General features: G+C 38.6%; 232 protein-coding genes, 2 tRNA genes, 4 pseudogenes and 1 other annotated feature (1 of these 239 cut by a window edge). Of the genes and pseudogenes, 208 read left to right on the top strand and 30 right to left on the bottom strand.

Annotation, left to right across the window (positions count from 1 at the left end; translation table 11 throughout):
• The 18 genes and pseudogenes from IEU65_RS04580 to fakA form a co-directional block, all read left to right on the top strand.
• Positions 1-161 (top strand): annotated as a pseudogene (locus tag IEU65_RS04580) (UDP-glucose 4-epimerase GalE); the annotation flags it as partial.
• A 187-nt stretch (positions 162-348) separates the two neighbouring features.
• Positions 349-1,323, top strand: a complete 975-nt coding sequence (locus tag IEU65_RS04575) for a VOC family protein (protein WP_147651897.1) — start codon at positions 349-351, stop codon at positions 1,321-1,323.
• 59 nt (positions 1,324-1,382) lie between these two features.
• A complete protein-coding gene (locus IEU65_RS04570; protein ID WP_147651895.1) occupies positions 1,383-2,045 on the top strand; it encodes an alpha/beta hydrolase in 663 nt (220 codons plus the stop codon).
• A gap of 87 nt (positions 2,046-2,132) precedes the next feature.
• Positions 2,133-2,573: a peptide-methionine (R)-S-oxide reductase MsrB gene (gene msrB / locus IEU65_RS04565; RefSeq protein ID WP_010291977.1), complete on the top strand. Its 441-nt coding sequence runs from the start codon at positions 2,133-2,135 to the stop codon at positions 2,571-2,573.
• 84 nt (positions 2,574-2,657) lie between these two features.
• Complete coding sequence (pnuC, locus tag IEU65_RS04560) at positions 2,658-3,425, top strand: nicotinamide riboside transporter PnuC (protein ID WP_010291976.1); 768 nt, start codon at positions 2,658-2,660, stop codon at positions 3,423-3,425.
• Positions 3,426-3,464: 39 nt separating this feature from the next.
• Positions 3,465-4,607: a nicotinamide-nucleotide adenylyltransferase gene (locus IEU65_RS04555; protein ID WP_010291974.1), complete on the top strand. Its 1,143-nt coding sequence runs from the start codon at positions 3,465-3,467 to the stop codon at positions 4,605-4,607.
• Positions 4,608-4,684: 77 nt separating this feature from the next.
• A complete protein-coding gene (gene priA, locus IEU65_RS04550; protein WP_010291973.1) occupies positions 4,685-7,096 on the top strand; it encodes a primosomal protein N' in 2,412 nt (803 codons plus the stop codon).
• 87 nt (positions 7,097-7,183) lie between these two features.
• Positions 7,184-8,146, top strand: a complete 963-nt coding sequence (gene fmt, locus IEU65_RS04545) for a methionyl-tRNA formyltransferase (protein ID WP_010291970.1) — start codon at positions 7,184-7,186, stop codon at positions 8,144-8,146.
• Positions 8,139-9,482 (top strand): 16S rRNA (cytosine(967)-C(5))-methyltransferase RsmB, encoded by a 1,344-nt coding sequence (gene rsmB, locus IEU65_RS04540; protein ID WP_147651893.1) that lies wholly within the window; start codon positions 8,139-8,141, stop codon positions 9,480-9,482. The genes fmt and rsmB overlap by 8 nt, the downstream gene beginning before the upstream one ends.
• Before the next feature lie 3 nt (positions 9,483-9,485).
• Entirely contained in the window at positions 9,486-10,220 is a 735-nt protein-coding gene (locus IEU65_RS04535; protein ID WP_010291966.1) for a protein phosphatase 2C domain-containing protein, read from the top strand.
• Between the two features lie 2 nt (positions 10,221-10,222).
• Positions 10,223-12,121, top strand: coding sequence for a Stk1 family PASTA domain-containing Ser/Thr kinase (gene pknB, locus IEU65_RS04530; RefSeq protein ID WP_010291965.1), 1,899 nt, complete (start codon positions 10,223-10,225; stop codon positions 12,119-12,121).
• Between the two features lie 54 nt (positions 12,122-12,175).
• On the top strand, positions 12,176-13,066 hold the full coding sequence (gene rsgA, locus IEU65_RS04525) for a ribosome small subunit-dependent GTPase A (RefSeq protein WP_010291962.1): 891 nt from the start codon (positions 12,176-12,178) through the stop codon (positions 13,064-13,066).
• Positions 13,067-13,080: 14 nt separating this feature from the next.
• Positions 13,081-13,737, top strand: coding sequence for a ribulose-phosphate 3-epimerase (rpe, locus tag IEU65_RS04520; RefSeq protein WP_010291959.1), 657 nt, complete (start codon positions 13,081-13,083; stop codon positions 13,735-13,737).
• Positions 13,737-14,381 carry a thiamine diphosphokinase gene (locus tag IEU65_RS04515; protein ID WP_010291956.1) on the top strand — a complete coding sequence of 215 codons (645 nt, stop codon included), beginning with the start codon at positions 13,737-13,739 and terminating at the stop codon, positions 14,379-14,381. The genes rpe and IEU65_RS04515 overlap by 1 nt, the downstream gene beginning before the upstream one ends.
• Before the next feature lies 1 nt (position 14,382).
• Positions 14,383-14,697: a thioredoxin gene (gene trxA / locus IEU65_RS04510; RefSeq protein WP_010291954.1), complete on the top strand. Its 315-nt coding sequence runs from the start codon at positions 14,383-14,385 to the stop codon at positions 14,695-14,697.
• An 87-nt stretch (positions 14,698-14,784) separates the two neighbouring features.
• On the top strand, positions 14,785-14,985 hold the full coding sequence (gene rpmB, locus IEU65_RS04505) for a 50S ribosomal protein L28 (protein WP_002815208.1): 201 nt from the start codon (positions 14,785-14,787) through the stop codon (positions 14,983-14,985).
• Positions 14,986-15,211: 226 nt separating this feature from the next.
• Entirely contained in the window at positions 15,212-15,571 is a 360-nt protein-coding gene (locus tag IEU65_RS04500; protein WP_010291951.1) for an Asp23/Gls24 family envelope stress response protein, read from the top strand.
• Between the two features lie 8 nt (positions 15,572-15,579).
• Positions 15,580-17,286, top strand: coding sequence for a DAK2 domain-containing protein (gene fakA / locus IEU65_RS04495; RefSeq protein ID WP_010291949.1), 1,707 nt, complete (start codon positions 15,580-15,582; stop codon positions 17,284-17,286).
• A 31-nt stretch (positions 17,287-17,317) separates the two neighbouring features.
• On the opposite strand, the gene IEU65_RS04490 is transcribed toward fakA, so the two are convergent.
• Entirely contained in the window at positions 17,318-17,524 is a 207-nt protein-coding gene (locus tag IEU65_RS04490; RefSeq protein WP_010291948.1) for a DUF4044 domain-containing protein, read from the bottom strand.
• 102 nt (positions 17,525-17,626) lie between these two features.
• Between IEU65_RS04490 and IEU65_RS04485 the strand changes: the two genes are divergently transcribed.
• The 37 genes and pseudogenes from IEU65_RS04485 to IEU65_RS04305 all read left to right on the top strand — a co-directional run bounded on the left by IEU65_RS04485 (position 17,627) and on the right by IEU65_RS04305 (position 57,591).
• The gene (locus tag IEU65_RS04485) at positions 17,627-17,968 is read left to right on the top strand and encodes a hypothetical protein (protein ID WP_010291946.1); all 342 of its coding nucleotides are present in this window, start codon (positions 17,627-17,629) and stop codon (positions 17,966-17,968) included.
• Between the two features lie 150 nt (positions 17,969-18,118).
• A complete protein-coding gene (mraZ, locus tag IEU65_RS04480; protein ID WP_004914780.1) occupies positions 18,119-18,550 on the top strand; it encodes a division/cell wall cluster transcriptional repressor MraZ in 432 nt (143 codons plus the stop codon).
• 39 nt (positions 18,551-18,589) lie between these two features.
• Entirely contained in the window at positions 18,590-19,528 is a 939-nt protein-coding gene (gene rsmH, locus IEU65_RS04475; protein ID WP_010291944.1) for a 16S rRNA (cytosine(1402)-N(4))-methyltransferase RsmH, read from the top strand.
• A gap of 55 nt (positions 19,529-19,583) precedes the next feature.
• The gene (gene ftsL, locus IEU65_RS04470) at positions 19,584-19,955 is read left to right on the top strand and encodes a cell division protein FtsL (RefSeq protein WP_010291941.1); all 372 of its coding nucleotides are present in this window, start codon (positions 19,584-19,586) and stop codon (positions 19,953-19,955) included.
• A 2-nt stretch (positions 19,956-19,957) separates the two neighbouring features.
• Positions 19,958-22,102, top strand: coding sequence for a PASTA domain-containing penicillin-binding protein (locus IEU65_RS04465; RefSeq protein WP_031941280.1), 2,145 nt, complete (start codon positions 19,958-19,960; stop codon positions 22,100-22,102).
• 9 nt (positions 22,103-22,111) lie between these two features.
• On the top strand, positions 22,112-23,074 hold the full coding sequence (gene mraY, locus IEU65_RS04460) for a phospho-N-acetylmuramoyl-pentapeptide-transferase (protein WP_010291935.1): 963 nt from the start codon (positions 22,112-22,114) through the stop codon (positions 23,072-23,074).
• A 44-nt stretch (positions 23,075-23,118) separates the two neighbouring features.
• Complete coding sequence (gene murD / locus IEU65_RS04455; protein WP_031941279.1) at positions 23,119-24,465, top strand: UDP-N-acetylmuramoyl-L-alanine--D-glutamate ligase; 1,347 nt, start codon at positions 23,119-23,121, stop codon at positions 24,463-24,465.
• An 11-nt stretch (positions 24,466-24,476) separates the two neighbouring features.
• The gene (gene murG / locus IEU65_RS04450) at positions 24,477-25,568 is read left to right on the top strand and encodes an undecaprenyldiphospho-muramoylpentapeptide beta-N-acetylglucosaminyltransferase (RefSeq protein ID WP_010291928.1); all 1,092 of its coding nucleotides are present in this window, start codon (positions 24,477-24,479) and stop codon (positions 25,566-25,568) included.
• Positions 25,568-26,281: a cell division protein FtsQ/DivIB gene (locus tag IEU65_RS04445; RefSeq protein WP_010291924.1), complete on the top strand. Its 714-nt coding sequence runs from the start codon at positions 25,568-25,570 to the stop codon at positions 26,279-26,281. The genes murG and IEU65_RS04445 overlap by 1 nt, the downstream gene beginning before the upstream one ends.
• Positions 26,282-26,391: 110 nt before the next feature.
• Positions 26,392-27,720 carry a cell division protein FtsA gene (gene ftsA / locus IEU65_RS04440; RefSeq protein ID WP_010291922.1) on the top strand — a complete coding sequence of 443 codons (1,329 nt, stop codon included), beginning with the start codon at positions 26,392-26,394 and terminating at the stop codon, positions 27,718-27,720.
• A 23-nt stretch (positions 27,721-27,743) separates the two neighbouring features.
• Positions 27,744-29,045: a cell division protein FtsZ gene (ftsZ, locus tag IEU65_RS04435; RefSeq protein WP_010291921.1), complete on the top strand. Its 1,302-nt coding sequence runs from the start codon at positions 27,744-27,746 to the stop codon at positions 29,043-29,045.
• A 9-nt stretch (positions 29,046-29,054) separates the two neighbouring features.
• The gene (locus tag IEU65_RS04430; protein WP_010291918.1) at positions 29,055-29,519 is read left to right on the top strand and encodes a cell division protein SepF; all 465 of its coding nucleotides are present in this window, start codon (positions 29,055-29,057) and stop codon (positions 29,517-29,519) included.
• A gap of 3 nt (positions 29,520-29,522) precedes the next feature.
• A complete protein-coding gene (locus IEU65_RS04425) occupies positions 29,523-29,786 on the top strand; it encodes a YggT family protein (RefSeq protein ID WP_004914758.1) in 264 nt (87 codons plus the stop codon).
• On the top strand, positions 29,783-30,580 hold the full coding sequence (locus IEU65_RS04420; RefSeq protein ID WP_010291913.1) for a YlmH family RNA-binding protein: 798 nt from the start codon (positions 29,783-29,785) through the stop codon (positions 30,578-30,580). Before IEU65_RS04425 ends, IEU65_RS04420 begins: the two co-directional genes overlap by 4 nt.
• A gap of 75 nt (positions 30,581-30,655) precedes the next feature.
• Positions 30,656-31,318, top strand: coding sequence for a DivIVA domain-containing protein (locus IEU65_RS04415; RefSeq protein WP_010291912.1), 663 nt, complete (start codon positions 30,656-30,658; stop codon positions 31,316-31,318).
• Between the two features lie 298 nt (positions 31,319-31,616).
• Complete coding sequence (ileS, locus tag IEU65_RS04410; RefSeq protein WP_010291909.1) at positions 31,617-34,409, top strand: isoleucine--tRNA ligase; 2,793 nt, start codon at positions 31,617-31,619, stop codon at positions 34,407-34,409.
• Between the two features lie 146 nt (positions 34,410-34,555).
• Positions 34,556-34,876 (top strand): PTS sugar transporter subunit IIB, encoded by a 321-nt coding sequence (locus IEU65_RS04405; protein ID WP_010291907.1) that lies wholly within the window; start codon positions 34,556-34,558, stop codon positions 34,874-34,876.
• Between the two features lie 13 nt (positions 34,877-34,889).
• The gene (locus IEU65_RS04400; RefSeq protein ID WP_031941278.1) at positions 34,890-35,210 is read left to right on the top strand and encodes a PTS lactose/cellobiose transporter subunit IIA; all 321 of its coding nucleotides are present in this window, start codon (positions 34,890-34,892) and stop codon (positions 35,208-35,210) included.
• Between the two features lie 76 nt (positions 35,211-35,286).
• A pseudogene (locus tag IEU65_RS04395) lies at positions 35,287-36,724 on the top strand (6-phospho-beta-glucosidase).
• 97 nt (positions 36,725-36,821) lie between these two features.
• The gene (locus IEU65_RS04390) at positions 36,822-37,313 is read left to right on the top strand and encodes a PH domain-containing protein (protein WP_010291900.1); all 492 of its coding nucleotides are present in this window, start codon (positions 36,822-36,824) and stop codon (positions 37,311-37,313) included.
• A complete protein-coding gene (locus tag IEU65_RS04385) occupies positions 37,306-38,760 on the top strand; it encodes a PH domain-containing protein (RefSeq protein WP_010291899.1) in 1,455 nt (484 codons plus the stop codon). Before IEU65_RS04390 ends, IEU65_RS04385 begins: the two co-directional genes overlap by 8 nt.
• 114 nt (positions 38,761-38,874) lie before the next feature.
• On the top strand, positions 38,875-39,081 hold the full coding sequence (locus IEU65_RS04380) for a hypothetical protein (RefSeq protein ID WP_010291897.1): 207 nt from the start codon (positions 38,875-38,877) through the stop codon (positions 39,079-39,081).
• Between the two features lie 87 nt (positions 39,082-39,168).
• Positions 39,169-39,597 carry a 30S ribosomal protein S16 gene (gene rpsP, locus IEU65_RS04375; protein ID WP_010291896.1) on the top strand — a complete coding sequence of 143 codons (429 nt, stop codon included), beginning with the start codon at positions 39,169-39,171 and terminating at the stop codon, positions 39,595-39,597.
• Positions 39,598-39,757: 160 nt separating this feature from the next.
• Entirely contained in the window at positions 39,758-40,549 is a 792-nt protein-coding gene (locus IEU65_RS04370; RefSeq protein ID WP_010291895.1) for an alpha/beta hydrolase, read from the top strand.
• Positions 40,549-44,031 (top strand): PD-(D/E)XK nuclease family protein, encoded by a 3,483-nt coding sequence (locus IEU65_RS04365; protein WP_147651885.1) that lies wholly within the window; start codon positions 40,549-40,551, stop codon positions 44,029-44,031. The genes IEU65_RS04370 and IEU65_RS04365 overlap by 1 nt, the downstream gene beginning before the upstream one ends.
• The gene (gene addA / locus IEU65_RS04360; protein WP_010291893.1) at positions 44,031-47,735 is read left to right on the top strand and encodes a helicase-exonuclease AddAB subunit AddA; all 3,705 of its coding nucleotides are present in this window, start codon (positions 44,031-44,033) and stop codon (positions 47,733-47,735) included. Before IEU65_RS04365 ends, addA begins: the two co-directional genes overlap by 1 nt.
• A 133-nt stretch (positions 47,736-47,868) precedes the next feature.
• The gene (locus tag IEU65_RS04355; protein WP_010291892.1) at positions 47,869-48,609 is read left to right on the top strand and encodes a hypothetical protein; all 741 of its coding nucleotides are present in this window, start codon (positions 47,869-47,871) and stop codon (positions 48,607-48,609) included.
• Positions 48,610-49,351: 742 nt separating this feature from the next.
• Positions 49,352-49,582: a hypothetical protein gene (locus IEU65_RS04350; protein WP_010291891.1), complete on the top strand. Its 231-nt coding sequence runs from the start codon at positions 49,352-49,354 to the stop codon at positions 49,580-49,582.
• 76 nt (positions 49,583-49,658) lie between these two features.
• Positions 49,659-50,141, top strand: a complete 483-nt coding sequence (locus tag IEU65_RS04345) for a methylated-DNA--[protein]-cysteine S-methyltransferase (protein WP_010291888.1) — start codon at positions 49,659-49,661, stop codon at positions 50,139-50,141.
• Between the two features lie 44 nt (positions 50,142-50,185).
• Positions 50,186-50,707 carry a ribosome maturation factor RimM gene (gene rimM, locus IEU65_RS04340; RefSeq protein WP_010291878.1) on the top strand — a complete coding sequence of 174 codons (522 nt, stop codon included), beginning with the start codon at positions 50,186-50,188 and terminating at the stop codon, positions 50,705-50,707.
• Positions 50,707-51,447: a tRNA (guanosine(37)-N1)-methyltransferase TrmD gene (trmD, locus tag IEU65_RS04335; RefSeq protein WP_010291875.1), complete on the top strand. Its 741-nt coding sequence runs from the start codon at positions 50,707-50,709 to the stop codon at positions 51,445-51,447. The genes rimM and trmD overlap by 1 nt, the downstream gene beginning before the upstream one ends.
• A gap of 118 nt (positions 51,448-51,565) precedes the next feature.
• The gene (locus IEU65_RS04330; protein ID WP_010291869.1) at positions 51,566-52,519 is read left to right on the top strand and encodes a ketopantoate reductase family protein; all 954 of its coding nucleotides are present in this window, start codon (positions 51,566-51,568) and stop codon (positions 52,517-52,519) included.
• Between the two features lie 60 nt (positions 52,520-52,579).
• Complete coding sequence (gene msrA / locus IEU65_RS04325) at positions 52,580-53,101, top strand: peptide-methionine (S)-S-oxide reductase MsrA (protein ID WP_010291863.1); 522 nt, start codon at positions 52,580-52,582, stop codon at positions 53,099-53,101.
• Between the two features lie 111 nt (positions 53,102-53,212).
• Entirely contained in the window at positions 53,213-54,169 is a 957-nt protein-coding gene (gene rnz / locus IEU65_RS04320) for a ribonuclease Z (RefSeq protein WP_010291857.1), read from the top strand.
• The gene (recJ, locus tag IEU65_RS04315; protein ID WP_010291856.1) at positions 54,156-56,123 is read left to right on the top strand and encodes a single-stranded-DNA-specific exonuclease RecJ; all 1,968 of its coding nucleotides are present in this window, start codon (positions 54,156-54,158) and stop codon (positions 56,121-56,123) included. The genes rnz and recJ overlap by 14 nt, the downstream gene beginning before the upstream one ends.
• Before the next feature lie 35 nt (positions 56,124-56,158).
• Positions 56,159-56,689, top strand: coding sequence for an adenine phosphoribosyltransferase (locus IEU65_RS04310; protein WP_010291854.1), 531 nt, complete (start codon positions 56,159-56,161; stop codon positions 56,687-56,689).
• 65 nt (positions 56,690-56,754) lie between these two features.
• A complete protein-coding gene (locus IEU65_RS04305; RefSeq protein WP_147651879.1) occupies positions 56,755-57,591 on the top strand; it encodes a DUF368 domain-containing protein in 837 nt (278 codons plus the stop codon).
• A 35-nt stretch (positions 57,592-57,626) separates the two neighbouring features.
• Here the strand turns inward: IEU65_RS04305 and IEU65_RS04300 are convergent, their stop codons facing one another.
• Entirely contained in the window at positions 57,627-58,334 is a 708-nt protein-coding gene (locus tag IEU65_RS04300; RefSeq protein WP_010291844.1) for an SAM-dependent methyltransferase, read from the bottom strand.
• Positions 58,318-58,644, bottom strand: coding sequence for a hypothetical protein (locus IEU65_RS04295; protein ID WP_010291843.1), 327 nt, complete (start codon positions 58,642-58,644; stop codon positions 58,318-58,320). The genes IEU65_RS04300 and IEU65_RS04295 overlap by 17 nt, the downstream gene beginning before the upstream one ends.
• A gap of 370 nt (positions 58,645-59,014) precedes the next feature.
• Between IEU65_RS04295 and IEU65_RS04290 the strand changes: the two genes are divergently transcribed.
• Entirely contained in the window at positions 59,015-60,154 is a 1,140-nt protein-coding gene (locus IEU65_RS04290) for a PTS sugar transporter subunit IIC (protein ID WP_010291841.1), read from the top strand.
• A 67-nt stretch (positions 60,155-60,221) separates the two neighbouring features.
• Here IEU65_RS04290 and IEU65_RS04285 read toward each other — a convergent pair whose 3' ends face one another.
• Positions 60,222-60,761: an LURP-one-related/scramblase family protein gene (locus tag IEU65_RS04285; protein WP_010291839.1), complete on the bottom strand. Its 540-nt coding sequence runs from the start codon at positions 60,759-60,761 to the stop codon at positions 60,222-60,224.
• A gap of 51 nt (positions 60,762-60,812) precedes the next feature.
• Here IEU65_RS04285 and IEU65_RS04280 point away from each other — a divergent pair, with 51 nt between their 5' ends.
• Both IEU65_RS04280 and pta read left to right on the top strand, forming a co-directional pair.
• The gene (locus tag IEU65_RS04280; protein ID WP_010291837.1) at positions 60,813-61,475 is read left to right on the top strand and encodes a uracil-DNA glycosylase; all 663 of its coding nucleotides are present in this window, start codon (positions 60,813-60,815) and stop codon (positions 61,473-61,475) included.
• A 111-nt stretch (positions 61,476-61,586) separates the two neighbouring features.
• Positions 61,587-62,570, top strand: a complete 984-nt coding sequence (gene pta, locus IEU65_RS04275; protein ID WP_010291835.1) for a phosphate acetyltransferase — start codon at positions 61,587-61,589, stop codon at positions 62,568-62,570.
• A gap of 32 nt (positions 62,571-62,602) precedes the next feature.
• Here the strand turns inward: pta and IEU65_RS04270 are convergent, their stop codons facing one another.
• Together IEU65_RS04270 and IEU65_RS04265 are read right to left on the bottom strand one after the other, a co-directional pair.
• Positions 62,603-62,839, bottom strand: a complete 237-nt coding sequence (locus tag IEU65_RS04270) for a hypothetical protein (protein ID WP_031941276.1) — start codon at positions 62,837-62,839, stop codon at positions 62,603-62,605.
• A gap of 4 nt (positions 62,840-62,843) precedes the next feature.
• Complete coding sequence (locus tag IEU65_RS04265; protein ID WP_147651875.1) at positions 62,844-64,640, bottom strand: ABC transporter ATP-binding protein; 1,797 nt, start codon at positions 64,638-64,640, stop codon at positions 62,844-62,846.
• A 406-nt stretch (positions 64,641-65,046) separates the two neighbouring features.
• Here IEU65_RS04265 and IEU65_RS04260 point away from each other — a divergent pair, with 406 nt between their 5' ends.
• Positions 65,047-65,331 (top strand): hypothetical protein, encoded by a 285-nt coding sequence (locus tag IEU65_RS04260; RefSeq protein ID WP_010291829.1) that lies wholly within the window; start codon positions 65,047-65,049, stop codon positions 65,329-65,331.
• A 181-nt stretch (positions 65,332-65,512) separates the two neighbouring features.
• On the opposite strand, the gene IEU65_RS04255 is transcribed toward IEU65_RS04260, so the two are convergent.
• A tRNA-Leu gene (locus IEU65_RS04255) sits at positions 65,513-65,596 on the bottom strand.
• Between the two features lie 235 nt (positions 65,597-65,831).
• On the opposite strand from IEU65_RS04255, the gene serC reads away from it, so the two are divergent.
• The 9 genes from serC to argF all read left to right on the top strand — a co-directional run bounded on the left by serC (position 65,832) and on the right by argF (position 76,792).
• Positions 65,832-66,914 (top strand): 3-phosphoserine/phosphohydroxythreonine transaminase, encoded by a 1,083-nt coding sequence (serC, locus tag IEU65_RS04250; RefSeq protein ID WP_031941274.1) that lies wholly within the window; start codon positions 65,832-65,834, stop codon positions 66,912-66,914.
• Between the two features lie 3 nt (positions 66,915-66,917).
• A complete protein-coding gene (locus IEU65_RS04245) occupies positions 66,918-68,108 on the top strand; it encodes a 3-phosphoglycerate dehydrogenase family protein (protein WP_010291821.1) in 1,191 nt (396 codons plus the stop codon).
• A 10-nt stretch (positions 68,109-68,118) separates the two neighbouring features.
• Positions 68,119-68,607 (top strand): phosphatidylglycerophosphatase A family protein, encoded by a 489-nt coding sequence (locus tag IEU65_RS04240; protein ID WP_010291819.1) that lies wholly within the window; start codon positions 68,119-68,121, stop codon positions 68,605-68,607.
• Between the two features lie 157 nt (positions 68,608-68,764).
• Positions 68,765-70,534, top strand: a complete 1,770-nt coding sequence (locus IEU65_RS04235; RefSeq protein ID WP_228934829.1) for a hypothetical protein — start codon at positions 68,765-68,767, stop codon at positions 70,532-70,534.
• A gap of 81 nt (positions 70,535-70,615) precedes the next feature.
• A complete protein-coding gene (locus IEU65_RS04230; protein WP_010291816.1) occupies positions 70,616-71,338 on the top strand; it encodes a YebC/PmpR family DNA-binding transcriptional regulator in 723 nt (240 codons plus the stop codon).
• Positions 71,339-71,638: 300 nt separating this feature from the next.
• Positions 71,639-72,925, top strand: coding sequence for an adenylosuccinate synthase (locus IEU65_RS04225; RefSeq protein ID WP_010291813.1), 1,287 nt, complete (start codon positions 71,639-71,641; stop codon positions 72,923-72,925).
• A 168-nt stretch (positions 72,926-73,093) separates the two neighbouring features.
• Complete coding sequence (locus tag IEU65_RS04220; protein ID WP_010291811.1) at positions 73,094-74,320, top strand: argininosuccinate synthase; 1,227 nt, start codon at positions 73,094-73,096, stop codon at positions 74,318-74,320.
• Positions 74,321-74,393: 73 nt separating this feature from the next.
• Positions 74,394-75,779 (top strand): argininosuccinate lyase, encoded by a 1,386-nt coding sequence (gene argH / locus IEU65_RS04215; protein ID WP_031941273.1) that lies wholly within the window; start codon positions 74,394-74,396, stop codon positions 75,777-75,779.
• A complete protein-coding gene (gene argF / locus IEU65_RS04210; RefSeq protein ID WP_010291807.1) occupies positions 75,776-76,792 on the top strand; it encodes an ornithine carbamoyltransferase in 1,017 nt (338 codons plus the stop codon). Before argH ends, argF begins: the two co-directional genes overlap by 4 nt.
• 21 nt (positions 76,793-76,813) lie before the next feature.
• On the opposite strand, the gene IEU65_RS04205 is transcribed toward argF, so the two are convergent.
• The 6 genes from IEU65_RS04205 to rpmF form a co-directional block, all read right to left on the bottom strand.
• Positions 76,814-78,511, bottom strand: a complete 1,698-nt coding sequence (locus IEU65_RS04205) for an NFACT RNA binding domain-containing protein (protein ID WP_147651869.1) — start codon at positions 78,509-78,511, stop codon at positions 76,814-76,816.
• Positions 78,512-79,214: 703 nt separating this feature from the next.
• Complete coding sequence (locus IEU65_RS10465) at positions 79,215-79,343, bottom strand: hypothetical protein (protein WP_277950316.1); 129 nt, start codon at positions 79,341-79,343, stop codon at positions 79,215-79,217.
• A 205-nt stretch (positions 79,344-79,548) separates the two neighbouring features.
• The gene (locus tag IEU65_RS04200) at positions 79,549-81,105 is read right to left on the bottom strand and encodes a hypothetical protein (protein ID WP_010291797.1); all 1,557 of its coding nucleotides are present in this window, start codon (positions 81,103-81,105) and stop codon (positions 79,549-79,551) included.
• A gap of 306 nt (positions 81,106-81,411) precedes the next feature.
• Complete coding sequence (locus IEU65_RS04195) at positions 81,412-82,317, bottom strand: hypothetical protein (RefSeq protein WP_010291795.1); 906 nt, start codon at positions 82,315-82,317, stop codon at positions 81,412-81,414.
• 132 nt (positions 82,318-82,449) lie between these two features.
• Positions 82,450-83,085 carry a copper homeostasis protein CutC gene (locus IEU65_RS04190; RefSeq protein ID WP_188352231.1) on the bottom strand — a complete coding sequence of 212 codons (636 nt, stop codon included), beginning with the start codon at positions 83,083-83,085 and terminating at the stop codon, positions 82,450-82,452.
• A gap of 66 nt (positions 83,086-83,151) precedes the next feature.
• A complete protein-coding gene (gene rpmF, locus IEU65_RS04185; RefSeq protein ID WP_004914654.1) occupies positions 83,152-83,325 on the bottom strand; it encodes a 50S ribosomal protein L32 in 174 nt (57 codons plus the stop codon).
• Between the two features lie 303 nt (positions 83,326-83,628).
• Here rpmF and IEU65_RS04180 point away from each other — a divergent pair, with 303 nt between their 5' ends.
• The 50 genes and pseudogenes from IEU65_RS04180 to IEU65_RS03935 all read left to right on the top strand — a co-directional run bounded on the left by IEU65_RS04180 (position 83,629) and on the right by IEU65_RS03935 (position 137,303).
• Positions 83,629-84,264, top strand: coding sequence for a DUF1361 domain-containing protein (locus IEU65_RS04180; protein WP_010296416.1), 636 nt, complete (start codon positions 83,629-83,631; stop codon positions 84,262-84,264).
• Between the two features lie 163 nt (positions 84,265-84,427).
• The gene (infC, locus tag IEU65_RS04175) at positions 84,428-84,967 is read left to right on the top strand and encodes a translation initiation factor IF-3 (RefSeq protein WP_050799439.1); all 540 of its coding nucleotides are present in this window, start codon (positions 84,428-84,430) and stop codon (positions 84,965-84,967) included.
• Positions 84,968-85,032: 65 nt separating this feature from the next.
• On the top strand, positions 85,033-85,230 hold the full coding sequence (gene rpmI, locus IEU65_RS04170) for a 50S ribosomal protein L35 (RefSeq protein ID WP_002815120.1): 198 nt from the start codon (positions 85,033-85,035) through the stop codon (positions 85,228-85,230).
• A 44-nt stretch (positions 85,231-85,274) separates the two neighbouring features.
• Positions 85,275-85,694 (top strand): 50S ribosomal protein L20, encoded by a 420-nt coding sequence (rplT, locus tag IEU65_RS04165; protein ID WP_004914648.1) that lies wholly within the window; start codon positions 85,275-85,277, stop codon positions 85,692-85,694.
• Between the two features lie 361 nt (positions 85,695-86,055).
• Positions 86,056-87,408, top strand: coding sequence for a branched-chain amino acid transport system II carrier protein (brnQ, locus tag IEU65_RS04160; RefSeq protein WP_010296406.1), 1,353 nt, complete (start codon positions 86,056-86,058; stop codon positions 87,406-87,408).
• Positions 87,409-87,548: 140 nt separating this feature from the next.
• Complete coding sequence (gene upp, locus IEU65_RS04155; protein WP_010296403.1) at positions 87,549-88,178, top strand: uracil phosphoribosyltransferase; 630 nt, start codon at positions 87,549-87,551, stop codon at positions 88,176-88,178.
• A 122-nt stretch (positions 88,179-88,300) separates the two neighbouring features.
• A complete protein-coding gene (locus IEU65_RS04150) occupies positions 88,301-89,263 on the top strand; it encodes an LCP family protein (RefSeq protein ID WP_010296400.1) in 963 nt (320 codons plus the stop codon).
• Between the two features lie 84 nt (positions 89,264-89,347).
• Positions 89,348-90,136: a type I methionyl aminopeptidase gene (gene map, locus IEU65_RS04145; RefSeq protein WP_010296397.1), complete on the top strand. Its 789-nt coding sequence runs from the start codon at positions 89,348-89,350 to the stop codon at positions 90,134-90,136.
• Between the two features lie 142 nt (positions 90,137-90,278).
• On the top strand, positions 90,279-91,046 hold the full coding sequence (locus IEU65_RS04140; protein WP_010296392.1) for a tyrosine-protein phosphatase: 768 nt from the start codon (positions 90,279-90,281) through the stop codon (positions 91,044-91,046).
• Between the two features lie 22 nt (positions 91,047-91,068).
• Positions 91,069-91,968 carry a YveK family protein gene (locus IEU65_RS04135; protein ID WP_010296388.1) on the top strand — a complete coding sequence of 300 codons (900 nt, stop codon included), beginning with the start codon at positions 91,069-91,071 and terminating at the stop codon, positions 91,966-91,968.
• 16 nt (positions 91,969-91,984) lie between these two features.
• A complete protein-coding gene (locus IEU65_RS04130; protein ID WP_010296385.1) occupies positions 91,985-92,758 on the top strand; it encodes a CpsD/CapB family tyrosine-protein kinase in 774 nt (257 codons plus the stop codon).
• A gap of 38 nt (positions 92,759-92,796) precedes the next feature.
• Positions 92,797-93,459, top strand: a complete 663-nt coding sequence (locus tag IEU65_RS04125; protein ID WP_010296382.1) for a sugar transferase — start codon at positions 92,797-92,799, stop codon at positions 93,457-93,459.
• Positions 93,440-94,576, top strand: a complete 1,137-nt coding sequence (locus tag IEU65_RS04120; protein ID WP_010296379.1) for a glycosyltransferase — start codon at positions 93,440-93,442, stop codon at positions 94,574-94,576. Before IEU65_RS04125 ends, IEU65_RS04120 begins: the two co-directional genes overlap by 20 nt.
• The gene (locus tag IEU65_RS04115) at positions 94,573-95,580 is read left to right on the top strand and encodes a stealth family protein (RefSeq protein ID WP_147651862.1); all 1,008 of its coding nucleotides are present in this window, start codon (positions 94,573-94,575) and stop codon (positions 95,578-95,580) included. Before IEU65_RS04120 ends, IEU65_RS04115 begins: the two co-directional genes overlap by 4 nt.
• 3 nt (positions 95,581-95,583) lie before the next feature.
• A complete protein-coding gene (locus IEU65_RS04110; protein ID WP_010296370.1) occupies positions 95,584-96,537 on the top strand; it encodes a glycosyltransferase family 2 protein in 954 nt (317 codons plus the stop codon).
• A gap of 12 nt (positions 96,538-96,549) precedes the next feature.
• Positions 96,550-97,674 carry an EpsG family protein gene (locus IEU65_RS04105; RefSeq protein WP_147651860.1) on the top strand — a complete coding sequence of 375 codons (1,125 nt, stop codon included), beginning with the start codon at positions 96,550-96,552 and terminating at the stop codon, positions 97,672-97,674.
• Positions 97,675-97,714: 40 nt separating this feature from the next.
• Entirely contained in the window at positions 97,715-98,626 is a 912-nt protein-coding gene (locus IEU65_RS04100; protein ID WP_147651858.1) for a glycosyltransferase family 2 protein, read from the top strand.
• A gap of 112 nt (positions 98,627-98,738) precedes the next feature.
• Complete coding sequence (locus IEU65_RS10460) at positions 98,739-99,173, top strand: LbetaH domain-containing protein (RefSeq protein ID WP_010296359.1); 435 nt, start codon at positions 98,739-98,741, stop codon at positions 99,171-99,173.
• A gap of 138 nt (positions 99,174-99,311) precedes the next feature.
• The gene (locus IEU65_RS04090; protein WP_168441514.1) at positions 99,312-100,715 is read left to right on the top strand and encodes a lipopolysaccharide biosynthesis protein; all 1,404 of its coding nucleotides are present in this window, start codon (positions 99,312-99,314) and stop codon (positions 100,713-100,715) included.
• A gap of 322 nt (positions 100,716-101,037) precedes the next feature.
• Positions 101,038-101,148 (top strand): annotated as a pseudogene (locus IEU65_RS04085) (dTDP-glucose 4,6-dehydratase); the annotation flags it as partial.
• Between the two features lie 165 nt (positions 101,149-101,313).
• Positions 101,314-101,730 (top strand): annotated as a pseudogene (locus IEU65_RS04080) (acyltransferase); the annotation flags it as partial.
• A 665-nt stretch (positions 101,731-102,395) separates the two neighbouring features.
• Positions 102,396-102,632 carry a hypothetical protein gene (locus IEU65_RS04075; protein WP_010296342.1) on the top strand — a complete coding sequence of 79 codons (237 nt, stop codon included), beginning with the start codon at positions 102,396-102,398 and terminating at the stop codon, positions 102,630-102,632.
• Positions 102,633-102,781: 149 nt separating this feature from the next.
• Complete coding sequence (gene rfbA / locus IEU65_RS04070) at positions 102,782-103,654, top strand: glucose-1-phosphate thymidylyltransferase RfbA (protein ID WP_010296339.1); 873 nt, start codon at positions 102,782-102,784, stop codon at positions 103,652-103,654.
• A gap of 5 nt (positions 103,655-103,659) precedes the next feature.
• Entirely contained in the window at positions 103,660-104,253 is a 594-nt protein-coding gene (locus IEU65_RS04065; RefSeq protein WP_010296337.1) for a dTDP-4-dehydrorhamnose 3,5-epimerase family protein, read from the top strand.
• Between the two features lie 14 nt (positions 104,254-104,267).
• Positions 104,268-105,305: a dTDP-glucose 4,6-dehydratase gene (gene rfbB / locus IEU65_RS04060; protein WP_010296334.1), complete on the top strand. Its 1,038-nt coding sequence runs from the start codon at positions 104,268-104,270 to the stop codon at positions 105,303-105,305.
• Between the two features lie 39 nt (positions 105,306-105,344).
• Positions 105,345-106,178: a dTDP-4-dehydrorhamnose reductase gene (gene rfbD, locus IEU65_RS04055; protein ID WP_010296331.1), complete on the top strand. Its 834-nt coding sequence runs from the start codon at positions 105,345-105,347 to the stop codon at positions 106,176-106,178.
• Between the two features lie 160 nt (positions 106,179-106,338).
• Positions 106,339-106,524: a hypothetical protein gene (locus IEU65_RS04050; protein ID WP_010296328.1), complete on the top strand. Its 186-nt coding sequence runs from the start codon at positions 106,339-106,341 to the stop codon at positions 106,522-106,524.
• A 546-nt stretch (positions 106,525-107,070) separates the two neighbouring features.
• Positions 107,071-108,657 (top strand): Hint domain-containing protein, encoded by a 1,587-nt coding sequence (locus IEU65_RS04045; RefSeq protein WP_010296324.1) that lies wholly within the window; start codon positions 107,071-107,073, stop codon positions 108,655-108,657.
• 1 nt (position 108,658) lies between these two features.
• Positions 108,659-112,012: a hypothetical protein gene (locus tag IEU65_RS04040; RefSeq protein WP_010296321.1), complete on the top strand. Its 3,354-nt coding sequence runs from the start codon at positions 108,659-108,661 to the stop codon at positions 112,010-112,012.
• A gap of 591 nt (positions 112,013-112,603) precedes the next feature.
• Positions 112,604-113,518 (top strand): hypothetical protein, encoded by a 915-nt coding sequence (locus IEU65_RS04035; RefSeq protein ID WP_010296318.1) that lies wholly within the window; start codon positions 112,604-112,606, stop codon positions 113,516-113,518.
• A gap of 33 nt (positions 113,519-113,551) precedes the next feature.
• Entirely contained in the window at positions 113,552-115,903 is a 2,352-nt protein-coding gene (locus tag IEU65_RS04030; RefSeq protein WP_010296316.1) for a hypothetical protein, read from the top strand.
• A gap of 24 nt (positions 115,904-115,927) precedes the next feature.
• Positions 115,928-116,389 (top strand): peptidoglycan amidohydrolase family protein, encoded by a 462-nt coding sequence (locus IEU65_RS04025; protein WP_010296314.1) that lies wholly within the window; start codon positions 115,928-115,930, stop codon positions 116,387-116,389.
• A 99-nt stretch (positions 116,390-116,488) separates the two neighbouring features.
• Positions 116,489-117,361 (top strand): peptidoglycan amidohydrolase family protein, encoded by an 873-nt coding sequence (locus IEU65_RS04020; RefSeq protein ID WP_010296312.1) that lies wholly within the window; start codon positions 116,489-116,491, stop codon positions 117,359-117,361.
• 990 nt (positions 117,362-118,351) lie between these two features.
• Positions 118,352-121,066, top strand: a complete 2,715-nt coding sequence (locus IEU65_RS04015; RefSeq protein WP_147651846.1) for a bacterial Ig-like domain-containing protein — start codon at positions 118,352-118,354, stop codon at positions 121,064-121,066.
• 285 nt (positions 121,067-121,351) lie between these two features.
• Positions 121,352-122,116, top strand: coding sequence for an Ig-like domain-containing protein (locus IEU65_RS10375; RefSeq protein WP_228934845.1), 765 nt, complete (start codon positions 121,352-121,354; stop codon positions 122,114-122,116).
• Positions 122,109-123,020 carry a helix-turn-helix transcriptional regulator gene (locus IEU65_RS04005; protein WP_010296304.1) on the top strand — a complete coding sequence of 304 codons (912 nt, stop codon included), beginning with the start codon at positions 122,109-122,111 and terminating at the stop codon, positions 123,018-123,020. Before IEU65_RS10375 ends, IEU65_RS04005 begins: the two co-directional genes overlap by 8 nt.
• A gap of 331 nt (positions 123,021-123,351) precedes the next feature.
• The gene (locus tag IEU65_RS04000; protein ID WP_147651844.1) at positions 123,352-124,314 is read left to right on the top strand and encodes a glycosyltransferase family 2 protein; all 963 of its coding nucleotides are present in this window, start codon (positions 123,352-123,354) and stop codon (positions 124,312-124,314) included.
• 220 nt (positions 124,315-124,534) lie between these two features.
• Complete coding sequence (locus tag IEU65_RS03995) at positions 124,535-124,993, top strand: hypothetical protein (RefSeq protein WP_010296293.1); 459 nt, start codon at positions 124,535-124,537, stop codon at positions 124,991-124,993.
• 39 nt (positions 124,994-125,032) lie between these two features.
• Positions 125,033-126,193, top strand: a complete 1,161-nt coding sequence (locus IEU65_RS03990) for a GH25 family lysozyme (protein ID WP_188352229.1) — start codon at positions 125,033-125,035, stop codon at positions 126,191-126,193.
• Positions 126,194-126,383: 190 nt separating this feature from the next.
• Complete coding sequence (locus IEU65_RS03985; protein ID WP_147651838.1) at positions 126,384-127,364, top strand: ABC transporter ATP-binding protein; 981 nt, start codon at positions 126,384-126,386, stop codon at positions 127,362-127,364.
• A 7-nt stretch (positions 127,365-127,371) separates the two neighbouring features.
• The gene (locus tag IEU65_RS03980) at positions 127,372-128,199 is read left to right on the top strand and encodes an ABC transporter permease (protein WP_010296283.1); all 828 of its coding nucleotides are present in this window, start codon (positions 127,372-127,374) and stop codon (positions 128,197-128,199) included.
• 12 nt (positions 128,200-128,211) lie between these two features.
• A complete protein-coding gene (locus IEU65_RS03975) occupies positions 128,212-129,324 on the top strand; it encodes a glycosyltransferase family 2 protein (RefSeq protein ID WP_010296281.1) in 1,113 nt (370 codons plus the stop codon).
• 106 nt (positions 129,325-129,430) lie between these two features.
• The gene (locus IEU65_RS03970; RefSeq protein WP_010296278.1) at positions 129,431-130,060 is read left to right on the top strand and encodes a sugar transferase; all 630 of its coding nucleotides are present in this window, start codon (positions 129,431-129,433) and stop codon (positions 130,058-130,060) included.
• Positions 130,060-130,827: a DUF4422 domain-containing protein gene (locus tag IEU65_RS03965; protein WP_147651836.1), complete on the top strand. Its 768-nt coding sequence runs from the start codon at positions 130,060-130,062 to the stop codon at positions 130,825-130,827. Before IEU65_RS03970 ends, IEU65_RS03965 begins: the two co-directional genes overlap by 1 nt.
• Positions 130,827-132,017, top strand: a complete 1,191-nt coding sequence (glf, locus tag IEU65_RS03960; RefSeq protein WP_010296272.1) for a UDP-galactopyranose mutase — start codon at positions 130,827-130,829, stop codon at positions 132,015-132,017. The genes IEU65_RS03965 and glf overlap by 1 nt, the downstream gene beginning before the upstream one ends.
• A 45-nt stretch (positions 132,018-132,062) precedes the next feature.
• Positions 132,063-133,025 (top strand): glycosyltransferase family 2 protein, encoded by a 963-nt coding sequence (locus tag IEU65_RS03955; RefSeq protein WP_139968170.1) that lies wholly within the window; start codon positions 132,063-132,065, stop codon positions 133,023-133,025.
• Positions 133,026-133,135: 110 nt separating this feature from the next.
• Positions 133,136-135,076 carry an LTA synthase family protein gene (locus IEU65_RS03950; RefSeq protein ID WP_010296266.1) on the top strand — a complete coding sequence of 647 codons (1,941 nt, stop codon included), beginning with the start codon at positions 133,136-133,138 and terminating at the stop codon, positions 135,074-135,076.
• 1 nt (position 135,077) lies between these two features.
• Positions 135,078-135,953 (top strand): hypothetical protein, encoded by an 876-nt coding sequence (locus IEU65_RS03945; protein WP_010296262.1) that lies wholly within the window; start codon positions 135,078-135,080, stop codon positions 135,951-135,953.
• A gap of 9 nt (positions 135,954-135,962) precedes the next feature.
• Positions 135,963-136,871, top strand: a complete 909-nt coding sequence (locus IEU65_RS03940; protein WP_010296260.1) for a glycosyltransferase family 2 protein — start codon at positions 135,963-135,965, stop codon at positions 136,869-136,871.
• Between the two features lie 15 nt (positions 136,872-136,886).
• Positions 136,887-137,303, top strand: a complete 417-nt coding sequence (locus IEU65_RS03935; RefSeq protein ID WP_036068727.1) for a GtrA family protein — start codon at positions 136,887-136,889, stop codon at positions 137,301-137,303.
• 9 nt (positions 137,304-137,312) lie between these two features.
• On the opposite strand, the gene IEU65_RS03930 is transcribed toward IEU65_RS03935, so the two are convergent.
• Complete coding sequence (locus IEU65_RS03930) at positions 137,313-137,765, bottom strand: flavodoxin (RefSeq protein ID WP_010296253.1); 453 nt, start codon at positions 137,763-137,765, stop codon at positions 137,313-137,315.
• Positions 137,766-138,032: 267 nt separating this feature from the next.
• Here IEU65_RS03930 and larD point away from each other — a divergent pair, with 267 nt between their 5' ends.
• The 4 genes from larD (at position 138,033) to brnQ (IEU65_RS03910) (ending at position 142,658) form a co-directional block, all read left to right on the top strand.
• On the top strand, positions 138,033-138,752 hold the full coding sequence (gene larD / locus IEU65_RS03925; protein ID WP_010296250.1) for a D/L-lactic acid transporter LarD: 720 nt from the start codon (positions 138,033-138,035) through the stop codon (positions 138,750-138,752).
• Between the two features lie 211 nt (positions 138,753-138,963).
• A complete protein-coding gene (gene purB / locus IEU65_RS03920) occupies positions 138,964-140,259 on the top strand; it encodes an adenylosuccinate lyase (RefSeq protein ID WP_010296247.1) in 1,296 nt (431 codons plus the stop codon).
• Positions 140,256-140,819, top strand: a complete 564-nt coding sequence (gene hpt / locus IEU65_RS03915) for a hypoxanthine phosphoribosyltransferase (RefSeq protein WP_010296244.1) — start codon at positions 140,256-140,258, stop codon at positions 140,817-140,819. The genes purB and hpt overlap by 4 nt, the downstream gene beginning before the upstream one ends.
• 56 nt (positions 140,820-140,875) lie before the next feature.
• Positions 140,876-141,123: a binding site (T-box leader), on the top strand.
• Positions 141,124-141,266: 143 nt separating this feature from the next.
• A complete protein-coding gene (gene brnQ / locus IEU65_RS03910; protein WP_010296241.1) occupies positions 141,267-142,658 on the top strand; it encodes a branched-chain amino acid transport system II carrier protein in 1,392 nt (463 codons plus the stop codon).
• A gap of 11 nt (positions 142,659-142,669) precedes the next feature.
• Here brnQ (IEU65_RS03910) and fni read toward each other — a convergent pair whose 3' ends face one another.
• From fni to mvk, 4 genes are read right to left on the bottom strand one after another with little or no spacing between them, the layout of a single operon-like run.
• A complete protein-coding gene (gene fni, locus IEU65_RS03905; RefSeq protein WP_147651832.1) occupies positions 142,670-143,725 on the bottom strand; it encodes a type 2 isopentenyl-diphosphate Delta-isomerase in 1,056 nt (351 codons plus the stop codon).
• Position 143,726: 1 nt separating this feature from the next.
• Positions 143,727-144,746: a phosphomevalonate kinase gene (locus tag IEU65_RS03900; protein ID WP_010296231.1), complete on the bottom strand. Its 1,020-nt coding sequence runs from the start codon at positions 144,744-144,746 to the stop codon at positions 143,727-143,729.
• Positions 144,739-145,701 (bottom strand): diphosphomevalonate decarboxylase, encoded by a 963-nt coding sequence (gene mvaD, locus IEU65_RS03895; protein WP_010296227.1) that lies wholly within the window; start codon positions 145,699-145,701, stop codon positions 144,739-144,741. The genes IEU65_RS03900 and mvaD overlap by 8 nt, the downstream gene beginning before the upstream one ends.
• Complete coding sequence (gene mvk, locus IEU65_RS03890) at positions 145,683-146,615, bottom strand: mevalonate kinase (RefSeq protein WP_010296222.1); 933 nt, start codon at positions 146,613-146,615, stop codon at positions 145,683-145,685. Before mvk ends, mvaD begins: the two co-directional genes overlap by 19 nt.
• Before the next feature lie 155 nt (positions 146,616-146,770).
• Here mvk and IEU65_RS03885 point away from each other — a divergent pair, with 155 nt between their 5' ends.
• The 5 genes from IEU65_RS03885 to IEU65_RS03865 all read left to right on the top strand — a co-directional run bounded on the left by IEU65_RS03885 (position 146,771) and on the right by IEU65_RS03865 (position 153,005).
• On the top strand, positions 146,771-149,164 hold the full coding sequence (locus IEU65_RS03885) for an exonuclease domain-containing protein (RefSeq protein ID WP_010296219.1): 2,394 nt from the start codon (positions 146,771-146,773) through the stop codon (positions 149,162-149,164).
• A gap of 66 nt (positions 149,165-149,230) precedes the next feature.
• On the top strand, positions 149,231-149,758 hold the full coding sequence (locus tag IEU65_RS03880) for a hypothetical protein (protein WP_010296216.1): 528 nt from the start codon (positions 149,231-149,233) through the stop codon (positions 149,756-149,758).
• Between the two features lie 14 nt (positions 149,759-149,772).
• Positions 149,773-150,963: a pyridoxal phosphate-dependent aminotransferase gene (locus IEU65_RS03875; RefSeq protein WP_010296213.1), complete on the top strand. Its 1,191-nt coding sequence runs from the start codon at positions 149,773-149,775 to the stop codon at positions 150,961-150,963.
• A gap of 7 nt (positions 150,964-150,970) precedes the next feature.
• Positions 150,971-152,278, top strand: coding sequence for an asparagine--tRNA ligase (asnS, locus tag IEU65_RS03870; protein WP_010296211.1), 1,308 nt, complete (start codon positions 150,971-150,973; stop codon positions 152,276-152,278).
• Between the two features lie 91 nt (positions 152,279-152,369).
• Positions 152,370-153,005, top strand: coding sequence for a DnaD domain protein (locus IEU65_RS03865; protein ID WP_010296207.1), 636 nt, complete (start codon positions 152,370-152,372; stop codon positions 153,003-153,005).
• On the opposite strand, the gene IEU65_RS03860 is transcribed toward IEU65_RS03865, so the two are convergent.
• Entirely contained in the window at positions 153,006-153,284 is a 279-nt protein-coding gene (locus IEU65_RS03860) for a hypothetical protein (RefSeq protein ID WP_228934170.1), read from the bottom strand.
• A gap of 22 nt (positions 153,285-153,306) precedes the next feature.
• On the opposite strand from IEU65_RS03860, the gene IEU65_RS03855 reads away from it, so the two are divergent.
• The 4 genes from IEU65_RS03855 (at position 153,307) to IEU65_RS03840 (ending at position 157,086) form a co-directional block, all read left to right on the top strand.
• A complete protein-coding gene (locus IEU65_RS03855) occupies positions 153,307-154,440 on the top strand; it encodes a THUMP domain-containing class I SAM-dependent RNA methyltransferase (protein ID WP_010296201.1) in 1,134 nt (377 codons plus the stop codon).
• A 115-nt stretch (positions 154,441-154,555) separates the two neighbouring features.
• Positions 154,556-155,758, top strand: a complete 1,203-nt coding sequence (locus IEU65_RS03850; RefSeq protein WP_031941383.1) for an aminotransferase class I/II-fold pyridoxal phosphate-dependent enzyme — start codon at positions 154,556-154,558, stop codon at positions 155,756-155,758.
• A gap of 56 nt (positions 155,759-155,814) precedes the next feature.
• Entirely contained in the window at positions 155,815-156,345 is a 531-nt protein-coding gene (locus IEU65_RS03845; protein ID WP_010296195.1) for a GNAT family N-acetyltransferase, read from the top strand.
• A 135-nt stretch (positions 156,346-156,480) separates the two neighbouring features.
• A complete protein-coding gene (locus IEU65_RS03840; RefSeq protein WP_010296190.1) occupies positions 156,481-157,086 on the top strand; it encodes a nitroreductase family protein in 606 nt (201 codons plus the stop codon).
• A gap of 12 nt (positions 157,087-157,098) precedes the next feature.
• On the opposite strand, the gene IEU65_RS03835 is transcribed toward IEU65_RS03840, so the two are convergent.
• Complete coding sequence (locus tag IEU65_RS03835; protein ID WP_010296187.1) at positions 157,099-157,482, bottom strand: ribonuclease HI family protein; 384 nt, start codon at positions 157,480-157,482, stop codon at positions 157,099-157,101.
• 167 nt (positions 157,483-157,649) lie between these two features.
• On the opposite strand from IEU65_RS03835, the gene IEU65_RS03830 reads away from it, so the two are divergent.
• Genes IEU65_RS03830 through IEU65_RS03805 form a run of 6 tightly spaced genes read left to right on the top strand, consistent with a single transcriptional unit; the run spans position 157,650 to position 163,393 of the window.
• Complete coding sequence (locus tag IEU65_RS03830) at positions 157,650-158,039, top strand: EbsA family protein (protein ID WP_010296184.1); 390 nt, start codon at positions 157,650-157,652, stop codon at positions 158,037-158,039.
• Positions 158,029-158,967, top strand: coding sequence for an RluA family pseudouridine synthase (locus tag IEU65_RS03825; RefSeq protein ID WP_010296181.1), 939 nt, complete (start codon positions 158,029-158,031; stop codon positions 158,965-158,967). The genes IEU65_RS03830 and IEU65_RS03825 overlap by 11 nt, the downstream gene beginning before the upstream one ends.
• Positions 158,957-159,484 carry a bifunctional pyr operon transcriptional regulator/uracil phosphoribosyltransferase PyrR gene (gene pyrR / locus IEU65_RS03820; RefSeq protein ID WP_004910867.1) on the top strand — a complete coding sequence of 176 codons (528 nt, stop codon included), beginning with the start codon at positions 158,957-158,959 and terminating at the stop codon, positions 159,482-159,484. The genes IEU65_RS03825 and pyrR overlap by 11 nt, the downstream gene beginning before the upstream one ends.
• 58 nt (positions 159,485-159,542) lie before the next feature.
• Positions 159,543-160,622, top strand: a complete 1,080-nt coding sequence (locus IEU65_RS03815; protein ID WP_010296175.1) for a carbamoyl phosphate synthase small subunit — start codon at positions 159,543-159,545, stop codon at positions 160,620-160,622.
• Entirely contained in the window at positions 160,603-163,104 is a 2,502-nt protein-coding gene (locus tag IEU65_RS03810; RefSeq protein WP_010296172.1) for a carbamoyl phosphate synthase preATP-grasp domain-containing protein, read from the top strand. The genes IEU65_RS03815 and IEU65_RS03810 overlap by 20 nt, the downstream gene beginning before the upstream one ends.
• Positions 163,097-163,393: a DUF7671 family protein gene (locus tag IEU65_RS03805; protein ID WP_010296169.1), complete on the top strand. Its 297-nt coding sequence runs from the start codon at positions 163,097-163,099 to the stop codon at positions 163,391-163,393. The genes IEU65_RS03810 and IEU65_RS03805 overlap by 8 nt, the downstream gene beginning before the upstream one ends.
• A 16-nt stretch (positions 163,394-163,409) precedes the next feature.
• Here the strand turns inward: IEU65_RS03805 and IEU65_RS03800 are convergent, their stop codons facing one another.
• Positions 163,410-164,639 (bottom strand): MFS transporter, encoded by a 1,230-nt coding sequence (locus IEU65_RS03800; protein ID WP_010296165.1) that lies wholly within the window; start codon positions 164,637-164,639, stop codon positions 163,410-163,412.
• Between the two features lie 343 nt (positions 164,640-164,982).
• Between IEU65_RS03800 and IEU65_RS03795 the strand changes: the two genes are divergently transcribed.
• The 3 genes from IEU65_RS03795 (at position 164,983) to dtd (ending at position 168,344) form a co-directional block, all read left to right on the top strand.
• Positions 164,983-167,220, top strand: a complete 2,238-nt coding sequence (locus IEU65_RS03795; protein WP_010296163.1) for a RelA/SpoT family protein — start codon at positions 164,983-164,985, stop codon at positions 167,218-167,220.
• 103 nt (positions 167,221-167,323) lie between these two features.
• On the top strand, positions 167,324-167,944 hold the full coding sequence (locus IEU65_RS03790) for a hypothetical protein (RefSeq protein ID WP_010296159.1): 621 nt from the start codon (positions 167,324-167,326) through the stop codon (positions 167,942-167,944).
• Positions 167,898-168,344, top strand: a complete 447-nt coding sequence (gene dtd, locus IEU65_RS03785; protein ID WP_031941382.1) for a D-aminoacyl-tRNA deacylase — start codon at positions 167,898-167,900, stop codon at positions 168,342-168,344. Before IEU65_RS03790 ends, dtd begins: the two co-directional genes overlap by 47 nt.
• 6 nt (positions 168,345-168,350) lie before the next feature.
• Here the strand turns inward: dtd and plsY are convergent, their stop codons facing one another.
• Entirely contained in the window at positions 168,351-168,968 is a 618-nt protein-coding gene (gene plsY, locus IEU65_RS03780) for a glycerol-3-phosphate 1-O-acyltransferase PlsY (protein WP_010296147.1), read from the bottom strand.
• 177 nt (positions 168,969-169,145) lie between these two features.
• Between plsY and parE the strand changes: the two genes are divergently transcribed.
• The 23 genes from parE to IEU65_RS03665 all read left to right on the top strand — a co-directional run bounded on the left by parE (position 169,146) and on the right by IEU65_RS03665 (position 193,241).
• On the top strand, positions 169,146-171,209 hold the full coding sequence (parE, locus tag IEU65_RS03775) for a DNA topoisomerase IV subunit B (protein WP_010296146.1): 2,064 nt from the start codon (positions 169,146-169,148) through the stop codon (positions 171,207-171,209).
• Between the two features lie 174 nt (positions 171,210-171,383).
• On the top strand, positions 171,384-172,964 hold the full coding sequence (locus IEU65_RS03770; RefSeq protein WP_010296144.1) for a DNA/RNA helicase domain-containing protein: 1,581 nt from the start codon (positions 171,384-171,386) through the stop codon (positions 172,962-172,964).
• A gap of 15 nt (positions 172,965-172,979) precedes the next feature.
• Positions 172,980-175,418, top strand: coding sequence for a DNA topoisomerase IV subunit A (parC, locus tag IEU65_RS03765; protein WP_010296143.1), 2,439 nt, complete (start codon positions 172,980-172,982; stop codon positions 175,416-175,418).
• 49 nt (positions 175,419-175,467) lie between these two features.
• Positions 175,468-176,376, top strand: a complete 909-nt coding sequence (locus IEU65_RS03760; RefSeq protein WP_010296141.1) for a manganese-dependent inorganic pyrophosphatase — start codon at positions 175,468-175,470, stop codon at positions 176,374-176,376.
• 161 nt (positions 176,377-176,537) lie between these two features.
• Positions 176,538-176,687, top strand: a complete 150-nt coding sequence (gene rpmG / locus IEU65_RS03755; RefSeq protein WP_002815032.1) for a 50S ribosomal protein L33 — start codon at positions 176,538-176,540, stop codon at positions 176,685-176,687.
• Complete coding sequence (rpsN, locus tag IEU65_RS03750) at positions 176,687-176,956, top strand: 30S ribosomal protein S14 (RefSeq protein ID WP_004910882.1); 270 nt, start codon at positions 176,687-176,689, stop codon at positions 176,954-176,956. The genes rpmG and rpsN overlap by 1 nt, the downstream gene beginning before the upstream one ends.
• Positions 176,957-177,213: 257 nt before the next feature.
• Positions 177,214-177,690 carry a ribosome maturation factor RimP gene (gene rimP / locus IEU65_RS03745; RefSeq protein WP_010295229.1) on the top strand — a complete coding sequence of 159 codons (477 nt, stop codon included), beginning with the start codon at positions 177,214-177,216 and terminating at the stop codon, positions 177,688-177,690.
• A gap of 23 nt (positions 177,691-177,713) precedes the next feature.
• Entirely contained in the window at positions 177,714-178,814 is a 1,101-nt protein-coding gene (gene nusA / locus IEU65_RS03740) for a transcription termination factor NusA (RefSeq protein ID WP_010295227.1), read from the top strand.
• Between the two features lie 57 nt (positions 178,815-178,871).
• Complete coding sequence (rnpM, locus tag IEU65_RS03735) at positions 178,872-179,168, top strand: RNase P modulator RnpM (protein ID WP_010295225.1); 297 nt, start codon at positions 178,872-178,874, stop codon at positions 179,166-179,168.
• Positions 179,158-179,478, top strand: coding sequence for a L7Ae/L30e/S12e/Gadd45 family ribosomal protein (locus IEU65_RS03730; RefSeq protein WP_010295223.1), 321 nt, complete (start codon positions 179,158-179,160; stop codon positions 179,476-179,478). The genes rnpM and IEU65_RS03730 overlap by 11 nt, the downstream gene beginning before the upstream one ends.
• On the top strand, positions 179,479-181,986 hold the full coding sequence (infB, locus tag IEU65_RS03725; RefSeq protein WP_010295221.1) for a translation initiation factor IF-2: 2,508 nt from the start codon (positions 179,479-179,481) through the stop codon (positions 181,984-181,986).
• Between the two features lie 44 nt (positions 181,987-182,030).
• A complete protein-coding gene (gene rbfA / locus IEU65_RS03720; RefSeq protein ID WP_010295219.1) occupies positions 182,031-182,384 on the top strand; it encodes a 30S ribosome-binding factor RbfA in 354 nt (117 codons plus the stop codon).
• A 94-nt stretch (positions 182,385-182,478) separates the two neighbouring features.
• The gene (locus IEU65_RS03715) at positions 182,479-183,666 is read left to right on the top strand and encodes an aminotransferase class I/II-fold pyridoxal phosphate-dependent enzyme (protein WP_010295216.1); all 1,188 of its coding nucleotides are present in this window, start codon (positions 182,479-182,481) and stop codon (positions 183,664-183,666) included.
• A complete protein-coding gene (locus IEU65_RS03710; RefSeq protein WP_010295214.1) occupies positions 183,663-184,202 on the top strand; it encodes a PTS sugar transporter subunit IIA in 540 nt (179 codons plus the stop codon). The genes IEU65_RS03715 and IEU65_RS03710 overlap by 4 nt, the downstream gene beginning before the upstream one ends.
• Positions 184,180-185,088: a tRNA pseudouridine(55) synthase TruB gene (gene truB, locus IEU65_RS03705; protein WP_010295210.1), complete on the top strand. Its 909-nt coding sequence runs from the start codon at positions 184,180-184,182 to the stop codon at positions 185,086-185,088. Before IEU65_RS03710 ends, truB begins: the two co-directional genes overlap by 23 nt.
• Before the next feature lie 2 nt (positions 185,089-185,090).
• Positions 185,091-186,038, top strand: coding sequence for a riboflavin biosynthesis protein RibF (gene ribF, locus IEU65_RS03700; protein WP_010295207.1), 948 nt, complete (start codon positions 185,091-185,093; stop codon positions 186,036-186,038).
• A 121-nt stretch (positions 186,039-186,159) separates the two neighbouring features.
• Positions 186,160-187,185 (top strand): heat-inducible transcriptional repressor HrcA, encoded by a 1,026-nt coding sequence (gene hrcA / locus IEU65_RS03695; protein WP_031941353.1) that lies wholly within the window; start codon positions 186,160-186,162, stop codon positions 187,183-187,185.
• 17 nt (positions 187,186-187,202) lie between these two features.
• Positions 187,203-187,763 (top strand): nucleotide exchange factor GrpE, encoded by a 561-nt coding sequence (gene grpE / locus IEU65_RS03690; protein ID WP_010295203.1) that lies wholly within the window; start codon positions 187,203-187,205, stop codon positions 187,761-187,763.
• Positions 187,764-187,842: 79 nt separating this feature from the next.
• Positions 187,843-189,690 carry a molecular chaperone DnaK gene (dnaK, locus tag IEU65_RS03685; RefSeq protein ID WP_010276308.1) on the top strand — a complete coding sequence of 616 codons (1,848 nt, stop codon included), beginning with the start codon at positions 187,843-187,845 and terminating at the stop codon, positions 189,688-189,690.
• 66 nt (positions 189,691-189,756) lie between these two features.
• Positions 189,757-190,662 carry a DnaJ C-terminal domain-containing protein gene (locus tag IEU65_RS03680; RefSeq protein WP_010276303.1) on the top strand — a complete coding sequence of 302 codons (906 nt, stop codon included), beginning with the start codon at positions 189,757-189,759 and terminating at the stop codon, positions 190,660-190,662.
• A gap of 112 nt (positions 190,663-190,774) precedes the next feature.
• On the top strand, positions 190,775-191,512 hold the full coding sequence (locus IEU65_RS03675; RefSeq protein ID WP_010276301.1) for an ABC transporter ATP-binding protein: 738 nt from the start codon (positions 190,775-190,777) through the stop codon (positions 191,510-191,512).
• On the top strand, positions 191,490-192,590 hold the full coding sequence (locus IEU65_RS03670; RefSeq protein WP_010276298.1) for an ABC transporter permease: 1,101 nt from the start codon (positions 191,490-191,492) through the stop codon (positions 192,588-192,590). The genes IEU65_RS03675 and IEU65_RS03670 overlap by 23 nt, the downstream gene beginning before the upstream one ends.
• A gap of 9 nt (positions 192,591-192,599) precedes the next feature.
• On the top strand, positions 192,600-193,241 hold the full coding sequence (locus IEU65_RS03665; protein ID WP_010276295.1) for a TetR/AcrR family transcriptional regulator: 642 nt from the start codon (positions 192,600-192,602) through the stop codon (positions 193,239-193,241).
• A gap of 62 nt (positions 193,242-193,303) precedes the next feature.
• Here the strand turns inward: IEU65_RS03665 and def are convergent, their stop codons facing one another.
• A complete protein-coding gene (gene def, locus IEU65_RS03660; RefSeq protein WP_010276294.1) occupies positions 193,304-193,882 on the bottom strand; it encodes a peptide deformylase in 579 nt (192 codons plus the stop codon).
• A 55-nt stretch (positions 193,883-193,937) separates the two neighbouring features.
• Here def and IEU65_RS03655 point away from each other — a divergent pair, with 55 nt between their 5' ends.
• The 5 genes from IEU65_RS03655 (at position 193,938) to IEU65_RS03635 (ending at position 197,570) form a co-directional block, all read left to right on the top strand.
• The gene (locus tag IEU65_RS03655) at positions 193,938-194,210 is read left to right on the top strand and encodes a UPF0223 family protein (RefSeq protein ID WP_010276291.1); all 273 of its coding nucleotides are present in this window, start codon (positions 193,938-193,940) and stop codon (positions 194,208-194,210) included.
• Positions 194,207-194,992, top strand: coding sequence for an inositol monophosphatase family protein (locus IEU65_RS03650; RefSeq protein ID WP_010276288.1), 786 nt, complete (start codon positions 194,207-194,209; stop codon positions 194,990-194,992). The genes IEU65_RS03655 and IEU65_RS03650 overlap by 4 nt, the downstream gene beginning before the upstream one ends.
• 62 nt (positions 194,993-195,054) lie before the next feature.
• Positions 195,055-196,893, top strand: coding sequence for a translational GTPase TypA (gene typA, locus IEU65_RS03645; RefSeq protein ID WP_010276285.1), 1,839 nt, complete (start codon positions 195,055-195,057; stop codon positions 196,891-196,893).
• A 50-nt stretch (positions 196,894-196,943) separates the two neighbouring features.
• Positions 196,944-197,032: transfer RNA gene (locus tag IEU65_RS03640), tRNA-Ser, on the top strand.
• Positions 197,033-197,294: 262 nt separating this feature from the next.
• Positions 197,295-197,570, top strand: coding sequence for a hypothetical protein (locus tag IEU65_RS03635; protein ID WP_010276282.1), 276 nt, complete (start codon positions 197,295-197,297; stop codon positions 197,568-197,570).
• A gap of 76 nt (positions 197,571-197,646) precedes the next feature.
• On the opposite strand, the gene IEU65_RS03630 is transcribed toward IEU65_RS03635, so the two are convergent.
• From IEU65_RS03630 to IEU65_RS03605, 6 genes are all read right to left on the bottom strand, one after another.
• The gene (locus IEU65_RS03630) at positions 197,647-197,901 is read right to left on the bottom strand and encodes a hypothetical protein (protein ID WP_010276278.1); all 255 of its coding nucleotides are present in this window, start codon (positions 197,899-197,901) and stop codon (positions 197,647-197,649) included.
• A 46-nt stretch (positions 197,902-197,947) separates the two neighbouring features.
• Positions 197,948-198,601, bottom strand: coding sequence for a DUF4767 domain-containing protein (locus IEU65_RS03625; protein ID WP_147651819.1), 654 nt, complete (start codon positions 198,599-198,601; stop codon positions 197,948-197,950).
• Between the two features lie 406 nt (positions 198,602-199,007).
• Positions 199,008-200,078, bottom strand: coding sequence for a tyrosine-type recombinase/integrase (locus IEU65_RS03620; RefSeq protein ID WP_010276532.1), 1,071 nt, complete (start codon positions 200,076-200,078; stop codon positions 199,008-199,010).
• Positions 200,079-200,244: 166 nt separating this feature from the next.
• Positions 200,245-200,766, bottom strand: coding sequence for a KH domain-containing protein (locus IEU65_RS03615; RefSeq protein ID WP_242455649.1), 522 nt, complete (start codon positions 200,764-200,766; stop codon positions 200,245-200,247).
• Positions 200,767-200,993: 227 nt separating this feature from the next.
• Positions 200,994-201,428 (bottom strand): hypothetical protein, encoded by a 435-nt coding sequence (locus IEU65_RS03610; RefSeq protein ID WP_010276522.1) that lies wholly within the window; start codon positions 201,426-201,428, stop codon positions 200,994-200,996.
• Positions 201,425-201,778, bottom strand: coding sequence for a helix-turn-helix domain-containing protein (locus tag IEU65_RS03605; protein WP_010276519.1), 354 nt, complete (start codon positions 201,776-201,778; stop codon positions 201,425-201,427). Before IEU65_RS03605 ends, IEU65_RS03610 begins: the two co-directional genes overlap by 4 nt.
• 267 nt (positions 201,779-202,045) lie before the next feature.
• Between IEU65_RS03605 and IEU65_RS03600 the strand changes: the two genes are divergently transcribed.
• The 3 genes from IEU65_RS03600 to IEU65_RS03590 are packed head-to-tail and all read left to right on the top strand — an operon-like array spanning position 202,046 to position 203,214.
• A complete protein-coding gene (locus tag IEU65_RS03600) occupies positions 202,046-202,270 on the top strand; it encodes a hypothetical protein (protein WP_010276515.1) in 225 nt (74 codons plus the stop codon).
• 15 nt (positions 202,271-202,285) lie between these two features.
• Positions 202,286-202,480: a hypothetical protein gene (locus tag IEU65_RS03595; protein WP_010276512.1), complete on the top strand. Its 195-nt coding sequence runs from the start codon at positions 202,286-202,288 to the stop codon at positions 202,478-202,480.
• A 5-nt stretch (positions 202,481-202,485) separates the two neighbouring features.
• Entirely contained in the window at positions 202,486-203,214 is a 729-nt protein-coding gene (locus IEU65_RS03590) for a phage antirepressor KilAC domain-containing protein (protein WP_010276507.1), read from the top strand.
• 81 nt (positions 203,215-203,295) lie between these two features.
• Here IEU65_RS03590 and IEU65_RS03585 read toward each other — a convergent pair whose 3' ends face one another.
• On the bottom strand, positions 203,296-203,880 hold the full coding sequence (locus tag IEU65_RS03585; RefSeq protein WP_010276504.1) for a hypothetical protein: 585 nt from the start codon (positions 203,878-203,880) through the stop codon (positions 203,296-203,298).
• 64 nt (positions 203,881-203,944) lie between these two features.
• On the opposite strand from IEU65_RS03585, the gene IEU65_RS03580 reads away from it, so the two are divergent.
• The 37 genes from IEU65_RS03580 to IEU65_RS03410 form a co-directional block, all read left to right on the top strand.
• A complete protein-coding gene (locus IEU65_RS03580) occupies positions 203,945-204,109 on the top strand; it encodes a hypothetical protein (protein WP_010276501.1) in 165 nt (54 codons plus the stop codon).
• A gap of 4 nt (positions 204,110-204,113) precedes the next feature.
• Positions 204,114-204,338 carry a hypothetical protein gene (locus IEU65_RS03575; protein WP_010276497.1) on the top strand — a complete coding sequence of 75 codons (225 nt, stop codon included), beginning with the start codon at positions 204,114-204,116 and terminating at the stop codon, positions 204,336-204,338.
• Positions 204,339-204,428: 90 nt separating this feature from the next.
• Positions 204,429-204,713 (top strand): hypothetical protein, encoded by a 285-nt coding sequence (locus tag IEU65_RS03570; RefSeq protein WP_010276493.1) that lies wholly within the window; start codon positions 204,429-204,431, stop codon positions 204,711-204,713.
• Positions 204,714-204,715: 2 nt separating this feature from the next.
• Positions 204,716-205,528: a recombinase RecT gene (locus tag IEU65_RS03565; RefSeq protein ID WP_010276489.1), complete on the top strand. Its 813-nt coding sequence runs from the start codon at positions 204,716-204,718 to the stop codon at positions 205,526-205,528.
• Entirely contained in the window at positions 205,528-206,184 is a 657-nt protein-coding gene (locus IEU65_RS03560) for a hypothetical protein (protein WP_010276487.1), read from the top strand. Before IEU65_RS03565 ends, IEU65_RS03560 begins: the two co-directional genes overlap by 1 nt.
• A gap of 143 nt (positions 206,185-206,327) precedes the next feature.
• Positions 206,328-207,215, top strand: coding sequence for a phage replisome organizer N-terminal domain-containing protein (locus tag IEU65_RS03555; RefSeq protein WP_010276483.1), 888 nt, complete (start codon positions 206,328-206,330; stop codon positions 207,213-207,215).
• Entirely contained in the window at positions 207,185-207,451 is a 267-nt protein-coding gene (locus IEU65_RS03550; protein ID WP_010276479.1) for a hypothetical protein, read from the top strand. The genes IEU65_RS03555 and IEU65_RS03550 overlap by 31 nt, the downstream gene beginning before the upstream one ends.
• Positions 207,448-207,744, top strand: a complete 297-nt coding sequence (locus tag IEU65_RS03545; RefSeq protein ID WP_010276474.1) for a hypothetical protein — start codon at positions 207,448-207,450, stop codon at positions 207,742-207,744. Before IEU65_RS03550 ends, IEU65_RS03545 begins: the two co-directional genes overlap by 4 nt.
• Positions 207,741-208,442: a putative HNHc nuclease gene (locus tag IEU65_RS03540; protein ID WP_010276470.1), complete on the top strand. Its 702-nt coding sequence runs from the start codon at positions 207,741-207,743 to the stop codon at positions 208,440-208,442. The genes IEU65_RS03545 and IEU65_RS03540 overlap by 4 nt, the downstream gene beginning before the upstream one ends.
• 125 nt (positions 208,443-208,567) lie before the next feature.
• Complete coding sequence (locus IEU65_RS03535) at positions 208,568-208,864, top strand: hypothetical protein (RefSeq protein WP_010276466.1); 297 nt, start codon at positions 208,568-208,570, stop codon at positions 208,862-208,864.
• Between the two features lie 8 nt (positions 208,865-208,872).
• Entirely contained in the window at positions 208,873-209,316 is a 444-nt protein-coding gene (locus tag IEU65_RS03530; RefSeq protein ID WP_010276463.1) for a RusA family crossover junction endodeoxyribonuclease, read from the top strand.
• Positions 209,309-209,575: a hypothetical protein gene (locus tag IEU65_RS03525; RefSeq protein WP_010276459.1), complete on the top strand. Its 267-nt coding sequence runs from the start codon at positions 209,309-209,311 to the stop codon at positions 209,573-209,575. Before IEU65_RS03530 ends, IEU65_RS03525 begins: the two co-directional genes overlap by 8 nt.
• A gap of 13 nt (positions 209,576-209,588) precedes the next feature.
• Positions 209,589-209,936 (top strand): hypothetical protein, encoded by a 348-nt coding sequence (locus IEU65_RS03520; protein ID WP_010276455.1) that lies wholly within the window; start codon positions 209,589-209,591, stop codon positions 209,934-209,936.
• The gene (locus tag IEU65_RS03515) at positions 209,936-210,481 is read left to right on the top strand and encodes a hypothetical protein (RefSeq protein ID WP_010276450.1); all 546 of its coding nucleotides are present in this window, start codon (positions 209,936-209,938) and stop codon (positions 210,479-210,481) included. The genes IEU65_RS03520 and IEU65_RS03515 overlap by 1 nt, the downstream gene beginning before the upstream one ends.
• Positions 210,481-210,663 (top strand): hypothetical protein, encoded by a 183-nt coding sequence (locus IEU65_RS03510; RefSeq protein WP_010276446.1) that lies wholly within the window; start codon positions 210,481-210,483, stop codon positions 210,661-210,663. The genes IEU65_RS03515 and IEU65_RS03510 overlap by 1 nt, the downstream gene beginning before the upstream one ends.
• Positions 210,664-210,766: 103 nt before the next feature.
• Positions 210,767-210,901, top strand: a complete 135-nt coding sequence (locus IEU65_RS10455) for a hypothetical protein (RefSeq protein ID WP_010276439.1) — start codon at positions 210,767-210,769, stop codon at positions 210,899-210,901.
• On the top strand, positions 210,898-211,083 hold the full coding sequence (locus IEU65_RS03505) for a hypothetical protein (protein ID WP_010276435.1): 186 nt from the start codon (positions 210,898-210,900) through the stop codon (positions 211,081-211,083). Before IEU65_RS10455 ends, IEU65_RS03505 begins: the two co-directional genes overlap by 4 nt.
• 10 nt (positions 211,084-211,093) lie before the next feature.
• Entirely contained in the window at positions 211,094-211,486 is a 393-nt protein-coding gene (locus IEU65_RS03500) for a DUF722 domain-containing protein (RefSeq protein WP_010276432.1), read from the top strand.
• A 420-nt stretch (positions 211,487-211,906) separates the two neighbouring features.
• Complete coding sequence (locus IEU65_RS03495; protein WP_010276429.1) at positions 211,907-212,929, top strand: DNA adenine methylase; 1,023 nt, start codon at positions 211,907-211,909, stop codon at positions 212,927-212,929.
• Entirely contained in the window at positions 212,926-213,096 is a 171-nt protein-coding gene (locus IEU65_RS03490; RefSeq protein WP_010276426.1) for a hypothetical protein, read from the top strand. Before IEU65_RS03495 ends, IEU65_RS03490 begins: the two co-directional genes overlap by 4 nt.
• A complete protein-coding gene (locus IEU65_RS03485) occupies positions 213,096-214,307 on the top strand; it encodes a hypothetical protein (protein WP_010276423.1) in 1,212 nt (403 codons plus the stop codon). Before IEU65_RS03490 ends, IEU65_RS03485 begins: the two co-directional genes overlap by 1 nt.
• A 9-nt stretch (positions 214,308-214,316) precedes the next feature.
• Positions 214,317-214,487 carry a hypothetical protein gene (locus IEU65_RS03480; RefSeq protein ID WP_010276420.1) on the top strand — a complete coding sequence of 57 codons (171 nt, stop codon included), beginning with the start codon at positions 214,317-214,319 and terminating at the stop codon, positions 214,485-214,487.
• A gap of 35 nt (positions 214,488-214,522) precedes the next feature.
• A complete protein-coding gene (locus IEU65_RS03475) occupies positions 214,523-214,870 on the top strand; it encodes a hypothetical protein (RefSeq protein WP_010276418.1) in 348 nt (115 codons plus the stop codon).
• On the top strand, positions 214,860-215,351 hold the full coding sequence (locus IEU65_RS03470; protein ID WP_010276415.1) for an HNH endonuclease: 492 nt from the start codon (positions 214,860-214,862) through the stop codon (positions 215,349-215,351). The genes IEU65_RS03475 and IEU65_RS03470 overlap by 11 nt, the downstream gene beginning before the upstream one ends.
• Before the next feature lie 160 nt (positions 215,352-215,511).
• On the top strand, positions 215,512-215,994 hold the full coding sequence (locus IEU65_RS03465; protein ID WP_010276412.1) for a phage terminase small subunit P27 family: 483 nt from the start codon (positions 215,512-215,514) through the stop codon (positions 215,992-215,994).
• 261 nt (positions 215,995-216,255) lie between these two features.
• Entirely contained in the window at positions 216,256-218,001 is a 1,746-nt protein-coding gene (locus IEU65_RS03460) for a terminase large subunit (RefSeq protein WP_242455650.1), read from the top strand.
• Positions 218,002-218,182: 181 nt separating this feature from the next.
• Complete coding sequence (locus IEU65_RS03455; RefSeq protein WP_010276403.1) at positions 218,183-219,337, top strand: phage portal protein; 1,155 nt, start codon at positions 218,183-218,185, stop codon at positions 219,335-219,337.
• Positions 219,315-219,881: an HK97 family phage prohead protease gene (locus tag IEU65_RS03450; protein ID WP_010276400.1), complete on the top strand. Its 567-nt coding sequence runs from the start codon at positions 219,315-219,317 to the stop codon at positions 219,879-219,881. The genes IEU65_RS03455 and IEU65_RS03450 overlap by 23 nt, the downstream gene beginning before the upstream one ends.
• Positions 219,878-221,086: a phage major capsid protein gene (locus tag IEU65_RS10370; protein ID WP_010276397.1), complete on the top strand. Its 1,209-nt coding sequence runs from the start codon at positions 219,878-219,880 to the stop codon at positions 221,084-221,086. Before IEU65_RS03450 ends, IEU65_RS10370 begins: the two co-directional genes overlap by 4 nt.
• Positions 221,052-221,234: a HeH/LEM domain-containing protein gene (locus IEU65_RS10365; RefSeq protein WP_010276393.1), complete on the top strand. Its 183-nt coding sequence runs from the start codon at positions 221,052-221,054 to the stop codon at positions 221,232-221,234. Before IEU65_RS10370 ends, IEU65_RS10365 begins: the two co-directional genes overlap by 35 nt.
• A 39-nt stretch (positions 221,235-221,273) precedes the next feature.
• Positions 221,274-221,588, top strand: coding sequence for a phage head-tail connector protein (locus IEU65_RS03440; protein WP_010276388.1), 315 nt, complete (start codon positions 221,274-221,276; stop codon positions 221,586-221,588).
• Complete coding sequence (locus IEU65_RS03435; protein WP_010276385.1) at positions 221,578-221,886, top strand: hypothetical protein; 309 nt, start codon at positions 221,578-221,580, stop codon at positions 221,884-221,886. The genes IEU65_RS03440 and IEU65_RS03435 overlap by 11 nt, the downstream gene beginning before the upstream one ends.
• Positions 221,873-222,229 (top strand): HK97 gp10 family phage protein, encoded by a 357-nt coding sequence (locus tag IEU65_RS03430; RefSeq protein ID WP_010276382.1) that lies wholly within the window; start codon positions 221,873-221,875, stop codon positions 222,227-222,229. The genes IEU65_RS03435 and IEU65_RS03430 overlap by 14 nt, the downstream gene beginning before the upstream one ends.
• Positions 222,226-222,558: a hypothetical protein gene (locus IEU65_RS03425; protein ID WP_010276380.1), complete on the top strand. Its 333-nt coding sequence runs from the start codon at positions 222,226-222,228 to the stop codon at positions 222,556-222,558. Before IEU65_RS03430 ends, IEU65_RS03425 begins: the two co-directional genes overlap by 4 nt.
• A gap of 1 nt (position 222,559) precedes the next feature.
• Positions 222,560-223,141, top strand: coding sequence for a major tail protein (locus IEU65_RS03420; protein WP_010276377.1), 582 nt, complete (start codon positions 222,560-222,562; stop codon positions 223,139-223,141).
• Positions 223,142-223,188: 47 nt separating this feature from the next.
• Entirely contained in the window at positions 223,189-223,551 is a 363-nt protein-coding gene (locus IEU65_RS03415; RefSeq protein ID WP_010276374.1) for a hypothetical protein, read from the top strand.
• Positions 223,552-223,807: 256 nt separating this feature from the next.
• Positions 223,808-226,293 carry the 5' portion of a phage tail tape measure protein gene (locus tag IEU65_RS03410; protein WP_010276369.1) on the top strand. Its footprint extends 397 nt past the window's final position, so 2,486 of the gene's 2,883 nt are visible here — the first part of the coding sequence; its start codon is at positions 223,808-223,810; its stop codon lies beyond the right edge, outside the window.

Here is a 226,293-nt window from a genome sequence, read left to right as displayed (position 1 = left end):
GTCGAGCGGGTGATCCTGATATTTTGATTGCCAATTCAGATAAGGCACGAGAGGTGCTGGGCTGGGCACCAAAGTACGATAATGTGCAAGACATCATCAAGACAGCTTGGCAGTGGCATCAGAGCCACCCTAAGGGCTATGATGATCATCATAATGACTAGCTGCTTAGTGATAAACCTACAATGAAAGAGAACATCAACGAATGCGTGAACGCATTCGTTGATGTTTTTTATTTTGATACACGGTCAATATTACGCTTATAATTAGTAAGTTGTATTACTTGCGTTTATAATGTAATAGTGTATAGTATTGACTATACACTAACAAAAAGTAAGAGGAATAAAAGCTATGGGGACAAATATTCGTGGTATTCACCACTTAACAACGATTACTTCCGATTCGCCTAAGATTTGGGACTTTTTTACGAATAAATTGGGATTACATTTAATTAAAAAAACGGTTAATCAAGACGATGTTCGTACGTATCATCTTTATTTTTCTGATGACCAAGGCGAGGGTGGCTCTGTTTTGACATTTTTTGATTTTCCAGGGATCCAAAAAGCGGTTTTTGGTACTGATGAGATTTCAAGAACGTCTTTTAGAGTACCTTCTCAAGACTCATTTGCTTATTGGCAAGCGCGTTTTGATGAATTTGGTATTCGTTATGATTCTAAAACATACGAATTATTTGGTGCCACATACTTAAATTTTTATGATTTTGATGATCAACGATATGCTTTGATCGCCGACGACACCAATCCGCGTCACAATGAATTAACGGGGACACACACGCCATGGCGACATTCTTCGGTGGATCCACAACATGCGATTGTGGGGTTGGGACTAGAATTGCTGACAATCAACAATCATGATGCAATGGATATGGTCTTAACCAAAGTAATGGGTGCTGAAAAAATTGATACCAAAGGCGATTATGCGTTGTATGAATTTGATCACGGCGGTTATGGTGCGCAGGTCATCACTTTGCTTTCTCGTATCATTCCGCGAGGTTTACAGGGATTTGGTGGTCCTCACCATTTAGCATTTATTGTTGATGATGAAGAAGCATTAAACTTTTGGATTAAGCGCCTACAAGAATTAGGTTTCCAAGATTCGGGATTTGTTGATCGTTTTTATTTTAAATCAGAATATTTCCGACCAACTCCGGGTATTTTGTTTGAATTAGCGACAAACGGGCCAGGTTTCTTAGTAGATGAAACTTATGAAGAAGCTGGTGTTCATCTTGAATTGCCACCTTTTCTAGAGGATATGCGAACACAAATTGAGGCTAATTTGGTTGATTTTAATAGCCCTAAAAATTGATATGAAACAAAAACGACTCATGGATTGATGGGTCGTTTTCTAGCATAAAGGAGTTCATAATGGTTGATACGAATGATAGTATGATTAAGCAGAATTTCAATGATGTGCACCATTTATTTATTGCTGGCAATCCAGATTTACCGACGGTTGTATTGCTACATGGCACAGGAGGTGATGAAAATGACTTAGTACCTATTGCTAAATATTTGTTACCAAATCATCCAATTTTGGCTATTCGAGGTCGTGTTTTAGAAAATGGCTATCATCGTTTTTTTGAACGATACGCCGAAGGAGAATTTAATTTAGTATCTCTTGGTGAACAGACAGCTTGGTTGGTGAAATCAGTGAGTGAATTATTAACAAAATATGATTTGAACACATCGCCATCGTTAGCGGTTGGATTTTCTAATGGTGCCAATATTGCTTTGCATGCGTTGCTAACACATCCAGAAACATCATTCAAGAATGTCATTGCACTACATGCGATGCAACTAACGCCCATTACAGAGCCGGCCCATTTGCAAGGCAGTCATGTTTTTTTATCGCACGGTAATTTTGATTCTATTGTGCCGCGTGATAGTTTTGATGCGCTAGTCGATAACTTGACCCAAGCAAAAGCATTAGTGACTGTCTTCCGTCTTAATCAATCTCATGTTATTTCCAGTGAAGAATTGCAGGCTGCTAAAATTTGGCTTCAAGCTAATGATATTGATGAGGCGTGACATTTGACGGGATGACTTTGCTGTGTACAATTAAGGAGTATGAACCTCAGGATTTTTGTAGATTTATTGAATTAAAGGAGGATACAAATGGTGAAAGAATCTGATGAAGCGTTGCGTGCGCGTTTAACACCGGAGCAGTACGAAGTGACACAACATGCTGCGACTGAGCGTGCCTTTACTGGTAAATATGATCAGTGGTGGGACGACGGCATTTTTGTTGATGTTGTGAGTGGTGAACCATTGTTTAGCTCTACTGATAAATATGATGCCGGCTGTGGTTGGCCAGCTTTTACTAAAGGCATTGACGAGCACCACATTAAGCGGCACGTTGATTACTCGTTTGGTATGACACGAACGGAGGTAACGTCCAAAGAAGCCGGATCGCATTTAGGGCATGTCTTCACTGATGGTCCTGTTGAAAAAGGTGGTCTGCGATATTGCATTAATTCGGCCAGTTTGCGATTTGTCCCCAAGGCGGATTTACAAAAAGAGGGTTACGGCCAATATATGTCATTGTTTGAAAATTAAATGACGTTCTGATTACTTGACGATACTTTCTCTGCGCTAACTGTTATAATGGTAGAAAATAATATATAATGTGGGAGAATTCACATGGCTGAGGAGACAGTCTCACGTCGATTTTGGCGTTATTTCAATCCAAAAAATATCGTTAGCGAACTATTATTTGGTTGGACATTAGCTGAAGGCACGCTGTTTATCGTTTTGGTAGCATTGCAAGGACTTGTCTGGGGACTGGGTGTTGCACATAGTCATACGTTTGATTGGTTTGGCTTGACGACAGGGTTGATGAATATTATTACGGTAATACTGGTGGCCAAAGGTCGCATCACGAACTACTTTTGGGGTTTAATTTATTCTGTGATGTATATGCCACTAGCTTTTCAGTCGCAGTTATTTGGTGAAGTGGCATTGAGTGCTTTCTGGGTCGTTATGCAATTTGTTGGTATTGCGGCGTGGTTAGGATTTATGAAACGAGACCAAATCACCCAAAAAGATCAGCAAGATGTTGTTGCAACCAAGTATATGACCCCGAAACAATGGCTATTTGTCATACCAGTTTTTCTCGTTATCCTTGGTATTGTTGGACTGATTTTACAACAAGCAGGTTCCCGTCAACCCTATATGGATGGCTTGACAACCACGATTTCCATGGGTGCCCAAATTTTACAAACCGCTAAGTTTGCGGAATCTTGGTATGCGTGGCTGTTATTTGATATCGTGGAAATCGTACTTTGGGCGCGTGCATGGACTGGACATGCTGATCCTAGTGCGTTTGCCATGTTGGGTATGAATTTAGCATTGACTGTTAATGCTATTTACGGTATTATTCAGTGGCGCAAATTAACTAAAAAGGAATAGCAACATTTTCAATTAAATGCTGCAAAATTTATTAACATCATGATTACAATTGCAGGTAATTTATATAAAGATGATTTAGAAGGTCATAAAATCGGCGTGTTTTTTGGCACATTAGCCCCAATGCATGTTGGCCATCAAGCTGAAATTTATAAAGCAGCGGCTTTAAATGACGGCGTGGTTGTTATTGCATCAGGTTATACAGGTGATCGTGGCTATCAAATGGGACTACCCGTTGAAAAACGTTTCCGTTATTTACGAGAGGCGTTCAGTGATGAAACAGACATTAAAGTAGATTACATTAATGAAGATGATATCCCACAAATGCCAAATGGTTGGGATGAGTGGACTAACCGTTTGGTTGAGACTGTCAAGCGCAATATTGTGGACGAGCAGGCCCAAATCACTTTTTACACAGGTGAAGCTGATTATAAAGTTGAGTTGGAAAAACGCTTGCCACAAACTGGTCAATTCAAAGTCAGTTTGATGGATCGCACTGTTTTAAAAATTTCAGGAACAGAAATTCGTCAAGATCCAATTGGTAACTGGGATTATATTAACCGAGTCTTTCGACGTCATTTTACAAAGAAAGTCACGGTCATGGGATCGGCCTCTACTGGCAAATCAACGCTTGTGAGGCGTTTGGCAAGAACAAGTAACTCACCATTTTCTGAGGAATATGCTCGTGAATATCAAGAGCGCTCTAATGTGAGTGATGATGAATTAGTTGTGAAAGACTACATTCGTCTGATTCAAGGTCAGTACGATGCTAATTCAAAAGAAATTAATTCACCTGCTAACAACGGTTTAACAATTTTTGATACAGACGCTATGGTTACCAAAGTATATGCGGATATGTGGTTGAGCAAGGAAGATAATGCGCAATTGCAACCATTATTTGATAATACAATTAGTGAGGAATTAATTGATTTAATTTTAGTAATTCCCCCAGTAACACCTTATGTAGATGATGGATTCCGTAATATGGATAGTGCTGATGATGACACACGTTGGCAATTCCATAATCAACTCATGCAAGTAATTGAAGATTATGGCTTTATGGATAAAGTTGTGATGTTAGATGCGCAGGGTGGTAGCGAGGATCCCTATGGCTATTATGCGCGTTATTTGCAGGCGTTAAATGCCATTCAAGAACGTACAGGATTTAACATCAAGCATATTTAAAAGATAGCAGACAAATGTTTTGTCTGCTTTTTATTTTGTTGGATGAAGTGATTTGCCAGCTCTGTTAAAATAGAGATATGAAGAAACAATATGCACAAATCATTGTTGATGTGCCAACAATGCAAACAGATCAACCTTATACATATGTCATTCCTGAAGAAATGATTGATCAAATTTTACCTGGCATGCGTGTTACGGTACCTTTTGGACGTCGAAAAGTGATGGGATTTGTGATTGGTATTCGTGCGACGACTGATTTGTCAGAAGATCAATTACGACCTTTGACAACAATTTTAGATTTGTCACCGGTTTTAAACACAGAATTGTTGTCGTTGTCTGATTATTTAGCGGATGAAACCTTCGCCTTTAGAATTTCGATTTTACAAACCATGTTGCCAAATGCCTTAAAAGCAGACTATCAACATTTTATAAAAATAGTCGGTAAGGTCAGTGATGACGTCGCTAATCGACTATTCATGGGATTGACCGAAATTGCGTTTCATGCTAATCAATATAGCGACAAGGATTTGGCTACGTTAGCCAAACTCCGACGTCAACACAGCATCGAAGTCAGAATTGAAGTTAATGATCGGGCAAAAGTTAAAACACAATTAGCTTATCAATTTAGTCAAAATGTCACGATGTTAAAGACGGCGCAACAATCATTGCGACCAACAGCCAAAAAGCAGGCACAACTAATGGCATTCATTTTGCAACATGTTGGTGAGACATGGCTAAAAAAAGAATTGCAAGAAATGTTACCGGTTAGTGATGCAACATTGGCACATGCTGTGACACATGAATGGCTTGTCAAAAAGCATGTTGAGGCATTACGCGATCCGTTTAAAGCAACGGTACAAAAAAGTAATCCGTTAGATTTAAACGATGAGCAACAGCAAGCTTTTGATCGTATTTCAGCCTCAGCTGATTTACATCGTTTTGCGCCTTTTTTGCTGGAAGGCATCACTGGGTCAGGCAAAACTGAAGTATACCTGCAAGTGGCACAGCACGTGTTAAAACAGGGCAAAACCGTTCTATTTTTGGTGCCTGAAATTGCCTTAACACCACAAATGGTGCGACGTGTTAAAAGTCGTTTTGGAGAACAAACAGCCGTACTTCATTCAGGTTTAAGTGATGGCGAGCGCTATGATGAGTGGCGACGAATTGAACGGGGTGATGTTCAAATTGTCGTAGGGGCAAGGTCTGCAGTGTTTGCACCATTAGATAATCTTGGGGTTATTATTGTTGACGAAGAACATGAAACGACATATAAGCAGTCTGATAATCCTCGGTACAACGCCCGCGATGTGGCCTTGTGGCGTGGTGAATATTATCAAATCCCAGTCATTCTCGGTTCAGCAACACCGTCATTAGAGACACGCGCGCGCGCACAGCGTGGCGTTTATGAACGTTTGACTTTAACACAAAGAGCCGGCGGAGCCAAACTGCCTAAGGTTGATGTCATTGACATGAAAGATACTTTGGCTGACGGTCCTGAAACGAATTTTTCTGCTGAACTGAAAGACAAAATTGCTGACCGGTTAAATAAAAAAGAGCAAATTGTTCTGATGCTTAATCGTCGTGGTTTTTCAAGTTTTGTCATGTGTCGTGATTGCGGTTTCGTGCCACGGGATCCCAATTGTAATTTAGCAATGACGTTGCACATGGATTCGCACACGTTAAAATGTCACTATTGTGGTCATGAGGAACCTATTCCGACAGTTTGCCCGAATTGTGGGTCAAAACGCATTCGCTATTATGGTACTGGCACGGAAAAGGTGGCTGTTGAACTAGCTGAGCTTTTCCCCACAGCACGTGTGATTCGAATGGATCAAGATACGACTCGAAAAAAGGGTAGTATGGACAAATTACTAGAAAAATTTGGACGTCATGAAGCTGATATTTTACTAGGCACGCAAATGATTGCCAAGGGATTAGATTTTCCAGATGTCACCTTGGTCGGTGTTTTAAATGCAGACACAGCATTGGGATTACCTGATTTTCACGCTAGTGAACGCACATTTCAACTTTTAACGCAAGTCAGCGGGCGAGCAGGTCGCGCGCAAAAAAGTGGTGAAGTTGTCGTCCAAACTTTTAACCCGCAACACTATGCAATTGTTTTTGCTCAGCAGCATGATTATGAAGGGTTTTATCATCAAGAAATGCGTGCACGACATGCCGGTAATTACTCACCGTATTACTACACTGTTCAAATTCAAGCCAGTCATTCTGACGAAAATCAAGCGGCTTTGCAAATGCTACAAGTTGCACGTTGGTTACGTGCACATGTTGATCAAGACGTTATTGTCTTAGGACCATCGCCAAAACCGATTGCCAAAATGCGCAATCGCTATTATTTCCAAATCATTCTCAAGTTTAAACAGCGAGATATGGTCGACAATTTATTGAAGACTTTACAAAATCGTTCACAAAATTCAAAAGGCGATTTGCGTCTCAGTATTGACCGTGAACCAGTCTCATTTATGTGATGTGATATAATAAAGAAAAACAAATACCCGCAGTTAAACGGGTATTTTTGTTGGGTGACAATTTAATTTTTAAGTCGAGGTAAATTAATGAGCTATACGGTTGTTTTTATGGGCACTCCCAAGTTTGCGGTGCCAATATTGGAAGCATTATTGGCCGATAATCAATATGAAGTGAAGGGTGTTGTCACTCAGCCAGATCGACCAAAAGGTCGGCGGCATGAATTGACGCCCAGCCCTGTTAAAGAAGCAGCGATGGCACAGGGTGTCCGTGTTTTGCAGCCCGAAAAAATTAGCGGTTCTCCAGAAATGCAGCAAGTCATTGATTGGCAACCTGATTTCATTGTGACGGCAGCTTTTGGACAATTTTTACCGGAAAAAATGTTGTCAGCCGCTCGAATTGCTGCAGTGAACACCCATGCCTCATTATTACCAAAATATCGTGGCGGCGCGCCTGTCCATTATGCAATCATGAATGGCGATCAAGAAACTGGCGTTTCCATAATGTACATGGTCAAAAAAATGGACGCTGGGGATGTGATTGATGTTGTTAAAGTGCCAATTACTGCCAATGACAATGTGGGCACAATGTTTGAAAAGTTGAGCTTAGCCGGTCGTGATTTATTGATGGCAACACTACCGAAAATCGCTAATGGCGACATTCAACCAGTGGTGCAAGATGAAGCTGAGGTGACTTTTGCACCCAATATTCCGCATGATTTGCAAAACTTGCATTTTGAAAACGAGACGGCACAACAGCTCGACTGGCATATTCGTGGTCTATATCCCACGCACCCTGCCTACATTCAAGTTGGCGCACAACGTGTGAAATTAATTGATGTCACACCACAACTTGATACAACAACGCAAGCACCGGGTACTATTGTAACCAAAACTAAAAAATCATTATCTATCGCAGCAGCAAATGGTACTGTGATCACAATTAATCAATTGCAACCAGCAGGTAAATCAAAAATGGCAATTAGTGATTATTTAAATGGTGTCGGGAAAAATCTTGAAGTAGGGGAACAATGGGTAACAAAACATGAGTGATAAACGAGTATACAGTGATAATCCTCGGGTTTTAGCGGTGCAAACGTTAGCTAAAATTAAAAATGGTGCTTATTCTAATTTGCAACTGAACCAAGTTATCAAGCAACATCATTTAGGCGAAGCAGATACACGACTACTAACGACATTGGTTTATGGTGTCATTCAACATCGTTTAACTTTCGATTATTGGTTAGCTCCTTTTGTCAAAAATAAAAAAATTGATTCATGGGTTACGGAGTTGCTTTATACCGCGTTATTTCAAATGGTCTATTTGGATAAAATTCCGCAACACGCTATTTTTAATGAGTCAATTGAAGTGGCTAAAGTCATGGGACATGTTGGAACAGCTAAATTTGTCACAGCAATATTGCATAATATTGATCGTCAAGGCTTACGATCAACAACTGATATTTCAGATACAGTGACACGCCTGTCGGTTGAAGCAAGCCTACCCGTCTGGTTAATTGAGACGTTGATAAATCAAAATGGTGAAACTAAAACACGCCAAATTGTTGCCACAATTAATGATGCGCCATCACAATCTGTACGTGTTAACACTACTTTGGCTAGTGATGATGAGGTTAAGGCTGCGTTGGAAGCAGAGAATTTTTCAGCAATAGCATCAAAAGTTGCTGCTCACGCTTTTGTCGTTAATGGTGGTCATGTTGCAAGTTCAAAGGCTTATCATGATGGTCTATTGACGATTCAAGACGAAAGTGCAATGTTGTCGGTGGAAAGTTTGCAACTGACAGAAAACGTCAAAAATATTTTAGATGCTGCTGCAGCACCGGGCGGTAAAACCACACAAATTGCACAATATATCGCTGATGATGCTAAAGTATTAGCGCTTGATATTCATGAACACAAAATCAAACTGATCCAACATAATGCTGAGCGCATGCATTTGTCCGATAAAATTAAAACACGTGTGCTTGACGCTCGCAAAGTGCCTGAACAAATTGATCAACAATTCGATCGGATTTTAGTTGATGCACCATGTTCTGGCTTTGGTTTATTACGCCGAAAACCTGAAATTAGATATGATAAAACACTAGCTGATGTTGAAAGTTTATCACGCTTGCAACTCGCAATTTTGAATTCAGTTAGCAAAAACCTTGCAAAAGATGGTATTATGGTTTACAGTACTTGTACAATTTTGCGTCAAGAAAATGACGATGTTGTGACAAGCTTTTTGAATGACAATCCAAATTTTGAATTGATACCAACAGAAACGTCGCAAAATCTTAAAGAAGATAGACATGAGAAAGTATTACATGTTTACCCCGATGATTATTACACTGACGGTTTCTTTGTTGCAGTACTAAGGAAAAAATAATCTATGGCAATTGCCTATCATACTGATCCTGGGGCAAAACGTCCGGATAATCAAGATTATGTTGGTGCCTTCACCAATAGTTTTGGTCGAACGATGGTTATTGTAGCAGACGGCGTTACATCCAATGAGGGTGGTGAAGTCGCCAGTGCGATGACCGTAGAACATTTTGGACATGCATGGGAAAGTAGCCAACTTGAAACAATTGTACCAACAATTGAATGGCTTAAAAATCAAACAATAATTGAAAATCAAACGATTCTAGAAGCGGGACAACGATTTGAGGAGTTGTCAGAGATGGCAACAACTCTTGTATTAACTGTACTATTTGATGATCAGATTGTCGTTGCTAATTTAGGTGATTCGAAAGCCTTTTTGCTACACGGAGATGAGCTCACACAATTATCTTTTGATCATACACTTAAAAATGAGATGATCCGTAGCGGCGCCTTATCAGCAGAAAGTGCCAGCAATTTACCAAATGCACGGAGCGTGACCCGTTTTCTAGGCGTTGATCAACATGCAAGTTTAGAAGTTGTTCAGCATGAGTTTGTTGAAGATGATATGCTCTTTTTGACCACAGATGGTATTACAAAAGTATTAACACAAGATGAAATAAAAGCAACAATGCGTCTAGAGGCATCATTAGATATCAGAGTGTTTGATATGATTCAACAAGCAAATAACCATGGTGCGCCAGATAACGTGACGGCGGTGCTCGTTACACATGAAAAGGATTAAAAATGTTACCTGATACATTAGTTGACAATCGATATCTTATTATTAAATCACTTGGTGGTGGAGGCATGGCCAATGTTTATTTGGCGCATGATGAGTTTTTAGATCGTGACGTGACATTTAAAACGATGCGCCTTGATATGCAAGCTGACGCTGATTTGGCAAAACGTTTTCAACATGAGGCTTTGGCAGCTACCGAATTGGTTAATGACAATATTGTTCAAGTTTATGATGTTGGTGAGTATGAAGGCTCTCAATACATCGTTATGGAATATGTTGAAGGAACTGACTTAAAATCATACATTCAAGCACATTTTCCAATTCCCTATCAACAAGTTGTTGATATTATGTTGCAGGTTCTGAACGCAGTCCAAGCGGCCCATGATGCAGATATTATTCATCGGGATCTCAAACCACAAAATATTCTGATTGATGCACAAAATAAAGTTAAAATCACTGATTTTGGAATTGCTATTGCTAAATCAGAACAAGATCTAACGCAGACAAATACGGTCATTGGCTCTGTTCATTACTTATCACCAGAGCAGACACGTGGTGGCATGGCTTCAACAAAGTCCGACATCTATGCGCTAGGAGTTATGCTTTACGAAATGCTGACACAGCATGTGCCGTACGAAGGGGACACACCGGTAGCAGTAGCGCTCAAACATGCTGCGGCTGATATGCCATCTGTTCGTGATTTTGACCCACGGATTCCGCAGGCTTTAGAAAACGTTATTTTGAAAGCAACAGCGAAAAAGCCGCAAGATCGCTATCTTAATGCAGCAGCTATGGCAGAAGATATTAAAACATCGTTATCGCCAAGGAGGACGCATGAGTCACGTTTTGCGCCAATGACAGATGCTGACGATGAAACTAGAATTATTCCAATGGCTCAAATCCAGGATCAACTGAAAACCGGTGTCTCATCAGTAAATGTACTACCAGATGAGGCCCCAGAAGAACCCTCTATTAAAGATCGTATTATTGAATATGCTAAAAAAGGTTATAATGTCAAAGAAATTGCTAAAGTTGTAGACCGTACACCTGCCTACGTAAGATCAGTATTACGAGGCGAGGGTATTAAGTACCGCGAAAGCAAAACGGGTAAAATTGTGGCGTTACTTGCAATTGTGTTGGTTGCTGTAATTAGTTTTTTGGTTGTTTTACAAATTCAAGCCAATAAAACGACCGTGCCTGATGTGGTGGATTTAACTCAAAGTCAGGCAGAAAGTAAGATTAAAAAGGCTGGCTTAAATGTTGGCACGGTGACATCCACGACTTCCAAGTCAATCAAAAAAGGTAATGTCGTCCGTTCAACACCAACTGATGGTGCTGATGCCAAAAAAGGGGATACTGTTAATTTGATAGTTTCCTCTGGTCGTGCAAAAGTCCGTTTTGGTGATTATGTCGGTTCTGATTATGATATGACAGCCACCCAGCTGCGGACACAAGGCTACGAAGTACAAAAGACATCTCAAGCCTCAGATACTATTGCTTCTGGATCAATTATTGCACAGTCAGTTTCTGCCAATGACAAAGTTGATCCAACTGAAACGACAGTTAAATTTACCGTCTCAACTGGGCCTGAAAAGATTACGGTACCTGATTTCACCAAGTCAAGTACACAAGATGACGTGCAAAATTGGGCAGCACAAAACGGGATTACGGTAAATGTTAATACTACCTATTCAAATTCCGTTAAAAAAGACCATGTTATTAGCCAGTCAATACGTGGTGGTTCAAAAATTACAAGGGATAATACACTATTAGTGACCATCTCACAAGGGCCAGAACAATCTAGTTCAAGCAGTAGCTCATCCAGTTCGAGCTCCTCTTCTAGTGATAACTCGAGTGATGAGAGTAGTAAATCCTCATCTTCTAGTGGTTCGGGTAATTCTTAAATAATTTATTGAGTAAAAGTCGATTATATCGACTTTTTTTGTTATGATTATGTTATGAAAACAGGACGCATTATACGCTCTTTGAGCGGCTACTATGATATACAATTAGATGGTACCGAAGAAATTCAACGAACGCGTGCCCGTGGTGAATTTCGCAACTCAAAGCAAAAGCCATTGGTTGGTGATTTTGTTGATTTTGAAAGTGATCGCGACGAAGGTTTGATTTGGGCTATTCATGATCGGCGAAACGTTCTCGTCCGTCCGCCGGTTGCTAATATTGATATTGCTGTGATTGTCACAGCAGTAAAAGAACCAAATTTTACAGCTAACTTGCTTGATAGACAATTAGTCGCCTTGGAAGCTGCCGGTGTGGATCCACTAATTTATTTTTCGAAATTCGATTTACTTTCATCTAAAGAGCGTCAAATGATGAAACAAGTTGTTCAAGACTATCGTCAAATTGGCTATCCAGTGATTGAATCGACAGCACCCAATGCGTTTGACCAATTGAAAGCTGAGTTGCAAGACAACGTTTCAGTTTTCATGGGTCAAACTGGTGCAGGTAAATCAACGTTGTTGAATCATTTATCTCCAAACCTTGGTCTTGAAACAGGAGAGGTCTCAAAAGCACTAAGCCGTGGTAAACATACAACACGTCAAGTCACTCTCATTCGGGTTGGTGACGCCTTGATCGCTGATACACCAGGATTTTCGTCGTACGAAGTCTTCGATTTTTCCGCTGAGACTTTAGACGATTTTTTTCCGGAATTTGTGGCGGTTCGTTCGAATTGTCGCTTTCGTGGTTGTTTACATCTAAATGAACCAGCTTGTGCAGTAAAAGAAGCTGTGACAGTTGGCACAATTTCTCAGTCAAGGTATAATAGTTATAAAGCGTTTTACCAACTGATAAAAGCGCAAAAACCAAAATATAAAACAGATAACTAAAAGGGGATATGAACATGTCAGGAATTATTTCACCATCTATTTTGAGTGCCGATTATACTAATTTAGAGCGCGACGTTAAACTCGTTGAAGCAGCAGGCGCAGAATACTTACACATTGATGTTATGGATGGTAGTTTTGTGCCAGCTATTTCTTACGGTCCAAACTGGGTTAAACAATTACGTCCGGAAACAGACTTGGTGTTAGACGTCCATTTGATGATTGTTAATCCAGAACGCTTTGTTGATGATTTTGCTGATGCGGGTGCCGACATCATCGGTGTTCATGTTGAAGCTACACCACATATTCATCGTGCTTTACAAATGATCAAAAACAAAGGTGTCAAAGCTGAAGTTGTTATTAACCCTGGGACACCTGTGTCAGCGATTGAATCAGTTCTTGATATGGTCGACCAAGTATTAGTCATGACTGTTAATCCAGGATTTGGTGGTCAAAAGTTTTTGCCATCTACAATTGAAAAAATTGCGCAATTAAAAGTTTTTCGTGATGCTCGTGGTCTTGACTTTGATATTGAAATTGATGGTGGCGTGAATAATGAAACGATTGCTGCGGCCTATGAAGCGGGGGCTAATGTTTTTGTTGCTGGATCGTATGTGTATGATAAAGTTGATCCCGCTGCAAAAATTGCCATTTTGAAAGAACTGACTAAATAATGCAAATTAATATTTTAGCAGGCGGACCAGTCGATTTGTGGCCAAAAAATTTATTCAATGAGCCTGGTGTATGGATTGGCGCTGATCGTGGGGCTTGGTACCTTTATCAACATCGTGTAGCAATGATGTTAGCAGTTGGTGATTTTGATTCTTTGACATCAGCTGAATTTGAGGCGCTGCAAGAACATATTACCGCTGAAAATATTGTCCATGTTCGTGCTGAAAAAGATGAAACAGATACAGAGCTGGCGATTATGTTTGCACAAAAACAATCGGTGTCTTGTATTAAAGTTTTTGGCGCCACAGGTGGTAGATTGGATCATTTATTAAGCAATTTATGGCTAATGGCTGACCCAAAGTTTGATGATGTTGTTGAAAAACTTGAAATCATTGATCAAACCAACAGTGTGACTTTTTTCAAAGCAGGTCAACATAGTGTTTTAAAGCATAAAAACAGTCATTATCTAGGTTTCATGCCAATTAATGACGTCAAAAATTTTAAAATTATTGACGCAAAATATCCGTTGACACTAACAGAAAATAAGTATAAAATGTGGTCATCAAATGAATTCTTAAATGATAGGGTTCACGTCAGTTTTGATACGGGTATTATCATGGTGACGCAATCCATAGATAGGAGTTAACATGGCAGTAAAGACAGTAGAAGATGCAACTTTTGAAGCAGCAACGAATGAAGGTGTTAGTATTACAGATTTTTGGGCGACTTGGTGTGGCCCATGTCGCATGCAATCACCAGTGCTAGAAGCATTGTCAGATGAAGTTGACGATGTGGAATTCGTCAAGATGGATGTGGATCAGAATCCTCAAACACCCGCTGAATTCGGCATTAGGGCAATTCCAACACTTCTTGTTAAAAAAGATGGTGAAGTCGTGGAACGCCTAACAGGTTTTCATAATAAACAACAGTTGGCAGATATTTTGTCAAAATACACGAATTAACTTGTCAAAAGGTTAAAATTCTGGTAAAATTTAATATTGTTGTAGAAAGAGCTTAAAAAATAAATGGCTCGAAAAGGAGGGTCGAACATGGCAAAAGATGCTATTACTGGTGCACGCACACGCTTCGGTAACCAACGTTCACACGCGTTGAACTCAAGCCGTCGCAGCTGGAAGCCAAACTTGCAAAAAGTTACGGTAAAAATCAACGGTGCCGCACCAAAGAAGGTTTACTTGACGGCGCGTACTTTGAAGGCCGGATTAAAGAACGGTTCAATCGAACGCGTTTAAAACACGTTTTGTTGGTTCGCCAATATCGTGAGACCACCGCATGGTGGTTTTTTTGTTCGCAGTTAAGTGCTAATTAAGTCGGCTATGGTTATTTAGAAGCCGTATAGGCGTAATATCAATTTTCTATGGTAAAATAGTATTTAACGAACCTTTGGTAAGGAGGAAAAGTGTGTTATTGTAAACGACAAAAGTAAAAGTCGTATTACAAAGACGCATGGAATCAACTATGGCAATTAAAATGAAAACTAAAAACGGCGATATTACGCTAGAAAATGATGTCATTGCGACGATTGTGGGTGGTTCTGCAATTGAAAATCCTGGGGTTGTCGGCATGGCTTCCAAGGCTACTTTTCGAGATGGTGTTAATCAAATATTGAACCGTGAAAATTATGGTAAGGGTGTCGTTGTGCATCAAGAAAATAGTGGTGTCGGTGTTGATGTTTATTTAGTTGCTCAATATGGCACTAAACTATCAGAAATATCAAAGTCGGTTCAAGGTAAAGTCAAATATAATCTCGACGCATTATTGGGCATCCATGTCACTGAAGTTAATGTGATAGTTCAAGGTGTCCGCGTCAGTGACTAGGAGAGGTCATGTCAGTCAATTCACTCACAGTTATTACCAATGTAGAATTTGGTAAAATGATAAATGCTGCGTCAGCAGCACTTGCCGCAAATGCGGATAAAATCAATAAATTAAATGTATTTCCAGTACCCGATGGCGACACTGGTACAAATATGAGCTTGTCGATGGCAAGTGGTGCCCAATATGAGAGAGACGCGTTGGATACCAATATTGGTGCACTCGCTAAGGCAACGTCAAAAGGGCTGCTAATGGGCGCTAGAGGTAACTCAGGTGTTATCTTGTCTCAAATTTTTCGTGGTTTTGCCAATAGTATGGCGGACAAAGAGACACTTTCAGCACGTGATTTAGCCGATGCTTTGATGGCTGGTGCACAGATTGCCTATAAGTCTGTCATGAAGCCAACAGAAGGCACAATTCTGACAGTTATTCGGGAAGCGGCTTCAAAAGCAAATAAGGTAGCAAACCAAACTGATGATGTTGTTGAGTTGATGGCTGCCGTTGAAGACGCAGCTCAGAAAGCTTTAAATAGCACACCTGATTTATTACCGGTGTTAAAAGAAGTTGGTGTTGTTGATTCTGGTGGGCAAGGACTCGTGTTTGTTTTGCAGGCATTCTATCAAGTGCTAAGTGGCGATTTTAATGAAGACGATATGAAAGCGCCGGATAATGCGGAACTTGATCAAATGGTCAAAGAACTACACGCCGGTGCTCAAGCCAATACCAATCTTGACCCTGCAGATATCAAGTATGGTTACTGTACAGAAGTCATGGTCCAAATTGGCAAGGGAACGACTTATGATCATGAATTTGATTATGATGAATTTTATAAGCATTTAGCGCAACTGGGTGACTCATTGTTAGTTATTAATGATGATGAAATTGTGAAAGTGCATGTTCATACAGAAAATCCAGGTGAGGTTATTAGCTGGGGTACGCACTTTGGGTCATTAGTCAAAGTGAAAGTTGATAACATGCGCGATCAGCAACAAGCTGTTATTGACGCCCAACGTGAGGACGAGGCACAGGCTGCTAAAATTTCTGAAATGACGATGCCTGTCCCTGAAACTGCCGTTATTGCCATCGCTGCTGGTGATGGTGTGGCCAAGTTGTTTAAGAGTCTAGGCGTTCATACGGTGATTTCTGGTGGGCAGACTATGAATCCTTCAACAGCAGACATTGTTGATGCAATTAAAGCAAGTGGTGCTAATCAAGCAGTGGTTTTGCCGAATAATAGTAATATTTTTATGGCAGCCGAACAAGCAATTGACCTGGCTGATGTGCCGGTACAGGTTGTTAAAACGCGTACTGTTCAGCAAGGTTTGACAGCAATGATGGGGTACAATCCGGATGCTGAAGCATCCGAAAATGCCAATGCTATGTCGGACATGATTGATGATGTTAAATCAGCTCAAGTCACACAGGCAGTGCGTGATACGACACTGAACGGTGTTGAAATTCACAATGGCGATTGGATGGGAATCATTGATGGTGACATTCAAGTTGTGGCAGACTCCGTTGAAGATGCAGCGGAACAATCAGTCGAAAAAATGTTGGATGATGACTCGGAAATTGTTACGATTATTTTTGGTGCAGACACAAAAGAAAAAGCGGCTAATAAATTAGCAAAAAGCGTTTCTGCTATTGATGAAGATCTAGAAGTTGAAATTCACGATGGTGGACAGCCGTTGTATCCATTTTTAATTTCGGTAGAGTAAAAAAACATGAGTGAGAAATCACTCATGTTTTTTACATCCAACCTAATGCGCTAACAGCTGCGTAAACAACCGATCCTACCATTAAAATGACCATTAACCACGACATAACCAAAATCATTTTTTCAATGCGCGTACGTGATTTTTTTTCGATTTTAGGGACGCGATGCTGATTGAGTTGTGCGTCGATTTCTGCCTGTAATTTTGCGTTTACTGGTCGTTTATGTTGGTCATCTGCCATTGATTTCACCTCTAATTTATTCTTATTTAGTGTATCATAAGTCACAAAAGAATTGAAATTTTTTATAAAATTCGTTAGAGTTAGAACACGAGGTAATTAAAAATGCAATGGTGGTATTGGCCATTAGGTGGCTTACTTTTTTGTTTAATATTAATAGGTGCTAATCAGTGGACAGCAATGAAAAAACTGCGATTGCATGTTTTAGACGTTGTTACGCTACCTGTCTGGATAGTTGCGCACTATACGATGGGATATTTATTTGGGGTTAGCTATATCGAGTGGCTCTTGCTTTTGTGGTTTGCTTTTGGCGCCATTTTGGCTTGGTTCTTATTACAAAAAGAATGGGGTTGGCGCCATTTTTGGCATCTTTATTGGCAATGGAGTGGCCTTTTTGGCATTGTAGTCATAATAGTTGTCATGATTTGGGGTTTTATTAACCACTGACCCCCACTTTTATAAAAGCAGTACTATCATTGATAGTACTGCTTTTTTTGCGTTAAACTTTACCGATTGATGACAAAATTAAAAATAAGGTGGAGAGAAGTGGTGGAATGTGGTAAATTAGTAGTATAGAATTTTAATGGAGGTGGTCCTATGTTTATGGGCGAATATTCACATACGCTCGATACGAAAGGACGCCTAATTATTCCGGCAAAATTCCGTAATCAACTTGGTGAAAAATTTATCGTCACTAAATGGATGGAAAAATCGTTACGGGCGATGCCGCTATCTGTTTGGGAAAAGTTAGAAAACCAGTTGAATCAATTACCAACTGGTAAAAAAGACGCGCGCTCGTTTAGACGTTTTGTCATGGCCGGTGCATTAGAAGCTGAGTTTGATAAGCAAGGTCGAATTATTGTACCAAGTAACTTACGAGAGTACGCATCATTAGAAAAAGATGTTATTGTGACTGGCGTTGGTGATTCTTTTGAAATTTGGAGTGCTGACACTTGGGCTGCGTACACAGCTGAAACAGCTGAAAACTTTGATGATATTGCTGAGGGATTAGTTGATTTTGATTTTTAATGTAACCAAGTATGGTTGCCAGAAGGAAAGTGAGCTGAAATGACATTTGAACACGTTACGGTGCTATTGCATGAGGCCATTGAATTATTAGATATCAAGCCTGACGGTATTTATGTGGACGCAACGCTTGGTGGTGGTGGACACACGGGTGAAATTCTAAAGCAATTAACAACTGGCAAGCTGTATAGCTTTGATCAGGATGATACAGCGATTCAATACAATATGAACCGCTACGTAGATGACATCGCGACTGGCAAACTCGTTTTGATTCATCAAAACTTTAGGACGTTAACTGCGGCGCTAGCAGCACAGAATGTTCAGAATGTCGATGGCATTGTTTATGATCTGGGTGTTAGTTCAGTTCAGTTTGATGATGGACAACGTGGGTTTAGTTACAATTACGATGCTGAGTTGGACATGAGAATGGATCAAAGACAAACTTTGACTGCTAAAACAATTGTCAATGAATGGTCGTTTAATGAACTTCTTCGAGTTTTAAGTCGTTATGGCGAAGATCGATTTCCAAAACAAATTGCCCGCAAAATAGAACAGCATAGAGAAAATGGTCCTATTAATACAACCTTTGAGTTGGTTGACATCATTAAAGAAGCAATTCCAGCACCAGCTCGCCGCAAAGGTGGACATCCAGCTAAAAGAACGTTTCAAGCATTAAGAATTGCGGTTAATGATGAATTAGGTGCTCTGGAAGATTCTTTAACGCAGGCACTCGATTTAATTGATCATAATGGTCGCATTAGTGTGATTACATTTCAGTCATTAGAAGATCGTCTTGTAAAGCAAATGTTTCGTGAGAAAACTAGCACACCTGAGTTACCTGTTGGTTTGCCTGTACTACCGGGACAATTTGAAGCTGAGTATGATGCGCTTACCAAGAAACCGATCTTACCAAGCGTTACCGAAATGAGTACCAATCATCGCTCGGAATCAGCTAAACTACGCGGTATTCGACGCAAATAACTTAATTTAAGTTTTAAAACTAATTGTTACATCATCAGATTTTTGGAGAAAAGCTATGGCACAAAATGCATACGAATATTCATCAGCTGCTGCACAACAAGCACCGCTTACGCAACCACGCCATCGCCAACGCAAAGTAATTAAATACAAAGCAGCAGCTTGGACTAAAAAAGAGCGTGGTTTAGTTATTTTTGTGGCTGCAGTTGTCTTATCGTTGATGGTTGGTGCTGTCTTTACGAGTATGCAAATTACCAAAGCGACTAACAGTACTACGGCTATTGAAACGAAAATAAGCAATACGAAACAAAATAATGATGCTTTACAAACTAAGATTCAGGATGTTACTAGTAAGTCAAATCTAGATAAGGTTGCAAAAAAATACGGCATGACACTTTCAGATGATAGTGTGCGCAATGTTAATCAATAATTATGAAAAATAAAGTGAGACGGATACCTAACAAAAGAATCACAAAGAATGCCAAAATATTTGGCGGGTTGTTGCTGTGTGGCACAACAGTTGTGATTTTAATGCTTGGTATTCGTCTTTTTGTTATTGCTGGGAACAAAGCCGTTGATGGGCATAACCTAACAAAAGCGACACGAGAAGCGTTTATGGGAAAACAAAACATTATTGCCAATCGTGGTAAAATTTTTGATGTCAATGGACAAGTTTTAGCCGAGAACACAACTGTTTACAATATGTACGCAATCTTGGACAAAAATCAAAAAGACGCTAATGGCAAACCAGATTATGTGACGGATGCGAGTGAAACAGCTCAAAAATTAAGCACGGTTATTAGCTTAAAAGAAAAAGTAATCTACAAACGATTAACTGCTAAGCAATTTCAAGTAGAGTTTGGATCAGCTGGCAAAAGTCTGACAATTGCGCAGCATAAGAAAATAGTGGCCATGAAGCTTCCTGGCATAAAATTCACATCACAAGCGGCACGCGTTTACCCCAATGATCAAATGGCATCTCATCTGATTGGAAACATTAAGTATAGTGAAAATGTTAGCGGTCAATCTACAATGATTGGGACAATGGGAATTGAAGCGGCCGAAAATTCTATACTAACTGGTAAAAATGGCATTAAAAGCTACGAAGGTCAAAAAGAGAATAACAAAAGTAGCCGAACAGTGAAAAATGGGGATGACGTGTACCTCACTTTAGATGATAGTTTGCAAAACACTCTAGAAACGCGTATGGATACATTGTTTAAAGATACGGGGGCAAAAACAGCAGTTGCAGTATTGATGGAAGCAAAAACAGGACGAATTGTTGCGGCGACACAAAGACCAAACTTTAATGCTAACGACAAATCCTCAAATCCGGCGACTTGGCAAAATCTACTTGATCAAGGTGCCTTTGAGCCTGGATCAACTATGAAAGGCATAACGTTGGCAGCGGCTATTGATACAGGAGAGTGGCGACCTAATGACACCTATCAATCGGGCACATTTTTAATTGATGGCAAAAAAGTCGTTGATGCTTTTGGTCAAGATGCCGGTGTGTTGACATATCGTGAAGGATTTTGGCGTTCATCGAACGTAGCCTTTGCACGCACCGAACAAAAGCTAGGGGCAACAACATGGCGTAAGTATTTGACGCGATTCCGTTTTTTACAGTCTACTAAATCAGGTCTCAATGCGGAAGAAGCTGGGTCTATTTCGTTTAATTATCCAATTGAACAGGCCAATACGGCTTATGGTCAAGCCATTAATGTGACGCCGTTGCAACTGATTCAAGCCTATTCAGCAATCGCTAATAATGGTAAAGAAGTTAAACCCTATTTTGTCGATAAAGTAGTTAATTCTTCGACCGGTGCAATTGTCAAAGAAGGGAAAACGACAACGGTTGCTCACCCAATTAAAGCCAGTACGGCCGAAAAAGTTCGTGAATATATGATTGATGTTGTGAATCAATCTACTGGAACTGCTAAGGAATTTGATTTGCGAGATGCTGGATATCAAATTGCTGCTAAAACTGGAACTGCCCAAGTAGCAGAAAAGGGTCAATACCTAGATGGTCTGAAAAATGCGATTCACTCAGTCGTTGTATTAGCACCAGAAAAAAATCCAAAGTATATTTTTTACATGGCTGTTAAACAACCAAAAGTTTTTCCAGATGAAACAATTCAAACCACAATGAACAAAGTATTTAGACCATTAATGCTACAAGCTTTGAATAATAGCAGCAGTGCTGTAAAATCTAAGACAACGAAACAGACGGTGCCTAATGTTGTCGGGCAATCAATTACTGCTGCCAAAACAACATTAACTAAAGCAGGTTTCCGAGTGGCTGTCGTGGGCACAACTGGAAAAATTAAATCACAATCGCTGTTGCCGGAACAAAAAGCATTAACCAATCAATTAGTGATATTGAAAGCACAAGGTACTACGAATATGCCTGATATGACAGGCTGGAGTTTAACTGATGCACAATCATTTGCGAAGCAAATTGGCTTCACGTTGACTTGGAAAGGGTCTGGATACATTACGAGTCAAACTGTTGGTGCTAATCAGTTGGTTGTCAAAAGCAGTCAAGTAGCGATTGTATTGAAAGAGAAGGAGTAACAGGGAGAGATGACAGAAAATCTATGGACTTTCGCACGATCGTTTATCGTGACAGTTATTTTTATGCCAGCATTGATTAACTTTTTGAGACATTCTAAGGAGCAGGCAGTAATACGTAAACTTGGTCCTGATCATCAGGCCAAAGCAGGAACACCAAGTATGGGCGGTGCCTTATTTGTACTAGCTGCTGTAATCAGTGCGATTGTTGGTGGTGTAGCAAGTGAAGGATGGCATGGTTTCATGCTCCAGTTGATGCCACTTTTGGCATTTGTGGCATTTGCTGTTATTGGTGGTGTTGATGATGCACTTAAAATTCTGAAACATGCGGATGATGGTTTCAGATTCAAACCAAAATTGTTGGCACAAACACTTAGTGCTTTGGTGGTAATGATTGTTATGTGGTTTATGAATGTACCATTTGTGCTGAATGTACCGTTTGTTGGTCATATTTATTTGGGTGGTTTTTATTTCATTTTCATGTGGTTCTGGCTCGTAGGATGGTCAAATGCCACTAACTTAACAGACGGTCTTGATGGCCTACTAACGGGTATTAGCATTATTGTTTATGGCACCTATACATGGATTGCAATGGCAATGCATAACCAGTCTATTGTGATTTTTAATATTGCGATTATTGGTGCGTTAGTTGGATTTTTGATTTATAACAAACCAAAAGCCAAAATTTTTATGGGAGATACAGGCTCACTAGCTTTGGGCGCAGGATTAGCAATTGAGTCAATTTTGCTTGGCATTCCATTTTCTCTAGTGTGGTTTGGCATTATTTTTGTAATCGAAACGCTGTCAGTTATTATTCAAACAATTGGTTATCACTTTTGGAAGAAACGCATTTTTCCAATGGCACCAATCCACCATTCATTTGAAAAATTCGGTTGGCGTGAATGGCAAATTGATATACTATTCTGGGTCGTTAGTCTTCTAGTAAGCATTGTAGGAATTTTATATATGAGTTAAAACGGTGATGACCGTGTACATAAATAAAGAAATCAGGTTAAATCATGCAGGCAATGGACTTTAAAAATAAAAAAATTATGGTTTATGGTTGGGCACGCTCTGGAAAAGCAGTGACTAAGCTTTTATTGGCACTTGGCGCTGATGTTACCGTTGCAAATGATGGTGATTTTCAACAAGATGATGATTTTCTAAATTTACAATCGCAACAGGTTACTTTTTTGTCACAGGCTCAAGATGCGCATCTGGATAATAGTTTCAAATATCTGGTGAAAAATCCAGGCATTAATTATGATCAACCATTGGTGCAAAAAGCGCTTGATTTGAAAATGCCAATTTTAACAGAGGTTGCCGTGGCGTTGAGTACATTCAAAGGTCGATTAATTGCGGTGACAGGATCCAATGGTAAAACGACAACGACTTCATTGATTCGTGATATGCTCAAATCTGATGAACAGCCGGTCACGACAGCTGGCAATATTGGCACACCTGTCAGTGAAGTCGTTGCTGATTTAACGGAAAAAGATACGTTATTGTTAGAACTATCAAGTTTCCAATTAATGGGCATACCTGATATTCAACCAGATATCGCTGTTGTGACTAATATTTTTTCAAATCATCTGGATTATCACAAAACTAGAGATAATTATGTAGCTGCTAAATTTCAGATTACACGCCATCAAACGTCGAATCAGTATTTAATTTTAAATGCTGATGGACCAGACACGCCTCATTTTGCTGCCAAAACACATGCCAAAGTGTTGACGTTTTCACGTCAACAAACTGGTTTGCCGGCAGAAATTAAAGATGATCAATTATTGATTGATGGCGATGCAATAATGCCTGTAACGGACATTAAACTAGTTGGGCCTCACAATTTAGAAAATGTTTTGGCGGCAGCAACGGCTGCAAAATTAGCTGGCGTGAGTGATCGTGCGATTAAAGATGTATTGAAAACTTTTGGTGGTGTTGCGCATCGTTTACAGTATTTATTTACTGTGAATGGTGTGAAGTACTATAATGATTCAAAAGCCACAGATATCGAAGCTACGCAGACAGCATTAAATAGTTTTGATCAACCAACAATATGGATTGGTGGTGGCTTAGACCGCGGTGATGATTTGTCACGCATGGTGCCTAATTTAAAACATGTTAAAACAGTAATTGCTGTTGGGCAAACGCAGCAAAAAATTGTTGATTTGGCACATCAGGCCGGTAAAACAGTGATTACTGTTAAAGATGTTATGGCAGCGGCGCCAGAAGCGGTGCAGTTAGCGCATCCAGGTGATGTGGTATTGCTTTCGCCCGCTCATGCGAGTTGGGATCAATTTAAGACATTTGAAGAACGCGGTGAAAAATTTGTCGGTGCACTAAAAAAAGCACTTAAAATTTGAAAGGAGTCGTTATGAAAATTATTTTATCTGGTGGTGGAACAGGTGGTCATATTTATCCAGCTCTTGCTTTAGCCGAAGTGATTAAAAAGCATGAACCAGATACACAATTTTTGTATGTGGGATCGGAACGAGGCGTTGAGTCTAACATTGTGCCTGCGACTGGAATGGCATTTGATCGTTTAACAGTTCAGGGCTTCAAACGATCACTGTCTTTAGATAATGTTAAAACGGTTTCTTTGTTTTTAAAAGCGGTTCGTGAGGCAAAAAAAATTCTCAAGGAATTTCAACCAGATGTTGTTGTTGGAACGGGTGGATATGTCAGTGGTGCTGTTGTCTATGCTGCCCAACGATTGCATATTCCAACAGTCATTCATGAACAAAATTCAATTGCCGGTGTTACAAATAAGTTTTTGTCTCGCGGGGCGACGCGCATTGGCGTTGCTTTCGATGTTGCATTATCACAATTTCCCAAAGGGAAAGCAACGGTGGTTGGAAACCCAAGAGCACAACAAGTTGCTTCATTAAAGTCAAATTTCTCATGGCGACAGATTGGTTTACGGGATGACAAACAGACGCTGTTAATATTTGGCGGTTCGCAAGGCGCCCCAGCTATTAATTTAGCAGTTATTGATGCCTTAGAAACGTTTAATCAACGCAGTTATCAAGTGGTATTTGTCACAGGACCAAAACGATATCAAAATGTACTTGATAGAATGACTACGCAACCAGCTGAAAATGTGCGAATTTTACCTTATATTGATAATATGCCAGAAGTTATGGCACAAACTGATGCGATAGTGGCGAGGGCTGGCGCGACCTCAATAGCAGAAATTACTGCCTTGGGTATTCCGTCTATTCTAATTCCGAGTCCATTTGTGACAGGAGATCATCAGACAAAAAATGCGCAAAGTTTAGTTGACGCTGGTGCTGCATTGATGATTTCAGAGCCATCTTTGTCAGCAATTACGCTAACTCAAGCGGCCGATACATTGTTACTAAATGACAAGGTGAGCGAGGCAATGGCGGCCCAATCAACTAAAATTGGTGTGCGTGACGCTGGCGAAAGGCTTTATGCACTAATTCTAGACGCAATTGGAGAATAATGAAAGAAGTTATACCACAATCAAAGCATATTTTTACTAGAAAACGACCGTTACAACTCTGGTTGAGTTTAGCGGTTTTTGCTGTTTTGATTGTTGGTTTAATATTGATTTTACAACCGTGGCGTACGATTAAAAATGTGTCAGTGGCGTCGACTGTTGTTTCGAAAGAACAAATTAAAAAATATGTAAATGTTAGTCAGAAAACGCCATATTGGCGTTTAGTTGGACAACAAACCTTTATTGAAAATCGATTGCAATCACAAAGTGACAAAGTTGATTCAGTAAAAGTCACGTTAAAAGATGATGATGTACTATTTACTGTTGTGGAAAGAATAAATGCTGGATTTGTCCAACAAAAGGGACAGTGGTATGCCATCAATCAACAAGGAAATCGGCATCAAATAAGCCAACCAGATGGCGATGCACCTGTATATAGCGGTTTCAAGAGTGATGCTGTGTTATCAAAAACTGCTGTTATATTTTCTAACCTTGAGGCTGCTCTTCGACAAAATATTAGTCAAATAATATTTTCACCCACTAAAGAGAATCCGAAACGCCTAAAAATTATCATGGCAGATGGTAATACTGTACTGGCAACAACTACAACATTCGGTCAAAAGATTGTTTATTATCCAGGTATTGCAGCGCAAATGAAAGCAAAAGGTGTGGTTGATTTACAGTTTGGGGCTTTCTCATATAACTATAAATCTTAATCATAATTATGTATTCAAAGAGAAGAATTGGGTCGCAAAATATTGCGATTTTATGTTATTATTAATATTAGGTATATTTTGTAAAAATAATTAACAAAGGGGCACGACGCATGAATAATTCAGGCGTGACGGTTGGATTGGACATTGGAACCACTTCAATTAAAGTTGTCATTGCACAAACTGCTGGAAATCAATTTAATGTCATTGGTGCGGGAAGCGCCCCTTCACGTGGTTTACGCCGTGGTGTGATTGTCGATATCGATACCACTGCTGCTGCGATTCGTGAAGCGATTGATCAAGCACAAGAAAAAGCAAATATTAAAATTACCGATGTTGTCGTTGGTATTCCAGCTAATCAGGTTGAAATTATCAACGTTAATGGTTTAGTATCTATTGCTAACCAGAATAAGCGCATTACCTATCAGGATGTTCAAAATGTAGCACAACAGGCCTTATCTAATGGTTTGCCAGCGGATCGTGATGTGATTGAATTAGTAGCTGAAGAATTCGTTGTTGACGGCTTTGATGGCATTAAAGATCCGCATGAAATGATAGGCGTACGGCTCGAAATGCATGGAGTTGCCTATGTTGGACCTAGTAAAATTCTTGACAATACGCGAATGGCAATTCAAAAAGCCGGTCTTAATTTGCAAGAATTTATTCTATCACCATTGGCATTGGGTACAACCATTTTAAATGATGGCGAACAGGACTTTGGAACGGTTTTGATTGATTTAGGAGGCGGACAGACTAGCGCTGCTGTTATCCATGATCGCAAATTGAAATATACGTTCGTTGATATTGAAGGTGGTGATAGTGTCACCAAGGACATCTCGACTGTTCTGGGTACTTCTTACATCAATGCCGAAAGAGTAAAACGGGACTATGGCTTTGCGGATCCTTTGCAAACAGATCAAGACAATGAATTTCCTGTGGAAGTTATTGGTGAAGCTGTTCCAAAACAATTTGATGAGAAATATTTATCGGAAATCATTGCGGCGCGTTTAGAACAGATGTTTACGAGAATATTTGATCACTTGCAACAGGTTAATGCGTTAAACATGCCCGGAGGCTTTGTATTAACTGGTGGCAATGCGGCTTTACCAAAAATGGTTGATTTTGCTCAACAATTGTTGGGTGATAATGTGCGTTTGTTTGTACCAGATCAAATTGGGCTGCGACATCCTTCATACACTCGTGCATTAGCATATTCAGTGTTTGCATCTAGAGAAAATATGGTGCAACAGGTGATTAAACAGACGATTATGAATCGTCGTGAGGTCGCCCCTAATCCTGAGCCAACGTCAACAGTAATTGAGGCGCCGCAACAAGAATCATATGATAGTTATCAATATGTTAATGATTCGACTGAAGCACCTCGTGAAGGTTGGTTTGGAAAAATTCGCCAAAAGATCAGCAATTTATTTAACGAAGACTAAAAAGACACTTAAGGAGACAACTCATGGATTTTTCAATTGATGATACCCAGGAAGCGGGCGCAATCATAAAAGTTATCGGTGTTGGTGGTGGTGGCTCAAATGCTGTTAACCACATGATCGAAGAAGGCGTCGGTGGCGTTGAATTCATCGTAGCTAATACTGATGTACAAGCACTAGATAAGTCAAAAGCCGATACGAAGATTCAAATCGGCCCTAAATTAACCGGTGGTTTGGGTGCAGGCTCAAATCCAGAGCGTGGTACCAAAGCTGCTGAAGAATCAACTGAAGATATTGCTAATGCTTTAGCCGGTGCCGATATGGTTGTCATTACTGCAGGAATGGGCGGTGGAACTGGTAACGGCGCAGCTCCTGTTGTTGCGCGTATTGCTAAAGAACAAGGCGCATTAACGGTTGCAGTTGTAACACGACCATTTAAATGGGAAGGACCAAAGCGTGGACGATTTGCTGCCGAAGGATTACAGGCTTTATCAGAGTCTGTTGATTCATTAATTGTGATCACTAACGAACGCTTGAAAGACCGTATTGACCTTCGTACACCACTGTCTGAAGCATTTAAGGTAGTTGATGAGGTTGTGGCACAAGGTGTTCGTGGTATTTCTGAGTTGATCACTAACCCTGGTTTCATTAACTTGGATTTTGCTGATGTGAAAACTGTCATGCAAGATGCCGGACCTGCTTTGATGGGCGTTGGTCAAGCAAGTGGTGAAACTCGTGCAGCTGACGCAACAAAACAGGCTATTTCGTCACCGTTGCTTGAAGTTGATATGTCTGGCGCAGAAGACGTTTTGCTTAATATTACTGGTGGCCTAGATATGTCATTGTTTGAAGCACAAACTGCTTCAGAAGTCATTAGCCAAGAGGCAGGACGTGACGTTAACGTTATATTTGGAACATCAATCGATGAAGATCTTGGTGATTCAATTCGTGTGACTGTTATCGCGACCGGTCTTCAGAACACAAATGATAAATCTAAACAATCTGTAACAAAGAATGTTGCACCAGCAGCGTCAGTTTTTGGTACGGCAACAACAACTGAGTCATCGGCACCTTTGTCTTCTGCTTCATCAGTTTTTGAAAAACCAGCGACATCATCATCAGCGCCTAAAGTAACACCAACACAAAGCGATCCATTCGCCGATTGGAATATTGGTGGCACAACCAAGGACGCATTTTCTGAAGATGATCGCTTTGATGGCGTTCAGAAGCAATCATTTGATGTCTTTAATACACCCAGCTCAAGTGCAGCGGTTGATTTAGGCAATGATGATGACACTGACCAACCACCATTTTTCAAGAAACGTTAAGGAGAACTCATGGCATTAGGGGACACAATTAAACGTCTATTTAGTAATGAGGAAGATTATTACGAAGATGAAGGGTATGATCAACAATCATACCAAGAGCAGCCACAACCACAGCCTGTTCAACAGCAATCAAATACTTCCCAACAACAACGATTTACACGACCATCAGCGACACAACAAGCCACTTCAGACTTTAATAGTGCAAATAGTAAAATTGCATTGTTTGAACCCAAAGTGTATTCTGATTCGCGCGCAATTGCTTCACAAATTTTGGGTGGCGAAGCGGTGATTGTTAACTTTACGCAGATTGATGAAGCACAAGCTAAGCGGATTCTTGATTTTCTGGGTGGTGCAGTTTATGCTGTCAACGGCGAAATTGAGCGTATTGGTCAGTCTATTTTCTTGGTAACACCAAATACATTTGAAATTTCAGGGACTTTGACAGATAACCTTGAACCCAATAGCAGGTACTAATTCATGATTGCAGAAATTGTCATATGGTTGTTTCGTTTAGTGCAATATTATGAATATGCAATTGTTATTTATATTTTAATGTCGTGGCTACCAGGTGCTCGTGAGTCAGGTTTGGGCCGGTTTTTGGGGCGTATAGTTGAGCCTTATCTGAGAATCTTTCGATTTATTCCACCAATTGGGATGCTTGACTTTTCACCAATTGTGGCAATTTTGGCTTTGAATTTTGCACGTAGTGGATTGTTACATCTAGTTTCAATATTCCTATGACGGACAACATATCAAGCATTTCACAGCATTTTCGTGACTATGAGCAACCTTTCATACAACAAGTCTTGGATTGGATGAAACAGGCTGATGACGACTATCGCTTAGTTTTAACGCGATTTTTAAATCCTAGAGAACAATACATTTTACAAACACTAATTAATCGTCAATCTGAGTTGCAAAGTTATTTGTATGGTGGTGTGGCTGGCGCTGAAAGCCAAAGGGCAATCATTGCACCAGAAGTTTTTGACATAAAACTAGAAGATTTTGGAATTGCTTTGTTAACTGTACAATATCCGCAAAAGTTTGCGACATTACATCATGCCACAATATTGGGTACACTAATGCACTTGGGTATTAGTCGTGATGTGGTTGGCGATATACTGTTTGATGCTGAAGAAACAAGTTGGCAGATTATTGTTGATAAAAAAATGGTAGCGTATATTCAACAAACAGTTACAAAAATTGGCAGAGTTGCTGCCAATTTGAAAGAGCTACCACTAAACGAGGCCCTGCCTGTTTTAACTAATTGGCAAGAGCAATTTACTTTGATGTCATCTCTTCGGCTTGATGTTGTCATATCATCTATTTTTCAACTGTCACGTAGCGATACTAAGACGCTTATTGAAAGTGGTCAGGTTCACGTAAATTGGATGGTTGCGCAAAAAACTAATATGGATGTCGCAGTAGGTGATTTGATATCAGTTAGAAAACATGGTCGTGCACAGATCAAATCATTAGATGGTCGGAGTAAAAAAGATAAATTGAAAGCAATTGTCAATGTTGTGCAAAGATAGTAATGTCAAGCTTCTATCTAATTTAGACTAAGCATGATAAAATTATGAAGTACAATTATGTTAAAGGAGAATGTTATGGCATTATCACCAGATGAAATTTTAAATCACGAATTTACAAAAAAAGGCAGTAAAGCATACGTTGCGACGGAAGTAGATGCATTTTTGGATCAAGTCAATAGTGATTACGAAGCATTAATTGCTGAACGTGATGCGCTTAAAGTGCAACTTGAACAGTCACAATCTCAAGTTGATGAACTAGAAGCCAAACGTGAGCAAGTTAATCAATCTATATTTGTCGCGCAAGAAGCAGCTGACCGATTGAAAAAGGATGCTGACGTTGAAGTTAAAAAGCAGTTGACACATGCACAAGAAGCAGCTACTAAAATCATCAGTGATTCTCGTGTTAAGGCAGAAGCTGAAGCAGAGCGCTTGGCGCAAGAAAACGCAGAATTAACTAATGAGCAAAATCAATTACGTACAGAAGTTGAAAGTTTTAAAAATTCCTTCTTGCAATTATTAACAGCACAGCGTACACTATTAGAAAATGATGAGTTAGCAGAAGCTGTTCATCGTTTACCAATTGGTCAAGTGACAGCCAATCGTATTGGTCAAGTTGCGGAAGCAGCACCAGTTGAAGTTTCAACAGAGCAAGGGTCAGATGACCAACAGGAAACAGCAGAAGCTCAAGGACCAGTTGTGGTGTTTCCAGAATCAGAAGACCAAGCAGACAATCATTAATAACTATAAAAAGCGTAACACAGCAAAGTTGGCATATATACGTGCAGCGAGTCATGGTGGTGGAAGATGACCGTCCCTGATGCCAATCAGATCAGTTACCAGTTTTGTTTAGCTGAAATTGTAGTAAGCTAGAACGGCGCAGGTCGTTAATGCTGATTTGAGAGTAATAATTACGATTGATTATTACTAAATATTGGGTGGTACCACGTGAAAACGTCCCTATGCTGGTGAGGCATAGGGACGTTTTTATAATTATTTGCATGATTGTTTTCGATTAATTTTTGTAGGAGAATGGAATATGAAATATAAAGATACGTTAAATCTTGGCAAAACGGCTTTTCCAATGCGAGGATCGTTGCCTAAGACGGAACCAGAACGTCAGGCAAAATGGTATGAGGAGGACTTGTATCATCAACGTTTGGCTCAAAATGAGAAAAAACCTCATTTTAATTTACATGATGGACCACCATACGCAAATGGTAATATTCACATCGGTCACGCCATGAATAAAATTACCAAGGACATTATTGTACGTTATAAGAACATGTCTGGCTTTTATGCACCGTACGTCCCTGGTTGGGATACGCATGGTTTACCAATTGAACAGCAATTAACCAAAGCTGGTCATGACAGAAAAAGTATGCCCAAATCAGAATGGCGTAATTTAGCTAAAGACTTTGCTTTACAACAAGTTGATAAGCAACGGTCGGATTTTAAACGTTTGGGTGTGTTAGGCGATTGGGAAAATCCATATATTACATTGAAGCCAGAATTTGAGGCAGCGCAAATTAGAGTATTTGGCGCAATGGCTGGAAAAGGCTACATTTTTAGAGGGGCTAAGCCCGTATATTGGTCTTGGTCGTCTGAATCTGCGTTGGCTGAAGCTGAGATTGAATATCATGACATTGATTCAACATCATTATTTTATGCCAACAAAGTAAAAGATGGCAAAGGTATCTTGGATGACAATACTTACTTTGTCGTCTGGACGACAACGCCATTTACGGTCACAGCCTCTCGGGGTATTACGTTAGGACCTGACTTCGAATATTCAGTTGTGAAACCAGCTGGTGATACGAGACAATTTGTTGTTGCTACTGAACTACTTGATTCAGTGGCGCCTAAATTTGGTTGGGAATCATACGAAACAATCGCGACATATAAAGGTCAAGAACTTGACCGCATTACAGCTTATCATCCTTGGGACAGTGAGCATGAAGAATTAGTCATGAATGCTGACCACGTGACACTCGATTCAGGGACAGGTTTGGTTCATACAGCACCTGGATTTGGTGAGGATGATTATAATGTCGGAACAAAGTACGGTCTTCCCGCCGAAGTAACGGTTGACTCAAAAGGTTATATGACAGCCGAGGCAGGTTCTGATTTTGAAGGGAAATTCTATGATGATGTTGTTGGTATTGTCATCAACAAGTTAACAGATGCTGGTCTGTTCTTGGCAAAAGAAAAGATTACCCACTCTTATCCATTTGATTGGCGTACAAAAAAGCCAATTATTTGGCGGGCAGTGCCCCAATGGTTTGCTTCTGTGGCCAAGTTCCGTTCAGAAATTTTATCCGAGCTTGATAAAGTCACATATTTCCCAGATTGGGGTAAAGTGAGACTGCACAATATGATTCGCGATCGAGGTGATTGGGTCATTTCACGACAACGTGTTTGGGGTGTACCATTACCAATTTTCTATGCAGAAGATGGTACAGCTATTCTGGACGAAAAGTTGATCAACCACGTCGCTGATTTGTTTGCTGAACATGGTTCCAATTATTGGTTTGAACATGATGCTAAAGCATTGTTACCGGAAGGTTATACTAATGAGCATTCACCAAATGGTGAATTTACTAAAGAAGAAGACATCATGGATGTCTGGTTCGATTCTGGTTCATCTTGGAATGGTGTTTTGAATACCCGTCCTGATTTAGATTATCCTGCCGATATGTATTTGGAAGGCTCTGACCAATTCCGTGGTTGGTTTAATTCATCGCTTATTACGTCGGTGGCAGTAAATGGTATTGCACCTTATAAGGCAATCTTACATCAAGGCTTTACATTAGATGGTAAAGGCAACAAGATGTCAAAGTCTCTAGGGAACACTATTTCGCCACTTGAAGTCGCTGATAAAATGGGAATTGAAATTCTACGTCTTTGGGTGACATCAGTTGATACATCACAAGATATGCGTGTTTCAAATGATATTTTGAAACAGGTGTCAGAGAGTTATCGAAAGTTGCGTAATACGTTACGCTTCTTGTTGGCAAACACTGCTGATTTTGATCCAAAAGAAGATGGCGTTTCATATCAATCATTGGCAGCACATGATCAATATTTCTATGCCTTAGAAAATAATTTTGTTAAAGATGTTCGCAGTGCTTATGATAATTACCAATTCAACGATGTCTTTAAGCGTGTGATTAACTTTGTTAACGTTGATTTATCAGCCTTTTATCTCGATGTGGCTAAGGATGTTGTTTATGTTGAGGCACCTACTGGGCACGCGCGTCGTTCCATGCAAACAGTTTTCTATAAGATTTTGACTGACTTGACACGATTGTTGCTACCAATCTTGCCCCACACAGCTGAAGAAGTATGGGAATATCTACCCTATGAAACAGAACAATTTGCATACTTGACAGAAATGCCAAATGTTGAAGATTTAGGTGATACAACAGTTTTGTTTGAGCAATGGTCTGTCTTTATGAGCCTTCGTGATGCTGTCAATAAGGCACTTGAAGAAGCACGTGAAACCGACTTAATTGGTAAGAATGCAGAGGCTTCTCTTACACTTTATTTGACGACTGAACAACAGTTATGGTTAAAAGATCTGAATGCGGATGTTCGTTTGTTGTTAATGGTGTCACAACTTCATTTGGAATCATTGGAAAGTGCACAAAATGTAGAAGACTTTGCAGGTTGGCACATTACTGTTGACCATGCTACAGGGCAAGTTTCACCACGAGACCGACTGTATCATGACGATATTGGTTCTGACACTGATTTTCCAGAATTGTCAAAGCATGAAGCAGATATTGTCCGTGAGTTTTATCCAGAAGCCCTAACTGAGGGGCTAGAATAGTATCAAAAAACATCACAATTCATAATTGTGATGTTTTTTTGATCGTTTTGGAAAAGTATGAACAAACTGTGAAAGCGTTTACATTCGTTTGAAAACGTGCTATGATAAGGTTATAAAAGAAATGATTTTTAAAGGAGAAACATATTATGGCAACTAAAACAATTATGCTAGCTTGTGCAGCTGGTATGTCAACATCATTATTGGTAGCAAACATGCAAAAGGCCGCCGCAGCTCAAGGAAAGGATTACGATATTTTTGCAACTTCAACGTCTGATGTTGACGCTAAGCTAAAAGAAAAGCATCCTGATGTTGTGATGCTTGGGCCTCAAGTTGCTTATATGAAAAATGAGGTTAAGGGACACACAGATGCCGCTGGTGTGCCAATGGATGTCATCAATATGATGGATTATGGCATGATGAAGGGCGACAATGTTTTGAAGTCTGCCGAAACATTGATGGGAGTTTAAGATGGCCGATTTGATGCAAGACGAAGCACGAATGCAAGTTGTGATGGGTCTGATTATGCATGGTGGCAATGCCAAGTCGCAAGCTTTTCAGGCAATTCAGTTGGCTAAATCAGGTGATTTTGAGGGTGCACAAGCAGCAATTGATGAAGCTGATAAATCACTTAAAGAAGCACATGATGTTCAAACGGACATGCTAACACAAGAAGCACAAGGTAATCATACTGAAGTTGACTTGTATATGGTTCATGCCCAAGATCATTTGATGAATGGTATTACTTTTCGTGATTTAGCAGTTGAAATCATTGCACTTTATCGCAAATTGGCAGAGAACTAATTGATAGCTCGCTTTTGCGGGCTTTTCTTTTACAAAATAATCGCTAAATGAACATAAGAACTGGAGAAGATAACAAATGACAACAGGTTATAAAATGCCACAAGACTTTTTATGGGGCGGTGCGGTAGCAGCACATCAACTAGAAGGTGCTTGGAATGTTGACGGCAAGGGTGTCTCAATTGCTGATGTGATGTTGGCAGGTAAAAATGGTGTGAAAAGAGTGGTGACAGACACTGTTTTACCAGATGGAAACTATCCTAACCATAGAGGAATTGATTTTTATCATTCATTCCCGCAAGATTTTGCGTTGATGCGAGAATTAGGGATGAAAGCCTTTAGAACATCGATTGCTTGGACGCGTATTTTTTCCAAACGGTGATGAGGAAACACCTAACGAGGCTGGTTTGGCATTTTATGATAATATGATTGATGCCATGCTTGATAACGGTTTAGAACCAGTCATTACGTTATCCCATTTTGAAATGCCATATCATTTAGTGACCGAATATGGTGGATGGCGCAATCGTAAAATGATTGATTTTTTCACTAAATTTGCGCGTGTGGTATTCGAACGTTATGGTGATCGTGTCAAGTACTGGATGACTTTTAATGAAATTAATAATCAGACTTCTTGGATGGATTCACATCCAATGCTACAAAACTCTGGGTTAAAAGATTATCCGGAAGAACAGGCACAAGAACTGATGTACCAAGCATCACACCATGAGTTAGTTGCCTCAGCCTTAGCAACCAAAATTGCTCATGAGATCAATCCTAACATTATGGTAGGTGATATGATTGCGATGAACCCCGTTTATCCTGCGACATCAAACCCAGAAGACATTTTGATGGCACAGCGAGCGATGCAAACACGTTATTATTGGGGTGATGTCCATGCGTTGGGAGAATATCCTAACTGGCTTTTGAATTTTTGGGCACACAAAGGCTTCGATATAAAAATGTCACCTGAAGATGCTAAAATCTTAAAAGAAAACACCGTCGACTATGTGGCGTTTTCTTACTATATGAGTTGGACCGTTTCTGCAACGGGTGATGATTATTTAGAATATGATGAAGAAGCTAACCATGGTGATAATCCTTACCTCAAACAATCCGATTGGGGCTGGCAAATTGATCCAACAGGCGTTCGTTATGCAATGAACTGGATGTGGGATCGTTGGCATAAAAAGATGATGATTGTGGAAAATGGTTTTGGTGCTTATGATAAATTGACGAGTTCGGGTGAGATACACGATCCGTACCGAATTGATTATTTTAGGGGACACATCAAGTCCATGGAACAAGCAGTTGCGTTAGATGGTATTCCTCTAATCGGTTATATGCCTTGGTCTGGTATTGATATTGTTTCCGCTTCAACGGGGGAAATGGCCAAACGCTATGGTTTCATTTACGTTGATTTAGATGATATGGGTCAAGGTACGGGAAAACGCTACAAAAAGGATTCATTTGATTGGTACCAACATGTTATTGCAACCAACGGTGAATCATTATAAATCTTCAAAAGCTAGTGAAATGCTAGCTTTTTTGCATTCAATAGATGGCTTTGATACACTGAATACTATGAATGTCTAGTATTTGGGGGAGAAAAATATGATTCCAGAGAAAGCCACGCAGCTGCCTAAAGCAGCTAAAATTGTTTGGTTAATTCATGATGTTATCACTTTGTTGTTTTTAGTAGCTGTTGAAATAGCGATTTACGTGTTTTTTTTGCGCGGTAATTTTCGTCAATTGGAAATGTTATTTTTAATTGTTATGGTTTTGGTAGCTGTTTTGCCTATCATACACATGATATTAATTCCGTATTTTTATCGTTTTAGACGTTATGTGATTGATGAGCAAGCCGTGTACATTTACCGTGGTTTTATTTTTAGAAAATCTGAATCAATTCCATTGAATCGTATTCAAAATGTTGATACCAAACAGGGACCGATTTTACGTTATTTTAAATTAATGGATTTATCTATTGAAACAGCGGCACATGGTTTCAAAATTGAGGCTATTGATGAAGCAACAGCTAAAAAGTTGAGAGGTCAATTAGTCGAAGCAGCATTACACGCCCGTGAGGTAGCTTCAGATGACTAAACAGCATCAAAGTTGGTTTGCCATTGTTGTTAATTTTTTTAGTCACATCAAAATAATGATTTGGCCAATTATATTGGGCTTGTTCAATATTAAAAACGATGGTGTGATTTTTTTACCTTTGATAGTATTAGGTATGTTTGTCGTATTTATCGGTAGCGCTTGGATTCAGTGGTTATTTTTTACCTTTGAATTTGATGATAATGAACTATCAGTAAAACAGGGTATTTTTAATAAAAAGCAAGTTCATGTCCCTTTTGAGCGTATTCAGACTATTTCTAGAACGGTGCCGTTTTATTATCAACCATTTCAATCCGTGCGTTTACAAATTGATACCTCAGGTCAAGGCAAACCAGAAGTGGTCTTTGATGCTCTGAGTTTGACACAAGCTGATATTCTCGAGCAAAAAAGGCGCAGTGCCCAAAATAAAAAAGCCAGTGTTGAAGAAATTAGACCAAAACAATCTATAGCAGAGCTAAGATATCATGTGACAAATAGTGACTTGATGTTATACGCTGTTACCTCACTGAGTGGTCTCGGTGGCTTTTTGGCTTTGTTCACATTATGGACGCAAATTGACGATCTTTTACCAAAACATCTCAAAGCGACATTTACAAATTTTGTGAATCATCAATCCGTGATAGTATTGAGTTCTTTGATTGTAATTGGTCTATTGATAGGTATTGTCGTTGGATTTTTCAGGATTTATAATCAATATTTTGATTTTAAAGTTTTACATGAAGACAATCATCTTGTGATTTCGCGTGGTTTACTAGCACGTAAAAGTGTCCAACTTAAGTTTAGTAGAATTCAAGCTGTTCAATTGCGACAAACTTTGCTGAGAAGAATGGTTAAGTTGATGAATGCCAACGTTTTGCTTTCCGCAAGTCGAGATCAAGATGACAAGAAAACTATACTGATTCCAGTAGTTAGCAATCAAAAGGTAACAACTACGTTGCGAAAAGTTTTGGGAGTTGGGGACTTCGATATCAAGCAGTGGCAAACTAGCGCTATTAAGGCGGCTGCATGGTATCAGGTTAGATTTAGTTTATTGCGGATGGCAACTACGATTGTCGTTTTGAGTGGTATTTTGAGGATCTGGTTACCAAAATTTTGGGATTGGCATAATATATTGCTTGGTATTTTGATTACTTTGGTTGTGGCAGTGTTTTTAATTTTAAAAAACACGATGACAATAAAAGACCAAAAAATCGGATATCATGAGTCTGTTATTTACTTGCAGCGTAGTAATGGTCTAACGAAAGAGGGTTACTTTATCACGCGTGATAAAATACAAGGTGTTAATACTCATGGTATGTTTACCTTAACCACAAAAAAGGCAACACATCTCGACATCATTGTTCGTGATGATAATGGGGGACACATGATACATTTACGATATGTTCCTGAAGAAACAATACAAAATATTAATAAATGGCTGCTTTTATAACTAATAACGCATCTTTTTAAAATTTTGATTGTAATAATTTAATCTTAAGAAGATTTTTTGTTATTTTATTGTTAATTTGGTAGAATAAATGATATATCAACTGGAGGATTTTTTATGACGGAGAATGAGCAACTCACTAGTTGGCAGAATCAGCTTGTAAAAATTATTAATGATTTAAATACACCACACACACTTGGTGGCATCACCAATGAGGCCAATCGCAAACATGATTCTTTTTTGGCGCGACGTGCATTAGATAATTTGATCATTTTGAGTGAAGAAATCAATATTGCACGTGAACAACAAAAGGATGTCAAGTAAAAACACTTGACACAGCTTAGAAGTAGTGGCATAATTATCTAGTAAAATAAATGTGTACAAACACAAAGATAATTGGAGGACTACCACATGGCAGTTAAAATTCGTTTGAAGCGTATGGGTGCAAAAAAGCGTCCGTTCTATCGTGTCGTTATTGCTGATTCACGTTCACCTCGTGACGGCCGTTTTATTGAAACAGTTGGTACTTATAACCCAATCGCACAACCTGCTGAAATCAAGTTGGATGAAGACAAGATTTTGTCATGGTTGGGCAATGGTGCACAACCATCTGACACAGTTCGCAACTTGTTGAGCAACGCAGGTATTTTGGCTAAGTATAATGACTCAAAGTCAGGTAAGAAGCCAGCTGCAAAGTCAGCAAAAAAAGCTGCTGCTAAGCCTGCTACTGACAAGCCTACAGAAAAGAATACAGTTGCTGAAATCAAAGTATATTTGGATGCACAAGGTACTGAATACGCATCTTCTGCAAAGAAGGCTGATTTGTTAGCACTTGTTTAATTCAAAAAGTTTAAAAATGTTGCCATTAATTTGGCACATTTTTTTTTGCCAAAAATAGGTTTTGATTTGCGACAATAGCGAAAAAAACTGGTGTTTCCAATCACAATTGCAGGTTATTTCTGTTAAAATAGCAGTAAATACTAAAAGGGGATAACAACGCATGGCATTTTTACAAGTTAATTATTATTCGCAGGTTTTGGGAATGGATCGACACATGAACGTGATTTTACCTGAATTATCTGATCACAATCCGAGTTGGACAGCTGATATGCTGCAAGACATACCAGTATTGTATTTGCTACATGGCATGTCTGGCGATCAAGATATTTGGCAGCGTCGTACATCGATTGAGCGATTAGTTCGTCAAACAATTGTGGCGGTTGTGATGCCGTCAACTGATTTGGCCTGGTATACTAACACAACATACGGTCTGAATTACTTTGATGCCTTGGCAGAAGAATTACCGAACAAAGTAGCCTCATTGTTCCCACAACTGTCAACCAAGCGCGAAAAAAACTTTGTCGCTGGTTTATCGATGGGTGGCTACGGTGCTTTCAAACTTGGATTAGGCACAACTCGGTTTAGCTATGCCGCTTCATTGTCAGGTGCGTTAGTAGGTAATCCGCAATTTGGTACAATACCAGATGAGACGCCGCATGATTATTGGACCGGTATTTTTGGCGATTTGGACAAATTTGTTGGTTCGGATAATGACTTGCTTGCGCTAGCCAAAAAAAATACGCATAAACCACAATTATACGCTTGGATTGGAGAACAGGATTATTTAAAGCCGACTAACGATGACTTCATTCCAAAGTTACGTGATTTAAACTATGATATCACTTTTGAAACTGCACCTGGTAAGCATGAATGGTATTATTGGGATAAAAAAATTGAGCGTGTCTTAGAATGGTTACCAATTAATTATGTCCCTGAAGAAAGGCTAAGTTAATGGCGCTCAATATTTTAATGGGGCGTGCTGAGCATGACATGCGTGGTGAAATGTTGGCCGATATTCAAAAACAGCTCCAGCAAAATGCTAGTTTAACCATATATTATATTGTGCCTAATCACGTTAAATTTGACAGCGAAGTTGATGTGCTTCAACGTTTTTCTGTCATCAATGGTTATAGTCAGGTGCAACGTTATTCGCAGAGTCGGCTGCAGGTATATTCGTTAACACGGCTGGCTTGGGCCCTCATGAAAAATAGACCAACGAAACAACCAGAAACGGTTTCAACGGCCGGATTATTTATGATGGTCACTGATATTTTGCGAGAGAAGGCAAGCCAATTGCCAGTTTTTGCGCGTCTACAAGCTAAAAGCGGTTTTGTGACAGCGTTGGTCTCACAATTAATTGAGCTACGTGTGAGTCGCGTATCACCTCAAGATTTGCTCGACATAGTGGCTAAATCAGCTGACAATATTTTTTTGCGACAAACTTTAAATGCTAAACTTCGTGATTTGGCAATTGTCGCTGAAGCATTTGAACAACAACTAGGACAACAAAGAATTACTGCACAAGAAACGTTGTTGCATTTTGTCGAGGAATTGAATGATTTTGAGCTGACAAATACGATGTTTTATTTAGACGGCTTCAATGGCTTTACTAGTGCGGAACAAGCTGTCGTAAATGCTTTAATTGCCCGCTATCCAGTGACAATAGCGCTATTAGGTGATACTTCAAAACTGGGTAAACAGCAAGCAGGGGATGTCTTTTTCAAGCCTATGACAACTGCCCAACAGTTGATTTCATGGGCATCAAACAATCAACAATCAGTAAAGACGCGTAGTGCTAGTATTTTACGAAATCTCTCTTCTGCTAATGAGCAAGTCTTATCCGCATGGGAGAAATTAGGGGAATATCGTTCATTTCAAGCAACTGATAATAATATAACCGCACTCCAAGCATTTGCAGCTGAAACGCCGATTGTGGAAATTCAGGAGGTAGCCAGACGCATCAGGCGTGCTTTACAACAGGATCCGTCACTGCATTTAAGAGATATTTTGATTTTGGCTCGCGATTTGGGACCTTATCAACCACATATTTCGGCTGTGATGGCCGCATTTGAGCTGCCTTTTTTTCTGGACACTGATATCACAATGATGAATCATCCGTTGGTCGAACTGATTCTGACACTTTTATCGCCACAAAAATTTAATTATCAAAATGTGTTAGCAATATTAAAAACGGGTTTGTTGCGACCAACTGTCGACGGAAAATTGGTTGATAGTGATGAATTTTTCGACATTGTGGGCTATTTGGATAATTATTTATATGCTTATCGACCTTATGAGTCCACTTGGCATCAGTTTGATCGACCTTTTCAACTATTCCAAGTGACTCGTGATAATGATGAAACAGAAATTTCACAAGATCAAAAAATTAATCAACGGCTTGAGTTTTTGCGTCGCTTTGTGGTTAAATCATTTGATCAGTTAGATGATGGTTTTAAAAAAGCAACAACTTTCCGTCAAGCAGCCACTGTGTTGATTGAATGGCTACAAAAAAAACATGTTGTTGAAGCCTTGATTAAGCAACGCGATAATTTAATGGCGCAAGGGGATTTAGTGCACGCCCAACAACACGATGAAGTTTGGCAGATGTTCAGCCAGACATTAGATGATATGGTTAGTTTCAAAGGCGATGATGATTTTGTTTTGACAGACATGGTTGATATTTTGATTGCTGGCTTTTCCGGTGCTAAATTTTCAGGCATTCCAAACAGTCTAGATCAATTAACCATATCTGAAGCTGGGATTGTGCAAAGTACGAGCTATCGGGCATTATTTTTTATTGGCGGTACGCGCCAAAACTTACCGGCACAAACTAAAACAACAGCTTTAATTAATGATGCCGAGCGAACAATGGTTATGCCAGACTTACAGTCAGGTGACCAGCCACGATACCTGCAAAATACAGCGCAGCAGCAGATGGCAGAAGAAAATTTGTTATTTTATGGTAGTCTGATGTCAGCGACTGACCATATCACGTTATCTTACCCAATCTTGGATAGCAGTGGACAAATAGCAGAAATGTCGCCATTTTTCAAACGTTTGGTTGATGCCTTCAGTGTTGACGTGACAACCGTCAGCGGGCAGCCAGCTTCTAGTTCAGCCTTAATTAAACACTATATTGGAACACCTCAAACAACATTATCTGAATTAGTGAAAATTTTACCGGTTGCTAGGCAAACCTCTGCGTTTAAAGCAGTGAAATCATTGCTTGAAACAACGGTAAAATCACGACTTAATCGTGTTTTTTCTGCACCAAATTATCAAAATAAGCCGGTCCAATTGCGCCCAGAATTTGTGGCAGCACTGTTTGGTGACCAGTTAAATGTCTCGATTTCTCAATTAGAAAGTTACTACCATAATCCGTATGCCTACTTTTTGCAGTATGGGCTGCGTTTAAAAGAGCGCACAACAAACACCCTAGATGTCGCGCAAACAGGCACACTGTATCATGCTATTGTTGAAAAGGTGTTAGCGCACCTCATTCAAAATAATTTAAGTTTGCGTGACTTGACTAGCGATGATATCAAACATTTGGTTTCCGAACAAATGGCTGAATTAGTAACATTGCCAGTTTTTGAGATGCTTACCGAAGATGGTAAAATGCGTGCTACCAGTGAGTATTTGACACGTGTTAGTGACATTTTATTATTGAATTTGCAAGCAGCGGCACGTGAAAACACGAGTCGGCCATTAGCGGTCGAACAATTATTTGGTTTTCCAAAAGCTTCATTGCCAGCCTTACAGTTACCAAAAATACATGTCCGTGGTAAGTTGGATCGTTTAGATTTGCAAGACAATGCGGGTGAATTTGGGACCATTATTGACTATAAATCAAATGGCAAACTATTTAGCTGGGCACAAGCTTATGATGGTTTACAAATGCAGTTACTGACTTATTGGGATGCTGCGCAACAGAGTGCTAGTCAACTCGGTTTTGATAAAGTGGGTGGGGCGTTTTTTGCAAAAATTGTACCTGATAAGACCTCATTAACGCGTAGTATGGACATTGATGCACTATTAGCAGGTAAAATCTTACCAGAAAACTTCAAATACCGCGGACTATTCATTTCTGATTCAGCTTATGTTGATGCACTTGCTGACATTGAACCATCAGAAAAGTCGCCCCATTATCCATTGGCGCGTCTCAAAAATGGTGATTTAGGAAAATCAGGTGTTGACGCTGTATCAGCTGAAGAATTTGAAACGCTCTTAAAACGGAATCGACAAAACATTGTGACAGCGGGACAACAAATATTAGCTGGTCACTTCCCGCTTTCACCAGTTGAAGGTGGGTTGACCTATTCCCCATACCTTGATATCATGCGTTTTGATCGCGCGCTTGGCGATCGCTATCGTGAGCAAACCACGGGTGATAAGAATCGTATTTTAGAATTATTGAAAGATGAGGGTGAATAATGGCGACCACATTTACAGCTAATCAACAACGCGCTATTGATGAAACAGACCATAATATTCTGGTTGCTGCCTCAGCCGGTTCTGGTAAAACAACAGTTTTAATTGAACGTATTATTCAAAAAATTTTGGCGGGGACGAGCGTTGACAATTTTTTAATTGTGACATTTACTAACGCCGCTGCTCATGAAATGCGACAAAGACTAGAGATAGCCATTGAGAAGCGTTTGCAGACGGCAACTGGGAAACAAAAACGATTTTTACAAGAGCAATTGTTGTTGTTGCCCGCAGCTAACATTTCCACTATTGATGCGTATGCTTTACGACTCATTGAAATGTACTATCACGTGATAGGCTTAGATCCACAATTCCGTCTTTTATCTGACACAGCTGAGCGTGAGCTGATGCGTCAAGATGTTTTAATTGAAGTGTTTGCTGAATTTTATGCGGAAGAAAATGACAACCATCAAGACTTTTTAGCCTTGGTCAATAATTTTGGTAATCCCAATCATGATGATGCGTTGCAAAATATTGTCCTAAAATTAGCTGATTTTGCGGAAGCACGAGCTGATGGCACGCAATGGTTAGAAAACTTACGGAATCCATACCGCGTTAGTGGCGAGCCATTGGTTAAAACTGATTTATTCACCAAACACATCAAACCGTTTTTGAAGGCGAACATTGCTGACTTAACGGAAAAAGTGCAACAGATTCAGCTCGGTGTTGATGGTGTTGACGAATTACAAAAAACACAAGATGCCTTTGAAGAAATAGCGACGTACCTATCGTCAATTGTTCAGCAGATTGAAACGGGTTCATGGGACGCATTGCAATCTGCTATTTTAGCTGTACCAGCTGCTAAAATGAACACACAAACAAAAGCGATTAAAGAAGATCCAGATCTGTCAGCTTTGGTGGCTGCTGCGCGACAAGTACGCGCGCAAGTCATTGGATCAAAATCACAATTAAAGCCTTGGCTGGAAGACTACTTCATATTAAACGAGTCGGCATGGTTACGAGTTCAAGGGTTGGCATTTCAATTAATTGACACGTTAGTTATTGTGACGGAGTCTTTCCGGAAGTCCTTTGAGCAAGCAAAACGAGACGCAAAGTTACTCGATTTTCCAGATTTGGGGACGTTAGCCTTACAAATTTTATCTGATGACGTTACCAAACAAACCATACAAGGCCAATTCCAAGAAATTTTAGTTGATGAGTATCAAGATATTAACCAGCTCCAAGAAACTTTACTAACCAGTGTTTCCAACGGACACAATATGTACATGGTTGGCGATGTGAAGCAAAGTATTTATGGCTTTCGTCAAGCAGAACCATCATTATTTACTGCCAAGTACAAAAAATTTGCACAATCAGGAAATAATGATAGCCGAATAGATTTGGCTGACAATTTTCGTTCACAAAACAATGTTACGCGTGTGACGAATTTAATTTTCACTCAACTGATGGATGAAACATTGGGCGATATTGCTTACGTTGGGGATGCTAAATTAGTGCCCAAAGCTTCATACCCAGAGGAAGTCGCACCTGTCTTTCATCTTGATATCATAACCCAAGATAATGCTGACGAAACGAGTGAAGAAGATACATTTGAAAAACGTCAGGCACAATATGCCTTACTGGCTAACAAAATATTAGAGTTGCGCGGCACAACTATATATGACCGCAAAGCTGAGCCAGCGGGAATGCGACCGGTTGCCTATGGCGATATTGCAATTTTAACACGTTCTAAAACTGGCTATATTGATTTGGTTGCGACATTGCGACAAGCAGGTATTCCCGTCCAAGTGGATGGTGTTGGCAATTATTTTCAGGCTATGGAAATATACTTGATGTTGGATATATTACGTGTCATTGATAATCCACATCAAGATATTCCGTTAGTGGCAATCTTGCGTTCGCCCATGTTTGGATTTAATGAGAATGATTTGGCGGCCATTCGGACGGCGGATCAGAAACATGATTTTTGGACAGCATTTAATCGCTATGCCAAATCAAATGAACAAGCTGAAAACGTGATTGCAATGATTAACAAATGGCATGATATTGCGATTCAAAATGACCTCGTGACGCTTATTTGGAGCATTTATGACGAGACAGCTTGGTTGGATTATGTTGGTGGTATGGCAGGTGGTTCCCAGCGCCAAGCTAATCTACACGCTTTGTACACGTATGCGCAAAGCTACCAAAATAACACACATGCTGGGTTATTTCGATTTATTCGTTACATTGAACAATTGCAAAGTTCTGATGGCGACTTGGGTGAGGCACCACAAGAAGCTGACGCACAAGCGGTTCGTTTGATGACGATTCACGCGTCAAAAGGATTAGAATTTCCGATTGTCATGCTACCGGAAGCTGATAAAGCTTTTAATACCAAAGACCTGAATGGGGGACTATTAATTCAAAAAAATGCGGGTGTTGGTCTGGAATATTTGCAACCTGACGCATTGGTTACGATGCCGACCTTGCAGAAATTAGTTGTTAAACAAGCCTTAAAACGGCAAAGCTGGTCCGAAGAAATGCGTTTACTGTATGTTGCATTAACTCGCGCTGAGCAACAACTTTATATTGTTGGAACCGTCAAAATTAAAGGCGAAGAGGGCAACGAAGCAATTAAAGCATTATGGCAATCAGCGAAGCAAACTAGCGGTCAATTTTTGTCAGAAAACTTGCGATTACAAGCAAATTCATATTTACAATGGTTACTGATTAGTTTTGCACGAACTGAGAATCAAGTATTGAACGCGTGGTTAGGCGACGATAGTCTACCGCGTTTGATGGGAAATGAAACACCAACCAACGCAAAAACATCAATTGTAATCACACCGCAAACAGATATTGTTGCACCAAATATAGTATCAGAAAGCTTGCCTAATGAAGCTGAGCAACAAGATGATTATACGGCTGAAGACTATACTCAAGCTAAAGCACTACTATCGTACCGATATCCCAATATGTCAGCAGCAAAAACGGCAGCTTATCAATCTGTTAGTGAGATTAAGCGTTTATTTGAAGATCCCGATCGTTTGAATATGAGCACGCTGATACTTGATGAGCAGGGTAATACACAAGCTGCTAATGCCTACGTGTCAGAGACTTTGCCATTACCTACTTTTTTGAGTGATGGTCAGCAAAAACCATCAAGCAGCGCTATTGGTACAGCGACACACTTGCTGTTGCAATTGATTGATATAACGCAACCTGTTGATGCTAAAAGTGTTGATAATTTATTAACAAAATTAGTGGCTAGTGAGCAAATTTTGCCTAGCGTGGCAGCATTGATACAAGTTGATGACATTTTACGTTTTGTACACACACCATTTGCTCAAGAAATTGCAGCACATCAGCGTACATTACAACGAGAAGCTACATTTGCCATGATTGTACCAGCTAATCAAATCTATCAAGAAGTCAATGACGATGCGCCTGTACTCATACACGGTATAATTGACGGTTATTTTGTCGATGAATCAACCAAAAGCGTGACACTATTTGACTACAAAACAGATTTTGTGCAACCAGCACGTCTAGCAGAAGGCTTAGCACAACTAGAGCAGCGGTATAAAGGACAACTAAATTTATATCAAGAAGCACTACGACAAGAATATCCAGAATACAAAATAAACCCACCTAAACTGATTGCTTTGAGCGTGGGTGAGGTGGTAGATGTGGGGAATCGTAATTAACAAAACTTTATTTATCTCAAAAATATGATATTATTGAATGTGAAAAAAATATCGTAATTAATAAAAAAATACGATATTTTTTGTTTTATTTGAAATATTATGTAATAATATCATTTATAAGTGGGTGAATATCATGAGTAAGTACAATAATAGACATGGTGCATTAAGGAAAGGTAACGGCGTATTATATGCTATTATCTTTTTATTATCAGGTTTATTGATAGTATCATTTTTTATTATCACTGGCAAAACCAGTAATAATCACACTTTATCAAAATCAAGCGTGATAAAAACAGATAAAAAAGATAGTTTATCAAGTAGTGATAAATCAAGTTCAGCGGCAACATCTAGCAGTATTGAAAGTCAAAGTGAATCAGATTCAGAAACAGAAAATAATCAAGGAATGGGCGGAGCTTATGTTACTGATGATAAAGACTATCCTTACAAAATCAGAGATGAAATTTTAACGGGATCTAAAACGTTTAATTTAGTTACTGAAAATGGAAATAACAAGGCGCCGCAAAGAATTATCATAGATTTTGATAATAATAATGTTCAATTTCAATATTCAACATCAAGTGGTAATATTGGTCCAACTGGCCTAGCTAGTACAAAATTTGATATAAAAGAAATACCAACATACAACGCTAAAGTTTTTGAAAAAGATAGTGAAAATATTGAAAATAATAAAGTCAATACTGTTATTTCATTTAAAAATACGGAAAAAATGGGATTAGAAAGTGGTCAATATCTATATCTATTTATTCAATATAATGGAATTGGACAACTAAGTGCAGCATTACCAAAATTTGATAGTCAAGGTAAAGAAATTAGTGAACATAATGGAATGAACAGGTATTCGATAGATGAATGATGAAAAAATAATTAATCAGGTGTTACTCATAATTTTTCCAGGTGAATGAATTTTTTAGATTCAAATAATAATGAGTAACAAAAATCAGATTTTAATTATGGAATAATTGTATATAAAGCACAAATTGGAATAGGATTATTACGATAAACTAATGCGCGAAGTTCTAAAATTCTTTACAAAATGTAAAAAAACTGGATAGGGACTATACTGCTCAGTGAAGTTAAAGGACCAATTGAAAATAATCAACCATGGGGTAGCTAGTAATTTTTAAACTGATTATTATAAGAAAATGAGCAAATTCAACTAGATACAACCGTTCCGTAAATGAAACAAGTGGTAGACTATATTAAAAATTCCGGTACAACAGATGGTGCAGCACTGTCATCTGCTGTTGATAATTAGTATGTACGGCTGTTTTGAATAATGTCAGTCGTTGTTTTTCGTCACTTCAAAAATTAGAAATTGATATTATAATAACTTCCAGAGTATATATCCAACGAGATATAATCGTTTCAGATTATATGTTCCAATAATTTTACCTTGTTTCACACACCATTAAAAACCCGCAATCATTTCAAATAGCAATCAAGTTTCAGTGGCAAAAATCACCCCAAAAAATTTTTTATTTGAATCCTAAAAAAGGGATTGAAATGAGATATCTATTACAGAAATTTAATGATATTATAAATGGTAACTAAACAGCAGTTTAGCAATTAATACTATCGCAGAATGGAGAACTATTATGCCTGCATTCATAGTTGCTATATTTTTAACAATTGTTATTGTCATTCTAATTCCAGATATACTTATTATTGAAGTTGCTGGTGGTTTTTTGTTGGTCTTAGGCATTGTTTATCTGCTATGGAAAGTCTTCGGTACTGATTTTAATGAAACAGAATCTGGTATATGCCATTCACGAATACGTAAATTATTAAGCCAACTCACATCGCTTAAAGTTGAAAAAAATAAGTAAAACTATTTTGGCAAACAAGGTTAACTTTTAATGCAAGATAATTGTTGAATCATTATCATCATGATAAACTAAACGTATGATTAAGTATGAGACAATTGATTTTTTGGGCGGTCATTTAACCGCTTTTGAGCGTGATGGACATTTAGTTTTTATCAGTTTGGCCAACGATGGGGTAGCTGAGTTTCTGTCTGAATATCAAGGATATGAGTTAGAACCAGATACACTGCCGGTTGCGCAATTGTTCCATCAATACGAAAATGGTTTGTCAGTTGACTGGACGCGTGTGCCAATTGATTTTCTTTCGGGTACTGAATTTCAAAAATCAGTCTGGCGAACGCTTAATCAGTTCAAAGGCACATTGACTTATAGTCAATTAGCAGAAAAAGTGGGTCGTCCTAAGGCGATTCGCGCTGTCGCAAGCGCTGTTGGTAAAAATCCATTGCCAATTATTAATGCTTGTCACCGTATTTTGCCTAAAAGTGGTGGCGTTGGTAAATTTCGATATGGTACTTTAGTCAAAACGCAACTATTAACCCTAGAAGGCATTAAAATTGATTAACTTGGAGTATAGGTTGTTACTTAAAAACCTGATACAATAGAGTCATGACTAATACAGATAATTTTTTTAAAGTGGGCACAATTGTTAACACGCATGGTATCCGTGGCGAAGTCAAAATTATGGCTATCACCGATTTTGCAGAAGAACGTTTCCAAAAAGGAGCGTCTCTTTTTATTGATACCAAACAAGGTCGCGTACCGGTAACAGTTAAATCCTCACGTTTACACAAAAATGCTTGGTTGGTACTCTTCGACGGTGTCAGCAATATTAACGAGATTGAAAAATACAAAGGCGATGATGTTTACGTAGAAGGCAATTCACGTCCAGAACTCGGCGATGATGAATATTATTATGATGAAATCATTGATAGTGAGGTTGTTGACTTATCAGGCAATCATATCGGTATTGTTAAAGAGATTATGACCACTGGTGCTAATGATGTTTGGATTGTTAAACGTGAAGGTCAATCTGATGCACTCATTCCGCTGATTGATGATGTTGTAAAGGAAATAAACGTCAACGACAAATTGATTACCATTGATGTTTTAGAAGGGTTGTTAGATTAATGCGAATTGATGTTTTAAGCCTTTTTCCAGATATGTTTGCGCCGATGCGACAATCAATTATTGGAAAAGCGATTGACAAACAGGCACTTGATTTTAATGTGACTGATTTTCGTGATTTTACGGACAACAAGCATAATAATGTTGATGACTATCCATTCGGCGGTGGTGCGGGCATGTTATTGATGCCACAACCAATTTTTGATGCGATGGCCGATGTTGAAAAAAAGGCCGGTGATGAGGGACATGTCATTTTATTGGACCCTGCCGGACGACAGTTTAATCATTCTGTTGCACAAGAACTGGCGCAATATGACCATTTGACATTTATTGCGGGCCATTATGAGGGTTATGATGATCGTATTCGCGAGTTAGTAGATGATGAAATCTCACTTGGGGATTATGTTTTAACTGGTGGTGAACTGGGCGCGATGGTTATTATTGATGCCACAGTGCGCTTCTTACCGGAAATTCTTGGCAACGCTTCAAGTGCTGATGACGATTCATTTCAGAATGGCCTGCTTGAATTTCCGCAATACACTAGACCAGCAGACTTTAGAGGACGACAAGTACCAGAAGTTTTGACTAATGGCAATCATGCTAAAATTGCAGAGTGGCGTTTGAAAGAATCATTGCGACGGACCTACTTGCGACGACCGGATTTGCTCGAAAATCGTCAATTAACCGCACAAGAACGTGATTTACTCGATGACATTAAAACTGAAGAAATGACGGAAGGCTAAGAAAAATCTTAGCTTTTTATTTTACTTATAGATGAGAAAATATGGTACGGTACTAATAAGTAAAGTGGAGGAAGTGTATCACAATCGTTTCCGATTGGATGATATGCGACAATAAATCATGAAAATTGCAATTGCGGGTTTTGGCGCATTAGGTGCGCGAGTTGGTGTAATGTTGCAACGTGCTGGTCACGATGTAATTGGTATTGATGGTTGGGCAGCGCACATTGCGGCAATCAATACCAAGGGATTGACTGTGACAGAGGATGACGGGTCATCTAAAAAATATTTTATTCCAGTCATGACACCCAAAGAAGTTACTGGTGAATTTGATTTGGTGATTTTATTGACGAAAACACCACAATTGGATCGTATGTTAACTGATATTCAACCGCTTATCACAAAACAAACGCAGTTATTAGTCTTGTCAAATGGACTGGGTAATGTTGAAGTAATGGCAAAGCATGTGTCATCACAACAAATTATCGCTGGGGTAACTCTGTGGACATCTGATTTGGTCCAACCTGGTGAAATTCATGTGACAGGCACAGGCTCAATTAAATTACAAGCGATTGATCACGCAGATATTACCGCTGTTGTCACTGCTTTGAATGAAGCAGGGCTTAATGCTGAAGTATCCGATAATGTTGTAGAAGCTATTTGGCACAAAGCGGGCATTAATTCTGTCCTCAACCCATTGACAGTCTTACTTGATGCCAACATTGCGGAGTTCGGCACAGCAGGGAATGGCATGGATCTTGCATTGAACATTTTAGATGAGATTAAGCAAGTTGGCGACGCGGCTGGCGTTAATGTTGATGTAAATAGTATTTTAAGCGACTTGTCGAATTTGCTAAAACCAGAAAACGCAGGTAATCACTACCCATCAATGTACCAAGATATTCAAGCTGGTAAGCGAACTGAAATCGATTTTTTGAATGGTTATTTTGCTAAATTGGGACGTGAAAATCATATCGCCACACCTTTTAATGCACTTGTAACACGATTGATTCATGCAAAAGAAGATATTGAACGTGTTAAATTGGCCAAGCAACAAGAAACCTTTGAAATTTGATGAGAATTAAAGTAAAATTAGAATCAAATCATTTTACTTTTAATTTGTAAGGAGAAAATAATGGCAATTGAAACAGCAGTATTTGCAGGCGGTTGCTTTTGGTGCATGGTGCAACCTTTTGATTCGTTACCGGGAATTGAAAAGGTACGTTCTGGCTACACAGGCGGACACACGGTTAATCCAACTTATGAGGAAGTATCATCACACACCACTGGTCATACAGAAGCAGTTAAAATTTGGTTTGATCCCGAAAAAATAACTTATGCAGAATTAGTTGAAATCTATTGGGAACAAACAGATCCAACTGACGCAATGGGGCAATTTCAAGATCGTGGTGATAACTATCGACCTGTTATCTTTGTTGCTGACGAAAAACAGCGTCAAATTGCCGAAAAATCTAAAGTTAATTTAGCTGCGTCTGGTCGATTTACCGATCCAATTGTCACAACGATTGAAAATGTTAAACCATTTTATGAAGCTGAAGAGTATCACCAAGAATTTTACAAGAAAGATCCTACTCGAGAAGCGCTTGAGATGGAGCAACGATTAGCTTTCAAACTAGCCAATTGGCAACAAGAGTAACAGATTTTTAGGATACTGAAAATCGCTGAAAATGAGCGGAGACGCTTTTTTTTTGTTATAATTGATTTCGTTATGAACGTTAAAAGGAAAGCACGCCGTAGGTAAAAAAACATGCAACTTGAATTTCTTGGGACTGGATCTGGCCAGCCATCTAAATTTAGAAATGTGACTAGTATTGCTTTACGGCTACTGGATGAACGAAACGCTGTTTGGCTATTTGATGTTGGGGAAGCCACACAGCACCAAATTTTAAAAACAACAATTCGACCACGTAAAGTCGAAAAAATTTTCATATCTCATCTACACGGTGATCATATTTTTGGGCTACCTGGTTTTTTGAGCTCACGCTCGTTTCAAGGTGCTGATAAAAATGAACCGTTAACGATCTATGGTCCTAAAGGCATTAAAGATTTTGTACAGACTGCTTTGCGTGTTTCTGAAACTCGTCTGTCTTATCCTATTAATTATGTAGCTTTGCAGGAAGGGGTTATTTTTGATGATCCAACCTTCCAAGTGATTGCCGCACCGATGCGTCACCGCATTGAAACTTGGGGATTCCGCGTTGTTGAAAAAGATCATCCAGGGGAACTCTTGGTTGACAAGTTACGTGCTGAAAATATACCATCTGGACCTTTATATGGTCGGTTAAAGGCAGGTAAAACAGTGACATTGCCTGACGGTCGTACGATAAACGGACTGGATTACATCGGGGAAACACAAAAAGGACGTGTTGTGACATTGATACTAGACACGCGGCCCAATGATAATATCGCTTTATTGGCGCATCATGCGGATGTATTAGTGCATGAAAGTACTTATGGTGCAAGTGATGAAGAATCAAAGATGGCGAGGGCACACGCCCATTCAACTAGCATTAATGCGGCCAATGTAGCCAGAAAAGCCCAAGTTGGCAAGCTAGTGTTGACACATTTGTCAGCACGTTATGTTGGTCCGTTGGTCAAAAATCTCATTCAAGACGTGCGAAAAGTATTTCCAAACACATACGTTGCGCGAGATTTGGATGTAATCGAAATTCCATTTAAGAAAGAAATTCATGAGTCAAAGTAACTGGCATATGTTGCCAAAACCAAATGATAAAGTTGTTAAACAACTGGTGTCACAATTAAATATTAGCCAACTTTCCGCAATGATTGTTGCCCAAAAAGGCTATGATTCGCCTGAGGCTGCTTTTCAGTATTTAAAACCTAGTATGTCTACGCTCCACGATCCGATGGCGCTCCATGATATGGCGGCCACTATTGAGCGTTTGCAAGAAGCAGCGTTTGGCGGTGAAAAAATTGTTGTGTATGGCGATTATGATATGGACGGTGTCACCAGTACAGCCATTATGGTTGAGGCATTAGAAGTTTTGGGCGCTGATGTGACTGCCTATATTCCAAATCGTTTTTCTGATGGATATGGGCCTAATGTTGCGGCCTATCAAAAATTAATTGCAGATGGTGCACAACTAATCGTGACAGTTGATAATGGCGTTAGTGGTAATGAAGCGGTTGAATATGCAATGGCGCAAGGTATTGATGTGATTATTACCGACCATCATGAATTACCTGCAACACTACCAAAAGCTTTTGCAATTGTACATCCAAGACATCCGGAAGGAAACTATCCATTTGGTGACTTGTCAGGAGCAGGTGTGGCTTTTAAAGTGGCGCAGGCTTTACTCAGCGATGGCCAAACTGCCACTGATATTTCTGAGTTACCCACAGAGCTCTTGGATTTAGTGGCATTAGGCGAATTAGCAGATATGGTGTCGCTAACCGACGAAAATCGTGTTCTTGTGGCACTTGGTTTACAACAAATCAATCAAGCGCCGCGTCCAGGCTTGAGTGCCATTTTAAAGAACGCTGGTCAAAAAGATAATGAACCAGTCATTTCAGAAACAGTCGGCTTCAAAATTGCACCACGCATTAATGCGGTAGGACGATTGGGGGATGCTGATTTATCACTAAAACTGTTGATGTCTCAAGATCCAGAAGAAGCTGCCACCTTAGCTTCTGAGGTTGAAGCATTGAATGCTCAGCGCCAAGAAATTGTTGAGGAAGTTTTGGGTGCAGCAAAACAAGTTGCTTTGTCAGAAAAATATCAGCAAGATAAAGTAGTTATTGTAGCTGGGGATAGTTGGCATCAGGGTATTTTAGGAATTGTTGCTAGTCGATTAGTTGATATACTTCACAAACCTGTGATTGTTTTGAGTTTAGTTGACGGTATCTATAAAGGGTCGGGTCGAACGTTTGGTGATTTTGATTTGTATCAGTTGATGAATGATTATCGTCATTTATATGCAACGTTTGGTGGTCACAAAAGCGCTTTGGGTTTGGCAATAACCCCAGATAACCTCAAAAAGCTAATTGAACAAATACGTTCACAAAATGATCAGATTATTGTGAAACCCGAGCCAATAGATGTCAATTTGGTTTTGCCACCTGAAGCGATGACTACTGAAATTTATCATGATTTGCAAATGATGGAACCATTTGGAACAGATAATCCGCAGCCTGTCTTTGCTTTAAAGTCACCGAGTGTCGTCAGTGCTGTAACAATGGGCAATGCTAAACAGCATATCAAGTTAAAATTGCAAAATAATGTTGAGGTGCTCGGCTTTAATCATCCCGACTGGTTGCCAGTAGTTGCACAGCCTAATGGGCATGCCATGGTTGGTACGTTAGGTTTGAATTATTTTCGAGGCAAAAAAACATTACAATTATTATTACTTGATGTTGATTTACCGGTTCAAAAAGATGATAATGAAGAGCATAAAAGGTTTTTTGCGACTTTATATAAATTTATATATCACAATCAAACCTTGAATTTTGCGGAAAATTTGGATAAAATTGCCAAGCAATTCAATATTAGCAAAAAGGACCTTAATATTATGGTGCAAGTGTTTATCGAGTTAGATTTTGTGACAGTACATGACGGTTTTGTCAAAATCAACCCAAATGCCGCACAAAAATCATTAACAACTTCCACAACCTACCAAAAATATTTAGCTGGTCGATAATTTAGAAAGTATGAGCTTTGGCTCAGAGAAAAAGAATGACAGTAGATTTACATGATTACGTTGCAACAGTAGAAAACTTTCCTGAACCGGGTGTCAATTTTCGTGATATTTCACCATTGATGGGAGATGGCGTTGCTTACAAACAGGCGGTTGACGCGATAGCAGATTTTGCCAAGCAATTGAATGTTGCTTTAATTGCAGGACCTGAATCACGTGGCTTTATTGTCGGGTCACCATTAGCCTACACTTTGGGCATTGGTTTTGTCCCAGCACGTAAAGGTGGCAAACTTCCGCGTAAAGCCGTCAGTGCATCCTATACACTTGAGTATGGTGGCGTTAACGAACTTGAAATTCATGAGGATGCCATCAAACCAGGTCAGCGTGTCCTAATTGTTGATGACTTACTAGCTACTGGCGGCACAATTAATGCGACACGAGAAATCATTGAAAAACTAGGTGGTATAGTTGCCGGCGTTGCTTTCATTATTGAGTTGGAAGATTTACATGGTCGTGAAAAGATCATGGAAGCCGGCGAAGTACCATTTTTAGCGTTGATGGAGTATTAAAAGTGTCAAAAATTGGATAGTGGCAGAGCTTGACACCTTCTCATTTATCCTTTAATCTTAATGCTATGGAAAAAAAACAAATCACGAATTGGTTTATTCGCTTTATTAAAGGTGTTTTTATTGCCTTAGGTTTTATTTTGCCAGGCGTTTCTGGTGGTGTTTTGGCTGCTATATTAGGACTTTACGAGCGCATGCTCAGTTTTATGGCTCATATTCGTCAAAATTTCAAACGAGATTTTGCGTTTTTTTTGCCGGTCGGTTTGGGCGGAATTGCTGGTATTATTTTACTCAGCCGACCGCTTGAGTTTTTGTTGGTCTCCTATAAAGCAATAGTGCTTTGGGGATTTGCTGGTGCAATTGTTGGGACATTGCCTGCGCTATTCAAAGAAAGTGCAAAAAAAGGGCGCAGCTATCGTGATTGGATCATGTTTGGTGTAACAGCAGTTGTGGGCGGGTTATTTTTGTATAATATGACTGCCATTTTTGGACAAATGCCAATTAATTTCTTTTCTTGGTTGTTGGCAGGGGCACTCATTGCACTAGGTGTGATAGTACCTGGTTTAAGTCCATCGAATTTTTTGTTATATCTTGGCCTGTTTGATCCAATGTTAGCTGGCTTCAAACGCGCGGACATGGGTGTTTTCATACCAATTGCTGTAGGAGCGATGGTGACTTTAATTTCCTTTTCTAAAGTCATGAGTTACTTGTTGCAGCACTTTTATTCTCTTGTTTATCACTTTATTTTGGCGATTGTTGTTGTTTCAACATTCTTGATTGTCATACCGCCAGTTGCCGATTATAGTGGTTTCAACATGACCAGTGTCTTAATTAGTGCGATCCTGTTTGTTTTGGGTATCGTAGTAGGGTACTGGATGAGTGGCTTAGAAAAAAAATACAAATAAAAAACGATTACGTATAATTCTTACGTAATCGTTTTTTATTTGACTAACCAAACAGCGTCTTTAATCGTATCAAAGGGTTGATGGTTCTGATTGAGAATTTCTGGTTGCGACAAAATCGCATTTTGCCAAAATTCAGGAGAATTTGTAACGCCATTTTGTTCACCGATGACAATAAAATCCCCTGTAAATCCTTGGTTACGCAAGGTGTTTAAAATTTGCCAATCAATGTTTTGAGTGTCAGGGGCCCAACTTAAAATTAAAACATCAAAGGATCTCCGCTTGACACTTTCTAGTGCATCTTCTTGTTCAACATGAGTCCATGGTTTAGGCGTCAAAATATCTTGACCACGCCAATCAAAATTGTCTGTGCTGGTTACTTCATCTTGTAGTTGTCGGAGTCCAGCAGAAATCAAAGCATTGCCAGCCATAATTTCTAATACTGAACGACCATTGATAAAATGATGTAAATCAACTAACCATCGCTGATTAGGAATATGCCAAATACCAAATGTTTGAATGATTTCTTGTCGAAACATAGCTAAATCATCATCAAGCGGCATTAACGCAAAATTGCTAAAAATTTCTTTTTCTGAAAAGGATAGTAGGGGTAAGTTATTTTTTGGTAATTGTTGGAGCTTCAAGCTGACAATGGCTTTTTTAGCTGACTGAATTTTAAAAAGAACATCAGATGCTGTTGCAAACTTTTCTTCCCATTGATTGAGTTGTTCAAGATAGGGTATCATCATCTTCAGTCACGTCGCGTCGATTTTTAAAGCTTGCACCGTGTTTGTCAATGTGAACATTATAATGTTTGCCATGATGTTCAAAGTCAAAATCATTGTTTTTAATATCACGTCTAAAACGCCACATTGTCAGCATAGCGATGATACCACCAATAGCTGCAACAATTAGGGCAAATAACAACGCGATACCAATAATACTTAAAACAACTGGCACAGCAACACCAATAACAACAAGTAAAATAGGGATGAGAATGAGTAGCATAACAATGATGGTGACAATAGCACCAATGAATTGAAATAATTTTTTCATAGATAAACCCTCCAATCATTCAATTATACTACACTTTTATTAGAATTTAGAAAAAGTATTGACATGTAAATATTAGTAGTGTATATTAATATTCATAAAGTAATAGCGCATTCGTCGCTCAAATTTAAGGAGTCGTATCATGACAAAGCACATGACCATCAAATTCAATAACGCCCTCCTCCTCAACCTCCAACTCATTTGAGTCTAGTAGGTTGTTATTTGAGCAACAGCAGCTACTAGACTATCGTCATTGATAAGTTTGGTAGCTGGTTAGGTAGGAATGTCCTAACGAGCAATCGTTGGGGCATTTTTATTTTTCTCAACGATTGTGGGCTCACATTGGAGAACACACATTTAAGGAGAAAGAATTATGGCACAAAATGCAATTACAGCAGAACAGGTAAAATCAGCAAGTAACAAAAAGTCAGCCGCTGTCGACAAAGAATCAATTCGCGATACAGTCTACAAAGTCAGTGCTGCTGTCTCTAATGCAATATTGGTGACTTTGGGTATGGGCCTATTGTTGCAAACAATTGCAGGATTTATTCATTGGGCACCAATGGTACAAATGGGCGCTATCACCAAAGTAATGTTGCCAGCTGCTTTTGGCGCAGCGATTGCTTCACAAATGAAGACCAACACAATGGTTATGTTTAGTGCTATGGCCGCATCAGCGGTTGGTGCTAACGCTGTATTTTTCACTGATAAAGCTGTCCAAGGTGTTACCGCAACTGGTTATGCCGGTGCACAAGCTGCTGGATCGGCAATTATTACAACTGGTCAACCAATTTCAGCCGTATTGGCTGGTTTGATAGCTGTATTGTTTGGTAAATGGTTGAGCGGTAAAACACCATTGGATATGGTGATCGTCCCTGCTGCAACAACAATTGTTGGAACAGTTGCCGGTTATTATTTGGCCGCTGTAACAACACCAATTTTGGTTGCTATTGGTGCTTTCATTGCCTCAAGTGTGGCAGTTAACCCAATTATTGGAACAGCTGTTGTTGCGATGGTATTCGGTGCTTTGACCATGACACCAGCTTCAGCGGCAGCATTAGCAGTCGCTATTGGTGCTACGGGTGTAACATCACCTGAAGCAGCCGGTGCTATCTTGATTGGTACAACCGCAGTATTCGTTGGTTTCCCTGCAATGTCATTCCATGAAAACAAGATTGGGGCAACCATTGCACAAGGTATTGTAACCCCAAAAATTCAATTTCCTAATTTGACAGAAAACCCAGCTTTGATTATCCCACCAATGATTGGCGCCGCCATTGCTGCCCCAATTGCAACAATGGTCTTCCATGTGACGGCACCATTCGCGATGGCAGGTATCGGATTTAACTCATTCATTGTGCCATTGGCATTGGCAGGATCTAACCCAGTTGCATTTGCTGCTTATATGGGCGTCGGCGTTGCCGTACCAATCGTTGTTTCATTTATCGGTTATCGCATTATGCGCAAAATTGGTTGGGCTAAGCCACAACAATTGCATTTGGAAATGATCTAATTTAACCAAGTTCTAAAATAATAAAAGCCACCAAATTTCATTGTTTAATGAGAAAATTGGTGGTTTTTTAGTGTACTTTGGTCGTTAATTTGTAGGTGCGGTTTTGGCCTGGTAGCCATTTGATGGCTGTTAGCGGGTTAGATTTTACGCCCCAAATATCCAATAGAGCAGCAATAGCAATATGAACAGGTGCTTGTGAGTCGAAAGTAACGGTTAACTGGTTATAGATACCATCAGGACGACTTTCGGGTTTGACACTGAGTAATTTTTTGGTATTGTGGTAGATGAGGTAGCGATTGGCAATAAAATTGCCAGAAATTAACCAACCAAGATGACGAACATACACAATGTCACCGAGATGTCCAAATGTAAAGCTGATTGAGCCAACGATATGGCCACGGTAGTTAAGTGTGAATCGTGGTAAAATGCCATAAGAAGTTTGACGAATACGGACTAGCACATTGCCTGACATGTCTTGAACATGAAGCTCATCAGACTTTTTACCAGAGCGACCTGATACAAGGTAAGATGCCTTAAAGTCGGAGTCAAAAACAATATTGACACCATCATCAATACTATGTCGTTGTCTCAAATAATATTTTGTCATCTGCTAAGCACCTCTCATTCACCTATTATTTTATCATGAAAGAAGAAAAAAATGCCGTTAACTCACACAACTTGGGCACCAGCCGTCAAAGCAAAACTTACTTCGGATTATTTAGATCGTGTGGCAATATTTATTAATCAAACCTATCGTTTAACAGAAAATATTTTTCCGCCCAGAGAGAAAATATTTGCCGCTCTAGAAACAACACCACTACCTGAGACTAAAATAGTGATAATGGGACAAGATCCATATCATGAAGTTGGACAAGCGCAGGGTCTTAGTTTTTCAGTTCCTGACGCCGTTCCTGCGCCGCCGTCCTTGCAAAATATTTTAAAAGAACTGTCAACAGATATCGGGCAGCGTCAGTCTCATGATTTAACAAGTTGGGCAGAGCAGGGCGTTTTATTGCTCAACGCTGTACTAACTGTTCCGGAAGGACGCGCTAATGCACATCAAGGTTTAATTTGGGAACCATTAACTGATGCCTTGATTCAAATTGCTTCAGAAGATAGTACGCCGAAAGTCTTTATTTTATGGGGGAAATTTGCGCAGTCAAAGCGACGTTTTGTTGATGAATCAAAACATTTAGTTATCACGAGTGCTCATCCTAGTCCATTGTCAGCATATCGCGGCTTTTTCGGTAGCCAACCCTTTTCAAAGGCGAATGCGTATTTAAGGACACATAATCGAGAACCGATTGATTGGATAGAATAGTTAAAACATTCACAAAATAACTACAAAATCGCAGACAATTATGACTTGGTCTGTTACAATTAAGGTGTAAATGAAAATTTAATGATTCACAGTAGTGAATTTGGAGGAATTATGGAATTATTTGAGCAACTTAAAAACAAAATTAGTGGTCAAAATAAAACGATTGTGTTTCCTGAAGGAGAAGATGTTCGTATCCAAGGCGCCGCAGTTAGATTGGTAGCAGATGGTCTCTTGAAGCCAATTTTGTTGGGAGATGGCAAAGCCATTGCAGCTACTGCCACCGCTAATAATTTTGATTTGTCCGGGGTAGAAGTGATTGACCCTGCCAACTATGATGAAAGTGCGCTAGCGCAATTAAATGCTGCATTGGTTGAGCGTCGTAAAGGCAAGACGGACGCCGATACTGCTGCCAAATGGCTAAAAGATGTTAATTATTTTGGTACAATGCTTGTTTACACCGGTAAAGCTGATGGCATGGTTTCTGGGGCAACGCATCCAACGGGCGACACGGTTCGTCCGGCGTTGCAAATTATCAAAACTGCACCCGGCTCAAGCCGAATTTCTGGTGCCTTCATCATGCAAAAAGGTGATGAACGTTATGTTTTCTCCGATGCGGCTATCAATATTGATATTGACGCACCAACCATGGCTGAAATTGCTGTGCAATCTGCCAAGACTGCAAAAGTCTTTGAAATTGACCCTAGAGTAGCCATGTTGTCATTTTCAACAAAGGGTTCAGCTAAATCACCCTTGGTAGATAAAGTTGCCGAAGCGACTAAGTTAGCTAAAGAGTTGGCGCCAGAATTTGCTGACGTGATTGATGGCGAGTTGCAATTCGATGCTGCCTTTGTGCCGACAGTTGGTGCAGCTAAGGCACCTGATTCAAAGGTTGCTGGGCACGCCAATACATTTATTTTTCCAAGTTTAGAAGCCGGAAATATTGGCTACAAAATTGCCCAACGACTGGGTGGTTACGAAGCAATTGGTCCGATTTTGCAAGGTTTGGCAAAACCTGTTTCTGATTTGTCACGTGGTGCCAATGAAGAAGATGTTTATAAGGTTGCTATTATTACTGCAGCACAAGCATTGGCTTAAATCGTTTAATTGATAAAAAAAGGAATCCAAGATTATTCTGGATTCCTTTTTTGTGTCACAATAAGCGACTGTCGTTGGTTAAACGTTGAAAACGTGGCTTGTTCATCGTCCTTAAAAATTGAAAATAGTTCGGTAGCATTCTTTTCAGAAAGTTTCACGGACCAATCGCCAATCGTTAAAAAATACTGATCAGCCATGTCGTAAAATTGCAGTTTTGCTATTTTACCTTGATGATCAGCCATCAAATCGTATACAGTCTTTTTTGTCATATCATTATTCAAATTGGGCATCGTAAAGTCGTTTGTATATTCCTTGTTTCTGCAATAGTGAGTCATGTGTACCAGTTTCAGCAACTTGACCGTCGTTCATCACAATAATCTGATCAGCCTTATGAACGGTGCTCAGTCGATGAGCAATGACGATTGCCGTCTTTGCTACCATTAAATTGTCGAGTGCATGCTGAATTGTTTTTTCGGACTCATTATCAAGTGCTGCAGTTGCTTCATCAAGAATGACAATCGGTGCATCCTTGAGTAGGGCACGCGCAATTGATAAACGTTGTTTTTGACCACCTGATAGTTTTAAACCGCGTTCTCCAACTTGCGTTGCCAGTTGATTGGGTTGTTTAGCTATGAAATCCGCAATGTCAGCGCGCTTTGCTGCTTGCCAGATGGCTTCTTCATTGGTATTGTTACTGCCATACATAATATTGTCAGCGATTGTGCCATCGACAATCGTGACATCTTGGCTAACGACAGAAATATGTTGTCTGAGGTCTGAAATTTGAAAAGTACGAATATCAATGTTGTCAAATAAAATATCGCCTTTACTACGATCATAAAAACGAGTGAGTAGTTTGATGATTGTTGATTTTCCTGAACCGGAACGCCCCACTAAGGCGGTGGTTTTACCGGCTGGAATTGTCATACTAACATCATTTAAGGCATGATCTGAACCCATTTCATAATCGAAAGTTACATTAGAAAGCTGAATATGTTGCTGGAGTGGATTTGGGAAAGGTTGAGGTGTTGTAGGTTCAAGTATCTTTGGCTCATAACTCAAAATATTTTTAATGCGATCATAAGAAACTTGGGCGGTTTGAAACACATTCATGAGCATTGAAAACGAACGGATAGGATCTTGTAGCATTGCCACATAGGCCAAATAAGCAACAAGATCACCGATTGTCATGGCTTTGTTCATGACTAATAAGGATCCAAACAATAGCACAATCGCTGTACCAATTGTATTGATTAGTGTGACTAGTGGTTGGAAAATGGCTTGCCATTTAGTTGCTTCTAGTGAGTAACCATTAGATTCTTCAGCGATTGATTCAAATTTAGTCGTTTCGGCATTTTCAGTTGTATAAGCTTTGATCAGCTCAATTTCAGTTAGCGTTGCTTGAAGTTGATTATTAATTTTACTTTGGGCGTATCTGACATTAGAATAAGCTTCTCGAATATGGCCGCGAAAAAAACGAATTGTGACAAACAAAATTGGGAAGGTGATTGATACCATTAAGGCGAGTTGCCAATTTTGAATAAACAAAAAAATTAGGACACCAACGAAAGTAAAAATATTGCCAATAATGCCAAAAGTATTGGAGCTAATCAGCATTTGCAAATTGCCAATATCACTCGTTAAACGCACCATGAGATCACCAGTTTTGGCATCTTGAAAAAATGCGTAATCTTCTTTTAAAATAAAGCGATAGGTTTTGATACGTAATTCAGTTATTGCACGTTGCGAAAGCATTTGCATCATGTAAGTTGAGGCAAAGCTGACTACGCCTAAAAAGATTGTGACTATTAACAGACCAATAACATTAGTGTATAGCGCCTGTTGTTGACTATTAGGTAAAGCGTGATCGATAATGTTTTTTGTAAACTGTGGGACCACAAAATTTAAAACAGCCATTAGAGTCAACAAAAAAACATTTAAGATGACTAAACCACGTCTTTTTAAGACCGAACCAAATACAAACCGTAACATTTCAATAGCAGTCGTATCAGATTGGGCAAGTTGTTTTTTAATTTCTGTGGGACTCATTCGTCCATTTGGATTTCTCATAATGAAGCTATTATACGCTTTTCAAGGAATAATTGGCTACCAATCCATAATAGAACGACCAATGACGATAAGTGCAAATAATAATAAAGCACATAAATAACAAACGCCAGCCATTAACCACCAAGTAATTCGCATATTATCGCCTCCTCAAAAAGTATTCTCTCACTTAAATATAATGTCAAATTGTGAAAAATCAAAGAAAGCGCATTGCAGTTAAGAAAGTGATAACTTTTTTTAGAAATTCTTTATGAATTAAACACCTGACAGGCTCAAATTACCTTCCAGAAAAATTGAGTGTTTTGATTTTACCATACTTTAAGAGAGCAGGTTGGTTGACAAGAAAGCGCTTTCATGATAATTTTTAGTTAATCTATTACTAAAATATTAATGAGTTTAGGAGAGTGAAATGGGAATAAACAATGTTTTGCATCGTCGGCAATATAAAATTGTAATTGATGACACAATTAGCGGATTAAACTTAGATATGCTAGGTGACTTAGGTATCTGGAGTAACCCTAAAAATAAGCATTACCTTTTAACATTAAGATCAAATGAAGATCCGAATACAGATATTGGTACATTCATCAAGATTTTTGAAAAGAAGACAGGATTAACCTCTGATAATTTTACAATCCAGTCTCAAACCGGACCATTGACATTACAAAGAGGGGTTGATGATGAGTGGTTTTAAATGATTGAAAAAAACGACGCAACCATGTTTGTGGTAAGGTCGTTTTTTGTTTGAAAAACGGCGTTTTAGTAATGATAGATGAGATCAAATGTTTTGACAATATATGATTGATAAGTCGTTAAATCAACATTTATGCAAATAAAAAAACGTTTCCTCAACATTTGTGAGAAAACGGGGAATATGCCGATGACAGGAATCGAACCTGCACGATGTTGCCATCATACCGACCTGAACGGTACGCGTCTGCCAGTTCCGCCACATCGGCAAATCAACTCCCTTATTATACCCGAAAAAAAGAGGGTTGACAAATTTTCTCAATAAGGTATTCTAATGTTACGTAAGAAAAGGAAATAGTAATGACAGTATTCACATTCAATCTAGCTTCTTCCTCCACTCAATCACTCGTGTGATTGGGATTCTTTGCGTATGATAACGTGGAATTGCTGACGACATGAGTTTAACAACTGATGTCGTCTTTTTGTATACTGAAAGGAATGGTCATGGTAACGTATAATTTTTCGGCGGGTCCGGGTGTACTTCCGACCCCAGTTATTTACCAAATTCAGGCAGATTTGGCACAAAATGAATTCACACATCTGTCCATTTTGGAAATTTCACATCGTTCGGCACAGTTTGAAACAATAATGGCCAGTGCGCAGCAACGCCTGCGCGATTTGATGTCTATTCCCGACGAATATGGTGTTGCATTTGTTCAAGGCGGTGGTTCGTTACAATTCGAAATGGTACCGTTGAATTTGGCAACCGACAAACAAAGCATTGCGGTTCTTGATTCCGGCAATTTTGCGGCTAAAGCGGCACAAGCTGCTCAAATGCTAGGTAAAAAAACGACAATTGTTGGCTCAAGCAAGCCACAACATTATCGTTATTTACCAAAATTAGCGGGTGATTTTGATGCGAATGCTTATGATTACTTGCATATCACGACTAACAACACAATTGAAGGCACAACCTATCATCAAGATAAATTGCCGCAAACAACTGGTCGTTTAACGGCTGATATGAGCTCGAACATTTTGGCAGAACCTTATGATATAACTCAATTCGATGCCGTTTTTGCCGGTGCTCAAAAGAATCTTGGTCCTGCTGGTGTGACACTGGCAATTATCAAAAAAGATTGGTTAGCTTCGCAATCTATTGAAAACGTCGGTCCAATGATGCGTTATCAAAATTATTTAGATAAAGATTCAATGTATAACACACCGCCAGTATTTGCCATTTACGCCCTTGACTTAGTCTTGTCTTGGGTACAAACAGAGGGCGGTGTTGATGAAATGACGCGTCGCAATCGCTTGAAAGCAGCTAAACTGTATGACTTTTTGGACGAATCCCGTTTGTTTGAAGCACCAGTAAAAGCTTCAGATCGTTCACTAACGAATATTGTTTTCACGACCAATGATGCGGAACGTGATGCACAAATAACTGCTCAAGCAAAAGAAAATGGTTTGTTTAATCTTGGTGGTCATCGTTCTGTTGGTGGTTTTAGAGCGTCACTTTACAATGCTCAACCAATGGCAGCCGTTGATGCGCTGATTGAATTTTTAAACAAAGTAGAAAAAGGATAAGCAATGACTAATATAAAAACGTATAATGCCATAAGCGGCAAGGGTTTGGATTATTTATCGCAACATGGTTACGATATTAATGCGCAAGACTCACCCAAGGGAATTTTGTTACGTTCACAAAATTTATTTGACGAAGTGATTCCAGATACTGTAAGAGCCGTTGTTCGCTCGGGTGCTGGTTTTAATAATATTCCGGTTGCAGATTTGTCAAAACGGGGGATTGTTGTCTTTAACACGCCTGGTGGTAACGCAAATGCTGTTAAAGAATTAACGATTGCCTCATTGATTTTAGCTGCTCGTCCGGTAGTTGGGGCAATCAAATTTGCTAACCAGACACGTGGTGGGGATGTGTCTCTGCGGACTGAATCAAATAAAGGCGGCTACCGAGGCACAGAGTTGGCTGGTAAAACGCTTGGCGTGATTGGATTGGGGAATGTGGGATCTAAGGTCGCCAACACAGCTTTGGCTTTGGATATGGATGTGATTGGTTATGATCCCGGCCTAAATGCTAATACAGCATGGCGAATAGACCGACACATTGTTCATGCGCGTAATGTTGAAGAGGTTTTGCGCCGAGCCGACTATGTGACCGTCCATATTCCAATGGAAGAAAAGAACGATCACTTTATTGATGCTGGCAAATTGCAATTAATGAAACCAGAAGCAGCATTATTGAATTTGTCACGTGGTGGTATTGTCGACGATCACGCGGCTAAAGCCGCATTAGATAGTGATCAACTTCGTATGTATATTACTGATTTTGCCGATGATGTTTTGTTTGATAATCCTAAAGTTATTATTACACCACATATTGGGGGCTCAACAATTGAAGCCGAAGATACAAGTGCTCTGATGGCAGCCAAGGAGTTAGATGAATATTTAACTAGCGGTAATATTATTAATTCTGTAAATTATCCTGATGTTAATGAACCATTTACCACCAACTATCGTGTTGGTATAATTCATGAGAATGTACCAAACATGATTGGTCAAATCTCTGCCTTTTTTGGAGATAATGGCATTAACATTGAGCAATTGAGCAACCGCGCTGTTGGACAATACGCCTATACTTTGGTAGCCATCAATGATTTTACATCAGCGCAACAGGAACATGTCAAAACAGCTTTGGATGAAATTCCACACGTGATTTTAACAAGACGTTATCAAAATCCAAATATGATGATTGGTGATTAAAGGAGATATTATGACACAAGAATTACAAGAGCAAGCCATTGCACAGTTAGCAAAGCGTGGCGTTGAAATTGAAGATATTGCAGAAGGCACTCGTAATTTCTTAACTGACAAATACCACGATGAGCTTGATGAACAAACATTGACACAAGCTATTTCACGTGTGTTACACAAAGATGAAGTAGCAGATATTATTTTGACAGCGCTTTATTTGGATGAGCAAGCGGAAACGATGCCAGATGATCAACCGTTAAAACGTCGCCTGCAACGAGATGCTAATGGCCACAATGTCGATGAAATTTTAGCGATTGCAATTACCCAGCAATTCTCTGCAGCTGCAACTGTTCATTACGGTTTATTAGATGACTTGAAGCCAGGATTGATTGGTGTTATCAACGATAAAACAGATAGTATTAATGTTTATCTTGACGATATCTTGGCAGCGCTAATTGCCAGTGCTGCTATGACCTACTTGGAATTACTGGGTGGTAATAACTATTAAACGCAGCAATGCGTTTTTTTTGGACACAAATTCTTCATAATGCCTAAAATTCTTACTTATCTCAACATGATTAGGTCAATAATTATTCACTTTCATTTTTTAAAATAGAAATATAATATGACTGGTTAGAAAGTGAAGGGGAGAAAGAACAATGGATATGGCACCTCAAAAACATTATGTTTGGGTCAATCAACGGCGCACAATTGCATCACTTATGTTAGCGAAAGAAAAAGATTGGGAAGCAAAAATTGATAAAGTTTCGGACAGAAATGCTGCCGAATTCACGAATCAATTCGATTTTGACTTAATTTTTCATCCTGATAAAATTGTCCGAGATGAAGTACTTGAGTCAACACGAAGATTGCAAGTGCCACCCCATCTCGTTAATAATACCGACGTTCAAACTGCTCTGGAAAAACTAAAAAAATGTTTCAGTACAGCAAAATCCAATGATGAATTAATAACAGCGCGTCGTTTCTTGCACGACACAATGCTGGCATCAGAAAAAGTGCATCAAAAAACACTTCGGCAAGCTAAGATGACCCTTTACGACGTCATGCCAGTTGGTAATGAGACAAAAGTTAGACAAGCGGTATTGTCATTATCACAGTTATTACTCCATCCTGAATCCAATGTTGATGAATTAAAAGCAGCGATTTCTAAATTGACAAGTACAACTGTTTTGGCACGAATTGATAGAAAAATAGCTTTAACCGATTTAAATGCGGGGCCAAGTACCAGGTTATATAGGAGAATGTCTGATGCACAATTGTTGCGAACAAATCAAATTAGTGATTTAACAAATTTAGCACCCAAATACCGTCGTGATTTAGGCGCATTATTAAAGCATTATAAGCTTTTATCTTCCGAAAATGTGTACCAACAGTTGAACACGATGTTACTGCAAGCAGCCAAAAAACGTCATGAAAATTGGGATGAATTGTATCAAAATGCTGAAAAAGAACTTGACGTATTATTGCAACAACGTGAAAAATTCGATCGTGATTTAGAAGAAACAATGGCAAATATGGGGACAAGTAACGTTGCAAGGGAACCTGAAGTTAAAATTGTCATTGAATTTATTCAAGCCATGTATAAAGGCGCCATGGCAGATGAACAATTTGTGCTTAAATTATTATCTGAACGTGTGACACAGGCAACAATTGAACGTGAAAAAGCAGTTGAGTTTGCTGAGACCTATCTTAATGGTCTCTACATGAGTCGGTGGTCGGAAGACAATGATGTTCAAATTGATGCACTTGTGTTGGACAATACATTATACGATAGCAAGGCGACAATCTCTTCTATCTATTCTCTAACCAATCGATTGAGATCATCCGTACGTCGGAAACAAGCGGAGTTGGATGAGGCGTTGAAGTTAGCACGTCAGTTGCTCACGACAATGAATGGCTCGCGTCAAGATAAAGAAATTGTTAGCGACATCAAATATTTAAAACAAACTATGAAGTCAGTAGATTCAAAAGCCATCATGGCTGCCTATCAGCAATTGCAAGCCACTCAGAAAATGATTAGCGCATCAACAAAAACAGAGAAAAGTCAGCTAGATCTTCTTTTAGAGGAAGTTTATCAAAGTAGTGTGGCCAATGAACCCACTTTACAAAAATTAATTGCCCACATTCATACTTGTGAGGGATTTGCCGCCATGAAAAAAACACATCGTGACTTGTCAGAGACATTTATTGATTTGCAAACAGCTAGGCAAGGCGTGAATGCGATGGCAACTATGCTATTGAAACAATCAAATAGACGTGTTTTTAAAAAAGAGTTAATCGTGCAGAAAGCACAGAAGCAGTTGTTGTCTATATTAGATGATACATCAACGACTGCTGAAATTTTAGCCGCTGTCAGGAATCTACGTGGGGCCCTTGATCAAGTAAAGCTGAGGTTACAACGGTTAGCCCGATAACTATCATATCGGTCAAGCTGGTAAATCGTTCGTTTTTTTGATAAAATAGATTGAATATTCATATTTCAAGGAGATGACACAATGTCAGGACATAGTAAATGGCATAACATCCAAGGTCGTAAAAACGCCCAAGATGCTAAGCGTGGTAAGATTTTTCAAAAGCTGGCACACGACTTATATGTTGCTGCAAAGGCTGGCGGTGCAGATCCAGAGATGAACGCATCATTGCGTTTGGTTGTTGAAAAAGCTAAGGCAGCTAACATGCCAAAGGACAACATTCAACGTGCACTTGATAAAGCATCTGGTGCCGGTGGTGCAAAGTTTGAAGAAGTGACCTATGAAGGTTATGGCACAGCCGGTGTCGCTGTGTTAGTTGAAGCATCAACGGATAACATTAATCGTACAGTTTCTACCGTTCGTAATTCATTCAAACATGCTGGTGGTGCTTTAGGCACATCTGGTTCAGTTGCTTTCCAATTTGACCGAAAAGGTTACTTAGCAATTGATCGTGAAGCGTATCCTAATTTGGATGAAGACACCGTTTTGGAAGCAGCATTAGAAGCAGGCGCTGAAGATGTTCAAACAGCTGATGAAGTATTTGAAATTTACACTGATCCAGCAGACTTTCAGACGGTTGAAGGCGCTTTGACTGAAGCTGGTTTTGTCTTTGAAGACGCAGAGATTACGATGATTGCGCAGAACCCAATGACAATTACCGATGAAGATCGTGAAAAACTAGATCATTTGGTTGATGAACTTGAAGAAAACGAAGACGTTTTGGCTGTTTATACGACGGCAGACTGATTTAAAAGGACATTATATGTCCTTTTTTATTTTTATAAATTCGATGAGGCAAACGTTTTAAACGATAATATTAGAAATTAACATCACTTTTCTCAAAAATAAATTTATGATTATGGTAAAATAAATAGGTAAAAGGCGTTTATCACAATTAATGTTCGTGTTTTACACAAAAATGAACGATGATAGAGGGACACTCACGGATAGGCGCAAACAGGTTAGTTATTCTGAATGCAGAATGCTGGCTTTCTCCGACAAACCTATCCCGTCTGAAAGCAGCTATCGGCGTAACAGGAGAAAAATATGTCTGGTGTAATTGTTGTTGGTTCCCAATGGGGCGATGAAGGTAAAGGAAAAATCGTTGATTTTTTCGCTGAACATGCGGATGCTGTTGTCCGTTACCAAGGTGGTAACAATGCGGGACACACGATCTGGCATGGTCAAACAAAATTTGAATTGTCTGCATTACCATCTGGAATCATCACGAAAGGTCAACTAGCAGTACTTGGCAACGGCGTTGTTGTCAATCCCGAAGCACTTTTAGCTGAAATTAAGGAAGTTGAAAGCCAAGGAATTACGATTGAGAATTTGCGTATTTCAAACCGTGCACATGTTATTATGCCGTACCACATTGCGTTGGATAAGGCTTCTGAATCTGCTTCAAATAATCGAATTGGTACGACCAAAAAAGGTATCGGTCCTGCCTACACGGATAAAATTTCACGTGTTGGTATTCGCGTGGCTGATTTGATTGATCCAGAAGTATTTGGTAAGTTGCTAAAAGAATACTTGCCATTTAAAAATGCCCAATTGACTAAATTGTATGGTGAAGAAGCGTTAGATTACGATGACATTTACCAAACTTATGTTGAATATGGTCGTCAGTTGGCACCTTATGTGACAGATACATCTTACTTGTTGGGGCAGTTGATGAAAGATGGCAAACGTGTTGTATTTGAAGGTGCACAAGGTGTGATGCTTGATGTTGACCACGGTACGTATCCTTATGTGACAAGCTCTAATCCAACAGCAGGTGGTGTGATGAATGGTGCGGGTGTGGGACCAAAGCAAATTCAAGATGTTGTTGGCGTTATTAAAGCTTATACATCTCGAGTTGGTGAAGGACCTTTCCCAACAGAATTGTTTGATGATATTGCTGATCATATTCGCGAAGTGGGTCACGAGTACGGCGTGATTACTAAGCGTCCTCGTCGTATTGGCTGGTTAGACGCGGTTGCTTTGCGTCATGCGGTGCAAGTTTCTGGTTTGACTAAGTTAGCCATTAACTCATTGGATGTTTTGTCAGGTTTGAAAGAATTAAAAATTGCGACTTCGTATACTTATAAAGGTGAAGAAATTCATCATTTCCCAGCTTCAGATACTTGGTTTAATGGATTGGACATCAACTGTGAAACATTGCCAGGTTGGGATGAAGATATTACTGGTGTGACAACATTTGAAGAATTACCAGTCAACGCGCAACATTACCTCCAACGTATTTCTGAATTGTTGGAAGTTGATTTGTTAAGCTTTGCCGTAGGACCAACGCCGGAACAAACCCATTTGTTGGAACCTGTTTGGCATGAATAAGGTACATCAATAGAACCGAAGGTTCTTTTTTATTGCAAAAATATACACTTAAAATTGTTTTATACAACTTAAAATTGTATATAATCATTATTTTATTGCATATTTAAACAAGGCGCGCTAATATAGAATCAACAAATAATTAAAACAAAAAACAGCGAGGACATTATCATGACAGAAAAATTAGTATTAGCTTATTCAGGTGGGTTGGATACCTCAGTAGCCATTCCTTGGTTGAACGAAAAAGGTTATGACGTTATCGCTGTCGTTTTAGACGTTGGTCAACATGGCAAAGATATGGACATGATTCAAGCCAAGGCATTGCAGGTTGGCGCCACACAGTCGATTGTTATTGACGCAAAATCAGAATTTGCTGAGCAATACGTCGCACCAGTTATCAAAGCAAACATGATGTATGAAGGCGAATATCCAATGGTTTCTGCTTTGTCACGTCCTTTGATTATCAAAAAATTGGTTGACATTGCACATGAAAATGATGCCGTTGCCATTGCTCACGGTTCAACTGGGCACGGTAATGATCAAGTACGGTTTGAAGCAGCTATCCATGCGCTTGATCCTGAAATGAAAATTGAAGCACCAATTCGTGATTTCCAATGGTCGCGTGAAGAAGAAATTGAATACGCCCATGCACATGACGTGCCAGTGCCTATTGATTTGGACTCACCTTACTCAATTGATGAAAACTTGTGGGGACGTGCTAATGAAGCTGGTATCCTTGAAAACCCATGGAATCAGGCACCTGAAGATGCATACGCCTTAACACAGGCTATTGAAAACACACCTGATGTACCAGAATTTATTGATGTGACATTTGAACAAGGCGTGCCGGTAGCGTTAAATGGTGAACAATTGCCACTTGCTGAACTAATTGTTGCCGTCAATGAAATTGCTGGTCAACATGGTATTGGTCGAATTGACCATATTGAGAATCGTCTGGTAGGCATCAAGTCTCGTGAAATTTATGAAGCGCCTGCTGCTGCGGTGTTGATGACCGCGCACAAGGATCTCGAAGATTTGACGCTCGAACGTGATGTGGCTCATTTCAAGCCATTAATTGAGCAACAATTAGCTAATCTCGTTTATGAAGCAAAGTGGGTGTCACCTTTGTTTGATAGTTTGATGGCTTTCGTTGATGATACACAAAAAAATGTGAACGGTGTCGTTAAGATGAAGCTTTATAAAGGTAATGCCATTGCTGTTGCGCGTCAATCAGAGCAAAATTCATTATATAACGAAGATTTGGCAACTTACACGGCTGCATCATCCTTTGATCAAGAAGCTGCTGTTGGCTTCATCAAGTTGTGGACGTTGAGTAACACGGTGTATGAACAAGTGAACCATGTTCATTCACAACCAAAAAAAGATACAGTGAAATAAACAAGCGCTTCGGCGCGTACATAGTTTTGAAGAAGGGAAAGCACTGTTGCATTGCGCAGTGCAAAAAATTGATATGAGTGATAAATTATGGGGTGGTCGTTTTACTGCCAAAGCATCTGAATGGGTTGATGAGTTTGGGGCGTCGATTCATTTTGATCAAAAAATGGCGGCTGAAGATTTAGAAGGGTCAATTGCCCACGCAAAAATGCTGGGCAAACAAGCTATTATATCAAGTGACGAATCAGCACAAATTGTGGCTGGTTTAGAAAGTTTGCAACAAGAATTAACAGCAGGTAATTTGACATTTGATGTTAAAAATGAAGACATCCATATGAATATGGAAGCTTTATTGACAGAAAAAATTGGCGCTGTTGCTGGCAAACTTCATACTGCGCGTTCTCGAAATGATCAGGTAGCAACTGATTTTCATCTTTGGGTAAAACACCGTTTGCCACATGTGATGTCAGCCGTGACCGACTTGCAGAGTGAGCTATTATCATTGGCAGATAAACACGCTGGCACGATTATGTCTGGCTATACTCACTTACAACATGCCCAACCTATCACTTATGGTCATTATTTGTTAGCGTATTTCAACATGTTCCAACGTGATTACGAACGTTTTGAATTTAACCAAAAACATACAGACATTCTGCCACTAGGTGCTGCAGCTTTGGCGGGTACCACATTTCCCATTGACCGTGAATTTGTTGCGGGTGAGCTAGGCTTTAGTGATATTTATCATAATTCGTTAGATGCTGTGTCAGACCGTGATTTTGCATTGGAATTTCTCGGCAATGCCTCGATTTTGATGATGCATTTATCACGTATGGCTGAAGAGTTAATTTTATGGTCGAGTTATGAATTTAATTATATTGAATTGTCAGATGATTTTTCAACAGGCTCTTCAATTATGCCTCAAAAAAAGAACGCTGATTTCGCGGAATTGGTGCGGGGTAAAACTGGTCGTACTTATGGTTCATTATTGGCGCTATTGACGACAATGAAATCTTTACCACTTGCTTATAACAAAGACATGCAAGAGGATAAGGAACAAGTTTTTGATGTGATGGATACCGTGATTGCCTCGGTGAAAATATTTACTGGCATGTTAAATGGCTTGACGGTTCATGAGGGACAGATGTTAGCTGCAACGCAAGATGACTTTTCAAATGCGACAGAACTCGCTGACTATTTAGCCACCAAAGGCGTGCCTTTCCGTGAAGCACATGCGATTGTTGGTCAACTAGTATTGAAGGGCATTCAGACACACACACCATTGCAGAAAATGACTCTGACCGACTTACAAGCTGCTGCACCTCAAATCGAAGCTGATATTTATCAAATTTTGGCTTCAGAAACGGCTGTTAATCGTCGCACATCACTTGGTGGTACGGCTGTAACCAACGTCAAAAAAGAAGTAACACGCAATTATAAAATTCTGGAGGAGCGCCAATGAATTCACATTTCCAAGGTAAATCATTTTTGAAAGAGATTGACTATACTAAAGCAGAGCTAGAAACATTGATTGATTTGGCAGCGCATTTAAAGTCACTCAAACAACAAAATATTCCCCACCAGTATTTGGCGGGTAAAAATATTGCCCTATTATTTGAAAAAACGTCAACGCGGACACGTTCGGCATTCACAGTTGCAGCCAATGATTTGGGTGCACATCCAGAATTTTTGGGTCACAATGACATTCAATTTGGCAAAAAAGAATCGCTACAAGATACAGCAAAAGTTTTAGGCAGTATGTATGATGGTATTGAATACCGTGGTTTTTCTCAGAAAATTGTTGAAGAGTTGGCAAGCACGAGTGGCGTGCCGGTGTGGAATGGTTTAACAGATGAGTGGCATCCGACACAAATGTTAGCTGATTTTTTGACCATCAAAGAACATTTTGGTCATTTGTCAGGTATTACGTTGGCTTATTTAGGGGATGGCCGCAATAATGTTGCCCACTCTTTGTTGGTGACTGGCGCTATTTTGGGTGTTAATGTTCATATCGTGGCACCTAAAAGTTTGCAGCCAACTGATGATGTGCAACACTTGGCAAAACAAAAAGCTGCCGTATCTGGTTCCAAAATAACTATTACCGATGATGTTGATTTAGGTGTTTCAGGCGCAGATGTTTTGTACACAGACGTCTGGGCGTCAATGGGTGAGGAAGACCAGTTCGCACAACGAATCGAACTATTGTTACCTTATCAAATCAATCATGAATTGGTAGTAAAAACGCACAACGATCAAGTCATTGTCCTGCATGACCTGCCAGCATTTCATGATGTGCAAACGACAATGGCACAAGATATTTATGACAAATACGGCCTGACAGAAATGGAAATCACTGACGATGTCTTTAACGCACCTTATGCACATCAATTCCAACAAGCAGAAAATCGTTTGCACACAATTAAAGCAGTGTTAGCTGCGACATTAGGGAACCTTTATTTACCAAATCCTAACTAACAAAAAACAGCCGTCAGGCTGTTATTTTTTTATTTTCAATTGTGAAACAAGTGCAGCATCAGGGGTCACATAGAGTGTTTGCTGACCCTCAAAAATGACAAAACCAGGTTTTGCACCGTTTGGTTTTCGCAATTTACCAGCAGGTAAATAGTCAACAGGAACATTAGCCGAATCTCTGGCTTTACTATAATAAGCAGCTAATTTGGCTGCCTCGATAAGTGTTGCTTCTGAGGGATTGGCGTCATGAATGATGACGTGTGATCCAGGAATTTTCTGAACGTGTAACCAAATATCGCGACGATCAGCTTGCTTAAACGAGAGACGTTCATTCTGCAAATTATTCTTTCCGACTTCAATGAGCGTACCATCGCTACTTTCGAATCTGTCGGGGTGTGACACTTTAGGTCGCTGTTTACTTTTCTTTTTGGTTCGAATATAGCCTTCTGTTGTTAATTCAATGCGGATATCCTCAACATCTTTTGGTGAAGCCACATCTAATTGCGCCATAATATTGTTGAAATATGAAATTTCAGCGTCAGTGAGCGCCAACTGTTCATTGACAAAGTCAACTGCTGTCCGCAACTTTCGATATTTTGTGAAATATTTTTCCGCATTTTTGAGCCCATTAAGTTTAGGATCAAGTGTGATTGACAGTAAATTGTTGTTATCGTAGTAGTTTTCGATTTGTACGCTTGTCATGCCTTTTTCTACAAGGTGAGGATAGGTGATGAGCAAGTCGCCTTTGACTTTCAAATCATCGGCATTTTCAGCGTCTGATAGCGTATTTAAAAGCTTTTTACGTTTTGTGATATTTTTTTTGAGCTCGTTTTTAACAACGCGGACCAATGATCCGGCTTGTTGATTAACACGCTCACGCTCAGCTTTACCAACGTAATAAGCATCTAACATTTCGCCAATTGTGTCAAATGATTGCGCGCTTGTAGATTCTTGTTGCCAATTAAATGCTGCATAACTGAGTCCACCGTTGGCTGATGTAAACAAGGTCGGTTGTGGCTTATCAAATTGTGCCAACCAATGGCGTGCATTTGCCAAGTGGTCGCCATCCTGATTGATAGCGCGGGCTAAAGCCTGCGCACTGTCATGACTAAATCCTTGAAAGGTACTTTGAATTTGCTTTGCCCAATTGTCGAACGGCTCATCTAAAATCATAGCAGCTAAGCTGTCTAAACCGCTCTGGAAAGGATTTAACAAATTTTGCGCTGGCGGCAAAATATAAGTTGCGCCTGGGAACAATGAGCGCACGCGATTTTGGTCAGCAGGTACATGCTTGATGAGTTCTAGAATACGATTATCATGCTCACGTACGAGAAAAAGGTTAGAGTGGCGTCCCATCATTTCAAGCGTGAGCCGGATTTCTTGTACATCGCCTAATTCGTCGCGTGCGTTAACATAAAAATTGATAATACGATCATTGTCAACTTGTTCAATTCGTTGTATTTTAGTACCTTCCAAATAGCGTCGCAAAAACATCACAAAATTTGGTGCGGTTTGTGGATTTTCGTACGGAATATAGGTGATTTGTGCGCGTGCGTAACTTGGATGCGCGCTCAAAAGTAGTGGATAATTCTGCCCGTTGTTACGTACGACAAGGACAATTTCGTTTGAATAGGGTTGATGTACTTTGGTGATACGGCCACCCGTTATCAATGTATTAAGCTCATGAACGATGGCATGAGTGAAGAGTCCATCTAACGGCATTTGATTAGCTCCTGACTAATTTTTTTAAAAGTTGATTTAACAGTTTAAGCCTTGATATATCAACGTTTTATAAAGTTTCTTTTTTAATAAAGATAACTATTAAATACTATTGTTTTCTATATCATTTGTACACTTCATAAATTGTTTAAGAGAGATATCGTTTTGTCTTCTTCTTTGTCACGAAGTGACTTTAGTAAATGAGAATAAACTTGTTGAGTAATAGACACATCAGCACGGCCGAAACGTTCTGTTCTGATAAATATTGAATCACAACGCCTCTAGAAATTAAGTGAGAAGCGTGAAAATGTCGCAATGCATGAAATGTTACATCTTTAATTCCCAACTATTTTATTGTAACATGTAAAAACGTGTTACTCCTTGAGCGTTTGAATTGATAATATAATCATTTTTTTTGTTTTAATATTTTTCAGTATTTTTAAAAGTGTATCGTCAACTTTTATTGTCCTGATACTTTTTTTGTTTTTGGTGCTCTTTCATTGCGAAACTTATCAAGTGACTTAGTTATGGATAATTCTTTATTTTTGTAATCGTAGTACTGCTACTTTACCAAAAACGCAATCCAGTGTGAATTGAAATTATCATTGCAAAAAAACATAGTTTTCTAAATAATGATCATAAGCGTAGTTTTCGAGTTTTGTCATCTCGTCAAACTCTAAAAACTTCATATTGCTATCTTTTCCATCTAAATTAACTGTTTTAACTCGGATGGTGGGTCACGTTTTATCATGCCCTCTGCATAGGCGCCTTTGAGTGATTGAGCAATATGAACACGACGTTTGTTAACCGTTTCTTTGCTGCGATTACTTTCCATAGTCATTTACAAACTTCTGAAAGTCACTCCTATCAAAATCAGCCAATCTCATAGTTGATAAATACTTTTTGATACCATGTTCTGTATTGAAACAAGATAGTGGGAGCAGTATCTGTTTTGAAAATTGAAGCCATAGTAAAGACCTCCTTAAAAAAAGGGGGGCTTATATCTGTTATAATCCAATAGAACGCCCTGTGTGTTCATTTTACCGTTTTTTTAATAACGCTAACTGAAATTGGTTCATATCAGTTTCAACAGGGTAGTATGAATAACTTGCTGAAATTACTTTATATTTTTTTTGAACTTGTTCAGGAATTTTACTTTCAACTTCGTGATTATTCTCTAAATTAATGGATTTTTGCCGCCCCCAATTTAATCCAATGACAACGTAAGTTGCTTCAGAATTGTTGATAATCCTATCTAAATATATTTTTTGTTCTGGATATGCTTTATCTGGTACATTGGTCCTTTCAAAATATTTGAATTTTTCTGACACCTTTATTGGTGTATATCTTTCAACTCCCGCATCAACTATGTTGTAATATACAAGACTTTCTAATTTTGCATCAGAACATTCTCTATTTATTATTTCTCCAAATAGTTTTGGAGCAACTGGATTTTTGCTCCAAATATAAGGTGCTTTAGAAAAAAATGGGTTTTGTATAATCGGGAATAGAGCGAGAAGCAACAAAATCCAAAGATATGATTTATTAATATTGTTTACCAATGCTACTGTGCTAATAATTATGATTAAGATTAGTATTGTATAAATCTGTAAAAAGGAATAAAGTCTTGCTTGGCCAACTAAATATGTGACAATGAATGATATTAGCGAAACTACTAGCAATAGTTCCGCTAATTTTTTTTGTAAACGCCATAATATAAATATGCCTGCTAAAGCTAAACTAAATAGCCAACTGTTAGTTGTAATGGTTTGAAATGAAGTGTTTATAAATGAGATAATTTTTTCGTTGATAGTGGTATTACCACCATATGCCATAATGTTTACTTTAAAATAAACGTTATATAGATTCTTAAGAGCATGGTGGTAAAAAAAATAGAAACAAATAACCGAGCTCATTACAGAAAAAGAGAGGAGCGAATCAACCACAAATTTTATTAAATATTTATAGCGTTGATGGGTTAACAAGAATAAAAAAATAAATATGGATGCACCAATTAAAGGGCCCAATAGCGTAAATTTAATCCAGAATACCATGCCAATTGTTATTCCAAATATCACAGCACGATAAAATTCATTTTTCATTGGCTCAGTGCTGACACTTATTGCGGTTAATATACCTAACAGTGACCATGTAATTGCGAACTCTTCAGGAGAGCCACCAGTTTCAAAAGACTTATCGATCATCATAAAAAATGGTAGAACAGTAGCGATAAAGGGATTTATAGAATTGTTAAAGCATTTCATTAAAATTCGATCTGTTATAAAAAATATGGCTAAAAAGTTAGCGATTTCAATACAAAACAATCCGAAATATCCGTGAGAACTTATCACATTCGCAATTAAATTATAAATAAATAGTATTGGACCTCGCTGCTCAAACATATGTAAATATGGAATATTGCCTGATAACCAACCTCTGCCAATTTCTAGCATGGCATTAGTATCCACCCAAATATTTCCTTTGCTCAATGGACTAGACGGAACTATTATTAAAGAAACCAAGATAAGGAGAAATATAGCGATATATTTTACATAATTACGGTTATAGTTGTTATTTTCAGAAATTAATGGTGTCATGTTAAGGTTATCTTTCTATTTTCAATAACTCAATATTAGCAAACAAATTAATGTTGTGAATATTTTTTTAATGGGAACATAATTTTTTTCGTTATCGGCAAAGTGTAAGACATAGATTGCAGATCCTTTATGGTTGATTTTAGTCAATTACCATTAAAGGCTCTGCAGTTTTTTTATGTAAAGAGTTCGGTTTAATTTTGCAATCTGCCATTTTTAAATATCGACTCTTTCATTGTATCACGTAATGATAAGCGACTTGCTGACATTAAAAAACCACCTGTTGGTGGTTTTGGATTTTAAATTTGTTTAAGGCACTTGCCAGTAGTAACCATCAGGTAAAGGTTGACCCGGTGCAATGATATGAGAATGTCCTTTTCTGGTAGCCCATGTGTAACCATTTTGAATAGCCCACTTAGCGTGATCAGTCGAATTAACATTGGCACCTGAATTATTATCGGTTACAGCAGCTGTCGATTGTGCTTGTTGTGCTGCTGCCGATGAGCTGGCTGCCGCAACAGCCGCTTGCGATGATGCAAGCGCTTCTGAAGAAGTCCGTGACGCAGCTTCACTTGCTGCACGTGATTCATTTTCTGCTGATTCACGTGCAGCAATACTGGATGAAGATTTAATTGACGCACTAACTGCTTTAGAACTCGCTTCCGCTGCTAAATTTTGATAATACGTTGACTGTGATTTAGTATATTTCAGTTTTTTTGAGGATGCTTTTGATGCGATATCATGCATTACCGACGGTGCTATCGCATTTGAATTGGCCCAAGAAGACTTTAGCTTTGAAACAGCGAATAAGTATACTTTAAAACGCTGATTCATTTGATAATTTGTTGCATTTTTTAGAACATGCGGATCAATGGCTAAGCTGAATTTGCCATGATTCATAGTTGCCCATGTTTTATTTTTGGTTGATTGTGCAGCGTTAATACCATAGTTAGCATTCTGTTTATCTGCAGTTGTTGCATATATCTTTGTGCCAGTTGGGGCTTTAGAAGTGCCCTTAATTATCCATTTTGCTTTGTCGTCTGTTTTGACACTGGTAATTTTAACTTTATACAGTTTGTGTTTTGTTAAAAAAGTGCTTGCGTCGACATTAGAATTAACTGTATTAAAAGCAGAAAAACTAACAAAAATAGACAGCAAAAAAATGATGATCGGACTTGAATGATGATTCATAGTCCTTGAACTGTTTTGTTTCATCTCAAAAATTCTCCCAAAACTTTTTAACGTGAACGCTTGGCACGTATTCGGGCAATAGTCATTTTGAGATTTAAAATTCTGGATTGTCGTATGAGTCACTTAATCAGTATGTATCCCAAAGCTTAAATGTAATTATACAATTTTAGTACCGTGTACTTCAGAAATACCGAGTATATCAGCAATTTTGTCAGCATTATCGCGTGTTACGCCACCGCCAGGTAAAATGGTCATACCAACCGGTGCATGATCCACAAGAAATTTTAATTGTGGCAAAAGTTCAGTGATAGGCGTTGTTAGGCTGCCGCCATGGGTCAAAATACGCGTAACACCATGTGCAAATAACCAGTTCATAGCTTCTTGTTGTTGGTCTTTGACAATCTCATCAAATGCCATGTGCATAACAACATCTAGCTTGAGGGTATTAGCCGTTTCGATGAGTGTCGACATCATATCCATGTCGAGTGCTCCGTTTCGAACGACACCAAAAGTGACACATTGACCGTCTAAATCTGCAATGATTTGTAGCGTTTCTAGCATTTGATTTAATTCAGTATTGTCGTATGCAAAATCGCCGCCACGAGGACGAACCATAACGACAACCGGAATATTACCAGCAACAGTTAATGTGTCAATGACAGTTCGAGTATCAGGGGTAATACCGCCTAAATCAAGGCGGGCGTTTAATTCAATTCGGTTAGCACCACGTGCAATCATTTCTTGGGCGCGATCAGCAGAGTCAACCGCGGCTTCTTTGATTTTTATAGTCATAGATCCTAAATTAAAGTTATTTCGCAAACAAAAAAACCTGTTCTACAAATAGAACAGGCATCATTGTTACTTCTTATCAACAACTTGCTTGCCGTTATAAACACCAGAAGGTGAGACGCGGTGAGCAACACGGTATTCACCAGTTGTCTGATCCAACAAAATGTTTGGAACATTCAAACCAATGTGTCCGCGGCGATTGCGCTTGTGAGACTTTGAATTCTTGTTTGATGGGGTAGCCATGATAGCACCTCCTTTCGTTTCAATTTATCAACTAGTCAAGTTTACCGAAATTTATAACATTTGTCAATAGTTAAACTCTATTTAATGTCAAGGGTATTTACTTGACATAAGTTACTATAAATTTTAGGTTTTGATAAAGCTTTATTATCGTTATTATATCATACTCCGATCGTTAGTGTAGATACAGCAAGTGAAACCGGCTTTTTGTCACAATAAAGACATTTATAGTCCTTGTGTGTATGCCAAACGATAACGAATTGACGTGTTAAAATATAAGATGTAACAAATTGAGGAGGTGTTCGGATGAAGAAACAAAATTTAATTAGTGTAGGTGCCATTCATATAATTGTGGTTCTTTTCTTTTTGTTTGTTTACCTAACACCCACACATTTTACGTTTTTGATTTGGAACGTGTTTTTGGCACTGCTACCTTTGGATTTTGCTTTGGTCGTGGCATATACTAAGCGCGTAACGCTAGGGACGATTTTTAGTATTTTATGGTTGCTATTCTATCCAAATACGATGTATATGATTACAGATTATATTCATTTACAATACATCGGTATTGGTTTGACAGTCCGTATGCAATATTTCAATTATGCGGTTTTGTCGGCAGGTATCTTTATCGGTGTTGTGTTAGGTATTTTAAGTTTAGAGCTTATTTTTAAACATTATTTTGACAAACGCCACGATGTGTTAGAATTATTCCTTATGGCTGTTTTGTCGATATTATCGGGTGTTGGCATATATATCGGCCGTTTTCTTCGCTTGAATTCTTGGGATGTTTTCACAAGATTACAACATGTTTTAAGTTTAATAGCTGAATCGTTCAGCATGCATATGATTGTTTTTGTCACGTTGTTTGCTGGCGTTCAATTCGCTATTTTGGTCATCAGTCATTATGGCGTTCGTTTAATACAGAACACAGTTGACAAATGATCAATGAGGTAGTAAACTAGTATCTGTTGAACAAGTAGAAGCACCCGCTTCTCGCCAAGTGATAATGTTGCTTGGCAGATACAGTTGTACGTTAAGTACTGCAAGTGTTGAAGTGGGTAAAGATTAAGTTCTTGCCCACTTTTCTTCTTGATTCACAAAATAAATTTGGAGGTGCCAGACAATAGCACGTCAACCACGACAAGTTGATCTAGTCAACGAAAATATCCGCGCACCACGTGTTTTGCTTATCCATGATGGTAAGCAAGAAGAAATGTCAACACGTGATGCCCAACAATTAGCGAATGATGCAGACCTTGATTTGGTATTGGTACAGGCTAACGCTGAAGTGCCAGTTGCCAAAATCATGGACTGGGGTAAAGCGAAGTTCGAAGCGCAAAAAAAGCAAAAAGAACAACGTAAGAACCAAAAAATTGTTCAAGTTAAAGAAGTTCGTATGTCACCGGTGATTGATTCAGGCGATTTCGAAACACGCAAAAAAGCAGCGATTAAGTTTTTGTCGCAAGGCAACAAGGTTAAGTTGAATTTGCGTTTCCGTGGTCGTATGATTACTCACCAAGACATCGGGCGTGGGGTCTTAGACCGCATGGCTGAAGAACTTGATGACATCGCCAAGGTGGAACAACGTGCCAAAATGGATGGCCGCCAAATGTTTTTGGTCTTGGCACCACGCGATGCCAAGTAAGTAAGGGTTTAGTCGCTTGTTTAATCAAGCATAAACAAAAATCGTAAAGTAGGAGAATTGGTCACATGCCAAAGATGAAGACACACCGCGCATCAGCAAAGCGCTTTAAGAAGACAGCTAACGGTGGCTTGAAGTCAGCTTCAGCTTATACTTCACACCGTTTCCACGGTAAGACAAAGAAGCAACGTCGTCAATTGCGTGGCACACGCATGATGGATTCAACGACTGTTAAGACATACGCTAAGATGTTGAGCACGCTCTAATTTCAAGGTAAGTCTAATTATTTAATTTCTAGGAGGAAATACCCATGCGAGTTAAGGGTGGTACAGTATCACGCGCACGTCGTAAAAAGTTTGTTAAGTTGGCCAAGGGTTACCGTGGACAACGTCGTATTAATTTTAAGGTTGCTAAGCAACAAGTTTACAAGTCATACTTGTATGCATACCGTGATCGTAAGAACACAAAGCGTAACTTCCGTAAGCTATGGATTGCTCGTATCAACGCAGCAGCCCGTATGAACGGTTTGTCATACTCAAAGTTGATGCATGGTTTGACATTGGCCGGTGTTGAATTGAACCGTAAGATGTTAGCTGATCTTGCTGTTTCTGATTTTGACACATTCTCAAAGTTGGCTGAGCAAGCAAAGTCTGCATTGTCATCAGAAAATGTTTTGGTACAAGAACGTACTGCAGCAACAACTGAAACGACAGTAGCCGTACAACGCTAATTTAAAAAACGCAATAAGCGTTTTTTTTTGACTAAAATTAGAGGTTGACAAAATAAATGATATTTGGTTTAATATTAGTAATAAATAAATGAGAAGATAACATGACAAATCAATTCGCGACAACAAAACAAATTATTATCAGCATTATTATCATTAGTTAGTGATAAGTGCTGAAATTTTTTGCGCCTATCAGACAAAACATGATAGGTAGCTGATTTGATATGTTGAAAGACTAGCTGCTAAAAAAGGTGGCTAGTCTTTTTTATTTTCATCATACAGGGAGAAGAGGGATTGGTATGAATATTCAGATGATTTAGTGAGTTACATCAAGCAAAAACGTATACTATTATGGAGAAAAGAAATGGACGAAAAGAAATTAACGTGGCAAAAGTTGGTATTAGTGGCATCACTAATATTTGGAATGTTTTTTGGAGCAGGAAACTTAATTTTTCCTGTTCAGTTAGGTCAATTATCGGGTGGCAACTGGCTACCAGCAACGGTTGGATTTTTGATTACTGGTACTATTGTGCCATTTTTGGCAATGATGGCGGTGAGTGTCACCAATAGTCAAAGTGTTTACGATATTGCCAAACCAGTCGCACCTTGGTTTGGAACAGTATTTTTAGTTGCTATTCACATGACAATCGGACCTTTTTTTGGAACACCGCGTACAGCAGCAACGGCGTTTTCAATGGGCGTAGCACCATTTGTGCCTGTTAAATATCAAGGATTAGCAATGTTAGTTTTCTCGGCTGTCTTCTTTGGATTGGCTTACTTTCTAACAGTTAAAGAATCAGGCTTATTGAAATGGGTGGGACGATATCTTAATCCGCTATTCTTGGGACTATTGTTATTAGTGTTGGTATTATCGTTAGTTATGCCAATGGGCAACACGCATCAAACGGTATCTGCGGCGTATCAAAGTAATGCCGCTTTTCAGGGGATTTTAGATGGGTATAATACAATGGATGGCATAGCCTTGTTGGCATTAGCTGTTTCAGTTGTATATGCTGTCAAAGGCTTAGGATTCCACAAAAATCAAGTATCGACTGTATTAGCAAAGGCAGGTTTGTTAAGTATCGTCGCGGAAGCGGTGATTTACGCAGCGCTAGTTCTGGTTGGCACTAGTAGTTTGGGATTGTTCAAACCATCAGCAAATGGTGGTGATGCCTTTGCTCAAATCGTTGGTCATTACATGGGTAACTTTGGGACGGCGTTGACTGGCGTTATCGTGACCTTAGCGGTTTTCACTACTGCTATGGGATTGTTCGTCTCCTTCTCACAAGACATGCATCGTGTGTTTCCAAAAGTGAGTTATCTTTGGTGGTTGCGTGTGATTGCGTTTGGATCATTTGTCACAGCTAATGCAGGATTGACTAATATCGTTGCTTGGTCAGTGCCGGTTTTGATGCTATTGTATCCATTCGCTTTAGTGCTCATTTTATTGTCACTTTTCAGCAAATATTTCAAGCACTCAGCGCTAGTGTATCGCGTTGTTGTGGCTGCTGTCACTGTACCTGCTGCCTTAGATGCACTTGCTAGTTCGCCTTTGGTGTCGTTGGGTAGTGTACAGCGTGTTGTGAATGGTTATCACCAGTTTGTACCATTTGCCGCACTTGGATTTGGATGGGTTTTCCCAGCAACAGTTGGTGCGCTTGTTGGTTTGTGTGCCTATGTTGTTACTAGTCGACAAGCCGCTACCGCACTTGATTAGTCACCAAATCATTCTGTGAATGATATTTTTATCCGGATACCGCAATTTTTTGGTATAATTTAAGATAGTAAATTGAATTGGAAGGAAATAATGAATACGGCGTTGTCAGTCGATTCGTTTGTGTTCATTCAAAAACTATCATGGGAAAATTTGTTGAAATGGATCATCCGTTGATCCAACATAAGCTCACAATGATTCGTAACAAAAATGTTGGCACTAAGGATTTTCGAGCATTAGTCGACGAAATTGCAATGTTGATGACTTATGAAGCTAGTCGCGATTTGCAACTCGAAGATGTTGTTGTCGAGACGCCAGTAGCGACAACAACTAAAAAGCAATTGGCAGGTAAAAAGCTAGCAGTCGTGCCAATTCTGCGTGCCGGATTGGGAATGGTTGATGGCATTGTACAATTAATTCCAGCAGCCAAAATTGGTCATATTGGTATGTATCGTGATGAAACAACACTTGAACCGGTGGAATATTTCATTAAATTACCTGAAGATATTGATCAACGTGACGTATTGTTGGTTGATCCTATGTTGGCAACCGGTGGATCAGCTAAGGATGCTATTTCTGCTTTAAAGAAGCGTGGTGCTAAGCATATTAAGTTAATTACATTGGTGTCAGCACCAGAAGGTGTTAAGGCTGTTCAAGATGCACATCCAGATGTTGATATCTATACAGGATCATTAGATGAAGGTCTGAATGAACATGGCTATATTGTTCCAGGTCTAGGGGATGCTGGTGATCGTTTATTCGGTACAATGTAATATTTTTGTTTAATGAAAGTTCACATTTTGTGAACTTTTTTGTCTGTATTGAATATTAAGGTTCATTTTGTGTTATACTATTTTACAATTATGTAACAAACGATAAAAGGGGAGAATTGCTCATGCAAAGGCGTTCAAAAATGCGTCCAAAAAAGCGACATACAGTACGAAATATTATTTTAACGATTATTGGACTATTCGTAGTTGGTGGCGTTGCAACAGGTTCATACGCTTATTATAAAGTTAATAGCACAATTACTAAAATGCAGAAGTCATCAAAGACGACAAAATCTGCGGATAAGATCACGACTAGCAAAAAACCTGTTTCTTATTTGTTATTAGGAACAGATACTGGCGAATTGGGACGCGACTATAAAGGGCGTACAGATACAATGATTGTCATGACCATCAATCCCAAAACTAATGTCACGACAATGACATCAATCCCACGTGATACGTTAGTAACAGTCGGTGGTCAACAAATGAAAATCAATGCTGCCTACGCTTATGGATCGGCTGATTCAGCGGTGTCAGCTGTTGAAAATCTGCTGAATATTGATATCAATGGTGGCTATATCTTGATTAACATGGGTGGTTTGGTAAAAATGGTTGACGCTGTTGGTGGCGTTGATGTCACATCACCACTGACGTTTACCACCGCAGGTGACACAACACAAGCGGATTCAAAAAGCCAATACTCATTTGTTTCCGGCAAGACTTATCACATGGATGGCAATGAAGCGTTAGCATTCTCACGAATGAGACACGAAGATCCTAATGGTGATTATGGTCGTCAAATGAGGCAGCAACTCGTTATCAAGGCTGTCTTGAAGAACTCAGCAAAAGTTGGTACATTATTTAATGACTCACTGCTAACGACAATTTCTAACAATGTTCAAACAGATGTTTCAACAACGTCTATGAAAAATTTGGCGCTTAGCTATCGTAATGCTTTCGGAACGGTCAAGCAGGATCAACTCAAAGGAACGACTCAAACTATTAGTGGGTTGGGTTCAACCGAAGTGATGAGCCAAACAGAGATTGAACGTGTTCATGAGTCTATCTCACAGCAAATGGTACAGTAACAGTAAGCACGCAATTGCGTGCTTTTTATTTGGGGGTGAAATGCTATAATAAAATGGAGTATTAAAAATGGAAAGAAGTCAAAAATGATTCAGTTAAAATCACCACGAGAAATTGAAGCTATGCGTCAATCAGGCGCTATTATTGCTGGTATGCACCTTATGTTGCGCGACTTAATTAAGCCAGGTATCGACACTTGGGAAATTGAAACGAAATCACGCGAGTATATTGAAAGTCATGGTGGCGTGCCACTTCAAATCGGGTTTGAGGGATTCAAGTATGCCACAACAATTAGTATCAATAACGAAGTTGCTCATGGACTGCCTCGTAAAGGGTTGAAGCTTAAAAATGGTGACTTAGTCAAAGTTGATACAGTTGTTGGATTAGATGGCGCTGTGTCAGACTCCGCTTGGTCTTATGCAGTCGGCGAAGTCACACCAGAAATTAAAGACTTGATGGCTGTTACTAAGAAAGCAATGTACTTGGGCATTGACCAAGCCGTTGTTGGCAACCGCATTGGTGACATTGGCAATGCGATTCAACAATATACAGAAGTTGAACATCATTATGGCGATGTGCGTGAGTATATTGGTCATGGTGTTGGACCAACAATGCATGAAGAACCTAATGTACCACATTATGGGACACCGGGTCACGGCGTTCGTTTACGTGAAGGCATGGTGATTACAATCGAACCGATGATTAACATTGGTGGTTGGAAAGTCAATACAGATCATACCGAAGAAGATGGTTGGACTGTTACAACGGCTGATGGTTCATGGTCAGCACAATATGAACATACTTTGGCGATCACAAAAGATGGTCCAAAAATTTTGACCAGTCAAGATCCTGAATTTGATAGTAAATATTTGTAATTTATAAAAAGCACTATGCAACTGTATTTAATGCAGTTGCATAGTGCTTTTTTTGTGAACAAATTAATGATAAAATATGTCTTTTTATTGATAAAAAGTGTTATTATTGATAAAAAGTGTTACTAATGAAGGGGTAATTACCATGATCGATTTACATAGTCACTTATTACCCAACGTTGATGATGGTTCAAAGTCACTTAGAGCGTCGATTCGAATGGCAAAAGCAGCAGTTGATAATGATGTAACGGTCGCGCTTATGACACCCCATCATATGAATGGGCATTATGTGAATCATAAACCAGATGTTATTCGGTTAACTGAAGAATTTCAAAGTCACTTAGATAACAATCATATTCCATTGCAAGTTTTTCCCTCGCAAGAAGTTAGGATAAACGGGGATTTACTTCAAGCTTTAGATAATGATGACATTTTGTTTGCCGATGAGTCTAACCGTTACTTATTGTTAGAGTTTCCTGATGATGATGTGCCTACTTACAGCACAGATATGATTTTTCAAATCATGCAACGTGGTATTACGGTCGAAATTGCTCATCCAGAAAGAAATACCAAAATTATGTCAACGCCAAGCATTCTATTTGATTTAATCGAAGCGGGTGCGTTGGCTCAGGTAACTGCTAGTTCTTATGTGGGAACATTTGGAAAAAAAGTTGAGAAATTTGCTGAGCAAATTCTTAGTCATAATCTAGCGCATGTTTTTGTGTCTGATGCCCATGACTTGCCTAACCGTCGTTATGAATTGGCTGAGGCAATGGTTAAAGTTGAAAAGCAGTTAGGTAAAGCGTATCAGCAATTGTTGGAGAGCAATGCTGAAGCTATTTTAGATGGCAATGATGTCACAACGCTTTTACCAGAGCCCATTGTAAAAAGAAAGTTTTTTAGTAAATTTTAGAGAAGAGAGAGATTGAAGAACCATGAATAACGTTCTTGAACTGCGCCAATTATGGCATATCATTCAAAAGCATTTTTTTGCGCTTATTTTTATGGCTATTATTGGCGCTTGTGCTGGTTATGGTGTGGCTAAATTTGTTATTGCACCTACTTATAGTTCAGCTACTAGTATGCTAGTTAACCGATCAGCTGATGATACGAGTACTGCCACAGCCAACTTGTCTGATCAACAGGCGGATGTCCAGCTGATCAATACATATAAAAATTTAATTATTTCAAGCAATGTGTTAGGAACTGTTTCTGATAAACTAGAAAATCCAGCACCAATTGTCGTTCAGAAGGCTAAAGATGCTGTGTATGAAACACTCGCAGATGGCACACGACGCTTAGTCACACCAGCTCAAAAAGAAATAACCAAGCCTTCTAACAAAACAAAGTACCATCTTTCAGTTGATGAATTGAAAAGCATGGTCACGATTAGCAGCCAACAAAATTCACAAGTCTTTTCAATTAATGTTAAATCTAAAGATCCAAAACTAGCCGCAGACGTAGCTAATGAAGTGGCTGATGTCTTTAAAGACAAAATCGGTGGCTTTATGAAAATTAATAACGTTTCAATTGTTGATTCAGCAAAAGCCAATAAGAAACCTGTCTCACCAAATACTAAGTTATTTACGTTAGCTGGATTAGTTGTTCTTGGCGGACTAACTTTCCTTTATATGCTAATTAAAGAATTGGCAGACACGACGATTAAGTCTCCGGATGAAGTCTCACAATTATTTGGTTTGACTAACTTAGGTGTTATTGGTCATGTTAAGCCAATCAAAAACTTCAGTATGGCGCCTTCAAGTACTACTTCAGTTAAGATAAACCAGAGTAGTGGGGCACAGCGCTCTCGCTTGAGTCGTTTAGATCGGGAGTAAAGGGGAGGAGATAATTATGAGTTTTTTTAAGAAACAATCAAGTGTCGGTAAAGATGGTTTGTCTGTTGAAACAATGACTAAGGGCGCTAGATTGATTACAGCAGCTGAACCAAAAAATCCTGTGTCAGAACAATTTCGTACTTTGCGAACTAATATTGAGTTTGCTGCAGTATCTAGAGGCGAAATTAAAACATTATTAATCTCTTCGGCATTGCCATCTGAAGGCAAGTCCACGGTAACTTCAAACTTAGCAATTGTCTATGCCCAGCAAGGCAAGAAAGTATTATTAGTTGACGCTGATTTGCGACGCCCAACTGTGGCAGTTACCTTTGGCTTAAATCGTAATTCGGCTGGCTTAACGAATTACTTAGGCGATAATCATAAAGAAATCAGTGATGTTGTTCATCGTACTGCTATGGATAATTTGGATGTGGTAACATCAGGACCAATCCCACCCAACCCAGCTGAATTATTGGGTTCGGGCAGAATGACCGAATTAGTGACTCAGCTTAAGTCACAGTATGATTTGATTATCTTTGATGTACCACCATTCTTGATGGTAACAGATGCGCAAGTCCTTATGTCTAAAGTCGATGGTGTGGCGATAGTTGTGAACGGTGGAAAAACCAATAAAGGCGCCTTGCAACGAACAAACGAAATTTTAAAAATTGCTGAAGCACCTGTATTAGGATTTATTTATAATGACCAAAGTCGTAGAAAGAAAGGGAGTTCAGGATACGGCTATGGTTATGGATACGGCTATGGTTATGGAGATACCAAGTCGAAATAGTTGATTAATAGGGATGACAGAGAGAGGAGAAAGGGCTTTTGGTGTACAGACGGTTTTTAAAACGATTGTTTGATTTTCTGTTAGCATTGTTTTTATTTATAATTTTACTTCTGCCCTTGCTTATTATTGCTTTAATTGTCAAACTCACATCAAAGGGGCCAATTTTATTCATTCAGGAGCGTTATGGTCGCAATTCACGTCCGTTTAAATTATATAAATTTCGTTCAATGACTGATTCAGCACCTCAAATTGCTAATTCAAAGTTCACAGATATTCAGAATTATATTACGCCTTTTGGCATGTTTATTAGAAAAACATCACTCGATGAGCTGCCACAGTTGTGGAATATTATTAAGGGGGATATGAGCTTCATTGGGCCAAGACCACTAGCTAATACTGATATTAAAGTCATCGAGTTGAGAAAGCAAAATGGTGGTGATTCTGTTCTCCCGGGAATTTCGGGCTTAGCACAGGTTAATGGTCGGAATAAGCTAACAGATGTGGATAAGGCTTCTTATGATGGTAAATATGCTGCTAATGTTAGCTTTCATGTCGATGTATTATTGACAGTTGAAACAGTTTTCTCGGTTTTAAAGAGAGATGGAGTATTCAAAGAGACTCTGATTGATGAAACGAATAAGATTGAACTAGAGAGGGAGCAAAGTGAGCAAGAAAGTATTGATGTTAGCAGCAAAGGCTAACATGATTCAACAATTTAACCATCGGAATATTAAGATACTGCAAAGTCTTGGCTATGAAGTTCACGTTGCAACTAATATGGTTGATTTTGGTTCAATGAGTACGGACGAAAATGAGCGTTTTAAAATATGGATGAGTGACAATAATATCATCGCACATCAGGTTGATTTTGAGCGTCGTATGGGAACATTAAAAGGAAATATTCGCTCAATTCGCCAGTTACGTGAGATTTTTAAAACTAATGATTTTAGCTTTATTCATGTCCACTCACCACTTGGGAGTATATTGGGACGGTTTGTTGCAAAACAGTTTAAAGTCCCAGCCATTTATACAGCACATGGTTTTCATTTTTTTAAAGGAGGACCTAAAAGTGGTTGGATAGTTTTTTATCCGTTGGAATGGCTGTTTTCTTTTTTTACTGATACGCTAATTACAATTAATGATGAAGATTATGCTCTCGCAAAGAAACACATGCATGCTAATAAGGTTGTGAAAATTAATGGCATTGGTGTAGATGTTAAAAACAAATGGTTAGTTACAGATGCAGAGAGGAAAAATGCAAGGCATAGTATCAGACAGGAACTGAACATTCCAGAAGACGCATTTTTGTTGTCATCAGTTGGTGAGTTAAGTGACCGAAAAAATCATCGTGTTGTATTAGAAGCGTTGCGGTTAATGTCAGATGATGAACTTTCGAATATATACTATGTGATTGCTGGAACTGGTAATAATGGTGATTTGTTAAGAAATTTTGCTCAAACATTTAATTTTGAAAATCATTTTCATTTATTAGGTTATCGTTCTGATATTGATGATATCAATTATGCAAGTGACGTTTCTATCTTTCCTTCGTTACGTGAAGGGCTGGGTGTGGCTGGACTAGATGCGACAGTTGATGGTACATATTTACTCGGGACAAAAAAAAGGGGGGTCTCTGACTATATCAGAGACGATGTGAATGGTAATTTATTTGCTCCCGATTCCCCTGAAGAATTAAATCAGTTGATTAGAAAATGCCTAATGGACACACCAAAGACAAAGCATTTTGATTTTTTGAAGTGTTTTGACTATGGAAAGGTTGACAAAGTGATGACGGAAATATATGGAGGCTATGAATGATGAGTAAGGATCCTGATTTTCCAATTGACTTCGTGATTCCGTGGGTTGATGGCGCAGATCCAATTTGGCAAGAAAAAAAAACAAAATATCAAGGTAATGCTTCAACAGAGGGCAACTCTAATCAGCGATTTGAAGACTTTGGTACGTTGAAGTATCTATTTCGGTCAATTGAAAAGTATGCTAATTGGGTGAATAAGATCTGGTTAATCACAGATCAGCAAGTTCCTGAATGGCTTGCCAATAATCCTCAGGTTCAAGTTGTAGATCATAAGGATTACATACCAGCAAAGTATCTGCCAACCTTTAATTCTAATGTGATTGAGCTCAATATTTGGCGTATTGCTGATTTATCAGAGCATTTTGTATTGTTGAATGATGATTTATTATTTGTAAGTGATACTAAAAGGAGTGATTTTTTTTCAGATAAAGGGAAACCCAAAGATATTGCGGCACAGTCTGTATTTATGCCACGTGATGATTTTGCTCATATTCCTGTCAATAATATATCGTTAATCAACCAAGAGTTTAGTAAAAGACAATGGTTGAAAAATAATTGGCAAGTGGCCTTTAATTATAGAAATGGTGTTGGATTAAATATATTGTCAATCATGTTATCGCCATTACCATACATTACCCGTTTTTTTGAACCACATGTTGGTACAGCGTATTTGAAAAGTAATTTTGTTAAAGTTTGGGAATTATTTCCGGAAAAGCTTGAACTGACTAGTCAAAACAAATTTAGAGAAATTAACGAAGTATCACATTGGTTAGTACGCTATTATCAGATTATGACGGGACAGATTAAGGCTAGGAGCCACAGTTTTGGTAGATATTTTAATGTCACACAGGATAGTGAATTGAAAGAATTCATGAAGAGACCCACTTCTAAGATGATTGTTTTAAATGATGATTATCAGGACAACCAATCAGATAATTTACATGTTCAAAAATCTATGCAATTACTAGAAGTTTTTTTGAGTAAAAAAAGTGAATATGAGAGATAATGTATGCCAATTTTATCAATAATAATTCCGTCTCGGAATACTGAAGCTTACATCGAACAAGCAGTAGAAAGCATAACAAATCAAGAACGATATAATAGGAATGATATAGAAATTATTATTGTAGATGATGTCTCATCTGATAATACGATTAATGTTGTTAATCGTATTAACTATCATAATAGAATTAAAATCATTCAAAATGTAGATAATGTTGGTCTTGGAGAGAGCCGTAATATTGGTGTTCGCCAAGCTACTGGAAAGTATATTGCTTATCTAGATGGAGATGATTACATTGCTAATGACTATCTAAGAACCGTATTACCTTATTTATATGATGATAATTATGATATGATATTGTTTAATTATAGTCGCTTTTATGATGAATCAGGTATTATTTATGAGACTAGCCACATTAGCCTTGCTGCGGACAAGCAGTATACGGCAGCATGGAATAAAATAATTAAACGATCCGTTGCAGTTAAAGTGCCCTTTCCAGTTAGCAATGTTAAATGGGAAGACGTATATTATACGGTTACATTAAATGAAGTTGTCAAAAATGTTACTGTGATAGAAAATCCATTATATTTTTATCGTCGACGACAGGGTTCTATTTCTTTTAATGGTACAGACATCATTGGACATAAAGATATCGTGGTAATATTTGATATGTTATTGAAGAAATTTTCAATAATGCAACTTCGAAATCCTAATGTAAGAAAGTTACTGAATAAACAGTTTTTCACGCACATGGTATTGGCTGTTAATATTGGCTTAAAAAGCATAGAGACTGAGGAAACAGTTTCAGACATACTGAATAGGTATAGGCTTTTGAACCGAGGATTAGTTCCTGCTTTTGGAGTTGGTTCGTTACGATGGCTTAAAAATATATTTTTAATTCAACTAATGAGGTGGCATCTCTTTGGTTTGACACAGTTAATATTATGTAGGATAAGGTAGGATTAAGGCGCAATGAGTATAATATTTTTAATAGGGTTTATATTCATGACGGTGAATGCTGTGTTGTTTAATGGACAAAGTAGAGTTATTCGGTATTCTTTTATATCTATTTTGTTTATATTGTTTGTCTATATTACGATGGATCAGTCTCTGACATTTGACACTTCTATTTACAATTTTTATTATAGCGACCCGGACCTAGCACACTTTGAAGTTGGTTACATATGGCTAATGAAATTCGGTAAGATGTTAGGCTTATCTTTTTATCAATTTCGAGGGTTACTATTTTTAATAGAGATATTCTTAATTTTGATCGCGTTACATCGTTTTAATATTAAAAATAAAAATCTTTTCTTGTTGTTGTATACTATTTTAAATTTTTTTGAGTCGCCAGTTCAACTCAGAAACTATTTAATGGCTACCATTGTTTTTTTAGGATTTAGTTTTATAAAGAGCCGAACTAAGTCTGGCTATATGTTATTTGTATTGCTTGTCGGGTTAGGTGCTAGCATTCAGTCTGCTGGTTTGTTTTTTCTGCCATTTGTGTTCTTTTTTGCATTTCAAGGGAAGATCATGAATAAAGTAGTGGTGTTGTATACAACAATTTTTATTTCTTTAATTGCATTCGGCCCAATTAGGGCACTGGTAACAGTTTTTGCTGCTCAATTAATGACACCGTTTGGTGTTACTGGTATGAAAGCAGTTTCTTATTTGAACCGTTTAATGCCTGGTCAAATTATTTTAGCAGATATTCCATTTACATTAGGAATATGGTATTTTTATTCTCAAATTATCAAAAAATTTCAGAGTAAAGATTCCGGAGTGAATACTCCTGTGGTGGTGAATATTGCGCTCACAGAAAAATTATTTTTTTTCTTAATATATATGTTTCCTATGTATCTCTTTGCATACAATTTTGATCGTATATTGATAGATTCATTTTTGGTGTTTTTTGTTGCTATTGTGACGTTAAGCGATTATTCACGAACTAAGTCTAAGAGCATAGTGGGTGTTGATAAGTATACTGTATTGGGAATCGTGACAACTTTGAGTTACGCTACCTTTTCATATCTATATGGTACAAAACTTGATGGTACTTTAATAGCGGTGTTATTTCATAATACATTTAATTGGTGAATTACTTTAAAAAAATAACCAATTCACTAGTAAATTATAAATGAGTGTAGGAGGCGGGTTTTTGAACTATTCTGTAATATTGTTAAACTATAATAACTCAAAAGAAACAGTGGACAATTTGAAGCGTATTATTCAATTTAAAAATTTAGATTATGCAGTAGTTGTAGACAATGGTTCTCCTACTGCGAAATATCAGTTTCTTAAAGATTTCATAGATAAAATTATTGATCCACGGATTATTTTAATTCGAAATGACAGAAATGTTGGATTTGCGAGTGGCAATAATATCGGTTTGAAATGGCTAAACAATCGTATGGAATATCATGGTGTTGTTCTCGTTATGAATCCTGATGTGATGATCACAGAAGAAAATATTGAAAGACTATCTCAAGCATTTGTTGAGTTCCCAGAGGCATTTATTGCACCAAGAATGAAAAATGGAAAATCATGGTGGGGCTTTACTAATTTAAAAAAAACGATCATTAATGATTTTTTACATATTAAGCAACATAAACAGAAATGTGATGATGTTTTAAAGAAACAGAAACAAGTTGAGGTTCTTTCAGGAGCTCTGCTAGCTGCAAAAATGGACATTTGGAAGCGGGTTGGTTTTTTTGATGAAAATACTTTTTTATACTTTGAAGAAGAGATTTTACAGTTTAGAGCACAACAACAAGGTGTAAAGAGTTATGTTTTGTTGGACAGCTGTTATGAACATATTGGTGGGACTTCTACTGGTTATGGTAGCAACAGCAATAAATTTAGAAAAGATTTGATACATGAAAAGCGGTTGCAGCAGAGCAGGAATTATTATTTTAAGGTTTATTTAAAAGTTGGAAAGATTAAACGGTTTTTATTCACTGTGTTGTGGTTCTGTTATACAGTAATTGTTTTGATAAAACGTGGATTGGTTAGAATAAATATGAATATTAAGAAAGATCTACTGTTATGATAATAATACAGATATTTACTTTTAATTTTGTAAACATGGAGTTTTTATCCACTTATAATTAATTTGACTTCAAGTACGGGATTTTTAAATAGTTTAGAAAGAATGTTAGTATATGAATTTATTAAAAGAATTTTTATGGTCTTTAAAAAAACATATTGCACTTATTTTGTTTCGAAAAAAATTCAAAGCTAGTAATGAATTTAATGAGATTATTCCAGAGAACGTTTTTCCAATGGACAAAGTTACAATTGGACGATATAGCTACGGTTATCTAAATTTCATGACATGGGGAGATAATAAAGAAAGTTTGATAATTGGAGATTTTTGCTCTATTGCATCAAATGTGGTGTTTATGGGGGGCGAAAATCACAAAATTGACTCTTTCAGTACCTTCCCATTTAAAGTAAAATTGTTGAACTATGAATTTGAAGCATTGATTAAAGGGCCAATTATTGTAAAAGATGATGTATGGATTGGCTTTGGATCTCTTATACTTTCGGGAATAACGATTGGTCAGGGAGCGGTTGTTGCAGCAGGCAGTGGGTGACTAAGGACGTCCCTCCTTACGCTATTGTTGGTGGTAATCCTGCCCGTGTCATAAGATACAGGTTTAGAAATGAACAAATCGAGAGTCTTCTTGAAAATGATGCATTTTTGGAAAAAATAAAATAGGAAAATAGTTTTAATGAACATTAAACGTCTTTTTAGAGATTTTGGCTTTGTGATATCTTCCAATTTACTTACTCTCATAATTTCAACGATTGTAATTTTGGTTGTGCCAAAATTAATCGGTGTAGAAGAATATGGTTATTGGCAACTGTTTATGTTTTATTCTGGATACTTAGGATTATTACCTTTGGGCTGGCTTGATGGTATATACCTGCGCTATGGTGGTGAGAAATATGAACGATTGAATAAATCATTATTCCATTCGCAATTCATCCTGCTTATGATCATGCAATCTTTTTTTGCCCTAATTATTATAATAGCGGCAATGATTATACATGATAAACAATACTCCTTTATTTTGTATGCTTTAGCTATTTTCTTATTAATTTATATAGCACAGTCTTTTTGTAAGTTTGTCTTGCAAATTACCAATCGCATTCGTGAGTATTCAGAAGTGACGATTTTGGCCAATGTCATTTATGTAGTAACTGTGATTAGCTTAATTGTTGTTAATGTTCGAGATTTTCGATTGCTAATCATTTCCTTTATTTTTGGTAATTTTGTGGCTTTATTATACGCTATGTATGTGTTAAAAGATTTGTTTTTTCAACATTATGCTAACAGGAAATTTTGGTCATTAGGTGAAGCCGCGATAAACATTAGAGTTGGTAGTCAATTATTGATAGCCAATGTCGCAGCGATGTTAATAATTGGTGTCGTAAGAATGGGTATTCAACATAGTTGGGGAGTAGCAACCTTTGGTAAAGTTTCGCTTACTTTGTCCATTTCTAATTTACTAATGGTTTTCATTAATGCGATTAGTTTGATAATTTTTCCAAAACTTAAAAGAATTGATCCTGACAAAGTGAATGGATTGTATTCAGTTATTCGTGACATCTTAATGCCATTAATATTTTTTGGCATGTTAATATATTTCCCAATTAGCTATTTTATTCCGTTGTGGCTACCTAAGTATGATTCAGCATTAATATATATGTCAGTTTTGTTTCCTATGATTGCCTATCAATCAAAGTTTGAAATATTATCCAATACATTTATGAAAGTGCTTCGCATGGAACGACAACTTCTGTTCATTAATGTCATTACTTTAGTAATAAGTGTTGTTTTGACAGTGATTTCTGTTTTTGTGTTACATAATTTGACTGCAACTATTTTCGTTATTATTATCGTAATGGCAATAAGGAGCACTATATCTGAACTATATGTCAAAAATAAATTGCACGTAAAGTTTTCGTCAGAGATGTTGTTGGAAACGGTGATGGTAGTATTATTTATCTTACTCTCGTGGTATTTATCAACGTTCGAAGCTATCATAGGATATATGGTGATTCTTGCACTCTACTTGTTAATTAAAAAGAATGATATTATTAGGGCTGTCAAAAGAGTAAAAATGTTGTAGAGTATATAATTTTTAATTTCATATAGTTTTCATACACCTTCTGCAAGCGACGTGTAATTTTTTTCTTTAATGAATAACCAACAATTTATTGGCTATGAATTTTTTGTTGATTACTTAGCCATTGGCTCGGGCAATTGATGTCCTTGAATAATGTTGTTTTATATAAAATTTAAGCGAAAAAGCGCCACTATCAGTTACCAGCCAGATTTATCGTAATTTGTTCAAAAAATAACCATATTTTGCGCACAAAATAATCATAGCTACTAAATAGAATAAACTTGTGCAATAGTTATGCATAATCACGATACTATATTAGTGCAAGAAAGGAGACTTGGCTGGTTTACCAGCAGACCGTGCGAAGCTTTTGGTGGTGGACATCGCTGACGCCCCATTGTTATCTGAAACGGATGCTGTGATCCATTATGCTGTCGAATATTCATGGGAATCTGTCGCTAATCGAATTATAATATGAAATTCAAAGCCGAATAAGCAATAATGATGTTAAAGAACTATGAATATTTATCAGCTAGATGTGCTTGTAAACAGCTTGATATATTTTATTTTTACTTTACAATAGTAGATTTTAGTAACGAATAGGATGAAAGCGGAGGAGTATATAATGGGGACACTTAACAGAATTTTGTATGTTATCTTCTCAAGAATTAAATATGCAAATTACTATAGAGCAATAAAACGCGGCATGATTGTAGGTGATCACTTTTTTGGTCAGAATAGTATTTATGATAAAAATTATCCATGGCTAATTAAAATTGGTAATAATGTAACGATTACACATTCAACAATATTGGCTCATGATGAATCAATGAAAAAACATTTACATGTTACAAGTGTTGGAGCAGTCACTATTGACGATAATGTATTTGTGGGATTTAACAGTACAATATTACCCGGAGTGAATATTGGATCCAATGCCATTATTGCCGCGGGCAGCCTCGTTAATCGCGATGTTAAAGCAGGAACGGTTGTCGGGGGGGTGCCAGCTAAACAAATTAAAACTGTTGATGACTTTGTAGAGAAACAACAGGTTAAACTGTCAGCTAAGCGTACGCAGATTTTAGATTATTCAGAAATATCGAATGAAATGAAAAAAGATCTCTATGCTAATCTATCAACAAACGATGATGTGCTGGCTTTTGTCAAAGATTAAGCAACCTATAGATTGGAATGATATATAGGTTTCATACAAGTTCTTTAAATAAATGGTAGAAACAAGGTAAAAGTTAGATATCCAGTTGTCGAAAAAATTAAGCCAACAGGGAAGACTAGTTCATTGAGTATTGATAGCAAATATATTGATACTATCAACGGTGTCGAGTCACATGTTGCCTCTAGTGTAAATGGTACAATTCGTGTCTCATGTGATTTCTAAGTATATATAATTAAAAATTTGGGTGTGGTCAATTCATTGAAGCAGTTGTGCCAACAAATCATAAGAATTATTGGGCATTGGATAAAAAGCCAGAATTTCAGTTCTTCCATAGTTCAGGAGTTCAAGGAGAGTTGGTACAGATTCAGTTAGTTATAATAACCCGAAAACTTTTAGACATAAAATAATAAGTTCCGTGTTTTTGGTAGCGAACTTGTCTTTACGAAGACAAATTTTAACGTTGATGGTGTGAAAAATATTAGTGATTATGGCAAATTGCCGATTACCGGACAGTGGGTGGCAAGCGTGAGCAGTTCGATTGGACTAAAAATGGCTTGCCACTAGCAATCATGCATCGTGTCGATAATGGCGATAATGGGAATGTGCAAGTTGGAGCCAAAGTCAGATTTGATGCTGGTTGGGATCGAGGTACAATTGATTATTACCAAGATAACAGTGCCACAGTAGGAATCAATTATTCAGGATACGGGACGATTTGGTACGATAGTGACTTTGCATATAATATGTAAAGTATTGGAAGCTCGCAAGTGTGATACTTGCGAGCTTTTTGTTTATTTAAACCATATATGATGTTAATTGTGAATTTATATTGTTTATATACGATACAAATACGATATAATATTATATGTATATAAAAAGTATGAAAAGGAATTATATCATGAAAGGTATTATCTTAGCCGGTGGATCTGGTACGCGTTTGTACCCCATTACCAAAGCAACAAGTAAGCAATTGGTGCCAATTTATGACAAGCCAATGATTTATTACCCATTGTCTGTATTGATGTTGGCTGGTATTACGGATATTTTGTTAATTTCAACGCCAGAATATGTTGGACAATTTGAAGAATTATTCGGTAATGGGCATGATATTGGGTTAAATATTGACTATGCCATTCAAGAAGAACCTCGTGGCTTGGCCGATGCGTTTATCGTTGGTGCTGACTTTATTGGTGATGATTCGGTAGCGTTGGTATTGGGAGATAACATTTTCTACGGGGCTGGGCTATCAGAGAAGTTACAAGCAGCTGCTTTGAAAGCAACTGGTGCGACAGTGTTTGGTTATCAAGTGAAAGATCCAGAACGTTTCGGTGTGGTTGACTTTGATCAAGCTGGCAAGGCAATATCGATTGTCGAAAAGCCTGCCCAGCCCAAATCAAATTACGCGGTTACTGGTCTTTATTTTTATGACAATGACGTGGTCGAAATAGCGGCCAATGTGAAACCGTCAGCGCGTGGTGAAATTGAAATTTCTGATATTAACCAAGCTTACTTAGAACGTGGTGATTTAGATGTCCAAGTCATGGGCCGCGGCTATGCTTGGCTAGATACTGGCACACATGATTCTTTGTTGGAAGCTTCTTCATTCATTGCCACCATCCAAAAGCAACAGAATTTAAGAGTGGCTTCCTTAGAAGAAATTGCTTACCGGATGGGGTATATCGATACCGCACAATTAGAAAAGCTGGCGCAAACATTGAAAAAAAATGATTATGGCCAATATCTCTTAAGAATTGTGGCGGAAGAAGGATAAAGCAGATGAGTGATAATTTTTTTGAAAAAGCGTTAGCCGGACGGACGATTGACGCGATTTACGGTATGATAGAATTTGACATTCCAGTTCATGGTGACAATCGTGGCTGGTTTAAGGAAAACTTTCAAAAAGAGAAAATGTTGCCGTTAGGCTTTCCGGAGTCTTTCTTTAAAGAGAATAAGTTACAAAACAATGTGTCCTTATCAAGAAAAGGTGTGCTACGTGGTCTGCACGCCGAACCTTGGGATAAATATATTTCTGTCGCTGACAACGGTCGTGTTTTGGGGTCGTGGGTTGATTTACGCGAAGGCGCTTCCTTTGGTCACGTTTACCAAACCGTTATTGATGCTAGTAAAGGCATTTATGTCCCACGTGGCGTTGCTAATGGTTTCCAAGTATTGAGTGAGACAGTGTCATACTCATACTTAGTGAATGATTACTGGGCACTAGATTTGAAGCCTAAGTATGCTTTTGTAAATTACGCCGATCCTGCTTTAGGTATTAAATGGGATGATGTTGAAAATGCTGAGGTGAGTGAAGCAGATAAAAATCATCCTTTGCTAAAAGATGTTGTACCATTAACAGAGGCGCAATTGTAGTTGGGAGAAAATGAATGACTGAATACAAAAATATTTTAGTAACTGGTGGCGCCGGCTTCATTGGCGCTAACTTTGTGCGCTATATTGTAGCGGAACACCCAGAGGTGTTTGTCACGGTGCTTGATAAGTTAACGTATGCCGGCAATAAAGAAAACTTGGCAGGTTTACCAGCAGACCGCGTGAATCTAGTGGTTGGGGATATCGCCGATGCCTCATTGGTGGACCAACTTGTTTCTGAAACCGATGCGGTGATTCATTATGCTGCCGAAAGTCATAATGATAATTCACTGAAAGATCCATCACCATTCGTGCAAACGAACATCATTGGAACTTATACATTAATTGAAGCAGCACGCAAGTATAACAAGCGATTCCATCATGTTTCAACTGATGAAGTGTATGGTGATTTGCCATTACGAGAAGATTTGCCCGGACATGGTGAAGGTGTCGGCGAAAAGTTTACGCCTGAATCACAGTACCGACCATCAAGTCCCTATTCATCAACGAAGGCTAGTTCTGATTTGTTAGTCCGCGCTTGGGTGCGCTCGTTTGGTTTGCAAGCCACGATTTCTAATACTTCTAACAATTATGGTCCGTACCAACATATTGAGAAGTTCATTCCGCGACAAGTTACCAATATTATTTCTGGCATTAAGCCTAAGTTATATGGTTCTGGGAAGAACGTCCGTGATTGGATTCACACCTATGATCATGCCACCGCTGTTTGGGCGATTTTGACTAAGGGTAAAATTGGTGAGACTTATTTGGTTGGCGCCGACGGTGAAAAGGATAATATCACGGTCCTCCATGCGATTTTGAAAGACATGGGTAAGGACGAAAATGACTTTGAGTTTGTTCAGGATCGTTCAGGCCATGACTTGCGTTATGCTATTGATGCGACGAAGATTCGTGAAGAATTGGGTTGGGAACCAAAGTATACTGACTTTGCGACTGGCTTAGCAGATACGATTAAGTGGTATGAAGATCATCAATCATGGTGGGAAGCGGAAAAAGCTGCAGTGGAAGCGAAATACGCACAGAATAATCAGTAACCAAAGGTCAGCGGGAGCGGCCTTTTTTTCGGAGGGAATATGAAATACTTAATAACAGGCGCGCATGGACAGTTAGGTCAAGAATTGCAAAAGTTGTTACACGAGCGTGGGTTAACATTTGTTGCCTATGATTCAAAGGCGTTGGATATTACAAATCGTGAAGCAGTGATGGCAACTTTTAAAGCAGAACAACCTGATGTTGTGCTCCATGCGGCTGCGTATACAAAAGTGGATTTGGCCGAAGATGAAGGACGCGCCATGAATTGGCAGGTTAACGTAGCGGGCACCAAGAATATCGCCGACGCTACCAAACAATATGGCGCTAAACTAGTGGCAGTGTCGACAGACTATGTTTTTGATGGGCTGAATGTTGGTGAATATCGCGAGACAGATCCAGTTAATCCAAGAAACGCTTATGGGCGTGCCAAATTAGCTGGTGAATTAGCTGTCACGGAGAGTGGGGCAGCTGCTTATATTGTTCGAACGAGCTGGGTGTTTGGCGAATTTGGAAATAACTTTGTCTATACGATGCAACGTTTGGCAGAAAGCCATCCTAAATTGACAGTAGTGAATGATCAATTGGGTCGACCGACTTGGACCAGAACATTAGCCGAGTTCATGTTGCACTTGATAGCGGTCGAGGTGACATACGGGATATATCATTTATCGAATGATGAGACTGCCACTTGGTTTGACTTTGCAAAAGAGATCTTAAAAGACACTGCAGTCGAGGTCGAACCAGTGACCAGTGCAACCTTTCCGCAAAAAGCGTATCGGCCAAATCATTCAGTGATGAACTTAGAGAAAGCAAAGTCAACAGGGTTTGAGATACCAAGCTGGCGCGAGGCATTGCATAGGTTTTTGATGAAGTAAATTAACTATATTAAGCATAACGACTTAGACCACTGAGTAAAAAGTAGCTATTATTTCAATCGTAGCAATAAATTTTGAATTACGATTGTGTTTGGTAATTATATTGAGTTAGACGAATTACCATTTTTGTGACATTCTATCAAGCTAAGCAACTATTGAGGTGTTTGTAAGTCATTATCGCTTAACTAGTCAAGAATTAGCAGACAAAACAAAGTATTTTGCCTTTCAGGATCAGGGCGCTAGTGAACGCATTCATCGTGAAATTCAGTCATTGGATTTGTCAGCGATTAAGCGTGTTAAACGGCGTGCACTGATATCAGCTATTGGTCGTATGTTGCACCGATAAAATAATTGGTTAGTATCAAAATAATAGTGCACATCACTCATCAATTATTTTGTATAGGGTACTGCCTGATATAACAGTGATTTTACTGATAATGACATAAAAAAATTGAAAGCTCATAAGTGTCATACTTGTGGGTCTTTTTGATATAACGGATACGTGAAAAATATATTATTTTTATACGATAGATAATTTATAGTGTTTTTAAATATAACAACTAAACCAACAATAATCCTCAAAATCAGTTCATACCAGCAACTAAACCATTAACTCTCATAATACGTTCACAATCAATTCTTTTTTAGAACACATAATCATTATAATTTTACGATAAGATGAACTTGTGTATAGTAGCATAAGGTTTTTATAACTAACAAGGAGTACCAGCCAAACGGGATAAAAACAATTGAATACATAGAGTGTTCACTGATGAAACAATGAGCGGTTTAGAAGACAATTAAAGTTATCATTGATGAACTGACAAAACACGTGATTATGAAAATGACGCAAGCATCAAAAGCCGTTAACCAAGAATAAGGGGAAAACAAAATGGTCAAAAAAATGTCAACTAGGAAAGCAAAATATGTTCAGTGTGCACTTGATAACGGTGGCGTTTATACATATGATTTACAAAATGAAGAAGATTTGGCTCAAGCTACGGAAAGCTTGGGTGGCATGGCACATCTTAAAATACACGCACCCGCCGTTCATGCGGCTTTTCTAAATTCAAAACTTGACAGTATTGAGGAAAATGACGAGTTTACACATTATTACGCCAATATTATTTCATTAGACCAACAAAGTGAAGGAAAATTTGTAACTGAAACAATTGGTCTTAATTGTGATGCATTGCCTGCGATCAATATTGAAACGACGCTTTATGATTACTTTACCAACGTTCAAATTGCCAGCGACGGGGGCTTGGTAACGGAAAACAATGAAGATTCACTGTTGATAGATGCTTCAGGTGCGATTAAAAAAGATGGCAATTATAAAATTCTAAATGCTTCAACTGTCCTCTTTCAAACGCGAGATGAACAATTCGTGGTAAAACAACTTGCCAAAGTTGTCTGGAGTCATGCAAACCCTGCTACGGCTGTCAAACAAATTAATGTTGATGACCCAAGACATCCAAGAGACACGACAAAACCCATGGATTTGGATGTGCCAACGACAGTTCTATACAATAGAGACGCAGCGGGAGACTATAGCTATAGCGATACTAGTTGGGATCAAAACCTCCCCATTGAGTTACCAGTTAACGGGTCATTGGAATTGGCCGATGGCTGGCAATTTACAACAGATTCAGCGCAATTTTGTGGCATTATGGAATTTGCTGCCAGTCAAAGTGGTATTGCCTATAATAATCAAGATCCAACAGCGGTCAAAATTAGTATAAATAACGATACCAATATTTTGTCGTGGGAAGTGAATGAAGACTGGCATGGCAAAATTATTCAAAATGCTCCAGGAACACCACAAGCTGATGCGGATATTTTATTAACGATTTATGCGACAGTAAAAAATAGATTTTATATGCAACCGCAAAATTTAACAATTAGAATGGATTCACATAGTGGCGTGATTGATGGTGGTAACATCAAAAAAATTAACAAAGTTAGGTACTTTTGGGGCTGCTTTGGTCAAGATACTGAGATTCAAATGGCAGATAACTCAGTCAAAAAGATTTCAGATATTGTGATTGGTGATACGATCGCAACGTTGAAGGGCACCACTAAAGTGACGATCATCAGTCATGGTCATCAAGAAAAGATGTATCAAGTTGGTTGTGATAATGGTTCGCTAATTTTACTGACGAGCAGCCATCCGGTCTTGACTAATCATGGCACGACAACAGTGTCTGAACTTAAAGTAGGTGATGTATTGAAAGCACGAGTTGGCGAAACTACAATTAACCAATTAAAAGTAGTCGACTATCGTGGGCAAGTCACTTATCATCTCACAACTGGATCACCAGAGTGGTTGATTGCTAATGATTTACTCTGCGGTAACGATGATTTGCAGTTATCATTACCCACCAAGCCATCACCTGTCAAGAGTAAGCCAGCATTTTCAAAGGATGTTCTCGCTGTTCAAAAGCAGCTAGTTGAACTATTAGAAAAGAAAGGTCACTGACATGGGAATCAATGCAACTAATCATACACGTTTATTTGAATATACACACATTATTGATTTAATGGCGGCGTCTGATTTTTGGACATTTGCTGCACCAAATGAGCGAACGGCAATTTTGTTTGAAACACAGAACGGTACGCACGGCATTGTCTACTCAGATGATAGTAGTGAGACAGGTTATCAAGTTGATAATTTAGATCTAGTGGGCAAAATTAACCATATTCGTGGTGGCTTTACGACACAAAACTGTTTGGCGATTGTCTTACAACTTGAGCAGGTGGAAAAGGTTAGTTTATATCGTTTAGTGGAAATCCAGCAAGGCAGTTTTGATTTTGCTATTGAACAGTTGTCATGGCCAGCTGGAACAAAAGGCTTAGGGGTAGCGCAATCTCAAACAGACGTATCCAATTTTATAGGCTATTTGGTTGAAACAGCACCGCAAAAATATGACGTACATTGGTATAATACGGGCAATGCGCAGCCACGCAATAATGGTCGTAGTTTTACTAATGCTGATTTTTCAGACGCGTCACCGATTGCGCCTTTTATTTTACGAACGGGCAATCCTACGATACCTGTGAACGGATACTTATTTGCTAGTCAGAGTAGGCAGCTAACAGATGGTTGGTATGTAACTTATCAACAATATGATAACAGTTACCAACAAAAACAACTCAAGTTGCCAGACGGCGTGACAGATGTGTCATTAACTTCAGTTAAAGTTGCCGACACTAAGGAAAAAAGTTGTGTGGTTTTTTCAGGCAAACAAGCAAACAGACTAGTTTTTCTAGTGTATCAGGTGACAGCGGGCCAATTTGATTCAGGGCAGATTTTATTACCACCCGTTGAAATGGATGGTACTTTTAACATCCAAACCGAATTGCAAAATGACCAAACAGTGTTTTCAATTATTGCTAGAGATACGACCAATACACTTTCTCATGTATATTTGGCAGATGATGAGCACATCTGGTACCCATTAGCGGAATCAGTGGTTGAATGGTCGGCCCATCAGTGCAACCAATCAACTATCGGCGTAATTTTTGAATCGGCGGAGACAAACTTATTACAGCTATTGACCAAAACTGAGGTAACTGGTGATTGGTTGGCTGAACAATTTATTGAAAATAAAGCACAAAGTGTTGTTGTAGCGCCAGTGTATGAAACACAGTTGATGTTTTGTGACGATACAAGTCTTGAAAGTCAATCAGCTACGGTGAACATTACCGGTCCTGATAATTTACGTGTGATTATTGATGATAAGCATTACGCACTAAATCATGCTACACCACTTGAAATTCAAACAAATCAGCAAGGCAAATTAAGTATCATGTTTGCTGCTGATACGCTCGCTCAACCAGCATTAACGCTCGATTACACTAGTGGCTCAGAGACTGGACAAATTAAAATTGATACAAGTCTGATTTTTAAAGATCGATTTGGTACCTTACGAAAAGAAGATTTGTTAAATGCTTGTGATGCGGATGGCCAGTATATTTTAGCGGCTGATGTTAGAGACAATCCTAATCAAGTTGAAGAAGTGGTAAGAACAATTAAGCCTCTGGTCAACACAGAGTTAGCGGCTGATGTCTTTGCCAATGGTGCAAAGGCCTTCTCACTTGACTACACAGATGGACGCTTTAGATATCAAGTGTTAACAAAAGAAGCAATGACAAATATTTTCGCGGGAGCACAGTCAATTACTGGTTTTTGGTCTAGTATTGGTGATTTTTTTCGAAGTGTTTCAAAAAAGTTTGTTCAAGTGGTTAGTTTTGTCGCTGAAAAAGTAGTAGACGGTGTGAATGCTGTTATTCAGATTGTCATAGATGGTGCGACAAAGTCGTTTTCGTTTTTACAAAAAACATTTCCCGGCGTCATGAAACTAGTTGAAACAGTTTTTAATATGATCAAAATGCCATTTGAAAAATTGTTTGAGTGGTTGAGTGATTTGGTTGGCTGGAGTGGTATTAAAAGGACCCAACGCGCTATTAAGGTTGTCTTCAATCGTACGGATATTTTAACGTATGCTGTAGGTGCAGGTCACGCTGCCTTTATTCAACAGTTGGATGCGTTATCAACAACGATAGATGACACCTTTAACTATATTAAATCAAGTGCTATTGGCAATAAAAATAGCCAAAGCTATCTCACAGGTAGCAACGACAATCCGTTAGATAATTACATTTGGCAAGCCGCTGTTCAAAACATGAATGGCGGACATTTTACAATGTCATTGGACGCACGAGTTGCCGATGATATTTTAGTCCTGTATGAGCAATTAAAGACACAAGCAGTTAATTATCAAGCAAAACCTGAGTTTAAAAAAGTTGAAGATGAGATTCAGGATCTCGTTTTAGCGACAAGTGCAAGCAATTCACTCGTCACAATGACGTTCAGTCAAATTTTGACGATTGTGCAGGCGTTATGTCAATTGACAATTGACTTCATGAAAGTAACATCGACAGCAGTATCCCAACTGATTCAGCAAATTATCGACTTGGTCAAAACGTTTTTGAATCAAACGATTCAGGTACCTATTTTAACATCATTGTTTGAAACAATTTTTGATCAGCAATTGACGGTTGTTAATTTGGTATCACTTATGCTGGCGTTTGGTGTTAATATTGCTAGTAAAATTGGTACGGGTCATGTGCCATTTGAAAATGATGACCAAGTGACCGGTTTTCAAAATTATTTTACGAATTTGAATCCAAATACCCGGCAACATATCTCAGAAGATTGGACCAAATTTCTCAAAGCGTTGAGTGCTGTTTGCCAGACAGCATATTATGTATGCTTAGGTGTGTCAGATGTCACAGACGAGGGTGTAAAGGATAGCCCATCGATTATAAAACTAGATCGAGTAGCTTGGATAGGGATAGGTATAAATCTTATTTGGGTATTGATCACTGTGCCTTGGATTTATGATTCTGATCCGTTTGCTGGGTTTATTGTTGCTTGGGGAGCTTGTGCTGTGGGACTGGCTTTTGATTTTGTGATGCAATGTGTGGCCAATCCAGATTCAGGAATCAACATTCAAAACGAAGATGTTTCATGTTTATTATCATCAATTGCTGGTTTTGTTTACTTGGGTGGTACTGTTGCTAGCTTAGTGTACGAAATTCAGGAAAAAACAGCTGATGTGTTGACGTATATCAATGAATTCATCCTTTCGATTAGTTCATTTTGCCGCTTCTTATTTATTTCTGGTTTACCACCGCAGTGTAAAATTGCTGGTTTGATAATGGATAATGTTCAGTTATTGATGGGAATCGTGATGATTTTTGCTTCTCAAAGTGATGAACAAGATGAGAATCAGTCGGTGCGTGATATCAGTAATTTAGGTCTTGTATAATTGAATGAGATTGTTGTGCATCAAGTGTGATAATTTGTAGTACAAAGAAATATCCTACTTAGGACCGGACGTGCTTTTTCATCCAAATACAACGATTGCCAACGAAAGGGTTGATTATTCCTTTTTTATTATATTGATAATTTAAGTTGTAAGTAACTACCTGTCTAAATTGAGAAACAAGGAAGAATAACAGGCGTTATTTTGAATGCAGATGTTGCTTCTAGATTCTTTTGAGGCGTTTAAACAAAGTTTTGAGTTGGTAAGTTGAAATGTTTTAGCTTTATATTGACTGGTACGATATATATTTGGCAGCAGGGAATGTATTGCCTTAATGTTAAAACCAAGAAACGATAACAAAAAACGATTTTAGATTTTATAGTCTAAAATCGGTTTTTTTGTTATCAATAACGTTTTTGTTGTTTTTATGTTTAAAAAGTTCAAATTAGAACATATAGTGAACAATTATTGAATAAAATATGAAAATAATTGATTTTAGCTTGCGGTCTGAGAAAAAAAAAATGTTATAGTTCGTATATAGTCAGCTGGTGGCCACCTGAATGATTATAAATAAAAAATTAAGAGGTATTGATTATGTTTTTTCGACCAAGAATTCGATCAGAAGTAATAGCATTATTTTCAGAACCAGAGCCGTCTTACCTTTTCGAAGCAAGTGAGACATTTGAAGAACTTGAAGAAAATATTTGTCATATATTTAGTTGGGCGTATATGAATAATGTCATGACTAATTTAGTTGAACAACTGCCCACCAATGAACGTGACTTGGAGGAGTGGAGTAGATCATTGCAATGTTTTGTCAATTCGATATGTTTGTCAATGTATCAACAGGATGCAGAAATTACATGGCAGCTTATAGACCAGTTAGGCACGGAATATAGAGATAACGGAAGATATTTACAGATAGTCGAAAATTTCAGAGATGAATCTCAGCGTATTGCTAACAACTTGATGGCGGCCGCACAAGATTATACAAGTCTATTTTCATCAAGTCGTGGACGTTCAAAAGAGGATCTGGATAGCATTGAAGAGTATTGTCATGACTCATCAGTTGACTTATTAGATGTGCTATGTTCAATGCCTACTAATTTGAAAATGGGGGATGCGAGTTGGAATCAAAGTATTGGTGCTGCTGTTGACCCAAGGTCTTGGAGGTTTTCAAAAGAAAGTTGTTATATCAATAGCGACGAATTTATGATTTGGGATGTACCAAGCGAGAGTGAGCGACCAACTATCACGGATGATTTGCATTGTGAATTAACGCATCCAGTTGACTGTGAACAAATTATGTGGGCATTCCAAATTCATGAAAAATTTGTGCAGCCTGTCACGTATCTTTATACGGGTATTTACGTAAATGAAGATGAAGTCGTCATGACGGTGTGTTCGTCATCTAACCCGTTTGCTCGCGTGAATACGACAGTAATTCCCTGTGAAGTACCAATTTATGCTTACGATAGACTATCGCAAAGCTATGAACTGAGATATTAATTAATAGAGACTAAAAACCAAAGGAGAAAAATCATGTCAGGCTCATTCGTAACAGAACTATATAGCAAGCTAAACACAGTTATCGGCGGTGACAATCCTAATCAATTTTTATGCATGACAATTCCAGGAACAGTGATTTCGGAAGAAAGCTTTAAATATGATGTCAAGCAAGATAAGCCACTTCGAGTGGTCGCTAATGAAAGCCGTCTTGCCAATAAATTGTTTGATCCAGTGCAAGTGACAGGGGCGGATAATGGGCGATTATTAACCACCCAATATAAAACGGCCCTTGATATGTTATCACCGCGCATGAATTTGGAAATTATGCAGGCAAAAATTCATTTGCGAAAAATTCTTGTCACACCTTACACTTATAATTTTGGCGACGGTGAAGAAAAGAGTACACTCCAGCAAGTTTTTTATCGATTATATGATGAATGGGTCGAGGAAAAACAAAAATGGGGATTGAAACAAACAGGGATTCGAAAGGCCATCAGAGAGCAGTATTTTAATCCTTCAGAGAATCTTTCGCCAGAAGCAGTTGCTCAAAATGAAGCTAAATACCAAGAAGAATTTTCGATTTGGTATCAAGATAATGCAGAGCCATTTTTAGCTGGCATTGAAGAAAAGCAGGGAAAAATTTTATCTATTTTTTCAATTAACGATATGCGTATCATTCAAGGTATCTTAGATTCAGGATCGGGCGCAGAAATTCACGAGGCTCGAACCCGTTTAGCTAATGCTGAAAAGATCAATCCAGATGGTGGAACAGTTTATCCGGTCACATTTTATCCAGAAGACTGGCATACCAAGCTGTCATCATCATTTCAATATACAGATTTGCTTGAGTCTGAAGAAGCTTTGACGCAAAAAATCGGCGTTTTGACCCGCCAAAAAAGAAATTTGATAGCACGCTTTGAGAATTTGATGGCTGTGGTGCCAAATCAAGCAGAGTTGAAGAAGCTGAAGGAAGCCTATAAGCAACAGAAAGTTAGCTATTACAAGCAATTCGATATTAAGGGTAATACTTATACTGGCGCGGCAGCCTCACTATTTAATCAGTTAGCTACCGTGGTGAGTGCGATTACTGATGAGGGAAAACAAGTACAACGAGAAGGTGTGCTTCAAAAAACTGCTGAGGATAATGATAAAGCATTAGACCCAGGAGAGAATAAACAGGATATTATCAACAGTGTGCTTAACAGTTTTAAAACAAATCAAGACAATATTCTTCAATCGCAATCAGCGATGGATCAAGCCACCACAGATTATTTGCAAGCGGCAATGACATATAAGTCGACCGAGTTAGGCACACAAATTATGCCGTTAGTGCGCGAATTGAGTTCTCAATTTGAGAGCATTCAGGATCAACTTGATTCAGTGAATCAAAAATTGTCTATGGCTGTTCAATTCAAGTTACCCGAAGGTGAAAAGGTTGATGTCATGCCTAATATCATCGACAACGGATATACTGAGTTGCTAATTAACACCAAGGCATCAGATATAGAGTCGGAAGAATCACAACAAAGTACGGGCACAGCTACAAAAAGTAATGGTGGTTTTTGGCTCTTCGGTGGCAGTAGCGGGCACGAAACGACTCAATCTATCATGGCGAGCTCCCTTAAAAGTTCAAGCGCGTCAGTTGCCATTGGTATGGCAGTGACGAAAGTGAGCATGACGCGCAATTGGTTCAATCCGGGTGTATTTGCTTTGACGGCTGATATGTTTAAAACTAGCGAGACCAAAATCTCGGAAGGTACTAGCGTAATCCAAACAAATCTGCCAGATAGTGAATCAGAAGTGGTTCAAAACTTAAAAGACTGGATATTTCCAGCGTATCCTGTTGCTTTTGTTATCGCTAAAGATGTTACTATTCGTGTTGACAAATCAAAGAGTGACTCCAATGTTATAGCATCAGCGATTGAAGAACATGTTTCACGAGGCGGTGGCTTCTTTGGATTTCATTCTTCCAGCGGTAGTTCATCATCTTCGTCAAGCGAAAAATCATCTGTTCAATCCGACAGTGAGTCAGTAACTGTGCGATTTGCTGAACCACAAATTATTGGTTATTATTTGCAAGTTGTCCCTGAAGATAACAGCACATCTATTGCTGTTAAGGGAAATGAATCACAATACACGACGTATTCAGGTTCCATTATTGACTTTGTTAACAAAATAAAAGATGTTATGTTGGGTAACCCTGTGTCTGACGTTAGCAGTGTTGCACCAGTAAAGCAGGTCAATGTGGCTACAACTAGTGCTGATTCCATTGTTAAACCTGAGTCGGAAAGTGCGACTACAACTAGTTCTAATCAAAATGTTAATTCTGAATCTTTGGCGACAGATTCGACAGTTGTTGAAAGTGCTGGTAGCAAACAACCTTAAGAGGGGGAGATTAGTTAAAGAGGGATGTATAACAAAGACATTGCAGTAACTGAGGCACTTTCGTGGCAACATCAGGCTACTTACTCTATGCAACTTGATTTACGCGACGGTGTTGAGGTCGATGGGACAACGTATTTCAATTGTGCGTCATTTATTTATTATGTGTTAGCCAAGGCTGGAGCATGGCACAACACTTATTTGCAACGTGAGCATAACATTGGTACTCTCCAATATGACTTGTTAAAGGCTGGCTGGGTTGAAGTAGATAGTCAACATGTGTCAAAAGGGGACGTCTTTATTTGGGGTGATGATTATGGCATTAGTGATGGTGCGCATACCGGTTTGTTTGTGAATAATGGTAAAAAAATTATTCATTCCTCTTGGTACACAGCTGGACAGCACAATGAAGCAGTGACCATGACAAATTATGCTAGCTATTGGGAACTGGCCAATAAACCAGAATATCATTTTTTTAAAGCAATGTGATTTAATCTCTGAATGATCACAAAATAGGCATATCTTTAATATAAAATGTGGTTAACAGATAGGCTATTAATCCCATTCAAAAAAATAAGAGGAAAGACTATGACGTACAACAAAGAGACAGCAGTTAATGAAGCGTTATCATGGCAACACCGGGCCACTTATTCCATGCAGTGGGATCTACGTGATGGCAAACAAGCTGATGGGACAACTTATTTTGATTGTTCAGCTTTCGTCTATTATGTTTTAAACAAAGCAGGTGCATGGGATAATTCGTACTTGAAGCGTTCACATTACACAGGGACACTCAAACAAGATTTAACGAACGCCGGTTGGGTTGAAGTTGATGGCAATCATGTGTCAAAAGGAGATGTTTTCATCTGGGGTGATAATTATGGCGCTGGCGCCGGTGGTATTTCTCATACTGGATTGTTCATGGATGATGGTGATACGATTATTCATTCTTCTTGGTACACGGCTGGCAAGAAGAATGAGGCAGTTGTGCCGACCAATCACAATAGTTACTGGGCGCTGGATAACAAACCAGAGTATCATTTTTTCCACAGCACAGGGAAAAGTAATCCAACGCCAGTGAATCCACAGCCGCCAGTCAACCCAAAAACATACAACGACAAATTCCGAGCGATAGGGGGCGAATTTGCCTTTACGAATACAACCTTTAACGTTGATGCAGTCAAGAATATTAATGGTTTATGGCAAATTGCCGATTACCGGACAGTGGGTGGCAAGCGTGAGCAGTTCGATTGGACTAAAAATGGCTTGCCACTGGCAATCATGCATCGTGTCGATAATGGCGATAACGGGAATGTGCAAGTTGGAGCCAAAGTCAGATTTGATGCTGGTTGGGATCGGGGTACAATTGATTATTACCAAGATAACAGTGCCACAGTAGGAATCAATTATTCAGGATACGGGACGATTTGGTACGATAGTGACTTTGCATATAATATGTAAAGTATTGGAAGCTCGCAAGTGTGATACTTGCGGGTTTTTTTGGAGACATCACAAATATAGTTTAAATTTTGTATAACTTGTAATCAAAATGTATGAAAATTAATTACAAGAATCATTTGCTAAATAGGTTGGGTACATCGCATTGAGTATCAATCAAAAAATTTAGAACGTTTTTTGTTATAGACTTTAAAAAATAGTTAGGCAATATTCATTTTCTATATATTAAGTTGCTTTAACCACTGACAAGTGATTATGAATAATTGTTAAGAATTTTGCAGATAGAATAAAGGAAATGCATGATAATTTTTTAGAAAAAAAGTTAGTCCGACGAGTGATAGCAGTAATCCCAATTATGATCCTCATTATTATAGAATTTGATATTCTAGGGCGTGTTGTAGTCAGTTGAGGTGAAGGTATGATCTAGAAGATAATTATTTATCGAATAATGCTCCCTAAGCCTTTTTTATTTGCAAAAGATTAAAAAATATATCAGTAGAAATAGCATCAGGGACAAGTATAGATTTTCCAGAGAAGGCAAAATCAGTTGGCTTTGAACTACTGAAATGGCATGAAAGGCCTACAGAGATTCCTGAAAATATGATTTTTTAAAAATTTTGTTGTCCTGCTTAACTTGCATTTGCTTGAATCATTAATGGAGGTATTGGTATTATTGTAGTTTTGAAACTAAAACAATCAGTCTCGTTTTTTCCTAGTTGTATTCAAAAAGTTAATATAATAAGTTGCTATTCTATTCTATATCTATGATTAAAGACGACCAAATTATTATGATATAAAAATCCGACATGTCGGAAAAAATAACATTTGTAATTTGATTGGAATATAATAAAAGTAATGTGTCAATATATGCAATAAATAGAAGGTGTTATTCATTTTGTCTAACTCGAACGGTACCGAAAAAGGCAGTGTATTTGTAACTTGAAAAATACACTGTTACAGGTTTGTAAGGAGAGGTAAGAAGAGGAATAAGATATGTTAAATAACAAAAAAGAACATTATAAAATGTACAAATCAGGTAAAATGTGGGTGTATTCTTCAGTTGTTATAGCAACGCTATTAGGTGGAGCAACAACAGTTAGTGCTGATACGAGCAGTAATGCAACCTCTAATGTAAGTTCTGCATCTAACGCAAGTTCAACAGCTACACAAGCATCAACAACAACTAGTTTGAATTCAAAAACTACTAATAAGGCAGAGATTAACGCTAAAGATACAACATTGGTAGCTGGTCCAAACACAAAATGGACCGCAGAGGATAACTTTGTTTCGGCAACTGATCAAACAGGTAAGGATGTTTCATTTACGAATATAGCTGTTGAAGGGTCTGTTGACACCAACAAGGCTGGTCAGTATGCAATTACCTATAAGTTTACCGATGTGGATGGGACAGTAGTTTCAAAAACAATTAGGGTGACGGTTACTGCTTCTAACACAAGTACTGATTCTGACAATACTAGTACATCTAATAAGTCTGACAATCTAAAAGTTGCTAGAACAGCAAAACTTAGTGAAGACGCATCAAGCTATACCGCAGTAACGGTAACTTCAAATTCACAGAGTTCAGAATCAGCACCATTGGATTCAACTTCTGCAGCTTATATTCTTAATTTCAGTATAAAAAATACTAGTACTAGTGGACAAATAATCCCAAAAGGGTCAACATTTACTGTCACAATTTCACCTGATCAACGTGTTGATTGGACTAAATTTTTAAAGTTTAATTACTTAAATCAAGATGGCAAAAATTTTACATTTGTTGATAATAATAATGGGACTGGGACTATCACCGTTAACACTGATTTAACACCTGGAACCTATAACTTTATTTTAAATATGTACACTCAAGATCCGGGATATGATTGGGATCAAGCTTCTGGAACACACAGTACTAATCCAAATGTCGTTGCCGGTTCAGTAAGTGTTGCGTTCAACAATACAGTATCAGAAACACATGTATTTGATCAGTCTGTTTATGTCAAGCCACTGCCATATAATCCCACACCAAACAATGTTCCTGGATATGCTGGTTCAGGTAATAACAATAATACTAATATTAATAATTCCAATTATGCAAATGAATCATCTCCAATTGAAATGGGTAACAGTGTTACATTAAGAAACCCTAATGATTTGAACAAAAATGGTTCCAAGTATTTTTCTTATATCGTAAATTATCAAGCAACTATTGGTGGTCAGGGTGGCGCACAATTAGGTATAACTTCTGATGATAGTTTTGATCTTGATAACTATCATTTGTTTTATGAAGATAATGGCAACTATATTGATATCACAAATGATTCACGTGTTAAATGGACTGTAAGTGATAAATCAATTTTTGTAGATGCATCAGCTTACTTAAATGACGTCGGTTGGGGACCACTATTTCTACGTGCTTACGTACCAGAGTCTGATATTAATGCAGTTAATAACGTTAAGTTCAGAACAGGCTGGTTCACAAACTTTAAAAATACCTCAATGTTTCAAAATGTTGACGCAGGAAGTAGCTTACCGTACTTCAGAGGACAAGATAAAACTGTATATGCAACTGATAGTTATAGTCCTTTAACAGATATTTATGCTTTTTCCGGTACCACTTCATTGACTGATAAAATAACAATCACTAACTATGATGGTTATCCACAAGATGGTAAGAACCTGAAAGCTGGCAGTTACGTCATTTCCTATTCTGTTGTTGATGGGTCTGGTAACATAGCAACATTCCAAAGAACAATTACAGTTTTAGAAAATAAATCAGGAATTGACGCTAAAGACAGCACCTTAGTAGCGGGACCAAACACAAAGTGGACAGCTGGAGATAATTTTGTTTCTGCCACTGATCAAGCTGGTAATCCAGTTGAGCTAAAGGATATTAAGGTAACAGGGGCACCAGATCCAACCAAAGCTGGTCAGTATGATGTCACCTACAGCTACACTGACGCGAGTGGTAATACAGTCTCTAAGACAATTACGGTGACAGTCGTTGATTCAAAGGCAAGCATTGATGCTAAAGATAGCACGTTAGTAGCGGGACCAAATACAAAGTGGACAGCTGGAGATAATTTTGTTTCTGCCACTGATCAAGCTGGTAATTCAGTTGAGTTAAAGGATATTAAGGTAACAGGGGCACCAGATCCAACCAAAGCTGGTCAGTATGATGTCACCTACAGCTACACTGACGCGAGTGGCAATACAGTCTCTAAGACAATTACGGTGACAGTCGTTGATTCAAAAGCAAGCATTGACGCTAAAGACAGTACGTTAGTTGCTGGGCCAAACACAAAGTGGACAGCTGGTGATAACTTTATTTCTGCCACTGATCAAGCTGGTAATCCAGTTGAGTTAAAGGATATTACGGTAAAGGGATCAGTTGATACTAATAAAGCTGGTCAGTATGAAATCACCTACAGTTATACCGACGCCAGTGGCAATACAGTCTCTAAGACAATTATCGTAACTGTTTTAGCGCCATCTTCTGATTCAGGGTCAAATAGTTCAAACTCAAAAACACCTGATTCACCAACAGTCAAGGTTAGTTATAGAGTCACTAAAAATAACAATAGTGGTAACAAGCAATTACCTGATACTGGTGAAAACATTGATGGTTTAATTGGAAGCCTTGTAAGTGCAATTTTTGCTGCCAGTCTTGGAATTCTCACTATTGTTAGCAAAAAGAAAAATGACAACTAATAAACAATTTGAAATTTTGATTTATTAAGTATTGGTATCAAGGCTAAACTCATTAGAGTTTGGCTGTACATAAATTCAGAATAGTAGCTAAGTCTGAAATATAGCGTTTATACTTGATAATAGTAAAAAAGATTAACCTAATCAAGTTTAGCTATGATAGAATAATCAATGGTGATAATATTATTAATGTTATTATAATTGATTAAATTTCACTGACGCCGTTACACATATTGAAAAATGCGGTTAAGCTGGCAATCATCAATCAGTTTATAGTATGAGTTAGGAGTGATTAAAATACGTAAATTATTATTGTCAATTATGGTTATAGCGATCACTTCATTTACGTTTTCGACTGTTTCAGCCAATGATGACACAAATACGCAAAATGGTATAGCCACAGTTTCTGGTACTTCTGACCCCAAAGATACAATTGAGATTAGTTTACCAAGTGGTAAGGTGATTAACGTGACACCTAATAGTTCTGGGCATTATAGCGCTGATATCAGCGGCTTATCAGTGGGCGACACAGTTTATGTGACCGCAGTGAATAAGGATGGTAAAAAAAGTCAGCCGACAAAACGTACTATCACAACAGCTGATGTGATCGAAGAGAGTAGTTCGCAAACCACTACAGTATCAAGTCTCGATAGCCACTCAAGTTCCTCAGAAACAACCTATCAATCACAAAACAACAAAAAAAATCAGAGCTTTTCATGGATGGCTGTTTTTTTATGGCTAAGTGGTACGATTGGCATTACTGTTGGTGGGGCGGCAGTGGTCAATTCACGTTTTCCAAAGGTTAAACAATCAATTTTCTCATTAGTTGGTTCTGGATTGTTATGGCGCAGTCAACAAAAACGGCATAAAGTGAAACTAGTTGGCAAAATTAATGATCACACTGAAAAAGCTTTTTTTGATATCACAACAAATGAATTGCAAATATTGGCCAAAACTGGCGAAGTTGAGTTAAACCGAAAATTCACACAATTTGAAGTAAAAGTATTTAATCGGCAAAATGACAATGTACAAATGGTAATAGTTGATGAGTAATTTAGGTCCAGCAATGAAATATTATTTGTCACAACGTAATATTTCGATTAAACAAGTAGTTGATGAAACAAAATTGTCGAAGAGTTCACTTTATGATTTTTTTAATGGTAAACATGAACTAGGTGCCACCAGTTTTGTTTGTTTGATCAAACATTTAAATATTGATATTGATAATGTCATTGACGAGTATCACGACGCGGCGGATAACTCACAACGCAATATCAACACAGAATACAACACGATTAAGCATTTTGGAACAGACAAATTAACCGATTATTTGTGCGACCTTGGTATCCATCAAACGGCTGTTGTTTTGGCTGATTTCATTGTACAGGCACAATATGAGGGCGAATTGCCTGACAAGATTGATATAATACAAGATGTGTCACGTGAGCTCGTCTTTGATAAATTAGACTATTACACCGCTGATGAAATGAATTTGTTTATCAATTTGATTAGTATATCGCAAAATTTTAATTATATTTATGGCGTTTATTTAGATTGTGAGCGGCTGTTTTCACGGCGAGATTTTAACGCGATGTATCGTAATAAATCAGAGTCAATTCAACAACTATTGATGATTAGATTTAACATGATTGCGCTGTGCATGAAACATGATGCCAAAGATCTAGCTGAAAAAATTATTCATCTGACGCAACAACTAAAAGATGTTGTTGATGACATGTATTCAGTCTTGCTTTTAAGGCTGACGGAAGTTGTTGCACTTATTATCACACAAGAAGATGCCCAGGCCGAGGCTTTATATAATAACATTTTTTCTGCGATGTCCTATTTTTTACCTGCGACAGGACAATATCGCTTTGAAATGCTATTTCTAGATTCTTTCGAGGCTTTCAAACAAAGCTTTGATTGTGGTCGTGATGAATGCCAAAATTATTTTTAAAATCTGCGTGAGCAGATTTTTTTACTGCTTGATAATGAATGTTATTGTAATATATAATTTTTTTGTTGATTAGACAGATATTTATTTGATAAGTAAGTATCACATTAGAAAAATCAGCCGTGATCGCATAAGACGAATTTCTTTCTGTGATGTCGTATTTATTTTCCGTAACCTAAAAATTTCCATGAATAATATTGCGCATATTGTTGCGTTTATAGTTGAATAATTCCATAATCAGTATATATTATCAAAATTTATATGTTATAATCATCATTAATAGTACACATATAGGTTTTTAGATTAATTTTGATAAAATAGAGGAGATGGAGTGATGGAACGTTTGATGATTGTTGTCCCTGCCTATAATGAAGAAGAGGCACTACCTAAAACGCTTGATATTTTAGGAGAACTTGTTGAAAGATTAATAAAACAAAAAATAATTGACATCCAAAGTAAAGTAGTAGTGGTCAATGATGGATCGTCTGACAATACTTGGACGGTTATTGAGAAATTTAACAAAACTAATAATGTAATAACAGGCGTCAATTTGAGTCGTAATTTTGGGCATCAAAGTGCAATCATTGCAGGGTTATCTGCGACTTTAAATTTTGGAGATGTTTTTATTACGATTGATGCAGATTTACAAGACGATGTGGGGGCAATTATTGAAATGCTCGAAGCGCATGCTAAGGGTTTTGATATTGTGTATGGCGCTAGAAACAATCGTGACACGGATACTGCTTTCAAGAAAAAAAGTGCTTCTGCTTTTTATAAAATTATGAAGAAGATTGGTGTCCAAATGATTCCTCAGGTGGCTGATTATAGGCTGATGTCTAAACGATCGGTAGAACATTTATTGACTTACAAAGAAAAAAACCTTTTTTTGAGAGGAATCGTGCCAACAATTGGTTTTCCAAGCACCACAGTGTACTATGCTAGAAAAGAAAGAGAAGTGGGGACTACAAAATACCCACTGCGCAAGATGTTGTCCTTTGCATGGGAAGGCATCACCTCTTTTTCTGTTGCACCGATGCAATTTGTCTTAGCGATGGGATTAGTAACTATTTTGGTATCTTTGTTTATGTTGGCATACACGGTTTGGGAGTATATATCAGGAGAAACAATAGCAGGATGGTCATCTCTGATGGTTTCGATTTGGTTTATCGGCGGTGTACAACTCATTGGCTTGTATGTAATTGGTGAATATGTTGGAAAAGTATTTAATGAAGTTAAGGGACGTCCAAGGTTTATTATTCAAGATAATTTATTGAAAAACAATCTAGATAAAAAATAATAAATATTTTTAATGGACTTATTAATTGTACAAATAGTGTTCATACATCACGGTAAAAATGGTCTTATTTTAAAGGGAATATTTTCGTTTGAACAATACTCAGCTATGAAATGATTAGCATGGTCAGGAAAAAATTATGTAATACAAGAAAACACGCCATAAACTATGCTAAACTAAACAAGTTAATTGGTAAATATTTTTGATGGAGAGGGTAAATTAAATGAAAAAGAATATAATGATCGCTGTTGGCATTGTTGTAACTATGGTGTCTGTGCTACTGTATGCCCATTTCAATCAATCACAAGGTTTAGAAAACGTATCAACCCCTAGAGAAAGTAAAATGAAAAAAACTTCTAAATCTTCCTCAACACAAGGTATTTCATCGAGTTTGTCACAAAAACAATCATCGAGTACTAGTGAATCATCGGGTCATATAAATTCTCAGGGAACGTCAAGTTCAGTGGCAAACGATCCAAATACAGCAAGTTATAATCCTAACAAAACAGCTCAAGGTACAGAAGTTACTGCTGAAATGATTACTCAAGTTCGTCAAGAACTGATTCGTGCTGGATTGCCTGCCGACAAATGGGGGCCAAGTGATATCAAAAAAATTATCACAGAGTCATCGCAACAAAATATGTCAGTCATTGATTATGCTAAAGCTAATTATCATCAATAAAATGTACGGAACAGATCAAAGTTTAAGGAGCAAATATCTATGAAAAAATCGTCTATTATCGCTGGTGTAATTGTGACAATTGCAACAGCCTTGTCATTGAAGTCAAATTTAGTTTATGCTGCTGATAGCATTCCAGCTATCACTGCTGGAACGTCAGGACTACCAAGAATGGACGTTGTCGACGTTTCATCTAACAATGGTAATATTTCTGTTGCTTCGTTTCAAAAAATGCATCAATATGGTGTAGGTGCTGTAATTGTCAAATTAACGGAAGCTACTTCATATCGAAATCCGTATGCTGCAACTCAAATTGCGAATGCAAAAGCCGCCGGGCTCAAGATTGGTGCTTATCATTATTCTTGGTATACGTCACAATCTAGTGCGCAATCTGAAGCAAAGTACTTTACTGATTACGCTAAGTCTTTGAAACTGCCGTCTGACACCCTAATGGTTGATGATTTGGAAGACACCTACACAATGACGAATAATGTGACTAACAATGCAAAGGCATTCAACACGCAAGTCAAAGCGACGGGATTTTCCAATACGTCAACATATACAGGCCTTTACTATAAAAACACAACTGGACTGAATTTTTCGTACATAGGAAATAATAGGGCGTGGATAGCACAATATCCTTTTGCGCCAAGCAGCAATTCATTGTGGAACACAACATATGGTATGTGGCAGTGGAACAGCAATACAAGTTTCCCAGGTGTTAGTGGCACTTTTGATGTTTCGATTGATTATACGAATTTGATTACACAAGTTGTCAAGTATAAGGTTGGGGATGTTGTTAAAATAGCAAGTAATGCCTGGTCAGAAACTAATGGTTATACACTCGTCAATCGGCGAGATTGGGTGGGCACAGTGGTTTCAGCGAAACCAAAGGCTTATTCAAATTCAGCGTGGGAATATGATATTCAGTATTCAAACGGCATACACAGTGTACACGTTGCCGAGCAAGATGTGACCACCATTGCGGCAGCAAAATATAGTGTAGGTCAAACAGTTAAAATAGCAAGTAATGCCTGGTCAGAAACTAATGGTTATACACTCGTCAATCGGCGAGATTGGGTGGGCACAGTGGTTTCAGCGAAACCAAAGGCTTATTCAAATTCAGCGTGGGAATATGATATTCAGTATTCAAACGGCGTACACAGTGTACACGTTGCTGAGCAGGATGTGACCAAGAAATAAAAAATGCCGCGATATAAATGCTAACATGTTAAATGGCATAATCTATTAAATATTTAATAGATTATGCCATTTAACTTCTATAAGTAATCACGCAGTTAATCTATTATTATTGTTGGCATTCAGATTTTTATGAGAGAATATGGTAATATAATACTATGTGGTTTTCACTCTTACCACAATTAGGATAATTATGGATAATACAAAAAAACAATATATGGTCAGTGCCAGATCAATTACTAAAAATTTTCAACTTTACGCTAACCAATCAGAAAAGCTTAAATCAACTTTTTTAGGAAACACTGCAGATGCTAATTTCTGGGCATTACGTGGATTATCATTCGACGTTGAACCAGGTGACGTTGTGGGCATTGTTGGAACGAATGGTTCCGGTAAATCAACTTTGCTCAATATTTTAAGTGGTGTTATTCCACAAACTTCGGGGACCCTAGAACTAAATGGCAGTATTGGTGTTGTAGCTATTAATGAAGGCCTTAATTGGGACCTTACAGGGCGTGAAAATATTCGTTTGAAACAACTAATGATGGGAAAAACGAATAAAGAGATTGATGAGGCAATGCCTGATATTATTGAGTTTTCAGAACTCGGTGAATTTATTGATCAACCAGTTAAGGATTACTCGAATGGTATGCGTGCAAAATTAGGATTTTCAATTGTTACGCACAATGATCCTGATATTTTAATCGTCGATGAGGCTTTATCGGTTGGAGATTCCAATTTTTCGAATAAAGCACTTAGTAAAATACGTGAGTTTATTGCCGAAAAAAAGACAATTTTTTTTGTGTCTCACGATTTAGAACAAGTTCGCGAATTCACCAATAAAGTGATGTGGATTCAATATGGTGAAATGCGTGATTTTGGTCCAATGAAACAAGTCACTGATGAATATGAAACGTTCGTTAAAGACTTAAATGCGATGTCAGATGAAGAACGTGATACTTTTGTATCAAACCAAAAGCATAACCAACAAATTTTTACGTTAGCGCAATTGCAAGATAAATTATCGCTAAATGGTCATAACAAAGAAGATGTTGAAGCCAGAACTGCAATCAGAAGTTTCCAAGGCTTTAAAGCGATTCCACTTTATACTGCTTTAACAGTGTTGTTTGGTTTAATGGCACTAGTTGTATATAACTATTTGTTGAAGGGATGATAGCACAATGTGGATAATGATCAAATCAATATTTAGTTTAGTTGTTGAGCAGGTTAATTATTTAGGTATGGCTATTCGGTTAGCAATTTATGATACCAAGGCTAACAATGCACATAAATATCTAGGTAATTTTTGGGAAATTTTAGATCCGTTATTTCAAGTTTTAACTTATGCAATTATATTCGGTGGTGGTTTTCGACAATCAGCCCCAGTTGAAGGGACGCCATATTTTGTTTGGATGTCTGTTGGCTTTTCCGCTTGGTATTTAGTAAACCAAGGATTTAGCGATACTATTCGTTCTATTCAGACACAAATTTTTATGGTAAAAAATGTTAAATTTCCAGTTTCCGTTTTACCAACAATTCGGGTGTTGCAGGTATTTCCTGCAGTTTGTTCCATTTCAATTGTTGCATTTATTAGTATGGCATTGACAGGACATTTTCATGTCTCTATCTACTGGATTCAAATCATCTATTATATGTTTGCTGCTCTTGTGATGTTGTTTTTCCTGGGAATTTTTAGCGCAACAATTAATATCTTAATTCCCGACTATGATTTAGCCATCCGCCAAGTGTTACGGTTGTTGTTCTTTGTATCAGGCATTTTATTTGAACCTGCAAAAGGCAATGCATTTAACTCATTAATTTATTACATTTCTCGTGTTAATCCTTTCTATTATATTGTTAATGGGTGGCGTGATACATTTCTGTTTGACAGATGGTTTTGGAATTCACCATTGCAGTTGACAATGTTTTGGTTGGAAATTGGCATTTTTGCTGTAATAGGTACACATTTGTACTTGAAGTTCAAAGATCAATTGATTGATTTTATTTAAAATGGAGATATTATGACTGGTAAAAAAGTGTCGGCAGCGATTGTTACATACAATCGACTAGATTTGCTGAAAGAATCGTTGGGTGCCGTATTAGGACAAACAAAGTATTTAAATCATGTTATTGTAATTAATAACAAATCGAATGATGGTACAAAAGAGTATTTGTCATCTTTAGAAGATGAACGGCTTGTAGTTTTCAATTCGGAAGATAATTTAGGTGGCGCCGGTGGATTTAACCAAGCTGTGCGCCTTTTCGCTGAAAAAACAGACGATGATTATGTTTGGTTGATGGATGATGATACGATTGTGCAACCCGATGCACTTGAACACTTGGTGGATTTTGTTGAAGAACACGATCATGTTGGATTCGTTAACTCCCAAGTTCGTTGGGGCAGCCTTGAGGGTAATCCTTCATGGATGAATGTACCTGCGCCACGTGGTTTTACATGGCAAATGTATATGACACCGAAAAATCCAGCTGTCGAGGTTGTAAATTCAACATTTGTTTCGGTAATGTTTTCTCGCAAAATGGTAGCAATGATTGGATTACCCCAAAAGGAATACTTTATTTGGGGTGATGATATGGAATATACTAATCGTATCGCAGATGTTGATCGTGGTTATACAGTTTTAAACTCAATTGCCGTTCATAAATCAAAAGAAAACACAATGCCTGGTGATATTGTGAAAGAAAAAGATGAATCACGTCTTTGGCGCTACGACTTTGAATTTAGAAATCGTGTGCTGACGGCAAGACGCATTTCAAAGCATGAATACATGCACACAGTTATCAATGGTTTTAGATTTGATTTAAGATTTGTGTTGTTTAATAAGAATGTTAAGTTTAGATTTACTAAAGCAAAAATGATTATCCGCGGTATTTTTAAGGGCATATTCTTTAATCCAGAAATTGAGTATGCAGAGGGTCTTATGAGAATACCAAAGCGATCAATTAATGCACTATTTAAAGCGCGTTATCTGGCAATGCCTAAAAAAACTTTTACCCTTGATGACGATCTGAATGTTATCAATGAGGCAAGTATTGAAGACTATCAGGGTTATACTGTTGCTGCAGATAATTTTATTTTGAAACAAAAAGCTGATACCTTAAAAAATTTATCTTAATTGTTTCAGTAATTGTAAAGCTGAAAAAAGTTAAGCGTAATTTGTCTTTTTTTGTTGAAAAGGTCAACCATTTTAATTTATCAATTTAGAGAAGGAGGGGCAGGCTGTGCCTAATAGAAATATAGGTTACATTATTTCTAAAAAAATATTAGATTTGTCAGTGTCCTCAGTTGCTTTAGTATTTTTGTCACCGCTTTTTCTGATTATTGCGATTGTCATTAAATTCGATAAAAAAACGAGTCGTGTTCTTTATCAACAGGAACGGGTTGGAAAGTTTGGAAGAAAGTTTAAAATTTATAAATTTCAAACGATGGTTGATAACGCTGAATTGATTTTAGAACAAGATGAAAAATTACACGCCGAATTCATTAGTAATGGTTATAAATTAGCAACGCGTGAAGATCCTCGAATAACAAAGTTTGGTGTTTTTTTGAGAAAGACATCTCTGGACGAATTACCCCAATTTTGGAATGTACTAGTTGGTGAAATGAGCATCATTGGACCTCGTCCTGTCGTTGAAGACGAACTGCAAGAATATGGCGATCAGGTTGATAAGTTTTTGTCAGTAACACCCGGTATCTTCGGACTTTGGCAGGCGAGTGGTCGGAGTAATATAGTTTATCCAGAACGTGCGCATATTGAATTAGAGTATGTGGATAAGGCTAACTTAAAGTTCGACTTCTACGTTTTGTTTAAAAATATTATTGCAGTATTTAAGCAGGACGGTGCTTTTTAATGATATATATCGCAACACATAAAAAATATGTGATGCCACCATTTGATGGTTATCAACCTATTCTTGTTGGCGCGGCGCGTCACTCTGAGTTGCCGAGTGGCTACCTATCTGACGCCACTGGTAGAAATATATCCCTGAAGAATAGCAATTTTAATGAACTAACAGCCATCTACTGGATTCGTTATAATACTAAGGATGAAGTTGTTGGTTTAATGCATTATAGAAGGTATTTGGGTTTAAAAAAGAGTCATAGACTTGAAGATATTCTTCAGAATCAGCAGATTAATCATTTGTTAAGCCAATATGATATTATTTTGCCTAAAAAAAGAAATTATATCATTGAAAATCAAAAAGATCATTATTTGCATGCTCATTCAACAGAACCGTATGTTATCATGAAACAGGTGATTGCAATGAAATACGTTGAATATTTACCAGCGTTTGAGCAAATGGAAAAATCTACATCAGCGCATTTATTCAATATGTTCATTATGCCAAAGCGTTTGTTTAATGATTATGCTGACTTTTTGTTTGGTGTTCTTGAAGAAGTTGAGAAAAATATCGACACTGAAAAGTTTGAAGGGCAGGAAGCAAGGGTATATGGATTTTTAGCAGAGCGACTGATGGATACTTGGGTGAACACAAAAAGGGTATCTGTGGTTGAATGCCCTGTGATAGGACTTGAGCGGACAAATTGGTTGGATAAAGGGTATAATTTTCTTAAGCGGAAGTTTTTTCCAAAATCAAAAAAAAAGGTGCATTTCTAATGACAAAAAAATACAATACAAAAAATTATGATTATCTCGTTGTCGGTGCTGGACCGTTTGGTATGATTTTTGCATACGAGGCGGCTAAGCGAGGCAAGAAGTCCTTGATTGTGGAGAAACGTCCATATATCGGTGGTAACATGCATACACACACAGAGCATGGTATCACAGTGCATGACTTTGGTGCCCACATTTTCCACACTGATAACAAAGAAGTATGGGATTATATTCGCCAGTTTGCTGATTTTAATGGTTTTCAAAACCAAGTTGTTGCAAACTATAAAGGCACACTGTATAATTTGCCCTTTAATATGAATACTTTCTACCAGATGTGGGGAACGAAAACACCTGACGAAGCACACGCAAAAATTGAAGAACAAAAGAATGCAGCTTTGAAGGATCTGGGTGATCGACAACCTCGTAACTTAGAAGAACAAGCAATTAGCTTAATTGGTACAGATATTTATAATAAGTTGATTAAGGGTTATACGGAAAAACAATGGGGTCGTAAAGCAACAGAACTACCCGCTTTCATTATTAAGCGATTGCCAGTGCGCTTCATTTATGATAACAATTATTTCAATCACCGTTATCAAGGAATTCCAGTGGGTGGTTATACACAGATTTTTGAGCGCATGTTGGAGCAGTCAAATGGATTGGTCGACGTTTTAACTGATACAGATTTCTTTGATGACAAAGAAACATTACTATCAGAATTTCCTCGAATGTTATACACGGGTATGATCGATCAGTTCTTTGATTATAAGTTTGGTGAACTGGAATATAGATCATTGCGATTTGAGCATGAGGTGATTGATTCAGACAACTATCAAGGTAATTCAGTAATCAATTATACTGACGCTGAGACGCCATATACACGTGTTATGGAATGGAAACACTTTGATGGATTAGCCGATGAAGGTAAAACAATTATTACTAAAGAGTATCCACAAGATTGGGATCGTTCAAAAGAGGCTTATTACCCTGTTAACAATGATGAAAACACACGCATTTACAAAGCTTACGCTAAAGAAGCGCGTGACAATCATCCAGAAATTATTTTTGGTGGTCGCTTAGGCAAATATCGTTACTTCGATATGGATCAAGTGTTTAATGATGCTTTTAATACTGTCCGCCAAGAATTTGATATCAATCAAGATTTTAATTTTGCTCACGATGAAGTTAAATAAACATGCCCGTTAGGGCGTACATAATATGAAATGAGAAAAGGTGTAATGGAAGTGGATATTAAAAATAAAAGAATCGAGCATAATAGTGATATCTTGTCTTTAATTGTCCCTGTCCACAATGAAGAAGATACAATTGAAATTTTTTACAAGGCGATTAAAAATGTTGCACCAAAAATAAATGCCTTGATTCACTTTCACTTTATTGATGATGGTTCAACTGATAAGACGCTCGATTTGTTACGACAATTAGCTCAGCAAGATAACAATGTTCATTATATTAGTTTTTCACGTAATTTTGGTAAAGAAGCTGGACTTTATGCTGGTTTGCAACAGGCTGACGGCGATTATGTCGCAGTAATGGATGTCGATTTGCAAGATCCTCCCGAACTCCTGCCTGAAATGTTAAAAGAAGTACAGAGTGGTGACTGGGATGCGGTTGGCACAAGGCGAGCGGATCGTAAAGGTGAAGCAAGGATACGTTCTTGGTTTTCAACGCAGTTTTACAAATGGATGAACAAAATCAGCCAAACACAATTAGTGGATGGCGCACGAGACTATCGTGTTATGACACGACAAATGGTTGATGCTATATTGTCGTTATCTGAGAATCAACGTTTTAGTAAGGGAATTTTTACTTGGGTAGGTTTTAAGACTAAGTATATTCCGTTTGAAAACCGAGAGCGTGTTGCTGGACAAACTTCATGGTCGTTTTGGTCACTAAGTAAGTATGCAGTTGAGGGGATTGTGTCTTTCTCCACTGTTCCTCTGACAATTATTACAGTACTAGGTTTCATCTCTTTCGGTATATCAATTTTGAGCGCAATCTTCATCGTTATCCGCGCATTGGTTCACAATAATAGTGTCGATGGTTGGCCATCTATGGTGACAATAATTTTATTTATCGGTGGTGTGCAGTTGTTGAGTCTAGGTGTGATTGGCAGATACATTGCGGCAATTTTTTTGGAAACGAAAAGAAGGCCTATCTTTATTACACGTGAAGAAAAATAGCTTATCAGAAAATCTGATTATTTTCTGACATTGCATATCATTGAGTATCTAAAAAGACATAATTATAAATTTATAGTATAATGGAGTTTAGATTATTGGGGGAATAGTGAATGCACTATTCCTTTTTTAGAACGGATCGTATTATGAAAATTTATTATCAATCCTTAAGATTTTTAAAAATTAATTTTTTGTTTTTGTGGTTTTCTCTAATTGCGTTATATGTTATTCAAATTGCTGTGATGTCGAGTAATCCAGAATATGGCACTGGCGACTGGGGCAGTAATGTTTGGGTCAATGGGATTCAATTTGTTATAAACGATAGTACTGCAGCAGGTATTAATGTTCTTTTAATGATGATTTTGTTGTGGATGTTGCTCATCATTACAAATCGTGTTCCTGTCACATTAATAATTGCAACGGTAATGACCACGATTGCTGCTATAGCAGAATATCAGTTAATAAATACCCGACAAGAAGCAATAACAGAAGCCAGTTTACAAGAGATTACAGCTATAGGTGATTTGTTAGGTATGTTGGATATTAAGCTAGTAATTAGTGCAATTGCTTTTTTAATTCTGACACTTATATTACTGGTAATTGTATATCGTCGAAACAAATGGATCATTTTTAGATCAATTCGTTGGCGCGCATTATTATTTGTTATTTCAATAATAACATTGTTACCGTTTTTATCCATAAACTCTGACAAATATGAAGATACTTTCAATAAATTAGGTGATGTCCCTAAAGTATGGGATTCTTTATTTGATGCTGCATCAAATGGTGGTATTGTAGCTTTATTAAATTCGCGCACTACTGACGCAATGGTTGAGCCAAAAAATTATAGTCAACAGGCTATGAAAAATCTAGTTACTAAATACACTAAGCAATCCGTGTTAATCAATCAAACGCGTAAGAATACTAATTTTAAAAACCAAACTGTCATTTATACTTTAAGCGAATCGCTAACTAAACCCAGTTATGTGCCTGGATTAACGATAAGCGATGATCCACTACCGAATATAGATAATGTTATGGATAATACAAGTTCTGGTCATATGGTATCATCTGGCTATGGGGGAGGTACTGCAGGGATAGAATATTCCACGCTAACAGGATTCAATATTACTTCTTATCGCCCTACTGTTACGATGCCTTATTCACAGTTAACAAGCAGTATTAATGAAAAATCTACTATTACTGGACAATTTGATAATAAAATTGTGGTTCACCCATATGTGGGCTCATTTTATAATCGACGTGCCGTCTATAAGAATATGGGAATAAATTATTTCTACACAACAGATAGTGCTGTACCCGTTAAATATCAAAAAACTATTGATGGTGATGCACATATCAGTGATGAATCTGCCTATAAAAATGTTCTAAGTAAAATTAGTAAAAAGAATAATAGTCAGTTTATTCAACTGCTAACAATGCAAAATCACACGCCCTGGACTTTTGAAGGGCGAGATTATAATATGATTGAACCAACTAATTCAAATGCTGATGAAAATACAATTGAATCCTATTTGCAAGGGCTTCATTATACTGATGAGGCAACTCAAACGTTTTTGGATAAGTTGAATGAATTAAGTCGTCCGATTACATTGGTTTGGTATGGGGATCATTGGCCAGGAATATTTAACTTTGTCAACACTACCACGGATGCCTTGTCTGCACACTCAACACCTTATTTCATTTGGCAAAATGACGCTGCGAAGAAGGCGAATGGGACCGTCAATGTCTCGGCCAACTATGCTGACCCATCTGACTTTACGGCTATGATGATGAAGATGAATGGTATGAAAGTTGATGCCTATTGGGCACTGAAAACAGAGATGCTAGAAAAAGTGCCAACAATCAACAACTACACACGCGATGATAAAGGAAAATTGACATTTCTTGATCAGCAGGGTAATAAAATTGACGAAAAGTCTTTAACCAAAGATCAGCAAGAAATTGTTAATGACTTTAAATTAGTACAATATGACATTACAACGGGTAAAAGTTATCTGCTCAAAACTAATTTTTTCCAGAAAGTGAAATAACATGGCGACAAAGAAATATTTAAATGCGTTTTTGATGTCACTATTAGCATTGGTGGGTGTGCTTTATTTGACTAAAGTGCAAGGCGATTTGCATGCACACTATGGTGCTGGGAAACTTGTTAGCTATTTTGCATGGCCATTACTTTTGGTTGGAGTCAACAAATTGCTAAAAATTGAACAACGTAAAACGGGGACACTATTTGAAGTTTATTTACTGATATCGACATTTTTTGCGTTTTTAGGCTTTATAACTGTGTTAGGAGTTATAAACATTTCGGCGCCATTTCAATTTTCAATGGGAAATTGGTGGGACGCCATTACAGCAGGAGCTATAGGTAATGAAGGAAATATGAAGACACCATTAGGTGATATTTGGACGAATTACCGAGTTGGCTGGTTTCTGATGATGGCGCCGATTGCCATTAAACTGTCTGATTATATTGATCACAAAATTACAACAAAATGGGCACAGATTCTAGTTGCAATTATTTTGATGATTTTACCACAATATATTAGTCGTATTATTGATTTACCATTTAGTCTGAATGCTGCGATGCTTGGTGCAGGGCTGTTAATAATCACCAGTTTAATTATTATAGATTCAAAAAAGTGGCGTCTATTATGGATTGGCTTTGGTGCCGCCGTTGTGATTATTGCTGCGAAAATTAGTGGTGTTTACTTTAGTTACGGTAACGCAGAAAATATATTTGTTACAATCATTGGTTTGATCACTGCAATAAAACTCATAGAATTTTTATTAGATTTTGTATTAGTTCGTGTACAATGGAAACAGTCAAGATTTTCATTACTTGCAATTACATTGGTTTTATTGTCAGTAGTAACATTATTAGCAAACTTAACTGTTGTATTAAATTAAGAGGGATATATGAATCAAAAGGTCAGTGTCGTAATTGTAACTTTCAATCGACTTGCGTTATTGAAAGAAGTTATTGAGAGTTTGCAGCAGCAAGAGACTGCCGTATCGCATTTAATTGTGGTGGATAACGCCAGTGAGTCAGATACACAATCCTATTTGGAATCACTAGGGGATCGAATTGAGTATGTTCGTTTACCAAATAATATTGGTGGCGCTGGTGGTTTTAATGCAGGAATCCGTTATTTTATGTCATATACTAGCGATGAATTTGTATGGCTGATGGATGACGACACTATCCCACAAAGAGATACATTGTCCCAGTTACTTGCGTTTTCTAACGTTAAAAAAAATTTTGGATTTTTGGCTAGTGATGTGCGCTGGATTGATGGCCATCGCGCCCTTATGAATCGGCCAGCCCCAATGAATCGACTTAAAAAAGTACCTGAAGATTTAACTGAACCGATACAAGTACAAAATGCAACTTTTGTTTCTTTATTGATGAAAAGGTCTGTTGTTAAACAAATTGGCTTACCAATTACCGATTTTTTTATTTGGGGTGATGATATTGAGTATACTGAGAGGGCTGCCCGTGTAGCACCGGGATATTTTGTCCCCAGCGCGAAAGTGGTTCATAAAATGGCTACAAATGTTGGTAGCAGTTTATTAAATGATGTGCCGGAACGAACTCCTAGATACTTTTATTCTTATAGAAATAAAGTTTATTATGCTAAGAAAAGAGACAGTTATCGAAAATATCGCGCGTTTTTGCGTATATTTTTGGAATACTTACAAATTAGGTTTTCTAGAACTGAAAGAAAGCAAGAAAAACTATCAACGCTTAAACGTGGTGTATCAGTTGGAAAATCTTTTAATCCGAACATAGAATTTGCGGATGATTTTAATGACAACCACCATTAACCTCAAGGAACTATCATGGAAAAAATAAAAAAACTACTCATACAGTATCAAGTTGCCATTTTATATTTGATTTTTGGTGTTTTGACGACAATTGTCAACATTGTTGTTTTTGCACTCTGTTACAAAATCTGGCACGTTGATTATTCATTTTCTTACGTTGCCGCGTGGTTTTGGTCTGTATTATTTGCCTATTTGACGAATCGTAAATGGGTGTTCCATTCGACAGCTACCAATGTCAAATCAGTGATAAATGAGATTTGGCAATTTATTGTTGCGAGAATTGTCACAGCACTACTAGGTTATGCTATTTTGTCTTTTGGGGTTGTTGTGCTCAAACAGGACGCGCAAATTTGGAATGTGATTCAAAATATATTTGTGATTGTAACTAACTTTGTACTAAGCAAACTAGTGATATTTAAAAAGAAGGCGTAAGCCTTCTTTTTAATGTCTTGCATTAGCAACCTGAATTAGGTCTGATACAAATTTATTGAGTGTAACGACATCATCAGCGTCAGGGCTAAGGTTGATTTTAACGCCCTCGGAACCTTTAATACCAGATGTTTTGGCAAATTGTGCTTCAAATTTTGGGACAGCCAAGCCAAAATCACTGAGATAATAAGTGTCACCAGAGCCAGCCACGCCATATACAACACCTGTTAAATCGTCATGAGCAAGGTCTTCAAAAAAGTCTAGACCTTCATCTGGAAGCGAACCCTTATCGTATGTATAAGGGACAACGATGGCGATATCGACATTTTCCAGTTCATCAGCCTCGGTTTGGCTGATTTCTGTTTTTTTAACTGATACGTTTGCTGCAACTAAGGCGTCAACAATGACGTCGGCAACTTGTTCATTGTTACCCGTGATAGTTGCATATACCACTTGTGCATTCATTTAAAAATCCTCAATTCATTATCTTCAATACTATTATAACGATTTATTGACGCGTTGCACAGCATTCGTTTGTGCAAAATGTAACGAATTGTGACGGTTTATTGACAAAACAACAAAAACGCTTTACTTAGTAGGTTGGTGGCCTTATTATATTAAGAGTATTCGAAATAAAAAACCGCAATACAATGCAAATTTTCAACTGCCACTTGCGTGAATTAGTTATTCTATCACAAGCATAATAACTAACACGCCAATAGGAGATTAAAAATGATACATCAGTTGTTGGCTGAATTCATGGGTACAGCACTCATGATAATTTTTGGGGTTGGCGTTCACGCTGACGAAGTGCTGAACCGTACAAAATATCACGGTTCGGGACATATTTTTTCGATTACAACTTGGGGATTTGGTATTGCCATGGTGTTGTTCATCTTTGGTGATGTCTATATTAATCCCGCAATGGCGTTGGCGCAATATATTTTGGGGAATATTGATTTACCTTATTTTATAATTGTCAGTTTTGTAGAAATTTTTGGTGCCGTTATAGGGTCATTGATTGTATACGTTATGTATGCTGATCAATTTAAGTTATCAGAAAAAGACATTGATCCGGTCATTGTTCGGAATATCTTTTCGACGGCGCCAGCCATTCGTAATTTACCACGTAATTTTTTTGTTGAAGCATTTGCAACTTTCATATTTCTAACCGGTATTTTATCTATTTCTGCTCATGCAGGTGGTGTGCCAGGAATGGTGCCATTAGGTGTTGGCTTTCTTGTTTGGGCAGTTGGTATGGGGCTAGGCGGTACAACTGGATTTGCAATGAATCAAGCCCGGGATATGGGACCAAGAATTGCATACACAATTATTCCATGGCAAAAGCGAACAACGAGTGATTTTAAATATGGTTTACTCGTTCCAGGTATTGCCCCATTTATTGGCGCCATTTTTGCGGCACTGTTTGCTAAATTCTATCTCGGAATTTAAGCGCTTTAAATCCTAACGTTCGTTTTTGTTTCTTATAAGATAGCTTTTGTTCGGAATAACCGAACTTTTTTTTGTTTTGTGAGAGAAGGTTAATATGATTACGAACGCATTGACTATAATAACTGGTAAACTAGATAGTGGAGATAGTTAGTCATTTTCCATTAAGACAATTGCGGATATTGTCTAAATTCACTTTAAAAGGACAGAAATTATGCTTGAACGATATTCACGACCAGAATTACGCAATATATGGTCATTGCAAAATCAATACCAAACATGGCTTGATGTAGAAATTGCAGTTGATGCGGGTTGGGTTGCAGAAGGACATATACCAGCTGATGATCTGGCTAAAATACGCGCTAATGCGACTTTTGATGTTGACCGTATTGCCGAAATTGAATTGTCTACGCGCCATGATGTAGTGGCATTTACGCGTAATGTGTCTGAATCATTAGGTGATGAACGGAAGTGGATTCATTACGGTTTGACTTCAACAGACGTTGTTGATACTGCGCAAGCCTTACGCTTGCGTCAAGCAAATGACATCATTAAACAAGATCTATACGAATGGCGCGAAGCCATTAAAGTCCTAGCATTAAAATACAAAGATACAGTCATGATGGGGCGTACTCATGGGGTCCATGCTGAACCCACAACATTTGGTTTGAAAATGGCTCGTTTTTATGCTTCAGCAACACGGGCAATAGAGCGTTTTGAGCGTGTGGCAAAAGAAGTTGAAACTGGTAAATTATCTGGCGCCGTTGGTACTTTTGCTAATGTGCCGCCGCGAGTTGAAGAAGTGGCGATGGCTGAATTAGGTTTAACCCCACAACCAATCGGTTCACAAGTCCTGCCAAGAGACTTGCATGCCGATTATATCCAGACAATCGCTTTGATTGGCACACAAATGGAAGAGCTTGCCACTGAAATCCGGTCATTACAACGTTCAGAAATTCATGAAGTCGAAGAAGGTTTTGCTAAGGGGCAAAAAGGGTCCTCGGCTATGCCACATAAACGTAATCCAATCGGGGATGAAAATATTACCGGATTAGCTCGCGTATTGCGTGGTTACGCAGTAACGGCGCTGGAAAATGTGACATTGTGGCATGAGCGTGATATTTCACATTCATCTGCGGAACGTATTATTTTGGCTGATGCAACGGCTCTGATTGATTACATGCTGCACCGCCACACTGGTATCTTAACCAATCTTGGCGTTTTCCCAGATACAATGCGTCAAAATATGGACCGGACGTATGGCTTGATTTATTCGCAAAGGTTACTATTGAGTTTAATTGATGCGGGATTGTCACGCGAGCAAGCTTATGATACTGTACAGCCACTAACAGCACGTTCATGGGATGAACAACTCATGTTCCGTGATTTGGTTGACGCTGATCCGACCATTCAAGCTAATTTAACGCCTGCACAAATTGATGATGCGTTCGATTATCACTACCATTTGCGTCATGTGGACGAGATTTTTAAGAGAGTAGGCTTAGTATGAACAACTTGATTAGTCATCCAGCGATAAAAAAAGTGCTTTTAACTGAAACGGACATACAGGCACAAGTTCAGCGCGTTGCCAATGAATTAACAGAAAAGTTTCAAGATAATGAACAACGCCCGGTATTTATAGCTGCTTTGAAAGGTGGGGTCATTTTCGCCACAGACCTATTGCGAAAAATGCCTCTTGATGTGGACTTTGACTTCATTGACGTTAAAAGTTACAGTGGATCTGCTTCTACTGGTCAGGTTAAAGTCGTTCATGATGTGAATATGGATTTAGCTGGACGCGATGTGGTTGTCATAGACGACATTATTGATTCCGGGCGTACCATGCAATGGCTAAGTGATTATTTTGCCCTCAAAGGGGCTAAAACTGTTACCACTGTTGCCTTGGCTGATAAACGTGAAGCGCGTGTAGTTGATTTTGATGTCGATTATTATGGTCTGATAGTGCCCAATGAATTTGTGGTTGGTTACGGTATGGATTATAATAATTATTTCAGAAATTTGCCAGTCATTGCCGTTATTGATTTTGACAAGTTGAATTTGATTGGTTGATAAAGAATTATAAAGTAAGTATTGTTATTATTTTATCATTTCTGTATAATATAAATAAGATTTCGATGAAAGAAAGAGTACACTACTTTTTAATGTAGTAGAAAGCGCTGGTTGATGGGAAAGCGTCATTAAAGGTATTGGAAAGTAATTCTGGAGAGAATCAATGTTTTGGATAACGAGACATTGATCGGTCACGACCGTTATATCGTATGGCTATCGGCATTGCGCCCGTAGTTAAGATAGAGATAGCTAGTTTAGTTTTGCTAGTTAAACGACGGTGGTACCGCGAGAATTCGCCCGTTAATTGTTTTGATAACAATTAGCGGTTTTTTTATTGGAAAAAATAGTAAGGATGACAATATGGAAAATTCAGTTGGTGGCTTGTATCGAGTCAAGCACAATAGCACATAATCACAAATAGCATTTAAACGTAATGGAGAGAACCGTATGACAACAAAATTAGATATTAAAAAGACTTTATTATTAGCATCATTGATTTTCGGCATGTTTTTTGGCGCAGGGAACTTAATTTTTCCCGTTCATTTAGGGCAGCTAGCTGGTCTAAATTGGGGACCCGCCACTATTGGTTTCTTACTTAGCGCAACTGTTATTCCGCTAATGGCACTCATCTCGCTATCGCAAACGCGTGCCACAGGTATTTATGACTTGGCTAAGCCTTTGGGACGTGGCTTTGCGATATTTTTCCTGATTGCTGTCCATGTTTCGTTGGGGCCAATGATCGCCACACCTCGTACAGCAACGGTTGCGTATTCATTAAGTTTCGCTAACTGGATTCCAAGTAGTTGGCAGTCAATTGCGCAATTGATATTCTCGGCAATTTTCTTTGGTATTGTTTATTTCTTGGGATCGCGTGAACAAAATTTGACGAAGTATATTGGTCAATATTTAAATCCCATTTTCGTTATTTTGTTGGTTTTGATTTTTTTGTTAGCGATTTTCAATCCCATGGGCACTCTAAAGCATACGGCTGAAGCTGCTTATCAAACACAGGCATTCTCGTCGGCATTTATTGAAGGCTATAATACGCTTGATGCCATTGCAGCCTTAGCATTTGGTATTACGATTGTTCGTGCTATTGAAGCCATGGGCTTTAGTGGTCGTCGACAGATCGCGCAAATCACTGCAAAAACGGGCTTCATTGCAATTGCTGGTATTGCGATTGTGTATATTGGTTTAATCTTGCTAGGCGCTACGTCGTTGTCGCATTTTAAATTATCGGAAAATGGCACAACTGCTTTGATGCAAATTACCAATCATTATCTTGGTTCCTTTGGGGGCGCGTTCTTGGCTGTGATGGGCACAATAGCTGTTTTGACGACAGCGATTGGATTAACAGCAAGTTTTGCGCAAGATTTTCACCGTATTTTTCCAAAGATTAGCTATAAAAAATGGTTGATCTTGACGATTGGGCTTTCGTTCATGGCTGCCAATTTTGGGTTAGATAATATTATTGCTTGGGCTGTGCCAATCCTCATGTTTTTATATCCAATCGCAATTACGCTGATTTTGTTGGGATTATTATCACCATTGTTTAATAATGCAAGTGTCGTTTATTTATCAACCATGATTTTTGCAATGATACCAGCAATCATGGATGGTATTGCCAATTCACCATTTTCAGGATTGTTCAAAGGGGTGGTTGGATATCATGACGACATGGGCACCCTGCATTTTGGCATTTATCAAAATTTGTTGCCATTTGCAGACATGGGTTTTGGGTGGATTACGCCAACGATACTTGGATTTTTAATTGGAATTATCCTGTATAGAATTAAGTTAAATCGCATATTGAAAACGGTCAGTGATACAATGCAGTAAAAAAAGCGATCTTAAGATCGCTTTTTTTGTTGGCTGATAAAATTTTGTAAACTATTTGAGTAGAGCGGTTGATTTTGTTGCAATTCAGCAATATTTTTTGCGCCCAATAAAGTGAATAAGCGTGGTAATGCTTGTTGCCAGTCTAATATTTGTTTGGTCAAATCTAATTCGCCATGATCCATCAGAGTTTGTAACATGAAACCGGCACTTGAGGCCAAATTGGCGCCAAGCATTAGACTAGTTACAATATGATTGGCGTTTTGAATGCCACCTGTTGCTATCAGCGGTAGTGCATTTTGTGCGAGTTGTGCTGAAATGAGACTTTCAACCGTAGAAAGTCCGTAATTGTCTATATTAAACGAATCATCGTTACGATTACGCCGACGTTCAATCACCGCAAAGTTTGTACCATTAGCGCCCCCAACATTGATTGCGGCGGGGTGGAGTTGTGCTATTGTTTGATAAGTCGCAACGCTCATCCCAAAGCCAACTTCTTTAATAATGACTGGAACAGGCGATTTAGCAATCACTTCGGCTAAGTTATCAAGCCATTTAAATTGGCGATCTCCTTCAGCCATAACAAGTTCTTGTGCAACGTTAACGTGCATTTCAATAGCATTAGCATCAATCATGTCAATCGCATCTCTGACATTTGCAATAGGGTGATCAGCACCTAAATTTGCAAAAATAAATCCCTCTGGATTGCGTTGGCGAACAATTTTAAATGTTGTTGCTTGTGATGGCTCTTTAAGTGCAATTGATTGGGAGCCAACTGCCATTGCCAAGCCAGTATTAGCGCTAACAGTAGCCAACTGTCCATTAACACGACCAGTCAGAGCAGAACCACCAGTCATAGCTTCAATATAAAATGGCCAATTAAATTGATGTTGAAAGAGATTAGTAGTCACATCAACATCTTCAATGCTCATTTCAGGAAAAGTGTTTGGTAACCAACGAATATCATCAAAGGAAGCACCAATTTGTTTTTTTGGCGTCGTATCACGCCATAAACTGACACCAAGGGATAAATGTTCATCTTTTCTATGTGCTTGTGGTGATTCAGTCATATTAACCTCTATTCTGTGGTGCAATGTTCATCATGTGGACGTCGATACCCGCAGCTAACCATTGATCATTAATAGTTGACGGTGAGTTAATGACTGCAAAACCATTGTCACCAAAGCCAGCGCCACTAATTTTACCAGCCGTTTGATTTAGTGTGCTGAGTAAATAACTTAATTTAGGTGTGATGTAGCTGTTAGGTAATGTACTGGTGAGCAAATCTTGGTTGTCATGTAACCCTTTGGCAAATTCATGATAATTTTGCTGTATTAAATTAACAATGACTTGTTGCACAATTGTTTGACTTGTTTTTAAAAAATGTGAATCAAGGGTATTATTAGCGACTGCTTTAGCCGTATCTGCGCTTTCATGTGTTGCACCTAAAACCAGTTGCCAATCAGTTGGCCAAGGTAGTGGGGTGATGCTTAATAATGGCCATGATTTGTCGACAAAAGTGGGGTTCAGCCATTGGTGATTATTGACGTTCAATGACGATAAATCTGGACTTGTGTAAGCAATAGCGCCACCAAAAGTAATCGCAGCAACATCACCTAGTGAGCCATTTTGTTGAACATGCAGATGTGCGAGTGCTGCTAATTTAAATTGTGTGAGTAGATCTAATTTTAAATGGAAATGTTGGGTGATAGCTTTGACAACTGCAACAGTGACTGCTGCAGATGAACCGAGTCCTAGTTTTTCGGTTGCACTATTGAGGTCGCTCGAAATCGTTATATGGACGTTATTAAAGTCTGCAAGCAAATCATTGAGATAAACATAATCGTGCATAATCTGAATGGCAGCGCGGACAAAACGCCATTCATCATGATAATCATGAGATAAACGATCAATATCAAAAACAAGCGGCGTTGTTATAACATTTGACGTTATGATCGATCTGTCGCTTGCCGTCTCGATTGTAATTGTCAGTCCAGTCTCGACAGCAACAATTAGTGCTAAATTACCAGGCTGTGTAATTGCATATTCGCCAGCTAAAAATAATTTTCCAGGAACAAATATTTTAGTCATAAGTAATACCAGGTCCACTAACTGCAACGTCTAGTTTGAGTTGGGGTAAATAATCGTGAAGCGCTGCCACAATTTCAGGTGCTTGGGCTTTCGTCGTGACGATTTTGACGTTTGGACCGGCGTCTAGTGTTGCATAGGCCAGTATACCCTGACGTCGCATGTCTTTGATTAAGGACAAAATCAATTGTGTTTCATCTGTAAAATAGGTGAATGGCTGGCGGGTGGCGGTCAAATTGAGCGCGTGCATAGCCAACGCATTGTTTTCAGCAATGGCGCCTATTTTTTCGATATCCGCATTTGCCACAGCAGCAGTCATATCATCAAATTGATTTGCAGACTGCTTGACCCAATCATCATAATTGGGTGAAGTCATTGCGCGCATCATGCCTTCAGACGAACCAACTTTTTTACTCTGACCAGATACTTCTGCAACAATGAGGGCAATCGGCATATCAGGTGCGTGCAAACTTTCAGCAAAAGACGAGTCATCGTCTACGCCTTCATGCCAAACAGCAAAGTGACCAAAAAAAGAACGGCTAGCGGATCCAGACCCACGTCTTGCTAATCGTGAAAGTGTTTCTTTAGGTAAATCAAGTCCTAAATAGGCAACAACCTCACCAGTCAAAGCCGCAAATGCTGAAGCAGAAGATGCCAGACCGGCACTTGTCGGCACATGATTATCAGATGAAACATGTAAAGGTGGAAAATCACCTAATTGAGTGCGTAATATTTTTAAAAACGTGTGCACGCGCGTAGCGTCACAAACTTGTTCGTTTAATACAAATGTATCTGTGCTAGTTTCACTGGGTGAAACACTAGTCGTCGTGTAAAAACGATCGAGTGTTAATGAGAGAGAACTGGTAGTGGGTAAATTAAGAAATGCATTTTTTTTCCCCCAGTATTTAATGAGGGCAATATTGGTGTGTGCAGTAGCTGTCATAAAGGTTGAATCCATGTATTTTGAGCGCCAGCTTTTGTTAGCGCATTAGCAATAGTAATCGCGTCATTATTATTTTTGGCTAAGGCAAACATTGCACCACCGATACCGGCACCTGTCAATTTAGCGCCAAGTGCGCCAGCGTGCGTTGCAGCGTTTACCAGCTTATCTAATTTGGGGTGAGAAATTCCCAATGATTGCAGTTCATGATGTGCGGCAGTGAACATCATACCGAGATGTTCAGGATTATTTTCAGAAATATCAAGCCGAATTTTTTCGGCAATTTGTCCAAGATGTGTGATTGATGCCCAAGCACGATCGTGATCTGTCAATAAAAATTCTTTGACAATACTGATAGCATGGACTGTTTGTCCGTGAATACCAGTATCAGCTAACACCAGTGTACCTGTTAAATTCATACCAAAAGTAGACATACCTTTATTTTTAATAAACCAAACGGGATTATCGGCATTAACTGTCGTCGTATCTAATCCAGACGGTGAGCCGTGTGAAATCACTTCTTCGATATTGGTAAAGTAGGCTAATTCTTCCTCGCTCAAATCCGTATCAAAATAATCAAAAAAAGCTTTTGTAATCGCTGTTGCCAAAGCAGCCGAAGCACCAAATCCGCGTTCCTGAGGGACGTTTGAATCGATAGCTAGGTGAAAGGGCGTCGTGCTCATATCGAATTTGTCTAAAAGACGTAATAGCAGTTGCCGTGCCCCCTCGACATTGGCTCCTAACTCACTTAAATCGCCGTGAAATTCAGCCCCATCAATCGTTTGACCGCGAAATGCAGGACGTAGAGTGGCTGTAACAGTCATATTTGGCAAAGGGATTGCAATCGCAGGTTCACCATAAACAACGGCATGTTCGCCAATCAAAATCGCTTTTGCGTGGGACTTGCCAACGCCATTCATTTGACTTAACATAATTTCCTCCAGATGTTCTTTACTATTGTACCGCACGAGGCCATTTAGTGTAAAATATAAAGAGAATGACGTTGTTTAGTGCGTGTAATGCATGCAGTAAACAGCGCCATACAAAATATAAAGTGCTTATGAGCACACCGAAGAAAGGTATTTTTATGAACGCCAACAATACATTTGTGGTTTTAGATCTTGAAACCACAGGACAAAGTGTGGCAAAGGGCGGGCGCATTATTCAAATTGGTATGACATTTATTCGGCAACGAAAAATTGTTGACCATTTTGAGTCTTTTGTAAATCCAGGTCAGTTGATTGATCGGCAAATTCAACAATTGACACACATTAGCCAAAAAGATGTACAACATGCGCCATATTTTGATGAAATTGCGCCAATGTTGCAGAGCTTACTGTCAGATGCCGTGATTATTGCGCACAATATTAATTTTGATTATCCCTACTTGAATGATGAATTTGAAAGAACTGGATTTCCCGTTTTACAGATTCCAGCAATTGACACTGTACAGTTGGCGCAAATTTTGTTGCCAACTGCACCGGGATATCGACTGTTAGATTTGACAACGTATTTGGATATCAATTTAGTAAATGCCCATCGCGCCAACGCTGATGCGCATGCGACTGCTTTACTTTTCTTAGAAATGTGGCGTCGTGCTGAACAATTGCCATCTGTGGTATTACAGCAATTACAAACTGGTGATTGGCCACTTTTAAGGCAAACCCAGCAGTTTTTAAAGTTAGTTCGTCCTAAAAGTACCCAGCCATTTGATGTTCAAGACAAGGTGGCGTTGCAAATTAATCAACAGGTTTCCTCTGCAAACCTTAAAGATATCCAACCGATTGACTATCCAGTGAGTGTGACCGAAAAGCGTGCCTTATTTGGTGAATGGTTAACTCAAAATGAAGCGCAAGAATTTCTAATGGATCGAACCCACCGTTTTTTAACAAAACGCTCTGATGGTCTATTGACGGTTTTGACAGCGCCACGGATGGGCAAAACAATTGCTTATTTAATTCCGGTCATTTTAAGCCAACAAAACACTGTGTTACTCACAAATGATGATAGTTTACAAATGCAACAATTAGCCTTGTTAGAAAAGTTATCATCTCTATTTGATGTGCCATTTAGTAGTGCAATATTGTATGATCCTTCTGCTTATATTGATTTGTCACGTTTCATTAAAACGTTAGCCGTTCACGATTCATCACAAGTACAATTTGCTAAAGCACGGTTGTTAGTCTGGTTGACTCAAACGAAAACTGGATTATTGCAAGAAATTAGTATTGGCTTGCACAATTTAGATATCATTCAAAAAATTCGTGGCGATGAGCAATCAGAATTTTTCAAAAGAGCACGTCAAAATGCGGATAATGCTAATGTGTTGATTATGAATTTTCAAACTTTTTTCACGCAGGATCAATCATTACGTCAAAAAAGGCAAATTCAAAAATGGCCATTAGTTGTCATGGAAACCCCAGCGCAATTTGTTGACGATTTGCGGCAGTATTTTCATGTGTCATTTAATGTGACAGCACTAAAAAATGATTTAAAGGGTATTGCGCATCAAGAAGTTACCGGATTGACGCATAAACAGCGATTATTTATTAGGCAAAGTACGAGTGAAGCACTCAAAATTTTGAAACAGTTGACACAATCAGACAGTACTAGGACCAATTTGAAACGTACTGAACGTTTAGCCTTGGTGATTTCTCATATTAATCAATTGCTTTCGCTTACAGAAGCGCATTTACCGAAAGAATTTCAGTTGCTTGAAAATCAGCTCAATAAAATTATCAGGCTTCAAACGCAAGACGATGTGGTGAGTGGAAACGAGCAGATTTCTGAAAATGGTCAGTCACAGGTCATTTTGAGTTTCGATGTGTTAGAACGCGCTATTTACCACAAAAAAATTGTTGCACATATTCGAAAATTATTAGTAGTTAGTGAATTTTTGCCGACTGGTGTGACGGATTTTTTGCGTGATGTCCCAGATACTTGGACCATTGAGCGAGATTTTGTTCATGATGATCGCAAGCCGGTCCAATTGGTACAATTACAAAAAAAGTCGCCCATTCTGCATTTGCAGGCTATGACCCAAGAGGATGTTGGTGAAATTATGGTCATCGTGCCTAATGAGGAGCGTGTGAATCACTGGTATCAAAAGATAAAATATGCGGTGACAACGAATTATAATATTGTGGCGGAAGGCGTTACTGGTTCTTTAGAAAAAATCCAACGTCAAAGTCAAACAAATCGTCAAAACATTGTGATTGTAACGCCAAAAATTTTTGGGACGATGTGGCAACGTGATCAAGAGTTACCAGCGATTGTGATCGTGCCTGAGCGTGACGTATGGCAGCCAGTTGCAAGACTTGCATCCGTATTAAACCAAATGCAACGGCACCAATCGGCTATGCTAGTAACACAATTAAATGCTATGCAACGTAATCGATTCAAACAACAGCTCGCAATAGTGCCATTTAATGTTGAGCATGATTTAGTGGCACAATACCATGAACTTTTTAATCAGCGTTAATTTTCGCAGTCAGGGGAGACGTTTATTTGGTACAATATAAGTGTATGTGCATAAAGGAGTAACATCATGATGCAATTTAAGGACGACATTCGAATCCGCCAGCGTCGCCGCCGAACTCGCATTCATTGGGCACGAGTTTGGTTTCTAATTATTGGTGCTGCTATTGTGCTGGGGACTTTGACACTAGGCTATTTTTATTTGTCGCTATCACCCATGCGGGAAGCGGAAACAAGAATTGAAAAAATTGTTCGTCAGAAATCAGACATTGTTACCGTAACGCAAGTGTCAGTTGATTATCGAGACCGTACGACCTATGCAGCTTCTGGTGAAACTGCCAATGGGACAAAAAAAGTTGCCATTGTGCAAGATAACAAAGTGAAAACATACAGTCGTTCTGAAGGTATGTCAAATGCCCAATTACGATCACTTTTACTTAAAACTTATCACCCTAAAAAATTATACAGCGCTAATATTAGCCGCTACAAAAACGTTTTAGTTTGGGAAATTAGTTATAAAGCACAAAATAATAAACTCAATTACCTAACCCTAGATTTTAAAACAGGTAAGGTATATCGCGCCATATCGGGCATGTAATTAAGGATGATTAAATGAATTTATCAGATAGAGTAACAGCTATTACCGCCTCTCCAACATTGTCAATGAATGCTTTGGCAAAAGAAATGCAGTCACAAGGTATTGATGTCATTAATCTAGGTGTTGGTGAACCAGACTTTCAAACACCTGAAAATATTGCTGAAGCAGCAATAGCCGCCATAAAAGCTGAAAAAACAAGTTTTTACACGCCATCAAGTGGTTTACTTGCACTAAAGCAAGCTGTTGTGGATCGCATATATGCGCGTTATCAGGCGCGGATTGGGACTGATAATGTGACGATTACCACTGGTGCAAAGTTATCACTGTACGTGTTGATGCAAACTTTGCTTAATCCTGGGGATGTTGTGGTAACAGCAGCACCAGAATGGGTGAGTTATGTTGAACAAGTCAAATTAGCTGGTGGCAAATTATTAGAAGTACATTCTAAAAATGATGCATTAAAGTTAACGGTACCAGATTTGATGAATGTTTCTGAACCAATCAAGGCAGTCATTATCAACTCACCAACTAATCCAACTGGACAAGTTTATTCTCGCGAAGAAATTCAACATATTCTTGATTGGGGTTCAAAAAATGATGTATTTATTATTCTAGATGAGATATATGGCCAATTAGTATATAACGGTGTGACATTTACCTCTGGGCTTCAATTAGCAGATATTAACAAAACCAATATGATTATTGTTGATGGTGTTTCAAAAGCATATGCAATGACGGGGTGGCGAATTGGTTGGACAATTGCGCAGCCTAAAATTATTCAAGCGATGAATAAATTGCTTGGACATTTGACATCAAATCCCACGGCGGCTGCACAATATGCCGCTATTGAAGCACTCAATGGTGATCAAGCAACGGTTGAAACGATGCGACAGGCATTTGAAGAACGATTAAACAAGACCTTTGATGCACTAAATTGTGTACCGGGTTTGCATGTTGACGTGAAGCCTCAGGGCGCGTTTTATTTGTTTCCCAAAGTTGACGCAGAAGCCCTATTGGCTGTTGGTGTTGCTAATACGACCGAATTATCTACCAAAATTTTGCAGGAAGCACACGTTGCGGTACCCGCTGGAGAAGGATTTGGTATGCCTGGATATTTCCGTTTGAGCTATGCTAAAGACCAAGCCACCTTGGATGAAGCAATAAATAGATTAAGCGATTTCTTTAAAAAATATATGAAAGCATAAGAGACAGATGACTGAAAAAATTCCAACAATTCAAATTATTGATGCCAAAAACTATGTTGGCAAGACCGTTAAAATCGGGGCTTGGTTGCGCCAAAAAAGAGGTAGCGGCAAAATTGCATTTTTGCAACTGCGTGATGGAACCGCTTTTTTCCAAGGTGTTGTTGCAAAAGCAGATGTATCAGAAGCTGTTTTTGAAAAAGCAAAGAGTTTAAAGCAAGAAACAAGCCTGTACGTGATTGGAGAAATTCATGAAGATTCACGGTCGTCATTTGGCTATGAAATGGCTGTTTCTGATCTTGAAGTGATCGGTGAAAGTCATGATTATCCGATTACGCCAAAAGAGCATGGTACGGATTTTCTGTTTGATGAACGGCACCTGTACTTGCGTCATTTAAAGCCATTCGCAACGTTAAAAATACGCAACACATTGATTGCGGCTTCTTATGAATTCATGAATCAAGAAGGGTTTACAAAATTAGATGCGCCATTTTTGACAGGTTCTGCTGCCGAAGGGACAACTGAATTATTTGAGACAGATTACTTTGGTGAATCAGCCTTTTTGGCACAAACTGGTCAATTGTATGCGGAAGCTGGCGCAATGGCATTTGGTAAGGTCTTTACTTTTGGTCCAGCTTTTCGTGCAGAAAAGTCAAAAACACGTCGCCATTTGACTGAGTTTTGGATGATTGAGCCAGAAATGGCGTTTATGCACCAAGAAGAAAGTTTGGTATTCCAAGAACGGTATATTGCTTTCTTGATTTCAAAAGTACTTGAGAGAAATGAGCAAGAATTGGATATTCTTGAACGTGATAAGGACGTTTTGCGTTCCTACACGCAACTACCTTATCCTCGTGTAAGTTACGATGACGCAATTAAGCTTTTGCAAGATAATGGCTTTGATGTTGAGTGGGGTGTTGATTTTGGTTCACCTGAGGAAACATTTTTGGCTAATCACTTCGCCAAACCGGTGTTCATCATTAATTATCCAAAAGCAATTAAAGCATTCTATATGAAAAAGCACCCAACGCGTGATGATGTGGTGATTTCTGCTGATTTGTTAGCGCCTGAAGGATATGGTGAAATTATTGGTGGCTCTGAACGTGAAGATGACTACGACACATTAAAAGCTCGCATTGAAGAACAAGGGCTAGATATGTCTGAATATGAATGGTATTTGGATTTGCGTCGCTACGGTTCGGTCCCACATTCTGGTTTTGGACTTGGGCTGGAACGTATGGTCACATTTGTTACTGGTGAGGAACATATTCGTGAAGCAATTCCTTTCCCACGTATGACAAATCGTCTGAGACCATAAAAGATGATTTCGATAGTGTATAATTATGGTACACTATTGTTGAAAAAGAAACGTCCAAGAATATCTTGGACGTTTTTAAAACAGAGGGAATATGACGTTAGAGCAAAGACTACAACAGTATATTCAAGCTGGTAACAGCAGCATTAGCAATGAATTATTGCTACATTATCAAGACATTGGTTTGGATAATGACGATCTCGTACTATATCTTCAAGTTCAGAGAATTCAAGATCGTGGTGATCAAGCGACACCGGTTGCTGTGGCGCAGATTATGCATACCACTGAAAAAGTGGTAATCCAACGTTTGCAAAGTTTGATTAAGCGCGAATTGATGCAAGTAAAAGGTGGCGCTATTAAAACTGAAGTCTACGATTTTACGCCGCTATTTGATAAGTTATTGGGCGGCACAATTGTTGAACACAGTGAATTGCTATCAGATGGTAAAAGCACCCGCCGACAAATCATGCAGACACTGGAGTCGGAGTTTGGTAGGCCACTATCACCAATGGAAATGCAGACGATTAGTCATTGGTTTGACCAAGATCATTTCGAGCCAGTGATGATGATGCTTGCTATTCAAGAAGCCGTCGCAAACAATGCGCGGAGTTTGCGCTATATTGAGACCATATTGACTAATTGGCAACGTGACAATATCACGACACCTCAAGCAGCTGAAGTCGCAAAACAAAGGCGTCGTGGTGTCACATACACTAATTTTATTGATTAATTATTTAAAGATGATTTGATACTGGTCATCCAAGTGAAAACCAAATATCGGTTGTTTATTTGGTGCTAATAAAGTAGTACGAAATGACGAATTTTTTAAACGTGAAAATAGTTGTCCCAAAGTCATGGACTTATTACCCAAAACAAATAACACCTCATGATGCGTATCATCGGCGTAAGCTAATGTTGTGATGGGGAAACGATTAGCATCGTTTTCCCATAATAAACGCGTTTTTGGTGACATATAGCGTGTTAAATCTTCTAAGTCTGATAATTTCATAAATTCATTATAAAGGAAAATCATGGAAAAAACATATCATTTAATGGCGACTGCAGCCGCTGGTCTAGAATCACTGGTTGGTAAAGAATTAGAACGTTTGGGGTATGATCACCAAGTGGAGAATTATCGTGTCAGGTTTGATGGCACGCAGCGTGATATTTTAAATACCAATATCTGGTTGCGTACTGCAGATCGGATTAAAATTATCGTGGGTGAATTTGATGCCACGACATTTGACGATTTATTTGAAAATGTTAAAGCATTGCCTTGGGAAGACTATCTCAATTATGATTCTGAGTTTCCTGTGGCCGGCCGTTCAAAAAAATCAGAGTTATTTAGTGTACCAGATGTGCAGGCTATCACTAAAAAGGCGATTGTGAATCGTTTGCAGGATGCTTACCACATCAGAACACGTTTACCTGAAAATGGCTATTTTGCACAATTAGAAGTGATGATTGACAAAGATCATGTGATTGTGACGTTGGATACGACTGGTGAATCATTATTCAAGCGAGGATATCGTGTGAATAAGGGTGGCGCCCCACTAAAAGAAAACTTTGCTGCTGCATTAGTTTTGTTGACTAATTGGCACCCAGATCGACCATTTGTTGATCCAACTACTGGGTCAGGTACAATTGCAATTGAAGCTGCATTGATTGGACGCAATATTGCTCCTGGCTTAATTCGTGATTTTGACGTCGAGCAAATGGATTGGTTTGATAAGTCTCTGTCAGATAGTGTACGTGATGATGCCGAAGAACAGGCAGATTACGACAGAACGCTAGATATTGAAGGTTTTGACATTGATGAAAACATGGTGGCAATTGCCACTGAAAACGCGAAGCATGCTGGACTTGGACATGACATTACCTTCAAACAATTAGCCGCTAAGGATTGGACAACTGACAAAATTAATGGCGTTTTAGTTGCCAATCCGCCTTATGGCGAACGTTTGGGAGAATTAGATGCTGCTCGAGAACTGTATCAACAAATGGGTGACGTTTATCGCCAATTACCAAGTTGGAGCAAGTATATTTTGACAAGTGATCTTGAATTTGAACAAAGTTACGGCGAGAAGGCAACCAAGCGTCGCAAGTTATATAATGGTGCTTTACGCGTTGACTATTTCCAATACTGGGGTAAACGTGTGAAATAAAAAACAATGATTGTGCACAATGTATAATCGTTGTTTTTATTTTTGTTCATAGTTGTCATGACGTGCTATCATCTCATTGTTAAAATAAATTAATAATGAAATGAGGATAATGTTAATGATTGAAAAAAATATTGAAGCTAACAACCTATTTGCCAGCGTGCTTTCAGATGTCAAGCCAAGTCCGATTCATGCGTTTGATGAAAAAGTGAGCGATTTACCAAATATTCTGAAGCTGACGATTGGTGAACCAGATTTTTCAGTGCCAGAGCACATCAAGCAAGCCGCGGTGGCAGCTATTTTGGCAGATGACTCTCATTATTCTGTTTCTGCTGGGACAAAACAGCTGCGTCAGGCGGCTAGTCATTTTTTAGCTGATCGATACGATCTTCATTATGACGCTGACACCGAAATTTTAACAACAATTGGAGCTACTGAAGGACTGTATGCCATTTTGTCTGCTATTTTAGATGAAAATGATGAAGTTATTATTCCGACGCCAGCTTATCCCGTCTATGCTGCTATGACAAGGCTCAACAAAGGTAATCCGCTTCTGGTTGATATATCGCAGGATAATTTTATATTAACGCCTGATCATCTACGCGCTATTTTGGCGAATCATACGCATGTCAAGGCGCTTATTTTGACTAATCCTTCAAATCCCACAGGCGTGACTTATTCTGCAGAAGCCTTGTCGGATCTTGCTGATGTTTTGCGTGGTACAGACGTATTGGTCATCTCAGATGAAATTTATAGTGAACTGCGCTATGATGATCAGCATGTTTCAATGGCAACATTTTTACCTGACCAAACGTTAGTGATTAATGGCGTGTCAAAATCTCACGCAATGACGGGCTATCGGATTGGCATTATTGCTGGGCCGGCTGCACTAATCACTCCAGTCAACATGGTCCATAGTTTTATTATCATGACACCATCCAATCCAGCTATGGCAGCAGCAACGGAGGCATTTGATAGTAGTTTGAGTGCAAGTGATACCGAAAAAATGAAAAATGCTTACCGTGAACGGCGTGATTTGTTGGTCTCTAAAATGACGGCGCTTGGTTTTGAAATGGCGACACCAAGCGGTGCTTTCTACATTTTTGCTAAAATTCCTGAAAATTTGAATCAAGACGATGTTGCTTTTGCTTATGATTTAGTCGATCAAGAAAAATTAGCAGTAGTACCCGGATCAGGTTTTGGTCCTGGTGGTGAAGGCTATATTCGCTTGAGTTATGCAGCTTCAATGGCAATGCTCACAGATGCCATGGCGCGGCTATCGTCATATTGTGAAAATAATAGTGCCACCAGAATAGGTTAGTTTTATCTGTGGAAGTTATGATAAAATGGAATAATTATAACTAAAAGGATATGACTATGACAACAGTTTACATGCGTCCGGCCATCAAAACGGATTTAAAAGAGATTACAACTATTATTGACGGCGCACGTCATTTTCTCAAAGCACAAGGTCTGCCACAATGGCAATCTGGCTATCCCAATGAAGAAACCGTTGCAACAGATATCGCATTAAATCGTGGCTATGTTTTGGTTGTGGGTAGTGAAGTAGCTGGGTACACAGCATTAATTGCAGGGGCAGATCCAGTATATGAAGCAATCACAGAAGGTCAGTGGCTATCTGATACTGATGAGTATATCAGCGTTCATCGCTTTGCTATCTCAGATGGTTTTCGTGGGCAAAAGTTGGCGCAACGTTTTATGACAGCTATTTTGACGTTATGCTATCACAAAAATCAATTCGATGTGAGAATTGATACGCATCCAGAAAATCATCCGATGCAGTCAGTTATTACTGGCAATGGTTTTGAAAAACGAGGCGTTGTCTATATTAATGAGGGAAAAGAAATTAACGGCGAACGATGGGCTTATCAACTCATTTTGGCATGATGATTAACTATAAAAGTGCTACACGTTTTGATACGTGTAGCACTTTTAAAATTAAAAAAACTTTTGTTTTGCTATTTACTTACTTAAAATAAGCGGATATAATAAGAGCATACTAATTTGATAAGGGGTCAACACATGACATCATTTACGGAATTACAACAGCAACGCCGAACAATTTACGCGCTGGGTCAAAATGTTCAGCAAACACCAGAAGCATTATTTGAACTGGTAAAATCAGCAGTTCGTTATGCACCGACTGCCTTCAATAACCAAACAGTACGTAGTATTGTGTTGACGGGTGATGCTCACGAAAAGCTCTGGGATATTGTTGCTAAGCGTTTAAAACAAGAAGTACCCGATGAAACGGCCTATCAAGCAACTTTAGCCAAAATTAATGCAAGCTTTAAGGCTGGATTCGGAACCGTATTATTTTTCACAGATACTGCAATCGTTAAGTCTTTTGAAGAAAATGTACCATTATACGCAGAAAACTTTCAGGATTGGTCTGAACAAGGGCATGGTATTGCGGAATACGCTACTTGGTTAGCATTAACAGAAGCTGGTTTAGGTGCTTCTTTACAGCATTATAATCCGTTGATTGACGAAGAAGTTGCCGAAGCTTTTGACGTTCCAAGTACATGGCGTTTACGTGCGCAATTAGTGTTTGGATCTATTGAAGCACCGGCCGCTAACAAAGATTTCGTTGGTGACGATGAACGATTTAAATATTATAGTAAGTAAAAAACGAACTGCTTAGCGGTTCGTTTTTTTTAACGCCTGCATTGCGAGCTGGTGTGCACCATGATTTTGTTTTTCGGGTATCCAACTAATTAAGACCAAAGGGAATTCAGATAATAGGCTTATAATTCGATCGACATAAGATTGGTAGTGTTTGGCATATTTTTTTTGAATAGCGTCAGCGACAATTTTTGAATCGGTATAAATCTGTAAATTATCAATCATTGGTAACTGTTTGATGCCCCAGATAAGCCCCATGAACTCGGCTTCATGATTATCAGCGCTTTGGGGTAAGTCGCTTTTGAGTTGTTGCTGGTGCTTGTTGACGATTAAAACCGCTCCAACTGCTGATTGCCCAGTGTGGACGTTTCGCGCTGCGTCAACATAAAGTGTCATCATGTCTAAAATCCCCTGAAATGGTTTATAGCAACCATTATAACAGAAATCAGTATTCTAAAATATCACAACCCTGATACTGGAAAGCTAACTTTTATTTGTCATCATTTTTTTAATATCAAAAATCTGGTAAAATAGGTTACGAATACGTTTATAGAAAAGAGTTTCACATGGTACCAAAACGCGGTTATTTTCAGCCAATTGATTCTGTTGGCCTCATGAGTTGGTTATGGTGGGGTGTATTTTTGATGTTGAGTTTCATTATTTGGAATGAAATTGGCTTCAAACTGGATGTTCTACCCATTGTTAGCATTTTAGTTGTCCTCGTAGTGGGACTGTTAATGATTATTCGAAGGCGCGTTTATTTGGCCGGCTCGCAAATTTTCTTGGGGCGTATCTTAATGGCTGAATACGAAAAAGTTAAGTTAGAAGACATTGATAATTGGCAAATAAAGGGACGTATTTTGTCTTTTGAACGTGCAGACCGTAAAAGAAAATACCTATTAAGTCGCAATGTCGCGGAGCAAATTAAAGGATATAAAGATACGAATGGCAGATAACATAACGATTAACATTGTTGATCAGGTTGGGCGCATTGATGCCGTTTTGGCAAAAGAAACGTTACCGTATTCTAGAACAACATTGTCAGATTGGCTTTTAGAAGGCAATGTTTTAGTCAACGGCACACAGGTGAAGAGATCTTACAAAGTATCTTCAGGTGATGTTGTCACAATTACGCCGCCAGAAATTAAAGACACTGAAATTTTGGCTGAAAATATACCGCTTGATATTGTATATGAAGATGATGATTTGTTAGTCGTTAATAAACCACAAGGTATGGTTGTGCATCCGGCTGCTGGTCATACGACAGGTACACTGGTGAACGCATTAATGTATCATTCACCACTGTCTACCATTAATGGTGAATTTCGACCAGGAATTGTACATCGTATTGACCGTGACACTAGTGGATTATTGATGGTTGCAAAAAATGATAGCGCCCATCAAGCATTGTCTGCACAATTAAAGGCGCATAAAAATCAACGTATCTATATTGCCTTAGTTCGCGGCGAATTTCAGGAAGATACTGGCACCATTTCGGCACCGCTAGCACGTCATAAAGTTGATCGTAAAAAGCAGGCTGTTACTGAAGGCGGCAGGGAAGCAATTACACATTTCCAAGTCTTAAAACGGTTTGTCGGCTATACACTGCTAAAAGTTCGTTTAGAAACCGGACGTACACATCAAATTCGTGTTCACATGACTTATATTGGGCACCCTATTGTCGGTGATCCGGTCTATGGGAACGCACAAAAGTTACCAAATGTTTCACTGAATGGTCAGTTATTACATGCAAAGACCTTGTCATTAACGCAGCCAACGACAGCTGAACAGTTAACGTTTGATAGTGTACTCCCAGATTATTTTGATCAAGCGTTAGCAACATTAACACCTATTATTCGAAAGGATGAAAACAATGGCAAATAAAGAAGTTTTAGATAATGCCTCTTTGCAAAGAGCGCTAACTCGTATTACGTATGAAATTATTGAGCGTAACAAAGGTGGGGAAGACCTCGTTTTAGTTGGCATTAAAACGCGTGGTGAGTTTTTGGCTCATCGTATCGCTGATCGACTAGAACAACTCGAAGGTGTGCGTATTCCAGTGATGGCGATTGATATTACTAATTTTCGTGATGATATTCCAGATCATCATGATGACTTGGGACTAAATCAAGCTGAACGATTAAACATTTCTGAAAAAAATATTGTGTTGATTGATGATGTACTGTTTACTGGTCGAACAATTCGTGCAGCATTGGACGCTTTAATTCATATTGGTCGTCCGAAAACAATTGCTTTAGCTGTTTTAGTGGATCGTGGTCACCGAGAATTGCCAATTCGAGCCGATTTTGTTGGGAAAAATATTCCAACAGCTCAGAACGAAAAAATCAAGGTATTTGTACAGGAAATTGATGGCAAGGACGCCGTGGAAATTGTTCACTAAATCAAAATTTGTTGGTTATCTTGATGTGTAGCCATGATAACTTTGGAGTGTGGTATTTATGAAAAGACATTTAATCTTAGAAGACGGGACTGTTTTTGAAGGTCTTGGTTTTGGTGCGCCTGCTACTACGTTTGGTGAAATCATCTTTCATACTGCCATGACCGGTTATCAAGAAATTATTACAGATCCAATATATGATGGGCAAATGATTGTATTTGCTATGCCTGTTATTGGTGCGGCAGGGATTCATGCTGAGGCTTATGAGTCTGTCAAACCAGCCATCAGGGGAATGATTGTCCACGATTTGGCAGAAGTTTCTGTTAATCGACAACGGCGTATGAATTTAGACCGTTTTTTGAAGCAACATAACGTGCCCGGATTGTATCAAGTAGATACACGAAAATTGATTCGTCATTTGCGAGAAACTGGCCCACAAAAGGCTACAATCGTTGATTTTGCGGACGATCATGCTGTTGATCAATTAGTTGCCACGGTCTTGACGAACAAGCAGGTGCAAAATACGGCAACACTAAAGCCTTATGCTAATCCAGGGCGTGGACGGCATATTGTTGTCATCGATTTTGGATTAAAACATGGTATATTGCGAATGTTAGGCGATTATGATGCCAATGTTTCCGTATTACCTTACACAACAAGTGTAGATGAGGTACTCACGCTGGATCCTGACGGGATCATTCTGTCGACAGGACCTGGTGACCCACGTTCATTACCAGATAGTGTATTAACATTAATTCGTGTTTTGCAAACGAAGGCGCCATTACTAGGTATTGGATTAGGGCATGAGTTATTTGCACTAGCCAATGATGCTACTTTAGCACCGCTATCGTCGGAACATCATGGTATGAATCATCCAATACAAGAAATTATTTCGAGACAGATTTTCTTTGCGATGCAAGGGCAAGGTTATGCTGTTGACAATGACTCAATTGATCGCAAAAAGTTATTTGTCACTTATCGGGATTTGGTAGATGGTGCTGTGCAAGGCTTGCGGCACCGTGAATATCCGGCTTTTAGTGTACAGTTTTTCCCTGATGCTGCGCCAGGACCATTAGAAGCTACAGCAGTTTTTGCAGATTTTTTTGAAACGGTAGAGGACTATGTCGAACATCACAGCTAACAATGTATTATTTATCGGCGCAGGTGCTAACGATTTTGGTCGTGAAGCAGAATACGATGCAGCCATTTATCAAGTGATGCCTGAACTTCGTGGTCATGGTGTTAATGTCTACTTGATTGACGAGAATCCTTACTCATTATCGTTGGAAAGTTTAGCAGCAACGGCTATTTGGCAACCACTAACGGTTGAAAATATTAAGGCTGTTATTAAACAGTATCAAATCGATACTGTTTTGCCACTATTTGGTGGTGAACGTGCGTTACGTTTGTGGTCGCAAACGGTTCAGGCATGGTCACACGGCGATGGTCCGGTACCGCAAACGCTAGGATTAACTATTGACATGCTATTGCGTGTTAACAACGTGGCCGTTTTGACAAGTATGATGGCTGATGCTGGATTACCGGTTATTACGAACCATGTTGCTAAGGCACAAGAAGATGCTAATGAACTACTACGTGAAATTAAGTTACCTTTAATGGTGCGGGCTTTGCACCCAAATCAGGCAAATACGCGTCAAATTGTTGAACGATTAGACGAATTTGAAACAGCTGTGAATAGTGCTAAAAGTCAGTCGATGACACAAGAAATCGTGATTTCCAGAGCTATTAACGGTATGAAAGAAGTCAGTCTTGAAGTATTGCGAGATTTTCGAGGCAATAAAATGCAAATCGGTGCTAGCGAGGACATGGATCCCATAGGAATCCATACTGCTGACTCCTTGAGTGTATCGCCGACACTAACACTTTCAGATCAAATTTTAGAAAAAATGAGATTTTATGCCTTTCAGGTTGCTGATTTATTAGACTTAAGAGGTGTATTGCATGTCCAATTTGCAGTTGATGATTTGACGAATACTATCTATATTATCAAGATATCACCATATATTGATCAAATGGCCAGTCGTATGGCGCTGGTTACAGGTTACCCTGTCATGTTGGTTGCAATTAATTTGGCGATGGGTGTTGCCCTTGAAGAAATTGTTTTATCCCATGATTTTGGCAAAAAAATGGCAATGATGGAACCGATGATGGATCACGTCACTGTCAAATTACCAATTTTTCCCTTCGGTGAATTGGAGCAAGCAGGCGTTTCAGTTAATCGTCAACTCAATAGTATTCAGAAATCTGTTGGATCGACAATTGGCTTTGGGCGTACATTTATCGAAGCACTTGAAAAAGCAATTCGTTCAGCCCATTTTAATAATGCGAGTTTTTCACCAACCAATATGAGCCATAGTTCGGATGATGCGTTGATTCAACAATTAATTCATCCAGAAGACAATCGCGTGTTGCTTCTAGTTGAAGCGATTAAGCGTGGTTATGAAATTGATGAATTAGCTGAATTAACTAATATTGACGAATTCTTTTTCTACCAACTGGGTCATTTATTAAAGTTAGAATTAGAGGTGGAACAACAAGCTGACAGTGTTGAAGCGTTGCGCCGTGCAAAAAAGTATGGTTTGTCAGACGGCTTGTTAGCACGATTCTGGCAGACTAATTTCAAAAATATCGCAACATTGGCACACGAAAATCATATTGAACCAACTTTTAAAGCATTAGAACCATCTGCTGGTGAATTTCCAGAAAACGCTAGACAATATTATGCAACTTACGAAGAGGAAAATGAATCATTGCCGGTGAGTGACGATACTGTCTTAGTTATTGGTAGTGGTGCATTCCGAATGGGCGATGCAGCCGCTGGTGGTTATGCAACCACGATTGTTTTGTCGGAATTAAGACGTTTACAATATCACACCGTAATTATGAATAATAATGCAAGTGATGCTACCTTACTACAAAATTTGGCCGACAAGCAGTATCTGGAACCCTTAGAGATATCAGATGTCATGAAAGTAGTGGCGCTTGAAAAACCAATTGCTATCATTGTACCTGGTAATCGACGTAAACTGATTGATGCTTTAACTGATTTAAAGCAAAATGTCTTAATTTTGCCAAAAGAAAAACATGTGCCGAATGGTCCAGATGATACTGAAACAGAATTTGCTCTCAATGTCTTTTCTGATGGGCACAACATTTATCCAATCAATATTACACAACACATGACTGGTGAGCTTCGTATTGTACCAGAAATTGCACAACTGCCAATTCAGCTAGCACAAACACACTTAGAAAATCCTGGTGTTTATCAAGTGATTTGGTATCAAGATACGTCAGAATGGGTCAAGCATGTTGATGTGCCCGATATATCACATGATACGTGGTTGCGACCAATGCCATTTGGCCAAGTTGCGTTTATGAGTAAAGTGATGCAAGTGCAGTGGTTGCGTATGACAGTGAGAGCTTTGTTGTCAAGAATGACGTTACAGGACAATGAACTATTAGTAAATGTGAATAAATTAATTTTGCAGGCAGATGTTGCTATGATTGCTTCAGATATTAATTATGCTTTACACTTACAGCCGACACAAACAATTGATGGTACGCGATTTGAAATTGGGGTAGGCATTAAATACGATGAATAAATCAAAATATGAAACATATCTGTACACCGGTATTATAGTTGAACAAAATGCTTCTGGACGATACGTGCCAAAAAAGGACGCCAAGCCAAATATTTGGCGAACAGGTAAGCATACAAAAGGTAAGTACGTTAGCTTTGGACAAGTTTTTTTGACTGAAAATAACCAAACTATTGCTGTGATAGCAGTGGAAAACTTGCCTTTTAATCAACGCCATGCCTACACGCCAATGCAACGATGGACATCCGAAACTGTTGATAATGATTTGTTATTACCATATAAAAAAGCCTAAACATGAGATGACATGTTTAGGCTTTTGTTGCACTCTCATCTTTTTTGAGCGATTTGACGTTAAAGTTAAATAAAATGGCATTGAGAACAATTAGTAGCGCACTGAAGATAAAAATGCCTCGGTAATCAAACATACTAGCAATCAAGGCGCCAAACATAGGTCCCATCACACTACCAACAGCTTGAAAACTCTGATTATAACTAAAAATTCGGCTAGTCATGGCCATTGGCGAATTTTTAGTTAACATGGTTTGCACGGCAGGTAACATGGTCGCATCGCTTATACCGACAATAAATCTAAAGACCATTAGCATGAAAATACTAGTGACGAATGCCGTTGGTACAAACGCAACAACGGCAATCATGAACCCGATTTTAATCATGCGGTCAGTACCAACACGATCTCCAATTTTTCCAAATTGTGGGGCGGCTATAACCGTTGCAATACCAGGCATGGCAGCGACTACACCAGCGATGAACGTCGTATTAGAAGCGTTATGCGTTAATTCACGGACAAACAAACTCACGATGGGATTAATTGACGTATTCACAGTTTGTACTAACATGGTCGTGATGAATAAACCTAGAATAAGTTGTTTATTTGGAACAGCTTGCCAGAGTTGTGCTGTGGAAGCACGAGCGGTTCGAGGTGATATTTTAACAGGTTCTTCCTTAACTAAAAATAGCGTCAACAGGAAAACCAGAAATAAAATCACACCCGTGATGTGAAATGACATTCGATAGGAGACAAGTGAAGCTAGTGTACCACCGAACAATGGCCCGAGTAGATTGCCGGCTGTCATACCAGTGACCAAAATACCTAAAGCGTGACCAGCATGCTCTTTGGGCGTTTGGGTGGCAATTAAAGCATTTGAGTTAGATACAAAACCGCCCATGGCCCCTTGTAATGCTCTTAAAGCGAATAGTTCCCAAACATTGCTGACATATCCCATCAGAAATAGTACAATTGCCATTCCTAACGCAGCTCGTAGCATCATTAGTTTTCGACCTTTACGATCTGCTAATTTTCCCCAAAATGGTGACACGATTGCAGTGACCAAGAACGTTATAGCAAAAACAGCACCTGAATAAAACGTGAGTTCATTTTTGCTAAAATCACCTAAAGTGTCAATATATAATGCTAAAAACGGCATTACTTCACTTAATGCGATTCCGGTCATGAAGACGCCAAACCAGAGAACAAAAACATTACGCTTCCAAAGATTACTTTCAGAATTTTCAGACATAAATATTACGCGAATTAATAGTAAATTTAAGCGATTAATACTATTAAAAACGATGTGTTGTTAAGGGTGAACCTTAGACGTAACATCATCGATACGCGACCTCCTTAACTTAGTGTGTTATAAAATGATATAAACTATTATTCCATTCTATCCCTAAATGTTAAAATGTGCACATTTTAAACCTTGACTTGTGAATAGATTAAATTTTGATTATAATTGATGTACGTTTAAAAAGCGTTATTAAGGTATTTTGCGGTTTTAAAAATAGTGAAGTATCTTCCTGATTATATGAAGGGAAGTGAGCGCCAAAAAGTGATATTATGTGCGCTTACAGAGTAATGATATGGCAAGAACAAAAGATTATACTGGACAAGAAGTGCTTGATATGGTGAATGAATACATGTCAAGCGAGGATGCTGAAAAAGTGAAAGCAGCCTATGAGTGGGCAACAGATTTGCATAAGACACAAAAGCGCAAATCAGGGCAACCTTACATCATTCATCCAATTCAAGTTGCGGGTATCTTAGCTGAATTAAAAATGGATACCGCCACAGTTATTTCAGGTTACTTACATGATGTTGTAGAGGACACGCCTGCCACGTTGGCGGATGTCCAAGCACGTTTTGGTGACACAATTGCTCAAATTATTGATGGCGTAACCAAAATTAGTAAAATTCAATATCAAAGTTCACAAGAACAACTGGCTGAAAATCATCGTAAATTACTTTTGGCAATGTCAAAAGATATTCGAGTGATTATTGTTAAGCTGGCTGACCGTTTGCATAACATGCGGACACTTGGTGCGCTGCGTGATGACAAGCAAAAGAGAATTGCCAATGAAACGCTTGATATCTATGCGCCATTGGCTGATCGTTTAGGAATTAGTGCCATCAAGTGGGAATTAGAAGATTTATCATTAAGCTTTATCAATCCTGAACAATATCATCGCATTGCTTCCTTGATGAATATGAAACGTGATGAGCGGATTAGCTATGTCAACGAAGCTGTTCAAGAAATCGAGAATGCGATTCAAGAGTTGGAATTACAAGATGTCGAGGTCTATGGTAGACCAAAACATATTTATTCAATCTATCGTAAAATGACTGACAAACACAAGGCGTTTGAAGAAATTTACGATTTGTCAGCTGTCCGGATTTTAACCGATTCTATTCCAGATACTTATGCTGTGTTAGGTGCTATTCATTCTAAATGGACCCCAATTCCTGGTCGATTCAAGGACTATATCGCGCTACCGAAAGCTAACGGCTATCAAAGTTTACATACTACTGTTATTGGACCTGGTGGGCGCCCCTTAGAGGTTCAAATTAGAACTCACCATATGCATGAAGTTGCCGAGTTTGGTGTGGCAGCGCATTGGGCCTATAAACAAAATAAGGGTTCTAATAAAGAGGCAAATGTCAAAGATAAAAGTGAACAGACGCTGAATGTGATACAAGGTATCTTAGAGCTTCAAGAGAATGCTAAAAATGCTGAAGATTTTATGGACAGCGTGCAAGGCGATCTATTTTCGGATCGTGTTTATGCTTTCACACCGCGAGGAGACGTGTTTGAACTGGCAAAAGGTGCTGGACCATTAGATATGGCTTTTTCAATTCATACAAATGTGGGCATTAAAACCACAGGTGCAAAAGTTAATGGTCGTATTGTGCCGCTGGATTATAAAATTAAAACCGGTGACATTATTGAAATCACTACCTCAGCTAATGCCAAACCAAGTCGTGATTGGCTTGAACTTGTGTCAACGCGTCGTGCTCGTAATAAAATTAAGCAGTATTTTAAGCAACTTGATCGTGATGATAATATTGAAGCAGCTCGAGAATTATTGAGTAACAGCATCAAAGATGGTGGCTATAATGTCAATGATATATTAACGGCAGACAATATTCAGGAAGTCTCCGAAAAAATGCACTATCATTCATCTGATGATATGCTAGCTGCGATTGGTTTTGGCGATGTTGCCTTACCTGGTGTTGTCAATAAACTCACTGAAAAAATAAGAGAAGCACAACAAGAAGCAGCGGCACAAGAGTTGCAACGTGAAATGCTTGAAGAAGGTCATGGCATTAAACGTGATGAAACGGCATTTACTAAACGTCAAAAAGCCTCTGCTGATGATATTGTGATTGCAGGCGTTGATAATTTGTTGGTCAGATTAGGACGTTGTTGTACACCCGTGCCAGGAGATGCTGTAAAAGGTTATATCACAAAGGGACGTGGTATATCTGTCCATCGCCTTGGCTGTCCCAACATTCGTGCTGCTGAAGCACAGGGACAACGGCTAGTTGATGTCGCATGGGAAGATGATTCTGGCTTGAAACCTAATTATGATGCTGATCTAACTGTTCGTGGAGAAAATCGCAATGGTTTGTTGAACGATGTTTTGCGGAGCGTCAATGGGCGTACCAAATATGTCAACTCAGTTAATGGTCATGTGACAAAAAATGGCATGGCACAAGTGGCATTATCAATTGGCGTGCGTAATGTTGAGCAGTTAACCGTTATTATGGATGCGCTCAATAATCTGCCTTCAGTATATGATGTTGAACGCGCATTTCATTAATGAGTTCCTTTTGTAGTGAGATTAAAAGATTTATCAGGCGATAAGTCTTTTTTTTGTGCTATATTGTTTTTTGAAAATATAGCGCATATTAGGAGAGCATACTATGCATTTAATTACAATGGCATCAATCAGACAAGAGGGAAAAGTGGGGACGCTATTAGTTGATAAGCGGCATCACGAGGTTTATTTCACACCTCAAGTTTTGCCAGAAGCTAAGGCAGATAAATGGTTACTTTGGTTACTGATTGTGAGTGGTATTTTAGTGACACCCTATTGGCTGTTTGATCGCTTTATCACGTTGCCTCATTTTGTGATACATCAGCCAATTTTATGGTGGCTGTGCTTATGTTTAACTGCTGGATTGCCATTTTTAGCTTGGTACTTTGGTCGGCAAAAAGGAAAATATAACTTAACGCAATTAAAACCCTTGACAGTTAAAAAAGATGAACTACTTGTTGATTTGAAATATTGGTGGTTTGAACGATTATGGATTGCTTTTGTTCTTTTTTTGTTGCCGCCAACTGCTATTATGTTCTTTATTTTTTATGTGATTAAAAGTGACCCTCTGGATGCTTTGTTGATAACGGTCCATGCTGCGTTGTTTTTACGTCGCTTGAAACCAAATGCTATTTCACGTATCATGATAACAACAAAAGATATACTTAAATGGAGACAATATGAGAGTAGTAGTGCAACGCGTCAAACAAGCAGTTGTAGCAATTGATGGTCAACCAACCGGTCAAGTAGGACAAGGTTTTGTGCTCTTGGTAGGTATTAGTGATCATGATACAGAGGATGAAATTGATTACCTTGTTCGTAAAATTACCAATTTACGCGTTTTTAGTGATGAAAACGACCATATGAATTTGAGTCTTAAGGATATCAATGGTGGTATATTGTCAATTTCACAATTTACGTTGTACGCTAATACCAAAAAGGGTAATCGACCAAGTTTTACTGACGCCGGTGCACCTGATTTTGCAGAAAAGATGTATGACTTATTTAATGATCGTTTATTGAAAACCGGTGTACCAGTTGAAACTGGTACATTTGGTGCTGATATGCAAGTAACATTGACAAATGATGGTCCGGTAACAATTATTTTTGACACCGATCACAAATAAAAACGCTCATTTCTGAGCGCTTTTTTTGTGGTGATAGTACCAACCAATCGAGACAAGACTTTCAGTGCCGTTTTTAATACGTGATAAGTTACTACGATGACGATAGAAAACAAAAATAGTTAATGCAATAGCAACTAGTGTTAATATCCAATCATGAAAGTAAAAGGAAACCACCGTTGCAAATCCAAATCCAATCATAGAACTCAGAGAGACCATCGAACTAATCAATAAAGTGATGATGAATACTGCAGAGACCATTAAAAAGAAAGGCGGATTATAAGCTAGCAACACACCGGCTGAAGTGGCAACCGCTTTGCCACCTTTGAAACCAATCCAAAATGAATAGGTATGCCCTAGAATTGCCCCTAATCCAATTATCATTGGATTAATGTTACTGTGAAACAATAAGGGAAGTAGTCCAGCAGCCGTTCCCTTCAGTAGATCGAGAACCAAAACGGTGATACCGGCTCGAACGCCTAAAACACGGAATGAATTTGTTGTGCCAATATTTCCGGACCCTTCGTCACGAATGTCTTTATGATAAAAAATTTTGCCGACCCAATAGCCTGGCACTAAAGAACCTAATAAATAGGCCAAAATAAACATGGTAATGGTGGTTAACATAACTTAACTCCTTTAACTAAAAACCATTTATTAGTTTACCATAAAAGCACTTAGTATATGGCATGACTAATCAATTTTAAAATATTACCACTTGTCAGAATACATTTTTTAATCTATTATAAAATAGATTGACATTAACGCACGAACACTGGTTCGTGTTTTTAAGGATAAATAAACATGCCAGAAAAAAATCATTATGATTCAGATTCAATAAAAATTTTAGAAGGGTTAGAAGCCGTTCGAAAAAGGCCGGGGATGTATATTGGCTCAACTGACGGTCGCGGGTTGCATCATTTAGTGTACGAAATTGTCGATAATGCTGTTGATGAAGCTCTGGGTGGCTTTGGCAATGATATTCGTGTGACCATTCATCCTAATAACGCCATAACTGTGCAAGATTTTGGGCGTGGTATGCCGGTAGGTATGCATGAATCAGGTAAACCAACCCCTGAGGTTATTTTGACCGTCCTACATGCCGGTGGTAAATTTGGGCAAGGTGGCTATGCGACATCAGGTGGTTTACATGGTGTTGGGTCATCAGTTGTGAACGCCTTATCGGAAAGTTTACAAGTAACGATTGTTCGTGATGGACACAAATGGGAAGAAGACTTTGTGAATGGTGGTAATCCTGTTGGTACACTGCGTGATTTAGGCAAAACAAAAGCGCATTCTGGTACGACGGTAACGTTTAAGCCTGATCCATCGATATTTAGTGCAACAGTTTATAAATACGAAACATTGTCAGAGCGGTTACGTGAATCTGCCTTCTTAATGAGTGGTGTTAAATTCACGTTGACAGATGAACGAGTAGATCCAGTTCGCATTGAAGAATATCATTATGAAAAAGGCTTGGAAGCGTTCGTTGGCTTTTTAAATGAAGACAAAGAAACGATCGGACCAGTCATGACTTTTGAGGGCGAGCAAGAAGGTATTGTTGTTGACGTTGCTGCCCAATATAACGACGGCTATTCGGAAACATTGTTATCATTTGTCAACAATGTGCGAACTCAAGATGGTGGTACACATGAGGTTGGCTTTCGAACTGCATGGACCAAAGCATTTAACGAATATGCCCGAAAAGTCAATTTGTTGAAAGATAAAGATAAGAATTTGGAAGGGACAGATGTACGTGAAGGCTTAGCCGCCGTTATTTCATTGCGTGTGCCAGAACAATTCTTACAGTTTGAAGGTCAAACTAAAGATAAGCTAGGTACACCGGAAGCTCGTGGAATTGTTGATGCGGTTGTTAATGAAACTTTAGGTCGTTTCTTGATGGAGAATGGTGACTTTGGGCAGAGCTTGATTCGCAAAGCAATCAGAGCCCGTGAAGCCCGTGAAGCAGCACGTAAGGCGCGCGACGAAAGTCGTACTGGCAAATCAAAGGGTGCTAAAGATCGTTTGTTGTCAGGTAAACTGGCACCAGCACAATCAAAAAATGCCGACAAGAACGAGTTATTTTTAGTCGAGGGTGATTCGGCCGGTGGTTCAGCTAAACAAGGTCGAGACCGTAAGTTTCAAGCGATTCTACCCTTACGTGGTAAAGTCTTGAACACTGAGAAGGCCAAATTAGCTGATATTTTGAAGAATGAAGAAATATCAACGTTAATCTATGCAATTGGTGGTGGCGTTGGAGCTGATTTCAAAGTAGATGATGCCGCATTCAGTAAAATTATTATCATGACTGATGCCGATGATGATGGGGCTCATATTCAAACTTTGTTACTCACTTTTTTCTACAAATATATGCGCCCGTTGATTGAAGCAGGTCGCGTATATATTGCATTGCCACCACTTTATCGCGTTAAATATTCATCTAAAAAAATTCCTGATCAATTTGCTTGGACCAACGATGAATTAGAGCAAATTACCAGCAAACGTGAGGCACGTTATGAACTGACACGTTTTAAGGGATTAGGTGAAATGAACGCATCATTGCTCTGGGAAACAACAATGGATCCTGAGTCAAGAACTCTAATTCGTGTCAAAATTGATGACGCTGTACTTGCTGAAAAGCGGGTAACAACTTTGATGGGTGATAAAGTTGAGCCAAGACGCGACTGGATTGAAGCTAATGTCCAATTTACAATGGATGAGGCTGGTTCCATTTTGGATACGGTTGAAGGCGATACTAAGTCAAGTGATGTCTTTGAAAAAGTCCGTCATCATGAAACTGATACAAAATTTAAAGAACAAAAAAATGTACCAGTCATTAAGACTTGGCAGAATGGTACTTCCAAATAATACAAATAATAATTTGAAATCAAATACTTTATTGTGTTTGATGTACATAAAGGATTAAAATATATCGATAGTGGTATTGTATATATTTAGTGAAGACGTTCAATGTTCAAGTTTACTCGGAGTAAATAATTAAAAGCGTCAGGATTGTTTGTATAGTTATTCTAAGGAGCAGTTATGGTTAAGCTGAATAATTTGCTATCTATTGTTGATACATTTGAACATATAGGTCAAAATGATACAGAATTTTGGAATAGTTTTCGTGAAATGCAACAAATTGAAATACACAGGGAAAATGAGTTTAAGTCCTTGTCACAAATGGTAAAAGAGTTTTTGGATTCAGGATATCAAAGGCCGTATATTTTCGAAGATTGGATTGTGGGCTATGAACTACCACAAATTTCTCAAGAAATTGATCTTGTAAAGATTAGTGATGATAAAAATTCAATCGTTGATATTGAATTGAAATATGATTGGCCTGAATATAATAAAGAAAAAGAGTTGAGCGGTAAAAAAAGAGTTCAATGTCAGCAAAAAGCTGTTAAGCACTATCTAAGAATGTTTGATAATGTTTCTGTGTTTACGTTTGTTGCTTCCGAAAGTAAATTTTTTCAGGTAATTGATGACAATACACTAATTGAAGTATCAGTTACCAATGTTATTGAAGTAGTTCCAAGGCCAAAAAAAACAGGCAACTATAAAACAGAAGCAGAGATTGCTAAGCAAAACAAGGAAGCGTTTGATAAAGAAGAGTACTTTGAAAAAATGTTGATGCCTGAAAATTTCTTGGTTTCACCTTATAATCAACCCTTAAGATTTTTGAGTAATAAGTACTTATTAACACAGGAACAATTTGATAAGATAGGAAATCTCTTGACCAAAACCGTTGATTTTAAGAAGAAAGGTGTTTTTTCAATTTCTGGTGTTGCTGGGTCAGGGAAAACGTTAATGGCTTTTGATGTCCTAAAAAAAGCACAGGACTTGGGCAAAAAAAGTGTGTTAATATTAGCGGCAAAAGAAAATAAAGGTATTTTGCAATTACGAGAGAATGGGACATCAGTTTATGGAGTGAAATCTTTAAAAAACATTCTCTTGTCAAATGACTATGAGGTTGTAATTATTGATGAAACACAGAGAATATATGGGGATACTTTGATAGCATTAGAAAAACAAAATGATAAAACGGTCATTCCTTTTTTCGATGCAGCACAAGTATTGGGACAAAAAGATTCTGAAGGTGGAGCTGCGGAATTTTTGGAAACAAAAAAAATTGCTACTCTTGGTACAAAGATAAGAACAAACACAAGTTTGGCTAATTTCATTCATGGAATCTTTAATAAATATGATAAGAAAGCGGGAAGGAAAATTGTAGATAAAGATAAAATAAAAATTGAGTATTTTACTAAAGCAGAAAATGCAAAAATTTTTCTGAGTCAATATTCGAAAGAATTCCAGATACTAAATTTAACAGCGTCAAAATATAATGTAACGCATGTTGATAATATTAATGTATCGAGTGCAGAGGCATTAAATACTCATGATGTTATTGGACAAGAATTCGAGAATGTTGCTTTGATCGTTGATAAAATGTTTGTATATGGAAAAAATGGAAAACCAGTTTTATGTAAGAGCTCACAAACACCGTATTTCTCAGATAAAATGTGGATCATGAATTTTACTCGTGCAAAAAATAAGTTAATGCTGATCATTGTTGATAATGAACCATTATTAAGAAGAAGTGTGGAACTTTTAAAATAGGAGAACCAAAGTTAAATGGCAGATCGTATAACTGATCTATCACTGGAAACAGTGATGGGAGAACGCTTTGGGCGTTACTCCAAATATATTATTCAAGAACGTGCATTACCAGATATTCGTGATGGTTTAAAGCCAGTTCAACGACGCATTTTATTTGCGATGGATCAAGATGGTAACACATATGATCATCCATATCGTAAATCCGCTAAATCAGTCGGCAATGTGATGGGTAACTTTCATCCTCACGGTGATTCATCAATCTATGAGGCGATGGTTCGCTTATCCCAAAGTTGGAAAGTGCGTGAACCATTAATTGATATGAACGGTAACAATGGTTCAGTTGATAATGATCCAGCTGCTGCCATGCGTTACACGGAAGCACGTTTATCCAAAATTGCCGGTGAGATGATGGCTGATTTGGGACAAGAGACAGTTGACATGGTGTTGAATTTCGATGATACCACTTATGAGCCAACAGTTTTGCCATCACGTATTCCGAGTCTATTTATCAACGGTGCGACCGGTATTTCTGCTGGTTATGCGACTGAGATTCCGCCACATAATCTCAAAGAAATCAATGCTGCGTTGACTTACCTGCTGGATCATCCAGAAGCAACGTTATCACAATTAATGCGTTACGTTAAAGGTCCTGATTTTCCAACAGGTGGTATTATTCAAGGTTTGGATGGTATCAAAAAAGCCTATAAGACTGGTCGTGGCAAAATTGTCGTTCGCGCTAAAACAGCTATTTCTACGCTGAAGGGCGGCAAACAAAAAATCGAAATTACTGAATTGCCATATGAAGTTGTCAAATCAACATTAGTTTCTAAAATAGATGCTATTCGACTCAATAAAGAAGTTGCTGGTATTGCTGAAGTTCGCGATGAGTCTGATCGTGAAGGCATGTCCATCGTCATTGAACTTTCAAAAGATGCGAATGCTGAAGGTATTTTAACGTATTTGTTCAAAAAGACTGATTTACAAATATCGTATAACTTTAATATGGTCGCTATCCACGATCAGCGACCTGTTCACGTTGGCCTAAAGGACGGTTTATCTGCTTTCTTGGATTTCCGAAAAGAAGTTGTTCTAAAACGGTCTGCATACGAGTTAGCAAAAGCTCAGGCACGACAACATATTGTTGAAGGCCTAATTCGCATGCTATCAATTTTGGACGAGGTTGTGGCGACAATTCGTGCCTCAAAAAATCGTAAAGATGCGACGCAAAACTTAATCGACAAGTTTCAATTTACGCAACCACAGGCGGAAGCAATTGTTACTTTACAGTTGTATCGTCTAACAAACACTGATGTCACGCAATTAGAGGAAGAATTTGCGCAATTAAATGAAAAAATTGCACGACTGAACTTGATTTTAACAGATGAGAGCGCACTAAAAGATGTGATTCGTGCTGAAATAGCGGCAATCACGAAAGGGTATGCTTCTCCTCGTCGCAGTGAAATCGAGGCAGAGGTTGAAACACTAGTTATTGATACAGCGGTTACGATTGCTGAAGAAGATGTCCGTGTATTGGTTTCAAGAAATGGTTATTACAAGCGCTCGTCGATTCGTTCATATAAAGCATCAGATAACGAAAATGGCTTGGCGGATGATGATTTAACAATATTTGAGGGAACGCTCAATACCACGGCGCATTTGCTGATGTTTACTAATAAAGGGAATGTCATTTATCGACCAGTTCATGAGTTACCTGATACCAAATGGAAAGATACTGGTGAGCATTTTTCTCAGCAGCTTTCTAATTGGGTGAGTGACGAGTATGTCATCAAAGCAATAGCACTTACGGATATTGACCAAGGTGGCGATTTCTTATTAGTAGCCAATGATGGTTATATTAAGCAAACGTCAGTTTCAGATATTGTGCCGAAATCATATAAGAAAAAGTCAGCCATGGCGATTAAGCTAAAACAGGAAACGAGTTATTTAGTGAACGTTGTTTATGTTGATAAGGTTGCTAAACAGGACGTATTGTTACTATCTCATAATGGTGTGGGATTGCGTTTTGCATTGACTGACGTACCGGAAATTGGTGCGCGAACGGCAGGTGTCAAGGCAATGGATTTGCGTGATGGAGACACCATCAAAGCAGCACTATTAATTACTGATAACCAACAAAAAGTTGCAATAGCCGCAACAAATGGGGCGTTTAAGTATATGCCTGTTTCTGAAATTAGCCGTTCAAAGCGTGCCAACAAGGGACTGCTGATTTTCACTCAAAAGAAGACAGTAGCTTATCATGTGGCAACAGCAACAATTTTTGACGAGACAGTCACTGCACTGTCGATTCTGACAACGCGCTATCAAGTTCAAGAAATTCAATTGAGTGATTACCGACCATCTCAACGGATAGGAAATGGTCAGTATGTTGTAGATGTTGATAAAAATGGGACACCATGGATAATGACACCGCTAACATTGGTAACGACAAATTGACAATTTTTTGTTAAAATGAAACTATATTAATCTAGGAGATATAAAATTCATGGCTAAAACTTTAGTTTTTGGGCACAAAAACCCTGATACGGACACAATTGCTTCGGCAATTGCCACATCTCATTTGTTGCGTCACCTATACAACTGGGACACAGAAGCAGTTGCACTAGGGACACCAAACGAGGAAACAAAGTTCGCTTTGAGTTACTTTAAACTAGAAGCACCTCGCGTCATTACAAGTGCTGATACCGATGATGTTGTCTTAGTCGATCACAACGAGGCAGCGCAATCAATTGATAATTTAGCTGATGTGACAGTAGCAGCTATATACGATCACCATAAATTCAATTTTTCCAATAGCACACCACTTTATATTGTGGCTAAGCCTTGGGGTTCAGTAGCTACTATTTTATACTTTGAATTTAAAAATAATGACGTTACAATTCCAGCTAACATAGCTGGTTTGATGGCATCGGCTGTCATTTCAGATACTTTGTTGCTTAAAAGCCCAACGACCACTGAAGCTGATAAAGTTGCTTTGTCAGAATTGTCAGAAATAGCTGGTCTTGAAGACTATGAAAAGTATGGTTTAGATTTGTTGAAGGCAGGGACTGACCTTTCTTCACGTACTGATAAAGAGTTGATTGATGGTGACGCAAAGTCATTTGATATGGCTGGGCACCAATTCCGCATTGGGCAAGTGAACACTGTTGATATTGATGACGTTTTGGCACGCCAAGCGGGTATTGAAGATGCCATCAAGTCTGAAGGCTACGAGGACTTCTTGTTTGTCATTACAGATATTTTGAACTCTAATTCAAAAGCAATTTATCTAGGGGATGCAAACGATGCCATTGAAAGTGCCTTCAATGCGAAATTAGCAGGCAATGTCATTGATTTACCAGGTGTAGTGTCTCGTAAAAAACAAGTTGTCCCACCACTTGAGCAACAATTTTAAGATTTTTTAAACATCTTAAGCTGAGATATAAACTTTTACGAACAAAATTTCGTCAAGTTAGAAAAAAGGGCTTTACAGTGCCCAATAGTTCATGTATAATAGTTATTTGTATTGACAAGCAAATAAAAATTTTTAAGAAAACACACTAAGGAGCAAGGATTATGCGTATCCACGTCGTTTTAGGAAATGATGAAACTGGTGAGCGTATTTACTTGACGTCTAAAAACCGTCGTAATACGCCTGACCGCCTCGAGTTGAAGAAGTACTCACCAAAACTTCGTAAAGTAGTGACATTTAAGGAGATTAAGTAATGGCAAAAAAGTCAAAAATTGCTAAGGCACAAAAGCGTGAAGCTTTAGTTGCAAAGTATGCTGAAAAGCGTGCTGCATTGAAAGCATCTGGTGATTTCATCGGTTTGGCTGCTTTGCCAAAAGATTCATCTCCAGTACGTGTTCACAATCGTGATTTGATTGATGGTCGCCCTCATGCTTACATGCGCGAATTTGGTATGTCACGTTTGAACTTCCGTCAATTGGCACACAAAGGTCAAATTCCTGGTGTGCGTAAGGCTTCTTGGTAAGCACTTATATATTATTTTAAAAAGCCGGCTTGCGGCTTTTTTATTTGTGAAAACAAACAGTGAATTTGCATTTTTTTCATAAATAAGCTATAATTAATATAGTTAATTTACATAGCAATTGTAAATGAGCGGGTCACTTTGTAAAAAGAGGCCGGCTCATTTTTTATGAGATTAGCGCTTGCTGTCAATACACACGAACAGGTATTCAAATGTGTACCAAAAATAGTAGTCTGAATTTAGTCGAAAGGAGAAAGCAAATGACCAGTAAAACGGAACAAGTTGTTATAGACTTGATCACACCAATTTTAAAGACTCATGATGATTTGCTGTGGGATTTGACGATCACTAAAGAAGGTGGTCAAAAGATTTTACGCATACTGATTGACAAACCTAACCATGAATTTATTACGATGGATGAGTTAACAACTTTTACACAAGATGTTAATGAATTATTAGATACGGTTGATCCAGATCCAATACCTGAAGCATACATGTTAGACATTTCTTCACCCGGAGCTGACCGTCCATTGAAAGAAAATTGGCATTTTGAATGGGCAAAAGAAGCAAACGAGAACATATTAGTATCACTATTTACCAATAAAAATGGTCAAAAGAGGTGGCAAGGTAAAATTCAGTCGCTTGATCAGGATGGTTTAGTCTTAAAAACTGAAAATGGTGATTTGCCTTTGACTTTCGATGAGATAGCAAAAGCGATATTAGATGTTCAGTTTTAATCGGTAAAAAATGGAGAAATCGAATGAGTAAAGAATTAGTAGATGCACTTGATGCTCTTGAGGCAGAACGTGGTATTGATCGTTCGGTTGTTGTGGATGCTTTAGAAGACGCACTAAAAGCAGCTTACAAGAAGCAATACAACACCGCCGATAATGTTGAAGCAACGTTTGACGATAAAAAGGGTAACATTAGTATTAAGCAGGTGAAAAACGTTGTCTTAGATGATGACCTTGAAGATGATGAAACGGAAATTGCATTGTCTGATGCTTTGGCTTTGAATAGAGCTTACGAAGCTGGTGATGAAATTCGGTTCGATGTCACGCCTAAGGACTTTGGTCGTATGGCTGCACAAGCAGCCAAACAAGTGATTGTTCAAAAAATGCGTGAAGCCAGTCGTCAAGCGGTTTATAATAAGTTTGCTGAATATGAAAACGAAATTATCACTGGTGAAGTCGATCGACAAGATTCGCGTTTCTTATATGTCAATTTACCAGGCAATCAAGAAGCTGTCATGGCCCCCAATGATCAAATGCCAAATGAACGTTACCGTATGGGTGATCGTATAAAGGTTTTGGTCAATAAAGTGGAAAACAATGCCAAGGGGCCACAAATTTTCGTTTCACGTACAGCGCCTGATTTGGTTAAGCGTTTGTTTGAACAAGAAGTGCCAGAAGTTTACGATGGTACGGTTGAAATTATGTCAATTGCACGTGAAGCAGGTGATCGTTCAAAAATCGCTGTTTACACGCATGATGGTGATTTAGATCCTGTGGGCGCTATGGTTGGTCAACGCGGTGCACGTGTTCAAAGCGTTGTCAACGAGTTAGCTGGCGAAAACATGGACATTGTAGAGTGGGTTGAAGACGAAGCGCAATACATTGCGAACGCTTTGAATCCTTCTGAAGTAACGGATGTTATTTTTGATTCCGAAAATGACCGCGCGGTGACTGTCATTGTGCCTGATAACCAATTATCATTAGCAATTGGAAAAAAAGGTCAAAATGCACGTTTAGCGGCTCGTTTGACAGGATTTAAGATTGATATCAAGTCAGAAAGCGAAGCAGCAGAAACATTAGCGCAAAAGCCTGCAGACGACAAACAAATTGACGAAGACGAAGAATAATTTGAAAGGATACATGGTGTGTGACAACCTAAACTCCACACCTAATGTTTTAAAACTATGAAACCTCGTAAAATACCAATGCGAAAAGACATTGTAACAGGTGAAATGTTTCCTAAAAAAGATCTCGTTCGTGTCGTTCGCGACAAAGAAGGTAAGGTCACTTTAGATCCTACAAGCAAGGCAAACGGCCGTGGTGCATACATTAGTTTAGATGTGGCCGTAGCGGAAAAAGCTAAACAAAAGCGCATCTTTGATAAAGCGTTTGAAGTGAAAGTGCCTGATCAGTTTTATGATGAACTGATAGCATACGTTGATCATCAACAAGCACGTCGGGAGTTGTTCGGTGATCAGTAAAGACGAACAAATATTAAATTTGCTAGGTTTGGCAATGCGCGCTGGCAAGTTAGTGCTGGGAACGGCACCGACTCTTGCAGCCATTCGTGGGCAAAAAGTGTCATTAGCATTTTTTCCAAGCGATGGTGGCGCTAGCCAAGCTAAAAAATTAGCCGACAAATCATCATTTTACAATGTCAGATTAGTACAAGACTATACTAAGCAGCAATTGACAGACGCCATCGGTGTTAATCGAGGTGTGTTTGCTGTTGCAGATCATGGTTTTAGTCGCAAAATTAAACAATTAATATCAGAAAAGGAGCGGAACTAAATGGCAGAAGAAAAGAAATTCTCAGGCTCAAACCGTCCTGCAAGAAAACAGGCAGTGCCAGAACGTAAGGAATTGCCCGCATCGCAAAGACGCCATGCGGCTAAGTTAGCGGATGGTGCAACACCAGCTCAAAATAGTTCACGTCCAGCACGTCAGGGACGTCCAAATAACAATAATGGTCAAGGTCACCAAAATAACGGTAGCCAAGGTCAAAAGCGTAATACATCTCAAAATCGACCAAGTAATAGTGGTCAGAGTCGCTCAAATACAAACAATACTAACCGTAATAGCGGTCGTCCTGGCTCACGAGTGGCACCATCTGAAGGTCGTCCAATGATTCGTGAAAAGAAAAATTGGTCAACAAAGCCACGTGCCGGACAAGTAGATTATTCAGCTAAGCCTGACAATAGTCTCAAGCAGTACGTGAATGAAAACGAAAAAAAGCGACAAGCTTCTGAAGCAGTTAAACACCCTAAAAAGGCTGCTGCTAAACCAGCAACGCAACCTAAAGCACAGCCTGCAGCCACAGCACAACCAGCAACTCCTGCTGCTGGAACCGGTAAGTTTGGTGGTGCATTGGCTTCTGGTAATAACTCTGCGCGTAATAATTCACGCAAGCGCAATACTAATGGAACAGGACAACAAACGCCACGCCGTAATGATCGTCCACGCGGATCTAAAAAGTCACGTCGTATTGCAGCGAAACATCAACCAGCTACACCAGTGACTGTTCGAAAGGAACAGCCATTGCCAGAGGTTTTGGAATATCGTATTGGTATGAACGTCCAAGATTTATCAAAACTTTTGCACCGTGATACAGCAGAAATTATTAAAAAGTTGTTCTTGTTGGGAATTGTAACGAACCAAAACCAAAGTTTGGATGAAGATACGATTGAAATTTTGGCTGCAGATTATGGTATTGATGCTAAAGTTAAAGAAGAAGAAGATGTTGCCAATATTGATCGTTTCTTCGATGATGAAACGATTGATGAAAGTAAATTAGTACCTCGACCACCTGTTGTTACAATCATGGGTCACGTCGATCATGGTAAAACTACGTTGTTAGATTACTTGCGTAATTCGCATGTGACTGAGGGCGAAGCTGGTGGTATTACACAACACATCGGTGCTTATCAAACTCGTTTGAATGACAAGCTAATCACTTTCTTGGATACACCAGGGCACGCCGCCTTTACAGAGATGCGTGCACGTGGTGCTAATGTGACGGATTTGACAATTTTGGTGGTTGCTGCTGATGATGGGGTTATGCCACAAACAATCGAAGCGATTAACCATGCCAAAGCTGCCGGCACACCTATCATTGTGGCAGTTAACAAGATTGATAAGCCTGGTGCCAATCCAGATGATGTGATGAACCAATTGATGGCATATGATTTAGTGCCTGAAGAATACGGCGGTGATACAATCTTTGTTAAGATTTCTGCTAAGTTTGGACAAAATGTTGATGAGTTGCTTGAAATGATTTTGCTACAAGCAGAAGTGCTTGAGCTGAAGGCTGATCCTGATATGCCTGCTCGTGGTTCAGTGATTGAAGCGCGTTTGGATCGTGGACGTGGACCTGTTGCGACTGTGTTGGTGCAACAAGGTAGTATGCATGTTGGTGACCCAATTGTTGTAGGTAATACTTATGGTCGCGTACGAACAATGACTAATGAACGCGGTGTAGAATTGGAAGCGGCTCTACCAGCAACGCCAGTTCAAATTACTGGTTTGAATGATGTACCACAAGCTGGTGATCGTTTCATTGTTATGGCTGATGAAAAAACAGCTCGTGCAGCTGGTGAAGAACGTGCAAAGCGTGCGCAAGAAGCAATTCGTAACTCTGGGTCAGTCGTTACACTTGATACTTTGTTTAATACAATGGCAGAAAAGGCCATGAAGACTGTTCCGGTCATCGTCAAAGCTGATGTACAAGGTTCGGTCGAGGCACTCTCTGGCTCACTGAAGAAAATTGAAGTTGATGGTGTTCGTGTTGATATTATCCACACGGCGGTTGGTGCTATCAATGAATCTGATGTGACATTGGCCGAAGCATCTGGGGCTGTTATCATTGGATTCAATGTGCGGCCTACGCCATTGGCTAAATCGCAAGCTGAAACGGAGAAAGTTGATATTCGTTTCTATAATGTGATTTATAACGCTATCGATGATGTCGAAGCAGCTATGAAGGGTCAACTTGAACCTGTATTTGAAGAAAAGATTATCGGCCAAGTTGTTGTTAAAGAACTCTTCAAGTTCTCTAAAGTTGGTACCATTGCTGGTGCTATGGTTGAAGAAGGTAAGATTACCAAAGAATCAAAAGTTCGTGTCATTCGTGATGGGGTTGTTGTATTTGATGGTGAGGTTGGCTCACTTCAACGTGGCAAAGATGCTGTGAACGAAGTCAAAATGGGATTTGAATTTGGATTCACTGTGGCTAAGTACAACGATGTTCATGTGGGTGATGTGGTTGAAGCCTATGTGATGCAAGAAGTTAAGCCTAAGTAACCTAGAAACAAATATAATCAATTAAAGAAAAGAGGCATGCAGTTATGGCTAATCCACAACGCGCAGGTCGTCTTGCTCAAGAAGTTCAACGTGATGTAACAGATCTATTGCTCAAGCGAATCAATGATCCTCGTGTACAAGATGTTACTGTCACAAGTGTTGAATTGACAGGTGATTTGCAAATTGCAACGATTTATTATTCAATCTTGTCTGATTTAGCAAGTGATGCTAAAAAAGCACAAGCAGGATTAGAAGCCGCTAGTGGCTTAATTCGGAAAGAATTAGGTGCACGTTTGACAGTGTATAAGATTCCTGAATTAAAATTTGTGCGTGATAATTCCGTTCAATATGGTAATCATATTGAGGACTTAATCCGTCAGTTACACAAAGAAAATTAATAAGTTGTGAAGAAAAGACTCTCCCCCATTTTGGGAAGAGTCTTTTGTGTTAAAATAGGATTATCAAAATTATTTTAAGAAAATGAGCTAATACATGACTAAATTGACACAACCAATCAACAGTGCTGTTGCAGAGATGGCGGCAGATAAATTGCTAAACTTTCAATTGATGATTCGCGATATTCCTGGCATTCTTCGTCTTACTTTTGGAGAACCTGGTTTTGATGTTGACGATAAAATTAAGCAGGCGACAATTGATGCAGTAAATGGTAATCGATCGCATTATGCTGAGAGTCAAGGTGAAACGGATTTGCGACAAGAAGTTGTTGCTTATTTCAATGAAAAATATCATTTGAATTTTAAAAATGAAGATAACGTTATTGTGACACAGGGGGTGAGTGAAGCCGTCAATGTTGTTTTTCAAACGCTATTAAATGTTAATGATGGATTACTGATTCCTGAACCAGCTTATGGTCCTTATTTTGCGTCACTTGATCTGGCGCGCGGAACCAGAATTAGTATTGATACGACACCAAATGACTTCAAATTGACACCGGAAATGGTGGACAAAGCAATTGCTGAAGCAAAAGTTCCAGTAAAAGCTATTTTGATGAATTACCCGACTAATCCTACTGGAGTAACGTACTCACGTGAAGAATTAGAAGCGCTAGCAGTGACCTTTAAAAAGCATCAGCTCTGGGTTATTTCTGATGAGATTTATTCGGTTTTGACCTATAACAAAGAACATGTTTCCTTGGCTGAAATCATTCCTGAACAAACAATCTATATTAACGGTTTGTCGAAATCACATGCCATGACAGGTTATCGTGTTGGCTTTATTTTGGCGCAAAAGGAAATTATTGATGAAATGCAGAAAGTACATGGTGCTTTAGTATTTGCATTACCAACATTTGTTCAAGATGCAGCATTAGTTGCTTTGCGTGACGTGACGGATGCACCGGTGTTGATGCGTGATACCTATCAACACCGTCGTGATAATCTGCTGGCGCAATTGCAAGATTTGGGGTTTGAGGTTGTTGAACCTGAAGGTGCTTTCTATCTATTTGCAAAGCTACCTGAAGATTTAGGCAATGATGGGGATGCTTTTGCATTGGCACTGGCACAGCAGGGAAAAGTCGCTGTGATTCCCGGCTCAGCATTTAGCCATGGTGATGAACCTAATCCATACATCAGAATTTCGTACGCCGCATCTGATGAAGATTTGGCTGAGGGCATGAAACGTATAACAAAGTATATTGAAAAGGTACGCAGTTCAAAATGAATTTTTGGCAACGAATTTTTCGCTTGAAGAAAAAACAAACACAAGTAAATGCGACTGGGCGGCTCAATGCTATTAAAATGGCAAAAAAATCGGGAACGCTTGTTTTAGTGGCACCAGCCACTGGACAATTAAGACCTATTAAAGAAAGCCATGATGAGCATTATCAAGCTGCCAATGGTATTATGTTAATTCCAAATGGCGGAAATTTGATGCTACCAGTATCCGGAATTGTGAGTGAATCGACCACCGAAAAGTTAATCATTACGGATGGTCATGGTCAAGGTGTTACCATGACCTTAGTTGGTCAAGGTGAAGCTGCTCGATTGGCATGTTATGGTACCGGACAACAATTACATGCCGGTGATGTTGTGGGAACAGCTAACCAAAAAATCTTAGCGCAAAACAGTGAGGCTGTGCGTGTTTATGTTGTTTGGGCAGAACGCCAAATTCCAACAGTCCGTTTTGGTTCAGTCTATGCTGGCCAAAATATTTGGCAATCCGAGGATGACTTTAATGACAAACAAACAGATGATTGATGGCGTTCTGATTGTCAACAAGCCAAGAGGTGTTACTTCTTTTGATGTTGTTAGGCAGGTGCGTCGGATGTTTGGGCAAAAAAAGGTTGGGCATGCTGGTACATTAGACCCATCTGTGGCGGGTGTGTTAGTCGTTGCACTTGGAAAGGCGACTAAACTAATCGATGAACTCCAAACTAGGCCTAAGCGCTATGTTGGTGAAATCACTCTTGGCTTTGCGACGGAAACAGAGGATTTAGATGGTGCTGTAATTGCAACAAGGGCAATCGATATACCGATTACGGCGGCAAAAATTGATATTGCAATAAAATCTTTAAATGGTTCAATTAAACAAATGCCACCGATGTATTCAGCTGTGAAAGTAAACGGTCGTCGACTTTATGATTATGCCAGAGCAGGTGAGACAGTGGCGCGTCCAGAACGCGATGCAATGATTTATGATTTTCATCGAACGTCAGATATCGATTTTGAAAATAGTGTCCAAAAATTTAATTTTGAGGCAACTGTGTCAAAAGGTACTTATATTAGGACGTTGGCTTCGGATACTGGTAAGAGGCTTGATCTACCAGCAACAATGACAAGTTTGACACGGACGATGGGTAGTGGATTCACATTGAGTGAAGCTCATGACTTATTAGAGGTGGAAAAGCTTGCACCAGATGATTTACGTCAGACGATTGTGCCGATCAAAGATATTTTGACTTGGCCTACTCACGTTCTCTCAGATGATGAATGGTTTGCCGTTAGAAATGGTCAAAAAATTGCCGATTGGGAACCAAGTTCATTTTTGAAACAACTTTATTATAACGATAAATTAAAAGCAGTCTATCAGTATGATGACAGTGAGCACGTTTGGCGTTCGCGTTATGTATTTGATAATCAATAAATATGACAGATATAATTAAACTTCACTATCCAATTCAAAATGATGTCGAGCCAATGCAACAAGTTGTTGCGATGGGCTTTTTTGACGGCGTTCATCAAGGCCACCAATCGGTAATCAGACATGCTAAGCGCGAAGCTGAGAAACGTCACGTTCCACTCGCTGTATTAACATATGATCCTCATCCGATTGTCGCTTTCAAAATGTTAACCCAACCATTACGATACCTAACCCCGTTGGATCAAAAAATTGAACTGATGTCTGTACTAGGTGTTGATCGCGTGTATGTCATGCGTTTTACATCTGCACTTGCGAATTTATCAGCACAACAATTTGTGGATGAGATATTAATGCATTTAAACCCCGTGGCAGTTGTTGCTGGATTTGATCACTTGTATGGTCCGGCACATACCAATAGTGACATGACGCATTTACAAGGTTATGCTGGCAAACGATTTGAAGCAATTACTGTGCCAAAATGCAGCTTAGACGATCAAAAAATTGGTTCTTCACGAATCAGGAAATTACTTGACGATGGAGATGTTGATGAGGCGGCGAAACAATTGGCGCGAATCCACACGACAACGGGGATGATTGTTCATGGCGAGGCGAGAGGGCGCGAACTAGGTTTTCCAACTGCTAATATTCAAACGCCAGAACAAGAATGGCTACCAGGAATTGGCATCTATGCCGTCAAAATTGAAATTGCGGGTCAGTGGTTTATTGGCATGGCAAGCATTGGCAGAAACGTCACTTTTGGTGACAACAGACCAGTGACGGTGGAAATCAACATTTTAAATTTTCATAATGAAGTTTATGGTGAAGCAGTTAAGGTAGCCTGGTATCATCGTTTGCGCGGTGAGGTTAAATTCAATAATGCCGAGGAACTAATTGAACAACTTATTAAAGACCAAACGGCGACGCAACAATATTTTGAGACACTTGAAGAATAATCAAGTGTCTTTTTTGGCACTCTTATAAAAAGAGTGCCAAAAAGGGTTGCTTTTTTGAAAAATAGGTGTATCATAAAAGATGTTAGCAGTTAAAAAAAAGAGTGCTAAAAGGAGTGATGAGATGGCACTGACCGACAGACAAAAGTTAATTTTGAGTGCTATCATTTATGAATATACTCAGACTGCTCATGCGGTTGGTTCAAAAAGCCTGCAAGAGCAACTTAATATTAAAGTGAGTTCTGCTACTATTCGTAATGAGATGGCGACACTAGAAGCTGATGCTTTTATCAAAAAATTACACACTTCTGCGGGTCGAGTGCCATCTTACGAGGGTTATCGGTATTATCTTGACCATTTGATGGTCACCCGCAAGGCTTCTCCGCAAGATGTTCGTGCTGTTATTCAATCTTTCCGAGGCAATTTCCATGAAATTGATGACTTGTTGGATGAAACAGCAAGAACACTTTCAGCACTAACTGGCTATACGGCTTTAATTCTTAAACCTAAGCGTGTGGATATTAAAGTTTCTGGCTTCCGTCTCGTACCATTAGAGGGGCACCAATTAATTGCGGTTCTTGTGACTAATGACGGTAAGGTAACAAGCCAAACTTTCAAACTACCAAACGAAATGGCAATTGAATCTTTGGAGGGCATGGTTAAATACATTAACGAGCAGATGGTTGGTCGACCAGTTAATGATGTTCTAAAAATGATGCAATCTGATGAGTTGCCGACTCAAATGAGTCGCATGATTCAAACGCCGGCGGCGTTCTTGCAATTGTTTGGTGATGTATTGGCTCGTTCCGTTGGCGATAATGTTCATATTGGTGGCAGGCTCAACGTCCTTGATTTCAGTGGTGAAACTGGTGTTAATAATATTAAGCAACTGCTTGAGTTTCTCACTAATGCAAGAGCGGTTAGGCAAATTGTGACACCCTCCGCGCAAGTCCAAATTAAAATTGGTCGAGAAATTGGCGAAAAACTGCTTTCCAATTTCAGTTTGGTTACGCGAGATTTCTTGGTACCTAATCAAGGTAGTGGTGTTATTGCTTTACTTGGTCCAATACCGATGGCGTATAGTAAAAATGCGTTACTAATTGACGCTTTCGGAGAAGCACTAAGTCAAAAGATGATTGAATATACATAATTTAGGAGGTCACACCTGTGACAGATAAAAACGAAGAAGTGGTTGAAGAACAAGTTGTTGACGACGAGGCGACAACGCAAGAAGTTGAAGCTGATGTTGATGACTTGCAGACTGATGTCGATCCAAGACAGTCACAAATTGATGAGCTGACTGCCAAGGTTACTGAATTAGAAGATAAATTACTTCGATCTCAAGCAGAAATTCAAAATATTCAGCAACGTAATGCACGTGAACTGCAAAGTATTCGTAAATATGACGGACAACGCTTAGCAACGTCAGTGTTGCCAGCAGTTGATAACTTAGAACGTGCTTTGGCAGTTGAAGCGGATGACGCAGTTGCTAAGCAAATTAAGACAGGTGTTGAAATGACACTTAAAACATTGACTCAGGCTCTAACGGATAATGGTATTGCTGCAACAGGTAAAGTTGGCGACACTTTTGATCCGACGAAACATCAGGCCATTCAATCTGTTGACAGTGATGAAGTTGAAGTAGATCAAATCGCACAAGTTTTGCAAAAAGGTTATACATTGCAAGACAGAGTTTTGCGCCCAGCGATGGTTGCGGTTGCAAAATAATTACTATGGTGATTCAGCGCTGGCACCACACCTTAAAAAGACTAACTAATTAATTAAAAAGTAAAGGAAGAATATATTCATGTCAAAAATTATTGGTATTGATTTAGGAACTACAAACTCAGCTGTTGCCGTCCTTGAAGGTGGCGAACCAAAGATTATTACGAACCCAGATGGTGGTCGCACCACACCTTCAGTTGTGTCATTTAAAAACGGTGAGAGCCAAGTTGGTGACGTGGCTAAGCGCCAAGCTATTACAAACCCAGACACAATCATTTCAATTAAGTCACACATGGGTGAAGCTGGTTACAAGGTTAAAGCCAATGGTAAAGACTATACACCACAAGAAATTTCAGCAATGGTTTTGCAATACATCAAAGGATATGCTGAAGACTACTTGGGTGAAAAAGTTGATAAAGCAGTAATTACAGTGCCTGCTTACTTTAATGATGCACAACGTCAAGCAACTAAAGACGCTGGTAAGATTGCCGGTTTGGAAGTTGAACGTATCATTAACGAACCAACTGCAGCTGCTTTGGCGTATGGCTTAGATAAATTAGACAAAGATGAAAAGATTTTAGTTTATGATTTGGGTGGTGGAACATTTGATGTTTCTATTCTTGAATTAGGCGATGGCGTCTTCGAAGTATTGTCAACAAATGGTGATACTCACCTTGGTGGGGATGATTTCGATAACAAAATCATTGACTACTTAGCAGCGCAATTTAAAGCTGAAAATGGCATTGATTTGAAAGATGACAAGTTGGCTTTGCAACGTTTGAAGGATGCCGCTGAATCAGCAAAGAAGACATTGTCTTCAGCTAACGAAGCACAAATCGATTTGCCATTTATTGCTTCAGGTGATCAAGGCCCATTGCACTTGCAAACATCTTTGACACGTGCTAAGTTTAATGAATTGACAGCTGATTTGGTTAAGAAAGCGGAACAACCAGTTTTGAATGCTTTGAAGGATGCGGGCTTGTCATTCTCAGACATTGATGAAGTGATTTTGAATGGTGGCTCAACACGTATTCCAGCCGTTCAAGAATCAGTTAAAAAATTGACTGGCAAAGAACCAAACCATTCAATCAACCCTGATGAAGCTGTTGCTTTAGGTGCTGCTGTTCAAGGTGGTGTGATTACTGGTGATGTTAAAGATGTTGTGTTGCTTGATGTGACGCCTCTATCATTAGGTATTGAAACTATGGGTGGTGTCTTCACAAAGTTGATTGATCGCAACACTACGATACCAACATCAAAGTCTCAGGTCTTCTCAACTGCGGCTGATAATCAACCTGCAGTTGATATTCATGTGTTGCAAGGTGAACGTTCAATGGCTGCTGATAATAAAACATTAGGACGCTTCCAATTGTCAGATATTCCAGCTGCAAAGCGTGGTGTACCACAAATTGAAGTGACATTTGATATTGATCGTAATGGTATTGTAAATGTCTCTGCCAAGGATTTGGGTACTCAAAAAGAGCAAAAGATTACTATCCAAGCCGCCGGTGGTTTGTCTGATGAAGAAATTGAACAAATGATGAATGATGCTAAGGCCAACGAAGAAGCCGATGCTAAGAAGAAAGAAGCGGTTGACACGCGCAATGAAGCTGATCAACTTATTTTCCAAACTGAAAAGACTTTGGAAGAAGTTGGCGACAAGTTGGGTGATGACGATAAAAAGCCAACCCAAGATGCTTTGGAAGCTTTGAAAAAGGCCAAAGAAGATGCTTCTGCTGAGGACGCTGACTTAACTGATTTGAAGGCTAAGTCAGAAGAATTGACAAAGGTTGCCGGTGAATTGGCAATGAAGCTTTATCAACAAGCGGCACCAAAAGATGGGGCTGAGGGTGACGCAAAATCAGCTGATGACAATACAGTTGATGGTGATTTTGAAGAAGTTGATCCTAAAAAAGACGACAAGAAGTAATTATTGATCATGCAAACCGCATTCGTTGAGTGCGGTTTGTGTACATAAATTAGAAGGAGCGGGCACGTGAATAACACAGAATATTATGACCGTCTCGGCGTAGATAAGAACGCTAGTCAAGATGAAATAAAAAAAGCATATCGAAAGTTATCAAAAAAATATCATCCTGATTTGAACCATGAACCAGGAGCTGAAGATAAGTATAAAGAAGTTCAGGAAGCCTTTGAAACTTTGGGTGATGAGCAAAAGCGGGCGCAATATGATCAATTTGGACCAGCTGGCGCGCAAGGCGGTTTTGGTGGACAAGGTGGTTTTGGCGGTTACCAGCAGCAAGGTGGCTTTGGTGACTTTTCTGATCTTGGAGATATTTTCAGTCAGATGTTTGGTGGTGGTTACGATCCAAATCGACCAAGAAAAGGTCAGGATTTACAGTACCGTATGCGTTTGACATTTGAAGAAGCCATCTTTGGTAAAGAAACAACGATTAAGTTCAAACGTGGTGATGGTTCTCAACATGAAATTAAAGTGACCGTGCCTGCTGGTGTTGAAACTGGTCAACAAATGCGTTTGGCTGGTCAAGGTGAAGAAGGCTTTAACGGTGGACCACATGGTGATTTGTTCGTTGTCTTCCAAGTATCCGCTTCGCGTGACGGATTTGAACGTGATGGAGCTGATGTTTATCTTGAACAAAAAATTAGTTTCGTGACGGCTGCTTTGGGTGATGATATCCAAGTGAAAACTGTGCACGGAGAGGTTAAGTTACGTATTCCCGCCGGCACACAGACTGGTAAGCGATTCCGCCTAAGTGGAAAGGGTGCGCCTCGACTGCGTGGTAACGGGAATGGTGATCAATTTGTGGTTGTCACTGTTGATGTGCCAACAAAATTGAACAAAGAACAAAAGAAGGCGTTAGAGGCCTTTCAAGAAGCAACAACTGGCACAAAGCGCAAAGGGTTCTTTGATAAATTGTAGAATTTGACATGACAGAATAATTTTGTTCTGTCATTTTTTTGTGTTTTGTGTTATATTTTGTACAAATAGTGAGTGAACACTCACTCACTTAATAAAAATAATGAGGTGTGGCATGGAAAAAGTGATTGAACTTAAAAATGTTGATAAACACTTTGGAACTAACCATGTGTTGAATAAAATTAGTTTAACTATCAATTCTGGACAATTAGTTGGTTTAATTGGTCCGTCTGGTGCTGGAAAGTCCACGCTTATTGCCGCAATGCTTGGCATGTTAAGATTGGACGGCGGACAAGTCAGGTTATTGAACAGTGACATGCCTAATCGATCAGCTCTGCAAAATATTGGTTATATGGCCCAAAATGACGCGTTATATGGTAATTTAACTGGTTTGGAAAATCTGTCATTTTTTGGAAAATTAATGGGGCTATCTCGTTCGGTATTAACTGACAAAATTCATTTGGTTAGCCAAACTGTTGATTTACAGGATCACTTAGATTTACGGGTCAACCAATACTCAGGTGGTATGAAAAGACGATTATCTCTCGCAATTGCATTGCTATCAGATGCACCATTGTTAATTTTGGATGAACCAACAGTCGGGATTGATCCTGAACTTAGAATCAAAATTTGGCAAGAATTAGATAAATTGCATCAACAAGGTAAGACAGTTCTGATTACAACACACGTCATGTCTGAAATTGAGACGGTGGATCGCCTGTTAATGTTGCGAGACGGACATATCATTGCTGACAATACGCCGACTTTCTTGGAAAAACAATATCAGGTCACAAATATCGAATCAGTATTTATCAAGGCGGGAGAACGTTATGAGAATAATAGCCATATTTAAACGAATTATGACAGAGTTACGACGGGATAAACGTACATTAGCTATTGTCTTTGTTGCTCCACTGCTTATTTTGACACTGTTGTTTGCCATCCTACAAAATTCATCCTCAGTAACTGCAAGACTAGGTGTGTATCAAGTTGACCAAACAATAGTCAATCAATTGAAGAAAAATGATAATCTTCATCTTGTATCCCTGAAAGAGCGAAAGTCCGCCAAAGAATCATTGATGCAATATAATTTATCTGCTGTTATAACACAAAAAGAAAACCAATTGACAGTGACATACCAAAATGCAGACACAAGTCTCACTGGTATTGTGAAAGCAGATCTTACAAAGACGGTTTCAGGCGAACAAATGTCCAAACTTAAGTCGGCTTTGGCAAAGGTGACCAAACGAACAAAACCAGGCCGAGCAATATCTGAGATTAACAGTGGTATGACAATTAATGAAAATTATATTTATAGAAAATCTAACAGTTCACTCTTTATTAGTATTGCACCTGTAATGGTTGGCTTCTTTGTATTTTTCTTTGTTTTTCTAATTTCTGGTATTTCGCTGTTGCATGAACGTACAACCGGAACACTGAACCGGTTGCTGATATCGCCCGTTAAACGTTATGAAATTGTCAGTGCATATACACTAGCTTATGGCACACTGGCAGTGCTTCAAACTGTGATTATTGTCAGTTATGTTTTTTTCGTATTAGGTGTGCAAAATCAGGGTTCATTTGTACTTGTTTTGATCATCAATATTATTTTAGCTTTGGTTGCTTTGAGTTTAGGATTACTAGTATCCACTTTTGCCGCATCCGAATTTCAAATGATTCAATTTATTCCACTTTTAGTTGTACCTCAGATATTCTTTTCAGGTATTTTTAATATTTCTGGTATGAATCAAATATGGCAAGGTGTTGCTAAAATAATGCCACTATACTATGGCGATGATGCGTTGACTAATGTGATTAAAAAAGGCGCCTCAATTAGCGGTGTATGGCTGGATTTAGTTGTGTTAATTGGATTTGCTATAATATTATTAGTGTTAAATATAGTTGGCTTGAAAAGATATCGGCGTGTTTAAGGAGGATTAATGACAGAAACAAATTTAATTGCACTATTTAAGCAATTATCAGCAAAAGATGATGCACTGAGTTCAAAACAGCAAGCGGTGTTGAATGCCAGTTTGCTGTTATTCTCAGAAAAAGGATTCGAGCAAACGTCGACGAAAGATATTGCCAGCGCCGCTGGTGTATCGGAAGGAACAGTTTACAAACATTTTAAAACCAAAAATCAGTTGTTGGTTAAGGGCATTGCGCCCGTACTTGACAATGTTTTTCAAAGTGCCGTTCATGAATTTTTGTCTCAAATCACTTCACGTGATAAAATACCAAAACTGCACGATGTTTTGATGTTAGTCATTTCAAATCGCGTCCATTTCATCCAAAATAATTTGCCAGCTATCAAAGTTGCATTGGTTCAAGTGTTAGTGGATAAAACGTTTGCAGAACAAATGGTTCAGCATTTTCGTACAGCAATTGTTGAGGAGGTGAAACCATTATTGAGCATATTACGAGAGCGTGGTGAAATATGTAATATCAGCGATTTTCAGGCGATAAAGTTGATTAGTAGCACAATAATCAGTATTGTTGTTGGGTATCAAATCAATAGTCATGTTTCCTTGGAGGATGCCATTGCTGAGGGAATAGTCGTTGTGGAAAAAGCCCTGAAATAGAAAAAGCCGTCTAGGTTGAAATTAATCAACCTAGGCGGCATAGTTAACAACAAGTTTAATAACTATTCAATATATTTAGTATCATCATCAATTTGCCATGGGGCTTTGATGTCAATATGATCATAATAAAGATGACCATGTAGGTGATCAATTTCATGTTGGAAGACAATGGCGGGATAGTCGCGCAGCTTAATTGTCTGTGTTTCACCATCTTCATCTTGATAACGAACAGTGATGCGGTCGGCGCGTGGTACAAATCCAGGTACGTCTTCGTCAACAGATAAGCAGCCTTCACCAACGTCCAGTGCGGCACGCTTGACTGACTCAGAAATAATCACTGGATTGAATATCGTACCTTTAAAGTAGGGCTCTTCTGGGTGGTCGTGTGGATCGAGTGATGGGACCAAAATTGAAGCCATTCTTAAAGAATAACCAACTTGTGGTGCCGCTAAACCAACGCCGGGACGAAGACCATATTTTTCATTTTCAGTTTCATCTTGAGAAACAACCAAATAGGTCATCATATCTTTAGCCAGTTGAGCTGTCTCATCACTCAGCGGGAATGGCACATCTTTAGCTGTCTGACGTAAGACAGGATCGCCATCTCGCGTTATTTTATCCATTGTAAATCTGATTGTCATGTTTTTTACCTCATATTCTAGTATATCAAACGTTTGAACATGTTAAAATAAGATTATGAGCGAAAATTATACTTTACCAATTGATGGTAACTGGACAACTGAAGATATTGTGATAGTTTCAAACTTTGTTGATGCCATTCTGAGCGTTTACGAAAACGGTGTTTCACGAGACGAACTGGTACAACACTATAACAAATATCGCGTTGTTATGCCTGCAAAAAGCGAACAAAAGCGTTTCGACAAAGATTTTGAACGTCAAACAGGGCATAGCATTTATCGCGTGACTAAACTATTACAAACGAGCACAGAAAAAAGGGTGCGACTATGACAATGAGTCAGTTGGAAATTCAAAATATTGACCAAACAGTACTTCTGTGGCTTGATGATCTACAAAAGGATACAATCAGTGCAATGAGACACCATTTACAGGTCGGAACAAAACATGACGAACGTGATTTGGTTACCAATGTTGATAAGGCGAATGAACAAAAAATTAACGCGCTTATTAGGTCTTTCGATGTCAATGCAAAGATTGTGAGTGAAGAAGGGTTCGGCGATAAACCAACAGCTATGAACGGGCATGTTTGGTTTGTAGATCCTATTGATGGCACAATGAATTTTGTCAAAGAACATACTGATTTTGCCATTATGATAGCCCTATATGTGGATAATCAACCAGTGCTAGGTTGGATTCTGGATGTGGTTGATAATGTTGTGTATCATGGCGGACCAAAAATTGGCGTGTTTGCTAATCAGTTGCGCATTCAACAACCTGGAGATGATAGCTTGGCGGAAGGCGTAGTTTTGCTTAGTGGCGCCAGATTGCTGTATGGTATGTTTGGCTATGATCAAATTGCTAAAGCTGCTCTAGGATATCGTGTTATTGGTGCCGCTGGTCCTTCATTTATACGGGTTATTACGGGACAAGCTGTTGGCTATTCGTCAAAAATGATGCCTTGGGATTTTGCTGCAGGCCAAGTTTTAGCGAAAACTTTGGGTTTAATCGTCTCAGATATTGACGGGCAAGCACTGGATATGTTATCATCAAACATAGTATTAGTTGCTACGAAACGAGCGCATCGCGACATTGTCGAGTTGCATAAAAGCTAGGGAATACGGATTCCCTAGCTTTTGTATGTGAGTAGCATTTAAATTAAAGGAGCACTGGAAAATTGGCAAATCGCGAAGACATTCGTAACATCGCTATCATTGCCCACGTCGATCACGGAAAGACGACGCTGGTTAACGAGCTTTTGAAACAATCAGACACTTTGGACTCACGCAAGGAATTGGGTGATCGTGCCATGGATACCAACGATATCGAAAAAGAGCGTGGTATCACTATCTTGTCAAAGAACACAGCCGTTAAGGTTGGTGACAAGCAAATTAACATTTTGGATACACCAGGTCACGCGGATTTTGGTGGTGAAGTTGAGCGTATCATGGGTATGGTTGACGGTGTTTTGTTGGTTGTTGATGCCTTTGAAGGTACAATGCCACAAACTCGTTTTGTTTTGAAAAAAGCTTTTGAACAACACTTGACACCCATCGTGATTGTCAATAAAGTTGACCGTCCTGGCGCCCGTCCTGAAGAAGTTGTTGACGAAGTTTTGGATTTGTTCATTGAATTGGGTGCTGACGAAGAGGATTTGGATTTCCCAGTTATCTTTGCTTCAGCTATGAACGGTACGTCATCATTATCACCAGTTGTTGAAGATCAAGAACACACAATGAAGCCAATCTTTGATGCTGTTTTTGCAACAATTCCTGCGCCAGTCGATAATTCTGATGAACCACTTCAATTCCAAGTGGCAATGTTGGATTATAACGACTTCGTTGGCCGTATTGGAATTGGTCGTGTTAAGCGCGGCACAATCAAGATTGGTGATAACGTTGAAGTTTTGAAGTTGGATGGTTCGACGCAGAGCTTCCGCGTAACAAAACTGTCTGGTTTCATTGGCTTAGATCAAGTTGACATCGAAGAAGCCAAGGCTGGTGATTTGATTGCCGTGTCAGGTATGGAAGATATTTCTGTGGGTGAAACAGTTGCAGATCCTGCTCATCCAGATCCATTGCCAATTCTTCGTATCGATGAGCCAACTTTGCAAATGACTTTCCGTCAAAATGATAGCCCATTTGCTGGTAAAGAAGGAAAGTTTGTCACTGCACGCCAAATTGAAGATCGTTTGCGTCGCGAATTGCACACTGATGTTTCTCTTCGCGTGGAAGACACTGATCAAGCTGGCGCTTGGTTAGTATCTGGTCGTGGTGAATTACATTTGGCCATCTTAATTGAAACAATGCGTCGTGAAGGTTTCGAATTGCAAGCATCACGTCCACAAGTTATTTACCGTGATATTGATGGGGTTCAATCAGAACCTTATGAATCTGTACAAATTGACACGCCTGATGAATACTCATCAACTGTTATTGACTCATTGAACCAACGTAAGGGTGAAATGGTCAACATGGAGTCTGTCGGAAACGGTCAAACACGTTTGACCTATATGGCACCTTCACGTGGTTTGATTGGTTACTCAACAGAGTTTATGTCAGCAACAAGAGGCTATGGTATCTTTAACCATACTTATGCTGAATATCGTCCAGTAGTGCGCAACTGGGAGCCAGGACGCCGAAATGGTGCCTTAGTCTCGATCAACCAAGGGGCAACTTCTAACTACGCCATTATGGGTGTTGAAGACCGTGGTCAAATGTTCGTTGGTGCCGGTGTTGAAGTTTATGAAGGCATGATTGTGGGTATGAATGCCCGCGACAACGACATTTCAGTCAATGTTACGAAATTGAAGCCTCAATCAAACGTGCGTTCTTCAAACAAGGATCAAACTGCTTCAATCAAGACACCTCGTACAATGAATTTGGAAGCATCACTTGAATTCTTGAATGATGATGAATATGTTGAAGTAACACCTGAAAACGTTCGTATTCGTAAAGCTATCTTGAACACAGCTGAGCGTGAAAAGGCCGCAAAACGTCGTAAGGCATCAAAGTAATTTTAAATTTTCGAAGTAGGTTAGATAATATGTTCTAACTTCTTCATGATGGAGCTATGGCACAATCTGGTACTGCAACGGACTCGAAATCCGTCGAGCCGCTTTTGGCGGTGTGCGGGTTCAAATCCCGCTAGCTCCTTTCGAACAAGTGTATATGTGGTAAGTAAAACAGCAGAACCGCTGTTTTTTTATTGTTTGTTAGGGGAGATACCTAGATTCAGTTAGATTAAAATTTAAGTTCAGTCATTCTATTATTAAATATCAATGATCAATAATTCCTGCAAATTAAAAAGATAATCATATTAAATAAACATTCCTAGACTGATCAATTGCCATACTTTGGTCTTGATTTGAAAAAATATAAGTATTATTGTAAGATTAATGATTAGAGGAGTATTAAATTGAAAAAAGAAAAAAATAATTTTGCTGAATTGTTACAACATCTTTCCTTGAATGATGAAGAACAAGTTTTTGTCAACATCGCAATCCATCAATTGATAGACGAAAAAGAGCGAGAAGATTTGGTAATCCGTAGCTTAATTGGTAATTTTCGACCGCTCGCTTTGCAACAAAAATTGTCGCCACAAGGTTTGCAATTTTTTACAGAACTAGTGAAACCAAATTTCAAAGATGATATCTCGTTATGGTTACCATTTTGGTTAGGAACAATTCACTGATAGGGGTTTAGTCAGCTTGACATATTTTTGATACAAAAAAAGTCAGCGGTAGCGCTGACTGAAATATTGCCATTATCTAATTAGCTAGTCTATATGTTTTGTCAAATTGTTGCTGGGTGATTAAAGATATTTGATTACCATCTTTAATCAAATAATCACCAATTTTACCGATACTGACAGACCAAGGCGCATTGACCAACAGGTCGTCTGGATAAATTTGGTGCCAACTTAATAATTTTTTGTCAAAACTCTGACGGACCCAACTCTCAGAGATAGGCTGATGTGAAATCTGCCAAACCTCGACCATCTTGTTACCTATTTTTGCTCTCATGATGTTCTCCTGTTTGTGTTAATGACATATAGTTAGGTGATTAGCTTTAGTTACCTGTGTATATTTGACTAAAGCCGTTTTCCAGCGCTGTATTTTTTGTCTCTGTAAAATATAGATCCTCACCATTTGTTGTTTGTGAAACGTATACTTTTGGTTGGCTTTCTTGAGAGATAAACAAGTAAAGGATTTTGTTATAACCATCTGATGATGTTTGACCGACAGCAACAGCTATGACTTGATTCTTGGAATTGCTGCTGCCATTTGGTGACCATTCAATGGTTGTATCTTGATTGTCAAACTTGATATGGCCACTAAGTCTACCATTTTCTAAGGCTGTTGGAAATGAAATACCATAATAATCAGGTTTTTGATTATCATAGGTACCAGTATATGTTTGATTCATTTCCGTTTGCCATTGGCTCATGAAATCACTTAATTGCTTGTTTTTAGTGGCATTCCAGGTACTTTTTACTGCGACATCGCTGCTACTCGTAGATTGATTTGAGCTATGGTTACTGGACGATTTGATGGATGATGACCGTGTTGAAGAAAGGCTAGATTGATGGCTAACAGTTCTTTGATTTTTGGTGGTTTGATTGCGTGAACTTGCGCCATATATAATCATGGCTAAAATCACTGCAATAATGATTAGTACGAAGACCGGCCACTTGGTCGATCTAGGCATGTGTTTTCCTCTCATAAAGGTCTCCCTTGGTGTGACTTATTTTCACCTAATATTATAACAAAAGTCAGTATTTTTCGGTTGGTAATTTAATGTAGTTACAGTGAATATTTTGACTTTGTGTGGGCTGTGTTGTGGAAAAAAGATTACTAGATAATGTATGTGATGTTCATACTTAAGAACAACTACGTCTGAAATAATGGAATGTGAGCTGAACCGAAATTACATTTATATAATGGAGGTGTATACTTCCTCAGTCATTTTTTGTCTAAATTTTAATTAATCATCATGTCTCAGGTATTAATCAAGTAAAAAACCAACTCATCAACAAACGTGATGAATTGGTCAAAATGCGTTGAGGGGGAGTGTAAATAATTGATATATCAACGTTTGAAGAGTCACTGTGGCAAATTTGTAGCAAATACTAAATAAGTCCTTTGAATAAATTAATAGCTTTTTCTGTTTCTTCGTGTCTCTTCTTTTCTAGTAGGTGAGCATACGTGCTGAGCGTGATGTTTACATCAGCATGGCCAAGCCTTTCTGATACGTATTGAATTGATATATCTTTTGATAAAAGAAAACTAGCATGTGTATGTCTTAATCCATGAAATGTTATAACTGTGCTATTGTCTTTTTCAAGAAAACGCTTTAATTGCTTATTAGCAGCATTGTCAGAGGGCGGTGTATCATTTTCCCCTTGAAAAGCAAACCGCTCCCCAAATGTCCATTTTTTAGCTTTATTCATAAATTCTGATGAGATGGTGATTTCTCTATTAGATGTTTTTGTTTTTGTTTCCTTGAAGGCTTGATCGTGAATCTGCCAAGATTTGTTTACAGATACAGTGTTGTTTTTGAAATCAAAGTCATCTTTTGTTAAACCGGCGACCTCTGAAAATCTTAAGCCGGAATACAAAGCAGTTAAAATCATGTGGCTAGTAACGGCATCGCTTTCACTTGCTCTAATGATTAGCTTTTTCATTTCATCTTCTTCAAGAAATTTCAAGCTCTTATCTTTACTTTTAACTATCGAATAAGTATTAACGTTTCTTGTAAAGTCTCTGATGATTAGTCCTTCGTCAATAGCATATCGAATAAAAGCGCTAGTTATATTTTTTATGTGTGATACAGACGATTTTACGTGCTCGGCTCCATATTCATTGATTAGTAATTGGAAATCCTTAGAGGTAATTTCTGACATTTTTTTGTTACCCCATTTTTTTGTCAGTAAAGAAAGGGTAGTTCTGTACCATTGTTTGGTAGCTGTTTGAAGTTGTGGCTCCTTAAAAATATGGTACCAGTCTTCAAACACTTCTACGAATATAGCGTTATCCTTAGTCAGCTCTCTATTTTGTTTTTGAACCTCTGTCTCATTAGCCCAATTAGTTGCTGCTTTTTTTGTTTGAAATCCTGATTGAGTTTTTTTCAAATATTTTCCGTTATCCGGAACAGAAACACTAGCCGTCCATGTTTTACCACGTTTATATATTGAAGCCATAATAAAAACCTCCTTTAAAAAGGGGGCTTATATCTGTTATAATCTAATAGAACGCCCCGTGCGTTTACGTTTAGCACACCTTGTCTTTAGCCGGATGGGTGTGCTTTTTTATTTGCTTATTTTTATGACTTCATTGTCAATTATATACGCCCAAACGGGCATGAAATTAGTAACCGTAGTCGTCACTTGCTTTTCCTTGGTCGTTAAGTATTTTCGCAGCCATTGCAGGTACGGTGATTTTACCACCCATAGTTGATTTGTAAGACACTGTCCCAACGCTTGTTCCTGAAACTGTTACCAAATCATCTTCCAAAACCCTTGAACCATTCAAAATATCTGGGTCAAAGCCCACTAAAATAATATTGTCACTATCTCCATCAACAGCTAATCTTATTTGTGTCTCTGATTTATCTTCAATCACTTGAATAACCTTACCCGTAAATTGAACTTTTTTACCTTCATAGTCATCTGGTGTGCGGGCGACTTGTTCATAGGTTATACCCGTCTTATACGAATTTGGGTCTTTGTCGACAGCTTCGCTAGAAGATAAAGCGGCAGCTCTTGACGATGATTCAGCAGCTTTTGATGATGATTCAGCACTGTTTTCGGATGAAGATTTTTTACTACTTGATTTATCGTCGCTGATAGAGCTATCAGCACTCGTATCTCTATTGTTTGTTTGAGGCATGGAACTGACGCCAACAATCAATGACACACAACCGGCTATAAAAAGCACCAACGGTGTCTTCCACGTGAATTTTGATTCTTTTTTTCTAAACTTATTAAGTATTAGAATTATCAACGTTACCCAGAACGCTACGCTTAATATCAACCATAAAAACATCATGGCATTACTCATATTTCTTGATCTCCCAATCTCAAAAGCTTTTTAATGTGGACGCCTAGCACATAAACCTATTCTACAACACTAAGAGACTTAAATGTTTCATTTGCATAGTGTTCAAGCCAAGAGGGAATACGATAATATTCCATAAAACCGTTAACGGTTGTTGGCATTTCAATAGACATTAACATTTTGATAGCGTTTCTATGAGCAAGCAATTCCTCACCACGTTTCCCAAACTCGCTAAATTGATATACAGCTTGTGCTTCATGATCGCCATATAATATATGACTTAATTCGTGAGAAAGTCGATAACAATAATCAACCCCGATATCAAAATTAGCATTCATTATGATGGCACGACTTTTTACTAAAGCTGTATCGGGAACGTGAGAAAGTAAATTGTCGGCTAGTATAACAATTACGTTGTTTTTACGAGCTATTGATTCAACATTTTGAACTATTTCAGGATATAGTTGCTCACTGTAATTGTAAAATTCTGTCATTTATTCTCCTTCTCACGCAAGGAAATAATATAACGCGCATAATCACGTAACTTCTCTTTTTCAGATTCTTCTATTTCCATACCATCGAAAGCAAGAATGGTTTCGTCATCTAAAATATCAACTGTTTGGTCTTTGGTTGAATTTTTCGATTGCAATATGTCACTTCTCCCTAAAAGGTAATCAGTAGAAACGTTAAGTACATCTGCTACTTTTTGAAGGGTTGCCACCGTGGGTTCTCTTTTATTCCATGAATAAATTGATTTTTCACCAATTCCTGCTTTAATTGCAAGTTCTGTTAACGATAATCCGTTCTTTTTTGAAACTTCTTTGACTCTGTCAATTAGCGCCATATCTATGTTTTCTCCTTGTATAGACAAGAAAAAGTACTGCATATAGTAAAAGAGTGTTGACAAGTACTGCATGAGGTACTATACTAATTCTTGTAAGTTAAAAGTGCAAACAAAAAACAGTAATAACATTATCAATCTTGGCGGAGGGATATGTTGATACTTTGCTTTGTTTAGCTGTCTTTACTATGCAATTATAGTACTTCATACGATACTTGTAAAGTAAAACTTACAAACATTTTTACAGTAAGTAATACTAAGGAGGAAATTATGAGTGTGCAGGAAGCGATTCAAACACTTGAAGAAGAACAATTTAAGTTCTCACTTCATTTGAAAAAGAAACGGTTGAAGCCTCGTATGCTTGCGCCGGTTATAGGAAAGTCTGAATCATATGTACGTCAACTACTATCTGGTGCAGCAAAAGGCGAAGCGGCTAAAGAACACTTAGCAACGCTGTTCAAGTTCACGGATTATGATGGCGAAAGTTGGTTGTAAGAAGGAGGCAAACAAATGTCATTTGATGAAACGAAAAATTATTTGCAGAAAGAAATTCAAATTGAACTAAAAGGCATCACGTCAGAAACGTTCAACAAGCATTTCCGCAGTGACAAGAATTTTCCTAAACCAATTTTTGATACACCACGCAAGAAGATTTGGGACGGACGAGCATTAGTGTGGTACTTCGATAAGAAGTCAGGAAGGTAAGCAATATGCAGGAAATTATCAAGATTAACCAAAACGAGCAAGGCGAAACACGAGTCAGTGCTCGAGAGTTGCACAAGGAATTAGGCGTTAAGAAACGTTTCAGCGCATGGTTTGAACAATATCAGGAAATGTACGTTGAGGGCACAGATTTTACAGGCGTACCTGGAGGTACACCCGTTATCGGTGGAAATGGTAACGTTCAATATCTTCAAGATTATTCACTCACGGTCGACATGGCAAAAAATGTAGCCATGATGTCAAAGACTGAAAAGAGTCAACAAATTCGAGATTACTTTATCCAAGTCGAAGACCGTTACAAGAAATTAGCCAATGATCCATCTTATCAAATGGCACTCGGTTTGAAAGCGTCACAGTTATTACTTGACCAGAAAGACCAAATAATTGCCGAGATGAAACCTAAAGCATTGTTCGCTGACGCGGTAGATGCAAGTGATGGCAGTATCTTAGTCGGTCAGTTAGCTAAGACGTTGCGACAAAATGGCGTGAATATTGGTCAAAACCGACTATTCAAGTGGTTGCGTGAACATGAATATCTGGGCAGCCGTGGTGAGCAGTACAATCTACCGACTCAAAAGAGTATGGACTTGCGCGTGATGGAAACGAAGACACGAACAGTCAATAATCCTGATGGGTCAATCAGAACGACACATACCACCAAGATTACAGGCAAGGGACAGATTTACTTTATTAACAAGTTTTTGCAAGTAGCATAGGAGAAATTATGGAAGATGAAATCAAAAAAGCCGTAATAGATTTTATCAACAAAAACTATCACGGTAGTGAAACGGTTGAAATTAAGATTTCAGGTCCTCTGTTGCCATACGATGCCACTCTGAAAATTCGTCCAGATTAAATTTGCGTTTGAATATCTTGTTAGTCGTAGGCAAATAAACTTTGGTTGATTTAAAAAACTGATCATCATTGAAAATAATAAATGTCACACTTCCACTCAATGAATCGAAACCGTCTATTCTCAAAGGGAATTTTAGAGGCGGTTGTTGAGGAAAAGTATTTGTAAGTGTCATCTTTCCATCATCTGTCGTAAATGACGGAGAGTTAAGTGAGACATCATTACCCCTAAAAGTATTAATCTTTTTACCTTTAAAGGTTATCCATGGGGCGAGAATTGTTACCGGTTGCGAAGATTGATTATTTATAGTCATTTGGATACACACCGCTGAATAAGGGGTGGTGCTGTTTACCTGATGACCATTTATGATTCCAAACGTTCCATCAAGAGGTACAACGTATAGGCTTTTATGAGGTTTTGAAGATTGACTGAAATTAATTTTTGGTTTTGAAGACAAATAAGATATAAATTGTATCGATAAACCGGCGATACCGGTAATAGCACCGATTATGGCGAGAATGTTAGTCATTAGATTATTCCTTATAAGTGTTAATTAAAGAATATCACAACTAGGTTTAAATTAGGAGGTCAGCATGTCAAAGAGTGCAGATTTAGAAGACATCAGGCAGTCGTTGCTTGATTACGCACAGGCAGCAATTAGCAAAGGTCGCGAGGCGATAGAGGGCGAGTTATCTATCAATTACAGACCGATTGAAGAAGCCGAAAAGGCATTGAAATTGATGAAAGAGTTAGGTTAGTGAAATGGCATACGGAATAGCAGCAATCATTATCATAGTTGTCGCAATTATCTACTTCTTCTATTCAGAGCGAAAGTTTGACGAGAAAGAAGCGTTGCGTGACATCAACGAGTTAATGGATAGCGGCATGACTTGGAACCAAGCACAGCGGCAAATTGAGCACGCAAGCGATAACACACGTGCGCTTGATGAAGCTAACAAGGTTCTGAAGCAAAAGAAAAACGCTTAGCACAATTGGAGTTGGCTAAGCGCAGTAGGTATAAATTGTCTTGGAAAATAATTTATATCTCGATTATAGCAAGAAACGAGGTAAAAGCAAATGGTAACAGATGTAAAAGACGTTACGCAACGTCACGAACAAGTTGACCGTGACAACTTCAACTATGATGATAAGGCAACTTTGAGCGTTTATCCATTTGGAGAAATGAAACGGTCGGAAGTTGCAAAAGCAAACAATGCCGAGCGTGTATTCTTTCTGAAACCAGAAGATAAGCATGGTGACTATGTGCTAGATACCGATTTAGCGGACTATTTAGAAAAATATAGCGGCTGCCTTATCGCAGTTGAGATGCACGAATTAGATGATATTGATTGGGGAGATTAAGCATGTCAAACGAAATAACATTAGCAAAGCAATTAAGTAGTGACAAAGTCGTTGAGCAATTTGCTGCAACAGCCGGAGAAAGCGCCAAGTCATTTGCAAAAGAAGTGGCATTGACCATTTCTGGTAATCCAGCATTACAGCACGCAAAACTGGGTACGGTCATTGTTGAAGCAACCAAAGCCAGCGCATTGGGTCTGTCTCTGTTGCCAACGGTAGGTGAAGCCTATTTGGTTCCTTACAAAGGTGATGCGCAATTCCAACTTGGCTATAAAGGCATTGTTCAATTGGCAATGCGAAGCGGACAGATGAAATCATTTGGAGCTGAAAGTGTCTATGAGGGTGAAAATCCAAAATGGGACAAGTACAACCAAGAGCTGGTGACTGACGGCGAAGAAACAGGAAAAATCATTGGCTATTATGCTTTCTTCACACTGGTTAACGGATTCAAAATGGCAGCATACTGGCCAAAGGAAAAAGTTGAAGCCCATCGTGATCGCTTCAGTAAATCTAAAAAGGGTCCTTGGTCGACTGATTTTGATGCAATGGCTAAAAAGACGGTGCTTAAATCTATTTTGCAGTATGCACCAAAGTCTAGCGAAATGAAACGAGCGCTAGCAGAAGATACACAAGCTGAATATGTTCAAGCTGGTATTCAAGATGTTACACCAGAGCCAGCAAATATTGAGGCACCAGTTGAAACAACAAATGCACCAGAAATTAGTACCGAGGAAGAAAGTCTGTTCGGTGAATTGAGTGATGTTGATAAAGAGACTGCACCCAATCCATTCGCTCAAAATCTAGGAGGTGACAACTGATGTTAGAGACTAAACCAGCATTGAGTTTTGAAAATGGTGTGATGGTTAATTACAGTGATTTGTTGGCAATTGCCGAAGAGTATAAATCATTGCCAGAAACTATTGTAACTGCTGCTCAAGGGTCACGCGCCAACGCTGTTAAAAGTGATTTGAAAAAGAATGCCGACCTGATTAAGAAAGAGCTTAAAGCAGAGGATAAGCGACGCAGTGAAGCGTTCTATGAAGAAAATCATGGTGCAGTAGCTGCTTTAGATACTTTGTTAAGTGTCCGTGAAGATTTGGTTGAGCGCACTAATACGTGGGAGAAAACACGTTTAGACGCTAACATGCCTGTTCTGGAAGCGTTTATTGATGAACAGAATGAATTACACCACTTGGATAGTCAACATCAATTAAGCGCAAATGATTGGCGAAAATTAGGAACATTTACACCGACAGGAAAGATTGTTGGCAAGGTTCAAAACGAAATCGTTAGTCAAGCAAGATTAGCAGAATACGACCAAAACAAACAACCAGAATTAACACCTTTGGATTTGTTAAAGCGTGATCTAAATCGTGCCTTTTCTGAATTGTACTCGAACTACGAAGATGATGGCATTTACGGCGGCAAAGACATTAAAGATGATTTAGCTAAAATCGCACAATTACTGCAATAAGAACACCACCAGCTCAATGTGGTAAAACCGAGCACCAGTGGAGTTTAGATTACAAGCTAGCGCAAGTAGTCATTGTAACGCACTGCATTCACAGCGATATGGCGCAACCATACAAATGGGTGTGATGCCCTAGGAGGTAACAAGTGGCAGATAACAAAAAATATTATTATATCCGTCTCAAGGAAAACTTCTTTGATAGTGATGAAATCAAATTGTTGGAGAGTATTCCAAATGACGGTTATAAATTCTCAAATATCTTACTAAAAATGTATCTCAAAAGTCTCAAATATGAAGGCCGTCTCATGTTCAACGAACGGATTCCTTTCAATGCTGAAATGTTGGCAACGGTCACTGGTCATAGTTTAGGCGATGTTACAAGAGCGATTGACATGTTCAAAAAGTTTGGACTGATAGAAGTTCTGGAAACTGGTGAAATCTACATGTTAGATATTCAAAGTTTCATAGGTAAAACGTCGACCGAAGCTGACCGCATCAAGGCTTATCGCAAAAACGTTGAACATCAAAAACAAGCCAGTGTACAAATGTACGACAAACGTACACCAGAGATAGAGTTAGAGAAAGAGATAGATATAGAGACAGAGTTAAAACCAGAAATAAAGAAAGAGCCAACAGCATATCAAAAGATTGTGGCTGTTTATGAAAAAAATGGTTTTGGTTTGGTCAGCCCAATCGTTTCAGAAAAAATCAATGATGAACTGAAAGATTTTGCTAGTGAATCTAACGAAGATGAAGCGGTTAATATCATTACCAAAGCAATGGAGATTGCAGCACTTAATAGTGCTAATAACTTTAACTATGTATTGGCTATCACTAAAAAATGGTACAACAAAAAACTGTTCACTCTGAAAGCGGTTGAAGCAGATGAATTAAAAAATAAATCTCAAAAGGCTTCAAGGTATGGCGGTAGAAGAAATATTGTTGAGCCACAGTTAGCGAGTGTTTCAGAACCAGTTGAGGAGCCAGAAAGGGAGTTACCAGAATGGCTGACGGACGCGGCAAAGGACCTTTAGATTTTGTACTCCTAGCAATCAGATTAAAGGCAATGGGAATACCGACATCTAGCAACAGTCAATCATTCCCAGCGGTTAATTTTGAAGAACTAGGTAGACGCTTAAAAGAAAATGGATCGCTCACAAAAATGGTTAAATGCGCCAGTGCTAATTACGTATCAGTTTTAGAAGTTTGGCAGAGCGCACCCGAAGCGATTGCGGTATTGCAAGAGATGAGAAAGGAAGCAACAAAATGAAAGCTAATGAATATCGGGATTTGATTGGTAAATATCGCGAGCTGAAACGACAAAATAATAATATGATTTCGTCAATTGAAGATATTAAAAAGATTATTTCTGATGATAAATATCAACAGGTTGAGATCATGATGACAAGTGGTTGGGATAGAGATGGATACCATAAAAGCATTCAAACTATTTATGTCAATGCAAAAAATGTTTTGAGATTTTATGAAAGTGAATTACCATTTCACGAACATGCGCTTAAGATACTCAAAAATAGAATTGACAATGGGGTAATTGATGATTGACAGAGCTATTTGCAAAACTGAATAAGGTTGACCCAAACAAAGGTCTAATCACGTTGCAGTTGAGCACTGATGATATTCACACGCTAGAGAAGTATCACGCCAGCGGACAGCAACAGGTGGTGTCATTGATAGCGAGTGATGAAAACGGACTGTCACCAAAACAACGTAGTTTCGCTTTTGCGTTGTTGAACGATATCTATTCGTCACAAAAAGGCGGCTACTGGATTGAGGAAAAAGAGACTGTCAAACAACATTTCTACGCAGCGTACGAATACTACAACGGTTTAGATTTTGGTGAATTTAGTTTGAGTGACGCTAAAGGAAACAAGACTGATACAAACCAGTTCATCAACATGTTGCTAGATTATGCAGCGATACATGACATTAGTTTGAGTGTGAAGCCGCTGAACGAATTAGAACCGCAAGAAATTGCACGGTGGGAGTACAGGTGTCTCATGGAAAAGATATGTGTTGTTTGTGGCAAGAAGCCAAGCGACCTACATCATTTAGATACAGTTGGGTCAGGAATGAACCGCCAGCATACCAATCATTTGGGACACAGAGCGGTGCAACTATGTAGGGAACACCACAATCTGGCTCACTCACTTGGCATTGAAACGTTCATGCAGCGTTTCAAGATTAACGGCATCAAGATTGACGAAAAAATAGCTTTGGCACACGGACTGAATATAAAGTGATTTAAGCGTTTAAAAACAGTTTTGGTGTAATTATGCGAAAAGCAATTTAAAACAACGTGATAAATTTACGAGCAAGGCAAATACAGTGCTCACAAAACAATAAAAGATATTCGAAAGGATAACAAATGAGTGAAGCATACGAAACGACAATCTATCGTGATTCTGATAATTCGATTATTCATATCGACACGTCAGTTAGTAACGAGAAATACCGATTGAGAAAATACGCTAAAGATTTTGATTTGAAGTTGGTACATGACGAACTAGACACTGGTGGCTATACAGGTCTTAACGTAGACGCTAATCAATTTGCGGTTAGGTTTGATAGAGATGGATATATTACAATCTCTAAACGTCGTGAATATTCTGATGAAGAACGAGCGGCGCTGGTTGAACGTGCACGAGTGAATTTAGGAAGGTAGATAACCGAGTGACTAAATTTATTTTTGAAAGTGAATTGTCGGGAGACCCGGCGCCACATAACCAGTCAAACTTTAATAAGAGTGGCAAGGTTTACAAGGGTGCTAGAGAAAAAGCTTATATCCAAGAGCTTGAGTATCGACTACGTGCTGAAATTATCAAGAATAAGGCGTTTGAAAAGTACGGTGAAGTGCCAATCAAGGTGGACTACATCTTTGGATTTGCACCAACTAAATCATGGAGCAAGAAAAAGGTACAACGTGCTTTGAACAATGAGATTTACCCAACAGAGCAAAACAAAGGCGATTGGGACAACTTGACCAAGTCAACGCAAGATAGGTTGAACAAGCTAATTATAGCTGATGACAGATTTATTGTGGACGGCAGAGCGAGAAAGATATTCACGCCTAAGCCGTATCTAAGAATTGAAATTGAGGAAATGAACAATGAGTAAATCAGGATATATCGTTCAAATTAAAAATGAGTATTTCTTCCTGAACAACATTACGCAAGAACAAAATAATGCGTTCTCGTACAAGTTGGAAGAACTAGCTGATACTGATTGGGTTAAGCGCTACGATCCAAAATACGACAACCCACAGTATCGTCAGCGACTACGTGACACGATTATTAAACGAATCAGTTATCTGTACCGTGAAAACGTTGGTAGATTCTTCGTGTTAGGTAATCACGGCAAGATGGTTGAGATTTAGAAAGTGTGATGAGATGAAAATAGTTAGCTTACAGAGCGTGGGATTGGGGGCATCGTATGCTCGAGGTAATGGTGAAAAGTTTAATGCTCCATACGAAATTTACGTTGGTACAACATTCCTAGATGCTGCCGGAAATTCTTTAGATACCACAGTAACTGAAATTAAAAATATTCCGTATTTTGGAGTAAGTGGCGATTCAATTCCAGCACTTGGTACTTATGAAGTCCACACGTCAGACAGACACATCAGAGTGTTGCCAGCTGATAAGTACATTGCGGAATGGAGCGACGACACCGACCGTATCAGTCCTGATGACATCGGCAATGATATTCATGAGTTTTTACACGGAGGAGATAAGTGATGACTGAACCAGTAGCGTATGTACAAATTAAAGATGGTAAAGCATATAGCGTGCTTAGAAAAGGGACGCCAAACGATGAGTATACGCCTGTGTATACAGCGGAACAGTTACGTCCACGCGTGAAGATGACACAGGCGGAATTTGATGATTGGCATGAATTATACGAATGTAATACTTTATTCTCATCAGCAATGGCTTTACTAGATGATGACGAAGAGGTTGAAAAATATCACAACATCTTTATGAAAATTTATAAAGGTAAAGACGAATTAAACATTAAAAATGAAGTTGTTTTTGCAAAATTATGGTCTGATTACAACCCAGAAAACCCAGAAGAAACGATTGATATTGTTCCTGATATGAAGTGGTTTGTGAGAAGAATACTACCAAACACAGGTGGTAATATGCTTTATTGCACTGATGATGGGGAGCTGACTTACAACTATAACAAAGAATACGCCACACAATTTGATACCAAAGAAGAGGCTGAGAAATGGACCAACCCGCTAACAGAAGCGGTGAAGTTACCAGTGGAGGGAGAGTGATGGAAATATTGGCATGGAGCATTATTACAGCGGTCATAGCATTGGTAATTTTCATTATCGTTTCTGGCCTAATGTCTAGTAATCCGTTGACTAACCTATTAGCGACAATTTCAACAGCTTTGTTAGGTGCAATGATAGTGATTTTGCTAGTTACTTGGGCAATTTATGAGGTATTCAAATGATTGAAATAGGACACAACTTAAAGCATGCGATTGAGTCTGGCATGTTATTGTCAGCAATGGTCGCAGTGGTGCATATTGTAATGAAATATTATGGAGGTCGGAAATGACAGAAGATGAAAATGGTGGGCATGGTTACGTGGAGCATGCGTCAATAGGGAACAAAATCGTACATGTGTTTTATGCAGATGATAATGAAGGGTGTGAAAATAATGACAAGCAAAGCGTGGCGGATAAATGAAAGTAATAGAAAAGCAAGTGTACATCGTTGGTTTTCGTAAAACAGATAATGACGAATGGGAAACATCGGGTGCTACTTATGGCAATCAGATTGACGCACAAGCGGTCATGAATAAATTGAGTAAAAAGACGAAACAACAGTTGAAGCTGTTTAAATTTGGAAGGGCAATACCGGTGAAGTAGAAAGGGAGACATGGCGGATAGAGTTGATAGCATTTTGAGAGACTACTTCTCTGGTCGTCTCGAATTAAGAATTAAACAGCGTGAAGAAACGATACGGTATGACAGCCAAGAAGTTGATGAGAATATCGGTGGCGGTCGTGCGCAAAATAAACACACACGTCCAGTTGATGACATGGTGATACGACTTGATGAGGATAGATACCTTAACAGTCTCAAAAAGCAAAAGGAAGATGTTGAGCGTTGGATAGCCACGTTTGAGCCTGACAAGCAGAAAGTAGTTGCGTATTATTATGCAAGCAAGACTGTCACGTGGGTAAAGGTAGCACAGCAGTTTCACATATCTGAAAGTACAGCTAAGGCATGGCGTTCAGAGGTTAAACATATTCTTGGTGCTGTATTGTAGTCAGATGTATATTGCAAGCTGTTTTCTGACTTTTTATGCAAGAAAACGGTGCTATATTTGTATCATCAGATAATTAAGACGAGGCGAAGTTCTGTAATTTATTTAGCGATTGATTACTACGTTACGACGGACAGGCCAGTGCACCGGTGCGGGAACTTGCCTTAATAAGCGGTTGCTAGATATCCGATCAAAACTAGCGTATGTCTCGATTGTGACGCCTGACAATCTGGTTATTGCTTATCCATTAAAAGCAAATGTATGGTTAGTCATTAGTCGTTAAATATAAGCTGTACTTATAGATTAGTTCCAAATGACTAGCCAAGACCGTTACACCGAACGGTCGTATATATTTGAGTTATTAAGTAATCCTTAATAGCTGATAGTTGCACCTTAACGGGTGCTTTTTTATTGGAGAAGATTATGAATTTAACACTTGATGAAAAGAAAATACGCAAGGGAAAAGCTGTTGGACTTCCTTATGTTGGAAGTAAGAAGAAAATTAGCAAAAAGATTGTAGAAATAATCAAGCAGAATTTTGGAACAGATAAGACGGTTTACGATGTCTTCGGAGGTGGCGGTGCAATCACTGCTGAATTGATGATTAACGGCATCGATGTTGTTTATAATGACTTAGATAAAACAATTACGGATATGTTTAACCGTGTTTTGCATCAAGACAGAGAATGGATTAAAACGTTAATTGTTAGTCGTGATGAGTTCTTTACGATTAGAGAAAAAGAAATTAAAACGGTTGATGACGAATTGAAGTTGTTAGTCAATAGTTTTGGCAATAATCGAAAAGACTATTTATACGGTAAAAAGCTAAGCGATATAAAGTATAAGGTAGCCGTTGAGATTTTAGAAAGAGAAGATGTGTTATTCAGTTATAAGAATACCACAACGTACCAAAAATCTGCATATAAAAAAATAGATAAAAACGATAGGATACAACAATTAGAAAATATTCAAGCGTTAAATGACAATTTTTCAAACTATTCAAAAACAAAAACATATATTGACAAAGTATTTAACAACGAAGAAGTTTTTAGAAAGTGTATAAACAACAGGACAGGTAGAAAAATAATTCACCCCATTCAGCAAATTAATAGTCTGACGTCTGTTGCAAATGTTCAAAAATTAAACGGTTATCCGAAAACATCAAGCAAAGACTATCACTTTTTCTCAAACATCAGAGATAGTATTTTATATTTAGATCCACCCTATGAAAATACAGAAAACGGTTCATACAAAGCACAAATTGATTATCGAGATTTCTACGATTGGGCTGTTGAGATGTCAAAAAACAACATCGTATTGTTATCAAGTTATGAAGTTTCAGACGATAGATTTGAATGTGTTTACGAATTTAAAACCGCAAGGAGCACTTTTCAAAAAGGTGGATATGGTTCTAGATGCGAAAAGTTGTTTATGGTGAAATCATGAAAATAGATCGCGATTATGGACTTGTCGCCAGTGATGATGAATTAAACATCTACCGCAGGTTAGACAGGCAACAAAAATATAATAAGAAACACAACAAGGCATCTAAACGCAAGTCGAATACAGACAAGCGCAAAGATGCCTTTTATGATGATAGGAAGTGGCGATAATGGGCTACACAAAATGGACTGATGAATTAAAGAAGCGTGTTCAAGAATTGAGTGAGCAAGGACTTGATTCAAGAAGTATAATTGAAAAACTTTATGATGAAACAGGTGTGTATTATGCGAAACGTTCCGTTCAACGATACGCAAGTGTAAAAGCGCCACAAAACCACAATAGTGAAAACGACCATTTTAGTATTGAGCCTAAATATAGTTATGGTAGTGACGGTAAGGTTGATGATATTAAAATTACAGCTAAGTATCTACTACTGAATGAGCAGACACAAAAGACACCAGAGGATATTCTTGAGTATCTTAATCTTGATGTCAACGACTGGCGTATCGTGTCAGCAATTCCAAATCAATGGACGACACCAACGGATAATGGGCCAAAGTGGAACTTCCAGTTAAAGGTTAATGTTAAGCCAAAGTCAGATGATGAATTAACACCACAGGATATTGCTAATCTGTTCAAAGCAGACATTAGGCCATACACAGTCAAGCAGGTAGCACGAGACACACACAATTTGGTTGTACCGCTTCCTGACTTACATTTTGGTATAACTACTATGCTTGATGTTAAAGGACACTTAGATAGGCTGTTAGAGCTTATCAATAAGGGCTACAAAACGATTGTGATTGAGCAGCTAGGTGATCTATTCCATTCTAGTCAGATGTGGTCATCACAGACTTTAAAAGGCACGCTACTTGATGAAGTTAATATGGTAAAAGCCGTTGAGGACGCTAAACAGTTCTTTGACGTTTTGGTCACTGCTTCATTGAAAAATAGCACAACACTTCACATAAAACAAATGGCGGGAAATCATAGTGCTAATTTAGAGTATATGTTCATGGAGTATTTGAAAGCCAAGTACCCACAAGTCGTTATCAAGAATAACATTAAATTCCGTGATGCTTATTTACTGGATAACGTGGGCATCATGTTAGCTCACGGTGACTTAGCACCTAAGAATTTGCCTATGCTATTTGCAAATGAGTTTGGTGGTGTCTGGTCACTATCTCACAGTCGTGAAATCCATAAAGGTCACTTTCATAACGAGAAGACAGTTGATGAGGGTGGCGTGATTAGCCGACAACTTGGAACAGTCAAGCCCAACGACAAATACGAAATCATGAACGGATGGACGTTATCTAAGAAAGAACTATATGCACTTGAATACGATAGTGACAAGTTAGTTGCCGAGTGGCACGTTTAGGAGAATGATATGAAATTAGGTTTATTTAGTATATTAACAATTCTATTTATTTTGTTGAAAGTTTTCAATGTAGTCGCGTGGAGTTGGCTAATTGTATTTTCACCTTTAATTATCGGCGTTATTTTGTGGCTACTGCTTCTTGTTTTATTAATTTTTATTGAAGCAACGGCTGACAGATAAGCGCTTTTTATTTTGCAGTGAATGAGGAGAAAACAATGACAGAATTTAATTTAACTAACGGACAAGTAATTGAACTAACCAAAGACGGTATTTTGATTAGGGGTAATCATATCGAAATTGATGGTAGTCTGACTATTATTAAAGGCGATAAATTCGCAACCGTTATGGAGCAGGGTAATGAACAAGTTAAGAATTCATATGTACCTATTGATGATGAACCAAAGATTATGGAACCAGCTACAAAGCACAAGTCAACACGTGGATTAGATGACATTACTATTAACGTCAAGGTTGAAGTAGATGACAGTGAGATGAAACAATTAGGCGAGAAGTATTCTCGAATTGGTAGTGCCATCACTGAAGCGTTTGATAATGGGAAGTAAGGTACACACATGTGCATATCAAGGTTGCCATAAGCTGATACCATTTGATGACAGATACTGTACACAACATATTGCATTTCATCCCCGAGACACAAAGCGATTTGATAAGGCATACAATGTGAAGCGCCAACACGATAACAAGACCAAAGAACGTATCGCTTTCTATCAGACGAAACAATGGAAGCGGTTACGCAAGCAAGTTATCGAACGTGACAATGGGTTAGATCAATATGCTTTGCGTGATGGTCTGGTAGTTCCTGGTAAGTTGGTAGACCACATTGTCCCGATTGAGTTTGCGCCAGAGTTAAGAGATGACATCAACAACCTTGTGCTAACATCTATGGCTTCACATAAAGCTAAGACAGAGTGGGAACAGATATACTACGGCACAGGTAAGAAGAACACGATTAACAAGAGTGCTGTGCCTGTTAAAGAGATAAAATATATTCCAATTAAATTTAATGAATTAAAGACGATTTAAGACGTTTAAATGTATTTAGGTGTATTTATACTCAAACGGTTTTAAAACGTCTCTGTGAGCTTCTGATGGGGGGCTATGGGTACGATAAAAGGAAAACGTAGTATAGCTCTCGTCTTCTGTACAATTCCCAAAATTAATTATTTGAAAAGGAGGTGATTTTGTGGCTAATGCACCAGGTCAAGGTCGTAAACCAAAATTAAACAATCCAGATGTAAAGAACAAAGACCGTGCAGAACGTGCAAAACGAGCTATTGACAACAACAGTGACTTCCAAGCGATTAAATCACCGCCTTCTCGTTTAACTTCGGAAGAAAAGACGTTGTATAAGCACATCGTTCAAGAGTTTAACAGTAAAGGTATTTTGAAAGACTTAGACAGTTCTATTCTTGAAGAATTTGTTGTACAAGTTTCTGTTAGTCGTCAAGCTCGTAAAGTCATTAATGAGCATGGTGTGGTTATTTTTGAAGATGACAAAATGAAAAAGAATCCAGCCGTTGACGTTTTGAATAATGCAGTCAAAAACATTAAATCGCTAGGTTCGTCATTGGGATTAGATCCGATTAGTCGTAGTTCTATTTTAGCTGATGTTACTTCTGAAAATGATGATGAAACAGATGATATTGTTGCTAAGATGGGTGGGTAACTTTTTTAGGGTAACAGTAACTTTAAATCACTCTGCATAATAATATATATATAATAATATATTGTATTATGTTACTTTGTTACCTTTGTCTAGAAAGTCATTGTGGCTCAAAGGGTTAGATAGGTAACATTTTTTTTAGTAAAGTAACACGTTTTTTGTTACTTTTCGGGACTTTCTCATAATCTCATTTAATAAACGTTACTTTATAATTATATTTAACTGTTATATTTTACCTAGAAAGGGGATGATTTTTTGGACAAAGTGACACAATATGCTCAAGATGTTGTGAACGGAAAACGAGTAGCTGGTGAACTTTTAATCTTGAGTGCTAAACGCCATCTTGAAGACCTAAAACGTAAAGATTGGGATTATGAATTTGATTCTAATTACGTTGATGGCCTTTTATTATTCGCTCAATACGTGCCGGACCCTGACACAGGCGTTCCTATGCCATTGATGGATTGGGAAGTGTTTATTTTAGGGTCATTGGTAGGTTGGCGAAACAAAAAGACGGGTGGTAAGCGTTACCGCAAAGCGATTGCCAGTATCGCACGTGGTCAAGGTAAGACTTACTTAGCTAGTGTTCTGGCGACTTATGACTTCTTTGTACAGTCTTACAAAAAGAATAACCAAGATATCATTGTCGCTTCTAACACAGTTGCACAATCAAAGAAGCTATATGGATATATTCGTGGCACGATTAACAAAATGCGTCAAGGCATCTTCAAGAAGCGTGATAAAGATATTGCTGATACATACGAAACAATCACAATGAAGTCAAAAAATAATGTGATTGTCCGGTTGTCAGCCGATGGTGGCAAGTTTGATAGTTATCATGCTACTACTGCCATATTCGATGAGGCAGGCGACCAAAAAAGCCGTGAAGCGTTTGGGAAAATTACATCAGGACAGGTCAAGATTGAAGAAGCATTATTCTTAATGATTAGTACAGCGTATCAAAACCCTAATGCACCATTGCGTGAGGATATTAGGAACGTTTCTAATGACATTAAAAGTGGTGCTCATGAGCTAGACGACTTCTTTTTGGCTGTTTGGTCACAAGATAGTCCTGATGAAGTGTTCAAACCAGAGACTTGGGAGAAGTCAAACCCATTATTAGGGCTTGAAAGTCAGCACATGAAGCTGTTAAATGGTCTAGTTTCGGAGCGAAATACACTCATGTCGCAAGGAAAAATTAACGATTTTCTTGTTAAAAACATGAATATTTGGCTAAATGCAGAAGAAAACGCTGCTTTTTCACTGGAAGACGTGCAAAACGCTGTTATTCAAGATTTTGACATGCACAATCGCCAAGTTTACATTGGGTTTGATAATTCTATGACTAGTGATGACGCTGCATTAGCATTTGTGTTCCCATATATAGATGAAAATGGTGAACAACGCTTCCATTTGTATCAACATTCGTTTATACCGTGGCACAAGGCTGGAAACATTGAAGCTAAGGAAAAGCAAGATGGTATTAACTATCGTGACATGGAAGCTAAAGGATTTGCTGATATTACACAGCACAGACGTGGATTAATTGACAATGGCTTCATCTATCAGTGGCTTATGGACTTCGTGGAAGAGTACGAACTTGAAGTTTTGGTGTTTGCTTATGATTCGGCGCACGCTTATGCCTTTATTCAAACGATTGAAGAAGCGACAACTTGGACTATGCTACCAGTAAGGCAAGGTTCACTAAGTTTGAATGAGCCAACCAAGTGGCTACAAGACAGTTTCATTGAGGGACGTATCACACGGCTTGATGACCCAATGATGGAGAAGTCTTTGATGAATGCAGTTATTACAAGCGACAATAACGGTATCAAAATTGATAAAAATAAGGCGACTTTAAAGATTGATTTGGTCGATGCCTTAATTGACGCCTTGAAACAAGGTATTTATCATTTTGAAGATTTTGCTGGAACAGAAAAGAGTGAGTTTGACAGAATGAACGATGACCAGATTAATGAATACTTTACAAGTGGAGGTTTTGGCTTTTGAAAAGGATAAAAAATACAGTCAATTGGCTGTTTAAAAACATATCAGATATCACTTCACTATTGGGAGCGGCTGCGATTACGTATGCTGCTTTTTTATTGCACTTAATCGTTGGTTTTATTGTGTTAGGAGCGTTTCTGTTGTTGATTAGTTACTTCACACGTTCCAATAAAGGAGGTGAATGATGTTTTTTGAAAAAAGAAGCCAACCCATTAGAGGTTCGGGAAGCTCATATACGCTGTCAAGTGGTCAGATGGTCTTAGGTAGTGGATATATTAGTGCTGATAGAGCATTAAAGAATAGTGATGTATGGACTGCTGTTAATATTATCAGTTCCGACATTGCACGTGTTAAGTTTCATGCACCGAAGAAACAAAAAATTGATAAATTGTTAGGCACGCCAAGCCGTGTCACTAACCGTTTTAATTTTTTCCAGTCCATGATTGCACAAATGCTGTTGACAGGTAACGCTTATGCTTTGAGACGATTAGATGGATCGGGTGAGTATCTTGAATTTGTTTCACCATCGCATATTAGTCAGTATTTAAGTGATGATGGTCAAACAACGACCTATGACATTACTTTTAATGGTACACAAGAAGATGATTTGAAAAATGTGCCAGCAGATGATGTTATTCATTTACGATTACTTTCAACTGATGGCGGGTTAACTGGTAAAAGTCCCTTAACTGCATTAGTTGATGAGTTAACCCTGCAATCAGGTAACAACAAACTGGCTAATTCTGTATTCAACAAGTCAGCTAACCCTAGTGCAATGTTGAAACTCAATACTGGCAACAAATTAAACAGTGAGGGTCGTGAAGCTGTTCGTACTGCTTTTGAAGCAGCCAACACTGGCGTTAATGCTGGTCGAGTAATGGTAATGGACGGTACTTTTGACTATTCACAGTTGGAAGTTAAAAGTGATGTTGCTAAATTGTTGACTGCTACTGATTGGACGCGTTCTCAAATCGCTAAAGCGTTTATGTTGCCGTCCGACATGTTGGGTAGTGAGTCGGAACATTCTAACGCTGATCAGATACGAGCGACTTATAACAATACAATAGGTCGTTACCTAGCACCAGCATTGGAAGAACTTTCTATGAAGTACGGCGAGAATATTATTGCTGATATTCGTGAAGCTACCGATTTAGATGGTGCAATGCTTGAACAACGGACAACCAACTTAATTAAAGGTGGCGCAATTAGTTCTGTGCTTGGTCTTGAAATTCTTAAAGACAGTCACAGTGACTTGGTCACGCCTGATTTAATTAACGCCGTTGGTCAAGAAAACGCAGTAGGAAAGGAGTCAACAAATGCAGGAAATCAGAACGTATAGTATTTCTAATATTGAGATACGTGATGGCACAGATGGCAGAACCATCACGGGTTATCCAGTGGTATTCGGAAAGCCGTCACAGAACCTAGGAGGATTTATCGAATATGTCGATAATAACGCATTTAAGGACGTTTCTTTCGATAACGTGTATTTACTCTATGGTCATGATTTTAACAACGTACTGGCACGTGTGGACGCAGGAACACTATCCATTGGGGTAGATGATACAGGCGTCTTTTTTAATGCAACTTTACCAAACACAACCCTTGCAAATGATGTGCTTGAAGATATTCGAGTTGGCAACATTCAAGGTATGTCGTTTGGGTTTACGGTTGCTGATGAAAATTGGGAGGCGGGGGATGAAACTGATATTCGGACAATTCTCAAAATTGATGAGTTGTTTGAAATTACGCTCACGCCTATTCCTGCATACCAAGATACAAAGGTTGCCATTGCACAGCGTGATAAGTTACATCGTTCATCAGAACTTGAGCTTATCGAACTAAACGCCATCGAGCGTGAAATCGGAGGAATTAAAGTATGACAATTCAAGAAGAATTGGCTCAAAAGCAAACAGAATTGCGAGCAAAAATCGTAGAAGCACGTAAAGCAGTCGCTGATAAGGCAGATAATGCTGACTCATTGATGACTGAAGTTCGTGATTATGAATCAGACATCAAAAAGTTGAAAGAATTGGTTGACGCCATGCCTGACACTCTTGATGAAGAAGAAAAGGGTGACAACAAAGACGCTGGCAAGTCAACTGACAGCCAACCAACACCACCTGCTAATCCAGATGACAACCAACAACGATCACATGAAAAAGAAAAGGAGGTACGAGACGTGCCACAACCAGTAGGAGCAACACCAAAGAAAGAATATCGTGATTTGCTAAATGAGTTCTTACATTCAAAGGGTGAAAAGCGTGATGGTATCACATCAACTGATGTTGGTGCTGTTATCCCAGAAGAAATCATTTATAACCCAGAAGCAGCCATTGATACGGTTACTGACTTGTCTTCTTTGGTAACTAAGACAGCGGTTACTACTGCAAAGGGAACTTATCCTATTTTGAAGCGTGCTTCAACAAAGCTACCAACTGTTGCTGAATTAGCTGCTAACCCAGAATTGGGAAAGCCTGAATTTACTAATGTTGAATGGTCTGTCGATACTTACCGTGGTTACATTCCAGTATCACAAGAATCTATTGCAGATGCACAAGTAGATTTGGTTGCATTGGTATCAAACTGGGTTAACCAAGTTAAGGTCAACACTTCAAATGAAAAGATTGCTGCTGTACTTTCAAAGTTCAAAGCTAAGTCAGCAACATCAGCTACTTTGGTTGATGATTTGAAGACTATCAAGAATACTGCATTCGATCCAGCCTACAACTTGTCATGGGTTGTGACAGCTTCTGCATACAACGCACTTGACTTGTTGAAAGACACAACTGGTCGTCCATTGTTGCAAGAAGAAATTGGTAGCGCAACTGGTACGACTTTGTTCGGTAAGCCATTGACTGTTGTTGAAGACACTGCATTTGGTGGTGCTGAAGGTGTTAAGCAGTTGTTCATTGGTGATTTGAAGCGTGCTTCATTGTATGCAAACCGTGCTGATGCTGCCGTTCGTTGGGTTGACAATGATGTTTATGGTCAACTTTTGCAAGGTGTATTGCGTTTCGGTGTCTCTGCTGCTGATTCTGACGCTGGTGTATTTGTCACAATCACTGACACGCCCAGCGCAAGCTAATAACCTAGCTGATGAAACGCCAGCTAAACCAACCGAGGCTAATACAGTTGCTGAAATTAAGGCGTGGCTAGATGCACACAATGTGCCATATCCATCTAACGCTGTAAAGGCTGACTTGTTAGCATTGGTCAACGACACAGACGCTTAATCTGTCGAATGGGGTGTGAAGCCCATTAAGGAGGTCTTTATGGCAGAAGAAAAAGACTCACTGTTTGCTAAGACAAAGGTAGCTGTTCGTTCTACTGTTGTTGATGATGAACTTGATGCGGAATTGAACGATTTGATTTTGGCAGCTCGTGCAGACCTGAAAATATTTGGATTAGTTGATAAGGCTGATTCAAATGATAACGTTTTGATTACACAAGCTGTGCTGCTTTACGTGAAAGCCAATTGGGGTTATGACAATCCAGACGCTGAACGATTTGGTGCATTATATCAACAGTTAAAGGACAAGTTAAGTGTGTCAACACAATACTTGCAAGGTGATGGTTATGAAGTATGACGCAGTGCTTTATTTAATCACAGAAACCGATGTTCAAGATGATATTGGTAACTACAAACCAATCAAAACACCACGCAAAGTTTATGCTAATCCATTTACGGTTGGTCGTGCTGAATTTTCGGCAGCTGCTCAAAAAGGTTTAACGCCTGAATATTCGTTCCAAGTCAACACGATTGATTATGCAGGCGAAGAAAAAGCTCAATATCTTGGTCAAGAGTATGACATATACCGCACACAACAAAGTGGCGATAAGACAACGGTGTACTTAACAAAGAGGGTGGCAAATGGCGGAAATTAACCTTGCACAGGAAATAGTACAACATTTAAGGCAATACAGTTCAGATGTGGAACGTGATTTGGAAAGCGCTAAGAAACAGGTTGGTCAGAAAGCTGTGAAAGAGTTACGCAATGCTGGAAGTTTTGAGAACAGAACTGGTCGTTATCGTAAAGGGTGGCGCTTGCAAAAGGTTGGTAATAATTACGTTATTTTCAACGCAACAGACGCCTCATTGACTCATTTGCTGGAGTTTGGTCACGCTTTGCGAAACGGTGGACGTTCAAAAGCATTCCCGCACATTAAACCGGTTGAACAAATGGTTATCAATGAATTTGAAGCGGTTGTCAGAAAGGAGCTGTCATGAAATTAAGTGATTTTTATCAACAACTCAAAAACGTTACCGGTTTACCGTCTGTTTATCATCATTGGACGGTTGGTAAAGCACCTGCATTACCTTATACCGTGTATTACGTTGTTGAACGTGATGACATGATAGCTGATGACGAAAGCTACTTCAAAGTACGTTCAATGAACATTGAACTGTACACAGATTCCAAAGATGAAGACTTGGAAGCACGTGTTGAGTCATTTTTGAACGGTTTGGGTATCGTGCCTTATATCAGTGAGCAGTACATTGACGACGAGAAGATGTACGAAGTAATTTATGAATTTGATTTAGAAATGGAGAAATAAAATGGTAGCAAGTGAAAACAAAGTAACCTTTGGCTTGAAAAATACACATTATGCCGTCATTACCGATGATGGTACAAAGTTAACATACGGAACACCGGCTGCATTGCCTGGAGCAACAGAATTAACCTTAGATGCAAGTGGAAATGGGGTTGAATTTTCAGCAGACGATACGAAGTATTATACGGCTGACAACAACCAAGGTTATACAGGTAAGTTAACCATTGCAAAATTGACAGAAGCGTTTGAAAAAGAAGTCCTGGGTATTGACGACAGCAAAGGTGTTTCAACAGAAAATGCAAACGCAAAGATTAAGCGCATTGCTCTGATGTTTGAATTTGATGGTGACCAAAAAGCTGTTCGTCATTTGTTGTTCAATGTGTCATTGTCGCGCCCTGGCGATGGTTCAAAGACAAAAGAAGACAAGGTTGATGTTAACACGCAAGAACTTGAATTTACAGCAGCGCCCGATCCATATTCTGGTGATGTTAAGACTAAGACTAATTCAGCAACTACTGAAGCGGTTTATAACGCATGGTATGACGCGGTGTTTACAGGTGAAGCTGCTCAAACAGGTGGTGAATAACAAAGTGGGTTATCCCACGTACATACCAATATGAAAGAGGTTAAAAAATGGAAAAGACAATCAATATTGATGGTAAAGACGTGAAGTTAATTTCAAGCGGTGCAACACCAATCATTTACAAGAACGCATTTGGACGTGACTTTTTCGCAGACTTGGGACAATTCTTAAAAATTGCCGAAACGGCTAACAAGTCGAAAAAGGGTCAAGAAATGGCTGCATTGTTACCATTGTTTGAAAACGGAGATATTGCAATCATGTATAACTTCGTTTGGGTATATGCAAAAAACGCAGACATGAGTTTAAAACCCTTAGATGAATGGCTTGCCGATTTCACCGAGTTTCCAATGTTTGATTTTATTGGTGATGTCATGGAATTGGTCATGCGTTCAGTGACAACAAAAAAAGCTTAAAGACCAGTCAAGAAAGTGACGAGACATTTGATGATGAGAGTTATCTGTACGTTGCTAAAAAGGCTGGTCTTTCATTTGAAGAAATGCAGATGATGGATATAGGACAAGTGATGGACTATATCACGGAGTATGTCAATTCTGAAACGCCTGATAGTCAAAAAGACAAGAAAGTCAAAGCTAATCAGGCAATGTTCGATTCATTTTAAAAAATTAGCGCTTAGTAGCGCTTTTTTTGTACATAAATTAGGAGGTGGCTATGTCTAGAAATATCAAAGGTATCACAATTGAAATAAATGGTGATACAAAAGGCTTGGATAAAGCGCTGTCTAGTGTCAACTCTAGCGCAAATAAGACACAGAGCGAATTACGTGATGTCAACAAGCTATTAAAATTAGATCCAGGCAACACAGAACTGGTTGCGCAAAAACAAAAGTTGTTGTCACAAGCAATTACGCAAACGGGCGACAAGTTAAAGACGTTGAAAGACGCACAGGCACAAGTTGATGCACAGTTTGCTAAAGGCGATATTGGGGAAGAACAGTATCGTGCGTTCCAACGTGAAATAGCTTCAACCGAGGCAACGTTAAAAGGTTATAAGTCCCAACTTTCAACAGCAGAAAATAGTCAGCAAGAGTTGAGCCAATCAACACAAAGATTGCAAAACTATTTTAAGGCTACCGGAACATCTGTTGATGATTTTAAAAGTGTGTTAGGTACACGGCTGGTTAATGCAATTAAGAGTGGTACGGCCAATTCTGAATCACTAGACAGAGCCTTGCAAATGATTGCCAAAGAGAGTGGTGTGGCAAGCTCTGATATGTCAAAACTGACACAGACACTCGATAAAGTTGATGATACTAATATCACTAATGCCTCAAAAGCCATTGAGGACTTAGGCAATAAGACTGATGAAACGTCTGGAAAGATGGACGTGTTCAAAGGCGCTACTATGGCTGAGGGTCTATCGCAGGTAAGCGACAAGGCTGCAGAAATGGGTGATGCTATTGTCGAAACTGCAATGGACTTTGGTAATGCACAATCATCAATGCAGAACACGATGGGTCTAACGGCTTCAAGTGCAAAATCTGCCACAGACGTTGTCAAAAATGTTTTTGGAACAGGAATGGTTGATAGTGTTGATGAAGCTAACGAAGCTGTTCAAGATGTTATAAACGGCTTTGGCACGATTGTAAGCAGTGGTGACATTAAAAAGCTGTCTCTTGATTTGGTTGCGGTTTCAAAACACGGTGGTGTTGATATTAAAGACGCAGTTAACTCATCTAGTCAAGCTATGAAAGCTATGGGGCTTACTGGTCAGGAAGCCACTGATTTGATTTCTAAAGGGTTACAAGATGGATTGAATAAGAACGATGACTTCTTAGATACGGTTAACGAATATGCACCAACATTTCAAGATGCAGGAATAAGTGCAGGTGGTATGTTATCGGTCTTAAATGCAGGAATGCAAGCCGGGGCATTTAATACCGATAAGGTAGCCGACGCTGTGAAAGAATTTCAACTTAGACTAACGTCTGGTCAGCTCGATGAGCCGATGAAACAGTTTAGTAAATCAACACAAGATGCTTTCGCACAATTTAAAGCCGGAAAGGCAACAAGTGCTGATGTTATGGCTTCTGTTGGTCAAGACTTGTCTAAAATGCCGGCTGATAAGGCTAAAGCCGCAGTTCAAGGTCTAGGAACACAATTTGAAGATTTGGGGCAACAAGCTTCATCATCGTTGTTAATGGCTACCAAAGAGACTGAAAAGACTACCGGCGCTACAAAAAAGATGAATGAACAAACACCGGGAGAAAAATGGACAAGCGCATTAAATAAGTTGAAGTTGTCATTTTCAGACATCGTTATTCAAATGACGCCATTAATTAACAAGTTATCAGACTTAATAAAATGGTTTGACAATTTAAATCCGACAGTAAAAACAGTAATTGGTGTTTTTGGTGGTATATCGGTGGCTATTGCTGCTTTGGCGCCAATAATAACAATGATAGCTGGTATTATTGGTACTTTTGGTGCTACAGCCTTGTTACCAATCATTGGAATTATAGCTGGTATCATTGCAGCAATAACGGCAGTTGTTTTGGTATTTCAAAATTGGGGAAAAATTGTTGACTGGATTAAAGGCGTTTGGTCGGACATGGTCAACAACGTTAAAGCAATTTGGAACGATTTAATATTGTCAATCAACGTTGGAATAGCAAACTTTCAAATATGGTGGAGTAATATTTGGACTGCTATTAAACAAAAAGTGTCTGATATTTGGAACGGTATTAAGACAATGTTTTCAAATGTTGTTAATGCAATAGTCACCGCTGTAAGTAACAAGTTTAACCAAATGAAGAATGGCATATCAAATATTTTCAATGCCATAAAATCAGTAGCGACTAGCGTATGGAATGCAATTAAATCAGCAGTTTCATCAGTCGTAAATGCTATTAAGTCCACAGTTACGTCAGTATGGAACGGTATAAAATCCGTTACATCATCAGTATTTAATGCTGTTAGGTCGACTGCTAGTTCTGTTTGGAATGGTATTAAGTCAACGATTTCAGGTGTTGTTAATGGTATCAAGAGTACCGTAAGTAGTATTTGGAACGGCATTAAATCAGTTACTACTAGCGTCTGGAACGGTATTAAGTCAGCTATCACATCACCTATTCAAGCAGCACACAATGTGATTAGCGGAATTGTCAATAGAATTAAAAGTCTGTTTAATTTCAGATT

Origin of the sequence: Leuconostoc pseudomesenteroides KCTC 3652 (genome assembly GCF_014634745.1) — a bacterium.
In the GTDB taxonomy this organism is placed as follows: domain Bacteria; phylum Bacillota; class Bacilli; order Lactobacillales; family Lactobacillaceae; genus Leuconostoc; species Leuconostoc pseudomesenteroides.
This window is presented reverse-complemented; position numbering and strand designations above follow the sequence as displayed.

Bases quoted from the DNA above. Each gene is read 5' to 3' on its own strand.
- IEU65_RS04575 (WP_147651897.1), top strand. From the start codon at position 349: ATGGGGACAAATATTCGTGGTATTCACCACTTAACAACGATTACTTCC.
- IEU65_RS04570 (WP_147651895.1), top strand. From the start codon at position 1,383: ATGGTTGATACGAATGATAGTATGATTAAGCAGAATTTCAATGATGTG.
- msrB (WP_010291977.1), top strand. From the start codon at position 2,133: ATGGTGAAAGAATCTGATGAAGCGTTGCGTGCGCGTTTAACACCGGAG.
- pnuC (WP_010291976.1), top strand. From the start codon at position 2,658: ATGGCTGAGGAGACAGTCTCACGTCGATTTTGGCGTTATTTCAATCCA.
- IEU65_RS04555 (WP_010291974.1), top strand. From the start codon at position 3,465: ATGATTACAATTGCAGGTAATTTATATAAAGATGATTTAGAAGGTCAT.
- priA (WP_010291973.1), top strand. From the start codon at position 4,685: ATGAAGAAACAATATGCACAAATCATTGTTGATGTGCCAACAATGCAA.
- fmt (WP_010291970.1), top strand. From the start codon at position 7,184: ATGAGCTATACGGTTGTTTTTATGGGCACTCCCAAGTTTGCGGTGCCA.
- rsmB (WP_147651893.1), top strand. From the start codon at position 8,139: ATGAGTGATAAACGAGTATACAGTGATAATCCTCGGGTTTTAGCGGTG.
- IEU65_RS04535 (WP_010291966.1), top strand. From the start codon at position 9,486: ATGGCAATTGCCTATCATACTGATCCTGGGGCAAAACGTCCGGATAAT.
- pknB (WP_010291965.1), top strand. From the start codon at position 10,223: ATGTTACCTGATACATTAGTTGACAATCGATATCTTATTATTAAATCA.
- rsgA (WP_010291962.1), top strand. From the start codon at position 12,176: ATGAAAACAGGACGCATTATACGCTCTTTGAGCGGCTACTATGATATA.
- rpe (WP_010291959.1), top strand. From the start codon at position 13,081: ATGTCAGGAATTATTTCACCATCTATTTTGAGTGCCGATTATACTAAT.
- IEU65_RS04515 (WP_010291956.1), top strand. From the start codon at position 13,737: ATGCAAATTAATATTTTAGCAGGCGGACCAGTCGATTTGTGGCCAAAA.
- trxA (WP_010291954.1), top strand. From the start codon at position 14,383: ATGGCAGTAAAGACAGTAGAAGATGCAACTTTTGAAGCAGCAACGAAT.
- rpmB (WP_002815208.1), top strand. From the start codon at position 14,785: ATGGCAAAAGATGCTATTACTGGTGCACGCACACGCTTCGGTAACCAA.
- IEU65_RS04500 (WP_010291951.1), top strand. From the start codon at position 15,212: ATGGCAATTAAAATGAAAACTAAAAACGGCGATATTACGCTAGAAAAT.
- fakA (WP_010291949.1), top strand. From the start codon at position 15,580: ATGTCAGTCAATTCACTCACAGTTATTACCAATGTAGAATTTGGTAAA.
- IEU65_RS04490 (WP_010291948.1), bottom strand. From the start codon at position 17,524: ATGGCAGATGACCAACATAAACGACCAGTAAACGCAAAATTACAGGCA.
- IEU65_RS04485 (WP_010291946.1), top strand. From the start codon at position 17,627: ATGCAATGGTGGTATTGGCCATTAGGTGGCTTACTTTTTTGTTTAATA.
- mraZ (WP_004914780.1), top strand. From the start codon at position 18,119: ATGTTTATGGGCGAATATTCACATACGCTCGATACGAAAGGACGCCTA.
- rsmH (WP_010291944.1), top strand. From the start codon at position 18,590: ATGACATTTGAACACGTTACGGTGCTATTGCATGAGGCCATTGAATTA.
- ftsL (WP_010291941.1), top strand. From the start codon at position 19,584: ATGGCACAAAATGCATACGAATATTCATCAGCTGCTGCACAACAAGCA.
- IEU65_RS04465 (WP_031941280.1), top strand. From the start codon at position 19,958: ATGAAAAATAAAGTGAGACGGATACCTAACAAAAGAATCACAAAGAAT.
- mraY (WP_010291935.1), top strand. From the start codon at position 22,112: ATGACAGAAAATCTATGGACTTTCGCACGATCGTTTATCGTGACAGTT.
- murD (WP_031941279.1), top strand. From the start codon at position 23,119: ATGCAGGCAATGGACTTTAAAAATAAAAAAATTATGGTTTATGGTTGG.
- murG (WP_010291928.1), top strand. From the start codon at position 24,477: ATGAAAATTATTTTATCTGGTGGTGGAACAGGTGGTCATATTTATCCA.
- IEU65_RS04445 (WP_010291924.1), top strand. From the start codon at position 25,568: ATGAAAGAAGTTATACCACAATCAAAGCATATTTTTACTAGAAAACGA.
- ftsA (WP_010291922.1), top strand. From the start codon at position 26,392: ATGAATAATTCAGGCGTGACGGTTGGATTGGACATTGGAACCACTTCA.
- ftsZ (WP_010291921.1), top strand. From the start codon at position 27,744: ATGGATTTTTCAATTGATGATACCCAGGAAGCGGGCGCAATCATAAAA.
- IEU65_RS04430 (WP_010291918.1), top strand. From the start codon at position 29,055: ATGGCATTAGGGGACACAATTAAACGTCTATTTAGTAATGAGGAAGAT.
- IEU65_RS04425 (WP_004914758.1), top strand. From the start codon at position 29,523: ATGATTGCAGAAATTGTCATATGGTTGTTTCGTTTAGTGCAATATTAT.
- IEU65_RS04420 (WP_010291913.1), top strand. From the start codon at position 29,783: ATGACGGACAACATATCAAGCATTTCACAGCATTTTCGTGACTATGAG.
- IEU65_RS04415 (WP_010291912.1), top strand. From the start codon at position 30,656: ATGGCATTATCACCAGATGAAATTTTAAATCACGAATTTACAAAAAAA.
- ileS (WP_010291909.1), top strand. From the start codon at position 31,617: ATGAAATATAAAGATACGTTAAATCTTGGCAAAACGGCTTTTCCAATG.
- IEU65_RS04405 (WP_010291907.1), top strand. From the start codon at position 34,556: ATGGCAACTAAAACAATTATGCTAGCTTGTGCAGCTGGTATGTCAACA.
- IEU65_RS04400 (WP_031941278.1), top strand. From the start codon at position 34,890: ATGCAAGACGAAGCACGAATGCAAGTTGTGATGGGTCTGATTATGCAT.
- IEU65_RS04390 (WP_010291900.1), top strand. From the start codon at position 36,822: ATGATTCCAGAGAAAGCCACGCAGCTGCCTAAAGCAGCTAAAATTGTT.
- IEU65_RS04385 (WP_010291899.1), top strand. From the start codon at position 37,306: ATGACTAAACAGCATCAAAGTTGGTTTGCCATTGTTGTTAATTTTTTT.
- IEU65_RS04380 (WP_010291897.1), top strand. From the start codon at position 38,875: ATGACGGAGAATGAGCAACTCACTAGTTGGCAGAATCAGCTTGTAAAA.
- rpsP (WP_010291896.1), top strand. From the start codon at position 39,169: ATGGCAGTTAAAATTCGTTTGAAGCGTATGGGTGCAAAAAAGCGTCCG.
- IEU65_RS04370 (WP_010291895.1), top strand. From the start codon at position 39,758: ATGGCATTTTTACAAGTTAATTATTATTCGCAGGTTTTGGGAATGGAT.
- IEU65_RS04365 (WP_147651885.1), top strand. From the start codon at position 40,549: ATGGCGCTCAATATTTTAATGGGGCGTGCTGAGCATGACATGCGTGGT.
- addA (WP_010291893.1), top strand. From the start codon at position 44,031: ATGGCGACCACATTTACAGCTAATCAACAACGCGCTATTGATGAAACA.
- IEU65_RS04355 (WP_010291892.1), top strand. From the start codon at position 47,869: ATGAGTAAGTACAATAATAGACATGGTGCATTAAGGAAAGGTAACGGC.
- IEU65_RS04350 (WP_010291891.1), top strand. From the start codon at position 49,352: ATGCCTGCATTCATAGTTGCTATATTTTTAACAATTGTTATTGTCATT.
- IEU65_RS04345 (WP_010291888.1), top strand. From the start codon at position 49,659: ATGATTAAGTATGAGACAATTGATTTTTTGGGCGGTCATTTAACCGCT.
- rimM (WP_010291878.1), top strand. From the start codon at position 50,186: ATGACTAATACAGATAATTTTTTTAAAGTGGGCACAATTGTTAACACG.
- trmD (WP_010291875.1), top strand. From the start codon at position 50,707: ATGCGAATTGATGTTTTAAGCCTTTTTCCAGATATGTTTGCGCCGATG.
- IEU65_RS04330 (WP_010291869.1), top strand. From the start codon at position 51,566: ATGAAAATTGCAATTGCGGGTTTTGGCGCATTAGGTGCGCGAGTTGGT.
- msrA (WP_010291863.1), top strand. From the start codon at position 52,580: ATGGCAATTGAAACAGCAGTATTTGCAGGCGGTTGCTTTTGGTGCATG.
- rnz (WP_010291857.1), top strand. From the start codon at position 53,213: ATGCAACTTGAATTTCTTGGGACTGGATCTGGCCAGCCATCTAAATTT.
- recJ (WP_010291856.1), top strand. From the start codon at position 54,156: ATGAGTCAAAGTAACTGGCATATGTTGCCAAAACCAAATGATAAAGTT.
- IEU65_RS04310 (WP_010291854.1), top strand. From the start codon at position 56,159: ATGACAGTAGATTTACATGATTACGTTGCAACAGTAGAAAACTTTCCT.
- IEU65_RS04305 (WP_147651879.1), top strand. From the start codon at position 56,755: ATGGAAAAAAAACAAATCACGAATTGGTTTATTCGCTTTATTAAAGGT.
- IEU65_RS04300 (WP_010291844.1), bottom strand. From the start codon at position 58,334: ATGATACCCTATCTTGAACAACTCAATCAATGGGAAGAAAAGTTTGCA.
- IEU65_RS04295 (WP_010291843.1), bottom strand. From the start codon at position 58,644: ATGAAAAAATTATTTCAATTCATTGGTGCTATTGTCACCATCATTGTT.
- IEU65_RS04290 (WP_010291841.1), top strand. From the start codon at position 59,015: ATGGCACAAAATGCAATTACAGCAGAACAGGTAAAATCAGCAAGTAAC.
- IEU65_RS04285 (WP_010291839.1), bottom strand. From the start codon at position 60,761: ATGACAAAATATTATTTGAGACAACGACATAGTATTGATGATGGTGTC.
- IEU65_RS04280 (WP_010291837.1), top strand. From the start codon at position 60,813: ATGCCGTTAACTCACACAACTTGGGCACCAGCCGTCAAAGCAAAACTT.
- pta (WP_010291835.1), top strand. From the start codon at position 61,587: ATGGAATTATTTGAGCAACTTAAAAACAAAATTAGTGGTCAAAATAAA.
- IEU65_RS04270 (WP_031941276.1), bottom strand. From the start codon at position 62,839: ATGACAAAAAAGACTGTATACGATTTGATGGCTGATCATCAAGGTAAA.
- IEU65_RS04265 (WP_147651875.1), bottom strand. From the start codon at position 64,640: ATGAGAAATCCAAATGGACGAATGAGTCCCACAGAAATTAAAAAACAA.
- IEU65_RS04260 (WP_010291829.1), top strand. From the start codon at position 65,047: ATGGGAATAAACAATGTTTTGCATCGTCGGCAATATAAAATTGTAATT.
- serC (WP_031941274.1), top strand. From the start codon at position 65,832: ATGGTAACGTATAATTTTTCGGCGGGTCCGGGTGTACTTCCGACCCCA.
- IEU65_RS04245 (WP_010291821.1), top strand. From the start codon at position 66,918: ATGACTAATATAAAAACGTATAATGCCATAAGCGGCAAGGGTTTGGAT.
- IEU65_RS04240 (WP_010291819.1), top strand. From the start codon at position 68,119: ATGACACAAGAATTACAAGAGCAAGCCATTGCACAGTTAGCAAAGCGT.
- IEU65_RS04235 (WP_228934829.1), top strand. From the start codon at position 68,765: ATGGCACCTCAAAAACATTATGTTTGGGTCAATCAACGGCGCACAATT.
- IEU65_RS04230 (WP_010291816.1), top strand. From the start codon at position 70,616: ATGTCAGGACATAGTAAATGGCATAACATCCAAGGTCGTAAAAACGCC.
- IEU65_RS04225 (WP_010291813.1), top strand. From the start codon at position 71,639: ATGTCTGGTGTAATTGTTGTTGGTTCCCAATGGGGCGATGAAGGTAAA.
- IEU65_RS04220 (WP_010291811.1), top strand. From the start codon at position 73,094: ATGACAGAAAAATTAGTATTAGCTTATTCAGGTGGGTTGGATACCTCA.
- argH (WP_031941273.1), top strand. From the start codon at position 74,394: ATGAGTGATAAATTATGGGGTGGTCGTTTTACTGCCAAAGCATCTGAA.
- argF (WP_010291807.1), top strand. From the start codon at position 75,776: ATGAATTCACATTTCCAAGGTAAATCATTTTTGAAAGAGATTGACTAT.
- IEU65_RS04205 (WP_147651869.1), bottom strand. From the start codon at position 78,511: ATGCCGTTAGATGGACTCTTCACTCATGCCATCGTTCATGAGCTTAAT.
- IEU65_RS10465 (WP_277950316.1), bottom strand. From the start codon at position 79,343: ATGGAAAGTAATCGCAGCAAAGAAACGGTTAACAAACGTCGTGTTCAT.
- IEU65_RS04200 (WP_010291797.1), bottom strand. From the start codon at position 81,105: ATGACACCATTAATTTCTGAAAATAACAACTATAACCGTAATTATGTA.
- IEU65_RS04195 (WP_010291795.1), bottom strand. From the start codon at position 82,317: ATGAAACAAAACAGTTCAAGGACTATGAATCATCATTCAAGTCCGATC.
- IEU65_RS04190 (WP_188352231.1), bottom strand. From the start codon at position 83,085: ATGACTATAAAAATCAAAGAAGCCGCGGTTGACTCTGCTGATCGCGCC.
- rpmF (WP_004914654.1), bottom strand. From the start codon at position 83,325: ATGGCTACCCCATCAAACAAGAATTCAAAGTCTCACAAGCGCAATCGC.
- IEU65_RS04180 (WP_010296416.1), top strand. From the start codon at position 83,629: ATGAAGAAACAAAATTTAATTAGTGTAGGTGCCATTCATATAATTGTG.
- rpmI (WP_002815120.1), top strand. From the start codon at position 85,033: ATGCCAAAGATGAAGACACACCGCGCATCAGCAAAGCGCTTTAAGAAG.
- rplT (WP_004914648.1), top strand. From the start codon at position 85,275: ATGCGAGTTAAGGGTGGTACAGTATCACGCGCACGTCGTAAAAAGTTT.
- brnQ (WP_010296406.1), top strand. From the start codon at position 86,056: ATGGACGAAAAGAAATTAACGTGGCAAAAGTTGGTATTAGTGGCATCA.
- upp (WP_010296403.1), top strand. From the start codon at position 87,549: ATGGGAAAATTTGTTGAAATGGATCATCCGTTGATCCAACATAAGCTC.
- IEU65_RS04150 (WP_010296400.1), top strand. From the start codon at position 88,301: ATGCAAAGGCGTTCAAAAATGCGTCCAAAAAAGCGACATACAGTACGA.
- map (WP_010296397.1), top strand. From the start codon at position 89,348: ATGATTCAGTTAAAATCACCACGAGAAATTGAAGCTATGCGTCAATCA.
- IEU65_RS04140 (WP_010296392.1), top strand. From the start codon at position 90,279: ATGATCGATTTACATAGTCACTTATTACCCAACGTTGATGATGGTTCA.
- IEU65_RS04135 (WP_010296388.1), top strand. From the start codon at position 91,069: ATGAATAACGTTCTTGAACTGCGCCAATTATGGCATATCATTCAAAAG.
- IEU65_RS04130 (WP_010296385.1), top strand. From the start codon at position 91,985: ATGAGTTTTTTTAAGAAACAATCAAGTGTCGGTAAAGATGGTTTGTCT.
- IEU65_RS04120 (WP_010296379.1), top strand. From the start codon at position 93,440: ATGTTAGCAGCAAAGGCTAACATGATTCAACAATTTAACCATCGGAAT.
- IEU65_RS04115 (WP_147651862.1), top strand. From the start codon at position 94,573: ATGATGAGTAAGGATCCTGATTTTCCAATTGACTTCGTGATTCCGTGG.
- IEU65_RS04110 (WP_010296370.1), top strand. From the start codon at position 95,584: ATGCCAATTTTATCAATAATAATTCCGTCTCGGAATACTGAAGCTTAC.
- IEU65_RS04105 (WP_147651860.1), top strand. From the start codon at position 96,550: ATGAGTATAATATTTTTAATAGGGTTTATATTCATGACGGTGAATGCT.
- IEU65_RS04100 (WP_147651858.1), top strand. From the start codon at position 97,715: ATGAGTGTAGGAGGCGGGTTTTTGAACTATTCTGTAATATTGTTAAAC.
- IEU65_RS10460 (WP_010296359.1), top strand. From the start codon at position 98,739: ATGAATTTATTAAAAGAATTTTTATGGTCTTTAAAAAAACATATTGCA.
- IEU65_RS04090 (WP_168441514.1), top strand. From the start codon at position 99,312: ATGAACATTAAACGTCTTTTTAGAGATTTTGGCTTTGTGATATCTTCC.
- rfbA (WP_010296339.1), top strand. From the start codon at position 102,782: ATGAAAGGTATTATCTTAGCCGGTGGATCTGGTACGCGTTTGTACCCC.
- IEU65_RS04065 (WP_010296337.1), top strand. From the start codon at position 103,660: ATGAGTGATAATTTTTTTGAAAAAGCGTTAGCCGGACGGACGATTGAC.
- rfbB (WP_010296334.1), top strand. From the start codon at position 104,268: ATGACTGAATACAAAAATATTTTAGTAACTGGTGGCGCCGGCTTCATT.
- rfbD (WP_010296331.1), top strand. From the start codon at position 105,345: ATGAAATACTTAATAACAGGCGCGCATGGACAGTTAGGTCAAGAATTG.
- IEU65_RS04045 (WP_010296324.1), top strand. From the start codon at position 107,071: ATGGTCAAAAAAATGTCAACTAGGAAAGCAAAATATGTTCAGTGTGCA.
- IEU65_RS04040 (WP_010296321.1), top strand. From the start codon at position 108,659: ATGGGAATCAATGCAACTAATCATACACGTTTATTTGAATATACACAC.
- IEU65_RS04035 (WP_010296318.1), top strand. From the start codon at position 112,604: ATGTTTTTTCGACCAAGAATTCGATCAGAAGTAATAGCATTATTTTCA.
- IEU65_RS04030 (WP_010296316.1), top strand. From the start codon at position 113,552: ATGTCAGGCTCATTCGTAACAGAACTATATAGCAAGCTAAACACAGTT.
- IEU65_RS04025 (WP_010296314.1), top strand. From the start codon at position 115,928: ATGTATAACAAAGACATTGCAGTAACTGAGGCACTTTCGTGGCAACAT.
- IEU65_RS04020 (WP_010296312.1), top strand. From the start codon at position 116,489: ATGACGTACAACAAAGAGACAGCAGTTAATGAAGCGTTATCATGGCAA.
- IEU65_RS04015 (WP_147651846.1), top strand. From the start codon at position 118,352: ATGTTAAATAACAAAAAAGAACATTATAAAATGTACAAATCAGGTAAA.
- IEU65_RS04005 (WP_010296304.1), top strand. From the start codon at position 122,109: ATGAGTAATTTAGGTCCAGCAATGAAATATTATTTGTCACAACGTAAT.
- IEU65_RS04000 (WP_147651844.1), top strand. From the start codon at position 123,352: ATGGAACGTTTGATGATTGTTGTCCCTGCCTATAATGAAGAAGAGGCA.
- IEU65_RS03995 (WP_010296293.1), top strand. From the start codon at position 124,535: ATGAAAAAGAATATAATGATCGCTGTTGGCATTGTTGTAACTATGGTG.
- IEU65_RS03990 (WP_188352229.1), top strand. From the start codon at position 125,033: ATGAAAAAATCGTCTATTATCGCTGGTGTAATTGTGACAATTGCAACA.
- IEU65_RS03985 (WP_147651838.1), top strand. From the start codon at position 126,384: ATGGATAATACAAAAAAACAATATATGGTCAGTGCCAGATCAATTACT.
- IEU65_RS03980 (WP_010296283.1), top strand. From the start codon at position 127,372: ATGTGGATAATGATCAAATCAATATTTAGTTTAGTTGTTGAGCAGGTT.
- IEU65_RS03975 (WP_010296281.1), top strand. From the start codon at position 128,212: ATGACTGGTAAAAAAGTGTCGGCAGCGATTGTTACATACAATCGACTA.
- IEU65_RS03965 (WP_147651836.1), top strand. From the start codon at position 130,060: ATGATATATATCGCAACACATAAAAAATATGTGATGCCACCATTTGAT.
- glf (WP_010296272.1), top strand. From the start codon at position 130,827: ATGACAAAAAAATACAATACAAAAAATTATGATTATCTCGTTGTCGGT.
- IEU65_RS03955 (WP_139968170.1), top strand. From the start codon at position 132,063: ATGGAAGTGGATATTAAAAATAAAAGAATCGAGCATAATAGTGATATC.
- IEU65_RS03950 (WP_010296266.1), top strand. From the start codon at position 133,136: ATGCACTATTCCTTTTTTAGAACGGATCGTATTATGAAAATTTATTAT.
- IEU65_RS03945 (WP_010296262.1), top strand. From the start codon at position 135,078: ATGGCGACAAAGAAATATTTAAATGCGTTTTTGATGTCACTATTAGCA.
- IEU65_RS03940 (WP_010296260.1), top strand. From the start codon at position 135,963: ATGAATCAAAAGGTCAGTGTCGTAATTGTAACTTTCAATCGACTTGCG.
- IEU65_RS03935 (WP_036068727.1), top strand. From the start codon at position 136,887: ATGGAAAAAATAAAAAAACTACTCATACAGTATCAAGTTGCCATTTTA.
- IEU65_RS03930 (WP_010296253.1), bottom strand. From the start codon at position 137,765: ATGAATGCACAAGTGGTATATGCAACTATCACGGGTAACAATGAACAA.
- larD (WP_010296250.1), top strand. From the start codon at position 138,033: ATGATACATCAGTTGTTGGCTGAATTCATGGGTACAGCACTCATGATA.
- purB (WP_010296247.1), top strand. From the start codon at position 138,964: ATGCTTGAACGATATTCACGACCAGAATTACGCAATATATGGTCATTG.
- hpt (WP_010296244.1), top strand. From the start codon at position 140,256: ATGAACAACTTGATTAGTCATCCAGCGATAAAAAAAGTGCTTTTAACT.
- brnQ (WP_010296241.1), top strand. From the start codon at position 141,267: ATGACAACAAAATTAGATATTAAAAAGACTTTATTATTAGCATCATTG.
- fni (WP_147651832.1), bottom strand. From the start codon at position 143,725: ATGACTGAATCACCACAAGCACATAGAAAAGATGAACATTTATCCCTT.
- IEU65_RS03900 (WP_010296231.1), bottom strand. From the start codon at position 144,746: ATGACTAAAATATTTGTTCCTGGAAAATTATTTTTAGCTGGCGAATAT.
- mvaD (WP_010296227.1), bottom strand. From the start codon at position 145,701: ATGGATTCAACCTTTATGACAGCTACTGCACACACCAATATTGCCCTC.
- mvk (WP_010296222.1), bottom strand. From the start codon at position 146,615: ATGTTAAGTCAAATGAATGGCGTTGGCAAGTCCCACGCAAAAGCGATT.
- IEU65_RS03885 (WP_010296219.1), top strand. From the start codon at position 146,771: ATGAACGCCAACAATACATTTGTGGTTTTAGATCTTGAAACCACAGGA.
- IEU65_RS03880 (WP_010296216.1), top strand. From the start codon at position 149,231: ATGATGCAATTTAAGGACGACATTCGAATCCGCCAGCGTCGCCGCCGA.
- IEU65_RS03875 (WP_010296213.1), top strand. From the start codon at position 149,773: ATGAATTTATCAGATAGAGTAACAGCTATTACCGCCTCTCCAACATTG.
- asnS (WP_010296211.1), top strand. From the start codon at position 150,971: ATGACTGAAAAAATTCCAACAATTCAAATTATTGATGCCAAAAACTAT.
- IEU65_RS03865 (WP_010296207.1), top strand. From the start codon at position 152,370: ATGACGTTAGAGCAAAGACTACAACAGTATATTCAAGCTGGTAACAGC.
- IEU65_RS03860 (WP_228934170.1), bottom strand. From the start codon at position 153,284: ATGAAATTATCAGACTTAGAAGATTTAACACGCTATATGTCACCAAAA.
- IEU65_RS03855 (WP_010296201.1), top strand. From the start codon at position 153,307: ATGGAAAAAACATATCATTTAATGGCGACTGCAGCCGCTGGTCTAGAA.
- IEU65_RS03850 (WP_031941383.1), top strand. From the start codon at position 154,556: ATGATTGAAAAAAATATTGAAGCTAACAACCTATTTGCCAGCGTGCTT.
- IEU65_RS03845 (WP_010296195.1), top strand. From the start codon at position 155,815: ATGACAACAGTTTACATGCGTCCGGCCATCAAAACGGATTTAAAAGAG.
- IEU65_RS03840 (WP_010296190.1), top strand. From the start codon at position 156,481: ATGACATCATTTACGGAATTACAACAGCAACGCCGAACAATTTACGCG.
- IEU65_RS03835 (WP_010296187.1), bottom strand. From the start codon at position 157,482: ATGATGACACTTTATGTTGACGCAGCGCGAAACGTCCACACTGGGCAA.
- IEU65_RS03830 (WP_010296184.1), top strand. From the start codon at position 157,650: ATGGTACCAAAACGCGGTTATTTTCAGCCAATTGATTCTGTTGGCCTC.
- IEU65_RS03825 (WP_010296181.1), top strand. From the start codon at position 158,029: ATGGCAGATAACATAACGATTAACATTGTTGATCAGGTTGGGCGCATT.
- pyrR (WP_004910867.1), top strand. From the start codon at position 158,957: ATGGCAAATAAAGAAGTTTTAGATAATGCCTCTTTGCAAAGAGCGCTA.
- IEU65_RS03815 (WP_010296175.1), top strand. From the start codon at position 159,543: ATGAAAAGACATTTAATCTTAGAAGACGGGACTGTTTTTGAAGGTCTT.
- IEU65_RS03810 (WP_010296172.1), top strand. From the start codon at position 160,603: ATGTCGAACATCACAGCTAACAATGTATTATTTATCGGCGCAGGTGCT.
- IEU65_RS03805 (WP_010296169.1), top strand. From the start codon at position 163,097: ATGAATAAATCAAAATATGAAACATATCTGTACACCGGTATTATAGTT.
- IEU65_RS03800 (WP_010296165.1), bottom strand. From the start codon at position 164,639: ATGTCTGAAAATTCTGAAAGTAATCTTTGGAAGCGTAATGTTTTTGTT.
- IEU65_RS03795 (WP_010296163.1), top strand. From the start codon at position 164,983: ATGGCAAGAACAAAAGATTATACTGGACAAGAAGTGCTTGATATGGTG.
- IEU65_RS03790 (WP_010296159.1), top strand. From the start codon at position 167,324: ATGCATTTAATTACAATGGCATCAATCAGACAAGAGGGAAAAGTGGGG.
- dtd (WP_031941382.1), top strand. From the start codon at position 167,898: ATGAGAGTAGTAGTGCAACGCGTCAAACAAGCAGTTGTAGCAATTGAT.
- plsY (WP_010296147.1), bottom strand. From the start codon at position 168,968: ATGTTAACCACCATTACCATGTTTATTTTGGCCTATTTATTAGGTTCT.
- parE (WP_010296146.1), top strand. From the start codon at position 169,146: ATGCCAGAAAAAAATCATTATGATTCAGATTCAATAAAAATTTTAGAA.
- IEU65_RS03770 (WP_010296144.1), top strand. From the start codon at position 171,384: ATGGTTAAGCTGAATAATTTGCTATCTATTGTTGATACATTTGAACAT.
- parC (WP_010296143.1), top strand. From the start codon at position 172,980: ATGGCAGATCGTATAACTGATCTATCACTGGAAACAGTGATGGGAGAA.
- IEU65_RS03760 (WP_010296141.1), top strand. From the start codon at position 175,468: ATGGCTAAAACTTTAGTTTTTGGGCACAAAAACCCTGATACGGACACA.
- rpmG (WP_002815032.1), top strand. From the start codon at position 176,538: ATGCGTATCCACGTCGTTTTAGGAAATGATGAAACTGGTGAGCGTATT.
- rpsN (WP_004910882.1), top strand. From the start codon at position 176,687: ATGGCAAAAAAGTCAAAAATTGCTAAGGCACAAAAGCGTGAAGCTTTA.
- rimP (WP_010295229.1), top strand. From the start codon at position 177,214: ATGACCAGTAAAACGGAACAAGTTGTTATAGACTTGATCACACCAATT.
- nusA (WP_010295227.1), top strand. From the start codon at position 177,714: ATGAGTAAAGAATTAGTAGATGCACTTGATGCTCTTGAGGCAGAACGT.
- rnpM (WP_010295225.1), top strand. From the start codon at position 178,872: ATGAAACCTCGTAAAATACCAATGCGAAAAGACATTGTAACAGGTGAA.
- infB (WP_010295221.1), top strand. From the start codon at position 179,479: ATGGCAGAAGAAAAGAAATTCTCAGGCTCAAACCGTCCTGCAAGAAAA.
- rbfA (WP_010295219.1), top strand. From the start codon at position 182,031: ATGGCTAATCCACAACGCGCAGGTCGTCTTGCTCAAGAAGTTCAACGT.
- IEU65_RS03715 (WP_010295216.1), top strand. From the start codon at position 182,479: ATGACTAAATTGACACAACCAATCAACAGTGCTGTTGCAGAGATGGCG.
- IEU65_RS03710 (WP_010295214.1), top strand. From the start codon at position 183,663: ATGAATTTTTGGCAACGAATTTTTCGCTTGAAGAAAAAACAAACACAA.
- truB (WP_010295210.1), top strand. From the start codon at position 184,180: ATGACAAACAAACAGATGATTGATGGCGTTCTGATTGTCAACAAGCCA.
- ribF (WP_010295207.1), top strand. From the start codon at position 185,091: ATGACAGATATAATTAAACTTCACTATCCAATTCAAAATGATGTCGAG.
- hrcA (WP_031941353.1), top strand. From the start codon at position 186,160: ATGGCACTGACCGACAGACAAAAGTTAATTTTGAGTGCTATCATTTAT.
- dnaK (WP_010276308.1), top strand. From the start codon at position 187,843: ATGTCAAAAATTATTGGTATTGATTTAGGAACTACAAACTCAGCTGTT.
- IEU65_RS03675 (WP_010276301.1), top strand. From the start codon at position 190,775: ATGGAAAAAGTGATTGAACTTAAAAATGTTGATAAACACTTTGGAACT.
- IEU65_RS03670 (WP_010276298.1), top strand. From the start codon at position 191,490: ATGAGAATAATAGCCATATTTAAACGAATTATGACAGAGTTACGACGG.
- IEU65_RS03665 (WP_010276295.1), top strand. From the start codon at position 192,600: ATGACAGAAACAAATTTAATTGCACTATTTAAGCAATTATCAGCAAAA.
- def (WP_010276294.1), bottom strand. From the start codon at position 193,882: ATGACAATCAGATTTACAATGGATAAAATAACGCGAGATGGCGATCCT.
- IEU65_RS03655 (WP_010276291.1), top strand. From the start codon at position 193,938: ATGAGCGAAAATTATACTTTACCAATTGATGGTAACTGGACAACTGAA.
- IEU65_RS03650 (WP_010276288.1), top strand. From the start codon at position 194,207: ATGACAATGAGTCAGTTGGAAATTCAAAATATTGACCAAACAGTACTT.
- IEU65_RS03630 (WP_010276278.1), bottom strand. From the start codon at position 197,901: ATGAGAGCAAAAATAGGTAACAAGATGGTCGAGGTTTGGCAGATTTCA.
- IEU65_RS03625 (WP_147651819.1), bottom strand. From the start codon at position 198,601: ATGAGAGGAAAACACATGCCTAGATCGACCAAGTGGCCGGTCTTCGTA.
- IEU65_RS03620 (WP_010276532.1), bottom strand. From the start codon at position 200,078: ATGGCTTCAATATATAAACGTGGTAAAACATGGACGGCTAGTGTTTCT.
- IEU65_RS03615 (WP_242455649.1), bottom strand. From the start codon at position 200,766: ATGCCTCAAACAAACAATAGAGATACGAGTGCTGATAGCTCTATCAGC.
- IEU65_RS03610 (WP_010276522.1), bottom strand. From the start codon at position 201,428: ATGACAGAATTTTACAATTACAGTGAGCAACTATATCCTGAAATAGTT.
- IEU65_RS03605 (WP_010276519.1), bottom strand. From the start codon at position 201,778: ATGGCGCTAATTGACAGAGTCAAAGAAGTTTCAAAAAAGAACGGATTA.
- IEU65_RS03600 (WP_010276515.1), top strand. From the start codon at position 202,046: ATGAGTGTGCAGGAAGCGATTCAAACACTTGAAGAAGAACAATTTAAG.
- IEU65_RS03595 (WP_010276512.1), top strand. From the start codon at position 202,286: ATGTCATTTGATGAAACGAAAAATTATTTGCAGAAAGAAATTCAAATT.
- IEU65_RS03590 (WP_010276507.1), top strand. From the start codon at position 202,486: ATGCAGGAAATTATCAAGATTAACCAAAACGAGCAAGGCGAAACACGA.
- IEU65_RS03585 (WP_010276504.1), bottom strand. From the start codon at position 203,880: ATGACTAACATTCTCGCCATAATCGGTGCTATTACCGGTATCGCCGGT.
- IEU65_RS03580 (WP_010276501.1), top strand. From the start codon at position 203,945: ATGTCAAAGAGTGCAGATTTAGAAGACATCAGGCAGTCGTTGCTTGAT.
- IEU65_RS03575 (WP_010276497.1), top strand. From the start codon at position 204,114: ATGGCATACGGAATAGCAGCAATCATTATCATAGTTGTCGCAATTATC.
- IEU65_RS03570 (WP_010276493.1), top strand. From the start codon at position 204,429: ATGGTAACAGATGTAAAAGACGTTACGCAACGTCACGAACAAGTTGAC.
- IEU65_RS03565 (WP_010276489.1), top strand. From the start codon at position 204,716: ATGTCAAACGAAATAACATTAGCAAAGCAATTAAGTAGTGACAAAGTC.
- IEU65_RS03560 (WP_010276487.1), top strand. From the start codon at position 205,528: ATGTTAGAGACTAAACCAGCATTGAGTTTTGAAAATGGTGTGATGGTT.
- IEU65_RS03550 (WP_010276479.1), top strand. From the start codon at position 207,185: ATGGCTGACGGACGCGGCAAAGGACCTTTAGATTTTGTACTCCTAGCA.
- IEU65_RS03545 (WP_010276474.1), top strand. From the start codon at position 207,448: ATGAAAGCTAATGAATATCGGGATTTGATTGGTAAATATCGCGAGCTG.
- IEU65_RS03535 (WP_010276466.1), top strand. From the start codon at position 208,568: ATGAGTGAAGCATACGAAACGACAATCTATCGTGATTCTGATAATTCG.
- IEU65_RS03525 (WP_010276459.1), top strand. From the start codon at position 209,309: ATGAGTAAATCAGGATATATCGTTCAAATTAAAAATGAGTATTTCTTC.
- IEU65_RS03520 (WP_010276455.1), top strand. From the start codon at position 209,589: ATGAAAATAGTTAGCTTACAGAGCGTGGGATTGGGGGCATCGTATGCT.
- IEU65_RS03515 (WP_010276450.1), top strand. From the start codon at position 209,936: ATGACTGAACCAGTAGCGTATGTACAAATTAAAGATGGTAAAGCATAT.
- IEU65_RS03510 (WP_010276446.1), top strand. From the start codon at position 210,481: ATGGAAATATTGGCATGGAGCATTATTACAGCGGTCATAGCATTGGTA.
- IEU65_RS10455 (WP_010276439.1), top strand. From the start codon at position 210,767: ATGACAGAAGATGAAAATGGTGGGCATGGTTACGTGGAGCATGCGTCA.
- IEU65_RS03505 (WP_010276435.1), top strand. From the start codon at position 210,898: ATGAAAGTAATAGAAAAGCAAGTGTACATCGTTGGTTTTCGTAAAACA.
- IEU65_RS03500 (WP_010276432.1), top strand. From the start codon at position 211,094: ATGGCGGATAGAGTTGATAGCATTTTGAGAGACTACTTCTCTGGTCGT.
- IEU65_RS03495 (WP_010276429.1), top strand. From the start codon at position 211,907: ATGAATTTAACACTTGATGAAAAGAAAATACGCAAGGGAAAAGCTGTT.
- IEU65_RS03490 (WP_010276426.1), top strand. From the start codon at position 212,926: ATGAAAATAGATCGCGATTATGGACTTGTCGCCAGTGATGATGAATTA.
- IEU65_RS03485 (WP_010276423.1), top strand. From the start codon at position 213,096: ATGGGCTACACAAAATGGACTGATGAATTAAAGAAGCGTGTTCAAGAA.
- IEU65_RS03480 (WP_010276420.1), top strand. From the start codon at position 214,317: ATGAAATTAGGTTTATTTAGTATATTAACAATTCTATTTATTTTGTTG.
- IEU65_RS03475 (WP_010276418.1), top strand. From the start codon at position 214,523: ATGACAGAATTTAATTTAACTAACGGACAAGTAATTGAACTAACCAAA.
- IEU65_RS03470 (WP_010276415.1), top strand. From the start codon at position 214,860: ATGGGAAGTAAGGTACACACATGTGCATATCAAGGTTGCCATAAGCTG.
- IEU65_RS03455 (WP_010276403.1), top strand. From the start codon at position 218,183: ATGTTTTTTGAAAAAAGAAGCCAACCCATTAGAGGTTCGGGAAGCTCA.
- IEU65_RS03450 (WP_010276400.1), top strand. From the start codon at position 219,315: ATGCAGGAAATCAGAACGTATAGTATTTCTAATATTGAGATACGTGAT.
- IEU65_RS10370 (WP_010276397.1), top strand. From the start codon at position 219,878: ATGACAATTCAAGAAGAATTGGCTCAAAAGCAAACAGAATTGCGAGCA.
- IEU65_RS03440 (WP_010276388.1), top strand. From the start codon at position 221,274: ATGGCAGAAGAAAAAGACTCACTGTTTGCTAAGACAAAGGTAGCTGTT.
- IEU65_RS03435 (WP_010276385.1), top strand. From the start codon at position 221,578: ATGAAGTATGACGCAGTGCTTTATTTAATCACAGAAACCGATGTTCAA.
- IEU65_RS03430 (WP_010276382.1), top strand. From the start codon at position 221,873: ATGGCGGAAATTAACCTTGCACAGGAAATAGTACAACATTTAAGGCAA.
- IEU65_RS03425 (WP_010276380.1), top strand. From the start codon at position 222,226: ATGAAATTAAGTGATTTTTATCAACAACTCAAAAACGTTACCGGTTTA.
- IEU65_RS03420 (WP_010276377.1), top strand. From the start codon at position 222,560: ATGGTAGCAAGTGAAAACAAAGTAACCTTTGGCTTGAAAAATACACAT.
- IEU65_RS03415 (WP_010276374.1), top strand. From the start codon at position 223,189: ATGGAAAAGACAATCAATATTGATGGTAAAGACGTGAAGTTAATTTCA.